This window comes from Streptomyces sp. NPDC021115 (assembly GCF_044333065.1).
In the GTDB taxonomy this organism is placed as follows: Bacteria; Actinomycetota; Actinomycetes; order Streptomycetales; family Streptomycetaceae; genus Streptomyces.
Map to the genome: position 1 here is coordinate 1 of NZ_JBIRQF010000020.1, position 168,815 is coordinate 168,815.

Annotated in this window: 152 protein-coding genes and 23 pseudogenes; 90 read left to right on the plus strand and 85 right to left on the minus strand. The window is 70.1% G+C overall.

Annotated elements, in window-relative coordinates; translation table 11 throughout:
• Positions 1–204: 204 nt before the first annotated feature.
• Positions 205–321, plus strand: a pseudogene (locus tag ACH4TL_RS37350) (IS5/IS1182 family transposase); the annotation flags it as partial.
• 185 nt (positions 322–506) lie between these two features.
• Here ACH4TL_RS37350 and ACH4TL_RS37355 read toward each other — a convergent pair.
• The 8 genes and pseudogenes from ACH4TL_RS37355 to ACH4TL_RS37390 all read right to left on the minus strand — a co-directional run.
• Positions 507–605 (minus strand): annotated as a pseudogene (locus ACH4TL_RS37355) (transposase); the annotation flags it as partial.
• A complete protein-coding gene (locus tag ACH4TL_RS37360) occupies positions 602–730 on the minus strand; it encodes a hypothetical protein (protein WP_398327329.1) in 129 nt (42 codons plus the stop codon). The gene ACH4TL_RS37360 and the pseudogene ACH4TL_RS37355, both read right to left, overlap by 4 nt.
• A gap of 188 nt (positions 731–918) precedes the next feature.
• Positions 919–1,227 carry a helix-turn-helix domain-containing protein gene (locus ACH4TL_RS37365; protein WP_398327332.1) on the minus strand — a complete coding sequence of 103 codons (309 nt, stop codon included), beginning with the start codon at positions 1,225–1,227 and terminating at the stop codon, positions 919–921.
• 17 nt (positions 1,228–1,244) lie between these two features.
• Entirely contained in the window at positions 1,245–1,667 is a 423-nt protein-coding gene (locus tag ACH4TL_RS37370; protein ID WP_398327335.1) for a PIN domain nuclease, read from the minus strand.
• A complete protein-coding gene (locus ACH4TL_RS37375; protein ID WP_009719339.1) occupies positions 1,664–1,867 on the minus strand; it encodes a hypothetical protein in 204 nt (67 codons plus the stop codon). The genes ACH4TL_RS37370 and ACH4TL_RS37375 overlap by 4 nt, the downstream gene beginning before the upstream one ends.
• Before the next feature lie 380 nt (positions 1,868–2,247).
• On the minus strand, positions 2,248–2,418 hold the full coding sequence (locus tag ACH4TL_RS37380) for a hypothetical protein (RefSeq protein ID WP_398327339.1): 171 nt from the start codon (positions 2,416–2,418) through the stop codon (positions 2,248–2,250).
• 331 nt (positions 2,419–2,749) lie between these two features.
• A pseudogene (locus ACH4TL_RS37385) lies at positions 2,750–2,875 on the minus strand (DUF4232 domain-containing protein); the annotation flags it as partial.
• 177 nt (positions 2,876–3,052) lie between these two features.
• Positions 3,053–4,099 carry a LacI family DNA-binding transcriptional regulator gene (locus tag ACH4TL_RS37390; RefSeq protein WP_398327342.1) on the minus strand — a complete coding sequence of 349 codons (1,047 nt, stop codon included), beginning with the start codon at positions 4,097–4,099 and terminating at the stop codon, positions 3,053–3,055.
• Between the two features lie 109 nt (positions 4,100–4,208).
• Here ACH4TL_RS37390 and ACH4TL_RS37395 point away from each other — a divergent pair.
• From ACH4TL_RS37395 to ACH4TL_RS37410, 4 genes and pseudogenes are all read left to right on the plus strand, one after another.
• Positions 4,209–5,382: pseudogene (locus ACH4TL_RS37395) on the plus strand (phytanoyl-CoA dioxygenase family protein).
• A 53-nt stretch (positions 5,383–5,435) separates the two neighbouring features.
• The gene (locus ACH4TL_RS37400) at positions 5,436–6,197 is read left to right on the plus strand and encodes an SDR family oxidoreductase (protein ID WP_398327345.1); all 762 of its coding nucleotides are present in this window, start codon (positions 5,436–5,438) and stop codon (positions 6,195–6,197) included.
• A gap of 31 nt (positions 6,198–6,228) precedes the next feature.
• Positions 6,229–7,233, plus strand: a complete 1,005-nt coding sequence (locus ACH4TL_RS37405) for a Gfo/Idh/MocA family oxidoreductase (RefSeq protein WP_398327348.1) — start codon at positions 6,229–6,231, stop codon at positions 7,231–7,233.
• On the plus strand, positions 7,230–8,249 hold the full coding sequence (locus ACH4TL_RS37410; RefSeq protein ID WP_398327351.1) for a Gfo/Idh/MocA family protein: 1,020 nt from the start codon (positions 7,230–7,232) through the stop codon (positions 8,247–8,249). The genes ACH4TL_RS37405 and ACH4TL_RS37410 overlap by 4 nt, the downstream gene beginning before the upstream one ends.
• A gap of 66 nt (positions 8,250–8,315) precedes the next feature.
• On the opposite strand, the pseudogene ACH4TL_RS37415 reads toward ACH4TL_RS37410, so the two are convergent.
• The 4 genes and pseudogenes from ACH4TL_RS37415 to ACH4TL_RS37430 all read right to left on the minus strand — a co-directional run bounded on the left by ACH4TL_RS37415 (position 8,316) and on the right by ACH4TL_RS37430 (position 12,383).
• Positions 8,316–9,332: pseudogene (locus tag ACH4TL_RS37415) on the minus strand (Gfo/Idh/MocA family protein).
• Between the two features lie 27 nt (positions 9,333–9,359).
• Complete coding sequence (locus ACH4TL_RS37420; protein ID WP_398327354.1) at positions 9,360–10,274, minus strand: ATP-binding cassette domain-containing protein; 915 nt, start codon at positions 10,272–10,274, stop codon at positions 9,360–9,362.
• 7 nt (positions 10,275–10,281) lie between these two features.
• Positions 10,282–11,364 carry an ABC transporter permease gene (locus ACH4TL_RS37425; RefSeq protein WP_398327357.1) on the minus strand — a complete coding sequence of 361 codons (1,083 nt, stop codon included), beginning with the start codon at positions 11,362–11,364 and terminating at the stop codon, positions 10,282–10,284.
• Positions 11,364–12,383, minus strand: a complete 1,020-nt coding sequence (locus ACH4TL_RS37430) for a sugar ABC transporter substrate-binding protein (protein WP_398327360.1) — start codon at positions 12,381–12,383, stop codon at positions 11,364–11,366. The genes ACH4TL_RS37425 and ACH4TL_RS37430 overlap by 1 nt, the downstream gene beginning before the upstream one ends.
• 324 nt (positions 12,384–12,707) lie before the next feature.
• Here ACH4TL_RS37430 and ACH4TL_RS37435 point away from each other — a divergent pair, with 324 nt between their 5' ends.
• Positions 12,708–13,493, plus strand: a complete 786-nt coding sequence (locus ACH4TL_RS37435; RefSeq protein WP_398327363.1) for a GntR family transcriptional regulator — start codon at positions 12,708–12,710, stop codon at positions 13,491–13,493.
• A gap of 247 nt (positions 13,494–13,740) precedes the next feature.
• Here the strand turns inward: ACH4TL_RS37435 and ACH4TL_RS37440 are convergent, their stop codons facing one another.
• From ACH4TL_RS37440 to wrbA, 7 genes are all read right to left on the minus strand, one after another.
• Positions 13,741–14,628, minus strand: coding sequence for a sugar phosphate isomerase/epimerase family protein (locus ACH4TL_RS37440; RefSeq protein ID WP_398327366.1), 888 nt, complete (start codon positions 14,626–14,628; stop codon positions 13,741–13,743).
• The gene (locus ACH4TL_RS37445) at positions 14,625–15,572 is read right to left on the minus strand and encodes an NAD(P)-dependent oxidoreductase (protein ID WP_398327369.1); all 948 of its coding nucleotides are present in this window, start codon (positions 15,570–15,572) and stop codon (positions 14,625–14,627) included. Before ACH4TL_RS37445 ends, ACH4TL_RS37440 begins: the two co-directional genes overlap by 4 nt.
• 4 nt (positions 15,573–15,576) lie before the next feature.
• Positions 15,577–16,812: a Gfo/Idh/MocA family protein gene (locus ACH4TL_RS37450; RefSeq protein ID WP_398327372.1), complete on the minus strand. Its 1,236-nt coding sequence runs from the start codon at positions 16,810–16,812 to the stop codon at positions 15,577–15,579.
• Positions 16,809–17,642: an HpcH/HpaI aldolase/citrate lyase family protein gene (locus ACH4TL_RS37455; protein WP_398327375.1), complete on the minus strand. Its 834-nt coding sequence runs from the start codon at positions 17,640–17,642 to the stop codon at positions 16,809–16,811. The genes ACH4TL_RS37450 and ACH4TL_RS37455 overlap by 4 nt, the downstream gene beginning before the upstream one ends.
• Positions 17,639–19,603, minus strand: a complete 1,965-nt coding sequence (gene iolD / locus ACH4TL_RS37460; RefSeq protein WP_398327379.1) for a 3D-(3,5/4)-trihydroxycyclohexane-1,2-dione acylhydrolase (decyclizing) — start codon at positions 19,601–19,603, stop codon at positions 17,639–17,641. The genes ACH4TL_RS37455 and iolD overlap by 4 nt, the downstream gene beginning before the upstream one ends.
• Positions 19,604–19,643: 40 nt before the next feature.
• Positions 19,644–21,086, minus strand: coding sequence for an aldehyde dehydrogenase family protein (locus ACH4TL_RS37465; protein ID WP_398327382.1), 1,443 nt, complete (start codon positions 21,084–21,086; stop codon positions 19,644–19,646).
• Between the two features lie 308 nt (positions 21,087–21,394).
• Positions 21,395–22,015, minus strand: a complete 621-nt coding sequence (gene wrbA, locus ACH4TL_RS37470) for an NAD(P)H:quinone oxidoreductase (RefSeq protein ID WP_398327385.1) — start codon at positions 22,013–22,015, stop codon at positions 21,395–21,397.
• 243 nt (positions 22,016–22,258) lie between these two features.
• On the opposite strand from wrbA, the gene ACH4TL_RS37475 reads away from it, so the two are divergent.
• The gene (locus tag ACH4TL_RS37475) at positions 22,259–23,020 is read left to right on the plus strand and encodes a pirin family protein (RefSeq protein WP_398327388.1); all 762 of its coding nucleotides are present in this window, start codon (positions 22,259–22,261) and stop codon (positions 23,018–23,020) included.
• 598 nt (positions 23,021–23,618) lie between these two features.
• Here ACH4TL_RS37475 and ACH4TL_RS37480 read toward each other — a convergent pair.
• Positions 23,619–23,948 (minus strand): hypothetical protein, encoded by a 330-nt coding sequence (locus ACH4TL_RS37480; protein WP_398327391.1) that lies wholly within the window; start codon positions 23,946–23,948, stop codon positions 23,619–23,621.
• Between the two features lie 251 nt (positions 23,949–24,199).
• On the opposite strand from ACH4TL_RS37480, the gene ACH4TL_RS37485 reads away from it, so the two are divergent.
• The 5 genes from ACH4TL_RS37485 to ACH4TL_RS37505 all read left to right on the plus strand — a co-directional run bounded on the left by ACH4TL_RS37485 (position 24,200) and on the right by ACH4TL_RS37505 (position 29,257).
• Positions 24,200–24,307 carry a putative leader peptide gene (locus ACH4TL_RS37485; RefSeq protein WP_398327394.1) on the plus strand — a complete coding sequence of 36 codons (108 nt, stop codon included), beginning with the start codon at positions 24,200–24,202 and terminating at the stop codon, positions 24,305–24,307.
• Positions 24,308–24,378: 71 nt separating this feature from the next.
• Positions 24,379–25,593: an LLM class flavin-dependent oxidoreductase gene (locus tag ACH4TL_RS37490; RefSeq protein WP_398327397.1), complete on the plus strand. Its 1,215-nt coding sequence runs from the start codon at positions 24,379–24,381 to the stop codon at positions 25,591–25,593.
• A gap of 22 nt (positions 25,594–25,615) precedes the next feature.
• Positions 25,616–26,992, plus strand: coding sequence for an NtaA/DmoA family FMN-dependent monooxygenase (locus tag ACH4TL_RS37495; RefSeq protein ID WP_398327400.1), 1,377 nt, complete (start codon positions 25,616–25,618; stop codon positions 26,990–26,992).
• Complete coding sequence (locus ACH4TL_RS37500; RefSeq protein ID WP_398327404.1) at positions 26,989–28,116, plus strand: LLM class flavin-dependent oxidoreductase; 1,128 nt, start codon at positions 26,989–26,991, stop codon at positions 28,114–28,116. Before ACH4TL_RS37495 ends, ACH4TL_RS37500 begins: the two co-directional genes overlap by 4 nt.
• Before the next feature lie 13 nt (positions 28,117–28,129).
• A complete protein-coding gene (locus ACH4TL_RS37505; protein ID WP_398327407.1) occupies positions 28,130–29,257 on the plus strand; it encodes an MsnO8 family LLM class oxidoreductase in 1,128 nt (375 codons plus the stop codon).
• Positions 29,258–29,288: 31 nt separating this feature from the next.
• Here ACH4TL_RS37505 and ssuE read toward each other — a convergent pair whose 3' ends face one another.
• From ssuE to ACH4TL_RS37560, 11 genes are all read right to left on the minus strand, one after another.
• Positions 29,289–29,846, minus strand: coding sequence for an NADPH-dependent FMN reductase (gene ssuE / locus ACH4TL_RS37510; RefSeq protein WP_398327410.1), 558 nt, complete (start codon positions 29,844–29,846; stop codon positions 29,289–29,291).
• Positions 29,847–29,888: 42 nt separating this feature from the next.
• Positions 29,889–31,328 carry an FAD-binding oxidoreductase gene (locus tag ACH4TL_RS37515; protein WP_398327413.1) on the minus strand — a complete coding sequence of 480 codons (1,440 nt, stop codon included), beginning with the start codon at positions 31,326–31,328 and terminating at the stop codon, positions 29,889–29,891.
• Positions 31,325–32,500 carry an acyl-CoA dehydrogenase family protein gene (locus ACH4TL_RS37520; RefSeq protein WP_398327416.1) on the minus strand — a complete coding sequence of 392 codons (1,176 nt, stop codon included), beginning with the start codon at positions 32,498–32,500 and terminating at the stop codon, positions 31,325–31,327. The genes ACH4TL_RS37515 and ACH4TL_RS37520 overlap by 4 nt, the downstream gene beginning before the upstream one ends.
• Entirely contained in the window at positions 32,497–33,555 is a 1,059-nt protein-coding gene (locus ACH4TL_RS37525; protein ID WP_398327419.1) for an ABC transporter substrate-binding protein, read from the minus strand. The genes ACH4TL_RS37520 and ACH4TL_RS37525 overlap by 4 nt, the downstream gene beginning before the upstream one ends.
• A gap of 58 nt (positions 33,556–33,613) precedes the next feature.
• The gene (locus tag ACH4TL_RS37530; protein ID WP_398327422.1) at positions 33,614–34,714 is read right to left on the minus strand and encodes an LLM class flavin-dependent oxidoreductase; all 1,101 of its coding nucleotides are present in this window, start codon (positions 34,712–34,714) and stop codon (positions 33,614–33,616) included.
• 8 nt (positions 34,715–34,722) lie between these two features.
• Positions 34,723–35,742 carry an ABC transporter substrate-binding protein gene (locus tag ACH4TL_RS37535; protein WP_398327424.1) on the minus strand — a complete coding sequence of 340 codons (1,020 nt, stop codon included), beginning with the start codon at positions 35,740–35,742 and terminating at the stop codon, positions 34,723–34,725.
• Complete coding sequence (locus ACH4TL_RS37540) at positions 35,739–36,485, minus strand: ABC transporter ATP-binding protein (RefSeq protein ID WP_398327427.1); 747 nt, start codon at positions 36,483–36,485, stop codon at positions 35,739–35,741. The genes ACH4TL_RS37535 and ACH4TL_RS37540 overlap by 4 nt, the downstream gene beginning before the upstream one ends.
• On the minus strand, positions 36,482–37,411 hold the full coding sequence (locus ACH4TL_RS37545; RefSeq protein ID WP_398327430.1) for an ABC transporter permease: 930 nt from the start codon (positions 37,409–37,411) through the stop codon (positions 36,482–36,484). The genes ACH4TL_RS37540 and ACH4TL_RS37545 overlap by 4 nt, the downstream gene beginning before the upstream one ends.
• Positions 37,412–37,462: 51 nt before the next feature.
• On the minus strand, positions 37,463–38,314 hold the full coding sequence (locus ACH4TL_RS37550) for a sulfurtransferase (RefSeq protein ID WP_398327433.1): 852 nt from the start codon (positions 38,312–38,314) through the stop codon (positions 37,463–37,465).
• Complete coding sequence (locus tag ACH4TL_RS37555; RefSeq protein WP_398327436.1) at positions 38,311–39,045, minus strand: alpha/beta hydrolase; 735 nt, start codon at positions 39,043–39,045, stop codon at positions 38,311–38,313. Before ACH4TL_RS37555 ends, ACH4TL_RS37550 begins: the two co-directional genes overlap by 4 nt.
• A gap of 199 nt (positions 39,046–39,244) precedes the next feature.
• Complete coding sequence (locus ACH4TL_RS37560; protein ID WP_398327439.1) at positions 39,245–39,406, minus strand: hypothetical protein; 162 nt, start codon at positions 39,404–39,406, stop codon at positions 39,245–39,247.
• A gap of 96 nt (positions 39,407–39,502) precedes the next feature.
• On the opposite strand from ACH4TL_RS37560, the gene ACH4TL_RS37565 reads away from it, so the two are divergent.
• On the plus strand, positions 39,503–40,384 hold the full coding sequence (locus ACH4TL_RS37565; RefSeq protein WP_055557746.1) for a LysR family transcriptional regulator: 882 nt from the start codon (positions 39,503–39,505) through the stop codon (positions 40,382–40,384).
• Positions 40,385–40,444: 60 nt separating this feature from the next.
• On the opposite strand, the pseudogene ACH4TL_RS37570 reads toward ACH4TL_RS37565, so the two are convergent.
• Positions 40,445–40,856 (minus strand): annotated as a pseudogene (locus ACH4TL_RS37570) (DUF4395 domain-containing protein).
• 50 nt (positions 40,857–40,906) lie between these two features.
• The gene (locus ACH4TL_RS37575) at positions 40,907–42,061 is read right to left on the minus strand and encodes an amidohydrolase family protein (protein ID WP_398327442.1); all 1,155 of its coding nucleotides are present in this window, start codon (positions 42,059–42,061) and stop codon (positions 40,907–40,909) included.
• Positions 42,062–42,230: 169 nt separating this feature from the next.
• Here ACH4TL_RS37575 and ACH4TL_RS37580 point away from each other — a divergent pair.
• Positions 42,231–42,667 (plus strand): annotated as a pseudogene (locus ACH4TL_RS37580) (Lrp/AsnC family transcriptional regulator).
• Here ACH4TL_RS37580 and ACH4TL_RS37585 read toward each other — a convergent pair.
• Both ACH4TL_RS37585 and ACH4TL_RS37590 read right to left on the minus strand, forming a co-directional pair.
• Positions 42,654–43,867, minus strand: a pseudogene (locus tag ACH4TL_RS37585) (trans-sulfuration enzyme family protein). The pseudogenes ACH4TL_RS37580 and ACH4TL_RS37585 overlap by 14 nt on opposite strands.
• A 127-nt stretch (positions 43,868–43,994) precedes the next feature.
• Positions 43,995–45,215, minus strand: a pseudogene (locus ACH4TL_RS37590) (phosphoketolase); the annotation flags it as partial.
• A gap of 289 nt (positions 45,216–45,504) precedes the next feature.
• Between ACH4TL_RS37590 and ACH4TL_RS37595 the strand changes: the two are divergent.
• The 3 genes from ACH4TL_RS37595 to ACH4TL_RS37605 are packed head-to-tail and all read left to right on the plus strand — an operon-like array spanning position 45,505 to position 49,612.
• Complete coding sequence (locus ACH4TL_RS37595; protein WP_398327445.1) at positions 45,505–48,303, plus strand: cation-translocating P-type ATPase; 2,799 nt, start codon at positions 45,505–45,507, stop codon at positions 48,301–48,303.
• Positions 48,300–48,959 carry a potassium channel family protein gene (locus ACH4TL_RS37600; protein WP_398327448.1) on the plus strand — a complete coding sequence of 220 codons (660 nt, stop codon included), beginning with the start codon at positions 48,300–48,302 and terminating at the stop codon, positions 48,957–48,959. Before ACH4TL_RS37595 ends, ACH4TL_RS37600 begins: the two co-directional genes overlap by 4 nt.
• Positions 48,956–49,612 carry a potassium channel family protein gene (locus ACH4TL_RS37605; RefSeq protein ID WP_398327451.1) on the plus strand — a complete coding sequence of 219 codons (657 nt, stop codon included), beginning with the start codon at positions 48,956–48,958 and terminating at the stop codon, positions 49,610–49,612. Before ACH4TL_RS37600 ends, ACH4TL_RS37605 begins: the two co-directional genes overlap by 4 nt.
• A gap of 309 nt (positions 49,613–49,921) precedes the next feature.
• Here ACH4TL_RS37605 and ACH4TL_RS37610 read toward each other — a convergent pair whose 3' ends face one another.
• Positions 49,922–50,794 carry a potassium channel family protein gene (locus ACH4TL_RS37610; protein ID WP_398327454.1) on the minus strand — a complete coding sequence of 291 codons (873 nt, stop codon included), beginning with the start codon at positions 50,792–50,794 and terminating at the stop codon, positions 49,922–49,924.
• A 189-nt stretch (positions 50,795–50,983) separates the two neighbouring features.
• Between ACH4TL_RS37610 and ACH4TL_RS37615 the strand changes: the two genes are divergently transcribed.
• Positions 50,984–53,413 (plus strand): glycoside hydrolase family 65 protein, encoded by a 2,430-nt coding sequence (locus tag ACH4TL_RS37615; RefSeq protein ID WP_398327457.1) that lies wholly within the window; start codon positions 50,984–50,986, stop codon positions 53,411–53,413.
• 11 nt (positions 53,414–53,424) lie between these two features.
• Positions 53,425–54,279: a universal stress protein gene (locus ACH4TL_RS37620; protein WP_398327460.1), complete on the plus strand. Its 855-nt coding sequence runs from the start codon at positions 53,425–53,427 to the stop codon at positions 54,277–54,279.
• Between the two features lie 161 nt (positions 54,280–54,440).
• Here ACH4TL_RS37620 and ACH4TL_RS37625 read toward each other — a convergent pair whose 3' ends face one another.
• Positions 54,441–54,728, minus strand: coding sequence for a DUF1876 domain-containing protein (locus ACH4TL_RS37625; RefSeq protein ID WP_398327463.1), 288 nt, complete (start codon positions 54,726–54,728; stop codon positions 54,441–54,443).
• Between the two features lie 358 nt (positions 54,729–55,086).
• Here ACH4TL_RS37625 and ACH4TL_RS37630 point away from each other — a divergent pair, with 358 nt between their 5' ends.
• Entirely contained in the window at positions 55,087–55,962 is an 876-nt protein-coding gene (locus ACH4TL_RS37630; protein ID WP_398327466.1) for a universal stress protein, read from the plus strand.
• Between the two features lie 83 nt (positions 55,963–56,045).
• Here ACH4TL_RS37630 and ACH4TL_RS37635 read toward each other — a convergent pair whose 3' ends face one another.
• Positions 56,046–57,410: a nicotinate phosphoribosyltransferase gene (locus ACH4TL_RS37635; RefSeq protein WP_398327468.1), complete on the minus strand. Its 1,365-nt coding sequence runs from the start codon at positions 57,408–57,410 to the stop codon at positions 56,046–56,048.
• Positions 57,411–57,897: 487 nt separating this feature from the next.
• Here ACH4TL_RS37635 and ACH4TL_RS37640 point away from each other — a divergent pair.
• From ACH4TL_RS37640 to ACH4TL_RS37650, 3 genes and pseudogenes are all read left to right on the plus strand, one after another.
• A pseudogene (locus ACH4TL_RS37640) lies at positions 57,898–58,515 on the plus strand (potassium-transporting ATPase subunit C); the annotation flags it as partial.
• A 187-nt stretch (positions 58,516–58,702) separates the two neighbouring features.
• Entirely contained in the window at positions 58,703–59,368 is a 666-nt protein-coding gene (locus tag ACH4TL_RS37645; protein WP_398327471.1) for a lysophospholipid acyltransferase family protein, read from the plus strand.
• Positions 59,369–59,646: 278 nt separating this feature from the next.
• Positions 59,647–59,961 (plus strand): hypothetical protein, encoded by a 315-nt coding sequence (locus tag ACH4TL_RS37650; protein ID WP_398327474.1) that lies wholly within the window; start codon positions 59,647–59,649, stop codon positions 59,959–59,961.
• 66 nt (positions 59,962–60,027) lie between these two features.
• Here the strand turns inward: ACH4TL_RS37650 and ACH4TL_RS37655 are convergent, their stop codons facing one another.
• Both ACH4TL_RS37655 and ACH4TL_RS37660 read right to left on the minus strand, forming a co-directional pair.
• The gene (locus ACH4TL_RS37655) at positions 60,028–60,237 is read right to left on the minus strand and encodes a hypothetical protein (protein ID WP_398327477.1); all 210 of its coding nucleotides are present in this window, start codon (positions 60,235–60,237) and stop codon (positions 60,028–60,030) included.
• A 45-nt stretch (positions 60,238–60,282) separates the two neighbouring features.
• Positions 60,283–60,927, minus strand: coding sequence for a sigma 54 modulation/S30EA ribosomal C-terminal domain-containing protein (locus ACH4TL_RS37660; protein WP_398327480.1), 645 nt, complete (start codon positions 60,925–60,927; stop codon positions 60,283–60,285).
• Between the two features lie 514 nt (positions 60,928–61,441).
• Between ACH4TL_RS37660 and ACH4TL_RS37665 the strand changes: the two genes are divergently transcribed.
• From ACH4TL_RS37665 to ACH4TL_RS37725, 13 genes and pseudogenes are all read left to right on the plus strand, one after another.
• Complete coding sequence (locus ACH4TL_RS37665; protein ID WP_398327483.1) at positions 61,442–61,918, plus strand: Hsp20/alpha crystallin family protein; 477 nt, start codon at positions 61,442–61,444, stop codon at positions 61,916–61,918.
• 120 nt (positions 61,919–62,038) lie between these two features.
• A complete protein-coding gene (locus ACH4TL_RS37670; protein ID WP_398327486.1) occupies positions 62,039–62,923 on the plus strand; it encodes a universal stress protein in 885 nt (294 codons plus the stop codon).
• Between the two features lie 383 nt (positions 62,924–63,306).
• Positions 63,307–64,461, plus strand: a complete 1,155-nt coding sequence (locus ACH4TL_RS37675; RefSeq protein ID WP_398327488.1) for a 4Fe-4S dicluster domain-containing protein — start codon at positions 63,307–63,309, stop codon at positions 64,459–64,461.
• Entirely contained in the window at positions 64,458–64,913 is a 456-nt protein-coding gene (locus ACH4TL_RS37680) for a cyclic nucleotide-binding domain-containing protein (RefSeq protein ID WP_398327491.1), read from the plus strand. Before ACH4TL_RS37675 ends, ACH4TL_RS37680 begins: the two co-directional genes overlap by 4 nt.
• Positions 64,910–65,722, plus strand: coding sequence for an FAD/NAD(P)-binding protein (locus tag ACH4TL_RS37685; protein ID WP_398327494.1), 813 nt, complete (start codon positions 64,910–64,912; stop codon positions 65,720–65,722). Before ACH4TL_RS37680 ends, ACH4TL_RS37685 begins: the two co-directional genes overlap by 4 nt.
• 1 nt (position 65,723) lies before the next feature.
• Positions 65,724–66,566, plus strand: a complete 843-nt coding sequence (locus ACH4TL_RS37690) for an oxidoreductase (protein WP_398327497.1) — start codon at positions 65,724–65,726, stop codon at positions 66,564–66,566.
• Positions 66,563–67,918, plus strand: a complete 1,356-nt coding sequence (locus ACH4TL_RS37695; RefSeq protein ID WP_398327500.1) for a Ni/Fe hydrogenase subunit alpha — start codon at positions 66,563–66,565, stop codon at positions 67,916–67,918. The genes ACH4TL_RS37690 and ACH4TL_RS37695 overlap by 4 nt, the downstream gene beginning before the upstream one ends.
• On the plus strand, positions 67,915–68,424 hold the full coding sequence (locus ACH4TL_RS37700; RefSeq protein ID WP_398327503.1) for a hydrogenase maturation protease: 510 nt from the start codon (positions 67,915–67,917) through the stop codon (positions 68,422–68,424). The genes ACH4TL_RS37695 and ACH4TL_RS37700 overlap by 4 nt, the downstream gene beginning before the upstream one ends.
• Positions 68,425–68,612: 188 nt before the next feature.
• Positions 68,613–70,919: a carbamoyltransferase HypF gene (gene hypF / locus ACH4TL_RS37705; RefSeq protein ID WP_398327506.1), complete on the plus strand. Its 2,307-nt coding sequence runs from the start codon at positions 68,613–68,615 to the stop codon at positions 70,917–70,919.
• An 18-nt stretch (positions 70,920–70,937) separates the two neighbouring features.
• Complete coding sequence (locus ACH4TL_RS37710; protein WP_398327509.1) at positions 70,938–71,237, plus strand: HypC/HybG/HupF family hydrogenase formation chaperone; 300 nt, start codon at positions 70,938–70,940, stop codon at positions 71,235–71,237.
• Positions 71,234–72,355: a hydrogenase formation protein HypD gene (gene hypD, locus ACH4TL_RS37715; RefSeq protein WP_398327512.1), complete on the plus strand. Its 1,122-nt coding sequence runs from the start codon at positions 71,234–71,236 to the stop codon at positions 72,353–72,355. The genes ACH4TL_RS37710 and hypD overlap by 4 nt, the downstream gene beginning before the upstream one ends.
• 55 nt (positions 72,356–72,410) lie before the next feature.
• A complete protein-coding gene (gene hypE, locus ACH4TL_RS37720) occupies positions 72,411–73,400 on the plus strand; it encodes a hydrogenase expression/formation protein HypE (RefSeq protein WP_398327745.1) in 990 nt (329 codons plus the stop codon).
• A 121-nt stretch (positions 73,401–73,521) separates the two neighbouring features.
• Positions 73,522–74,137, plus strand: a pseudogene (locus ACH4TL_RS37725) (CBS domain-containing protein).
• A gap of 5 nt (positions 74,138–74,142) precedes the next feature.
• Here the strand turns inward: ACH4TL_RS37725 and ACH4TL_RS37730 are convergent.
• Both ACH4TL_RS37730 and ACH4TL_RS37735 read right to left on the minus strand, forming a co-directional pair.
• The gene (locus ACH4TL_RS37730) at positions 74,143–75,135 is read right to left on the minus strand and encodes an Acg family FMN-binding oxidoreductase (RefSeq protein WP_398327515.1); all 993 of its coding nucleotides are present in this window, start codon (positions 75,133–75,135) and stop codon (positions 74,143–74,145) included.
• Entirely contained in the window at positions 75,132–75,449 is a 318-nt protein-coding gene (locus ACH4TL_RS37735; RefSeq protein WP_398327518.1) for a DUF1918 domain-containing protein, read from the minus strand. The genes ACH4TL_RS37730 and ACH4TL_RS37735 overlap by 4 nt, the downstream gene beginning before the upstream one ends.
• A 98-nt stretch (positions 75,450–75,547) precedes the next feature.
• On the opposite strand from ACH4TL_RS37735, the gene ACH4TL_RS37740 reads away from it, so the two are divergent.
• Entirely contained in the window at positions 75,548–76,222 is a 675-nt protein-coding gene (locus ACH4TL_RS37740) for a CBS domain-containing protein (RefSeq protein WP_398327521.1), read from the plus strand.
• A gap of 152 nt (positions 76,223–76,374) precedes the next feature.
• Positions 76,375–77,184 (plus strand): hypothetical protein, encoded by an 810-nt coding sequence (locus ACH4TL_RS37745; protein WP_398327524.1) that lies wholly within the window; start codon positions 76,375–76,377, stop codon positions 77,182–77,184.
• A gap of 668 nt (positions 77,185–77,852) precedes the next feature.
• Here ACH4TL_RS37745 and ACH4TL_RS37750 read toward each other — a convergent pair.
• The gene (locus ACH4TL_RS37750) at positions 77,853–78,338 is read right to left on the minus strand and encodes a hypothetical protein (RefSeq protein WP_398327526.1); all 486 of its coding nucleotides are present in this window, start codon (positions 78,336–78,338) and stop codon (positions 77,853–77,855) included.
• 305 nt (positions 78,339–78,643) lie between these two features.
• Between ACH4TL_RS37750 and ACH4TL_RS37755 the strand changes: the two genes are divergently transcribed.
• Genes ACH4TL_RS37755 through ACH4TL_RS37765 form a run of 3 tightly spaced genes read left to right on the plus strand, consistent with a single transcriptional unit; the run spans position 78,644 to position 83,129 of the window.
• Complete coding sequence (locus ACH4TL_RS37755; protein WP_398327529.1) at positions 78,644–79,522, plus strand: universal stress protein; 879 nt, start codon at positions 78,644–78,646, stop codon at positions 79,520–79,522.
• Between the two features lie 38 nt (positions 79,523–79,560).
• Complete coding sequence (gene ppk2, locus ACH4TL_RS37760) at positions 79,561–80,400, plus strand: polyphosphate kinase 2 (protein ID WP_398327532.1); 840 nt, start codon at positions 79,561–79,563, stop codon at positions 80,398–80,400.
• A complete protein-coding gene (locus tag ACH4TL_RS37765) occupies positions 80,397–83,129 on the plus strand; it encodes a GNAT family N-acetyltransferase (RefSeq protein ID WP_398327535.1) in 2,733 nt (910 codons plus the stop codon). The genes ppk2 and ACH4TL_RS37765 overlap by 4 nt, the downstream gene beginning before the upstream one ends.
• Before the next feature lie 35 nt (positions 83,130–83,164).
• Here ACH4TL_RS37765 and ACH4TL_RS37770 read toward each other — a convergent pair whose 3' ends face one another.
• Positions 83,165–84,049: a universal stress protein gene (locus ACH4TL_RS37770; protein ID WP_398327748.1), complete on the minus strand. Its 885-nt coding sequence runs from the start codon at positions 84,047–84,049 to the stop codon at positions 83,165–83,167.
• 136 nt (positions 84,050–84,185) lie between these two features.
• On the opposite strand from ACH4TL_RS37770, the gene ACH4TL_RS37775 reads away from it, so the two are divergent.
• On the plus strand, positions 84,186–84,710 hold the full coding sequence (locus ACH4TL_RS37775; RefSeq protein ID WP_398327538.1) for an NAD(P)H-dependent oxidoreductase subunit E: 525 nt from the start codon (positions 84,186–84,188) through the stop codon (positions 84,708–84,710).
• Here ACH4TL_RS37775 and ACH4TL_RS37780 read toward each other — a convergent pair.
• The 3 genes and pseudogenes from ACH4TL_RS37780 to ACH4TL_RS37790 form a co-directional block, all read right to left on the minus strand.
• Positions 84,653–85,057 (minus strand): FCD domain-containing protein, encoded by a 405-nt coding sequence (locus ACH4TL_RS37780; RefSeq protein ID WP_398327541.1) that lies wholly within the window; start codon positions 85,055–85,057, stop codon positions 84,653–84,655. The two genes, ACH4TL_RS37775 and ACH4TL_RS37780, sit on opposite strands and share 58 nt — an antisense overlap.
• Before the next feature lie 92 nt (positions 85,058–85,149).
• Entirely contained in the window at positions 85,150–85,908 is a 759-nt protein-coding gene (locus tag ACH4TL_RS37785; RefSeq protein ID WP_398327544.1) for a helix-turn-helix domain-containing protein, read from the minus strand.
• A gap of 275 nt (positions 85,909–86,183) precedes the next feature.
• A pseudogene (locus tag ACH4TL_RS37790) lies at positions 86,184–86,507 on the minus strand (transcriptional regulator); the annotation flags it as partial.
• A gap of 652 nt (positions 86,508–87,159) precedes the next feature.
• On the opposite strand from ACH4TL_RS37790, the gene ACH4TL_RS37795 reads away from it, so the two are divergent.
• Positions 87,160–87,549 carry a nuclear transport factor 2 family protein gene (locus ACH4TL_RS37795; RefSeq protein ID WP_398327547.1) on the plus strand — a complete coding sequence of 130 codons (390 nt, stop codon included), beginning with the start codon at positions 87,160–87,162 and terminating at the stop codon, positions 87,547–87,549.
• A gap of 29 nt (positions 87,550–87,578) precedes the next feature.
• Here ACH4TL_RS37795 and ACH4TL_RS37800 read toward each other — a convergent pair whose 3' ends face one another.
• Positions 87,579–88,358 (minus strand): IclR family transcriptional regulator, encoded by a 780-nt coding sequence (locus tag ACH4TL_RS37800; protein WP_398327550.1) that lies wholly within the window; start codon positions 88,356–88,358, stop codon positions 87,579–87,581.
• Between the two features lie 146 nt (positions 88,359–88,504).
• Here ACH4TL_RS37800 and ACH4TL_RS37805 point away from each other — a divergent pair, with 146 nt between their 5' ends.
• The 4 genes from ACH4TL_RS37805 to ACH4TL_RS37820 all read left to right on the plus strand — a co-directional run bounded on the left by ACH4TL_RS37805 (position 88,505) and on the right by ACH4TL_RS37820 (position 93,174).
• The gene (locus ACH4TL_RS37805) at positions 88,505–89,704 is read left to right on the plus strand and encodes an FAD-dependent monooxygenase (RefSeq protein WP_398327554.1); all 1,200 of its coding nucleotides are present in this window, start codon (positions 88,505–88,507) and stop codon (positions 89,702–89,704) included.
• 316 nt (positions 89,705–90,020) lie between these two features.
• Positions 90,021–91,715, plus strand: coding sequence for a thiamine pyrophosphate-binding protein (locus tag ACH4TL_RS37810; protein WP_398327557.1), 1,695 nt, complete (start codon positions 90,021–90,023; stop codon positions 91,713–91,715).
• Positions 91,712–92,566 (plus strand): SDR family NAD(P)-dependent oxidoreductase, encoded by an 855-nt coding sequence (locus ACH4TL_RS37815; RefSeq protein ID WP_398327560.1) that lies wholly within the window; start codon positions 91,712–91,714, stop codon positions 92,564–92,566. The genes ACH4TL_RS37810 and ACH4TL_RS37815 overlap by 4 nt, the downstream gene beginning before the upstream one ends.
• A gap of 59 nt (positions 92,567–92,625) precedes the next feature.
• Positions 92,626–93,174 (plus strand): VOC family protein, encoded by a 549-nt coding sequence (locus ACH4TL_RS37820; protein ID WP_055553456.1) that lies wholly within the window; start codon positions 92,626–92,628, stop codon positions 93,172–93,174.
• Between the two features lie 289 nt (positions 93,175–93,463).
• On the opposite strand, the gene ACH4TL_RS37825 is transcribed toward ACH4TL_RS37820, so the two are convergent.
• Positions 93,464–94,030, minus strand: coding sequence for a TetR family transcriptional regulator (locus ACH4TL_RS37825; protein WP_398327564.1), 567 nt, complete (start codon positions 94,028–94,030; stop codon positions 93,464–93,466).
• A 96-nt stretch (positions 94,031–94,126) separates the two neighbouring features.
• On the opposite strand from ACH4TL_RS37825, the gene ACH4TL_RS37830 reads away from it, so the two are divergent.
• The 8 genes from ACH4TL_RS37830 (at position 94,127) to ACH4TL_RS37865 (ending at position 105,113) form a co-directional block, all read left to right on the plus strand.
• Positions 94,127–95,377, plus strand: coding sequence for an MFS transporter (locus tag ACH4TL_RS37830; RefSeq protein ID WP_398327567.1), 1,251 nt, complete (start codon positions 94,127–94,129; stop codon positions 95,375–95,377).
• Between the two features lie 148 nt (positions 95,378–95,525).
• A complete protein-coding gene (locus tag ACH4TL_RS37835) occupies positions 95,526–95,759 on the plus strand; it encodes a hypothetical protein (RefSeq protein WP_398327570.1) in 234 nt (77 codons plus the stop codon).
• 37 nt (positions 95,760–95,796) lie between these two features.
• Positions 95,797–96,411 carry a TetR/AcrR family transcriptional regulator gene (locus ACH4TL_RS37840; RefSeq protein WP_398327573.1) on the plus strand — a complete coding sequence of 205 codons (615 nt, stop codon included), beginning with the start codon at positions 95,797–95,799 and terminating at the stop codon, positions 96,409–96,411.
• Between the two features lie 444 nt (positions 96,412–96,855).
• Positions 96,856–98,058, plus strand: a complete 1,203-nt coding sequence (locus ACH4TL_RS37845) for a family 1 glycosylhydrolase (protein WP_398327576.1) — start codon at positions 96,856–96,858, stop codon at positions 98,056–98,058.
• Positions 98,059–98,082: 24 nt separating this feature from the next.
• Positions 98,083–98,904, plus strand: a complete 822-nt coding sequence (locus ACH4TL_RS37850; RefSeq protein WP_398327579.1) for an SDR family NAD(P)-dependent oxidoreductase — start codon at positions 98,083–98,085, stop codon at positions 98,902–98,904.
• 51 nt (positions 98,905–98,955) lie between these two features.
• A complete protein-coding gene (gene uidA, locus ACH4TL_RS37855) occupies positions 98,956–100,767 on the plus strand; it encodes a beta-glucuronidase (RefSeq protein ID WP_398327582.1) in 1,812 nt (603 codons plus the stop codon).
• Positions 100,768–101,013: 246 nt separating this feature from the next.
• Positions 101,014–102,387 carry an MFS transporter gene (locus ACH4TL_RS37860; protein WP_398327586.1) on the plus strand — a complete coding sequence of 458 codons (1,374 nt, stop codon included), beginning with the start codon at positions 101,014–101,016 and terminating at the stop codon, positions 102,385–102,387.
• A gap of 62 nt (positions 102,388–102,449) precedes the next feature.
• Positions 102,450–105,113 (plus strand): family 78 glycoside hydrolase catalytic domain, encoded by a 2,664-nt coding sequence (locus ACH4TL_RS37865; RefSeq protein WP_398327589.1) that lies wholly within the window; start codon positions 102,450–102,452, stop codon positions 105,111–105,113.
• 211 nt (positions 105,114–105,324) lie between these two features.
• Here ACH4TL_RS37865 and ACH4TL_RS37870 read toward each other — a convergent pair whose 3' ends face one another.
• The 7 genes from ACH4TL_RS37870 to ACH4TL_RS37900 form a co-directional block, all read right to left on the minus strand.
• Positions 105,325–106,263, minus strand: coding sequence for a dioxygenase (locus tag ACH4TL_RS37870; protein WP_398327592.1), 939 nt, complete (start codon positions 106,261–106,263; stop codon positions 105,325–105,327).
• Between the two features lie 11 nt (positions 106,264–106,274).
• Positions 106,275–107,336 carry a maleylacetate reductase gene (locus ACH4TL_RS37875; RefSeq protein ID WP_398327595.1) on the minus strand — a complete coding sequence of 354 codons (1,062 nt, stop codon included), beginning with the start codon at positions 107,334–107,336 and terminating at the stop codon, positions 106,275–106,277.
• 57 nt (positions 107,337–107,393) lie between these two features.
• Positions 107,394–107,990, minus strand: coding sequence for a nuclear transport factor 2 family protein (locus tag ACH4TL_RS37880; RefSeq protein ID WP_398327598.1), 597 nt, complete (start codon positions 107,988–107,990; stop codon positions 107,394–107,396).
• A 91-nt stretch (positions 107,991–108,081) separates the two neighbouring features.
• Positions 108,082–109,572, minus strand: a complete 1,491-nt coding sequence (locus ACH4TL_RS37885) for an aldehyde dehydrogenase (RefSeq protein ID WP_398327601.1) — start codon at positions 109,570–109,572, stop codon at positions 108,082–108,084.
• A 136-nt stretch (positions 109,573–109,708) separates the two neighbouring features.
• Complete coding sequence (locus tag ACH4TL_RS37890) at positions 109,709–110,116, minus strand: nuclear transport factor 2 family protein (protein ID WP_055553480.1); 408 nt, start codon at positions 110,114–110,116, stop codon at positions 109,709–109,711.
• The gene (locus ACH4TL_RS37895; protein WP_398327605.1) at positions 110,113–111,075 is read right to left on the minus strand and encodes a PDR/VanB family oxidoreductase; all 963 of its coding nucleotides are present in this window, start codon (positions 111,073–111,075) and stop codon (positions 110,113–110,115) included. The genes ACH4TL_RS37890 and ACH4TL_RS37895 overlap by 4 nt, the downstream gene beginning before the upstream one ends.
• A 10-nt stretch (positions 111,076–111,085) precedes the next feature.
• Entirely contained in the window at positions 111,086–112,387 is a 1,302-nt protein-coding gene (locus ACH4TL_RS37900) for a Rieske 2Fe-2S domain-containing protein (RefSeq protein ID WP_398327608.1), read from the minus strand.
• A gap of 351 nt (positions 112,388–112,738) precedes the next feature.
• Between ACH4TL_RS37900 and ACH4TL_RS37905 the strand changes: the two genes are divergently transcribed.
• Complete coding sequence (locus ACH4TL_RS37905) at positions 112,739–113,380, plus strand: TetR/AcrR family transcriptional regulator (RefSeq protein ID WP_398327611.1); 642 nt, start codon at positions 112,739–112,741, stop codon at positions 113,378–113,380.
• A gap of 172 nt (positions 113,381–113,552) precedes the next feature.
• Positions 113,553–113,975, plus strand: a complete 423-nt coding sequence (locus ACH4TL_RS37910; RefSeq protein WP_055553486.1) for a heme-binding protein — start codon at positions 113,553–113,555, stop codon at positions 113,973–113,975.
• A 168-nt stretch (positions 113,976–114,143) separates the two neighbouring features.
• On the opposite strand, the gene ACH4TL_RS37915 is transcribed toward ACH4TL_RS37910, so the two are convergent.
• Positions 114,144–114,599 carry a LysR family substrate-binding domain-containing protein gene (locus tag ACH4TL_RS37915; protein WP_398327751.1) on the minus strand — a complete coding sequence of 152 codons (456 nt, stop codon included), beginning with the start codon at positions 114,597–114,599 and terminating at the stop codon, positions 114,144–114,146.
• Here ACH4TL_RS37915 and ACH4TL_RS37920 point away from each other — a divergent pair.
• Positions 114,570–114,910 (plus strand): annotated as a pseudogene (locus tag ACH4TL_RS37920) (CoA-transferase); the annotation flags it as partial. The gene ACH4TL_RS37915 and the pseudogene ACH4TL_RS37920 sit on opposite strands and share 30 nt — an antisense overlap.
• A gap of 47 nt (positions 114,911–114,957) precedes the next feature.
• Here ACH4TL_RS37920 and ACH4TL_RS37925 read toward each other — a convergent pair.
• Both ACH4TL_RS37925 and ACH4TL_RS37930 read right to left on the minus strand, forming a co-directional pair.
• On the minus strand, positions 114,958–115,338 hold the full coding sequence (locus tag ACH4TL_RS37925) for a nuclear transport factor 2 family protein (RefSeq protein WP_398327615.1): 381 nt from the start codon (positions 115,336–115,338) through the stop codon (positions 114,958–114,960).
• 25 nt (positions 115,339–115,363) lie between these two features.
• Positions 115,364–116,536, minus strand: a complete 1,173-nt coding sequence (locus ACH4TL_RS37930; RefSeq protein WP_398327618.1) for an FAD-dependent monooxygenase — start codon at positions 116,534–116,536, stop codon at positions 115,364–115,366.
• Positions 116,537–116,618: 82 nt separating this feature from the next.
• Here ACH4TL_RS37930 and ACH4TL_RS37935 point away from each other — a divergent pair, with 82 nt between their 5' ends.
• Positions 116,619–117,350, plus strand: a complete 732-nt coding sequence (locus tag ACH4TL_RS37935; RefSeq protein ID WP_398327621.1) for a TetR/AcrR family transcriptional regulator — start codon at positions 116,619–116,621, stop codon at positions 117,348–117,350.
• A gap of 126 nt (positions 117,351–117,476) precedes the next feature.
• Here ACH4TL_RS37935 and ACH4TL_RS37940 read toward each other — a convergent pair whose 3' ends face one another.
• From ACH4TL_RS37940 to ACH4TL_RS37950, 3 genes and pseudogenes are all read right to left on the minus strand, one after another.
• Positions 117,477–118,370 (minus strand): collagen binding domain-containing protein, encoded by an 894-nt coding sequence (locus tag ACH4TL_RS37940; protein WP_398327754.1) that lies wholly within the window; start codon positions 118,368–118,370, stop codon positions 117,477–117,479.
• Positions 118,359–119,915 (minus strand): annotated as a pseudogene (locus ACH4TL_RS37945) (MFS transporter); the annotation flags it as partial. The pseudogene ACH4TL_RS37945 and the gene ACH4TL_RS37940, both read right to left, overlap by 12 nt.
• 137 nt (positions 119,916–120,052) lie before the next feature.
• Positions 120,053–120,523, minus strand: a complete 471-nt coding sequence (locus ACH4TL_RS37950; protein WP_055553591.1) for a MarR family transcriptional regulator — start codon at positions 120,521–120,523, stop codon at positions 120,053–120,055.
• A gap of 470 nt (positions 120,524–120,993) precedes the next feature.
• Here ACH4TL_RS37950 and ACH4TL_RS37955 point away from each other — a divergent pair, with 470 nt between their 5' ends.
• From ACH4TL_RS37955 to ACH4TL_RS37980, 6 genes and pseudogenes are all read left to right on the plus strand, one after another.
• Positions 120,994–122,397 carry an ATP-binding cassette domain-containing protein gene (locus tag ACH4TL_RS37955; RefSeq protein ID WP_398327626.1) on the plus strand — a complete coding sequence of 468 codons (1,404 nt, stop codon included), beginning with the start codon at positions 120,994–120,996 and terminating at the stop codon, positions 122,395–122,397.
• Positions 122,398–122,503: 106 nt separating this feature from the next.
• Positions 122,504–123,856 (plus strand): MFS transporter, encoded by a 1,353-nt coding sequence (locus ACH4TL_RS37960; protein WP_398327629.1) that lies wholly within the window; start codon positions 122,504–122,506, stop codon positions 123,854–123,856.
• A 45-nt stretch (positions 123,857–123,901) separates the two neighbouring features.
• A complete protein-coding gene (locus tag ACH4TL_RS37965) occupies positions 123,902–124,816 on the plus strand; it encodes a transketolase (RefSeq protein ID WP_398425432.1) in 915 nt (304 codons plus the stop codon).
• Positions 124,813–125,838, plus strand: a complete 1,026-nt coding sequence (locus ACH4TL_RS37970; protein ID WP_398327635.1) for a transketolase family protein — start codon at positions 124,813–124,815, stop codon at positions 125,836–125,838. Before ACH4TL_RS37965 ends, ACH4TL_RS37970 begins: the two co-directional genes overlap by 4 nt.
• A gap of 65 nt (positions 125,839–125,903) precedes the next feature.
• Positions 125,904–126,671: an SDR family NAD(P)-dependent oxidoreductase gene (locus ACH4TL_RS37975; RefSeq protein WP_398327638.1), complete on the plus strand. Its 768-nt coding sequence runs from the start codon at positions 125,904–125,906 to the stop codon at positions 126,669–126,671.
• A gap of 231 nt (positions 126,672–126,902) precedes the next feature.
• Positions 126,903–126,983: pseudogene (locus ACH4TL_RS37980) on the plus strand (TetR family transcriptional regulator); the annotation flags it as partial.
• 207 nt (positions 126,984–127,190) lie between these two features.
• Here ACH4TL_RS37980 and ACH4TL_RS37985 read toward each other — a convergent pair.
• Positions 127,191–127,820 (minus strand): GntR family transcriptional regulator, encoded by a 630-nt coding sequence (locus ACH4TL_RS37985; RefSeq protein ID WP_398327641.1) that lies wholly within the window; start codon positions 127,818–127,820, stop codon positions 127,191–127,193.
• Positions 127,821–128,327: 507 nt separating this feature from the next.
• The gene (locus ACH4TL_RS37990) at positions 128,328–130,025 is read right to left on the minus strand and encodes a GMC family oxidoreductase (RefSeq protein ID WP_398327644.1); all 1,698 of its coding nucleotides are present in this window, start codon (positions 130,023–130,025) and stop codon (positions 128,328–128,330) included.
• Between the two features lie 468 nt (positions 130,026–130,493).
• Between ACH4TL_RS37990 and ACH4TL_RS37995 the strand changes: the two genes are divergently transcribed.
• Genes ACH4TL_RS37995 through ACH4TL_RS38005 form a run of 3 tightly spaced genes read left to right on the plus strand, consistent with a single transcriptional unit; the run spans position 130,494 to position 133,184 of the window.
• On the plus strand, positions 130,494–131,798 hold the full coding sequence (locus ACH4TL_RS37995; protein ID WP_398327647.1) for a Rieske 2Fe-2S domain-containing protein: 1,305 nt from the start codon (positions 130,494–130,496) through the stop codon (positions 131,796–131,798).
• 7 nt (positions 131,799–131,805) lie between these two features.
• A complete protein-coding gene (locus ACH4TL_RS38000) occupies positions 131,806–132,768 on the plus strand; it encodes a PDR/VanB family oxidoreductase (protein ID WP_398327650.1) in 963 nt (320 codons plus the stop codon).
• The gene (locus tag ACH4TL_RS38005; RefSeq protein WP_398327653.1) at positions 132,765–133,184 is read left to right on the plus strand and encodes a nuclear transport factor 2 family protein; all 420 of its coding nucleotides are present in this window, start codon (positions 132,765–132,767) and stop codon (positions 133,182–133,184) included. Before ACH4TL_RS38000 ends, ACH4TL_RS38005 begins: the two co-directional genes overlap by 4 nt.
• Positions 133,185–133,214: 30 nt before the next feature.
• Here the strand turns inward: ACH4TL_RS38005 and ACH4TL_RS38010 are convergent, their stop codons facing one another.
• Positions 133,215–133,919: a TetR/AcrR family transcriptional regulator gene (locus ACH4TL_RS38010; RefSeq protein ID WP_398327656.1), complete on the minus strand. Its 705-nt coding sequence runs from the start codon at positions 133,917–133,919 to the stop codon at positions 133,215–133,217.
• A 754-nt stretch (positions 133,920–134,673) separates the two neighbouring features.
• Between ACH4TL_RS38010 and ACH4TL_RS38015 the strand changes: the two genes are divergently transcribed.
• A complete protein-coding gene (locus tag ACH4TL_RS38015) occupies positions 134,674–135,231 on the plus strand; it encodes a condensation domain-containing protein (RefSeq protein ID WP_398327659.1) in 558 nt (185 codons plus the stop codon).
• Positions 135,232–135,426: 195 nt separating this feature from the next.
• Positions 135,427–136,656, plus strand: coding sequence for a PP2C family protein-serine/threonine phosphatase (locus ACH4TL_RS38020; RefSeq protein WP_398327662.1), 1,230 nt, complete (start codon positions 135,427–135,429; stop codon positions 136,654–136,656).
• Positions 136,657–136,940: 284 nt separating this feature from the next.
• Here the strand turns inward: ACH4TL_RS38020 and ACH4TL_RS38025 are convergent, their stop codons facing one another.
• Complete coding sequence (locus ACH4TL_RS38025) at positions 136,941–137,243, minus strand: hypothetical protein (RefSeq protein WP_398327665.1); 303 nt, start codon at positions 137,241–137,243, stop codon at positions 136,941–136,943.
• 756 nt (positions 137,244–137,999) lie between these two features.
• Positions 138,000–138,896, minus strand: coding sequence for a helix-turn-helix transcriptional regulator (locus tag ACH4TL_RS38030; RefSeq protein WP_398327668.1), 897 nt, complete (start codon positions 138,894–138,896; stop codon positions 138,000–138,002).
• A 162-nt stretch (positions 138,897–139,058) separates the two neighbouring features.
• Here ACH4TL_RS38030 and ACH4TL_RS38035 point away from each other — a divergent pair, with 162 nt between their 5' ends.
• Both ACH4TL_RS38035 and ACH4TL_RS38040 read left to right on the plus strand, forming a co-directional pair.
• On the plus strand, positions 139,059–139,382 hold the full coding sequence (locus ACH4TL_RS38035) for a carboxymuconolactone decarboxylase family protein (protein WP_398327671.1): 324 nt from the start codon (positions 139,059–139,061) through the stop codon (positions 139,380–139,382).
• 72 nt (positions 139,383–139,454) lie between these two features.
• Complete coding sequence (locus ACH4TL_RS38040; protein ID WP_351485117.1) at positions 139,455–139,862, plus strand: cupin domain-containing protein; 408 nt, start codon at positions 139,455–139,457, stop codon at positions 139,860–139,862.
• A gap of 65 nt (positions 139,863–139,927) precedes the next feature.
• Here ACH4TL_RS38040 and ACH4TL_RS38045 read toward each other — a convergent pair whose 3' ends face one another.
• Positions 139,928–140,107 carry a hypothetical protein gene (locus ACH4TL_RS38045; protein WP_398327674.1) on the minus strand — a complete coding sequence of 60 codons (180 nt, stop codon included), beginning with the start codon at positions 140,105–140,107 and terminating at the stop codon, positions 139,928–139,930.
• 35 nt (positions 140,108–140,142) lie between these two features.
• On the opposite strand from ACH4TL_RS38045, the gene ACH4TL_RS38050 reads away from it, so the two are divergent.
• From ACH4TL_RS38050 to ACH4TL_RS38060, 3 genes are all read left to right on the plus strand, one after another.
• A complete protein-coding gene (locus tag ACH4TL_RS38050; RefSeq protein ID WP_398327677.1) occupies positions 140,143–141,159 on the plus strand; it encodes a zinc-dependent alcohol dehydrogenase family protein in 1,017 nt (338 codons plus the stop codon).
• Between the two features lie 94 nt (positions 141,160–141,253).
• Entirely contained in the window at positions 141,254–142,024 is a 771-nt protein-coding gene (locus ACH4TL_RS38055) for a glucose 1-dehydrogenase (RefSeq protein ID WP_398327680.1), read from the plus strand.
• A gap of 132 nt (positions 142,025–142,156) precedes the next feature.
• The gene (locus tag ACH4TL_RS38060; RefSeq protein WP_398327766.1) at positions 142,157–142,825 is read left to right on the plus strand and encodes a hypothetical protein; all 669 of its coding nucleotides are present in this window, start codon (positions 142,157–142,159) and stop codon (positions 142,823–142,825) included.
• A 247-nt stretch (positions 142,826–143,072) separates the two neighbouring features.
• On the opposite strand, the pseudogene ACH4TL_RS38065 reads toward ACH4TL_RS38060, so the two are convergent.
• A pseudogene (locus ACH4TL_RS38065) lies at positions 143,073–143,252 on the minus strand (hypothetical protein); the annotation flags it as partial.
• On the opposite strand from ACH4TL_RS38065, the pseudogene ACH4TL_RS38070 reads away from it, so the two are divergent.
• Positions 143,184–143,753 (plus strand): annotated as a pseudogene (locus ACH4TL_RS38070) (hypothetical protein). The pseudogenes ACH4TL_RS38065 and ACH4TL_RS38070 overlap by 69 nt on opposite strands.
• Before the next feature lie 640 nt (positions 143,754–144,393).
• Positions 144,394–144,696 (plus strand): annotated as a pseudogene (locus ACH4TL_RS38075) (transcriptional regulator); the annotation flags it as partial.
• A 558-nt stretch (positions 144,697–145,254) separates the two neighbouring features.
• On the opposite strand, the gene ACH4TL_RS38080 reads toward ACH4TL_RS38075, so the two are convergent.
• Both ACH4TL_RS38080 and ACH4TL_RS38085 read right to left on the minus strand, forming a co-directional pair.
• Complete coding sequence (locus ACH4TL_RS38080; protein ID WP_398327683.1) at positions 145,255–145,755, minus strand: hypothetical protein; 501 nt, start codon at positions 145,753–145,755, stop codon at positions 145,255–145,257.
• A 152-nt stretch (positions 145,756–145,907) separates the two neighbouring features.
• On the minus strand, positions 145,908–146,192 hold the full coding sequence (locus tag ACH4TL_RS38085) for a hypothetical protein (RefSeq protein ID WP_398327686.1): 285 nt from the start codon (positions 146,190–146,192) through the stop codon (positions 145,908–145,910).
• Between the two features lie 110 nt (positions 146,193–146,302).
• Between ACH4TL_RS38085 and ACH4TL_RS38090 the strand changes: the two are divergent.
• A pseudogene (locus ACH4TL_RS38090) lies at positions 146,303–146,494 on the plus strand (hypothetical protein); the annotation flags it as partial.
• Positions 146,495–146,568: 74 nt separating this feature from the next.
• The gene (locus tag ACH4TL_RS38095) at positions 146,569–147,174 is read left to right on the plus strand and encodes a cadmium resistance transporter (protein ID WP_398327689.1); all 606 of its coding nucleotides are present in this window, start codon (positions 146,569–146,571) and stop codon (positions 147,172–147,174) included.
• A gap of 258 nt (positions 147,175–147,432) precedes the next feature.
• Here the strand turns inward: ACH4TL_RS38095 and ACH4TL_RS38100 are convergent, their stop codons facing one another.
• The 7 genes and pseudogenes from ACH4TL_RS38100 to ACH4TL_RS38130 form a co-directional block, all read right to left on the minus strand.
• Positions 147,433–148,011 (minus strand): hypothetical protein, encoded by a 579-nt coding sequence (locus ACH4TL_RS38100; protein WP_398327692.1) that lies wholly within the window; start codon positions 148,009–148,011, stop codon positions 147,433–147,435.
• 264 nt (positions 148,012–148,275) lie between these two features.
• Positions 148,276–149,346: pseudogene (locus tag ACH4TL_RS38105) on the minus strand (transposase).
• A gap of 213 nt (positions 149,347–149,559) precedes the next feature.
• Positions 149,560–149,772 (minus strand): type A2 lantipeptide, encoded by a 213-nt coding sequence (locus ACH4TL_RS38110; protein ID WP_398327695.1) that lies wholly within the window; start codon positions 149,770–149,772, stop codon positions 149,560–149,562.
• Positions 149,773–150,186: 414 nt separating this feature from the next.
• Complete coding sequence (locus ACH4TL_RS38115) at positions 150,187–150,627, minus strand: VOC family protein (protein ID WP_398327698.1); 441 nt, start codon at positions 150,625–150,627, stop codon at positions 150,187–150,189.
• Between the two features lie 389 nt (positions 150,628–151,016).
• A complete protein-coding gene (locus ACH4TL_RS38120; RefSeq protein WP_398327701.1) occupies positions 151,017–151,403 on the minus strand; it encodes an SDR family NAD(P)-dependent oxidoreductase in 387 nt (128 codons plus the stop codon).
• Positions 151,404–151,408: 5 nt separating this feature from the next.
• A complete protein-coding gene (locus ACH4TL_RS38125; RefSeq protein ID WP_398327704.1) occupies positions 151,409–151,924 on the minus strand; it encodes an SDR family NAD(P)-dependent oxidoreductase in 516 nt (171 codons plus the stop codon).
• A 64-nt stretch (positions 151,925–151,988) separates the two neighbouring features.
• A complete protein-coding gene (locus ACH4TL_RS38130; protein ID WP_398327707.1) occupies positions 151,989–152,288 on the minus strand; it encodes an SDR family NAD(P)-dependent oxidoreductase in 300 nt (99 codons plus the stop codon).
• A 123-nt stretch (positions 152,289–152,411) separates the two neighbouring features.
• Between ACH4TL_RS38130 and ACH4TL_RS38135 the strand changes: the two genes are divergently transcribed.
• A complete protein-coding gene (locus ACH4TL_RS38135; protein ID WP_398327710.1) occupies positions 152,412–153,494 on the plus strand; it encodes a helix-turn-helix domain-containing protein in 1,083 nt (360 codons plus the stop codon).
• Positions 153,495–153,533: 39 nt separating this feature from the next.
• Here the strand turns inward: ACH4TL_RS38135 and ACH4TL_RS38140 are convergent.
• The 3 genes and pseudogenes from ACH4TL_RS38140 to ACH4TL_RS38150 form a co-directional block, all read right to left on the minus strand.
• Positions 153,534–153,602: pseudogene (locus ACH4TL_RS38140) on the minus strand (hypothetical protein); the annotation flags it as partial.
• Positions 153,603–154,220: 618 nt separating this feature from the next.
• A complete protein-coding gene (locus ACH4TL_RS38145; protein ID WP_398327713.1) occupies positions 154,221–154,580 on the minus strand; it encodes a nuclear transport factor 2 family protein in 360 nt (119 codons plus the stop codon).
• A gap of 25 nt (positions 154,581–154,605) precedes the next feature.
• Positions 154,606–155,391, minus strand: coding sequence for an SDR family oxidoreductase (locus ACH4TL_RS38150; RefSeq protein WP_398327716.1), 786 nt, complete (start codon positions 155,389–155,391; stop codon positions 154,606–154,608).
• Positions 155,392–155,490: 99 nt separating this feature from the next.
• Between ACH4TL_RS38150 and ACH4TL_RS38155 the strand changes: the two genes are divergently transcribed.
• Together ACH4TL_RS38155 and ACH4TL_RS38160 are read left to right on the plus strand one after the other, a co-directional pair.
• A complete protein-coding gene (locus ACH4TL_RS38155; protein ID WP_398327719.1) occupies positions 155,491–156,009 on the plus strand; it encodes a winged helix-turn-helix transcriptional regulator in 519 nt (172 codons plus the stop codon).
• A gap of 239 nt (positions 156,010–156,248) precedes the next feature.
• Positions 156,249–156,602: a hypothetical protein gene (locus tag ACH4TL_RS38160; RefSeq protein ID WP_398327722.1), complete on the plus strand. Its 354-nt coding sequence runs from the start codon at positions 156,249–156,251 to the stop codon at positions 156,600–156,602.
• Between the two features lie 210 nt (positions 156,603–156,812).
• On the opposite strand, the gene ACH4TL_RS38165 is transcribed toward ACH4TL_RS38160, so the two are convergent.
• A complete protein-coding gene (locus ACH4TL_RS38165) occupies positions 156,813–157,937 on the minus strand; it encodes a helix-turn-helix transcriptional regulator (RefSeq protein WP_398327725.1) in 1,125 nt (374 codons plus the stop codon).
• Positions 157,938–157,970: 33 nt separating this feature from the next.
• Between ACH4TL_RS38165 and ACH4TL_RS38170 the strand changes: the two genes are divergently transcribed.
• Entirely contained in the window at positions 157,971–159,266 is a 1,296-nt protein-coding gene (locus ACH4TL_RS38170; RefSeq protein ID WP_398327728.1) for a hypothetical protein, read from the plus strand.
• 833 nt (positions 159,267–160,099) lie between these two features.
• Here the strand turns inward: ACH4TL_RS38170 and ACH4TL_RS38175 are convergent.
• Entirely contained in the window at positions 160,100–161,041 is a 942-nt protein-coding gene (locus ACH4TL_RS38175; RefSeq protein ID WP_398327731.1) for an AraC family transcriptional regulator, read from the minus strand.
• Positions 161,042–161,148: 107 nt separating this feature from the next.
• Between ACH4TL_RS38175 and ACH4TL_RS38180 the strand changes: the two genes are divergently transcribed.
• From ACH4TL_RS38180 to ACH4TL_RS38190, 3 genes and pseudogenes are all read left to right on the plus strand, one after another.
• Positions 161,149–162,180, plus strand: coding sequence for an aldo/keto reductase (locus tag ACH4TL_RS38180; protein ID WP_398327734.1), 1,032 nt, complete (start codon positions 161,149–161,151; stop codon positions 162,178–162,180).
• Positions 162,181–162,270: 90 nt separating this feature from the next.
• Entirely contained in the window at positions 162,271–162,687 is a 417-nt protein-coding gene (locus ACH4TL_RS38185) for a pyridoxamine 5'-phosphate oxidase family protein (RefSeq protein WP_199845591.1), read from the plus strand.
• Positions 162,688–162,807: 120 nt separating this feature from the next.
• Positions 162,808–164,114 (plus strand): annotated as a pseudogene (locus ACH4TL_RS38190) (IS1380 family transposase); the annotation flags it as partial.
• Between the two features lie 24 nt (positions 164,115–164,138).
• Here ACH4TL_RS38190 and ACH4TL_RS38195 read toward each other — a convergent pair.
• Entirely contained in the window at positions 164,139–164,516 is a 378-nt protein-coding gene (locus ACH4TL_RS38195) for a MerR family transcriptional regulator (RefSeq protein WP_398327757.1), read from the minus strand.
• Between the two features lie 123 nt (positions 164,517–164,639).
• Here ACH4TL_RS38195 and ACH4TL_RS38200 point away from each other — a divergent pair, with 123 nt between their 5' ends.
• Both ACH4TL_RS38200 and ACH4TL_RS38205 read left to right on the plus strand, forming a co-directional pair.
• Entirely contained in the window at positions 164,640–165,581 is a 942-nt protein-coding gene (locus ACH4TL_RS38200) for an aromatic alcohol reductase (protein WP_398327761.1), read from the plus strand.
• A 215-nt stretch (positions 165,582–165,796) separates the two neighbouring features.
• Positions 165,797–165,994, plus strand: coding sequence for a hypothetical protein (locus ACH4TL_RS38205; protein WP_398327739.1), 198 nt, complete (start codon positions 165,797–165,799; stop codon positions 165,992–165,994).
• Between the two features lie 477 nt (positions 165,995–166,471).
• Here ACH4TL_RS38205 and ACH4TL_RS38210 read toward each other — a convergent pair whose 3' ends face one another.
• Entirely contained in the window at positions 166,472–167,242 is a 771-nt protein-coding gene (locus ACH4TL_RS38210; RefSeq protein ID WP_398327742.1) for a methyltransferase domain-containing protein, read from the minus strand.
• Between the two features lie 7 nt (positions 167,243–167,249).
• Here ACH4TL_RS38210 and ACH4TL_RS38215 point away from each other — a divergent pair, with 7 nt between their 5' ends.
• Together ACH4TL_RS38215 and ACH4TL_RS38220 are read left to right on the plus strand one after the other, a co-directional pair.
• Entirely contained in the window at positions 167,250–167,750 is a 501-nt protein-coding gene (locus tag ACH4TL_RS38215; protein ID WP_398327763.1) for a MerR family transcriptional regulator, read from the plus strand.
• Between the two features lie 95 nt (positions 167,751–167,845).
• Positions 167,846–168,655 (plus strand): annotated as a pseudogene (locus ACH4TL_RS38220) (helix-turn-helix domain-containing protein).
• Positions 168,656–168,815: the final 160 nt, after the last annotated feature.

Here is a 168,815-nt window from a genome sequence, read left to right on the forward strand (position 1 = left end):
GCCTCGAACAACTCGACTGCCCGAACACGACGCGCCTCCGCCAACTGAGGCCGCGACAAAGGAGGAAGAGAGGAGCCGGCAACCGAAGGGGAAGGTTGATACGCCACCCCGACAGCCTCCCACCCATACGGCCACAACACCCACCGAACTTACGAAAAGATCAGTAGACGGTGTCCTATGTGGTGATCGCTCGTTGAGCTGTCTGTGGGGCGGGGTACGTGGAGTCGGATTGTTCCGGACGGGCTGTGGGAGATCGCCGAGCCGCTGATCCCACTGTCGAAGGTGCGGCCACAGGGCGGCGGAACGCAGGACACGCCTGAGGGTGCCGGAAACCGTGTCACCCTATGCGGCCTGCTTGTATTCGTGAATGAGGCCACCGAGCCGATCAAGCCGGGAGACCATTGTGCGGTCGCTGGCCGACCGCGGTTCTCGGCGATCAACTGGTCTGGTGGATGTTGTCCAAGGGATCGGTGCGGCCGGTGTCTGTTGTAGTGATCCGCGTACTCACTGACGACGAGGCGTAGGTGGCGCTGCCCGGTGATCAGGACGCGGTCGGTGGCCTCGCGGCGGCATGATCCGATCCAGCGTTCGGCGATGGCGTTCATCCGTGGCACGGCGGGCAGGGTGGGGGGACCACGCGTATGCCGGTCGCCTGGAAGACGGCGTCGAAGCTGTCGGTGAAGTAGGCGCCGCGGTCCCGGATGAGGAAGTAAGCCAGTCGCAGCAGCACGATCGATCATCTTGGCGCGCTGACGGCAGCAGCGCGAGAGCGCCGACTCGAGCGACCGCGGCCAGATTTCGGGAAACCCGAAGAACGGTCCCCACCAGGGCGGACGAGGTTTCCGGCAAGGGCAGGGTGCGAGGGCCGTCAGCGTGGAGAGTGCCACCGTCACGTGAAGAAGCCTGCCTGTGTGCGTGTCAGCGTTCTGTGGGGTGTTGTTCGGGCCATGTGGTCTGGGTGACGTGGTCGTGGAAGTCGGCTCGCAGGGTCAGCTCGCCGCCGAGGGCGGTGATGTAAGCGGCCATGGTGTCGATCTGCGGGGTGCTGGCTCCGTTTTCGATCTGTGCGATCCGGGCCTGGCTGACGCCCAGTTCCCGGGCCAGCGCGCGCTGGCTCATCCCGCGGCTGCGTCGGGCTCTTTTCAGGAATGCCCCCCAGGTGTGGGTGGTGGTTTTGTCAGGCGGTGCCGCGTCGGTGTGCTTGGCTGGGTGTGTGGTGTAGTCCATGGTGGCCGTTGTCCTTGTCAGTTGACGCTGCCGCGTGGGGCGATCCACTGGTGGGGTTGTCCGGTCACTTTGGCGATGGTTTCGAAGTCCGCGTCGTAGTGCAGCAAGGTCAGTCCGCATAGTTCTGCGGTGGCGGCGGTCATCAGGTCGACTGCTCCTGGTCCCTGGTGCCAGCTTGTGGCGACGAGGAGATCTTGCACCTGCCGGGCCCGGGTGAGTGCACGGTCGGGTACGGGGGTCCAGCCGAAGGCGTCGTGGAGGTAGCGCTCCAGTACGGCCCGCTCGTCGCGGCCGCCGGTGGCGCGGACCAGTTCGAGTTCGGTGATCTCGCACACGGCCACTCGGCCCTCGTCCAGGATGCCCGCCCAGTGTCGTTCCACGGCGGGGCTGCGGAACAGGCGGTTGCAGGCGCTGGTGTCGATCAGATGAGACTCGCTCACGCCGGGCGGGCCTCGCCGAAGGCGCCGCCCTCACCCGCGAGCTCGCTCAGCCGCTGCCGGGCCGCGCGACGCTGGTAGATCGCACCAACCGCAATATCCACCGCCTTGGCCACGACCTCGGTGTCATCCTCGGTGTGCAGGAGTTGCTTGGCCTCGGCGAGGCGCTCCTCGTCGATCTCAATGGTGATCTTGGCCATCATGTCCTCCCTGAATGCCTGGGCACCTTACCAATGATAACAAATCCCTTATCGACGGTGCTGGCGCAGGTGTCGCGTGGTCGACGTCAAGGCACCTCGGCTGGGATGCCCCGCGTCGGCTCCCATGGGCGGGGGAGGGGGCTCGGGCCCACGCGGTCGAAGTCGCCGGACCGTGGTCCGCGTCATTTGAAGGAGAGACGCGTCGCCCGACTGCGCCCCGGGAGACGCCGGCTGGCGCGTAGTGTGCGGGGTGCGTACTTCTCGGGCTTCGTGTGGCGGCGTATGGCCCTGAATGGACTGCTACAGAGTGGTACGGATGGTTGCGGAGAGTTGCCGCTGGGGGGCAAGGGGTCGCAGGTTCAAATCCTGTCGTCCCGACGGTGTTATTGCAGGTCGGAGATCGCCTCGTTGCGCTGGGCGAGCCGGTGGAGTTCTTCGGGGGTGGGGAGCCGGTCGCTCTTCGCGCTGTTGCACGCTTGGTGTGCGGGCGCGAGGTTCCAGATGACGTCCAAGTCCGGTCCGTGCCAGCCGGATACGCCGCCGAAGCGCTGCATACTTCAAAGGCCGGAAATTCTCGAACGGGACCTGGTTGTGCATCGAGTGGCGCGGCGGCCGGCAGCCGGGTCTTGGACGGCGGCGCGATGCCGGCCAGGTCACCAATACCTCGGCAGTTGGCCCCTGTCATCCAATCGAGGCGTTTGATAGGAAACGTAGTCGTTCGGGGTGCCGGAAACACGACGTCCAGGGCCCCCGGCGAGAAGGCCGGGAGTGTCGCGTGTCAGACGTGGCCACCGCACTACCCGGAGACTTCGACTTATTCCGGGAGTCCTGCGGTGGCGACCAGCAACGATGGAGGGAAGCTCGGAGGCTGTCCGGTTGGTACCGCCCGACCGGATTGATGTAGGTGGCCGGGTGGGTGGCGCCGTCCTGCTTGAGGATCTGGCCGCCGAACGGCCACCTCAGGGTGAAGTGTTCCGTCTCGTTCGGCGGTGTGACCAGGAACTTCGCCGGTGCCAGGTTCGCCGTGAGACTGTCCGGGTTGATGGTGGACACCTAAGCGATGGGCCGGGGCACGACGACCGAGGTCAGCAGCGTCGATACGCATACGGCCCAGTATCCGCAACCCCGGCACCCCCACCCCAACGACACCCCACTGCGCTGTTCGGGCATAGGGCGCTCGCAGCTGGTTCAGTCGACGACCGGCATGGACGGGGCTTCGGGCGGCATGTTGAACGGCGTGACCACCTGGATCGGCGAGGGGAGGGCGGGGCCGTCGTCGGGGAGTGCGTTGTGGGCGCGCATGATGATCTGGCAGGCGCGGCGCATGTCTTGGCGCAGGTCGTGGTGGAGGACCGCGGAGAGGCGGCGTTCGCGCAGCAGGCGGGTGTTGTCGTGGTCGAGGTCGTGGGCGATGAACACCGCGCACTCGCGGCCGAGCGTGTCGAAGGCGTCGAGGGTGGCGAGGTTGCCCCCACCTACGGAATAGACGGCGACAATGTCTTCATCACGCTTGAGCGCTGCGAAGACGAGGTCGCGCTGGGTGGCGTCGAGGCCGTCGCTGTCGGTGACCTCGATCAGGGAGCGCTTGGAATGGGCGAGGCGCATCGCACTGCGGAAGCCCATCTCGCGCTCCTCCTCGCCGCGGAAGGAGCCGCGGCTGATGGTGGTGAGCACCTTGCCGGGGCGGTTGCCGAGCCACTGTCCGAGGAGGTAGGCGGCGGTGGCGCCGGCCGCGCGGTTGTCGATGCCGACGTACGCCAGGCGCGCGCTGTGCGGCAGGTCGGTCACCAGGGTGACGACGGGGATGCCGGCGGCGACCAGCCGTCCGACTGCGGCTGCGATCTCCGGTTCGTCGGGGGCCTTGAGGATCACGCCCTGGGACCCCCGCTTGGCGATCTTGTCGAGGGTGCCGATCAGCTCGCTGGAGGGGCAGGTCTCACGGAAGTGGAAGCGTGAGCGCACGATGGCGGGATGCAGGGAGGGTAGTTCGGCCTCCAGCGCGTCACGTACGGCGGTGGAGAACCGCTCCGGGGTTTGCATCACGATTTCGATCATGAAGGTACGCCCCCCGAGCCGGACCTGGTTCCGCTGGCGGTCCAGGTCCTTGATGGCTTCCCTCACCTCCCTGATGGTGCTCTCCGTGACATTGCCCCGCTCATTGAGGACACGGTCGACCGTGGCCGTGCTCAAACCTGCCTGACGGGCGATTTCCCTGATCGGGTAGGGGTGCCGCATGACTGATCCCAAATGCCGATGATGGACTTTTGATGTATTGAGAAGCATTGAATGATGGGTTCGGGTTCTCAAGACTGGCAGAAAAGCACGGACTGCGAAAGGACTGGGAATGCCCCCCACAGCCGCGGGAGCGGGGACTCGGCTGACCGAGGCGGACTGCGACCTCGACACGTTCCGCTCCCTCGTGGAGCGGAACACCGACCCCGCCGAGCACCCCTCGGCCGAGCGGGTCGAGCAGAACGTGCCGCTCTACGACAGCGCACGGCTCCGCTCACTGACCGCATCCCCGGAGGACCGCCGGACGGTGCAGGACGAGCTGGTCCGGGCACTGCTGGACGGGCCGGGCATCGTCGACCTGAAGCGCGCCTTCACCGACACCGGTGTCGTGGACGGCATGTCCCGGGCCTGGCCTGATCGAGGAGGAGCACGCCACCGGCGCGGCTCGCGGAGACCACTTCGCCAAGCCCGGCGCCAACGACCGGGTCTGGAACGCGCTGGACAAGGTGGCCGTGCGGGCGCCGGAGGTGTTCGCGGACTACTACGCCAACGACATGCTCGCGCTGATCGCCGATGCCTGGCTCGGCCCCGCATACCAGCTGACCTCGCAGGTCAACGTGGTCAACCCGGGCGGCGCCGCGCAGAGTGTGCACCGCGACTACCACCTCGGCTTCCTCTCCCAGGAGCGGGCGGCCGCCTACCCGGCGCACGTCCACCGCCTCTCCCCCGTGCTGACCCTTCAGGGCGCGGTGGCCCACTGCGACATGCCCGTGGAGTCCGGCCCGACGCTGTACCTGCCGCACTCGCAGAAGTACGAGCCCGGCTATCTCGCCTGGCGGCTGCCCGAGTTCGTCGAGTACTTCGGCACCCACCACATCCAGCTGCCGCTGGAGAAGGGCGACGCGGTGTTCTTCAACCCCGCGCTCTTCCACGCCGCCGGGCACAACCGCTCGAGCGACATCCGGCGCATGGCCAATCTGCTCCAGATCTCCTCGGCCTTCGGCCGGGCCATGGAGACCGTCGACCGCGAGGCGATGGCGAACGCGCTCTTCCCGGTGCTGCTGCGCCGCAAGGCCGAGGGCGCCTCGGAGGACTGGCTCGACCGCGTGGTCGCCGCCAGCGCCGAGGGCTACGCCTTCCCCACCAACCTCGACCTTGACGCGCCGGTCGGCGGCCTCGCCCCGCCCTCCCAGGCGGACACCCTCCGGCAAGCGGTCGCCGAGGGCTGGGCCCCGCAGCGACTGCGCAAGGAACTACGGGCGGCTGCCGAGCGCCGCCAGAGCTGACAAGCCCGAGCGGAAAAGCCCGAGCGGGAAATGCTGGAAGGGACACAGCACTCATGGGATTGCTTGAGGACAAGGTCGTCCTCGTCAACGGCGGCAGCCAGGGCGTCGGCGCGGGCATCGTGCGGGCGGCCGTACGGGAAGGCGCGACCGTCGTCTTCACCGGGCGCCGGGCCGATGCCGCCGAACCGCTCGCCGCGGACACGGGCGCCCGCTTCGTACGGGCGGACCTCGCCGATCCGGCGCAGGCGCGCGACAGCGCCGTCCAGGCCGTTCAGGCCCACGGGCGTATCGACTGCCTGGTCAACGCCGCGGGGCTGACGTCGCGCGGCTCGCTGCTGGACACCACGCCGGAGCTGTTCGACCAGCACATGGCGATCAATCTGCGCGCGCCGTTCTTCGCGATGCAGGCGGCGGTGGCCGATATGACGGCCCGCAAGGCGCCGGGCACCATCGTCAACATCATCTCCAACTGCGCCCACGGCGGGCCGCCCTACCTGGCGCCGTACTCCGCGGCCAAGGCCGGACTGGCCGGTCTGACCCGCAACGCGGCCCATGCCCACCGCTGGGACCGCGTCCGGATCAACGGCCTCAACATCGGCTGGACGGACACTGAGGGCGAGGACGCCACCCAGCGCGCCTTCCACGGGGCGGACGACGGCTGGCGGGAGGAGGCCGCCAAGGCCCAGCCCATGGGCAAGCTCGGGCAGGTCGACGAGATCGCCGACTTCGTCGTCTTCCTGCTCTCGGACCGCAGCGGAGTGGTGACCGGATCGGTCATCGACTGGGACCAGGTCGTCATCGGCGGCCTGGACTGAGCCGCCCTCGGACAGAAGGAGCACGATTCTCATGCGTATAGGCATCATGGGACTGGGCCGGATCGGCGCCTTCCACGCGGAAACCCTCTCCGGGCTGGACGCGGTGGACTCGCTCGTGGTCACCGACCCGGTGGCCCCGGTGGTAGCCCTGGCCACCGAACGCTTCGGGGCCACCGCGGTGGACTCCCCCGAAGCCGTGCTGGCCGCTGGTGTCGACGGCGTGGTGATCGCCGCCGCGACCGACGCGCACCCCGGACTCATCCTCGCCGCCGTCGAAGCGGGCATCCCCGTCTTCTGCGAGAAGCCCGTGGCCCGCGGCGTCGACGAGAGCCTGAAGGTGCTGCGGGCGGTGGAGGGCAGTGGCGTCGAGGTGCACATCGGCTACAACCGGCGCTTCGACCCGGGCTGTATGGCCGCGCGCCGGGCGGTGGTGAGCGGTGAACTCGGCGATCTGCACACCGTACGGTCCACCACGCTCGACCCCGCCCCGCCGCCACCCGCCTACGTGGCCGTCTCCGGCGGCATCTTCCACGATTGCAGCGTGCACGACTTCGACATCGTGCGCTGGGTGACCGGCCGCGAGGTGGTCGAGGTCTACGCGACCGGCGGCAACCGGGGCGCGGAGTACATCCGTGAGGCGGGTGACGCCGACACGGCGTCCTCCCTGCTCACCCTCGACGACGGCACCATCGCCGTCATCTCCAACTCCCGCCACAACCCTTGCGGTTACGACGTGCGTCTGGAGTTGCACGGCATGAAGGACAGCATCGCGGTCGGCCTGGAGGACAAGCTGCCGCTGCGATCCGTGGAACCGGGCACTGCCTTCCCGGCGGGCCCGCCGCACACGTTCTTCATGGACCGCTTCGCCGACGCCTACCGCGCCGAACTCACCGCCTTCACCGAGGTCGCGGCGGGCACCCGCCGGTCCCCCTGCACGGTGGCGGACGCCATCGAGGCGAGCTGGATCGCCGAGGCGTGCACTCTGTCGGTCCGCGAGCACCGGCCCGTACGACTCGACGAGGTGCGCACGGGATGACGGACGAGCCCCTGCGCATCGGCGTCCTGGGCGCGGCCCGGATCGCCGAGCTGTCGATCGTGGGTCCGGCCCATGCGGGCGGCCACCGCCTCGTCGCGGTGGCCGCCCGCGACCGGGGCCGCGCCGAGGCGTTCGCCGCCGCCCACGGCGTGGAACGCGTCGTCGACTCGTACGCCGACCTGATCGCCGACCCCGAGGTCGAGGTCGTGTACAACCCGTTGGCCAACGGCCTGCACGGGCCGTGGAACCTGGCCGCCCTCCAGGCCGGCAAGCACGTCCTCACCGAGAAACCGTCCGCGAGCAACGCGGAGGAGGCGGCCGAGGTCCGCGACGCTGCGGCCGAGGCGGGCACCTCCTTCATGGAGGGCTTCCACTACCTGTTCCATCCGGTAACCCGGCGCCTGCACGAGCTGCTGGACAGCGGCGAGCTGGGCGAGCTGCGGCACGCGGAGGCCATGGTCGCCATGCCCGCGCCACCGGACAGCGACGTACGCTGGTCGCTGCCGTTGGCCGGCGGTGCGCTGATGGACCTCGGCTGCTACAGCCTGCACGCGCTGCGGACGCTCGCTCCCTGGGCCGGCGGCCCGCCCCGACTGGTCGCAGCGCGCGGCGGGGAGAAGGCCGGGGCCGCGGGCGTCGACGAGTGGCTGTACGCCGATGTGGAGTTCCCGGGAGGCGTCACCGGTACGGCCAACTGCCACATGGCGTACGACACGTGGCAGATGAGCTGCCGCATCGTCGGCACGTGCGGCGAAGCCACGGCGATGAACTTCGTGCAACCGCACCTGGACGACCGGGTGGTGGTGCGCACGGCCGCCGGCGAGCGCACCGAGGATCTCGGCCGCCGGTCGTCGTACGCCTTCCAGCTGGAGGCCTTCGCGGCTCATCTGCGGGGCGGTGCACCACTGGCCCTCGACGCGGAGGAGGCGCTGACCACCATGCGTCTCATCGACGACTGCTACCAGGCGGCCGGGTTCCCGGTCCGGCCGCGTACGGTGGTTCCGGCCACCGGCTGAAGAATGACGCACAGCGGGAGAGGGCGGTACCGGACCGGTACCGCCCTCTCCCGCTGTGCGTGCCGCCTACTGGTAGAAAGCGGGTCGCCCGATCATCTCGACCTCGACGCGCCGCCCCTCCCGCTGGGACAGCACGCCCGCCTCGCACACGGCCGCGGCCGCATAGCCGTCCCATACCTCGGCCCGGTCGTCTCACCGCGCCGCGCGGCGTCCACCCAGGCCTGAACCTCGCGGTCGCAGGCGTCCGCAAAACGCTCGAGGTAGTCCGGTGTGACACGGCCACCCCAACGGCCGTCGGCGCTCAGCCTCGGGCCGTGTTCGTCGTCGATCCGTACGGTGCCGCGTTCGCAGACCGCTTCGGCTTGCACCTGGTAGCCGTAGCCGCAGTGACCGAAGATTTCGACATCGACGAGAGCACTCGACTCGGTTTCGAAGAGCACGAACTGCGGGTCGTTCATACCGGCAGGGATACGACGTCGAGGCGGGCTTGTGCACGGTGACCGCCGTGATCTCCTGGTCGAGGAGCTAGCGGGTCACGTCCATCTCGTGCACCACCGAGTCGTTGATGAGCATCTCGTTGGTGAACCACGATGGCATGGCCGGGTTGCGGTGCCGGTGGTGCAGCATCAGCGCCCTGCCCAGCTCCGCACTGCCGAGGAGCCGCTTGAGCTTCGTGTACTCGGCGTCGTACCGCCGCATGAAGCCCACTTGGACGCGCCGGTGCCCGAGCCTCTGTTCCGCCTCCAGGATGCGAATGGCGGAGGCAGCGTCGGGGGTGAGCGGCTTCTCGCACAGCACCGGCAGGTCACGGTCGAGGGCTTCGAGCAGGGCCGCCTCGTGGGCGGGACCCGGGGAGGCGATGAGGACGGCGTCCACGTCCTGCGCCGCCATGGCTGCCGCGGGTTCGGTTTACGCCGTGCAGCCCTCGATCGCGTCCGCGAGCGGCCCGGCGCGTTCGGCCTCGATGTCGACGACGGCCGTCACGCGGGCCCCGCCGACGAGACGATGAAGTCTGCGCGCATGGTCCACGCCCATCTTGCCGGTGCCGACGACGGCGACGCCGAGTGCTCGCTCAGATGGCATGTTCTGATGTCTCCGTGGTGGGTGAAGTCAGTTGGCCTGAGCTGTGCCGGCCTGAAGTGCGTCATGTTCGGGGAGTTCCTCGACGTCGACGCCGCGGACCTGCGCCAGCTCATGCTTGAGGGCCACGAGTTCGGCACCGCCGGCCATGTGGTTGGTCAGCTCATCGAGCGTGATCTCGCTGCGGGAGGCGGACAGTTCCATCGTGCCCAGGCGCAGCACGCTGAAGTGATCGCCGACCATGTAGGCGTGGTGCGGGTTGTGGGTGATGAAGATGACGCCCAGACCGCGGTCGCGGGCGGCGGCGATGTACTTGAGCACGACGCCGGACTGCTTGACGCCGAGTGCGGCGGTGGGCTCGTCCAGGATGAGGACGCGGGCGCCGAAGTAGACGGCGCGGGCGATGGCCACGCACTGCCGCTGGCCGCCGGAGAGGGTGCCGATGGGTTGTTCGAGGTCGTCGAGGACGATGCCCATCTCGCGCAGCTCGTGGTCGGCGGTCGTCTTCATCCGCTCGATGTCGAGGCGGCGGATCGGCCAGGGCCCCTTGGTCATTTCAGAGCCGAGGAAGAAGTTGCGCCACACCGGCATCAGCGGCACGGTGGCGAGGTCCTGGTAGACGGTGGCGATCCCCTTGTCGAGGGCCTCGCGGGGGGTGGAGAAGCGCACCGGGGTGTTGTCGACGAGGAAGTCGCCCTCGGTGTGCCGGTGCAGTCCGGAGATGATTTTGATCAGGGTGGACTTGCCCGCGCCGTTGTCGCCGAGCACGCAGGTGACCTGGCTGGGATGGACGCTCAGGCTCACCCCGTGCAGGGCGCGGATATTGCCGTACGACTTTCCGGCGCCGCGCAGTTCGACGGTGGGGCTGTCCTTGTCCGCGGCATGGTCTGGGGCGTTGTCCGCGAGGATCGCGCCGTGCGTGCCGGATTCGTTGCTGGATGTCATGGGTCGGTTACCTCCTCCTGGTCGCCGACTGGCGGACCCACAGATTGATCAGGACCGCGCCGAGCAGCATCACGCCGAGGAAGGCCTTGAACCAGTCGGGGTTCCAACCGGCGAACACGATGCCCTGGTTGACCATGCCGAACATGAACGCGCCGAAGACCGGTCCGATCGCGGAGCCGTAGCCACCGGTCAGCAGACAGCCGCCGATCACCGCCGCGGCGATGTAGATCAGCTCTTGGCCCACGCCCTCGCCCGACTGCACCGTGTTGAAGGTGAACAGCTGGTGCATCCCGACGAACCAGGCACCGAAGCCGACCAGCATGAACAGGGAGATCTTGGTGAAGGTCACCGGCACGCCGACCGCCCGTGCGCTCTCCTTGTTGCCGCCGACCGCGAAGATCCAGTTGCCGTACCGGGTGCGCAGCAGTACCCAGGTGGCCAAAGCGGCGAAGGCCAGCCAGTAGAACACGGTGATCTTCACCTGGACGCCGCCGATGGCGAACGAGGAGGCGAAGATCTTCTGTGCCTGGGCGAAGCCCGCCATGTCGCTGATGTCGTCGGTGGCCACGTTGCCGGTGACCAGCTTGGCGACCGCGAGATTGACGCCCTGGAGGATCAGGAAGGTGCCCAGGGTGACCAGGAAGCTGGGCAGGCCGGTCTTGACCACCATCCAGCCGTTGAAGAAGCCGATCGCCAGCGACACGATCAGCGCCACGAGCACACCCGTCCACACGTTCAGGGTGAGCTGGTAGCTGAGCATGCTCGCGGTCAGCGCAGAGGTGATCACCGCGACACCGGACGACAGGTCGAACTCGCCGCCGATCATCAGCAGCGCCACCGGCAGCGTCATGATGCCGATCGTCGACGACTGGTACAGCACGGTGGCCATCGAATTGCCGTCGCGCACCGGTGGCGCGGCGACCAGGAAGAACACGTACACCGCGGTGGCACCGAGGAAGACACCCACCTCCGGCCGCGCCAACAACCGGATGGCTGGCGGCCGTTCGGATGTGCGGCCGTCCTTGTCACTGGCCTGCGGGGCCGGCGACGGGGAGCCCGTCGCCGCATTCGTGGTCTGGGCCATGGCCATCACCGGGTTCCCTTCGCGGCGAACTGGGCGATCTTCTCGACGTTGGACTTGTCGACGAAGGCCGGCCCGGTCAGCACCGGCGCGGTGCTGCCGCCGCTGAAGTTGCCGTTCGTCTTGTACAGCCACAGGGCGTCGACCGACAGGTAGCCCTGTAGATACGGCTGCTGGTCGATGGCCCATTGGATCTTGCCGGACTTGATGGCGCCGACCGCGTCCTTGTTGAGGTCGAACGTGGCGAGCTTGGCCTTGCTGCCGGCGTCGGCGATGGACTGGATGGCGGTCATCGCGAACGGGGCGCCGAGGGTGGTCACGTAGTCGATGGAGCTGTCCGTCTTGAGCTTGGCGGTGATCGTCGATTTCACGGACGGCATGTCGGTGCCGTTGACGTAGAGAATGTCGGTCTTGCCGGAGAAGGTCTTCTTCACACCGGCGCAGCGGGCCTCCAGAGCGACCTGCCCCTGCTCCATGATCACGCAGACCGTGTGCTTGGCACCGACCTTGTTGAGCCTGCGGCCGTAGGCCTCGCCGGCGATGCTCTCGTCCTGGCCGAAGTACTCGAGCAGACCCTGCTTCTTCCAGTCGTCGACGCCGCTGTTGAAGCCCACCACGGGGATACCGGCCTGTTCGGCCTTGGCGACCGCGCCCTTCACGGCGCCCGGTTTGGCCAGAGTGACCGCGATGCCGTCGACCTTCTGGTCGATCGCGTTCTGGATCAGGTTGGCCTGGTTGGGGCCGTTGGGGTCGCTGGAGTAGATGAGCTTGACGTTGTCCTTGGCGGCGGCGGTCTGGGCACCCTTGCGGATCGTGTCCCAGAAGGTGTCACCGGGCGCGGCGTGCGTGATCAGGGCGACCGTCATGCGGGGTGTGGTGGCCTTGCCGGCCGAGATGTTGTTCCCGGCCTCGTCGGCCTTCTTGCCGCCGGAGCCGCTGGAGCATCCGGCGACCAGCAGGGCGGCCGCAGCCGCCGCGGCAACGACGGGGGTGAATCTTCGGGAACGGGGGCGAGTCAAACGGTCCATCTTTCCGGCACCTCACTGTGCGGCAGGGGAGGGGAGAGGCGGCTGATCGAGCAAACGCTCCGGATCACATGCCGTTAACACGGTTGTTTCGTATGACGAGATAGAACCCTCAAGCCACTCCTGGGTCAACGCTTGTAAAGACATCATTTGCCCATCAGGGCAAGATGTCAGAACAATTGCTTGACGCTGGTTACGCGTGACCTCTACACCTGAAATGGTCAGGCGTATCGCCGCGTCAAGCCACGAGATGCAATAGCCGCGGATTGAGCGGGGTCGACATTATCCGTTCCTGAGTCCGGCTGCCCGAAAGGAAACCCGCACCCGATGAAGAGCCTCCGCCCCGGGCGCCGGAAAGCCGTGGGCAATACGGCTGGGCTGGGCATCGTCATCGACCGCAAGAGCCCGGTACCGCTGTACTACCAGTTGGCCCAGCAGCTGGAGCAGGCCATCGTCCGCGGCCTGCTCCTGCCGGGCGACCTGCTCGACAACGAAGTGGAGGTCGCCGAGCGGCTCGGCCTGTCACGGCCGACCGTCCGGCAAGGCATCAGCGCCCTGGTCGAGAACGGGCTGGTGGTACGGCGCAGGGGCATCGGCACCCAGGTCGTCCACAGCACGGTCAAGCGCCCGCTGGAGCTCACCAGCCTCTACGACGACCTGGTGGAGGCCGGGCAGCGACCGAGCACACGGGTGGTACGCAACGATGTCGTCCCCGCGTCCGCCGAGGTGGCCACGGCTCTGGGCATCAGCCAGGGTGACAGTGTGGCCCGGCTGGAGCGGATCCGGTACGCGAACGGACTCGCCGTGGCCGTCCTGCGCAACTTCCTTCCCAGCGATCTGTCGCTCGACCTGGACACCGAAGTACTGGAAACCACAGGTCTGTACCGGCTCCTCCGCGCGGCCGGCATCGGTCTGCACAGTGCCCATCAGGCGGTCGGCGCCCGAACGGCCACTGCCGAGGAGGGCGAACATCTCGGGGAACCCGCGGGTGCGCCGCTGCTCACCATGCGGCGCACGTCGTACGACGCCGGCGGGGCGGCCGTGGAGTACGGCACGCACCTCTACCACGCCACGCGGTATGTGTTCGAGTTCCAGCTGCTGGTACGGACGTAAGGGGCTGGTTGCGTCCGACGCGCGGTGGGCGGGTTTAAGCAGGGGTGGTGAGGACGACCGTGATTCCGTCCTCACCACCCCTGCGGCTCTTGCATTTCCTGCATTTCTCATGTTCGGAAAGAGGTCGACGCGCCAACTACGGCAATGCCCGCGAACAGACATGAAGTTGCGTCGCAATTCTTGGACGCCCTGCGCACGCTGGTCAACCCCCGGAGAGCCATCAAAAACACATCAGGCTCATAAGCGGTCACGCGACGCCGCGCAGCACCGAGCGCAGATGTTCGGCACTGGCCCATACGTCGTCGACCGGCCCCTTTTCCTTGGGTTCCTCGGTGAGGATGGTGTCCTGTTCCAGGACGTACCAGCCGTCGTATCCGCGGGCGGCGAGGTGCGTGATGATGGCCTCGACATCGACGTCGCCCGCGCCGAGCGGGCGGTACATGCCCTCGCGGACGGCCTCGGTGTACGGGAGGCGACCGGACTGGACCTTGGCCGCGAGGGAGGCGTCCACGTCCTTCATGTGGGTGTGGGCGATCCGCTCGGGTGCCTGGCGGGTCAGTTCGGCGGGGTCGGTGCCGCCGATGAGCAGATGGCCGGTGTCGAGGCAGAGGGAGATCGCCGAGTGCTCCAGGACCCGCTGGACCTCGTCACCGTTCTCGATCATCGTGCCGACATGCGGGTGCAGGACGGCGTGTACGCCACGTTCGGCGGCCAGGGCCGTCAGGCGGTCGAGGTTGGACAGCAGCCGCTTCCAGCCCTCCTCGTCGAGTTCGGGGCGGGAGTCGTAGCCGTCCTGCCCCGTGATGGCCGACAGCACGAGTACGTCCGCGTTCGAGGCCGCGTAGCTCTCCAGGAGCCGTTCCACCTCGGGCAGCGGGTCATGTTCGGGTACGTGCAGCAGCAGCGGAGTGAAGCCGCCTACCGCGTGCAGGTCGTGGTGGGCGAGGGTCTGGGCCATGGCCTCGGGCTCGCCGGGCAGGAAGCCATCGGGGCCGATCTCGGTGGCGGCCAGGCCGACCTCGCGCATCTCCTTCAGTACCCGGTCGGGCATCAGCTGATAGCCCCAGCCGGGTACTTCGCACACGCCCCAGGAGATGGGCGCGCCGGCGATCCTGTTCAGGGACGGGGTGGTCATGCCGTGGCCTTTCGGTGGTTCCAGTCGGGGTTGGCGACCGCGGGCGGCTCCCGGCCCGCGAGAACGTCCGCGACACCGCGGGCGGCGTCGCGGAAGGTCAGGGTCATAGCCCGGCGGGTCATGCCCATCAGGTGCGGGGTGAGCACGACGTCGGGGTGGTCGAACAATGGGTGGTAGAGGGCCGGCTCGGGGTCGAACACATCCATACCGACGCCCGACAGCCGGCCCGACTCCAGGGCGGCCAGGGTGGCGTCCGGATCGAGCATGCCACCCCGGCCGCAGTTGATGAGGATGGCCCCCGGCCTGACACGGGCCAGCAGTCGCTCGTTCACGAGGTGCCGGGTGCCATCGGTGAGCGGGGCGTGCAGGGTGACCACGTCGCTCGACTCGACGAGTTCGTCGAGGTCGGCGCAGGCGAACGCGGGCGGAGGAGGACTGAACGGGTCGTACGCGAGGGTACGCATCCCGAACGCGGCGGCGAGTTCACCCACGCGCCGGCCGATGCGGCCGTAGCCGACGATCCCCAGGGTGGCACCGTCCAGATCGCCGACCGGCACGGTCGACCGCTCGACCCAGCGGCCGTCCCGTACCAGGTCGGTGAGCGGTTTCAGCCTCTTGGCCAGGTGCAGGGCCATGGCGAAGACCCCCTCGGCCACCGCTCGGGTGCCGCTGTGGGGGGTGATGACGACGGGGATGCCGCGGGCGGACGCCGCCGCGACATCGACCAGGTCGACGCCGACTCCGGTACGGGCGATGACCCGCAGCCGTGGCGCCTGCCGGAGGAAGTCCTCGTCGACCCGGCGGTCGGCGCGGACGATGGCGGCCTCGGCGGCCGTGAGGTCGTCGGGCGTGGGGTCGGTGACGAGGGTGGCGCGCTCGCCGAGGACGGGGCACACCGTGTCGGGGTCGACGGGGCCGAGGGCCACGACGAGGTGTTCGGACATGCGATCAGCTCCGTGCCGGATGACCGAAGTTCGCGCCCGGCACCTGAGGCACCCGCTGCCACGAGCCGCTGTCCGCGGAGGCCGCTGCCGCCGCGATCACCTCGGCGACGGCGTGCGCGTCTTCGATGGTTGAGTTGTGGTGCTCGATGCCGGCCACGGCGGCCAGGAACTTCTTGGCCTCGATCACCTTCAGATCGTCGTAGCCCATGCTGTTGCCGGGACCGGGCTGGAAGCTGGCGTAGTCGCCCATGTGGCCGTTGCCGAGCACCGTGGTGTAGCCCTGGTGGGGGCCGCCGCGGCCGAGGGCAACGTGCAACTCGTTCATCCGCTCGAAGTTCCAGGCGACTGAGCCGTCGGTGCCGTAGATCTCGAAGCCGATGCCGCACTGGGGGCCGACGATGACGCGGGACGCCTCCAGGGTGCCGACGGCTCCCTGTGTGTGGGGGCCCGGGGCGAACCTGACGAGGGCGGCGGTGTAGTCGTCGTTCTCGACCTCGGCCATCTCACCCTCCTCGATCACCGCGAAGTGCGTGCCCGAACCCATCGGCAGGACCGGACGCTCGGAGTAGACGGTGCTCGTGAGCGCGGAGACCTCGTCGACCGGGGCGACGACGTAGCTGACCAGGTCCACGACGTGGCTCATCAGGTCACCGAGCGCGCCGTGCCCGGCCAGGTCCCGCTTGAAGCGCCAGGACAAGGCGCCCTTGGGCTCGGAGGCGTAACCGGAGAAGAAGGTGGCGCGCACGTTGGTGATACGGCCGAGCCGCCCTTCGGCGATCAGCTGCCGGGCGTGCTCGACCGCGGGAGCGTTCCGGTAGTTGTAGCCGATGGAGGTGACCACTCCTGCCGCGCGGGCCGCGGCGGCCACCTCGGCGGCCTCCTCGGCGCTGCGCCCGACCGGCTTCTCGATCCAGAACTCCTTGCCGACCTTGGCGGCGGCGATGCCGATCTCGTGATGGAGCAGATTCGGCGCGCAGATCGACACGACCTCGACGTCCGGGTCGTCGAGAACGGCACGGTAGTCGGTCGAGGCCCTCTCGTAGCCGAGGACGTCACGGGCGTAGGCCGCGCGGTCCTCGGCCGTGTCGGCAGCATGGACGAGACGGGGCTTGATGCCCAGCTCGGGGTAGACGGACGGCAGTGCCTGGTAGGCGCGGCTGTGCAGCTTGCCCATCCAGCCGACGCTGATCAGTCCGACGCCGATCTCGCGCGCGGCGCCCGGGGTGGTGGGGGGCATCATGTCTCCTGATGGTGCGGGGCCCGGGCCTCTCCGAGCGCGGTGGACAGGGCTGCGGCGAGCAGAGTGGAATCGGAGCCGATGGCGATGAACGTCCAGCCCGCGGCCCGTTTAGCGGCCGCGGCCGGACCGTCGGGGACAAGGAGGCCGCACGCCTTGCCGTGGTCGGCGGCGGCCTTGCGGACGCGCTCCAGGGCTTCCTGGTAGACGGGCTCGGTGAACATGCCGGGCACGCCGAGGTCGTGGCTGAGGTCGCGGGGGCCGACGAACAGCACATCGACGCCGTCCAGCGCCGCGATGGCCTCGACCTCCGCCAACGCGCTCGCCGACTCGATCTGGACCACGCCGAGGATCTCGCCCTCCCGGTCCAGGGCCGCGGAGTCGAGCCCGAAGCGGCAGGCGCGGTTGTAGGTGGCCACGCCCCGGTCCCCCGCGGGCGGGTACCTCAAGTGCCGCAGCGCTTCCCGGACTTCGGCCGCCGTGTCGAGGCGCGGCAGCATGATCCCGGCAACGCCGAGATCGAGGACCCGGCCGATGCGAATGCGGGCCGCCGACTCGACGCGTACGACGGTCGGCACGCCGTAGGCCGCCGCGGTGGGGACGGTCGTACGGACCTGTTCCTCTCCCCCGGCGCCGTGTTCGAGGTCGAGCAGCAGCCAGTCGGGCCCGGCCGCGGCACACACCTCGGCCGTGACCGGGGAGGCGGTGCCGACGAACGTGCCCAGCGTGGTCTCGCCGTCGGCGAGCCGGGCGCGCAGGTGGCCATGGTCCAGAGGTGAGGGGGCCAGGGGTGAGGGGTCCGGGTGTGAGCGGTCCGGGGGTGAGGGGGTCATCCGTACCACCTCTGGGAGGCCAGGCCCTCTTCGTACTCACGGCGCAGCTGGGCGACCGATTCCTGCTCGGAGACTTCGGCCGGGGCGACATCCCACCACGCGCCGGCGCCGGGGAGATCGGCATGCGGGATCACGGGGACGACGAGGACGACCGGGCCGTCGTGGTCGCGGGTATCGGCCAGGGCGGCGCGTACCTCGTCGGCGGTGGTTGCGCGGAGGGCGCGGGCGCCGAGGCCCGCCGCGGTCTGGACGAGGTCGACCTGGAGGTAGTCGCCCTCCAGGCGGGCGGGCTTGCCGACGCCGATGTCGAGGCTGCCGTCGCGGTAGCGGAACTCGTTGCCGAACTCCTGTCCGCTGCGGATCATTTGGAGGCGGTGGATGACCTGGTAGCCGTGGTTCTCCGGGATCACGATGGTGAGCGGGAGCTTCTCCTGGGCGGCCGTGACCAGTTCGGTCGGCGCCATGAGGAACGTGCCGTCGCCCAGCAGGGACAGCACCCGCTTCGACGGGTCGGGCTCGGCGAAGCGGACGCCGATGGCGGCGGGCAGTTCGTAGCCCATGCACGAGAAGCCGAACTCCAGGTGGGCGAAGCGGCCTTCGGTGGCGTCCCACACCTTCAGCAGATCGCCGGGCGGCCCGCCGGCGGCAGCGATGAGCGTGTCGCCACCCTGTGCGTGCTCCTGGATCAGCCCGATCAGCTGGCCCTGTGTGAGGACCGCGTCGGTGTCGCTCACGACGTCGGAGTCATCCGGCAGTGACGCGAAGTCGAAGGGGGTGTCCGGGTCGAGCGCGGCGGCACGCTGCTCTCGCCACTGCTCGTCCAGGCCGCGCACCTTCTCCTGCCAGTCCGCCGGGGCGCTTTTGCCGTTTGCGCGTACGGCGTCGGTCAGCGCGGCCAGGGCCCTCTTGGCGTCGGCCACGATGCCGGTCGCGCCGAGGCGGCCCGCGTCGTGCACGTTGACGTTGATGCTCGCGAAGCGCACGTCCGGGTTCTGGAACATGGAATGCGAGGCGGTGGCGAAGTCCGTCAGGCGCGAGCCCACGGTGAGCACGAGGTCGGCTTCCCGGGCCAGGGCGTTGACCGCCGGAGTGCCCTCCAGACCGATGCCTCCGAGCTGCCACCACGCGCGGCGCTGGACGGCACCCTTGCCTGCGAACGTCTCCGCAATGGGGACGCCCGCCGCATCGGCGAGTGCCTCCAGCTCCTCGGTGGCACCGGAGTGCACGACGCCACCACCGGCGATGATCAGCGGCTTCTCCGCCTCGGCGAGCATCCGCGCCACCGCCGCGACCTCGTCGGCGTCCGGCGCCGGACGGCGGATCGGCCAGTCGCGCTCGGCGAAGAACTCCACCGGGTAGTCGTAGGCGTGGGACTGAATGTCCTGCGGCAGGGAGACGACGACGGCACCGGTGTCGACGTCGGTGAGCGCGCGCATCGCCGCGGGCAGCGCGGTGAGCAGCTGCTCGGGCCGGGTGATGCGGTCGAAGAAACGGGAGATGGGGCGGAAGGCGTCGTTCACCGAGGCGTCGGCCTCGACGGGGTGCTGCAACTGCTGGAGGACGGGCCCCTGGTGGCGGGTGGCGTACGTGTCGCCCGGCAGCAGCAGGACGGGCAGCCGGTTGACGGTGGCCAGACCGGCGCCGGTCACCATGTTCAGGGCGCCCGGGCCGATGGAGGCTGTCACGGCGAGGGCGGAGTGCCGCTTGGTCGCCTTGCCGTAGGCGGTCGCGGCATGGACGAGCGCCTGCTCGTTCCTCCCCTGCACAAAGGGGAGTTGGTCACTGAGCTGGTCGAGGGCCTGCCCGAGCCCGGCCACGTTGCCGTGGCCGAAGATGCCCAGCGCGGCCGGGATGAGGCGGCGGCGGTGGCCGTCGGCCACGGAGTGCTGCCGGGAGAGGTAGGTGACGACGGCCTGGGCGACGGTGAGGCGCACCGTGCGCTGTTGCGTCCGGTCAGTCATGAGTCGGCTCCTGATCGGGGTATACGAGCGGGCGCCCGGGTCACCAGGGACGGCCGTGCAGGACGATGGTCTTGGCTTCGGTCATCTCGCTGACCGCGGCACGAGGGCCTTCCTTGCCGTAGCCACTGCCCTTGAGGCCGCCGTACGGCATCAGGTCGGCGCGCCACAGGGGCGTCCAGTTGATGTGGACGGAACCGGCGTCGATCTCCCGGATGGCGCGGACCGCTCCGGCGACGTCGGAGGTGAAGATGCCTGCGCCGAGGCCGTAGGCAGTGCCGTTGGCCTGGGCGATGGCGGACTCCCAGTCCGCGGCCGGGCTGATGGCGACGGCGGGGCCGAACAACTCCTGCTGGCTGAAGGGCGATTGGGGGTCGACATCAGCGACAACGGTGGGCTGCACCACGGCTCCGTCACGCGTACCGCCGGTCAGGACGCGGGCGCCGTCCGCGCGGGCCTGGGCGATGGCCTGCTCGACGCGCTCCGCCTCGGTGGCGGTGATGAGGGCGCCCATCGTCGTGTCCGGGGACGAGGGGTCGCCGGCGCGGATGGCCTCGACCTTGGGGACGAGGGCGTCCAGGAAGTCCCCCGTCACGGCCGGGTGCGTGATCACCCGCTGGACGGAGATGCAGACCTGTCCGGCGTTGACGTAGCCCCCTGCGGCGACGGCGCTCGCCGCGGCCTCGATGTCGGCGTCGGGGAGGACGACGACCGGGCAGGAGGCGCCGAGTTCGAGGGACAGCTTCTTCACACCGGCGACGCGGGAGATGTGCTCGCCGGTGTCCGTGGAGCCGGTGAAGGAGATCTTCCGGACGCGGGGGTCGGTGACGAGGGCGTCGCCCAGCACCGAGCCGGAGCCGACGAGCACCGAAAGCACGCCCTCCGGCAGGCCCGCGTCCACGAAGCACTCAGCGAGTTCGAGGGCGGTCAGCGGCGTGCTGCTGGCGGGCTTGAGGATGACCGCGTTGCCGGCGGCCAGGGCCGGGGCGAGCTTGTGCAGGACCAGCAGGGCCGGGTAGTTGAACGGCGTGATGGCCACGACGATGCCGCAGGGCTGGCGCAGGGTGAAGCCGACCTTGTCCTGGCCGGTACCGCGATTGGCGTCCAGCGGCAGGGTCTCGCCGTAAAGCTGGGTCCCCTCGAAGGCCGCCAGCCGGATCAGGTCTCCGGAGCGGGACGCCTCGCCGGTCGCCTCGGTGATCGTCTTTCCCGACTCCGCGCTGATGGTCTGCGCCGTCTTGGGGGCCCGCTCGTCGGCAAGCTCCGCCGCACGCAGCAGGATGCGCATGCGCTCATGGGCAGGCGTACGGCGCCAAACCGACGCGCCCCGCTCCGCCACCGCGAGGGCCGCCTCGACGTCCTCGGGACCGGCGAGCGCCACCGTGCCCACCGTCGAGCCGTCGAACGGCGACTTGACCTCCCGGGTCCCCGCACTCCCCTTGGCCGCCTGCCGGCGACTACCGATCAGCAACTCCACGGGCGCCATCGCCCTCTCCCTTCGGGAAGCCATCAAAGCGAGGCCGTCCCGGACACGTCAGGGCGTGTCGCACGGCCGACGGCCAGGCCGTTTACGTGCTCGCAACGCTAGGTCCGCGCCTGGAGTTACTGAAGCCCTCGAATCAATCATTTAGCCGTCATCGATGGCATCTTTTTTCCATCATCATGAGAAGGGCCCCGCGCTCGGCCTGCCTTCGGAACAGGCGTCGCCACGGGCATGCGAATGCCCGGGCCGGGCGGCCGTACGACGTCGTACGGCCGCCCGGCCCGGTGGTGGTGTTCTGCCGGTTGGCGGGCTCAGGCGGTGGCGAGGCCGGCCTTGAGGGCGGTGGTGATGCGCACGACGCGCTCGGCCTGGACGCGGGCGGCCTCGCGGGTGGTCTGGTCGACGGGGTTGTTGCCCTGGGCGTCGACGTGGGAGGTGCCGTAGGGGTTGCCGTCGGCGAACTTGGCGGGGTCGGTGTAGCCGGGAGCGACGACAATGCCGCCGAAGTGATGGAAGGAGTTGTACAGGGCGAGCAGGGTGGATTCCTGGCCGCCATGTGCGGTGGCGGAGGAGGCGAAGCCGCTGTAGACCTTGTCGGCGAGCTTGCCCTGGGCCCACAGGCCGCCGAGGGTGTCGATGAACTGCTTCAGCTGCGAGGCGACGTTGCCGAAGCGGGTGGGGGAGCCGAAGATCACGGCGTCGGCCCATTCGATGTCGGCCGGGGTGGCCTCAGGGATGTCGGCGGTGGCGGCAGCGTTGGCAGCCCAAGCGGCGTTGGCGTCGATCACGTCCTGCGGGGCCAGTTCGGCCGCCTTGAGCAGTCGGACCTCGGCGCCGGCCTTCTCCGCGTACTGGGCGATCTGCTTGCTGACCTCGGTGTTCGTACCAGTGGAGGAGTAGTAGACGACGGCTACCTTGATCGGGGTGCTCATGGTTGCGGTCTCCGTTCCGTTGGTGTCGTTCGTTCGGTTGCGGCTGAAGATGCCCATGACAGATTTCATCCTTGGGGTCTGTGCCCGCCGACCGGACACTAGTTGAACCGTAAACCATATGGAAGGCGATCCCCCTGAGGGGTGGCGGGAATAACCCTGCCTCTAGTGTTGTACAACATTCAACTATGCACCGGGGTCGGCACTCCCGGCCGCACGAACAGCAAGGACAGGAAGGACAGCACCATGACCCGCCCCCTCGACATCCGGCGCGCCGACGAGCGTTTCCGCACCCGCACCAGCTGGCTCGACTCGCGCCACTCCTTCTCCTTCTCGCGCCACCGAGACCCCAAAAACACTCATTTCGGGCTCCTGCTGGTCTCCAACGACGATGTCGTAGCACCCGGCACCGGCTTTGAGACCCACCCCCACCGGGACATGGAGATCATCACCTGGGTCCTCGACGGCGGCCTGGTCCACCAGGACTCCGAGGGTCACAACGGGGTGATCTACCCCGGCCTCGCACAGCGGATGAGCGCCGGCACCGGCATCCTGCACAGTGAGAAGAACGACTCCTGGACCCTTACCGGCCAGCCCGAGCATCAGGACCCCGTCCACTTCATCCAGATGTGGACCATCCCCGACGAGGCCGGTATCCGCCCCGGCTACGAGCAGCTCGACATCAACGACGAACTCGCCCTCGGCGGCTGGGCCACTCTCGCCTCCGGCATGCCCGGGCACGGCAACCAGCGCGCGATCGGCATCCGGCAGAAGCACGCCGCCCTGCACGTCGCTCGCATCCGCCCCGCCGAGACCCTGGAGATCGCCACCGCCCCCTTCGTCCACCTCTTCATCGCCCGCGGCAGCGCCGAACTGGAGGGCGCGGGAGCACTGGCCACCGGCGACGCGGTCCGGATCACCGGCGCGGAGGGCCAGCGCGTCACCGGCGGCCCCGACGGCGCCGAGGTACTCATGTGGGAGATGAACGCCGCCATCTCCATGACCTGACCCCAGCCTGCTGGACCACCCAGCAGGCTCGACAGTGCCTGTGCCAGCTCGGCGACCGTACCGCCGCATTCACCGTCGGCTGGCGTGCTCGATGACCGCCAACACGTAGAGGGTGGCTCCGGCAGGGTGACTGTTTCCAGGAAGTGGCAGGCCAGCAGGTCCCTCGCCAGACTAAGGGCCAGGGCCCGGACGGAGCGCACTGTGCGCGGCCTTCCCTGACGCTTGGGGCGGGAGGCTGCTGCGTGGCGGCGTGCGACCAGGGTGCGGCGCCAGCGCAATACCGTGTCGGGACGGACCACCAGGCGCAGTCTGCGCAGCACGTCCCGTGGCAGCCGGTACAGCAGCGCCGCCAGGTACGCCCGGTCGCTCGGGGTGAACCGCCCCCTCTTCTCGCCGAGTTGTCGCTCCAGCACCATGTGCTGGTGGCGCAGGGCGAGGATCTCCGGGTCTTTGTCGCGGTCGCTCATCGGTAGCAGGCGAAGCATGGCGAACGCGTGAGTTACAGCCGGGTAGCCCAGTCGCAGCAGCACGGTCGACCATCCTTCCGCGACGATCGACAGCCGCGCGAGGGCAGGGGTTCGAGCGACCTCCGACGAGGCTATCCGCCCCCCACACCGGCTCCCACCAGGTCGGATGGGGTTTTCGGCAAGCGCAACGTCACGCGGGGGATCGCCAGGCGGACGCGCTGCTCGAATCGGTTCGCATGACGCTTCGCGCTGAGTCCGGCTACCGCGAGTTCGCCCTTCGCCGCCAGACCTACGCGGAGTTCCTCGGAGCCGCAGAGGCGAGGATCCTCACCGAGCGGAACGGACGGGGCCAAGCCGACGACGACGTCCTGCTGCAACGCGCCTTGGGCGGGGTGCTCCTGGAAGACCCGCCCGACGCCGCTGCCGCGGCCCAGCCCCTCGTCGACTGTCTGCGACGCCATGAGAGCCGGACGAACTCAAGGGTGCGAAGTTGGCCTTCGTCTCGGTGGCGCAGGAGTGCTGCCGGTCCCGGTGACCTTCGCAGAGCCGTCGGCGGAATAGCCGGACCGGCTGTGCTGTTGCCAACCGGCAAGGTGTGTGTGCGTGGTCGGACGATTGCGCCGCGTCGCGGCGTTGCGTAGCGTTTTCGAAAGCCGCGGACGGGACCCGGGTCCCGGCGGGCGGAGGGGCGGAGGTGAGGGGAGTGCGGCCGGTGACCTGTCTGTGTGTCCTGGTCATAGCGCCCCGCCGTCGTGTCCGTCTGTACTCCCGGCCCCACATCGATCTGCAGCGGGTGGCCGCCGCCCTGTGTTGTTCCTGATCCGTTTCTCCCGTCGGCCCTGAAGCGAGGCCGACGGTCCCTTACGGTCGATCAGGAAGGCACTTCTTGTCGTGTCCGCATCTTCTGCACACCCTTCGCCGCTCCATCTCGCCGTCGCGCTCGACGGTGCCGGCTGGCACCCGGCCGCATGGCGCGAACCGCAGGCCCGGCCCCGGGACCTGTTCACCGCCACCTACTGGGCCGATCTCGTCGCCGAGGCCGAACGCGGCCTGCTCGACTTCGTGACCTTCGAGGACGGGCTCGCGCTGCAGTCCTCGCACCGCACGGAGCCCGACGACCGCACCGACCAGGTCCGCGGCCGGCTGGACGCGGTGCTCATCGCCGCCCGGGTCGCGCCGCTGACCCGGTACATCGGCCTGGTGCCGACCGTCGTCGCCACGCACACCGAGCCGTTCCACATCTCCAAGGCGATCGCCACCCTGGACTACGTCAGCACTGGTCGCGCGGGTCTGCGGATCCGGGTCTCGAGGCGCCGGCACGAGGCGGAGCACTTCGGACGCCGTACGATCCCGCCCCTCGACGCCGAGAACCTGGACACTCCGGCCGCCCGGGAGCTGACCGCCGAACTCTTCGCGGAGGCCGCCGACTACGTCGAGGTGGTGTGCCGTCTGTGGGACAGCTGGGAGGACGACGCGGAGATCCGGGACGTCGCCACCGGCCGCTTCATCGACCGCGACAAGCTGCACTACATCGACTTCGAGGGGAGGCACTTCAGCGTCAAGGGCCCCTCGATCACCCCCAGGCCGCCCCAGGGGCAGCCCGTCGTCACCGCGCTGGCCCACCAGAGCGTGCCGTACCGGCTGGTGGGCCGCTCCACGGACATCGGATACGTCACCCCCCACGACACCGGCCAGGCCGAGGCCGTCGTGGCCGAGATCCGCGCCGCGCAGGCCGACGCGGGGCGCGCGGACGAGCCCCTGCACGTCTTCGGCGACCTGGTGGTCTTCCTGGACGACGAACCCGGCGCGGCGGCGAGCCGGCGAGAGCGTCTGGACGGCCTGGCCGGCTCCCCGTACACCAGCGACGCGAAGGTGTTCACAGGCACCACCGGGCAGCTCGCCGATCTGCTGCTGGAGTGGCAGCGCGCCGGCCTCTCCGGCTTCCGGCTGCGCCCCGGTGTCATCGGCCACGACCTGGAGGCGATCACCCGCGGACTGGTGCCCGAACTCCAGCGCCGCGGTGCCTTCCGCACGGCGTACGAGGCCGACACCCTGCGCGGGCTGCTGGGGCTCGAGCGCCCCGCCAACCGCTACGCCACCGTCTGAGCAGTCGGAGGGACCACCGACCATGAGCAAGCCGCTCAAGCAGATCCATCTCGCTGCCCACTTCCCCGGCGTCAACAACACCACCGTATGGAGCGACCCACGCGCCGGCAGCCACATCGAGTTCAGCTCGTTCGCGCATTTCGCGCGCACCGCCGAGCGCGCCAAGTTCGACTTTCTCTTTCTCGCCGAAGGGCTGCGCCTGCGCGAACAGGGCGGGAAAATATACGACTTGGACGTGGTGGGGCGGCCGGACACCTTCACCGTCCTGACCGCGCTCGCCGCCGTCACCGACCGCCTCGGCCTGACCGGCACCATCAACTCCACCTTCAACGAGCCGTACGAGGTGGCCCGTCAGTTCGCCAGTCTCGACCACCTGTCGGACGGCCGGGCCGCGTGGAACGTCGTCACCTCGTGGGACGCCTTCACCGGCGAGAACTTCCGCCGCGGCGGCTTCCTGCCGCAGGAGGAGCGGTACTCCAGGGCCAGGGAGTTCCTGGACACCGCCACCGAACTGTTCGACTCCTGGCGCGGCGACGAGATCGTCGCCGACCAGGCATCCGGCACCTTCCTCGACGACGCGCGGGCCGGAGCCTTCGCCCACCAGGGACAGCACTTCGACATCGCCGGGCAGTTCAATGTCCCGCGCAGTCCGCAGGGCCGTCCGGTGATCTTCCAGGCCGGTGACTCCGACGAAGGCCGGGAGTTCGCCGCGGCCCGCGCCGACGCGATCTTCGGCCGGCACGGCACTCTCAGGGAAGGGCAGGCGTTCTACACGGACGTCAAGAGCCGCCTCGCCCGCCACGGCCGTACCCGCGACCAGCTGCTGATCCTGCCCGCGGCCACCTTCGTCCTCGGTGACACCGACGCCGAGGCACAGGAGCTGGCCCACGAGGTGCGGCGCAAGCAGGTCAGCGGCGCCACCGCGATCAAGCATCTGGAGTTCGTCTGGAACCGTGACCTGTCCGCGTACGACCCGGACGGGCCGCTCCCCGACATCGACCCGGACCCCGGCGAGCACACCATCGCCCGCGGCCGCGCCCAGGTACGGATGTACCGCGATCCGCTGGCCGTCGCCCGGGAGTGGCGGGAGCTGGCGGAGGCCAACAAGTGGTCGATCCGGGACCTCGTCATCGAGACCGGCAACCGCCAGACCTTCATCGGCTCCCCGGTCACGGTCGCCGAGACCATCAACTCCCTCGTCCAGGCGGATGCCGCCGACGGATTCATCCTCGTCCCGCACATCACCCCCGGCGGCCTCGATGTCTTCGCCGACACCGTCGTCCCGCTGCTCCAGGAACGCGGCGTGTTCCGCACCGAGTACGAGGGTACGACCTTGCGCGACCACCTCGGCCTGGCTCACCCCGGCGCCGGGGCGCACGGGGAACGGGCGGTGTCATGAAGTTCCTGGCCATCACCCTCATCGTGCACGCCCCGGACCCGGTGACCGGCGTACAGAAGCCGACCCATGAGCGCTTCCGCGAGGTGATCGCCAACGCGCTGCTGGCGGAGGAGCTCGGCTTCGACGGCTTCGGCGTCGGCGAACGCCACGAACGGCCGTTCATCTCCTCCTCGCCACCGGTCGTGCTCAGCCACCTCGCCGCGCTCACCTCCCGGATCCGGCTGTTCACCGCGGTGACCACCCTCAGCCTGCTCGACCCGGTGCGGGCCTACGAGGACTACGCCACCCTGGACCACCTGTCCGCCGGCCGCCTCGAACTGATCATCGGCAAGGGCAACGGCACCGCCCAGCGCGAGCTGTTCCACGTCACCCCCGAGGACCAGTGGGACCGCAATGCCGAAAGCTATGAGCTGTTCCGCAGACTGTGGCGCGAGGACAAGGTGACCGCCTCACCGCGCTTCCGCCCCGCGCTGGCCGAGGCCGAGGTGTGGCCGGAACCCCTCCAGCGGCCCATCCGGGTCTGGCACGGCAGCGCCACCAGCCGCGAGTCGGTCGACCTCGCCGCCCGCCACGGCGACCCGCTGTTCTCGGCCAACGTCACCCATCCCATCGAGCCGTACGCCGAACTCATCCGCCACTACCGGGAGCGGTGGGCCCACTACGGCCACGACCCCGCCCGGGCCGTGGTCGGCGCGGGGACCGCCGGATACTACGCCGCCCGCACCTCACAGGAGGCCATCGCCGCCTACCGGCCGGTATTCGAAGGCCGTCTCGCGCTGCAGAAGCGCATGGGCGTGGAGTCGGTGTTCCCGACCCTGGAGGACTTCGTCGAGCGCAGCTCCGCGCTGATCGGCAGCCCCCAGCAGGTGATCGAGAAGGTGCACCGCTACCACGAGGAGTTCGGACACACCGTGCTGCACCTGCACGCCGACGCGGACGGGCTCACCGACGCCCGGCACCAGGCCTCGCTCGAACTCTTCCAGTCCGACATCGCGCCCGTGCTACGGCGCGACATCCCGGATCCGCCGTTCGACTGGGCGCCGGTGCTCGCCGCGCCCGGACCCGCCGCCGAGCCGGCCTCCGGGCCAACTGCCGAGACCGCATCCGGGCCCGCCAACCGCTGAGGAGACCCCGACCATGTCCGGCATCCCCCTCGCCGTCCTCGACCTCGTCCCGGTCTCCTCGGGATCCACCGCCGCCGACGCACTGCGCAACAGCATCGACCTCGCCCAGCAGGCCGAACGGTTCGGCTACGCGCGCCACTGGTTCGCCGAACACCACCTCAACCCGGGCGTCGCCGGGACCTCGCCCGCAGTCGTCCTGGCCCTGACCGCTTCCGCCACCTCCACGATCCGCCTCGGCTCCGGAGCCGTACAGCTCGGCCACCGCACCGCTCTGTCCACCGTGGAGGAGTTCGGCCTGATCGACGCCCTGCACCCCGGACGGCTCGACCTGGGGCTCGGCCGCTCCTTCGGGCGCCCCGTCGACCGGAGCGCGGACGCGCCGCCCACCACGACACCCGTCGTCGACGGACGTACCCCCGGCGGCCTGCGCATCCCGCCCAAGTTCTCCTTCCAGCGACTGCTCGGATCGCCGCGTATCGCGCTCCAGCGGCAACTCCTCCAGCAGCCGGGCGCCGAAGCCCAGGACTACGGCGAACAGATCGACGACATCCTCGCCCTGCTGCGCGGTGACTACCGGTCGGCCGACGATGTCGAAGCACACGCGATCCCCGGCGAAGGCGCCGACGTGCAGGTGTGGATCCTCGGTAGCAGCGGCGGGCAGAGCGCGCTGGTCGCGGGCCGGGGCGGCCTGCGCTTCGCCGCCAACTACCACGTCAGCCCGGCCACCGTCCTGGAGGCGGTCGAGGCGTACCGCGCCGCGTTCCAGCCGTCCGAAGTCCTCGACAAGCCGTACGTCAGCGTCTCCGCCGATGTCGTGGTGGCCGAGGACGACGCGACCGCCCGCGAGTTCGCCACGGGCTACGGGTTGTGGGTCCGCAGCATCCGCACCGCCGAGGGAGCCATTCCCTTTCCCACCCCCGAACAGGCCCGCGCCCACGTGTGGTCCGAAGCGGACCGGGAGCTGGTCGCCGACCGCGTGGACACCCAGTTCGTCGGCTCGCCCGCGCGCGTCGCCGACGAACTCGAACGACTCCAGGAAGCCACCGGCGCGGACGAGTTGCTCATCACCACCATCACCCACCGCCACGCCGACCGGGTGCGCTCCTACGAACTGCTCGCCGAGGAGTGGCGACGCCGCTGAGCCGGGTACGACGAGCCGCGCCGTTCCACGGTCACGCGGCGACGGCGTCGGCGGAACCCGGGCCGCTCAGCACCGCCGAGAACTGGTCGACGACCTGTTCGAGTCCTGCACGTGCGACGGCGTCCACCACGACAGCTCCCTCGTCCCGGGCTTCGATGTGCTTGTCCAGCACGAACCAGCCCGGCGTGATGTGTGCCGCCCCCATGGAGGCGAGCACCGGCCGCAGCCCGTAGTCGATGGCCAGCACATGAGCGGTGCTGCCGCCGGTTGCCAGCGGCAGCACGGTCTTGCCTTCCAGCGCGTACTGCGGCAGCAGGTCGAGCAGCGACTTCAGCAGCCCCGAGTACGCGGCCTTGTAGACCGGGGTGCCGATGACGACGGCGTCGGCCCGTGCGACGAGCTGCGTGGCGCGGACGATCTCCGGATGCCCGAAGTCCGCGTGCAGCAGGGCCTCGGCCGGAAGCGTGCGGACGTCCAAGGGGATCACCTGGTGCCCCTGTGCGGCGAGCCGGGAGTCCAGCCCGCGCAGGAGACGGGCGGTGCGGGAGGTGGCGGAGGGGCTTCCGGAGACGGACAGGACGGTGGACATGGAGGTCACCTCGAAATCGTCGGTGCGGGGTACGGGAAACAGTCAGAGCGCCTTGCCCGGGTTGAGGATGCCGTGCGGATCGAAGGCCGCCTTGATGCGGTGCTGGAGCCGGTGCTGGTCCGGTCCGAGCTCGTCGGCGAGCCATCGCCGTTTGAGGGTGCCCACGCCGTGTTCACCGGTGAGCGTGCCGCCGAGGCGGAGGGCGGCGCTGAAGATGTCACCCGCGGCCCGCCAGGCGGCGTCCGGGATGCCAGGGAGAGCCGGGTCGAGAACGAGAATGGGGTGGAGGTTGCCGTCGGCGGCATGGGCGAAGGTGAAGATCCGCACCCCGTGGCGGTCGGCCGCGGCGTCGATCTCGCGCACGGCGGTGGCCAGCCTGTTCCGGGGTACGGCGATGTCCTCGATCAGGACCCGGCCCAGCCGCTCCAGCGAGGGCAGGGCGAGCCGCCGCGCGGCGAGCAGCCGATCCGCCTCGGCCGGATCCCCTGAGACCTCGACCGAAGTCGCCCGTCCGCGCAAGCACCGTACGGCCGCCTCGGCCTCGGCCGCCGCGCCCCGCCCATCGCACTGCAGGAGCAGCAGCGCGCCCCCGCGCGACCGCAGAGCCGTGCCCTGGGCATCGTCCACCGCGCCCAGTACCGGGCCGTCGAGCAGCTCGGCCATGGCGGGCTCGACACGGGCGGCGGTGAGCGCGGAGACGGCCTCGGCGCCTTCAGCGAACGTGGCGAAGTACGCGGCGACCGTGACCGTCTCCTCGGGCACCGGACGCAGCCGCAGGGTAGCGGCGGTGATCACCCCGAGGGTGCCTTCGGAGCCGGTGAGCAGGCCGGTCAGGTCATAGCCGGTGACGCCCTTGACCGTGCGCCGTCCGGTCCGTACGAGTGTCCCGTCCGCGAGCACCGCGGCCAGGCCCAGGAGCGCGTCCCTGGTGACCCCGTACTTGGCGCAGCGTAGCCCGCCCGCGTTGGTCGCGATGTTCCCGCCGATGGTCGAGATCGCCGCGCTCGCCGGGTCGGGTGCGTAGCGCAGCCCGAACTCGCCTGCCGCGCGGTCCAGTTCGGCGGTGATGACGCCCGGTTCGGCGACGGCGATCTGCTCCTCGGGGCTCAGCTCCAGGATGCGGTTCATGCGTGACAGATCGAGGACGACACTGCCCGCCCCCGCGCTCGCCCCTCCGGACAGCCCTGTTCCCGCCCCGCGCGGCACGACCGGTACCCGTAGGTCGTGGGCGTGCCGCAGAGTCGCCTGAATGTGCTCGGTGCGCGTGGCGTGGACGACCGCGAGCGGGACGCCGTCCGGCCTGCTGCCGGAGCGGTCGGTGGCGTAACGGCCGGTGGCCTCGGAACCGGTGGCCAGCGCCTCGTCCGGCAGGTCGCGGCGCAGGGCCGTCAGCAGCGCGGCGGAGGCATCCGTATCGGTGGCATGCGTGGGTGCGCCGCCCGCGCGGTCGGCCGTGTCCGGATCGGACAGCGGAACGGTCATGTCGGCCTCTCACTTCCTGTGCCGAGCGCGACCGCGCCGATGGCGAGCAGCGCCGTGTCTTCCTGTGGGGCGTGTACCGGGGCGCACTGGACGTCCCGGAAGTGGCGCTCCAGGGGGTTGTCGCGGGACAGCCCCGGATTCCCCAGCAGCCGCAACCCCAGGGCGACCGCCTCGGTGGCGTGCCGGTCCGCCAGGACCCGGGCGCCCAGCGCGTGTTCGGGGGCGTACGAACCGTCGGCGCCGTCGACCCGCTCAGCACCCGTGAACACCAGATGTTCGGCCGAGTCCAGCCGCAGAGCGATCTCACCGGCCACGCGCCGGAAGCGCTCGGTACGGGCCACCGGATGGCCGAGGTTGGCGGGGATCCGCTCGTGGGCGAAGCGGTGGACGTAACCCTGGGCGGCGCGCGCCACACCCAGGTAGAGGGCGGCGAGCGGCAGGTGGAGGGCCGCGCCCGCGCGGTTGTCCTGCTCCGCCTCGGCGCCGTGCCCGGCCAGGTCGATGACGTTTCCCTCGGGGATCTCGACGTCGTGCAGCGCGATGTCGTGGCTTCCGCTGGCGCGCAGCCCCAGATGGTCCCAGCGGTGGGTGATCTCGATCCCGGGGGCGGTGCCGGGCACCACGAAGGTGCCGACCCGTGGCGTGGGCTCGTCCGTGGTGGCCCACACCAGCAGCCAGTCCAGCCCTTCCACACCGGTCGCGAAGCGCTTGCGGCCGCTGAGCGACCAGCCGTCGGGGGTGCGCCGGGCCACCGTCGAGGGCAGTCCACCGCGCGCGGGCGAGCCGAGTTCGGGCTCGACACGGACGTGGTTGAGCAGCACCGGCCGCGAAGCGGCCTCGGCCAGCACCTGCCCGTAGAGCTCTTCCGGCCAGTGCGGCCGCATGGCCTGGCGGCGGTGGACGGCGAGGCTCATGGCGGCGATCAGCGCCACCGACGGATCGCCTTCGCCGAGCGCGTGCAGGATGCGCGCGGTGTCCGCCACCCCGAGGGCGGGGCCCCCGTACCGCTCGCCGACGGTGGCGGTGAGCAGCCCGGCCTCGTGCGCTGCGCGGATCCCCTCGGCCGGAAACGTGCCGTCGCGGTCGTACGCGGCCGCGGTCGCGGCGAGCCGTCGCGTCACGGAGGCCAGCGAGGAGAGATCCGGGACGGGAAACGGAAAGTCGCCGGTCATGAGGCGAGTTCCCGGCGCAGCAGCGGAGTCAGACGGTCGCTCCAGAATTCGCTCACCGTCAGCTTCCGCTTCACCGCGCCGAGGTCACCGAAGGCGTCGGCCACCTTCTGCTCGGAGGCGGTGGCCCCAGGGCTCACCGGCCGGATCCCGGTCCCGCGCTGGGCCTGTCCCGCCGTGAACTCCTCCAGCGCCTGATCCACCGGCTGGTGGGTGGCGGCGGCGATGACCTTCGCGTATTCCTTCTGGCGCCCGTCGCGCACATAGGCGTACGCCTTGTCGAGGCGGGCCAGCAGATCCGCCAGCGCTCCGCGCCGGGCCGCGCCGCCGAGGGTGTCGTCCGAGGCCGTCCACAGGAAGTTGCCGGAGAGGATGTCCTTGCCGGAACCGATGGTGCGGGCACCCCGCTGATGGGCGGTGATGACCGCGTTGCCGTATCCGGCGAACGCGTCGACGGAACCGCCGTTCAACGCGGCGATCCCCTTGTCGGGATCCAGCGGGGCGGCCTCGATGTCGTCCCAGCCGAGCCCGGCCCGCTTCAGCAGCTCGTAGAGGAAGTAGTGGGCGGTGGTGTTCTTGACGTAGCCGACCCTCTTGCCCCGCAGCTGCGACATCGAGGTGATCGTGGACCCCTTGGGGGCCACGACCTCCTGGTTGAGGGTGTTGCCGCGCTCCACGGCGACGACCTTGAAGTTCGGCTTTCCGTCGGCCGCCGCGAAGACCGGCGGGATCTCGCTGGAACTCGCCACGTCCAGGGCGCCGGCGCGCACCGCCTCCAGTTGCCTGTCGCCGCCCTGGAACAGGCTCCACTTCACCTGGTAAGGGGTGTCGTCCAAGTGCGCGAACTTCAGCAGCGCCTCCTCCTCCTTCCAGCCGGTCGCACCGACTCGGAGGGTGACGGAGGATCCCTTCCCGCCCCCGTCCGCGCCCGCGGTGCCGCCACAGGCGCTCAGCGCACCGGCGGCCAGCGCCACGACGGCGGCGAGAGCGGTACGGGCGCGAGCGCGCCGGGGACGGGAGCGGGCCGGTGGCCTGGACATCCGGGTGATGCCTTTCATGAGGAGAACGGTGAGACGAGGAGAAGGGGGTGAAGGGGGTGAAGACGGTGGCCGGACGTCAGGCGGCCGAGGTGGCGGCGCGGTGCGCCAGCTCCTGATGGACCAGCGGCAGTACATGACGCCCGTAGTCGATGGCGTCGTTGAGCGGGTCGTAGCCACGGATGGACAGCAGCTCACAGCCGATGTCGACGTAGTCGAGCAGCGCCTTGGCGACCGTCTCCGGGGAGCCGACCAGTGCCGTGGAGGCACCGGCGGCGTTGGTGGCCGCGGCGGGTGCGGTCCACAGGCAGCGGTCGTGCACCTCGCCGCGCTCGGCGACGGCCAGCAGCCGCTGCGATCCGACGTTGGACGGGGTGCCCTGGCCGACCGCCGGGTAGTGCCTGCGCTTGGCCCGCTCGGCGTGGTTGGCCTTCACGGCGCCCAGGGTGCGGTGCGCCTTCTCCCATGCCAGCTCGTCGGTGGGGGCGATGATCGGCCGGAAGGACACCCAGATGCGCGGCCGGGGCCGGCCCGCGGCGTCCGCGTACGCGTTCACCGAGGCGATCTGCTCGGCGGTCTCCTTCAGCGGCTCGCCCCACAGCCCGAAGATGTCGCCCTGCTGCCCGCCCACCCGGTACGCGTCCCTCGACGAGCCGCCCACCGAGATGGGGATGGTGCCGTGGTACGGGGCGACATCGGAGCGGAAGCCCTCGAAGCGGTAGTACGGGCCCTCGTGGGAGATCGGCCCGTCGGCCTCCCACACCCTGCGCAGGATCCGGATGTACTCGTCCGAGCGGGCGTACCGCTCGCTCTTGCTCAGATAGTCGCCCTCGCGGTGCTGCTCCTCGTCGTTGCCGCCGGAGATGATGTGCACCACCAGCCGCCCGGCGCTGATCTGGTCCAACGTGGCCAGTGCGCGGGCCGCGTGGGTGGGGAACACCACCCCGGGGCGGTGGGCGAGCACCGGTTTGACGCGCTCGGTGTGATGGGCGACGAACTGGGCCAGCTGCAGCGCGTCCGGGGCGGCCGAGTGGTAGGTGACCAGGGTGTAGTCGAAGCCGGAGTCGTCCAGAGCCCGGGCGTAGCGGCGGGCGTAGTCCACATCGATCCCGGAACCCGCGGTGGGGTCGCCCTCGGTGGCGGGGTTGGGGTGGACGGCGCTGATGAACTCGACGGGCATGGCTGCGGTCACTCCTTGACGAGGCTGGTGTCGACGTGGTCGGCGAGGGTCGGCTCGGGGGTGAGCACACCGATGCCGTGCATGGTGTCGCCGACTTTCTGCACGGACCGGATCACCGGCTCACTCACCGGCAGCAGTTCGCTGTTGGCCTGGTCGACCAAGTCCTTGGCCACCGTGGCCGAGGCTCCGTTGGTGTGCTGGATGGCCTTGGCGTATTCCGCGGGGTGCCGGCGGGACCAGGCCAGCGCCTTGTCGAGCCGGCGCAGATAGTCGGTGATGGCCTTCTTCTTCGCCGGGACTTCAAGGGCCTGCTCCGAGGCCCCGATGAAGCCGTAGCCGCTGACCCGCCCGTTCGCCCCGTTGACCAGGAGACGGCCCCCGTGCTGCTCGGCCACCGTCTTGTACACGCCGAACGTGGCCCACGCCTCGACCTTGCCGGAGGTGAAGGCGGCCTGTGCGTCGGTGGGCAGCAGGTACTGCACACGGACGTCCGAGTAGCTCAGCCCCGCCTGCTCCAGCGCGTGCGCCAGCAGATACTCGGCGATGGACCCCTTGGCCGAGGAGACGACGACCTTCTTCCCCTTGAGGTCCTTGACGCTCTTCACCGGTGAGTTCTCGCGGACCACGATCCCGGTGTGGGTGCCGTCGTTGTGCAGCGCCCCGACGGCCTTGACGCGTACCCCGCCGGCGAGTGCCTGGAGGGTGGGCAGATCGGCGGCGTACGAGGTGTCGGCGGCCCCGGCCTGCACGGCTTGGAACAGCGGTGCGGCGCCCTCGAACTCGGCCCACTTCACCTTGTACGGCGTTCCCTTGAGGGCGCCGGAGGCGTCGAAGAGCGTCTTCAGGTTCTTGGCCTGGTCACTGAGGGTCAGTGTCACCTTCGACGGATCGGTCTCGGACGCCGCCCGGCTGTCGCCCGCGCACGCGCTGGTGGCGAGGAGGGCGGTGAGCGACAGCGCGGCGCCGAGCGCGCGCGCCGCGACCGAAGCCTTGCGGTTCCCGGCGTTCAAGCAGGTCAAGCGGTTCATGCGGTCACCTCTTCCCGATGGTGCGAAAGCGCCGAGGCGTCGTCGACGCCCAGCCGTCGCAGGAGTTCGCCGCGCAACGCCACGAAGTCGGGGGAGCCGAGGTCGCGCGGGCGGTCGAGGCCCACCCGCGCCTCGTAGGCGATGCGCCCGCCGTCCATCACCAGCACCCGGTCGGCCAGCAGCAGCGCCTCCTCGACGTCGTGCGTGACCAACAGGATCGAGCAGCGGTGCCGCTGCCACAGATCGGCCACCAGCCGCTGCGCCTTGCCGCGGGTGAGCGCGTCCAGCGCGCCGAACGGCTCGTCCAGCAGCAGCAGTTCGGGTTCGTGCACCAGCGCACGGGCCAAGGACACGCGCTGGGACTGACCGCCGGAGAGCGTCCGGGGCCAGGCGCCCGCGTACTCCTCGATGCCGACCTCGGCCAGATACCGCTCGGCGAGCGCGCGGTCCCCGCGCGGCAGACCGAGCACGACGTTGTGCCACACCCGCAGCCACGGCATCAGCCGTGGCGACTGGAAGGCCACCGAGCGCCGCTCCGGTACGTCCACTTCGCCCTCGGTCTCGCTGTCCAGCCCGGCGAGGATCCGCAGCAGTGTCGACTTCCCGCAGCCGCTCTGGCCGAGCAGGGCCACGAATTCGCCCTCGCGGATGGTGATGTCGAGCCCGTCGAGCACCGTCTTGTCACCGAAGGCGCGGGTCAGTCCGCGGACCTCCACGCTGTTCGTGCCGTTCACCGCGGTCATGCTCCCTCCCCTTCGAACGAGGCGCGCCAGTCCAGCAGCCGCCGGGACAGCAGCCGCACCGCGAAGTCGCAGAGCAGCCCGAGCACCGCGTACACGGCCAGGCACAGGACGATGACGTCGGTTTGGAAGTACTGCTGGGCGTTGCTCATCAGATAGCCGATACCGGCGTCCGCGTTGACCTGCTCGGCGAAGACCAGGGCCAGCCACGCGGTGGACAGCGCGTATCGCAGCCCGACCAGCGCGCCGGGCAGCGCGGACGGCAGGATCACGTACCGGATCAGTCCGATGCGGCCCAGGCCCACCATCCGCCCGGCCTCGATCAGCTGCGCGTCGGCGGAGCGGATGCCGCCGTAGATGTTGAAGTACAGCGGGTAGGTGACACCGAGCGCCACCAGCGCGATCTTCGGTGTTTCGTCGATGCCGAACCAGACGATGAACAACGGGATCAGGCCCACCCAGGGGATGGCCCGGAACATGCCCATGGAGGCGTCGATGACGTCCTCGCCCAGCCGGAACAGCCCGGCGGTGAGTGACAGGGTGAGCGCCACGGCCGCACCGATGAGGAAGCCGAGGGCCGCGCGACGGCCGGAGGCGGCGATGGCCTGCGGCAGCTCACCGGTGCCGATGAGGTCCGCCCCACGCCGCACGACGTCGATGGGGGAGGCCAGCACGGACTCGGGAAGCACGCCCGTAGCGGCGGCCAGGAACCAGAGCAGCAGCAGCCCGAGGGGCCCGGAGGCCCGCCGGACCCCGCGCGGCACCCGCAAGCGGGGCCGGGACCGGGTGCGCCTGGCGGCGGGGCGGGATGTCCGCGCAACGGCGGGCTCGGCGGGCGGAGTCGAGTCCTCCGCCGCACCGGGGGGTGGGGGTGCGGAGGTGTGCGGGGGCGGTGAGGCCCCGGACACAGGGGAGTGCGGGGAGGGCATGATGCGGCCTCTCGGTCGGGAAGTGTTCACAGGAGATGTGCGGGCGGCGGATCAGCCCGGCGTCGCGCCCACGGCCGCGGGGCGAGCGGTGTCGGCGGACCAAGCGGACCAGGAGCCGGGGTAGAGCGCGGCCGTGATGCCGACGCGGGCCAGGGCCGCGACCGTGTGGGCCGCGGTGACGCCGGAGCCGCAGTAGACACCGACCTTCGTCGTGTCGTCGGCGCCCAGCGCGGCGAAGCGCCGCGCGAGTTCCTCCGCGCTGTGGAATGTGCCGTCCGGCGCCAGGTTGTCGCCCGTCGGTGCGGACAGGGCGCCGGGAATGTGCCCGGCGCGCGGATCGACAGGCTCGGTCTCGCCCCGGTACCGTTCGGCTGCCCGCGCATCCAGCAGTACGCCGGTGCGCGCCACCTCGGCTGCCACGTCGGCGTCGAGCACCGGCAGTTGCCCCGTGATGAGCACGACATCCCCCTCGGCCGGCGGGGCGGGCTCGCCCGTCTCGACGGGCAGTCCGGCCGCGCGCCACGCGGCCAGCGCCCCGTCCAGCAGCGAGACCCGCTCGACCCCGGCCCACCGCAGCAGCCACCAGGCGCGAGCGGCGGCGGTGTTGCCGTTGTCGTCGTACACCACCACCGGCCGGCCGGTGGTGAGTCCCCAGCTGCGCGCGGCCCGCTGCAAGGCGACGGGGTCCGGCAGCGGATGGCGGCCGCTCTCCGGGGTGGGGGGAGCGGCGAGTTCGGTATCCAGGTCGACGTGAACCGCGCCGGGGATGTGCCCGGCGAGGTAGCGGTCATGGCCGTGCGGATCGCCGAGCCGCCACCGTACGTCCAGGACGACGGGCGCCGGATCACCGTGGAACAGCCGGGAGTACAGCTCGGCCGGAGTGGTGAGGACGGGGGTGCTCATACGAGGTCCTCCGTGACGGCGACGGGTGACAGACCGGAATCCATCCGCAGCCGCTCCAGGAAGAGGACCACCGTGGCGGCGGCGGTGCGGTGGGTCACGTCGTTGAGGACGTCGTGCCGCGTGCCGGCCAGGCTCACCAGCTCCGCGCCGGGCTGGCCGCGGAACACATGGCGGACCTCACCGAGGGGGCTGACGGTGTCCTCGGCACCGTGCAGCCCGAGCACCGGAACGGAGATCCCGTCCAGCACCGGCGACTCCGGTGCCGACGAGCCGGCCAGGGCGCCGCGCCGAAAGTCCGCGTCGGCGGTCAGCCTGCCCCGGTGCGTGGGGCAGGCGGTGCGTCGCTCCAGTTCGTCCTCCCAGTCCGAAGCGGCCACCTCGGTGGAGTGCGGCCGGGTCGGCAGTCCGGCGAGGATCAGCGCGTCCAGCCCGGGCGGCTCGAGGGCGGCGAGCCGCGCCGCGTGGGACGCCCCGGTGTCGGAGCCGACCAGTACCCGAGGGCCGGGGAGTGTCTCGTCGCGCAACAGCTTGATGGCCGTCTCGGTGATGGCCTCCGGGTCGGACGAGGCGTCCCCCAGGGCACGGACGCGATAGCCGTCGGCGGAGATCCGGTGGCCGAACCGCTCGTACACACCGCCGTGTTCGCCCCGCCCCGGAAGGAGCACGAGCGTGCCACGCGGGGCGATTCCGGCTGGTTCGTCCCATGAGCGGACAGGCTGAGCAGAGGACATGAGAACTCGATTCATCGACAGCGACGCCCGCCCCCCACGAGCGAGGCGGAGCGGCCGTGCGGGTGCGGAGGCGCGAATGGGAAAGGGTGAGGCGAAGGCAGGAAACACATGCCGACGCGCGAGGAGACGCACATGCGGCGGCGAACGTGCGGCGGCGAACGGGCGAAGGCCTGGCGGCGAGCGCCCGGGAAGCCGTCGGTCAGCGACAGCGCATGGCGCCGGTACGGCCGAAGTCGACCACGCGTCGCCGGGTCAGCCAGGCGCACGTGGCGCGGCACACCACCGGTCCGGCGGCCGAAGGCCCGGAGCCGGTGCGGTGCGTGCGCGGCCTACGGGCCGCCACGAGCTGTGTGCGTGGCATGACCTCAGAATGCACGAGCCCGGAGTCGGCCGTCCAACGATGATTTGCCATCAAAACCGATCGTGGTTCGCGATCGATCGGTGCTAGCCTGCGCACATGCTGCCGGTACTGGACATCGTGGCGTTGCGCAGCCTCATCGCCGTCGCCGAATACGGAGGGTTCCACCGCGCCGCCGGCGCACTCGCCCTCAGCCAATCCACCGTCAGCCAGCACATTCGGCGGCTGGAGAAAACACTCGGACGCCCCATCGTCGAACGCGACGGCAGGAAAACCCGGTTCACCGCCCACGGCACCCGACTGCTGGAAGAAGCCCAGCAGATCGTCGGCGCACACGACGCCGCCCTCCGCCGGCTGATGGGGGAGGACCGGCCCGACGAAGCGCCCGTCGCCATCGGCGCCACCGAGCACGGCGCCGACCAGATCCTTCCCGTACTCACCGCGGCCGTACGCGACACCCGGCCCGGCGCCGAGGTCCGCGTGCGCATAGACCGCTCGGCACGGCTGACGGACGCCGTCGCACGTGGCGAACTCGACCTCGCCGTCTACGTCACCGAGGCGGCACAGGCCCCGGGTACCCCGGTGGGCGAACTCCCCCTGCGCTGGTACGCCGCCCCGGGCTGGAAACCACCCGCCGCCCCCGCCCCCTTGCCGCTGGTCGCCATCAGCGACCCGTGCGTGATCCGCCGCCGCGCACTGACCGCGCTCGCCTCCCACCACACACCCGCCACCGTGGTCGCCGAGGCCGGGTACCTCGCCGGAGTCCTGGACGCGGCCCGCGCCGGACTCGGCGCCGCGCTGCTCGCCATCCCCGGCAGCCCGTACCCCGACGGCCTCACGCCACGCCACGACCTCCCCGCCGTCCCCCCGGTCCGCCTCAGCGCCCGGGCCCGCAGCGGCTTCGACCCTTCCCTGACCCGCGCCACCATCGAGGCGGTACACGCCCTGCTCACCTCCCGCGAGGCGGACACCGCGGGGTGAGCCGACGCCGCATCGGCAGTCTCGTCGTCCGGCGGGACGGTTGCGGGCCGGCGCGTGTGCTCAGGCGCTTCGGACGCGGCGGATGAGGAGGTACATCTCGCAACCGAGGCAGTAGCCGAAGGCCGCGTTGAGGAAGGCCGCTGCCAGGGCCAGCCCGGTCGCGGCCATGCCCAGCCAGTGATCATCGGCGAGGTAGCCGACGGTGCCGACGAAGCCGAAGGCGAAGCCGACGCCCTGGGCGGAACGGGGTGGCCTGGCGTCCTCCAGCTCGTTCGGCGGGGAGAGCCTGGGACGAATGGCGACTTGGTACAGCCAGCCGTACGGAGAGTACAGCAGGCCGGCGAACGCACCGACCGCGAAAATCACGGTTTGCAGGGCGAGCAGCGCAACTGCTGCCGGTGATCAGTGCGGAGCACAGGACGATGGTGGTGAGCGCGGCGGCGAACCGGGGGCCGCGCGGGTCGATCTGCATGGATCACGGTAGTCGCGTGGCATCGAGGGGCGATGGCCAGGTGGCGGCAGTCATCGCCCGGGCGACCGGGGCCTCCGTACGCTGTGGCAGGGGGTCGGCGCCGAGGAACAGGACCACCCCGGCAGCTCGACGCGGCGGGGTGGAGGCCCTGATCCCGGAAGAACACCGTCCTTGCCGGGCGTGAGGCTGCCTGTGCGGGCGGTGAGTCCCAGCGCGTGGGCGCCGTCGACGGTGGCGAACTCCAGCAGCTCCCGGGAGTTGAGGCCGCCGTCCAGGCCGCGCTGTACCACGAACGCGGTGCGCATGGTGGCGAACATGTTGCCGCCGACGGAGGGGACGTCGTCGACGGAGAGTGTCGGGCGCACGCCTGCGGCCAGCATCCGGCCGGTCATCGGCCAGCCGAACCCCATCCTCAGCTCGACGTCCGGGCTGATCGACACCGAGCTGCCGGCGTCGGCGAGCATCCGCAGTTCGTCGTCGGCGAGCCCGTTGGCGTGCACGAACGTCGTGGTGTCCCGCAGCAGCCCGTGCTCGCGCAAGTCTGCGATCGGGCGTTGGGTGCCGTCGGAGGTGACGTGGACACTGGTCCGCAGGTCCAGCTCGGCCGCCAGCTTCAGCTCCTCGGCGACGGTGTCCATGCTGGTGTCGTCCGCGCCGCGCAGCCCGAGCGCCATGGTGACCAGCCCGTCCCCGGGAAGTGCGGAACGGACGCGTCGGACCTCGGCGTCGACCGGGCCGGTGGTGCCCCATCCCGCGCCGTGGCAGAAGACCGAGCGTCCGGCTGTGTCGCGCAGCGCCTCGACGGCGGCGTCGGCGTGCTCGGGGCCCTGCGCGCAGTGGAACCAGTCCAGCATCGTGGTCACGCCGGAGTGGAGGGCCTCCAGTCGGCCGAGCAGGGTGCCCAGGTAGACGTCCTCGGGCCGGTAGTGAGGCTTGAGCGTGCCGTGCATCGCCACCGCCCACTCGGGGAAGGTCCAGTCGGCGCCGATGCCGCGGAACGCGGTCTGCCAGGTGTGCCGGTGGGTATCGACGAAGCCGGGCATGACGATCCGGTCGGTCGCGTCGATCACCTCGGCGTCCTGAGCTTCGATCGCCTCGGCCACCTCGGCGATCACGCCGTCCTCGATCAGCACGTCACCGCGTTCGAGATCGCCGACAGCCGGGTCCATGCTGACCACGGTGCCGCCGGTGAGCAGGATCCTCATCTGAAAATTCCTCCACGAAAAGGGGTTGCTTGCTCGGGTTGATGACTCGGTCGAGTGTTGTTGTTCAGTACGTCGGCGTAAGCCGAGCTCGGCAACTTCGGCACGAAATTGCGCCAGAGCAGGGCATGAGGTTGTGGTACATGAAGGGATTGAGCAATAGTCTGCCCTTATGGATGATGTAGATCGGTCCATCCGCCCGTGCTCGAAAAGCACGGGCGGATCAGCAACGCCGAGCTCGCCGCTCGGGTCGGCCTGTCGCCGTCACCCTGCCTGCGGCGGGTGAACCGGCTCGAGGAAACCGGAGTGATCCGCGGCTACCGGGCGGAGGTCGACCCCGCCGCCCTCGGCCGCAGCCTCCGCGTGTTCGCCGGTGTCCGGCTCATGAGGCACAAGCGCGCCGACGTGACCGCGTTCGAACGGGCGGTCATCCAACTGCCCGAGGTGGCCCACGTCCATCACGTCACCGGCAACTACGACTACCTGCTTCAGGTCGAGGTCGCCGACCTGGCCGCCTACGAGGACTTCCACGCCAACCGGCTGGCCGACCTTCCCGGCGTCGCCATGGTGAACAGCTACGTCACCATGAAGACGCTCACGGCGTCCTGACGCGGTCACCAGTGGCGGCCACCGCGTCGGCCGCGGCGAGTGCGTCGGCGACCAGGTCGGCCGTATCCTCCGTGCCCGCGGCCAGCCGGACCAGGCCCGGCGGAACCGAGGCGGCGAGCTGGTCTTCGTCGAGCATTCCCCGCCACATGGACGCGGGGTGCACGGCCAGCGATTCCATGCCGCCGAGGCTGGCCGACCGGCGGGCGTAGCGCAGTTGGCCCAGGAACGCGTCGGCCGCCTCGTAACCGCCGGTGAACTCGATGCCGAGCACCCCGCCGAACCCCCTCATCTGACGTGCGGCCAGCTCGTGCTGCGGATGGGACGCCAGGCCGGGGTAGTGCACACGGCTCACGGCGGGGTGGTCGTGCAGGGCCTCCGCGAGCGCCTGGCCGTTGGCGTTGTGCCGGGGCATCCGCAGCGGAAGGGTGCGCATCCCGCGCAGCAGCAGCCACGCGTCGAACGGGCCGAGGACGGCACCGGTGAGCAGGCCGGCATCCCAGATCCGGTCCAGGAGCTCTGCCGGGCCGGCCACCGCTCCGGCGGACACGTCGGAATGACCGTTGAGGTATTTGGTCGCGCTGTGCCAGACCAGATCGATGCCGAAGTCCGCCGGGCGCTGGTTCAGCGGAGTGGCGAAGGTGTTGTCCGCCAGTGTCAGTACGTCCTGCGCGCGGGCCAGGTCCGCGACGGCGCGCAGGTCGGTGATCTGGAGCAGCGGATTGCTCGGGGACTCCATCAGGATCAGGCGGGTCTGCGGGGTCAGTGCCTTTTCGAACGCCTCCGGGTCGGTCTGGTCCACCAGGGTGGTCGACACGCCGAAGCGGGCAGCAGGTTCAGCAGTACCGACGCCGTACCGCCGTAGGTGGACCGCTGCCCGATGACATGGTCACCGGTGGACACCAGGGTCAGCACGGTGGTGGTCAGCGCGGCCATCCCGGACGCGGTGACCATGGCCGCCTCGGTGTGCTCCAGTTCCGCTACGACGGCCGCGACCTGAGCGTGGTTCGGATTGCCGAAGCGGGTGTAGAAGTCCTGGCCCCGCCTGTCGACCGCGGCCTGGGCGAACGTCTCCGCGTCCGCGGCCGAGAACGCCGCCGTCTGGTAGATGGGCGGCGCCACGGCGTGACTGGGCCGGACCTCGCGATCGGGGTGGACGGTGACTGTGCTGCTGCCCGGCATGGCTGCCCCTTCGTGGTCCATCGGCAAGACGCCATCAAGCGTGGCCGACGGGCACGTCGAATCGAACCAATCTCAGCAACATTGGCAGCATATTGCGTCGGGTCAAGGCGCTGAATTGTGCTAGAGAGGCGATTCGAGCAATCCTGTGCTCGCCCAGTACCCGGGTGGGTTCATGGAGCCCGGCCCCCGGCTTGTCGACCACGACGGCGTACTTCTCCAGGGGCGGGATCGGCAGTTCGCGGGTCAGCAGGCCCCCGTTGGCCCGCGGATTGGCCCCTAGACGGCGCTCGCCGTCCGGCACACAGGCCAGGACCGGCTCGCGGGGACAGCCGTGTTCGTCGAACAGCTCGGCCGGCCGGTAGGACCGCAGCCACCGCTCCAGCTGGCGCAGATGATCCGGATGAGTGCGGACCTCGGCCAAGGGCACCTGGTGGGCCTGCCAGGTGCCCTCCACCGGGAGTCCGTCCACCTCGGCCGGTCCGGTCCAGGCCTTGGGAGTGCGCAGCACGATCATCGGCCATCGCGGGCGCTCGGTGACGCCTTCCTCGCGGGCGGTGCGCTGCAGGAGGGTGATGTGGTCGAGGGCCGTGTCCATTGCCGCGGCCATCTCCCGGTGGACCGCCGGCGGATCGTCACCGGTGACGTGGAGCGGATGGTGGCCCAGCCCGCGCAGGAGTTCGTCGAGCTCTTCCTCGGGAATGCGGGACAGCACCGTGGGGTTGGCGATCTTGTAGCCATTCAGATGCAGGATCGGCAGGACGGCGCCGTCGTGGACCGGGTCGAGGAACTTGTTGGAGTGCCAGGCCGTGGCCAGCGGACCGGTCTCCGCCTCCCCGTCACCGACGACGCAGGCCACGACCAGACCGGGATTGTCCAGAGCGGCGCCATAGGCGTGGGCGAGGGAGTAGCCGAGCTCGCCGCCCTCGTGGATCGAGCCGGGGGTCTGCGGGGCCACATGGCTGGGAATGCCGCCGGGGAAGGAGAACTGCCTGAAGAGCCGGCCCATGCCCGCCTGATCGCGGGTGACGTCGGGATAGGTGTCGGTGTAGCTGCCTTCCAGCCAGGAGTTGGCGACGACCGCGGGCCCGCCGTGCCCCGGGCCCCAGGCGCACATCGCGTCCAGACCCCGTGCCTTGATCACTCGGTTGAGGTGGGTGTAGACGAGGTTCAGCCCTGGGGAGGTGCCCCAGTGGTCCAGCAGACGGGGCTTGATGTGCTCAGGACGCAGCGGCTCGGTCAGCAGCGGATTGGCCATGAGATAGATCTGCCCGACTGACAGGTAGTTCGCCGCTCGCCAGTGCGCGTCCAGAGCCACCAGCTCCACCTCGTTCAGCGGGGTGGGGGCGCGGAGCCGGTGTTCGCGCCGGATGCGTGCTGGCCGTCCTGGAGCATGGTGGGCCTTTCCCTCTCGATGATCGTTTTTTGATGGTATGCGTCGAGTCAGGGGTTTTCTCCGGGAAGGCGGCGGCCCGGCACGGGTCACTCGTGCCCGCCTCCGGCGAACCCGCCACACCCGATCGGGTTGTGTGACCGGGAGGCGTGCGCTGTCCGGACCGGTCCCCGGGTGCGGTTTCCACCGGTGGAGACGAGGATGAAGGCATGACCGCCATCGCTCCCTGTCTCGATGCCTTCCGATGGGCAGCGGCCCTCATGTGTTGATGCCCGGTGACGGCGGCCGCGGACCGGCGGCCGTTCCGGGGGCGGACGGCCCGGCGGTACAGGCCCTGCCGGCCGCGGAGGTCTTCGTCGCCCTCGGCTCCTCACCCCGGGGGCTCGCCTCGGGGACCGCGCGCACGAGGCGGGAACGGTTCGGTCCCAACGAGTTGCCGCATGCCCGGCGGTGGGGGGCGTGGCGGCGGCTCCTCGCGCAGTTCACGGATCTGTTCGCGGTCGTGCTGCTCATCGCGTCGGCCATCACCTTTCTGGCCTACGGACTGGAACACCCCCATGATGTGGGCACGCTGCAACTGGCCCTGGCGATCCTCGGCGTGGTAGTGCTGAACGCGGCGATCGGCTTCGGCCAGGAGTACTCGGCGGAGCGCACAGCCGAGTCACTGCGGGCGATGGTGCCGCACACCAGTCGTGTCCTGCGCGACGGAGAGCGAGCGGAGGTGCCCGCTCGTGATCTGGTTCCGGGGGACGTCGTGGCCCTGGAGGCCGGGGACGCGGTGTCGGCGGACTGCCGACTGGTGGAGACACACGAGGTCACGGTGAACAACGCTGCCCTGACCGGGGAGAGCGATCCGGTCGGCCGATCGGGGGAACCGGTGGCGGCCGGCCCCGTGCTTCAGGCCCGCAACTGCGTCTTCATGGGCACCGCTGTCGTGGCGGGCTCCGCGAAGGCCGTGGTGTTCGCCACGGGCGCGGCAACGGAGTTCGGGCGCATCTTCCGGCTCGCCGCGGCGGCGCCGCGGCAGCGGACCCCCCTTCAGCTCCAGGTCGCTTCGATGGCCCGCCGGGTGGCGGGGGCGGCGCTCGCGATCGGGGCGGCGCTTTTCGCGGTGCGCCTGCCCACCGGGCAGGGGCTCGTCTCCTCGTTCGTCTTCGCGCTCGGAGTGATGGTGGCACTCGTCCCCGAGGGACTGCCCGCCACCTTGTCCGTCTCGCTGGCCATCGGCGTACGGCGCATGGCACGCCGGCACGCGCTCATCAAACAGCTGCTGGCCGTTGAGACGCTGGGATCCACCACCGTGGTGTGCACGGACAAGACGGGCACGCTGACCCGGGCGGAGATGACCGTCGCCCAGGTGTGGGCCGGTGGAGTGGCGCACACCGTCTCCGGGGTGGGGTACGCCCCGGTGGGGGCTGTTTCCGACCCCGAGGCGGTGCTGGCCGTTCTCCGGGCGGCAGCGCTGTGCTGCAACGCGCGGCTGGTCCCGCCGTCCGGGCGGGAGGGCTGGCGTGTCCTGGGTGACACCACCGAGGGGGCGTTGCTGGTCGCGGCGGCGAAGGCGGGCCTCGACGTGGAAGCGGAGGAGGCCGCGGCTCCCCGGGTGGCGGAATATCCCTTCGACTCGGTCCGCAAGTTGATGAGCACGGTGAACAGTGACCCGGAGGGCGGCGGCTACCGGGCGTTCGTCAAAGGCGCTCCGCAGGAACTGCTCGCGCGCTGCGACACCGCTGACTGGAGAGGCGAACGGCTGCCACTGACGGACGAACTGCGCGCGGCGGTGATCGCCGCGAACGATGAACTGGCCTCCCGGGGGCTGCGGGTGCTGGGCGTGGCATGGCGTCCGGTGACCGATCGCCGCCCGGCCCAGTACGACGTTGAATCGGGGCTCTCCCTCCTGGGCCTGGTCGGCATGCTCGACCCGCCGCGCCCGGAGGTCAGCGAAGCGGTCGAGGCATGCGGGCGGGCCGGTATCCGGATCGTCATGGTCACGGGGGACCACCCGCTGACCGCGGAGGCGGTCGCCCGCCGGGTGGGCATCGTCCGGCGGCCCGCCCCCACTGTCATCACGGGCGCCGGGCTGGACGCGCTCGACGCTCCGGCTCTGGACAAGCTGCTCACCGAGTCGGGTGAGCTGCTGTTGTGCCGGGTGAGTCCCGAGCACAAAATGCGAGTGGTCACCGCACTGCAGGGACGCGGCGACGTCGTCGCGGTCACCGGGGACGGCGCCAACGACGCCCCCGCCCTCAAACACGCGGACATCGGCGTCGCGATGGGCGTATCCGGTACCGATGTCGCCCGGGAAGCCGCGGTGATGGTGCTGCTCGACGATTCGTTCGCCTCCATCGCCACGGCGGTGAGACTCGGCCGCTCGGTCTACCAGAACATCCGTAAGTTCCTGATCTACCTCTTCAGCCACAACATCGCCGAACTCGTCCCGATCCTCGCCGCCACCTTCGCGGGGTTTCCGCTGGTCCCGATCAGCGCGGTGCAGATCCTGGCGATCGACCTCGGTTCCGACGTGCTGCCCGCCCTCGCGCTCGGGGCCGAGCCGCCGGAGCCCGATGCGATGGACCGGCCGCCCCGATCCCGGCGGGAGCGGCTGTTCTCGGGCGCCGTCGTGGGCCGCATCCTGTTCCTCGGCGGTATTCAGGCACTCGGCGTGTGCGCGGTGTTCTTCTGGCACATTCACGCCTCCGGGATTCCTTACGCGGACTTCACCAAGGACACCCCGGTCTACCGGGAGGCGATCACCATGGTCCAGGCCGGAATCGTGGTCAGCCAGTTCTTCAACGCCCTGGCGGTGCGCACCGAGCAGCAGAGCGTCTTCCGGATCGGGCTGCTGTCCAACCCGTGGCTGCTGGCCGCCGGATGCGTCTCCCTCGGGCTGATGGCGGCGATCAGCTACCTCCCCGCGCTTCAGGCCGTCTTCAACACCGCTCCGCTGGATCCGTCCGACTGGGTGGTGCTGGCGGGATTCGGAGTGCTGCTCCTGGGCGTCGAGGAAACCCGCAAGGGGTGGGTACGGCGCCGCGTCACCCGGAACCCGAAGGGAAGTACACGATGAGAGTGATCATCGCGGGGTGCGGGCGGGCGGGATCCAGGCTCGCCGTCGACCTCGTCGCCGAAGGCCATGACGTGCGGCTCATCGACCTCTCGCCCCGGGCCAGAAAGCTGCTGCCCGATGGTTTCCCCGGTCAGTTCCACGAAGGCAACGGATACAGCCGGGCAGTTCTGGAAGCCACCGGAATCCAGCACGCCGACGCGTTCGTCGCCGTCACCTCGGGAGACAACAGCAATATCGTCAGCGCCCGGACGGCCAAGGAGACCTACCGGGTCCCGGTCGTCCTGGCCCGCGTCTACGACCCCCGCAGTGCCGACATCTACCGCGACCTGGGCATCCCCACCATCGCCAGCGTGCGCTGGACGGTGCATGAGATCCACCGGATGCTGCTGCACCGCCATCTCACACCTGAGGTCACCTTCGGCAACGGGGAGACAGTGCTGGTCCGCAGCCTGCTTCCGGCCTACCTCACGGGGCGGCGCCTGACCGAGTTCGACGTCGACGGAGAGATCCGCGTCGTGGAGGTCACCCGGGCCGGTCGCTCACGCGTGCCCGCCCACGGCACCCCGGCGGAATCCGGCGACCTGGTCACCTTCGCCGTCGCCGCCACCGCGCTCGGCCGGCTGCGGGCCTTCCTGGACAAGGAGCTGGGTACGTGAAAGCCCTCATCGCCGGCGCCGGCCGGCTCGGCACCCAAATCGCCCAGGTGCTCGCCGCCGCAAGGAACGAGGTCACCCTCGTCGACGTCGACGAGGACCGGGTTGCCGAGCTCCGGGGCCGCGTTCCGGTGCGCCTGGTGGCCGGGGACGCCTGTGACCCGGCCTTCCTGGAACACGCGGGCGCGCTCACCGCCGATCTGATGATCGCCGCCACCGGCAGGGACGAGGACAATCTCGTCATCAGCCTGCTCGCCAAGCGCCAGTTCCAGGTGGAGCGCGTCGCCGCCCGCGTCAACGACGTGGACAACGCCTGGCTGTTCGACCGGCGGTGGGGCGTGGATGTGGCCGTCCCCGCCGCCACACCGCTGATCTCCCTCATTGAAGAAGCCACCGGGGCCACCGACACCGTCGCTCTTCTCCGGCTCAGTAAAGCAGGCGTCAACGTGATCGAGACCACCATCACCGACCGGTCCCGGGCCGTCGGCCGTACCCTCGCCGATATCGGTCTCCCCGCCGGTTCGGTCATCGCCACCGTCGTCCGAGAGGGTCGGCCCACCGTCCCGGCCGCCGGGATGAGGCTGCGGCCGGGTGACGAACTCCTGGTGGTCTCACACACCGCGACCGAGCAGGAAATCCACGCCGCCTTCCAGTGAGGGCCACGGTCGTTCGAGCCCCGGGAGAACCATCACCCCGCCGTCGCAGGTTGTCCTGGCCGCCCACCGGCGCCGTATCGGGTGATCGGAGTGCCGCCCACCACCGCGTTGCTCTCCCCGAAGACCGGTGGACCACCGTCGACCGGCTCACCCCGACGGGGAACGGGATCTGAGGCGCCGTGACCGGCCGGAGCGAGGCCGAGTACACGGCCGTGCGCGAGCTGCGCGGCCCGCTCACCGCGGTGGAGGGGATCTCGGGAGCCGAAGGCCACCTGTCACGAGGGGGCGGATGAGCTTATCAGCAAGACGTCAGGAAAGGCTGCGGCCGTGGTCGGCTTCGTACGCGGCGAAGACCTCCGCCGGTGTTCCGCCGGTGTGGAGGAACTGCTCGTCGAGGACCGTGGCAAGGGCCTCCAGAGCACCGGCGAGCATGGCCGCCGCCAGACGCACATCGGGATGGCCTGCCGCCCGCCCGCGCTGGGCGAGCTCAGCGGCGTAGCCGACGCTGGAGGCCAGCGGCGCGTGGTTTTCGCCGTCGTGGAAGTAGTACGCCTCGGCGTATTGGGTGAAGTCGACACGGACGCGTACCACTTCGGTGGCCACACTCGCCAGTAGCGAGGCTCCCAGAGCGCCATCCAGTCGTTGGGCCGAAGGGTCCGCTTGGCGCAGCAGCGCCAAGCGGATCGCCAGGACCCTCCTCCGGGCGAGTGCCGGGTAGATCTCGAGCACCCAGGTGACCGTGGCCGTCAGCAGAGCGAAGCCGATGAGGGCTTCCAGCGGCGCTACGATGCGCAGCCAGTCCTCGGTCGGCACGATGTCCCCGAGCCCGAGGGTGGCGATGGTGACGAGTGAGACGTAGAGGGCGTCCAGCAGGTCCGCGTGCTGGGCGGCTTTCAAACCGCTTCCGAAGGAGAACGCCTCCGGCATGTGGGGCCAGTAGATGATGGCCCACCCCAGGATGATGGTGCAGGCCCACATCACGACCACGGTGACCATGGCCAGCGGTCCGACGAGCCCCGCCACCCGCTTGCGCGCGGGGACATGCTGGGACGCTCTCCACAATGCCGACATGATGAGGCGGCTCAAGCCTCCCCGACGAGTCGGGTGCCAGAGCGTATGGAACAGGTCCCGCAGCGCGGCCATGACCAGCCCGGCTCCGGTCAACGAGACCAACCACTCCATGCGCGTCTCCCACGGCGCTGTTCGGTGCGTCGACCGAGGGCGGCCTGGCATGACCCTATGGCTCAGCGACCACTGGGGAACGCAGGCTCGCCGGACTGTGGCCGCGAGCCGAAGGCCGGCCGCCGGCGAGGCAGCCGACGTGCGCCGTCGGCGCGGGATTCCCATCATGGGACGAGGAGATGAGTGCCCGTGCCGGAGTGGACCTGGGAGTACCGCGGCTACGATCCCGCCGCCGAGCGGCTGCGGGAGGCGCTGTGCACCTTGGGGAACGGCTATACCGCGACCCGTGGCGCGGCGCCCGAGAGCAGGTCCGATCCGGTGCACTACCCGGGGACGTATGTGGCGGGCTGCTACGACCGGCTGCGCTCCGACATTTCGGGTCACGAGGTCGAGAACGAGGACATGGTCAATCTGCCGAACTGGCTGCCGCTGCGCTTCCGGCCGCTGCCCGGGGACGTCACCACCGGCGCGTGGTTCTCCCCGGACCATTGCCTGCTGCTCGACTACCGGCAGGTTCTGGACATGGGGAGGGGGACGCTCACCCGGACGATCAGTTACCGGGACCACTCCGGGCACCGGCTGGGTGTGGAGCAGACCAGGCTGGTCCACATGAGTGATCCCCACGTGGCCGCGCTGCGGACCGTTCTGACGGCGGAGGGCTGGTCGGGACGGGTCGAGGTCGAATCGGCGCTGGACGGCGATGTGCGCAACGCAAACGTGCGCCGCTACCAAGGGCTCAGCGAACAGCACCTGACCGAGGTGCGGGCCGGTGGAGCCGAATCCGGCGCCGTATGGCTGCGGTGTCGGACCCGGACGTCGGATGTCGGCGTCGCGCTCGCCGCGAGCACGCGGGTCGCGGGGGCGGAGCCCGAGTCGTCCCGTCTGCGTACCGGCCGCCGCCGTATCGGCCACCGCTTGGTGATACCCATCGAGCCGGGCCGGCCGGTCACCGTGGACAAGGTCGTGGCGTCGCACACGTCACGGGACCTCGCGACCGGCGATCCGCTGCGGGCGGCGGTGGAGCGTGCGGAGGCGGCCGGGGACTTCCCGGAACTGCTCACCTCGCACGCCGCGGCCTGGGCCAGGCTGTGGCGGCGCGCCGAACTCCACGTGCCCGGGGAGCCGGGCCGCATCCTCCGGCTCCATCTGTTCCATGTGCTCCAGACCCTCTCGCCGCACACCGCCGACCTGGACGTGGGTGTCCCGGCGCGCGGTCTGCACGGCGAGGCGTACCGGGGGCACGTCTTCTGGGATGAGCTGTTCGTCCTGCCCTATCTGAACCTGCACTTTCCCGAGGTCTCCAGGGGGCTGCTCCGCTACCGCCACCGGCGCCTGCCGCAGGCGTGCCGTGCCGCCCGCGAGGCGGGACACCGGGGAGCGATGTACCCGTGGCAGAGCGGCAGTGACGGCCGGGAAGAGACACCGCGGCTGCACTACAACCCGCGGTCGGGGCACTGGCTGCCGGACCACTCCCGGTTGCAGCACCACGTCAACTCCGCGGTGGCGTACGACGTGTGGCAGTACTGCGAGGTCAGCGGCGACACCGAGTTCCTGCACACCGAGGGCGCCGAGATGGTCCTGCAGATCGCCCGCTTCTGGGGAGACCTCGCGGACTTCGACGGCAGCCTCGGCCGTTACCGGATCCGGGGCGTGGTCGGCCCGGACGAGTACCACGACGGCTACCCCGGCGCCTCTCGGCCGGGCCTGGACGACAACGCGTACACCAATGTCACCGCCGCCTGGGTGCTCGGCCGGGCGCTCGACCTCGCCCGGAGCCTGCCCGCGTGGCGTCGCCAGGAGCTCTTCGAGAGGCTGGACCTGGAGAGCGGTGAACTCGAACGCTGGGACGAGGTGTCCCGGAGGCTGTTCGTCCCCTTCCACGCGGGGGTCATCAGCCAGTTCGACCGCTACGGCGACCTCGCCGAGCTGGACTGGGACGCCTACTGCGAGCGGTACGGCGACATCCGACGGCTCGACCGCATCCTCGAGGCCGAGGGGGACTCGGCCAACCGCTACCAGGCGTCGAAGCAGGCCGATGTCCTCATGCTGGGCTACCTCTTCCCGCCGGCGCAGCTGGCCGACGTGTTCCGTGGCCTGGGATATGCGGTGGATGACGAGACCTGGCGCCGGACCGTGGAGTACTACCTGAGCCGCACCAGCCACGGATCCACCTTGAGCAGCCTGGTGCACGGCTGGGTGCTCGCCCGGGCGAAGCGCTCGGCGGCCTGGGCGTACTGCCGGCAGGCGCTGGAGTCCGATGTCGCGGACATCCAAGGAGGGACCACCCCGGAAGGCATCCACCTGGGAGCCATGGCGGGCACTCTGGACCTCGTGCAGCGCGGACTCACCGGCCTGGAGACCCGCGACGGAGCGCTCTGGCTGGACCCGGTCCCTCTGCCGGAACTGTCCGCCTTCCGCTTCTCCCTCCAGTTCCGCGGGCACCGGGGGGTGAGGCTGCGCCTCGACGGCGGTCGATTGCGCATCGACGTCCCTCATTCGGAGCAAGGGCCGATCCGGATCGTGCTGCCCGACCGGACCCTCACCCTCGCACCCGGCGACAGCTGCGCCCTCCGGCTGCCGCGCGGTCAAGCGGCCCATGGAACCAGGTCTGCGCAATGAAGGAGGCACCGATGGCGCGCCCCGTCACCGTCGGACTCGACGGTTCACCCGAGAGCCTGGCCGCGGCCGGCTGGGCGGCCCGTGAGGCGCGGCTGCGCGATGCGCCGCTGAGCCTGGTGAACGCATGGCCGGGGCCCGGTCAGCAGGAGCTGGCCCCGGGCCCGGAGGTGGCCTGGCAGTACTGGGCCGAACAGGCTCTGCGCGCGGCGCGGGCTGAGCTGGACATCGATGACCCCGGCCTGGAGATCCTCACGGCCCAGATTTCCGGCCACCCGGCGCCCGTGTTGCTGGCCGCGGCGGAGCGCTCGCAGGTGGTGGTGGTCGGTTCCCGGTCGATCGGGTCGGTCGCCGGGTTCTTCCTCGGCTCCGTGGGCGTGGAGCTCGCCGCCCGCGCCGCGTGCCCCGTCGTTCTGGTGCGGGCGCAGGGCGCCGACATCCGGCGTGGCGATGTGGTGGTGGGCGTACACCTCCGGGGGCCGTACGACGAGGTGCTGGAGTTCGCCTTCGAAGCCGCCACCTGGCGTCGTGCGGCGCTGCGGGTCATGTACGCCGGCAAGGTCCCCGCCATCTGGGACGTGGCGCCCTGGGCGGTCGACGTGGGGCTGCGTAACGCGCGGGATGAGGCGGAGCGGACGCTGGGCGATGTGCTGGCGCGATGGCGGGAGGACTTCCCCGGTGTGCGGGTGTTCGAGGAGACCGTGTCGGACAGCCCGTCCCGGCGACTGGTGGGCGCCTCGGCAGGGGCGGCGCTGATGGTCGTGGGCCGCGGTCCGAACCGGCCGGGCCTCGGGCCCCGGCTGGGGCCTGTCGGGCAGGCCGTCGCGCACCACGCCGCCTGCCCCGTCGCGGTCGTCCCCCAGCGATGACCTGCCGCGCTCCGGCCCCACCTGCGTCAGGCGGGAGCGGACGGGTGGTGGTGGTTCGGAGCACATCGCCTACGGAACCGATGACACCAAGGGGCCCGCCGCTGTCACTTGAGAGGACGGCGGCCGGCGGGATACGTCGCATGCGGCGATGGGACGGTTGATCAGGTGGGCCATTCCCACGCTGTATGAGCCTGGGGGCGTGGTGAGGCGCCGACGCCCTTGACATCGCTCTCCGCGGCGCCCAGCAGTTGGTCACCCAGATCGTGCAGTGCCCGCCCGGCCGCCAGCTCGTCGCCGATCTCGGGCACGTCGGTGTCCTCGGGGTTGCACCGGGCCGTCCCGTGGCCGGTGAGCGAGGTGTCTTTCGTGTCGAGCACCACGCGTGCCTTCGTCATTCCCTCGTCTTCGAAGAGGTGAAGGCGGACTTTCCATTCCACCGTGTGCGGCATTGTTCACTCCTTGCCTGATGTGGGTTGCCGGGCACGGCACCGCTCAGCGTGGCCTCCCGGACCACTGGGGCTCCAGCAGGTCCCACTCGGCACCCCACTGTGCGTACCTCCGGCGGTTCGGCATATGGACCAGGCCAGCTCGCGCGTTGGTGACCACGGCGACGACCGCGTGCAGCTGAGGCTGCCTACCCACCTACGGTCGGGCACGGGCGAGCCTTATGGCAGGGCCGAAGGGGCTCACAGAGATGACTGAATCACCCTATTTATGCTAAAAGCCACATTCCATAATGTATGAGGCTTTTCGGTCTCCGGGGGTACTCCTCAGGGTGAGGGGCTTCTCACGAGGTGGAGCAACGTCATGGAACAAGTCGTCACCGTGGGTCTCGACGGCTCGGCCGAGAGCCTTGCCGCCGCTCGCTGGGCTGCCGATGAGGCGGAGCGGCGCGAGCTCGGGCTGAGGCTGTTGCATGCCTGGATTCTGCTGTCCCCACCCACGCCCGACAGTCCTGCGGCGGATGACCAGAACTACTGGGCGAAGCGGATCGTGCACGACGCGCATGCGGAGCTCAGCGGACTCCACCCGGCTCTGCGCGTCGAAGAGGAGCTGGTCGCTGAGGAGGCCGAGAAGGCCCTGCTCGACGCGGCGACGCGGTCCCGGATGCTGGTGCTCGGCTCGCGGGGGCTGGAGCGGGCGGCGAGCTTCTTCTTCGGCGACATCAGCTTGTACGTCGTGGCCCGGGCCGAGCGGCCGGTGGTTCTGGTGCGCGCGGGCACGGAGGAGGGGGAGGGGCGGGCGTCCGATGGCCGTGAGCGGCCCGTAGTGGTCGGATTGAGCCTCCACGGCCCTCAGGACAACCTCCTGGAGTTCGCCTATGTCACCGCGTTCACCCGTGGCGTGCCTCTGCTCGCAGTCCACGGCAGGAGCCTGCCGGTGCAGGCGTACGGCCCGTGGGGTGTGGAGGCCGGTACCGCCCAGGACATCGCCGCGAGCGCGCAGCGGGACCTGGACGAGGTGCTGCGGCCGTGGCGCGAGAAGTTTCCCCGGGTGCGTGTCACCGGTGACGTCCGGCTCGAGAGTCCGGCCCAGGCCGTCGTGCGGGCGGCCGGCGACAGCGGTCTGGTGATGATCGGCCGGCGGAAGCACCGGCAGGCTCTGGCGCCGCGCCTCGGCCCCGTGGTGCAGGCGGCCGCGCACCATGCGCCGTGCCCGGTCGCCGTGATCCCTCACGAATGAGTACGGGGCAGACATCGGAAGGACACCGCATGGCCTGGGAAACGCACCCGCCTGAGCTCCATGGGGTGGCTGCGGGCATTGCTTCAGACGCGGTCAAGCCAATGCGGATCGCTACGGAGGCCGGTGGCAGTGCGTCTCTGGATGCGGTCGCGTACCTGCCGGGAGAGTGCGGTCAGTGATTCGGACTGGACGACTTCCGGCGCGATCGGATGCTTGATGAGCCGGGCCGCGTGCGGGAGGCCGGCCAGATCGGCGGTCAAGCGCGCGTGGCCCTCCTCGAGCGTGGGGCGGGCCACAGTGCGTCGTCCGTGCCGCATCACGGTTTCCAGCAGGGGCGTGCTGTGAGGTGGAGGCGGTTCGTCGCGGAGGGCGATCAGGTCGGGGTGTCCCGGGCGGCGGTAGACCTGTTTGGGTCCCGGAGCGGTCACCTTGGCGGTGGAGAGCTTCATGACCGGCCGTCCGTCGTACTGGACCATCTTGTACGCGGAGTCCAGGTACGGGGCATCCGCCGAGACGCCGACCCGCGTTCCCACCGCGTAGACGTCGATCGGGGCCCCAGAGCGGACCAGCCGGTCCACCGCGTACTCGTCGAGGCTGCCGCTGGCGACGATGCGCGCCTCCGGCAGGCCGGCGGCGTCCAGGATGTCGCGGGCTCTGGCCGCCAGCGCGCCGAGGTCGCCGCTGTCCAGCCGTACGGCCGAGCCGGGGTCGCGTCCCAGGTCGCTCAGCACGCGTGCCGCCGTGTGGACGCCCTGCTCGGTGTCGTACGTGTCCACCAGCAATGTCACCGGTCCGGGATGGGTGCGGGCGAAGGCGCGGAACGCTTCCTCCTCCGACGCGAACGCCTCCACGAACGAGTGGGCCATCGTGCCGACGGCCGGCAGACCGCAGGCGGCTGCCGCGGCCACATTGCTGGTCCCGGCGAACCCCGCCATCGCGCCGAGCCTGGCGCACTGGAATCCGGCCTCCGGTCCGTGGGTCCGCCGCAGGGAGAAGTCCACGACAGGGCGGCCCGCCGCCGCGAGCATACAGCGCGCGGCTTTCGAGGCAATCGCCGTCTGGTGGCTGAGCTGGTTGAGGACGTACGTCTCCACCAGCTGCGCCTGGGGGAGTGGGGCCGTGATCTCCAGCAGCGGTTCCCCCGCGAGCGCGATCCGCCCCTCGGGCATCGCCCGGACCTTGCCGGTGAACTCCAGACCGGTCAGAGCCGCCAGGTCGTGGGGCGGACGGTGCAGCACCTCCGCGAAGGTGCGCACGTCCTCGGGGCTGATGCGAAAGGCGGAGAGGAAGCCCAGAGCCGACTCCAGACCCGCACTGACCAGGAAACCACGGTCGGGAGGCAGATCCCGGACGAAGAGGCTGAACGTGGCCGGGGCCGTCATGCCCTCGTCCAGGTACGCCATCGCCATCGTGACCTCGTAGAGGTCGGTCGTGGTCGCGTCGGACATCTCCCTCACAGCCTCGTCTCCGGACCCGCCCTCCATGATCGGACGGGTGGGAACGGACGCGCCATGGGCCCGAAGGCCCCGCCGCCCCGGCCGACCGGGCCAAGGCGCTTCCGCCCGGGCCACCAGGCGGGACTTCGGTGGCCCGCGTCTCGGTCCCCCGGGGCACCCTGCCCGGTCCCCTGGCCCCCTCTGAACGAGTGAGCAGGGCCGCGTCGGCCAGGAGATGGGGAAGCTGTTCCGGCAGCCGGGGGGGCGACAGTGCGGCCGCTGGTGCCGAGGTCGTCGAGGTCGGTGGGTCGCAGGTACAGATCCAGGACTCCGGTGTGCAGTCGGTTGAGGTCTTCGAGGCCGGTGACGAGCTGAGTGGCGCGGTGCACCGCTGACCGGGCGGAGGCGAGGAGGCGGGTCTGCTCGGTCGGCAGGGGGTGCAGGCGCACGACCGCCAGTTCCTGCCGGTCACCGGGGTGGACGTCGGCAAAGCTGCTGATTACCACGGGGCGCGCTGACCGCCTTCTCCATCGCCAACGACGTGGCGAAGTACTTCGCGCTCATCCCTGCGATGTGCGCCGTGGCGTATCCGGGTCTGGAGACGCTCAACGTCATGCGGTTGCACCGCCCGACCTCGGCCATTGCCTCCGCGATCATCTTCAACGCGCTGGTCATCGTCGCGCTGATCCCGCTCGCCCTGCGCGGCGTCCGCTACCGGCCTTCCTCCGCCGAGGCCCTGCTCAGGCCCGGCCCGGGATGGTTCCAGCCCCGCCCGTCCGCCGACGGATACGACCCCTTGGCCTCCGGTGCCTCCAAACTCGGCCCCAACAATCCGGAGCTGGTCAGGACGGTCAGGCGGCGGGCCGTCGTCGCCGCGTTCGACGGGGGCAACCCGGGGGACGTGCCGGTGGACGCCGTCACCGCCTCCGGGTCCGGCCTCGATCCGCACATCTCCCCGGGCTACGCGTACCAGCAGGTGAACCGGGTCGCCGAGACCCGCGGTCCGAAGCCCGCGACCGTACGCTGCCTCGTCGCCGGCCACGTCCGGGACCGCGTCCTCGGCCAGGAACGTGTGAACGTCGTCGAGCTCAACTTCGCACTGGCCGACCGCACGTGAGGTGTCCGCCCTGCCCGGCGGCCCCGGGCAGGTGCGCCTGGGGGTGTCGTCGGCCGCGCTCCGATGAAAGGCCACGGCCCGGAAGATCCTCCTGGCGGTGCGCGCGGCATAGGCTGATCGTCAAACGCTCGCCGCCGTGGCAACGAGGAGGGCGACTACTGGTTGTCATCACACTGGGGATGGTGTCGTGCTCAGTCGCATCGCAGGCGTCGTGGTGCCCGTCTTCGGCCGCCTGAACATCACCACGGACACCGGTTCCGCACCGCCCGTAGGCAGCATCATCATCGCCAACCACACCTCCCTCACCGATCCTGCGATCGTCCTCGCCGCACTGCGCCGCCTCGGCACCGAACCCGCCGTCCTGGCGGCCGCGGGACTGTGGCGGATCCCCCTGCTCGGTCAGCTCCTCACTCGAGAGGGGCACATCCCGGTGCGCCGTCACGACCCGCGCGCCGCGCAAGCACTGCGGGACGCCAGAGCCGCGCTGGCCGCGGGCCGGTCCGTCCTGCTCTACCCGGAAGGCGGGCTCCCGCACCGCGAGGGCGTGCGCGAAGCCCCGCCCCGGCCCTTCCACCCAGGTCTCTTCCATCTCGCACGCCGGACCGGCGCCCAGGTCGTGCCCCTCGGCCAGGCCGGAGCCCGGGCACTGGCATCGGGCGGCACCGTCGAACTGCTGGCCAGGCTGGTCAGCGCTCCACTGCGGCGCCCGAGGCTACGGGTGCACGTCGGCGCACCACTGCGCATCGAAGGTGAACAGGCCCAGGTGCTGGCCCAGGCCCACAGCGCCCTGACCCGGGCTTGGTACACCGCTGCCCGACGACTCGGCGAGCCGGTGGTCCCCGTCGCGTCGTGAGCCGGTTCGCCGGCAGCCGTCGGCATTGTGGACGGCGAAAGGGCGCTTCGTCGGCGTGGCGGCGCCCGTACCGACGAGGTCCGGGAGATGCCCCCTTGAGCGGCAGCGCTCTCTCGCTCAGGTGCGGACGTGCCGACCAGGGCACGGCATCCGAGGCGACGGAAGAGCGCGTCCCGCAGCGATGCGCGTCCGGTGCCTGCCGGGGCGAGGATGAAAGTCCAGGGCGTCACGCTGCCCGCCGTGTTCCTCCGGGATGAGGAGGTCGGATCGTGTTCTTCATGGATCGTCGTGATGCCGGCCGGCAGCTGGCTGCCCGGCCGCGGCATGTCCAGGGTGCCGAGGTGGTGGTGCTGGGGCTGCCCCGCGGAGGGGTTCCGGTCGCCGCGGAGGTCGCCGGTGCGCTGGGCGCGCCGCTGGATGTCTGCCTGGTGCGGAAGCTGGGCGTGCCGTTCCAGCCGGAGCTGGGGATGGGAGCGATCGGCGAGGGCGGCGTCCGTGTGATCAACGACGAGGTGGTGTGCACCGCGCGCATCACGCCTGAGGAGCTGGCTCGGGGCGAGGCTGTCTGGAAGAGGCGGTCGCCCGCCCGGTGAGCACCCGCCGGACCGTCCGCCTGCTCGACGCCCCGCCGAGTGTCGTCTCGCGGCGCGACGGCGCGTCTACAGTCCCTGGGAGAGCAGGAGTTCGTGGGCGAGTCGTGCGCCGTGTGCCGCTTCCTCGGGCGGAGTGTCCTGGGACGGGATGTTCTCCAATCCGCGGGCGAGCGCCCGCACGGCCTCGGCCAGCGTTGCCGTCTGTGCCTCCAGCCGGCTAAGGCGGGCTTCCAGCCCAGGAGCGGCTTCGGCTTCGGGGGTGTGGTTCTGTGCCATGCCGTGGCTCCTTACGGGGGCGGCGGGGCGGTTACCCCGGGACCGCTACTCGGTGGGGACTACCAGGCCGTAATGGCCGTCGTAGCGGTGGTACAGGACGTTTCCCCGCCCGGTGGTGTCGTCGGTGAAGAACACGAACGGGAGTCCGGTCATGTCCAGCCGCTGCTTTGCCTCGCCCACGTTCATCCGGGGGGCGGGAATGTCGCTGAAGGTGAGCGGTACGGCCACCCGGCCGGCCAGGTGCGGGTGGGGGTGCACCTGGGCGAGGCGGTAGCCGGTCGGGCCGGACCGGTACAGCACGCTGTCCTCGCCGGTGCCGATGTCGGTGAACAGGTGGAAGCCGTAATCCATCATTTCCATCTCGAAGGCGGCCTCGTCAGGTGACTCGCGGACCAGGGAGAAGGACTTGTGCCGCACGACCTGGCGTTCCTCGACCGGACGTGGGAAGTAGTCCGGGCGGTGGGCGGGCTCGCTGCCGTGCCGCCACTCGTGCGGGCCCGGCGAGGGTCCGCGGCCTCGGCGGGCCTCCCCGTGCTCCTCCAGGCGCTCCAATCGTGCGGCGAGCCGGTCCTGGAGCAGGTCGACGGCCTCGGTCAGGGTTCCGGCGGCGACGTGTGCGCGGGCGGGCTGCCCGTTGACGTCCAGGTTGGCCTGGGCGAGCACCGGTCGTTCCACGGCTGGGTTGGCCATGTGGGTCAGCTTGACGCGGGCGAACAGGACCGGCCCCCGAGTCCGGCCGATGAGTGCTCCTACCTTCTCCCGTGCGTATTCGACGGCGCCGGGCGGAACCTGCCCCCGGGCCTCCACTTGGATCTCAGGAGCGTGTAGTGGTGCCGATCGCTTCATGGCAGCCTCCTCGCGCCGAGATACTCCACTTTCCACACTTACGCCTTCGGGCTCTTCGCGCACGGCCGGCGCCCCCGCTCCCTCGCGGACCAGCTCCCTTGACCCAGTGGTGCTCCCGGCGTGGGGCAGAATCTCACGTCCGTTCAGTGCCGCAACGGCTATGAGCCGCTCGATCATGGGCGGGCGGTTCACCGACCGGGTGCGAAGGAACGACGAGGGCGTGACTGCTTCCGTGCTCCGCCGGGAATCGGGCAGAGTGCTCGGCCACGGCCGCTCGATGCCCGATTCGCCGGGTCAGGTGAGGGCGCGCACCATGGAAATGCCCCCGAACACCGTCGTTTCGCGGAGGTGAACCGCGATGACACCGCCCGTACACCGCCGGCCCGGCCAGCTGCTGGAACGGCCTTTCCACGCGCTGGGCTGGGACGAGCCGATGGCCGCCGAGTTCGACGACATCGTGGAGCGGATGAACCGCTTCCTGGAGGCCACCGGTACCGCGCCCGCGGTCAGGGCCTTCCCGCCCCTGGCCGACCTGCGGGAGACGGACGACGCCTACGTCGTCGAGGCGGAGCTGCCCGGGATCAAGCGCGAGGACATCGACGTCGAGATCAGCCAGCGGGAGCTGTGCGTCTCCGGAGAGTACGGAGAACGCGAGCGCGAAGGCGTTCTGCGCCGCGGCACCCGGCGCACAGGCCGCTTCGAGTACCGGGCACTGCTGCCGGCCGATGTCATGGCCGACGAGATCAAGGCGACGCTTGTCGACGGGGTGCTGACCGTCACCGTGCCCAAGGCCCAGGCGGCCAAGCCGCAGCACATCGAGATCACCCAAGGCTGAGTCGGCCGCGGCACGCGACCACGACCGGACCCCTGCCCGGACAGAGCCGGCTGCTGGGACCGACGCCGCCCGTAGGTCCGGGATGACGAGCCGGTCGAACAACCAACGTGGGAGTCCACGATGACGCGTACAGAAGGGCCTCCTCCGATCGTGGCCGGTATCGACCCGGACCCGGGCAGACGCACGGCGCTCGCCTGGGCCGCCGACGCGGCGGACCGGCGCCGCCTGCCGCTGCTGCTGGTCCTCGCGCAGAACGTGCCGACCCCCGGCTACCGGCCGACGGGCGGGCTCCCGACCTGGGAGGAGTGGAACGAGGCGCTGCATGCGACGGGGGATCGCCTGCTGAACGAGGCGGTGGCCTTCGTCGAGTCCAGGCACCCGCGGGTGCGGGTGTCCGGACTGCTGGCGGAGGGGCACCCCGCGTGGGTGCTGCGTGAGCAGGCGCAGAACGCCACCGAGGTCGTGCTCGGTTCCTGGCGCCTGAGCGCTCTCCAGGAGCTCTTCGCCTCCGCCGCCGTCGCACTGCCGCTCATCGCCCATGCGCCCTGCCCCGTGGTGGTCGTGCCGGAGTCGGAGCACATCACCCAGCAACAGCCGTACTTCGTGGTCGGAGTCGACGGCAGCCCTCATTCCGCCACCGCCGTCGACATCGCCTTCGATGAGGCCGCCCGGCGCAACGCGGTCCTGCGGGCCCTCTACGTGTGGCACCCTCCGATGCTCGGAGCCTTGGACGAGGACGCGGCCGTCCAGGAGTGCCGCCGAGTGCTGTCGGAGACGGTGGCCGGGCGTGCCGCCACCCATCCGGAGGTTGAACTGCACCATGAGGTTGTGCGGGGGCACCCGGTCCAGGTCCTCATCGAGGCGTCCGAACACTCCCTGGGCCTGATCGTGGGCACACGCGGGCACGGCGGCTTCACCGGCATGCTGCTGGGCTCCGTCAGCCAGGGCGTACTGCACCACGCGCGGTGCCCGGTCATCACCGTCCCGTACGCGCGCGACCGGTGAACTACGGTGGCCTCGGCCCGAACCGTGCCTCCTCACAGCCCCGGCCGTGGGGCCCGGACGCTCCCGTCCGTTCCCCAGCAGCGGTGCGGCGCACGGTCCGTGTCGGTGCGGCACGAGCGACCATGCCAGCGGGGGAGGGAGAGCCGATACGCCCGCAGGGTGGTGCCGATCGTCCGGTCCGGTCCATCACGGCCGTGTCGGAGGCGGACTTCCCGCGCATCTCACGGGAGATGTGCGCAGATGGGTCCCGCAGGTGTTGACGGCGAGCCCCGAGGCGTCAGGACGAGGGTCCGGCCGGGCGAGGAGGGCACGATGGCGTGGACAGTCACCGGCCGCGGCAGCGAGTGCCTGTCGAACGCGGTCGATGGGTGGGGCGGGGCGGAGTGAACACGTCGATTTCCTCCCCGGCCGACGGAGCCGTGCTCGGCAAGGGCGGCCTGGCGGCCTTGGTGGACGTACTGCTGACGCGCGGGTTCACGGTGGTCGGCCCCACGGTGCGGGACGGTGCCATCGTGCTGACCGAGCTGGAGTCGGCCGACCAGTTGCCGTACGGATGGGGTGTGGACCTCGAAGCCGGACGGTATCGGCTGCGTTCGCGAGCGGACGGCGCGGCCTTCGCCAACGCGGCAGGGCCCCAATCGTGGAAGACGTTCCTGCACCCCGCCCGGGTACGTCAGTGGAAGGCCGAGCGGGCGGGCGGAGAACTGGTCATCGAGCCGGACAACACCCCGCCTCCACGCTTCGCGTTCCTCGGCGTCCGCTCTTGCGATCTGCGGGCCATCGCCGTCCAGGACCGGATTCTCACCGCCGGGCCGCACACCGACCCGGTCTATCAGGGCAGGCGGTCCGGGGCGTTCCTGGTGGCGGTCGAGTGCACCGAGCCCGGGGGTACCTGTTTCTGCGTCTCGATGGGCACCGGGCCCGCGGCCGGGCCCGGCTACGACCTGGTGCTGACCGAACTGGTCGATGACGAAGGGCACCGATTCTGGGCCCGTGCGGGCAGCCCCGAGGGCGCCGAGGTCCTCGCGGAACTGCCGGGCGTACCGGCCTCCGAGGCCGTCCGCCGGGCCGCCGTGGACGCCGTCGCGTCGGCCGCGGACCGGATGGGACGCACCATGCCGGAGACCGACCTGCACCAGCTCATGGCGGAGACGCTGGATGCCCCTCGCTGGGACGACGTCGCCTCCCGGTGCCTGACCTGCGGCAACTGCACCATGGTGTGCCCCACCTGCTTCTGCACCACCACCGAGGACGTCACCGATCTGACAGGGGACCACGCCGAACGCTGGCGCGTCTGGGACGTCTGCTTCGACCTGGACTTCTCGTACCTGCCCGGCGGACCGGTGCGCGCATCGCCGCGCAGCCGCTACCGGCAGTGGCTGACCCACAAACTGGGCACCTGGTACGACCAGTTCGGCTCGTCGGGGTGTGTGGGGTGCGGCCGGTGCATCGTCTGGTGTCCGGTCGCCATCGACATCACCGAGGAGGCCGCGGCCTTGCACGACTGGACCCGGCGCGCGGAGGACGAGTCGCGATGACCGCGTGGCCGCTGCTGCTGGACACCCTCCCGCAACTCCAGCGGGAACGGTTGTTCAGCCTCGCCGACGAGCGCGACTTCCTCGCGAACAGCAGGCTGTTCGACGAGGGCGGCGTCGCCGACCGGTTCTGGCTGATCCGCTCCGGCGAGGTTGCCCTGGACGTGTACGTCCCAGGCCGTCCTGCCCAGGTGGTGGAGACTCTTGGGCCTCGCCAACAGCTCGGATGGTCGTGGATCTTCCCGCCGTACCGCTGGCATCTGGGCGCCCGGGCCTTGGGACCGTTACGGACCTGGGAATTCGCCGCTGGCGAGGTGCGTGAGCTGTGCGAGGCCGATCCGAAACTCGGGTACGAGCTGATGCTGCGCTGCGCCGCGCTGATCGCCGACCGGCTCCAGGCCACCCGGCTGCGGCTGCTCGACCTGTACACACCGCACGGAAGCGTTCCGCCGTGACCACCGTGCCCCTGCCCTACCGGGTGACCGCCGTCTCGGCGGAGAACGCCGACTGCGTCTCGCTGGAGGTGGCGCCCGCGGGGCGGGCGCTGCCCGACTTCTCTCCGGGACGCTTCGCCATGATGTACGCCTTCGGTGTCGGTGAGGTGCCGATCTCGGTGAGCGCGATCCAGGGTGGCCACCGCCTGGTGCACACGGTGCGCGCCGTCGGCGCGGTCACCGGCGCGCTGTGCCGCCTCCGGCCGGGGGACGCGCTGGGCCTGCGCGGCCCCTACGGCACCGGGTGGGACCTCGGCGCGGCGGCCGGATCCGACCTCCTGGTGGTCGCGGGCGGTATCGGGCTCGCCCCGCTGCGTCCCGTGGTGCGCCGCGTACTCGACCACCCGGAGCGTTACGGCCGCCTTCATGTGCTGATCGGGGCCCGCACGCCCGAGGACCTGCTCTACCAGGAGGAACTGGAGGACTGGAGGCGCGCCTCGGCGCAGGTGGAGGTCACCGTGGACCGGCCCGGCCCCGGCTGGCGAGGGAGCGTGGGTGTGGTCACCACCCTGCTGGACCGGGTCGAGCCGGCCCCGGAGAGGACCACCGCGCTGGTCTGCGGACCCGAGGTGATGATCCGGCACACCGCCCGGGCGCTGCTCGCCCGCGGTCTCCCGGCGCACCGCGTCCAGGTGTCGCTGGAGCGGAACATGCGCTGCGGCACCGGCCACTGCGGCCACTGCCAGCTCGGACCGCTGCTGCTGTGCCGGGACGGCCCGGTGATCGGCTACGACCGCACCCGGCCCCTGCTCGCCGTCAGGGAGTTGTGACATGGAACCCGACCCCCGCCCCTCCCTCGCCGTGTGGAAGTTCGCCTCGTGCGACGGCTGCCAGCTGACCCTGCTCGACTGCGAGGACGAACTGCTCCCGCTCACCGACCGGGTGCGCATCACGCACTTCCTTGAGATGTCCAGCGCGGAGGACTCCCAGGGCCCGGCCACCCTCGCGGGCACCGGACCGTACGACCTCTCCCTGGTGGACGGGTCCATCACCACCGCCGAGGACGTCCGGCGCATCCACCACATCCGGCAGATTTCCCGCCGTCTGGTCACCATCGGCGCCTGCGCCACCGCGGGCGGCATCCAGGCCCTGCGCAACTTCGCGGACGTCGAGGAATTCCGCGCCGCGGTCTACGCCAGCCCGGAGTACATCGCCACCCTGGACACCTCCACCCCCATCTCGGCGCACGTACCGGTCGACTTCGAGCTGCGCGGCTGCCCGATCGACCGCGGCCAGCTGCTGGAGGTCATCACGGCCTTTCTGGCCGGGCGGAAGCCGAACATCTCCGGTCACAGCGTCTGTTTCGAGTGCAAGCGGCGCGGCACGACCTGTATCACCGTCGCCCAGGGCATCCCGTGCCTGGGGCCGGTCACCCACGCCGGGTGCGGCGCCCTCTGCCCCGCCTACGGACGCGGATGCTACGGCTGCTTCGGGCCGATGATCCAACCCAACCTGGAGGCCATGGTGCGCGAGCTGCGGCACGACGGCATGACCGAGCGGGACATCGTGCGGGTCTTCCGCACCTTCAACGCGGCCTCGCCCGAATACGGCCCCGTACCCGAGCTCGCGGCACAGGAGGGCCCCCGGCCCCCGGCGGAGGAAGAGCCCCGATGAGCCACCGCGGATCCCGTGTGCTGCGCCTGGACGCACTCGCCCGGGTGGAGGGCGAAGCGGCCCTGCACCTGGCCGTGCGCGACGGGACGGTCGCCGAGGCGCGGCTGCGCATCTACGAGCCGCCCCGCTTCTTCGAAGCGTTCCTCGTCGGCCGCGGCCACGGCGAACCACCCGACATCACCTCACGGATTTGCGGCATCTGCCCGGTGGCCTATCAGACGACCGCATGCCAGGCCATTGAGCGGGCCTGCGGGGTGACGGTCGACGGTCCGCTCGCAAAGCTGCGGCGTCTGCTCTACTACGGCGAATGGATCGAGAGCCAGTCCCTGCATATCCATCTGCTCCACGCCCCCGACTTCCTCGGCCACCCCAGCGCGGTGGAACTCGCCCGCGGGCACCGCGCGGCCGTGGAACGCGGCCTGCGGATCAAACAAGCGGGCAACACCATCATGGAGCAGCTCGGCGGCCGCGCCATCCACCCGATCAACGTCCGGGTCGGGGGCTTCTACCGCGTGCCCGCCCCGGCCGAACTCGTCCCCCTGGCCGAGCGGCTGCGCCGGGCCCATGACGACGCGCGCGAGGCCGTGCGCTGGGTGGCCGGGTTCGACTTCCCCGACGCCGCCTATGACGGTCCGCTGCTGGCGATGCGCGACCCCGGCCGGTACGCCATCGACTCCGGAACCCCGGCTGTCATGGCCGCGGGGGCGGGCTCGGACCGCGCCACCCCCGTACGAGTGCTTCCGGTGGAGGAGTTCGAGCGCCACGTGGTGGAACACCAGGTCCCGCACTCGACCGCCCTGGTGTCCCACCTGGACGGCCACCACTACCTGACCGGGTGCCTGGCCCGGTATGCGATCAGCGGACAGTGGCTGCACCCCTCCGCCCTCGACGCCGCACGAGAGGCGGGACTCGGCGATCCGGCCGGGGGCACGGTATGCCGCAATCCGTTCCGGAGCATCATCGTCCGCGCCGTCGAAGTGGTCCACGCCGTGGCCGAAGCACTGCGGATCATCGACGCCTACGAGCCACCGCCGCGGCCGTACGTCGAGGTCCCACCCCGCCGGGCGGCCGGCTGCGCGGCCACCGAGGCGCCACGCGGGCTGCTCTACCACCGCTACGCCATGGACGCGGACGGCACGCTCACCCTCGCCCGCATCGTGCCGCCCACCGCGCAGAACCAGGCCGCCATCGAAGACGACCTCCGCCGTCAGGTGCAGTCCCGCTTGGACGCGCCGGGCGAGCCGGCCGACGACGGGGAGCTGACAGCCCTGTGCGAGCGAGCTGTTCGCAACCACGACCCGTGCATCTCCTGCTCCGCTCACTTCCTGGATCTGACGGTGGAGCGGGGATGACGGGCCGGGTGGTGGTCATCGGCGTGGGCAATGCGTTCCGCCGGGACGACGGGGCCGGTCCGGCCGTCATCGAGGCACTGCGCGCCCGGGTCCCCGAGGGCACGCTGCTGACCGACAGCGACGGCGAGCCCGGGCGGATGCTCGGCCTGTGGCGCCCTCAGGACGCGGTCATTGTGGTCGAGGTGGTTCACGCCCACCCCGGGCAGCCGGGGCGATTGCACACCCTGACGGCGGAGCGTGCCGCGCGATGCGCGGCACGCTCCGCCAGTACCCACGCCCTGGGGCTCGGTGAGACGTTCGCCCTGGCCGCCGCGCTCGACCGGATGCCCCGGGAGCTGACGGTGTACGCGGTGGAAGGAGGCGACTTCGGCCTCGGCCGCGGGCTCAGCACCGCGGTGGCCGCCGCGCTGCCCGAGCTGATCCGCCACGTGGCCATGGCCATCGAGGAGGCGCACGAGCGGCTCGGGCGCGCGAGCGCGCCGACTCACGGCCGGGGAACCGCATAGCCCGTACGCTCGAACGACATCGTCCGCCGACTGGGCCGTCGGGGGTGTTTGGGCCCGCCGCGCGGTCATGGTTCCCCACGGTGTTCCGTCCGGTTCCTACCATGACGGACGGCCTGACCGGAACGGCCTTTGTGCCCCGTCCGGGCCCGCACAGGCTCATGACCACACCGGACGGAAGTGCCGTGCCCATGGAACAGCCATTCGCCGTGTGCCGCTCTGCCACGACGAATGGCCCTCACCGGACGGTCCGACGCTTGGTGGCGGTCGGCGGCGTGGTGCAAGGGGTCGGATTCCGTCCGTTCGTCCACGCCCTGGCCACCGAACTGGGCCTGTCCGGGCAGGTGGCCAACGACCCGACGGGGGCCCGCATCGAGATCGAGGGCCGCCCCGACGCGGTGGCCGCCTTCTGCCACCGGCTGACGACGGACGTACCCCCGCTGGCGGACATCGTGTCGGTGTCCACCTCCGAGCTGCCCCCGACCGGCGCCACCGGGTTCGCGATCGTGCCGTCCTCGACGGGCCACGGTCGTACCCTGGTCCCGCCCGACGCCGCCACCTGCGACGCCTGCCTGACGGAGCTGGCCGATCCGGCCGACCGCCGCCACCGGCACCCGTTCATCACCTGCACCGACTGCGGCCCACGCTTCACCATCACCACCGCGTCGCCCTACGACCGGGCCACGACCACCATGGCGGCGTTCCCGATGTGCCCGCACTGCGCGGCGGAATACTCGGACCCGTCCGCCCGGCGGTTCCACGCCCAGCCGGTCGCCTGCTGGACCTGCGGGCCACGCCTGAGACTCACCGGCGCCGTACGGCGGGACGGCGGGGCCGCGTTGGCCGAGGCCCGGCGGATGCTGGCCGCCGGAGCGATCCTGGCGGTCAAGGGCATCGGCGGCTACCACCTGGTCTGCGACGCCACCGCACCGACGACTGTGGGCGAACTGCGACGTCGCAAGGCCCGCGGTGACAAACCGTTCGCCGTCATGACACCCGATCCCGGCACCGCCGCCCGGCTCGGCCACCTCGGCCCGGAAGAGCGCCGCGTCCTGATGGGGCGGCCCCGCCCCATCGTGCTGCTGCGCCGCCGGGACCCGTTACCGCTCGCACCGCAGGTCTGTCCGGGCAGCCCGGACATCGGGGTCATGCTGCCCTACACCCCTGTGCACCGGCTTCTGTTCGGCCTTCCGGGCGATCCACCCGGCCCCGGCGTACTGGTCGTGACCAGCGGAAACATCTCCGGCGAGCCACTGGTCACCGACGACGGGGAGGCGATGGCCCGCCTGGCCGGACTGGCCGACGCATGGCTGTGGCACGACCGGCCCATCGCGGTCGCCTGCGACGACTCGGTGGTCCGGGTCCGCGCGGACGGGTCACCGCTGCCGATCCGCCGCTCACGCGGCTACGCCCCGGCGCGCATCCGTCTTCCAGAGGCGGTCCGCCCCGTCCTCGCGGTCGGTGGCGACCTGAAGAACACCCTGTGCCTGGCCGAGGGCGACTCTGCGTGGCTGTCCGCCCACATCGGCGACATGGACGGTCCGGCCGCCCAGCGGGCCTTCGAGCGCGCCCGGAGCCATCTGCGGGCGCTCACCGGTGTCGAGCCGGTTCGCGTCGCCGCCGACCTCCACCCCGGCTACCGGTCCACGCGATGGGCACGTCGCGATGGCCGGCCGCTCACCCTGGTCCAGCACCACCACGCCCACATCGCTTCGGCGATGGCGGAACACGGGCTGGACGAGCCGGTCATCGGTGTCGCCTTCGACGGCACCGGTTACGGAGACGACGGGGCCGCCTGGGGCGGCGAGGTGCTGCTGGCCGACTACGCGGGCTACCGTCGCCTGGCGCATCTGGCGTACGTACCCCTGCCCGGCGCTGACGCAGGGGTGCGCAATCCGTACCGGATGGCCCTCTCGCACCTGCGCGCGGCCGGTATCGCCTGGTCGTCCGACCTGCCGTGCACGACAGCCTGCTCGCCGGAGGAACTGCGCCTGCTGGACATCCAGCTGGCGCGCGGCCTCGGCTGCACCCCGACCTCCAGCGTGGGGCGGCTGTTCGATGCCGTGTCCTCGCTGGTGGGCATCTGCCACCGGGCGGGATACGAGGCCCAGGCCGCCGTGGAACTGGAGGCCGCGGCGGTGGCCGCCGGCCGGGTGCGGAAGGGCTATGCCTTCGAACTCGGCGAGCCCGCGCCGCTGCTGGCGGCGATCGTGGCCGATCTGCGCGCGGGTGCGGGCGCCCCGCTGATCGCCGCCCGCTTCCACCTGGCGGTCGCCGGCGCGGTGCGCGCGGCCTGCCGCACGGCGCACCGCGCCACGGGCGTGCGGACGGTCGTCCTCACCGGCGGGGTGTTCGCCAACGCCCTCCTGGACGACCTGTGCGCCACAGGGCTCGCCAAGGACGGGTTCACCGTCTTCGGGCACACGGTGGTCCCGCCCGGCGACGGCGGCCTGGCCCTGGGACAGGCGGTCGTCGCCGCGCAAATCGCCCACTTTTGAGGAACCGAGGAGGAGCACATGTGCCTGGCGGTACCCGGCCGCGTGGTCGGCGTCGAGGAACGCGACGGCACGCCGATGGCGCGGGTCGACTTCGGCGGAGTGGTCAAGGACGTCTGTCTGGCCTATCTGCCGGATATCGAAGTGGGCGACTACGCGATCGTGCACGTCGGCTTCGCGATCCAACGGCTCGACGAGGAGTCGGCCCTGGCCACCCTCCGGCTCTTCGAGGAGATCGGGGCGCTGGAGGAGGAGTTCGGCGACGCCTGGGCACGTGCCGCGGCCGAGCCGGAGGACCCGCACGAGGAGGAGAACCGGTGAAGTACATCGACGAGTTCCAGGATCCGGGCCTGGCCCGGCGGCTCCTGGACGACATCGCCCGGACCGTCACCCGGCCGTGGGCGATGATGGAGGTCTGCGGGGGGCAGACCCACTCGATCATTCGGCACGGCATCGACCAGCTGCTGCCCGAGGACATCGAGCTGATCCACGGGCCGGGGTGTCCCGTCTGCGTCACCCCGCTGGAAGTGATCGACAAGGCGCTGGAGATCGCCTCCCGCCCGGACGTGACCTTCTGCTCGTTCGGTGACATGCTCCGGGTGCCGGGGACCGACCGGGACCTGTTCCGCGTCAAGAGTGCGGGTGGCGACGTCAGGGTCGTCTACTCGCCACTGGACGCGCTGCGGATCGCCCAGCAGACCCCGGACCGGCAGGTGGTGTTCTTCGGTGTCGGCTTCGAGACCACCGCCCCCGCCATCGCCATGACGGCCCATCAGGCAAGGCGGCTCGGCATCGGCAACTTCAGCCTGCTGGTCTCACACGTCAGGGTGCCACCGGCCATCGAAGCGATCATGCGGTCTCCGGACTGCCGGGTGCAGGCGTTCCTCGCCGCCGGGCACGTGTGCAGTGTGATGGGAACCGGCGAGTACCCCGACCTCGCCGACACCTACCGAGTGCCCATCGTGGTCACCGGCTTCGAGCCGCTGGACATCCTGGAAGGCATCCGCAGGGCGGTCCGCCAGCTCGAAGGGGGCGAACACCGCGTCGAGAACGCCTACCCCCGCGCCGTACGTGCGCAGGGCAACCCGGTCGCGCTGGAGGTGCTGAAAGAAGTGTTCACCACCACCGACCGTGCCTGGCGGGGCATCGGCACCATTCCGGGCAGCGGCTGGCGGCTGTCGGACGCCTACCGCGACTACGACGCCGAGCACCGGTTCGACGTCACCGGCCTGGTCGCCGACGAGTCCGCCGTGTGCCGCAGCGGTGAGGTGCTCCAAGGGCTCGTGAAGCCGTACGAGTGCGCGGCCTTCGGCACCCTCTGCACCCCACGCACACCGCTGGGCGCCACCATGGTCTCAAGCGAGGGCGCGTGCGCCGCCTACTACCTGTACCGCCGCATGACCATGCCCCGCACGGAGGAGACGACGTCCGTTGACTGATACCACCACCGGCTGGTCGTGTCCGCTGCCACTGCGTGACCACCCGCTGGTGGTCATGGGCCACGGTGGCGGGGGCGCGCTGTCCGCGGAGCTGATCCGGCACCTCTTCCTCCCCGCCTACGGCGACGGGGAGGCGGGAGGGCTCACCGACTCGGCCACCGTCACGCTCGGCGGCGCCCGGCTGGCCTTCTCGACCGACTCCTACGTCGTCCGCCCGCTGTTCTTCCCCGGCGGCTGCATCGGGGATCTCGCCGTCAACGGCACCGTGAACGACCTCGCCATGAGCGGCGCCGTTCCCGCGCACCTGTCCTGCGCGTTCATCCTGGAGGAGGGTACGGAGCTGAGCACCGTCGGCCGGATCGCGCAGGCACTCGGCGCCGCCGCCCGTACGGCGGGCGTCACCGTGGTCACCGGCGACACCAAGGTGGTCGACTCCGGCCACGGCGACGGGGTGTACGTGAACACATCGGGGATCGGACTGATCCCCGACGGCGTGGACATCCGCCCGCAGCGCGCCCGGCCGGGCGACGTGGTGATCGTCAGCGGCCCGATCGGTCAGCACGGCATCGCCATCCTCAGCGTCCGCGAAGGACTGACGTTCGGCACCGAGGTGGCCAGCGACACGGCGCCCCTGGCCGGGCTGGTCCGGGCCATGCTGGCCGTCACCCCGGAGATCCACGCCCTGCGCGACCCGACGCGCGGCGGCCTGGCCGCCGCGCTGGGCGAGATCGCAGAGGCGTCGGGCACCGGCGTGGTCCTGGACGAGGGAGCGGTGCCCGTACCGGACGCGGTGGCGACCGCCTGTACCTTCCTCGGCCTGGACCCCCTGTACGTGGCCAATGAGGGCCGTCTGGTGGCATTCGTGCCCCGGCAGCACGCCGAACCGGTCCTGGACGCGATGCGCGCGCACCCCAGCGGCCGGGAGGCAGCCGTCATCGGCGAGTGCGTGGCCGAACACCCGGGCATGGTCGTGGCCCGCACCGGTCTCGGCGGAACCCGCATCGTGGACCTCCCGCTCGGTGAGCAACTGCCGCGGATCTGCTGAGTGGCCGGAGAACAGCCGCCCGCCCGACACTGGAAGTGGTGGCGCAGCCAGGACTTCGGGGGAACAGAGAGGGGAGGAGGAAGGGTCCGTGCCTGAGACTCCGTACATCGTCAGCGATGTGATGACGCGAACGGTCGTCGCCGTCGGGCGGGACGCGCCGTTCAAGGAACCGGCGCAGACCCTGGGCCAGTGGTATGTGAGTGCCATGCCGGTCCTGGAGGGCGAAGGGCGGGTGGTCGGAGTGATTTCCGAGGGGGACCTGCTGCCCAAGGAGTTCCGGGACAGCGATCCGACCCGCTTCGAGCAGCTGCGCCGCCTGCCCGACCTCGCGAAGGCAAGGGCGGTGACGGCGGAGGAACTGATGAGCACACCGGCGGTCACCGTGCACACCGAAGCCACCCTGGCCGAGGCAGCACGGATCATGGCCGTCAGACGGGTCAAGCGGGGTCGATGCCGAGGGGAAGTTGCAGGGCATCGTCAGCCGGGGCGATCTGCTGAAGGTGTTCCTCCGGCCGGACGAGGGCATCGCGGAGGAGATCCGCCGCACGGCGGTGTCTCTCCTCTTCCCAGCCCTCGGGCATGTTCACGTGCGGGTGGACGAGGGCATGGTCACGCTCAGTGGGGAACTGCACGACACCGCGCTGATTCCGATGGCCGCGCGCCTCGCCCGGGCCGTGGAAGGTGTCGTGGACGTCGCATGCCACTTCCGGGCCGCCGGGCAGAGCGAGGCGGCGTGAGCGGGTTATGGCTCGATGTCCAGGACCTCGCGGACGGGCCGCCGGGGGGTCTGTGCGCCGGGCCGCCCGTAGCCCAGCCGCAGCACCATGTGCACATAGGCCGAGCCCGACATCGGGTCGCGGAGCGGCCAGCGCAGGTCGTGCCATTCCAGGGCCTGGGTGACGAACGAGGTGGCCAGACCCTCAAGAGTGGCGTACAGCAGGACCCGTTCCATCGCCTGGCCCGCGCGCAGCCAGTCCTCGGGCCGGTCGCGCCCGGTGCTCAGCAGGGCCAGGTGGGGGGCGCTCTCGAAGTCGACGGCCGGGCGGCCGGGGACGGGCTTGCCACCCGCGAAGTCCCGCACCGGCGCCTTGCCGGTCCGGCGGCGGGGCCCGAAGGCGTACTCCGGGACACCTTCCGTGGCGGGCCGCGAATCGTCCGCCCTGCGGGTGAAGCGGGTCAGATCCGCCGCGACACCGGGATCGGTGAGATTGCGGGCCTCGGCCTCCAGCACCAGGTCCAGGACGGCCTGAAGGTGCCACCCCGACGCGAACGACAGCGAGACGTGTTCGCGGTGCGCGGCGTCGACGAGAGCGGCGCGCACGGGATCGGGAATCGCCCTCTCGGTGAAGGGATAACGGCTGGTGTGCCGGGCGTGCACAGCTGGGTACAGGGACGCCGGATCGTCGTCACCGCCGTCGAGCGGTCCGGTCAGCGTCACGGAGGCCAGCAGCATCGGGTCGGCCGGATCGGGAAGCAGCCGGGTCGTCGCCCCCCAGCCCTCGTGCGCGACCGCGGCCCGCAGATTCATCAGCGCCGCGCCGCAGCCGATGTGCAGGGCGCGCTGTTCCGGATCGGAATGCGGCAGGACGCCCCTGAGGTCTCCCCGGATGTGGAACACGCGCCTGCCGTGGAAGTACTGGAACCGCCATGGCTGGGCGTTGTGCATCGACGGAGCGGCCGCGGCGTCGCGTACCAGCGCCGCGACGGTGTCGTCGGATGGCGGTTGAATACTCACCGATGTCCGGGGGCCATGGGGCCCCGGGGTCTTTCCGACGCGTGCTCGATGTGGTGAATGTGTGCGTCCGGACCGGGGAACACGAGGCTGACGCGATCGGAATCCGACCACCGCACGTCGTAGGGAGGTGTTCCGTCGTCATGGTGGAGCCCGATGATCTCACCGTCCCGCCTGGTGGCGCCCGTGGTCGGGCTTTCGACGATCAGTTGGTCACCGACATGGGCACGCATATCCGCCTCCTGCCACCTCATTCCCTCCCCTTCCACCATGGCACGGCGGGCAGGCCCTGTCCTGAGCCGAATGGCCGGCCACATGGACCGTGAGGCACATCCGGCGGCCGTACGCGAGGTGCCACCCTTGGCAGCCGGCAACAGGCCGACCGGGCGGGAGCGTCCCTCGAAGGAGGCGGCAGATGCACCACAGAACAGTCGGTGAACTCATGACCCGCGGGGTGGTCCGGGCGCCACGTGACATGCCGTTCAAGGAACTCGTCGCGCTCCTCGCGGAGAACGACGTCACAGCGGTGCCTGTCGTGGACGCTTCCGACCGCCCGATGGGTGTGGTGTCCGAGGCCGACCTGCTGCGCAAGGTGTCGGGTCAGGCCGATCCGTCCGGCCGGGTCTTGCTCCCGCATCCGGAGGCATGGGAGCGGGCGAAGACGGAAGGGGCGAGGGCGGAGGAGCTGATGTCGGCACCCGCCGTGTGCGTACGCCCCGAGTGGACGGTCGCCGAGGCCGCCCGTCTGATGGCGGTCCATGGCGTCAAGAGGCTGCCCGTCGTGGACGGGACCGACAAGCTGCTCGGCATCGTCAGCCGCGGTGACCTGCTGCGGATCTTCCTGCGCCACGACGACGCGATCCACGACGAGATCTGCCGCGACGTGCTGCGCCGGACCCTCCGGCTGGCCCCCTCGGCCGTGACGGTCGACGTGAGGGAAGGCGAGGTAACGCTGAGCGGGTCGGTGGAACTTCGGAGCCTGATCCCGATCATCGTCCGGCTGTGCCGGAGCGTGGACGGAGTGGTCTCCGTCAGCGAGCACATCTCCTTCCGCACGGATGACACGCAGGGTCCTTCCGAGGCCGCGTGAGCGTCGGCGGCCGAGGGGACGGCGGCGACGCCCGGGCGCGGCGGCGCGCTCGGCTGCGGAGAGCATGCGTCACGCTCAGGGAAGCCTCCGGGACCACCGGGGTTCCAGCAGGTCCCATTCGGCGCCCCACCGAGCCTGCGTGCGAGCGCGGCATGGGTGAGTCCGAACGCCGCGAGGCGTGCGAGCCAGATGCCACCGCCCATGACGGCGAGGCCCAGGTACAGCATCGCTCCGGCGATGCCCGAGAGCGCGAACAGGGCGTTCGCCGGCCCGCCTTCGCGCCAGCGGTTCGAGATGCCCGCCGCGTACGCCAGGGCCAGCAGCAGCGCGCCGAACCCGATGGCCGCGACGATCAGCCGCAGCGGGTCCCGCAACGGGTTCAGCCAGAGCACCGGCAGAACACCGGTCGGCCCGAAGAACTCGCCGTACGCCGCACCCGCCAGCGCGCTGGTCAGCCCGGCACCGGCGACGAACGGCCACAGCGGGCGCAGAGACGCGGCACGGCGCGGGTGGCCCAGGCGCAGCGCGAGACCCGCGAGCAGCAGCAGGGCCCCGTGCCCGGCGTCACCGAACATCACCACATAGGTGATGCCCGCAGGCATCGTGGGGTCGAGGTCCGGGTACGGCACCGTCCCGCACGCCCGCACCAGGGGCACGAACGAACGCCGCACCGCACCGGCCTCGCGCAGCAGCGTCGGTGGCTCCGCTCCACGCGGTGCGCGCAACGGCACCAGTGCTCCTCCCACCGCGGCCAGACGTGCGGAGGTCGCCGGAACGTCGTCGGCCGGACACCAACCGGCGAGGGCCGCGACGTCCCCGCGCCGCACCGCACTCGCGAGGCGTTCTTCGAGTTGCGCCTCACCAGCCAGCAGATCGGTGCGGCCCGCACGCTCCAGCGCGTCCAGATCGGGCGTCCGGACACTGAGCACGGCACGCTCGGGCGCCGCCCCCAAGCGCCGTAGCCGATGGGAAGCGGAACCCTGTCCGGTAGCGCTCGGACCGCCGCCCTCGGTGTGGTCGATGTCGACGCAGCCGGCCTCGGCGACGCGCACCAGTGCGTCCCGCAGCGCGCCCCGCGGGGCGACGATCGCCACCCGCCGCATGCGAACCGGCGCCATCGCCTCAGGCCGGCGCACCGGACACCCCCAGGTGTCTGCCGCCCCGCGCGGCGCCCTCCAGCGCGCCGCGCACCCGCCAGGCGTCCGCGGACACCCGCGGCAACGGACGACGGGCGACGAACACCTCCCGCCCGACCAGCAGGGCCAGCCGCCCCGCCGCCCAGCCGGTACGGCACCCGGGGTCGGCCGGTGCCGGTCAGCGTGCGCAGGTGGTCCTCCACGTTGGCGATCTCGAACCCGGAGGCGAGGAGACGGATGGCGCTCCCGCCGCTGAGCGGCTGCCAGCCGGCGAGCACCCGCAGATGCCACAGGAGAGCGGCCGTCACCGCCCGCTGGGCGTCGGCGGGCGGTGCCCCGGGGAGCAAGCCCCCGGCCGTAGGGCGAGGGGACCAGGCGACGAACGGCGGCATCCAGGCCCGGCGCCGATGCCACCTCCTCGGTCTCCTCCCTGCCGAGGGTGCGCGAGAGCATGGCCCTCGCGCGCGTCACCCCAGCCACCCATCCGGCGCTCATCACGTATCCGCCCGCCCGGCGTCCCCGGGCCGTCGGGAACCCCCGGTGGGGATTGGCGGCGCCCCCATGTCCTCGGCGACCAGACGCGCCACCCGATCCAGGAGAGGGGGCATGCGCTCCTCGGCCCGGCGGCGCACCGCGGTTGCCTCCCGCTCCGCTCTGGCGAACAGTTCCGCCGCCTCGGTCTCGGCCTCCCGGCGGACCCGGGCCGCGCTCGCCGCCCGCACCGCCCGGGCCCGGTCCCGGGCGCGCTCCACGACCTCCTGGGCCCGGTGCTCGGCCGCGCTCCGCCTCTCCGCCGCCTCGCGGGCCGCGTCCTCGCGGATGCGTCGGGCTTCCTCCCCGGCCCCTTCCAGGAGCGCCAGCGGCGGCTCCAACTCGGCGGTGAGCTCCACCGTACGGTCCGCGGGCACGCCGCCGGGAGCCGCCCGGCCCGGTGAGCCGACCGGGCGGAACCGCAGCAGAAAATCCCGCAGTCCGGCCACGACCTCTCCTCATGGTTCGGCTCTCGCTCCCAGTGTCCGCACCGGAAACCACGCTGTCGCGCCGAACTGGCCCGCCCATGAGCGCCGCGGCTCGGCGGCGTGGCCACGCGATCGGTGCGACACTGGCCGCATAGGCGACCGGCCGCACCCGTGGGGTCGACTGGATCGCTGTGGGCTTCCGTCTCACCTGGCCACCCAACCGTCACCGATCACCGTGGTCGGCTTGGCGGTGTCGTGGCGCAGGCGGACGCGCGGCGGTCGCTTGTCCACTACGGCAGCGGAATCCGTGAGGAGGGCGAGGCCCGATGACGGAGATCCCCTTGGCGCGTCCCATCACCGTGGGGCTGGACGGATCGCCCGACAGCCTGGCCGCCGCCGACTGGGCGGCGCGGGAAGCGCGGTACAGGCATGTGCCCCTGCGCCTGGTGCACGCGTGGATACTGCCCGCGCAGACGGCCCGTACCGCCCAAGCACCCGAGATGCGCAGGCTCTGGGCACAAGAGGCCCTGGAGGCGGCGCAAGCGCCTCTCCAGGCCCGCTACCCGGAGGTACCGGTCTCCGCCGAACTCGTCCCGCGCACAGCCGTCGACGGCCTCGTGGCCTGCGGCGAGGCCTCGGAGATGCTGGTGCTCGGCTCGCACGGACGGGGCCCCGCGGCCGGGTTTCTGCTCGGATCGGTCGGACTGCACGTGCTGGGGTCCTCGACGAGCCCGGTGGTGATGGTGCGCCGGGGCGGCGAAGAATGGACCGGGCCCGGAGGAGGTGAGGTGGTCGTGGGTGTCCAGGATCCGCCGGAGTCGGCCGCGCCGATCGAGTTCGCCTTCGCCACCGCCGCGGCACACGGGTGCGGGGTGCGTGCCGTACGGGTACTTCCGCCGCAGACAGTGTTTCCCCATGGCTCTCGGCCGCGGCCACTTCCCGGCGAGGGCGCCGGGCATGAGGAGCCGGAGCGTCTGGCCGAGGCGGTGGAGATGTGGCGGGAGAAGTATCCCGATGTCCCGGTGGCCGAGCAGGTCGAGCGCGGCCATGCGGCGGAGGCCCTGCTGGCGGCGGCCTCGCCGGCCGGGCTGGTGGTTGTCGGCCGCCACGTCCACCGGCCTCCCGCGAGCCCCCGCCTCGGCCACGTCACCCATGCCCTCCTCCACCACGCCGCATGTCCCGTCGCCGTCGTTCCCCACGGCTGACGGCACGTGGTTCGCCGCCTGAGGAAAGGAGGTGACGGATGGCGCGCGACACACCGCCGGGCGGGAGCGCCCCCGGACGGTTGTCTCGGTCCCGGTACCAGAAGGAGCTGCGCCGCCTCCAGATCGAGCTGGTGAAGCTCCAGGAATGGGTACGGGCCGAGGGCGAGCGGCTCGTGGTGGTCTTCGAGGGACGGGACGCTGCAGGCAAGGGCGGCACGATCAAACGGGTCACCGAGCGCCTCAACCCGCGGATCGCACGGATCGTCGCCCTCCCGGTGCCCACCGAGCGCGAACGCACCCAGTGGTACTTCCAGCGTTACGTGGAACACCTCCCCGCCGCGGGCGAGATCGCGCTGTTCGACCGCAGTTGGTACAACCGGGCCGGTGTCGAGCACGTCATGGGCTTCTGCACCGCCGAGGAGCACGAGCGCTTCCTGCGCCAGTGTCCGCTTTTCGAGCGGATGCTGGTCGAGGACGGCATCCTGCTGCGCAAGTACTGGTTCTCGGTGAGCGACGAGATACAGGAGGAGCGCTTCCGCAAGCGACTGGAAGATCCCACACGACGCTGGAAGATCTCCGCGATGGACCTGGAATCGATCACCTGCTGGGAGGCCTACTCCCGGGCCAAGGACGAGATGTTCGCGCGGACGGACACCCCCACGACCCCCTGGTACGTCGTCGAGAGCGACGACAAGCGCGCGGCCCGCATCAACATGATCGCCCACCTGTTGTCGACCATCCCGTACGCCGACGTCCGGCTGCCGGATCTGCGGCTGCCGCCCCGTCCCGAGCCCACTGGCTACGTGCGTCCGCCGAGGCATCTGCAGACCTACGTACCCGATCACGCGGCACGCGGAAGCGGAGGGGAAGAGGCATGACGGACACGACGCACCATGCCGACACGGTCCACGCCTTGCTCGCCGACGGCAGCACCGTCGAGATCCGCGATGCCCGGCCGGGGGACCTGGACGAGGTCCTGCGCATGCACCAGGAGATGTCGCCCGAAGACCTCAGACTGCGGTTCTTCGCGGTCAACCCGCGCCACGTACGCGCGGCGGCGGAGCGCATCTGCGCGCCACGGCACCCCGGCTACCGTGCGCTGGTCGCCGTGGCGCGCGGGCGCGTGGTGGGCGTGGCCGAGTACACCGCGCTTCCCACGGCCCCGGGCGAACCGGCCTCCGCCGAGATAGGGCTGGCCGTGGCAGCGGGACGCCACGGCCAGGGCATCGGCACCCTGCTGCTGGAACACCTGGTGCACGCCGCCCGGGACGCGGGGATCTCGGCCTTCACCGCCGAAGCGCTGGCCGAGAACCACGAGGTCCTGAAGGTCTTCGCCGATCTGGGGCTGCGCACCTCCCGCCACTTCGACGGCACCGATGTCCGCTGCACCGTTCACTTGGAACAGGACGAGCACTACTTGGCGGCGGTGGACCGGCGCGGCCGGACCGCCGACGTGGCCAGCCTGCGGCCCCTGCTGCGACCGCGTTCGGTGGCCGTCGTCGGCGCGGGCCGGCGGCCCGGATCTGTGGGGCGCGCGGTGCTCGGGAACCTGCGGTCCGGCGGCTTCACCGGAGCGCTGTACGCGGTCAACCCCCATGCCCCCGTCGTCGAGGGGACACCGGCGTACCCATCCGTGGCGGCTCTGCCGCTCGTGCCCGATCTCGCCGTGCTCGCCGTACCGGCGCCCGCGGTCCCTGGGGTGGCGGAGGAGTGCGGTGCGGTGGGGGTGCGGGGGCTGGTCGTCCTGACTGCGGGGCTCGATGTCGACCAGGCGGAGGCGCTGTTCACCTGCTGCCGTCGCCACGGCATGCGGCTGGTGGGCCCCAACTGTCTGGGCATTGCCGATACGGCTGACGAGGTGCGCCTCAACGCCACGTTCGCCGCGCATCCCCCGCTGCCGGGGTGCGTGGGCGTCGCCGTACAGTCCGGAGGCGTCGGCATCGCGCTGCTGGAGCGGTTCGGCCGCCTCGGTGTCGGCGTGTCCGGCTTCGTCTCGCTCGGCGACAAGTACGACGTCAGCGGCAACGACATGCTCCAGTGGTGGGAGTCGGACCCCGGCACCCGCCTCGCCGTGCTCCACCTGGAGTCCTTCGGCAACCCGCGCGCGTTCTCCCGCACCGCTCGCCGCGTCGCCCGAGCGATGCCCGTCCTCACCGTGGACGCGGGGCGCTCGGACGCCGGACGGCGCGCCGCGGCCTCGCACACCGCCGCCGCGGCCACCCCCACCATGACCCGTCGCGCCTTGTTCACCCAGGCGGGGATCACCGCCACCCGGAGCATTGCCGAACTGGTCGACACCACGGCCCTGCTGCACGCCCAACCGCTGCCCGCCGGTGCCCGGGTCGCGGTCGTGAGCAACGCCGGAGGCGCCGGTGTGCTCGCCGCCGACGCCTGCGTCGACGCGGGACTGACCGTCCCGCCCCTCGAGCCCACGCTGGCCGCTGACTTGCGGGGGACCCTGCCGCCGGGCGCCGCCACGGCCAACCCCGTGGACACCACCGCGGCGGTCACCGCCGACCGGATGCGCTGCTGCCTGGACCGGCTGACCGCGCACGGAGCCGTGGACGCCGTACTGGTGGTGCTCGTGCCCACCGCGCTGGCCACCGGAACCCGCGACGACCCGCTGCGCGCACTCACCGGTGCACCGGGACGGCGGCACCGCCCGGTGGCCGCGGTCCTCCTCGACCAGGAAGCCCCCGTACGGCTCCTCCCGACCGCCGACGACAGCCCCGTACCGGCCTACACCGAACCCCGGTCGGCGGCGCGCGCCCTCGCCCACGCCGCCCGCTACGCCCACTGGCGGGCCGAACCGCCGGGCAGCGTTCCCTCGCTGTCGGGGATCGACCCGGCCGGTGCAACGGCCATCGTGGAGACCTTCCTCACCCGCCACTCCGACGGTGGCTGGCTCGACCCGCGCGACTGCGCCGCCCTGTTCGACCGCTACGGCATTCCCCAACTGCCCTGGGCGTGGGCCGAGGACGAGAACACCGCCGTGGCAGCCAGACGGCACCTGGTCGAGGACGAGGGCGGCCGGGTGGCCCTCAAGGCCTACTGGCCCGGTCTGGTGCACAAGAGCGACCAGGGGGCGCTGCGGCTCGACCTCGAAGGACCGGACCAGGTCCGCCGGGCCTACAGAGAGCTGCGGGCGCGCTTCGGGGACCGGATGGCCGGGGTTCTCCTCCAGCCCATGGCGCGTCGGGGCATCGAGCTGTTCGCGGGCGTCGTCCAGGACGAGGTGTTCGGCCCGCTGGTGCTCTTCGGCCTCGGCGGCACCGCCACCGAACTCCTCGCCGACCATGCGGCGAGGCTCGCCCCGCTCACGGACCGCGATGTGCACAGCCTCCTCACCGCACCGCGGTGCGCTCCTCTGCTGTTCGGCTACCGGGGCGGCGGGGCCGTCGACCTGGAAGGGCTCGAACAGCTTCTGCTGAGACTGTCCCGGATGGCCTGCGACCTTCCCCAGCTCGCCGAAACCGACCTCAACCCGGTGGTGGCCCGGCCTGACGGCATCGTGTCCCTGGACGCCCGGCTGCGCCTCCTGCCCCGTCACGCGCACGACCCCTATCTGCGACGGCTGCGCGCCGCGCGACGGTGGCGGGTGGACTGAGGCCCCCGCGCCATCCCTTGTCGGATCTGCCGCTGTCAGATCTGCTGCGGAACGATGGCGACCGGGCACGCCGCGTGGTGCAGCACGGCGTGGCTGACCCGGCCGAGCTGTAGACCGGTGAGATCGCGGCGGCGCAGGGCACCGACCACGAGCAGATCGGCCTGCTCCGAGACGTCCAGCAGGACCCGGTGCGCCGGGCCCTCGATCACCTCGCGGTGGCACACCACCTTGTCGCCCTCGCCCGCCCGCTCGACCTCGTCCAGCACCTCGTTGAGGACACTCGCCGCCTGCTCCTCGTAGATCAGGTGGGTCGCCTCGTGCATGAGCAGCGACTGGCCCGCGTGCGACTGCGCGGGGCGCCGCCAGGTGCGTACGGCGTGCAGCTCGGCGTCCCGCGCCCGCGCCTCGCGGAAGGCGAACCGGACAGCCGCCGACCCCTCCGTGACATCGCCGACCGCGAGGACCACGCGCCGGAAGTCGCCTTCACGGTTCCTCGCCCCACCACGGATCACGATCACCGGGGAGGCGGCACGTGCCGCCACCGCCAGGCTGACCGATCCCAGAAGCGTGTCCGCGAGCTCACCTCTGCCGCGGGACCCCGTGACCACGGCGAATGCCTCACGGCCTTCCTCCAGCAGCGCCGACACGGTGTCCTCGGCCAGCACGTCGGCGGACACCTTCACGTCCGGGTTGCGCGACGCTGCGCGTTCCGCGCAGGCGGCGGCGATGTTCTCGGCCACGATCTCCCCCGAGGTACGACCGCCGCCGAACGAGGGGAGACGCTGCTCGTAGCGCTCCCACCGGGAGGCGTAGACCAGGCGCAGGGGCAGCCCATGGCGTGCCGCCTCGTCCACCGCCCAGTCCACGGCCTGCAGACTGGAGTCCGATCCGTCAACACCCACGACCAGCGGGAGCGACATCATCCCCACCGCCTTTCATACAGTTGACTCGTCCGCTTTGGGTACCCCGATGGCCGCGCTCGCACCGCCCCGCTGGCAGGTCGGCTGAAGACGGAGCTGGCCATGCGGCCCTGTCACAAGTTCCGGTGGCCACCGGATGCGGCCTGGGAAGACCAGCCGCACGACTACGCGGACCTCGCTGCCCCGCCGCCGCCATGTCCGGGTGCGCGCCGCGACGGCCTGCTTCGCCGCGGGGGCGGGAGGCCATGTGGCCGAGGTGGAGACCGGGTTAGGTGCCACTGCGGGGAGCGTCACACCGGACGGGGAGACCTCGCTGCGGGCAGTTCGATGCCTCGGGTACTGCTACGCGGGGCCCGCCGCCCTCGACGGTGACACTCCCCGTACGGGCCCGGACCTGGCCGGTCAGCTCACCGGCCGGGTGTCTCCGCGGGCGGTGCCGGACATTCCGGCGGCCGATGCCACTGGTGATCCGGTTCTGCTGGGCGGTGTGGTGGCGGGCGAGCCGGCGTGGCAGCCCGAGGCGGGAGCCACGCCTGATGGCCCGCATGGTTTCCGGCGCCGGGCAGGGATGATGCGGGCATCCGCAGGTCGATCAGGTGGTGGTCAGACCTTGGAGTTCTGCCGCAGTGATTCCTGGGAGTGCCGATCCATGATCTCGTAGGCCTGCTCGATGTCGAGGCGTCTCATGGCTGCCACAAGGTCCCGATGGTCCTTGATCTCGGCTTCCTCCGTGATCCTGTTGCGGAGGCTGGGCACGAGGTAGTGCATTCGGCGGACCTCGTCACCCAGGTTGACCATCATGCGTTCGGCGCGCCGGTTTCCGGAGAGTGTGGCGATGTCGACGTGGAAGGCCGTCGCCGCGTTCAATGCGGCCTCCGTGTCAGTCGCCGCCTCTTGGTCGTCGATGTGACGCTCCAGGGCATCGAGCTGCTCGGGAGTGCTGCGCTTGGCGGCCTCGACCACCAGCGTCGGCACGCGGGCTGGGTTGCCCCCGACCGCGACAGCCACGCTCTTCTCCTCGGACCCCGGTTGAGGGAGCGCAGGATGTGGCGCTTCCCCGCGAGCGACGGCAGGATCTTGTTGCTTCATGCGTCCTGTTGTCAGGAGGTCGGCTCGGTGCGCAGGGTCGCCAGTCCCGTCAGCAGCCACAGAGCTTTCCGGGACGCCGAGCCGGGCGCGGCGTGATAGGTGACAAGCGTCTGGTCGGTGTCGCCGCCGTGCAGTGTCATGGCTTCGAAGGACAGGGTGAGTCCGCCCACCACCGGGTGCTGTAGCCGCTGGACGCCGTGGCCCCTGCGGCGCACGTCGTGCTGGGCCCACAGTCGTCGGAAGTCGATGCTCTGGTCCGCCAACTCACCTATCAGGGCGGCGAGTTCCGTATCCACCGGTGGTGTGCTCGCCTCCACGCGCAGGACGCTGACGATGTACAGCATCTTGGCTTCCAGGTCGGCGAAACGGTCGCGTGCCGCAGGGAAGAGGAAGACCAGCCGGGACAGATTGCGCTCGTTGGGTGGGAGCCGGGACCAGTCGCCGAACACGGTGGTGGCGAGCCTGTTCCAGCCCAGGATGTCCAGGCGTCGGCCGCAGACATACGCGGGGACCCCGTCGAGCGCGTCCAACAGGTGCTGGACGCCGGGCCGCAGCCGCTGCCTCTGGGGCACTGTGTGCCGTTTCCCGTGAAGTTCCGGCCGGGCCAGGCGGAACAGATGAGCGTGCTCGTCTCCACTCAGGCGCAGGGCGCGGGCGACGGCGTCCAGTACGTCGGGTGACATGGTGTCACCGTGTTCCTGTTCCAGACGGGTGCAGTACGTGAAGGACACCCCAGCCAGCTGCGCGAGCTCCTCGCGTCGCAATCCCACGTCCTCGGGTCTGAGCCGGGCCCGGCGGGATCGAAGAAATTCCCGTAGCTCTGCGCGCCGGTCAAGTCCGGACTCGAACCCTCGCCGACGGGGGTACGCGTCGGCGGCTGTGCGCTGCTGGGCGTGATGTGAGAAGGCATGTGCTCATGACTTTTCGTTGGGTTGCCAGTCGGTGAGTGTCTCGGTGCGTGCTCGGACTCGGCGGCGACCAGGTCGAGCAGAGCCAGCGCGTCGTGTTCGGGTGTGCCGGCCTCGGCGTAGTACACGACCGTGCACTGACCCGGGGTGCCCTGCAGTTGCATGGTTTGGTAGCCCAAGGTCAGGTCACCGACCTCGGGATGGTGGAAGGTCTTGTGCCCGTAGGTGTGGCCCTTGACGTCGTAGCGCTCCCACATGCGTGCGAACTCGATGCTCTTCAGCAGGAGTTCGCCCACCAGTTGCGTCAGGTCGGGTGCGTCCGGCTCCATGCCGGCCAGGGCGCGCAGTCCGTAGACGCAGGTGCGGACCTGGTTGTGCCAGTCGTCGAACAGGCCTCGGGCGGCGGGGTGCAGGAAGACGTAGCGGGCGATGTTGAGCTGCTTGGCCGGCCAGTCGTCCATGCCGCGACGTTACTGTCCGCCGCCTATGTGCTGGCCGGCCTGATGGACATCCCGGCTACGGGCGTCATCGCGCACCAGCACCACACGTTCGTAGAACTGCCCGCGGGCGGTTTCGTGCCCTGGTCACTTGGGGCACGCCAGGGAAGCTCGCATGTGGACATGGCCCCACCCTGCTGGTCGTCCGGCTGATCCTCGCGGTGTCCCCCCAGACACCTCTGCATCGAGCCTGCCGATCAGCACGTGGCCTGTTCGTCCAATGGACACGCCCATTGGCCGTGGCGGCGCGACGCTCTACCTTGTCGCTGCGCGCGCAAGAAGTCATCCATGGTTCAGGTTGATCCACCCAGTGAGGCAAAGGGAGAGGGCGGAAGACGCACTCTGAGCTCAGGCACTCTGGCGGCGGTGGTTCTCGCCGTGCGCGCAACCCCTCAATGGTGTCGGGCCTGCGGCCATCTTACCGACGGGTCTCGCCATGGTGGTGGTCGGCACGCCCGCTACTGCCACCCGCGCGCGGGGCATGGCGTGGCGGGTCTGGGGCGCTGCGCTCTCAATGGGCGGCTTCCGGCAGCCACGGCGTATGACGCACAACGATTACCCGACGCATTCGGACAGGAGTCGAACGATGGCCAGCGCACACTCAGGATCAAGCAGTGTGAACAACGTCCGCATGCCGGATACGGTCGCTCAGGCGGAGAAGGCGTGGCTCGTCGCGATCACCAGGGGCGACGAGGAGCAGCGTGAGCTCATGCTTCCCAACTGTGTGATCGTTCATGGCCCGGTCGGGAATGTCCATGGACCCGAGCGCTTCCTCAGTTACAACGCGTCCATGGGCCCCACCGTCGAGGCTGAGACCAGCGAGGTGATGTGCCGAGAGCGAGGGGAGCGGGCCATCGTGACGTGTTTTCAGAAAATGCGCATCCGGCGCTCGCCCGATCTGGCGCCGTTCCTGGTTCAGGCCGTGGCCACACGGGTGTGGTTCTCGACCGACGAGGGATGGCGCCTCGGCCACATGCAGCTCTCCCGGCGGCAACCGCCGGCATGACGCGGTGGTTTCCTCGCCGCGCGAAGGGCTTACGAGGTGCGAAGGGGAACGCCCGGCCGCCAGCCGAGACTCCTGGACAATCCCAGTCCGCTCGCGACCAGCGAGGGAACGGCCGCTTGCAACTTGATCGAGCCCGCAGCCACCACAACAGACAGAGCCGCGACGACGTGGCCGCGGCCATCGACGATGCGCGTCGCGACCGACTCGGCGCCTTCGCTCAGCTCCTCCTTGACCACCACCGTTCCGGTCGAGCGACAGGACGCCAGTTCGCGACGCAGTGCGGTCGGGTCCACGATCGTCTTGGGAGTGAAGCGTTGCAGCCTTCCCGACAGCACCTCGTCGATGAAGGCTGGGCTGCTGTGGCTCAGAAGCACCTTTCCGACGCCTGAGCAGTGTAGGGGGAGATGGCCGCCGACCTGCGATGTCAGGCCAACGGCATTGACCGCCGACACTCGCTCGATGATCACGGCCTGGTCGCCCTGGAGGACGGCCAGTTGCACATGCTGGTGAAGAGCCGTGTACAGGTCCTCCACGAACGGCTGCGCGGCGCTGCGGAGCGTCTCGGCGCGCGGTGCGAGGGTCCCGAGGCGCCACAGCGGCAAGCCGATCGCGTAACGGTTGTCGGTGGTGCGTTCCAGCGCGCCGACCTCCACGAGTTCGAGTGTGAGGCGCCTGGCGGTGGCGTGTGGCATGCCGGTGCGCCGGACCAGGTCCGCGAGGCTCAGCTCGGTGTGGTCGGGGTCGAAGGCAAACAGCAGATCCCACAGCCGAGAGCTGACTGAGCGCCCTGGTTCGTTCGCGCGAGGCATCGGCCCTCCTCCTTTGTTCGTGGTCCCTGTCACCCTACCTTCAATGTTCATTGAATGAATGGAGTTGTTCTAACAATGCACTGTTTGCCGAACTCTTGCGTGCAGCCGGTTACCACCTCGCTCAAGGCTCACGGGAGTGAAAGAGCATGATGACTACAGAAGGCGCCCCCAGCATCGCGATCCTCGGTGGTGGCATCGGGGGCCTCGCTGCCGCGGCCTTCCTGCGCGACAAGGGCTTCGGATGTGACCTCTACGAGCAGGCGACGGCCCTGACCGAGGTGGGCGCCGGCTTGGTGATCGCGCCCAACGCGGCCCGCCTTCTGCGACGTCTCGGCGTGCTGGATCGGTTCATCGAGCGGGCGGTCCAGATGGAGACCGGTTGGGAGTTCCGGCGCTGGGAGAACGGCGCCGTCCTCTCCGCGGAGAACCTGGGGGAGGGGTGCATACGCCTGTACGGCGAGCACACCTACACCGTCCACCGCGCCCACTTGCTGAACGCCTTGAGGTCGGCTGTCCCCGAGCACTCGATCCACCTCGGCAAGCGCTGCGTTTCGGTCGAATTCGAAGGCGACCAGGCGGTTCTTCGGTTCGAGGACGGAGAGACGGTTCGCCCGGACATCCTCATCGGCGCCGACGGGGTCCACTCATACGTGCGCAGCGCCATCGTCGGGCCGACGCACACCAGGGAGTCAGGCATCTGTGCCTTCCGAGGTCTCGTACCGGCGGAGAGAGCACCCGACTTCGCCAAGCGGCGTGCCCAGACCCTCTGGATCGGCCCCGACCACCACCTTGTGCACTACCCGGTCTCCGGCGAGGAGTACGTCAACCTCGTCGCCTTCGCACCTGCAGGGGCCAATAGTGTCGAGTCGTGGACGGCCACCGCGACGGTCGATGAACTACTCGACGAGTTCGCCGGCTGGGATCCGCGTCTGGTGGAGTTGATCAGGGCGGCCGACACGCCGGGGCGCTGGGCATTGCTGGACCGCGAGCCCCTCGACCACTGGAACCGTGGGAACGCGACCCTACTCGGTGACGCGGCCCACCCGATGTTCCCGTTCTTTGCCCAAGGCGCTGCCCAGGCCATCGAGGACGGCGCTGTCCTGGCCCTCTGCCTCGCAGCGGACCCGGGCAACCCGACCGCGGCGCTGAGGCGCTATGAAGAGCTACGGCGTCCCCGCACGGCACGCCTGCAGGAGGTGTCGCGTGGAAGGTCTCACATCAATCACCTTCCCGACGGCCCTGAGCAGCAGGCACGCGACCTGGCGTACTCGCAGGCCGACCCGCTGAAGGCGAACGGCTGGATCTACGAGTACGACCCCGAGGCCGCTGTCTCAGCCTCGGCGTGAACCGACTCCATACGCGGCCCATCTGCTGCCGGGAGGCGATGCGTGCGGCCACCCGGCTGAGCGCGACTCGACGGCGGCACACCGATCACTTCAGGACCATGTGCAGGATGCCGGAGCCTGACATCGCTTGCGCGAACAGTCCGCTCGACGAGATCCCGAGCCTTCGACGCCGAACAAGGCATTGACCATCCAACGAACACAGCCGTTGTCTTCACGCAGGCCACACTCGAGACTCCCGTACGGGCGGCCGAGATGTGGCCCTGTCCCAGCGACCTTTGTCGAAACCTTGAGTACGTCCAGAGAGGCGGACCGTCGAATGGCAACCGCAACCGGTAGTGGGCTCGTCGTGCGCACACTGCAGCGTGCCGGAGTCAACGTGGCCTTCGGCCTGAACGGAGCACACGTCGACGGCATTTTCCAGGATGCCGTGGACGCCAAGATGCGGATCGTCGACGTGCGGCACGAGATGAACGCCGGCCACGCGGCCGAGGGCTACGCACGGGTCACCGGTGACCTGGGGGTCGCCGTCGTCACAGCCGGTGGCGGCTTCACCAATGTCCTGACCTCGGTCGCCAACGCCCATCTGGACCGCACTCCCGTCCTCTACATCGCGGGCTCCGGTCCTCTCGAGACGGACCAGATCAACGACCAGCAGGCCGGCTTCGACCAGGTCGCCATGGCCACCCCGGTGACCAAGTTCGCGCATCGCGTCACCCGTGCCGAGCTGATCCCCCGCCTGGTCGCTCAGGCGATCCGCACCGCGCAGTCGGAGCCCAAGGGCCCGGTGCTCCTGGACATTCCCTGGGACGTCCTGCGCCAGTCGGTCCACGTCGACGAGGTCGAGGACTACCGCCTCGAGATCGACGGCACCGGCATCGCCCCCGCCGGTGGCGTCGACCGGATCATCGAGGCACTCGGCGCCGCCCGTCGGCCGATCGCGCTGGTCGGCAAGTCTTTCGTCACCGCTGAGGCACGCGCGCAGTTGCACGAGTTCGCCGCCCGTGCCGGGGTGCCCCTCTTCTCCGACTGGGAGGGCCTCGGGGCGATCGTCGGCTCCGAACAGCACGTCGGTCTCCTCCAGACCCTGGCCACCGTCCCCGAGGACGAGCGGCCCGACCTGGTCCTGATGCTAGGGCTGCGCTTCGGACTGGCCACCCAGTTCGGCACGGGCCGGCTGCTCCCGAAGAGCTCGCGGATCTTCCAGATCGACCCCGACGGCCGTGAGCTCGGCCGTCTCCAGGACGTCGGGCTCGGCATCCAGGCCGACCCGGTCGGCACGATCGGCCTGCTGAACGAGCGCCTGGGCGACAGCCCCACCCCCTCAGGGCGCGACGACTGGTTGGGGACCCTGCGAGACGTCTCGTCCGCCCGGCGGTCCGCGCTGGCCGCCGAAACCGAGAACCACGAGGGCGGCATCCACCCGTACCTCGCGGTCCGCCGGATCGCCGAGAGCGTCCCCGACCAGGCCACCGTGGTGGTCGACGGCGCTCTGACCGAGCTGTGGCTCTCCGAGACGATCGCGCTCGCGCCTGTGGCCCACTACCTCGGACACGGCTACCTCAGTTCGATGGGCAGCAACTTCGGCGTGGCTCTGGGAGCGCAGTACGCGGCCCCCGACAAGGCGACGATCCTCGTCACCGGCGACGGCGCCGTCGGCTACAGCCTCGCCGAATTCGACTCCCTCGTCCGCGCGGGGCTGCCGGTCATCGCGATCGTCCTCAACAACCGAGCCTGGGGCGCCACCCTGCACACCCAGCAGTTCATCTTCGGACAAGACCGCGTCACCAACAACCGCCTGGAGAACGGCTCCTACAGCAGTGTGGCACGAGCGCTCGGCGCGGACGGCGTCGACGTCACGGAGCTGGACCAGCTTCGTCCGGCGATCGAGGCCGCCCTCGCCGCCCGTCGGCCGACCTGCATCGATGTGCGGGTGAGCCTCGCGCCCGTTCCGCCGGAGGAGCGCGTCCTGAACGGCGGAGCTCCCTTCGGCGGGGTCGAGGTCGACGCATGAGCCACCACTCCGGAACGACCATGAGGAGCACCATGAACGACACGACTGACGCGGGAGGTCGCGACCAGGCCGTCGCGGACCGGCGTCAGCGCTTCCTCGGGAAGACGTGCCTGGTCACAGGCGGCAGCCGAGGACTGGGCCTGGCCGCCGCACGGGCATTCGCGCGCGAGGGCGCTCGCGTGGTCATCCTCGCGCGGGACTCGGACCGGCTGCAGACCGCGAGCGGACTGATCGGCGAGGGCACGATCACCGTTGAAGCCGACCTCTCCTCGTCGGGCGGTATCAAGGCCGCGGTCACCGAGGTCGCGGAACGCGTCGACCACCTTGATGCTGCCTTCCTCAACGCGGGGCAGGCGGGCATCAAGCGTCTCGACGACATGGACGAAGCCACGTGGGACATGGTGTTCGACACCAACGTCAAGGGCTCGTTCTTCCTCATGCAGGGTCTCAGACCTCTGCTCGCACCCGGCGGGGCCGTCGTCTTCTGCGGCTCGGCCGCCGGTCGAAGGGCCAGTGCGGGGACAGCCGCTTACGGAACCAGCAAGGCCGCACTCGAGCACCTGACACGCATTCTCGCCGCCGAGGTCATCGGCGAGGGAATCCGGGTCAACATTGTCATTCCGGCTGGCATGAACACCGACATCTCCGCGCACACGCCGGGCGTGCCGCCCGGAGAAGCGGACGCCTTCCGGGAGCGGATCAGGCTCAGCACTCCGATGCTCCGAGAAGGAGAACCGGATGAGCTCGCCGACGCCGTGCTCTTCCTGTCCTCATCCGAAGCCAGCTACGTCACAGGTGCGGCCCTGCCGGTGGACGGCGGCCTCACCGGCTTCATCCGCCCGGCGGTATAGCGGCGACGACCACTGTCGACCACCAGTTGCGCCACAGGACCCGAGTGAGGACAGTCACCATGGAGTTTCCCTTCGGCCAGCCGACGGGCGCCATCATTCAGGTCGCGTACGCGGTCCCCGATCTCAGCGCCGGGATGCGCTGGTGGATCGACGAACTCGGCGTCGGCCCATGGTTCGTGAACGAGAGGCTCGGCGGTGAGGGCTCCACCTACCGTGGTCAGCCGGGGAAGGCAGAGTTCTCCATAGCCCTCGCCTTCTCTGGGCACATGATGGTCGAGGTCGTCCAGACCCTCGACGACGAGCCTTCCATCTACAAGGACGCCTACGAACGCCATGGCTACGGCTTCCATCACGTCGCCAAGGCCGTGCCGAACCTCAAGGAAGAGGTCGAACGCCGTACGGCGACGGGAGCGTCGGTGCATTTCCACGATCTGGCCCCAGGGGGCAGCGTCTTCTTCCTTGACGGCGGTGAAGGTGCCCCGGGAATGATCGAGCTCGTCCAGGACAGCGAGACCACACGGGCGATCTTCACATCCGCCTGGCGGGCATCAGTCGATTGGGATGGATCGCGACCTGTGCGCGATTTTGCGGAGCTGCTGCCAGCCTGACCAATGGGGTCGAGTGGACGGCCGCTGAGCAATAGCCGTACCGGTGCGCGGGGGTGGCCGCTTCGAGAGCGTCGATCAGGGGGCCGCTCTGGCGGCTGTCGACGTCAGCCGTGCCGTGGATGGGGCCGATGCCCTGTGACAGGGGCAGACCGGGCGATGATCTCCGCCGTGATGGGCATCGCCGCTTTTTGAGGTGGCTGATCACCTTCAGGACCCATCCGGATCCAACTCCTGCCCATCCAGGGCGTCCATGGCCCGGGGGCACCTGACTCGTCCCCCCGGCAGGGCGCTACGCCTGGCTCTCGGCCGTTGCCGACAAGACCTGTACCGCTTGGACGACATCCGTTCGGAGGTCGTCGAGGCTGTGGCCGGGGCCGAGAATCATCCGCCGCAGCTGCGGCATGGCGATACTCCAGCCGGCCAGGGCGAGGGTGAAGAACACGCGAGCGCGGGCGTCGCCGCCCCGGCCGCCCGACACCGCGGCGTCGATCTTGTCCTGATAGTGGGCGGTCCGGGCCTCCTCCGCCGGGACCGGCTGGTCGCCGATCTCGAGGGCCTCCCACATGACCAGCCGCAGGGCCTCGGGGCGGGCGCGGTGATAGTCGAAGAGACGCTCGGCGTAGGCGGGGAGGTCGTCACTGGGCGGTACGGCGTCGGCGAGTTCGGCCAGGGCACGTTCCAGGACGACGGCGAAGAGCTTGTTCTTGTCGCCGAAGTAGTCGTAGATGGCCCGCTTGTTGGCCTTGGCCTCGGTGGCGATACGGTCCACCCGCGCACCGGAGACACCGTGCGCGGCGAACTCCGCCGTCGCCGCCGCGAGGATGCGTGCCTTGGTCGCCGTGGAGTCATACGCCATGCATCCCATCGTAACGAACCGGTTCGTTTGACGAAGTGAAGGTGGTCGTGCCAGCTTACATACGAACCATCCAGTTCGTTCGGTTGGAGATGGGTGATGTCCCGAAACGATCCTCCGCCCGCCCCCGCGTCGACGGGCATAGGTCGCGGGCTGCCGCTTCTCATGGCGCTGGCCTGCGGCGTCAGCGTCGCGAACGTCTACTTCCCGCAGGCCCTCACCCCGCTCATCGGCCGCGGCTTCGACATCGCTCCGGCCACGGCGGCAGTCGTGGCGACGGTGACACAGCTCGGCTACGCGGCTGGGCTCTTCCTACTGGTCCCGCTCGGCGACCGCCTGCCGCGCCGTCCGCTGATCATCGGGCTGCTCGCCGTGACCGGTCTCGCGCTCCTGGCCGCCGGTCTCGCCCCGGCGTCCGGTCTGCTGCTCGCGGCCGGCAGTGTGGTGGGCGTGGCGACCGTGGTCCCGCAGCTCCTGCTGCCCATGGCCGCCGGGCTGGTCGAGCCGGACCGTCGCGGCAGTGTGATCGGCACCCTGCAAGCCGGACTGATCGGAGGCATTCTGCTGGCCCGCACCTTCGGTGGCGTCCTGGGCGAGCACCTGGGCTGGCGCATGCCGTACCTGATCGCGGCCGCTCTGACCGTCCTGCTCGCCGTGGTCCTCGGTCTCGCCCTGCCCGGTACCGCCCCGGCCGTGCAGGATCGCTACCCGACGCTGCTGGCCGACACGCTGCGACTGCTTCGCGACGAGCGGCAGCTGCGGCGTTCCGTGTTCTTCCAGGTCACCCTCTTCGGTGGATTCAGCGCGGCCTGGACGGCACTGGCCCTGTTGATCAGCGGCCCCCGGTACGACATGGGCACCCAGGCCGTGGGCCTACTGGCCCTGATCGGCGCGGGCAGCGTGTTCTGCGCGCCCGCGGCCGGGCGCTGGGTCGACCGGCTCGGCGCCGACCGGGTGAACCTGTGGTGCATCCTGGCCGCCCTCGCGGCCGCGGCCGTGCTCACCGCGGGCCTGTTGGGCGGGGCGCCGGGGGTCGTGGGACTGGCCATCGGGCTTCTGCTGCTCGACGTGGCGGTTCAGTGCGGACAGGTCGCCAACCAGGCCCGCATCTTCGCCCTCCGGCCCGAGGCCAGCAGCCGTCTCAACACCGGCTACATGACCTGCGCATTCCTCGGCGGCAGCGCCGGGTCGTGGCTCGGTACCCGCGCCTACGCCGCACTGGGCTGGGGCGCCGTGTGCGCACTGATCGCTCTGACCGGGCTCGTCGCGCTCGCCGTGTACGCGGGCGGTCGGCCGGGACGCTACGGCGACCAAGGCGACCGGACCCAGCCGGTTGCCGCCTCTTGCTGAGCCCCACCTGGGAGCCCGGCCTGTCGGCTGCCGACCTCACGGTCGGCGCCACCCCCTTCGAGTCGGCCATCGCCACCTCGTTCGGCGCGGTCGGGCAGCAACTTGCGCGACTGGGCCGAACGCAGCTCGTGCCGAACGCTACCGCGAAGTGCAGCTGGAGGCGCTCACGCGTCGCCTCGCGGAGACGGGCGTCGAGCTGCGGCCCGAGGTGTCCCCGGCCGTGTCGCTCATGCTCACCACCGCCCTCGGCCGGATCATCATGATGGAGAAGGCGACGGGCATGACGGAAGCCCAAGCGTTCGTGGAACAGTTTCTTCAACGCTACGAGAGCGCCGTCGCGGAACCTGAGGGTGCGCGGCGTGCGAATTCCGATCAGTGGTAGATCTTTGGTTCGCTTCGTCGAGGAGGGTAAGCGCACCGTGGATCAGGCAAAGGCACGTGGACCGTATGCCAAAACAGCGGCCCGCAGGACGGAGATCGTACGGGCTGCCCGCGACAGCTTCGCCGAGCACGGTTACGCCAAGGCATCCCTGCGCGACATCGCCGAACGGGCCGGCATCACCCACGCCGGGCTGCTGCACCACTTCCGCAACAAGGACGAACTCCTCGCCGAGGTGCTCGCCGACCGCGACTCCGAGGAGTGGCGGCAGGGTCTGGACGAGGTCGAAAGCCCCGACCAGTTCGGGCCCTACCTCGCCGGGCTCATCCGCCACCACCAGAAGGCCCCCGAGCTGATGCGGCTGTGGATCGAGCTCGCGGCGGCCGCCTCACGACCCGATCATCCCGCGCACACCTACTTCGTCGAGCGCTACGAACGCAGCCGCGCACAGTTCGTCGACGGATTTCCCGACGAGTCGACCCGCGACAGGCTCCGCGAGGGCATCAGCCCCGAGAGCGCTGCGGTCCTCTTCCAGGCTGTGCTCAATGGGCTCCAGTTGCAGTGGGTCCTTGATCAGGACCTCGACATCGTGGGGCCGGTCACCGACTTCGTACGGCTGCTGTTCGACCGGGGCGACACCGCAGACGCCGGCTGAAGGGCGCGGGCGTCCGGTCGGGCGTCCACGGAGATCACGCGGCCATGAACGATCCCGGCCACGGCCGGGGAGCAGTCAACCCGTGCCTACTTTCATGCGCGCGATGTCGCCCAACACCGCGGCCCGCTGGGCCACGGCTCCCATCTGCGGTACCCGCCTCCTCCCTGACCCGGTCTGTGGGCCCTGACGAAGGGGCAGAAACCCGTCCGCGCGGGTAACGCTCAGGTCACGAAACCGCCGTCCGGGCTTCCCTCCCTCGCCATCGCGGTTTACGTTCCAGCGAAAACCAACCACATGGTAAGAGTTGGTGCTTCGGGTGCAGCCACTTCCCGTCCCCCGTCCAGCGCCCGCACTCCCGGCCACCCGCGGGGGCACGCGGAAACACCCCGGCGGCCCGAGCCCTGCCGGGACCGTCACCCTCGGCACTCAGGAAGGCAGTCGACGATGACCCAACTCGCTCCCGGATTCCTCTGGGGCGCATCTACGGCACCGCACCAGATCGAAGGCAACAACCTGGGCAGCGACTTCTGGGCGAACGAGGGACGCATCCCCGGCATGGAGCGCAGCGGCGACGCCTGCGACAGCTACCACCGCTACCGCGAGGACATGCGGTTGCTCGCGGACGCCGGGCTGGGCGCCTACCGCTTCGGCGTCGAATGGGCCCGCGTCGAGCCCGTGCCCGGGCTTATCTCCCGCGCCGAACTCGCCCACTACCGGCGCATGATCGAAACGGCCTTCGAGCTCGGCCTGACCCCGGTCGTGACCCTGCACCACTTCACCAGCCCTCTCTGGTTCGCCCAGGAGGGCAGCTGGATCGGTGAACGCGCGGTCGACCGTTTCCGGACCTACGTCGAGACGGTCGCGCCGATCCTCGACGGCGTCGAATGGGTCGTGACCATGAACGAACCGAACATGCTGGCCATCATGGTCGGCATGGCGCGGGCCCTGCAGACCCCGCAGGCCGAAGGGGAGTGGCAGAGCCCCACCCTCGACAATGAGGGCTCTCGCCCGCCGCTCCCGGCCCCCGACGCGGCCATCGGCGAGCGGCTCGTCGAGGTGCACCACGCCGCGCGGACGGTGCTGCGCGAGCGCACCGGCGCCAAGGTCGGCTGGACGGTCGCCAACCGCGCCTTCGTGGCCCGTCCCGGCGCGGAGGAGAAGAAGCGGGAACTGGAGTGCACCTGGGAGGACCTCTACCTGGACGGAGCGCGCGGCGACGACTTCGTGGGCGTGCAGTCGTACTCCAGCCAGTGGGTCGGCCAGGACGGTATCGAGCCCTACCCGCCGCACCCGGACAACACGCTCGTGGGGACCGCCTACCGGCCCGACGCCCTGGGCATCGCGGTGCGCCACACCGCCGAGGTCACCGGAGGCCTGCCGATCCTGGTCACCGAGAACGGCATCGCCACCGGCGACGACACCCGCCGTATCGCCTACACCGGCGAGGCCCTGGAGCACCTCGGCAAGGCGATCGCCGACGGGGTGGACGTACGCGGCTATCTGCACTGGAGCCTGCTCGACAACTACGAGTGGGGCCACTGGGCGCCGACGTTCGGCCTGGTCGAGGTCGACCGCGAGACGTTCGAGCGTCGCCCCAAGCCCTCTCTCGCGTGGCTGGGCGAGACCGCACGCCGCGGCCGGATCTGACCATGCTCACACGGAGGACACACCGTGCAGGTTTCCGTACCCGATGTCTCGTCGAAGTCCCTGGCCGAACTCGTCTCGCTGTCCGGGCGGCGCGCCGTCGTGACCGGCGCGGGCCGGGGGCTGGGCCGGGCCGTCGCCGAGCGGCTGACCGAAGCGGGAGCGGACGTAGTCGTCGCGGACGTCCAGGACGAACTCGCCGGCATGGTGGCCGGGGGGCTCAACTCCCGGGGGCAGGGCCGTGCCCTGGCCGCCCACCTGGACGTCACCGACCCTGACAGCGTCGTGGCTGCTGCCGACCTCGCGGTCCGGGAGCTCGGCGGGATCGACATCTGGGTGAACAACGCCGGGATCTTCCCCAGCGTTTCCGCCCTGGAGATGTCCGACAAGGCCTTCGACGAGGTGTTCGCGGTCAACACCCGCGGGGTCTTCCTCGGCTCCCGGGAGGCCGCGCGCCGGATGAGCGAGGCCGAGCGCGGGGGCGTCGTCGTCAACGTCGTCTCCACGGCCGGGTTCCGCGGGACGGCCCCCGGCCTCGCCGCCTACGTCGGCTCCAAGCACGCGGCACGCGGTCTCACGCGGCAACTCGCCCTGGAGTTCGCCCCGTTCGGCATCCGCGTGCTGGGCGTCGCGCCGGCGTTCGTACCGACCGAGGGGAACACGGCGGCGGCCGCCGCTGCCGGGGTGCCCCTGGACTCCGAGGCGATCCAGTCCGTGATGCGGCCGGGCCCCCTCGGCCGGCTCGGCGTGCCGGACGACATCGCCCGCGTGGTGCTGTTCTGCGCCAGCGACCTCTCGGCCTTCATGACGGGCAGCACGCTCCTCGCCGACGCCGGTGAGACGACGTAACCGCAATTCGCCCGACCAACTCGACCGCCCCGAGCACCCGGTAGGAATTCCATGCTCTCGCCCCGTACCACCCCCACCCGCGACGTCGTCGGCCTCGATGGCCTGTGGCGGTTCGCTCTCGGCACCCGGACCGGCGCCACCCCGTGGGCGTCGCGGCTCGTCCCGCCGCTCGAAGTCCCCGTGCCCGCCAGCTACAACGACCTGTTCGTGGACCCGGAGATCCGTGACCACGTCGGCACGGTCTGGTACCAGCGCGACGTGCGCGTCCCGCGCGGCTGGACCGGTGAGCGCTTGGTCCTGCGCTTCGGCTCCGTCACCCATGCCGCGCAGGTCTACGTGGACGATCGGCTCGTGGCCGAGCACACCGGCGGCTACACACCGTTCGAGGCGGACCTGACCGGCATCGTCGAGCCCGGCGCCGCGTTCCGGCTGACGGTCGGCGTCGACAATCGGCTGACGAACGTGACCATCCCGCCCGGCACCGTCACGACCGGCCCCGACGGCCGCGAACGTCAGTCGTATCTGCACGACTTCTACAACTACGCGGGCATCGCCCGCCCGGTCCGCCTGTACAGCACGCCGACGACCTACATCGAGGACGTCACCGTCGTCACCGGACGGGACGGCGCGGCCGGTACCGTCGACTATCTCGTGGGGACCGCCGGCGCGCACGCCGAGGCGGTCGCCGTGCGGGTGCGCGCGGTGGACGAGGCCGGCCGGACCGTTGCGGAGGGTGAAGGCCCGGAAGGCGTCCTGCGCATCGAGGACGTCACGCTCTGGCAGCCGGGCGCGGCCTACCTCTACGACCTCGTCGTAGAACTGGCCGTGGACGGCGAGACCTTCGACAGCTACACCCAGCCCTTCGGGGTCCGTACTGTCGAGGTGCGCGGCAGCGACTTCCTCATCAACGGGGAGCCGTTCTACTTCACCGGCTTCGGCAAACACGAGGACACCCCCGTCCGGGGCAAGGGCCACGACGACGCCTACCTCGTCCACGACTTCCAGCTCATGCAGTGGACCGGCGCCAACTCCTTCCGCACCTCCCACTACCCCTACGCCGAAGAGGTCCTGGACTTCGCCGACCGGCACGGCATCGTTGTCATCGACGAGACCGCCGCCGTCGGCCTCAACCTGGGCGTCCAGGGCGGGCTGACCGGTGTGCCCCCGAACCCGACCTTCGCGCCGGAGAACTTCGGCGGGACCACGCGGGACGTCCACGCCCAGCACCTGAGAGAACTGATCGAACGGGACAAGAACCACCCGAGCGTGGTGATGTGGTGCCTCGCCAACGAGCCCGCCTCCAACGAGGACGGCGCGCGCGAGTACTTCGAGCCGCTGGTCGAAATGGCTCGCAAGCTCGACCCGACCCGCCCCCTCACTTACGCCGCCGTCATGTTCGCGACCCCGCAGAACGACCAGATCGGCGACCTGTTCGACGTCCTGAGCATCAACCGCTACTACGGCTGGTACCTGTTCACGGGCGACCTCGCGACCGCCGAAGGGTATCTGGAGCAGGACCTGCGCGGGTGGGTCCAGCGCTTCGGCAAGCCGGTCATGATGTCCGAGTACGGCGCCGACACCCAGCCCGGTCTGCACTCCGTCTGGGACGCACCGTGGAGCGAGGAGTACCAGGGCGACTTCCTCGCCACGTACCACCGTGTCTTCGACCGCATCCCCGAGTTCGTCGGCGAGCACGTGTGGAACTTCGCCGACTTCCAGACCTCGCCCGGCATCCACCGTGTCGACGGCAACAAGAAGGGAGTGTTCACCCGCGACCGAAAGCCCAAGTCCGCCGCGTTCGCCCTGCGCCGACGCTGGCGCGGACTGGACGGCCGCAAGCCGGGCCAGGCCGCGGCCGGCTGACGACCGCGCCAGTCCGAAGGGCGCCGACTCATCGTTGGCGTGATGACGGCAAGGGCCGGCCCGTGCTCCCACCCCGTCGCTCCCGATGGCGCGCGGCAGGTCGGCCCCCGGCACCGTCCGCCGACGCGGCCACCGACGAGTCGGCCGTCGTGGGGAACCGCGGCGGCCGTCGTCCCTCGCCCACGGCCGTCCCTGCGCCCCGGCGGTGGCCGCCGAGCCTTGCAGCCATGTGACAAAGGAGTCCTCATGCCTCACGACGACCGGGACGTCAGCGCGGCAGTTCCCTCATCGACGGCCTTACCACCGACGACCGCACCGCAGGACCCGGCCCAGGCCCAGGCTCCCGACAAGCCGTCCGCCACGCCCGAGGTCGAGGCGCCGCCGCTGCGGAAGGTCGGCAAGGGCTACCTCCTGTGGCTGATGATCGCCAGCTTCGGCAGCTCCCTGGCACTGATGGTCCCGCTCTCCTACTCCCTCGCGGTGCGTATCGACGACCTCGCCTCCGGGCACGATGAGCGACTCGGGTACGTCACCGGATCCGCCCAGGTCGTCTACCTCGTCCTGAGCCCCCTGATCGGCCTCTGGAGCGACCGCACACGTTCCCGGCTCGGCCGCCGCACACCCTTCATGATCGGCGGTGCCCTGCTCGGCACCGCCGCGCTCGTCGGGGTCGCCCTCGCGCCGTCGGTCCTCCTGCTGGGCCTCGCGTGGGTGATCGGCATGATCGGCTGGTCGACGGCCGGGCAGGCGATCCAGAACATCCAAGCGGACCGGGTACCCGAGGAACAGCGGGGCCGGATCTCCGCCCTGACCAGCGTCATGACCCAGATCGCCCCGGTGATCGGCATCGGCCTCGCGTACGCGGTGGCTTCCAGTACCTTCCTGGTGTTCCTGGTCCCGGGCGTCCTGGGTGCCGCCCTGGTGGTCCTCTTCCCCGTGCTCAAGCCCGAGGGCGACTCCCGCTCGCTGGTGCACACCAGCGGGGTGACGTTGAAGGGCATGGTCGCCAGCTACGGGTTCAACCCGCGCAAGTATCCGGACTTCGGCTGGAACTGGCTCGGCCGCTTCGTCTTCTTCATGGGCCTGTACTTCAACACCACCTTCGGCACATTCTTCTACGCGCAGCGGCTCGACCTGCCGGTCAAGGAGGTCGCCGGGATCGTGGCGGTCATCGGGACCATCGGCGTGGTGGCCGCGGCGGGCGGCGCCATCGGCGGCGGCTTCCTGTCCGACAAGCTCGGCCGTCGCAAGCTGTTCGCCCTGATCGGCTCCTCGGTGTTCGTGGCCGGGGCCGTCACCGAGGCGTTCGCCCGCTCACTGCCCCAGCTGGTCGTCGGAGCGGTGCTCATGCAGTTCGCCATCGCGGTGTTCAGCGCCGTCGACCAGGCGATCGTGTTCGCCGTCCTGCCGGACCGGGCCGAGGCCGGCCGCTACCTCGCCGTTGTCGCCTTCGCGCAGAAGATTCCCAGCGCCGTCGCCCCGCTGATCGCCCCGCTCGTCATCACCCTGGGGGTGAGCCCCGGCGGCGAGAAGAACTACACCCAGCTCTATCTGCTCGGCGCGGTTCTGGCCCTGGTCGGTGGCCTGATCGTCAAGTTCAAGATCAGGTCGGTCCGATAGGTCGCCTCCCGGCCGTCGCCCCGAGAAGCATCCCGTTCCACCGAGTTCAGAGAAGGCACAGCATGCGCAACGCACCACACGACCTGGGCATCGACAGCGGAGGCGACGACTTCCCCGTGTCGGGGCCCGCGCCCAGGCTGTCCTGGAAGCCGCCGTCGGACGCGGCGCACCCGGTGGTGTACGAGGTGCAGTGCACCGTCGACGGCGAAACGCGGGCCACCGTGACCACTGCCACCGACGGGCACCGGTTCCTCGCCTGGCCGTGGGCGGCACTGGACAGCGGTCGCCGGGTGGCCTGGCGGGTCCGGGCGCTCGGCGCCGACGGCGGCTCGCCGTGGTCGTGTTGGCACGCGTTCGAAAGCGGTCTGTCCGCCGCCGACTGGCGGGCGCGCTGGATCAGTCCCGCCGAGTCCGGCGACGGCGAATACGGCAGGCGGCCCGCGTACGCGCTGTCGACCCGGTTCCAGGTACCGGCCGGGGTGCGCTCGGCACGGCTGTACGCGACGGCACTCGGGGTGTACGAGGCGTACGTCAACGGTGAGCGGGCCGGCACCGCCGAACTCACGCCGGGGTCCACCTCCTACGACCATACGCTCTACGCCCAGGCCCACGACGTCACGGCCGCCGTCGTCACGGGCGACAACCGGATCGAGATCTTGCTGTCCGACGGCTGGTACCGGGGCCAGGTGGGTGCCTTCCGCCAACCGGCGGGCTGGGGCACGGTTCCCGGCGCGCGGGCCGAGCTGCACCTCGTGCACGAGGACGGCACACGGCGGGTCGTCCGTACCGACGGGACGTGGACGAGCGCGGAGTCGGCCATCACCCGGGCCGATCTCATGGACGGGCAGACCACCGACTTCCGCGTCGGGCCGGGCAGCGGACAGCCCGTCCTCGTGGACCAGGTCGAGGCACCCGCGATCGCCTGGTCGTCGGCACCGCCGGTGCGGGTCGTGGAGTCGCGCCCCGCACAGTCGGTCCAGCAGCTCGAGGAGGGGCTCTGGATCGCCGACTTCGGGCAGAACGCCTCCGGCTGGATCTCCCTGAGCGACCTCGGCCCGGCCGGGGTCCGTACCGTCATCGACTACGGAGAACACGTCGGCGCCGACGGTGATCTGACAACCACCCACCTGGACGCGACTCGGCCGGGACAGGCGCCGATTCCCTTCGTCCAGCGCGACGAGACCGTGTCCGCGGGCCACGGCGAGACGTTCGAGCCGCGCCACACCGTGCACGGCTTCCGTTACGCCCGTGTCCGCCGCGACGGCGCCCCGCTCGCCCCGGCGAGTCTCGTCATGCGGGTCGTCCACTCCGACCTGCGCCGCACCGGTACCTTCAGCTGCGGCCACCAAGACCTCGACCGCCTTCACGACATCGCCGAGTGGAGTTTTCGCGGCAACGCCGTCGACGTGCCCACCGACTGTCCGACCCGCGAACGCCTCGCCTGGACCGGCGACTACCAGGTCTTCGCCCCCACCGCCACGCGCCTGTACGACGTCCTCGGCTTCAGCCGCAAATGGCTCCGCTCCGTCCGCGACGACCAGCTGCCCGACGGCCGGATCGCCAACTTCTCGCCCGACGGACGCCGTATCAAACACCACCTCGACGACCAGTTCGCCATGATGACCGGCTCCGCCGGCTGGGGCGACGCGATCGTCGCCGTCCCTTGGGAGCTGTACCAGTCCTACGGCGACCGGGAGGTACTCGCCGAGAGCTGGGAGGCGATGGTGGGCTGGGTGGAGTGGGCGCTCACGACCGCCCGCACCGCCCGCCACCCGTCCCGGATCGAAAGCTCGACGGAGCCGCTGCCGCACGAACAGTACCTCTGGGACGGCTCCTTCCACTGGGGCGAGTGGGCCGAACCGAAGGCCAAAGCGGCCGACGGCACCCGTATCGACCCCGTCCAGGCCGACCCCGTCGCCTGGTTCATGGCCGACAAGGGCGAGATCGGCACGGCGTTCCTGTACCGCTCGACGGCGACCCTGGCCCGCATCGCGCGGGTGCTGGGCCGCAGTGAGGACGCGGCCCGCTACGCCGCGATCGCCGAGCGGATCCGCGATGCCTGGCGCACCGAGTTCCTCTCGCCCGACGGATGCACCACCGGCGATACCCAGGCCGGTTATGTGCGCGCGCTGTCTCTCGAGCTCGTCCCCGACGAGCTGCGCGAGGCCGCCGCCACGCGGCTGGTCGAGCTGATCCGCGCGGCCGGTACCCACCTCACCACCGGCTTCCTCGCGACCGGCGATCTGCTTCCCGTCCTCGCCGACACCGGACACGCCGACGTCGCCTACGAGTTGCTCCTCCAGCGCACCGCGCCCTCCTGGCTGTACATGCTCGACCGGGGTGCGACCACCATCTGGGAGGACTGGGAGGGCGTCGACGACGCCGGCACCGCCCACGACTCCCTCAACCACTACAGCAAGGGCGCGGTGGTCCGCTTCCTGCACACCCATATCCTGGGATTGCGCCAGCGCCCGGGGTCGATCGCCTGGGAGTCTTTCGAGGTCGCGCCCGTCCCGCACCCGGCCGTGGGGTGGGCACGGGGCACCCACGAGTCCCCACAGGGGACGATCGCCGTCGAGTGGCGCATGACCGACGACCTGTTCACCGTCACGGTGGACGTCCCACCGGCCACCACCGCACGCATCGTCTTTCCCGACGGCACGATCGTGGAGCACGTCTCCTGCGGCAGGTTCAGCGCCACCCGCCGCATGGGGGAGGGGAGTTGAGACGGCGCGAGAGAGACGGCCGCCGGCGGTCCGCCCTTCTGGCGTTACTGGGCGGCCATCTCCCGTGCCCCGGTGGTCCGAGCCTGTCAGACCTTCGCGCTCACGACGGCCCAGCAGAACGCGGCGACGCAAAGCGCCGGTGGCGAGTGTGAAACGACGCGCTTCGCGTCCGCGGCGGCAACTGCCTCCTCGGTCGGAGCGACAGGGACGGTCATACGCCCGCGGGGGCGAGAACGATGTCGAAGCGCACCCGGCTCCACGTGCCGTCGATGACGCGGCCGTCGGGTGTCGGAGTGCCACCGGGCTGCCGCTCGAACCGTTTGATGAGTGAGTCCTTCACGCCGAAGACGGTGTCCTGGCGGCCGATCGGGTCGCCCTCGGGGAAGATGTGGGTCACCAGAGTGCGCGCCCCTTGGTGGGAGACCATGAAGTGCAGGTGGGCGGCGCGCAGCGGTGAGCGGCCGACCGCGTCGAGCATCTTGCCGACGGGTCCGTCGTCGGGGATGGGGTACGGCGTGGGGGTGAGGCCCCAGAAGCGGTAGCCGCCATCGGCCGCGGAGAAGAGGTGCGCCCGGCCGGCGCGCTTGCCGGCGTCGTACTGCACGTCGTAGAACCCGTCCTCGTCGGCCTCCCAGACCTCGATCCGCGCGCCGGCGAGCGGTTTGCCGTCGGTGTCGGTGACGGTGCCCTCGACCCAGCAGGGCTCGCCGGGAGCACCGAAGGCCATGTCTTCGCCGGGCTCGATCCCCGGGGAGCCCTCGACGAAGAACGGCCCGAAGACGGTCGCCTCGGTGGCGCCCTTGTAGGCCTGGTTGTTGACGTTGATCGTCTGCATGCTCGCGCCGAGGGTGTCGGACAGCAGGATGAACTCCTGCCGGACGTCGTCGGTGATGTGGCCGGCCCTGGTGAGGAAGTCGATCGCCGCCCCCCACTCGTCCTCGGTCAGCCGGGCCTCGCGGATGAAGGAGTGCAGGTGCTTGACCAGACACACCATGAGCTCCTTCAGCCTCGGGTCCTCGCAGGCGTCGAAGGAGCCCACGACGCTGTCGACGAGCCGTTGCTCGACCGCCTGCTGCTCGGGCGACACCTCCCGGTGAATCGTGCCGTGGTCACCGGGCCGGGCCGAGCCGGGGTTGACGTAGGTAGCCATGACGGCCTCCTTCAGGTGATCGGGTCGCCCGCCCACGCCGCTTCCAGCAGCGCGGTCAGGCTCTCATCGGTGACGGGGGCGGGATTGTTGGCCGGGATCGCCTTCATGATCGGATCCACCGCCCTGGCGATGCCCTCCTCGGGCATGCCGTAGTCGCGCAGCGCCCTCGGCGCGTCCAGCACCTGGCACAGGGCGGCCAGGCCGGCGCTCGCCGCGAGGGTGCGGAAGACCGCGCCGAACGCCTGGGCGATACGCGCCTCCGCCTCCGGGGCGTGCGGGGCGTTGAAGGCCAGCACGTAGGGCAGCACGACCGCGTGGGTCTGTGCGTGCGGGAGGTTGAACATGCCGCCGAGGACGTGGCACATCTTGTGATGCATCCCGGAGCCGGCCGAGGCGAACGCGACAGCGGCGAGGTAGGCGCCGTACAGCGTCTGCTCGATGCCCTCGACGCCCGTCGAGTCTTCGGCCACCGCCGGCAGGCCGGTCGCCAGACCGCGGATGCCCTCCTGCGCCAGTGCCCGGTCGATCGGGTCGGTCCGTGGTCCCCACATCGAGTCCACGCAGTGCGCCATCGCGTTCAGTCCGCTGGCCACGGTCATCTCGCCGGGCAACGTGGTCAGCAGGCCGGCGTCGTACACGACCGACGCGGGCAGCACCTTGTCGTCCGCACCGGTTCTCTTGGTCTCACCCTCGGTCAGGCCCCACACATTGGTCGCCTCCGAGCCGGCGTACGTGGTGGGCACCGCGACGATCGGCAGCCCGGTGTTCATCGCCACTGCCTTGGCCAGACCCGTGGTCGAGCCGCCGCCGACGCTGACCAGGATGTCCGCGCCGGCCGCCGCCTGACGGGCTCGTCGCGCGACCTCGACCGGTACGTGCATCACGACCTCCTCGTGACGCACCACGACCGGGATCTCCTCGGCGATCGGGTCGGCCAGTTCCTTCTCGCGGTCCGACGCGATCAGCATGACCTTGGAACCGCCGAGTGCCTCGACCTCCGCCGCCACCGCGACGGGCGACTCCCCGGCCGCGAACACCACCCTCTGGGGAAGGGTCTCGTGTGTGAACCTCATCGCCTGCTCTTTCGGTAGATTTTCGGCGGGTCGAGTGCAGCCGGGCATCGGCCTGCATCAGGTGCCGGTCAGCCATCGCCTGCCTTCGGAGTAGAGCTGCTCGACGGCTGTGCCGGTGAGGCCGGGAAGCCCTTTCCTCACCGTGAAACCCGCCTTGGTCTGTACGTAGGCCAAGTGCCGGTAGCCGGTCGGGAACCGGTTCAGGAGCTCGGGATCCAAGGTCGTTGAGACAGCGGGGTCGATGACGTCGAGCCGGTCCTTCTCGTAGATCGGCTGTCGGCGCACGAGGGTCCAGCGCCCCTCATGGCGGGAAAGGAAGTCGTAGAAGCGACCGGTGCAGACGACATCGACCTCGACGCCGTCGATGCTCGATCGCTGGTTGATGGTCATCTTCGTCTGAGCGATGGCTCGGTCGCCGACGATGTCCGCGGTGTGGCCACCCAGGAAATGGAGGATGCTGACTCCGCTCTCGAAGCCTTCGCGACTGGCCTTGATGAAGTCGGCAGCACTTCCCTGGAACCACGTGGCGCTCATCCAGCCGTCGCGCGGATGCCAGACCGTGGCGAAGCGCCTCCAGTCCCCGGCATCGCGCCACAGCGCCCAGTTCTCGACGAGCTGCCGGATCTCGTGACGGTCGTCGTCGGTCTGAGGCATTGTCCGATCTCCGATCCGGTGTCAGGGGAGCAAGACCGGGAGTACGGCGCACGCCGTGTCACGCGCGCCTCACGACCCTCGTCCTGCTTCATCAGATGGGGTAGTGGCGGGACCCCGACTGGATGGTGATCCAGCGCAACTCGGTGAACTCCTCCAGCGCGGCGCGGGAGCCGAATCGCCCCCAGCCGCTGGCTCCGACACCGCCGAAGGGCATCTGGGGCTCGTCGTGCACGGTGGCGCCATTGATGTGGCAGATGCCGGACTTGATCCGGCGGGCCACGTCGAGCGCCACAGCCGCGTCCTTGCCGAAGACCGCTGCGGAGAGCCCGTACTCGGTGTCATTGGCGACCGTGACGGCTTCGTCGGTGGAATCCACCTCGATGATCGAGACCACCGGTCCGAAGGACTCCTCGCGGTAGATGCGCATGTCCGAAGTGACACCGCGCAGCACGGTGGGCTCCACGAACAGGCCGTCGGCCGTGCCACCGGTCAGGACCTGTGCCCCCTTGGCACGTGCGTCCTCGATCAGCTCGATCACGTGGTCGCGGGCGCCTTCGTGGACCAGCGGACCGACTTGTGAGGTGGGGTCGCTCGGGGGGCCCACGACCAGCCCCGCGGCACGCTTGGCCAGGCGGGAGGAGAGCTCGTCGGCGACAGTTCTGTCGACGATGACGCGCTCGGTCGACATGCAGATCTCGCCCTGGTTCATGAAGGCACCGAAACCGGCTGCGGCGGCGGCCTCCTGAAGATCCGCGTCGGGAAGCACCAGGAACGGCGCCTTGCCGCCGAGTTCCAGGACCACGCGGGTCAGGTGGCGACCGCCGAGTTCGCCGATGATACGGCCCACCCGGCTGGATCCGGTGAAGTTCACGCGCCTCACGGCGGGGTGGGCGATCAGAGCCTCGACGACGCCCGGACCGTCCGCGGGCGCGTTGCTGATGAGGTTGACGGCGCCGGCGGGCACACCGGCATCGTGGAGGACCTGGGCGATGGCGGCCTGGGTGAGCGGTGTCTGCTCGGAGGACTTCAGCACCACGGTGTTGCCCCACACCAGCGGCCACACGATGGCGCGTACGCCGAGGATCAGTGGTGCGTTCCAGGGCGCGATGCCGACGACGACGCCGACCGGCTGACGCACGCCGAGGGCGGTGAGACCGGGCACGTCCGACGGGATGACCTCCCCGACGGCGGAGTAGGCCTGGGCCGCCGCCTCGACGAGCATGCCCTTGGCGACCTGCACGTTGAAGCCGCACCAGGGCAGAGTGGCACCCATCTCGCGGCTCATCGTGGCGACGATCTCGTCGGTGCGTTCGCCGAGCAGGACGGCCGCACGCTCCAGAACCGACCGTCGTGCGGCCGGGGGAAGGCTCGACCACTCCGGGAGGGCGGCCGCCGCCGCGTCCACCGCGAGGTTGACGTCCTCGACGGAGGCTGCCGCGACCCGCGCGATCGGTTCACCGGTCAGGGCCTCGGCCGTCTCGAAGTAGCGGCTGTCCTTGGCCGCGACGTGCTCGCCCGCGATGAGGAGGTCACTGGTCCGGACCGCGCCGGACGTGGGTGCCTCGATCTCAGTGGTTGACATGCGTTGCCCTACCTTCACGACAGCGGCGATCGCCGCCCGAACCATGTACGGGGAACTCTCCGTGGCCGGTGTCGCGCAATGAACCCTCTTGTTCACTCATCGGACAGCAGCCTTCAGCGGTTGGCGTTTCCGGGAGTCAGACCGGCGGCATGCGCTTGGCCTGGTGCATGTGCGCCAGACGCCAGCCCTCCGCGGTCTCCTCCCAGACTCGTGTCACCGCCTCTTGCACCGGGAACGGCGGGAGGTTCTCGTCGAAGACGATGTGCATCTCCTGGAGGCACGTGGTGATCGCGGTGTTGCCGCGCACCGTGATGCTGAGGTCTTCCGCCTTGGCGAACACCATGCGGCGGCGGGTCCAGGTGAAATGGACGAAGGTCTCCCGGTCGTCGATCTTCCCGACCGGGCCGTGGACGGCCCGGCTGTCCTCGAGCATGAGGGAGGTCATCGCGTCTTCGCCCTGGGTGAGAGCCACGAGCCATGCGGCCTCTGCCTGCTCGATCGCCTGGACGGTCGACGTGGTTGTGGTGGGCGAGGGGGTCGTCATAGGTCCAGCTCCAGGATCGATGAGTGTGCTCGTGACGAGCATGTGGTGAACATGCCTTCGGCGCGTTCACGGTCGGTCAGGATGTCGTCGCGGTGGTCGGGCTCTCCGGCCAGGACGCGCACGATGCACTCGCCGCAGATCCCCTGCTGGCACGAGTAGGGGGCGTCGATGCCGCCCGCGAGCAGGGCGTCGAGGACGCTCTCGCCCTCCTTGACCTCGTACTCGCCGCCGGTCCTGGCGAGCCGCACGGTGAAGGTCCCGTCGTCCATGTGCGCGTCGGCGTTCTCCACGGGTGCGAAGCGCTCCTTGTGGATCGCTTCGGCAGGCCATCCCGCTCCGCGTGCCGAGGAGATCACGAAGTCCATGAAGCCGCCGGGGCCACAGACGTAGATCGCCGTCTCGGGGTCCGGCGGGCCGATGTCGGCGGCGATGCCGAAACGCTGGTCGTCCGGTCCGTCGTCGAAGTGGAGCCGAACGCGGGGGTTGTGCTCCAGTTCGTCGACGAACGCGGATTCCGCCCGGCTCCGGGCGCAGTAGTGCAATTCGTACTCCGCGCCCCTGGCTTCGAGCGCGTGCGCCATGGCCAGCAGGGGAGTGATGCCGATACCGCCGGCCACCAGCAGATGGCGACGTGCCCGGTGCGAGACTCCGAACCTGTTCCGCGGACGGGAGATCCGCAGCCTGTCGCCCTCGCGGAGTTGGTGCATCCCCAGCGAGCCGCCGCGCGACGCCGTCTCGGCCAGCACCGCCAGCCGGTATCGGGTGCGGTCTTGCGGAGACCCGCACAGGGAGTACTGGCGGACCAGCCCGGCGGCACTGTCCACGAGTACGTCGACATGGGCGCCGGCGGCGAACTCCGGGAGCTCGGCGTCGCCGTGACCGGCCAGGTCGAGCACCACGATCCGGGCGGTCGCGTCGCGCCGGCCGACCACGATGGTGTCGAGCCACTCGTTGCTCATTTTTTCCTGCTCAGCTTCCAACGGTGGTGGTGGCGGTGGTGGCGTTGTCGCTCGGCGGGCGCTTGCCGATGGTGAAGAGGCCGGACTGGGTGTGGTGGACCTCTGACGCGTCGCGGACGATGTTGATCGGATCGCGCCCGGCCTCGACGTCGTCGGCCATCGCGAGAAGCATGCGGCGCAGCATGACGACGCCGCGGTCTCCGGTGGCCAGGGTCTCCTCGGAGTCCAGGGTGATCGCTCCCTGTGATTCCTGGGCCTCCGTGTCACCGGGGAACCGGTGGCGTTCCTCGTCGGTCAGCTCGTGGTTCTGCTTGCCGTTCTGCGTGATGCCGGTCACGAAGCGGACCATGCGCTCGGGATCGTTCGAGCGGATGGAGAAGAAGAGGCGGTGGCTGGTGTCGTCGGAGGGCACGACCCACAGCAACTGATCCGGCCGCCCGTCGGGGGTCACCTTCACGAAGTCCGGCAGGCCGAAGACGTTGGGAAGCTGTTGCTCGACCGCGAAGCCGTACTCGGTGACCTCGCCGTCCTCGCCCTCGACCTCGAATCGCTGGGTGTACTTCACGCCGTGGTCGGTGCGCTCGTACGTCAGGCGCTCGGCGATGGTGGCCGGATCGAAGAAGTTCTCGGGGTAGCCCCCGAAGGTGCCGGTGCCCAGCATCTGGTACCCGCTGTGCGTGGAGTGGAGCCAGGTGACGTGCGTCGGGTCGGCGGAGTTCTCGTAGATGTTGAGCCAGCTGAAGTCCGCCGGCATACCGAGGACCGCGGCGTGGGGGACCGGCCAGCTGGCGAAGTATTTCTCGTCCTCCGCGGGGTTCTCCAGCGCGTCGTAGCGGGGGAGTTCGGGCTTGAGGTCGGGCGGGCCCATGTAGACGAAGACCAGGCCGTAGCGCTCCGCGACGGGGTACCAGGGCTGACGGGCGGCGTCGCGCCTGCGCCCGAGGCCCGGTTCGCAGGCCTGCTCTATGCAGCGGCCCTGCACGTCGAACTTCCAGCCGTGGTAACAGCAGCGGATGCCGTCGTCCTCGACACGGCCGAAGTGGAGGCTGGCGCCGCGGTGGGCGCAGCGCTCGATCACGACACCGGGTTTGCCCTGCCCGTCACGGAACACGACCAGGTCCTCGCCCAGCACGCGGGTCTTTTGCGGCAGCGCCCCGGCGGCGAGCGTTTCCGAGCTGGCGATCGGGTGCCAGTAGCGACGCAGCGCCTCGCCCATGGGCGTGCCGGGCCCGACCTCCCGCAGGCGGGCGTTGTACGAGGGCTTCGGGCGACCGTAGCCCGTGCCGGTGTCGGCCTCTGAAGTGGTGGCCATGGTCCTGCCTCCCGTGCGGCTCGGGCACACCGCCGGTGACACGTGCAGGGCTGTGGGATCGCCTGCGGGGGCACCGTCATGTGCGGCCCTTGAATAGGATTGTTAATTCACATTCGCATTTTTTGACGCGGTGCGTCAAGGGCCGCGTACATGGGCGCCCTTGACGAGGAGAGGAGCGGTTGCTCGACGGGTAGCCTCGGCCGCGAGTGGTCGATCTTGTCGTCGCCCATGTACGCCGCTCGCTCGTCGAGCTGATGGCGCCGCCGTTCACGGCCCGGCGGCGCCAGGCGCGGAGATTGTCCGGAGCGGATGCCGGCGCTGTGGGCCCCCGACTGCCTTTACGCTGGGGCGGTGAGTACCGAAGAGTCACTTGATCTGCCGCCGGCGCAGCAGGCGCGCAGCCGGCTGACCCAGCAGCGGATCCTGGAGGCAGGTACGACCCTCCTCGAAGAGGGCGGCACCGAGGCGCTCACCGTCGCGGCCGTCGCCGCTCGAGCGGGTGTCTCGGTGGGTAGCGTCTATCGGCGGTTCGGCGACAAGGACCGCCTGATCGCCGCTCTGCAGCACGACATGATCGATCAGTTTCGCGCTGACATCATCCGCCGCTTCGCTCCGCGGCGCGCGGATCCGACCGCGCTGGTCGCCTCGGCGGTCGCCGGACTCACCGAGACGTTCGAAGCGCACCAGTGCTTGATGCGCGTCTTCATCACCGCGGGCACCGCCGATCCGGCAGTGGCGCGAGTTGGGTCCCAGGCCAGCGTTGACGCCGGCCATGTCTTCCGGCAGTTCCTGGAGCCGATCGAGTCGATGATTGACGCGCCGGAGCCGGAGCTGCGCCTGGATGTCGCCTATCGCCTGGTGTACGGGGCGTGCATGAACCGCGTGCTGCACGGTGAACAGTTCGAGTCCGACCGGCCGCTGACGTGGCGTCAACTCACCGACGAGCTCGTAAACGCTGCCTGCCTGTATCTCCTCGGTGCGCCGGCGGAGTAATCTCCCAGCCTCGGACGTGAATGTGAGGGGCGCTTCACATTCGGGCCCCGCGGCGGCATACTGAGCGGCTCCGGGCGCCCCCGGAATCAGTGATCGTCTGGGCGGGGGTGCCCTGAGGACACCGCAGAAGACGCTCGGTCGACGTTTCGGCCATCAGGGAAGGAACCTCATCATGCGAGAGCCGCTCAGCTACGAGATCGCGCACGGCGCGGCACTTGCCGCTCTGGAGGCAGGAAGGTCCGAGGGGCACAAGGTGTGCGCTGCCGTGGTCAACCGGAGCGGCGTCACCAAGGTTCTCCTCAGCGATGACGGCGTCGGCCTTCTCGGCGTGGAGACCGCGCGACGCAAGGCCTACACCTCGGCCGTGAGCGGTGTCCCAACGGCTCGGTTCGCGACCTTCGCCGCGTCGCCCCAGATGCAGGTAGCGCCTCCCCATCTGGTCGACTCCAACCTTCTGCCGGTCGCCGGCGGCGTGCCGATCGTGACGGCCGACGGGGAGGTCATCGGCGCCATCGGCGTGGGCGGGGCGGACGACACTACGGACGACCGCATCGCGCATCAGGCTCGTGATTCCGTCGCGAAGATCGTTGCGTAGACCTTCCTCCTGGCCGGCCCTCTCGCGTGCATGGGGCGGAGGCATGCCGAGACGGTAGCGGGCGGGTGGCAGCCCGCAATGGGCAGAGGATGGGCGACGCGCGCATCACGCTGCGGGTGTCAGGAGGGTTGTTGCGCCATGGGGGGCTGACTTCAGGTGCCGTTGTCTTCAGAGTGCCGCCCGGATGATTTCCACGGTGCGCTCCAGGTGCGGCTCGGAGCGGTCGGCGCGGTGGGCGACGGCCAGCTCCACGCGCGCGTCGGCCCCGGTCAGCGGTAGGTAGGCGACGCCGCTGAGCGCCAACGCGGTAACGGGCTCGGGCACGACGGCGACGCCGAGGCCGCCGGCCACCAGCGTGACCAGCGTCGAGGTCTCACCGACCTCGTGGCGGATGCGTGGCTCGACGCCGGCGTCGCGCAGGAGGCCCAGCACGACGTCGTACATCACCGACCGGCGGTCGGCGGAATGCACGATCAGGTCGGCACCGGCGAGGTCCGCGGCGCGCAGCCGTGACCGGCGGGCGAGGGGGTGGTCGACGGGTACGGCGACGACGAGCCCGGTCCCGTCGCAGGGGGCGCACGGTGAGCGAGAGGCCTCGATGTCTGCGTCCTCGGGGCGTACCAGGCGCCTTCAACGGCGACCTCGCCAACTGGCACACGGCTGAGCCCGACAACATCCCTGCCGTCGGCGGCGCCATGGACCTCGCCATCGGTGCCAAGGACGTCTACGTGATGATGACGCTCTTCACCCGCTCCGGTGAGCCGAAGCTCGTGCCGCAGTGCGCCTACCCGCTCACCGGTGTCGGTTGCGTCAGCCGCGTCTACACGGACTGCGGTGTCTTCGACGTCGGCCCCGACGGCGTACGGATCCGGGAGACGTACGGCGTCGGCGCCGATGAGCTGGTGCAGCGACTCGGCATCACGCTGTTTCTGTGATGACACGTGGCCGCTGCTCCCTGGGTAACGTGCACGGCACAGGCCGTTCAGCTGCCCTGGCTCTCCGAGCTGAACACCCGCAGCTCCGTGATCAGGCCGTTCGCGTCGACGGTCACGTTCTCGATGCCGCTCTGGGAGTCGAGCCGACCGTCGGCGGTGCGCCACGCCGCTATGAAGTGGACTTCGAGCGTTTCTTCGTCGAGCACCGTGGTGGTCCATACGTGCTTGCTGTCGGCCATGTCGGAGTAGAAGCGTCGGTAGAACTCCGTGATGTCGGCCAGGCCGGTCACCGGTGGCAGCGCGCCGAACTGCACGGTGGCCTCCGGCGCGAACACCGACCCGAGCTCCTCCAGCGCTTCCGGCTCGTGTACCGCACGGTCGACGAGTGTGATGTAGCGATCGACTACCGTCCGGGTCGTCCGGGTCATTGCGTTTCCTCGTTCTCGTGTGGTGTCAGCCCATCAGGGCCTTGCCGAGCTTGGCGCCGACCGGGGTGGAGACGGCGCGGATCAAGGTGCTGCGGGCGATGCGGCCGAAGCGGTTCGCGGGCATGAAGAAGTGCCGCATGCGCAGGGCTTCTTTTTGGTAGCGGGTGACGAGCGGGCGCAGTTGCTGTTCCCAGCTGCCCAGGGCGGTGGGCAGGTCGTCGTGTTCAGTGAGAAGTCGGGCCAGCAGTTCGGCGCCGGCGATACCCATGCCGGAGCCCTGGCCGGAGTGGAGGGTCATGCACCAGGCGGAGTCGCCGAGCAGCACCACTCGGCCCTGGCTCCAGCGGTTGAGGTGGATCTGGCTGACCTGGTCGAACAGGACGGACTCGGAGCGGTCCATCGCCTTCAGCATGGCGGGCACGATGTCCCCGCCGAAGCCGGCGAACGCCTGACGCAGGGCGTCGGAGGGCTTCTTGCGGATCTCTGCGGCGGGCCAGTCGGTGCGGTAGAGCAGGAAGGCCACCGGGGGGTGGTCGCGGTAGCTGTTGATCCAGGCGGAGCGGCCGGGTGCGGTGGCCACCGCACCGTCACCCTCGCGCATGCCGGGCAGCGGGCCGTCCATGACACAGGCGGCCACGACGTGGTCGAAGTCCTTGCGGTAGAGGTCCTCGGGGCCGAAGACCATGGATCGGACGGTGGAGTGGATGCCGTCGGCGCCGATGAGGAGGTCCGCGCTCTCCCGCGACCCGTCGGTGAGGGTCACGGTCACCTCGTCACGGCTCTGCGCGATGGCGGCGGGGCCGGTGCCGTAGCGGATCTCCGCCAGGTCCTGGACCGCCTCGTGCAGGACGCGCTCCAGGTCGCTGCGCAGCAGCATCCGCAGTGGGGTGCCGTTGATCTGTTCGGGAAAGGGCAGGCCGGGGCGGAGGCGACCGCGGGAGTCCACTTCGAACGTGCGCCCCTCGGGATCGCGGCGGTCCGGGAGGGAGTCCAGGATGCCCAGGCGTTCTGAGGCGGTGTAGCCGGGGCCGTTGAAGCGGACGAAGTAGCCGCCGGTACGGCGGTGGGGCGCCCGCTCGATGATCAGGGGCTGCCAGCCGGCCCGGTGCAGGCTCAGAGCCGCGGCCAGACCGGAGATACCGGACCCGACGATGAGGGCGCGGCGGGCGTCCTGTGGGGGGAGCGACGAAGAGGTCATGTCTCGACCCTACCTCTGATCGATACTGGATGACCAGTTTTGAAATTTGGTCACGCGAAGCGTGTGGTGGGATGCTGTGCACATGACCCCGGATCGCCTGGCCGCTTCCCCGCAGACCGACGACGAACGCGCCGAGCGCATCCTGGCCGCCGCGCGCGAACTGCTGCTGGCGTGGGGCTACAAGCGGGTCACCGTCGATGAGATCGCCCGCCGCGCCCGTATCGGCAAGGGCACCGTCTACCTGCACTGGAAGACGAAACAGACGCTGTTCACCGAACTGCTGCGGCGCGAACTCCGCAAGACGCTCGGCGCGGTCTCCGCCGGAATCGAGCAGGAGCCGTCCGCCGCCCTGCCCAGCAGGCTGGTCCGGCAGGTGTTCCTGCAGCAGACCCGCGACCCCGTCACCCGGGCCGTCCATGCCGGTGACGGCGAAGTCCTCGGCGCGCTCGCCATCACCGCGAACGGCCTTCCCGTCATCCAGGAACTCGGCTTCTACGCTCTGCTCGCCAGCCTCGTCGACGTATGGCGCGCGCACGGGCTGGTGACCGTCGAAGCGTCGGCGGCAGACCAGATCTACACGATCGACGCGGTGCTGACCGGGTTCATCACTGGGGGCATCGTCGTCCCCCCGAGCGAGGACTTCCCTCCGGACCACCGGGCGGACCTGCTCGGCAACACGATCGAAGCGGCCCTCGAACCCTCCGCCAAACCGGACGAGTCCACCGTCCGCGCTGCCGCCCAGGACGTTCTCGCCGTCCTGGGGGCCACCCGGAGCGCGCTCGCCGAGAACCGCTCGCGCTCGGCGTCCAGCTGAGGAAAGCGGTCCCGCCGGTCGGGCGGGCCAGAGGGCGAGCGCACGGGGGTGGCCGCTCATCTCCGTGCCCGGGGCACCGCCGGGCCGGACACGCTGCGACGCCTGGCGTGTCCGGCCCGGCCCCTGTCACCCGCTCGGGTGGGAGAGCACGATGTCGTGGCTCTCCACGCCGGAGCCGTGCACGGTCAGGCCGGTGGCCTGCGGCGGGTAGCCGGCCGCCAGGACCGTGTACTCGCCGCCGTCCAGGTCGGTGAAGGCGTAGCCTCCGTCCTCGCCGGTGGTCGCGGTGGCCACCACGACGCCGGCCGTGTCGATGAGCGTGACCCGTGCGTCGTTCAGTGGCCGGCCCGCGGCTTGGACCACGCCCCGCACCCGCAGGCCGGAGGACAGCTCGACCTCCCTCTCGGCGACGCCCTGCGCGGCGATCTCGATGGGCAGGGCGACCGGCCGGTACCCGGCGGCCGTCACCGCGAGCGTCAGCTGGCCGGGCACGAGCTCGGTGAAACTGAACGTGCCGTCCGTGTCGGTCAGTCCGGTCGCGAGCACGTCGCCGCGCACGTCGGCCGCGACCACCGTGGCGCCGACGACCGGCTCCTTGTGGTCGGCCGACCTGACCGTGCCGGCCAGGCCGCTGGTGCCGGAGAGCAGGATGTCGTAGGAGACCGGCTCGTGGTCGACCACCACTGTGGAGGCCTGTGGCCGGCAGCCCTCGGCGGAGGCGATGAGCACGTAACTGCCCGCGTCCGGCGCGTCCACCGTGTACGAACCGTCCGGATGGGCCACTACGCGGCCCAACTGCCGCCCGCTCAGCGAGATCAGGGTGACCGTGGCCTGCGGGACGGGTGCCGACTCGGCACCGCGGACGTGGCCGCTGACTGGGATGCCGCCGGAGGACGGGACCGTGGCCGCGGCGCTCGCGGTCGCCGCCGGGACGGACTGAGCGCCCGTGGCCTGGACGGCCGGGCTCGGCACCTTCGTGTCGTTCTCGTCGTGCCCGTCCTTCCGGCCGCGCAGGCCCACCGCCGCGAGGGCGGCGCCGACGAGGGCGAGGATGGCGGTGACGAGGACGGCGGTGTGGACGCCGTTCATGAAGGCGGTGTGGCTGCCCTCCGTCACGGCGGCCCTGAGCTGCGCCGGCATCGCGTCGGAGACCGGGGCGACGCCCATGGCGACCGCGTCCTTCGCCTCCTCGAGGCGACCGGCGATCGCGTGGGGCACGCCCGCGTCGGTGAGTGAGTCGGTGAGGGTGGAGCCGACGCGGCCGCTGATGAGGGAGACGAGCACCGACGTACCGAGCGCGCCGCCGACCTGCAGCGAGGTGGCCTGGAGGCCACCAGCGATGCCACCGTCCTTGACGGGGGCGTTGCCGACGATCGCGGCGGAGGAAGCGGACATCACCATGCCGACGCCGAGACCGAGCGCGACGAACGGCGGCCACATGGCGTGGTACGACGAGTCGTCGCTCCACGCGAGCATCGTGAACGCGGCGCCTGCCTGGAGCACCATCCCGAGCGGCATGGTCAGGCGCGGGCCGAACTTCTCGGTGAGCTTCGCGCCGAGCGGCGAGGCCACCATGGAGGCGAGGCTGAGCGGCAGGGTGCGCACACCGGACTCGACGGGCGTGAAGCCGCGTACGTTCTGCAGGTACAGCATCACGAAGAAGATCGCGCCGAGCAGGACGAAGAAGTTCAGGGCGGTGACGAACGTACCGATGGTCAGGGCCGGGTTGCGGAACAGCCGCATGGGGAGCAGGGGGTGCGCCACGCGGGTCTCGTACCAGCCGAAGAGGACCAGGACGACGACGCCCCCGGCGATCGCGCCGAGGGTGCCGACCGAAGTCCAGCCCCACGTCTCGCCCTTGACGACGCCGAAGATGACGGCGAGCAGTCCGGCGGCGAGCAGCACGACTCCGGGCACATCGAACTTCTCGCCCGCGGCCGCCTCGTTCCTGGACTGCGGCAGGACCAGCAGGCCGAAGAGGAGGGCGATGACGCCGATGGGGGCGTTGATGTAGAAGACGGACTCCCAGTTGACGTGCTGGACGAGCAGCCCGCCGACGATCGGGCCGAGCGCGGTGGCGACGGACGAGATCATCGCCCAGATGCCGACCGCCATGCCGAACTTCTTCGGCGGGAACACGGCACGCAGCAACGCCAGGGTGTTGGGCATGAGCATCGCACCGAAGAGGCCCTGCACGGCGCGGAAGGCGATGACGCCCTCCACCGAGCCGGCGAGGCCGATCGCGACGGACGCGGCGGTGAATCCGACGACGCCGACGAGGTAGACCGTACGGCGCCCGAAGCGGTCGCCGAGCTTGCCACCGAGGATGAGGGCGGCGGCGAGAGCGAGCAGGTAGGAGTTGGTGACCCACTGTAGTTCGGCGGTGCTGGCGTTCAGGTCGCGGGCGATCTCGGCGTTGGCGATCGAGACGACCGAGCCGTCGAGGCCGACCATGAACAGACCGAACGCGACGGCGACCAGCGTCAGCCACGGGTTGGCGCGCGGACCGCGGAGGTGGGGGCCGGATACGGGAGTGGGCGCTGTGGAGACAGCGGTGACAGACACGGGTGAGATGTCCTCGAGACGTGTGGCGCGCGGCTTGGGGCGCGTGGACGTGTGGGGGAGCTGCGTAGGGGAGCCAGCACACCCAGCCCCCGCTGCAGCAGCGGCAAGGGCAGTAGGCGTACGGGGAGTAAGGCCGGTCAGGCGGAGTGGTCGCGCAGGCGCTGAGTGAGAGCCTCGAGCGCGCCGAGCGCCGAGCCGAGGGCGTCGCGGTCGCCGTCGGTGAGGGTATGCAGCGCGGACGCGAGCTGCGCCGCCGCGAAGCTCTCGACCTCGCGGATGCGCTGACGCGCCTTTGCGGTGACGCACAGGCGCGCGACCCGCTTGTCGGTGTCGCCCTGATGCCGTTCGAGCAGGCCCGCTTCGGTGAGGCGGGTGACCAGGGCGCTGACGTTGTTCGGCATCATCCGCAGTGCGTCGGCCGCTTTGTGGACGGTGGCGCCGTCATTCTCGGCGACGTACTGAAGCAAGGCCAACTGCCGCTCGGGGAGCTTGGCGTAGGGCAGCTGCCGGTCGACGCTCTGTTTGATGTACCGGTTCAGTGCGGGCAGGCACGCCACGAGGCCCGCGGCCACATGGTCGACGCTCCGGCTCGGACGAGCCTCACTGATTCCGGACACGCCACCAAGTTACCTATGAGGAGAAACCTATGTCAACATACTTATTGATGATCGCGAGCGGCCCAGGTGGCGGCGGCCGGGTCGGCGGGTAGCCCGTACCCGAGGTACTCCGCCGCCTGCACGGCGGGCTACGCCGCCTCGGTCACGCCATCAGCACAGCCGCCGACCCCACCAAGGCCGAAACCGGCTCGCACCCTTCGGGTCGAACGGGGAGTGCCGAGGCCCCTCCTCGGTCCCGGTCACGATGACGAGCAACGATCCTCTGCTGTCTGTTGACAGTCGGCATTTCAGTCGCTCACTATGACCGCGACAAAGGATTCACCTTTAGTCGAAAGTCGCTTTTCGGTCAAATGTCGCGGCCCCGGTGTCCGAGTACGGACAGCACGCGCCGTCGGCATGGAAACACCTCGAATCGAGGTCACGGCTATGACCGCCCCTCTCCTCCCCTCCATGCTTCTCTCTTGACCGTTCGCGGCCCGACCAGAGCGTTCGGCTCCACCCGCGCGCTCGACGGAGTCGACCTGACCGTCAAGGCCGGCGAGGTGCACGCGCTGCTCGGCGCCAACGGCGCCGGCAAGTCGACTCTGCTCGCCATCGTGGCCGGTATCGAGAGCGCGGACACCGGTGACCTGGAGGTCGCAGCCGGGGGCTCCCGCGATCGCCCGTCGGTGGCCATCGTCTACCAGGAACTGTCTCTGCTGCCGCATCTGTCGGTGCTGGAGAACATCGCCACCCACGAACTGCTGCTCGCCGGCCGGGCACGGGGGCGTCGGCGCCGAGCCCGTGCAGCCGCCCGCGCGGCACTGGCTTCCCCGGGCCAGGACACCGTCATTGACCTGGCTGCCCGGGTCGGCGACCTTCCGCTGGACCGCCAGCAGATGGTGGAGATCGCCCGCGGGCTCGCGCAGGGCGCCCAGCTGCTGCTCCTGGACGAACCCACCGCCTCGCTGAACCGGCCGCAGGTGGAGCGGTTGTTCACCGTGCTGCGCGGGCTGACCGCCGACGGGGTGGGTGTGGTGCTGGTCAGCCACCGCTTCCGGGAGATCCGCGAGGTGGCTGACGTGGCCACCGTGCTGCGGGACGGGCGCACGGTGGCGGACCGGGTGCCCTTGACCGACATCGACGACCAGGCCCTGCTGACGACCATGGTCGGGGACGCCGCCCGGGCACTCGACCGGCCGACGCCGGTGGCCGACGCGGTGACCGGCGAGCCGCCTCTGCTTGAATTGCCCGACACCGAGGCGCCCCTGCGAGTCGGCCCCGGCGAAGTCGTCGGGATCACCTCGCTCGATCCCAGTGCCGCCAGCGACCTGCTGCTACGAGCCTGGGGTGACCGCTCCCACCCGCCCGGTCAGACGATGCGGGTCCTGGGCCGGTCCACTGCCCGTTGGTCGCCGCGGCGCGCGGTGCGCGCGGGCGTCGGCTATGTCTCGGGCAACCGCGCCCGCGACGGCGTCTGGGGAAACCTCAGCGTGCTGGAACATCTCGTCCTACGACGTCGCCGTGCTGAAACAGTCGCCCGGGTGGCCCGCCCCGGACGTCGACTGTATGCGTCACCTGCTCGACCGCGGAGTGCGCTGCGTCGGTACGGACGGTCCCAGCATGGGAGCCGCGCACGACGGAGGTCCGGTCCATGTCGAGGGTCTGGGCGGTGGCGCCGTGTTCATCGAAGGGCTCGCCAAACTCGACCAACTCCCCACCACCGGCGCCCACTTCCAGTTCCTCCCGCTGAAGATTTCCAGGTCGTCCGGCGGACCGGGCAGGGCGGTCGGCTGGTTGCCCGTGGCCCGGTAGCGGGCCCTCCCTCGCGGAAGGAACCGCGCGCTACCCGAGTAGATGACGCGGATCTTCGTCGGATGGGTTGACAGCGCTTCATCATCGCCGCAGCATCGCTCTCGACTGTTGACTGTCAACAGACAACAGTCGGCATTTTCCGGGACAGATGACCGCCTACGATCGAGGAGGATCGGCATGGCTGAGTCCAGGGCGCCGCACCAGGCGGTGCACGGGTCGCCCGAGCGGCTGAGAGTCGCCGTCGGGTGCGGGGTCGGCGCGACCATCGAGACGTACGACTTCATCGGCTTCGGCACGGCCGCGGCGCTCTATTTCGGCGACGTGTTCTTCCCCGACTCCGACCCGCTGTCGGCGACCCTGCTGTCCTTCGCGACGCTGGGGATCGGCTTCGCCGCCCGGCCTCTGGGCGGTATCGTCGCCGGTCACCTCGGGGACCGCGTCGGCCGCAAGCCCGTACTGGTCGGCTCCCTGTTGCTGATGGGCATCGCAACCGTGCTGATCGGCTGCCTGCCCACCTACCAGATGGTCGGGGTCTGGGCGCCGGTCCTGCTGGTGGCCGTCCGTGTGATCCAGGGGCTCGCCTTCGGCGCCGAGTGGGGCGGTGCCATCCTGATGACCTTCGAGCATGCGCCGTGGCGACGGCGCGGCCTGTACACGGGCATCACACAGGCGGGCTTCCCGGTCGGTCTGCTGCTCGCCAACCTCGCCTTCCTGTTCAGCCGGCACACCCTGGACGACACCTGGGCCTGGCGCGTGCCGTTCCTGCTCAGTGCCGTGCTGATCGCCGTGGGCATCTTCATCCGGCTCAAGATCGACGAATCGCCCCAGTTCGAGGAGGTCAAGGAGTCCGGCGAACTCGTCAAGAACCCCCTGCTCACAGTGATCCGCGAGGACTGGCGCAACGTTCTGCGGGCCTTTTGCCTGCGGACCACGGAGACCGCGGGGTACGCCGTCTCGGTCACCTTCGTCCTGTCCTACCTGGATGACGGCGACGCCCCCGACGTCTCGAGCACCACCACCCTCACCGCGCTGGTGACGGCAGCGGCCCTCGGCATCGCGGCCACCACGCTCTGGGGCCGCCTGTCGGACCGGGTCGGTCGCCGCCCGGTCTACCTGTTCGGCTGCGCGGTGAGCGTCGTCTGGGGCATCCCGCTCTTCCTGTTCGTCAACACCGAGACCGCGGCACTGGTTACGGTCGCCTTCCTGATCAGCTACGCCGTCTGCCAGAACTGCCTGGCCGGTGTGCAGGGGGCCTGGTTCTGCGAGCTGTTCGCCACCAAGACCCGTACCGCCGGAACGTCCCTGGCCTATCAACTGTCCGCGGTGGTCTCCGGGTTCACGCCCATGATTGCCACCGCGTTGTACTCCGGCACCGGCTGGATCGGCCCAGCGGTGCTGTTCACCTGCTACGGCCTGCTGGGCTTCGTGGCGACGCTGGTGACGCGCGAGACATGGGGCGAGTCGGAGCGCCGGGAGACCGACCGGGTCGTGACGGCGTCCGCCGGACCCGTGCTCAAGGCCGCCCACTGAGACCTCAAGGCCGTCCACCGAGAGAAAGAGATGAGGATGACTACGATGACCACTCCGGCCACCCCCGCGGCGGGGGTGTCGCCCGCCGAGCGGGTGCGTGCGCTGAAGGAATCCGCCTACCGCATCCGTATGCACGCGCTGGACATGGGGGAGACCCAGGGGCAGGGCTACATCGGACAGGCGCTGGGTGTGGCCGACGTCCTGGCCGTCGTCTACCAGGACGTCCTCAACCACCGTCCCCACGAGCCGGAATGGCCGCAGCGCGACAGGTTCCTGCTGTCGATCGGGCACTACGCGATCGCGCTGTACGCGGCGCTCGCCGAGGCGGGTGTGCTGGAGGCCGGCGAACTCGCCACCTACGGCAGTGACGACTCGCGTCTTCCCATGTCGGGCATGGCCTCGTACACCCCCGGCATGGAGATCTCCGGTGGCTCCTTGGGGCACGGTCTGGGCGTGGCCACCGGCATGGCCCTCGGCCTGCGCCACCAGGGCAGCGACGCCCGCGTGTTCAACCTGCTCTCCGACGGCGAACTCGACGAGGGCTCCACCTGGGAGGCGGCGCTGGCCTGCGCCCATCACGGGCTGGACAACCTCACCGCCATCGTCGACGTCAACGCCCTCCAGGCGGACGGCCCGACCAAGGGCGTGCTGCGCACCGAGCCGGTCACGTCCAAGTGGGAGGCGTTCGGCTGGTATGCGATCCGCGTGGACGGCAACGACATCGACGCGCTCGTCGCGGCCTTCGACAGCCTGCGCGAACACCGCGGATCACCTGCCGTGCTCATCTGCGACACCAGGATCGGGTGCGGTGTGCCGATGCTGGAGATCCGGGAGAAGGCGCACTTCATGCGGGTGGAGGAACACGAATGGCAGGCGGCCCGCGATGAGTTGACCGAGCGTCACCTGGCCGGGGCCGACTCCGACCGCACAACCACCCACGGAGAGGGACTCGTCCGATGAACAGCTCCGCGCCGACTCACGCCGCACCCACGCCGGCCCAGGCCCCCAAGCGGAGGCTCACCACGTCCGCGATGATCGCCTCGATCGGGGAAGAGGGACAGCGCACCACGAGGGCCCCCTTCGGGCACGCGCTGGCCCGGCTCGCCGAGGAACGCCCCGATGTGGTCGGGCTCTCGGCGGACCTGGCGAAGTACACCGACATGCACGTCTTCCGCGAGGCCCACCCCGACCGCTTCTTCCAGATGGGCATGGCGGAACAGGTGATGCTGGGCGCGGCGGCGGGGCTGGCCGAGGTGGGGCTGACCCCGTTCGCCTCCACCTACTCCGTCTTCGCCACCCGCCGCGCCTACGACTTCCTGTGCCTCGACATCGCCGAGCCGCAACTGAACGTCAACGTCGTCGGCGCGCTGCCCGGACTGACCACCGGCTACGGGCCCAGCCACCAGGCGACCGAGGACCTGGCCATCCTGCGCGGCATGCCCGGCCTGACGATCGTGGACCCCGCGGACTCCGTCGACATCGAACAGGCCGTCCCGGCGCTGGCCGCCCACCCCGGCCCCACCTACACGCGACTGCTGCGTGGGGCGGTGCCCACCGTCCTGGACGAGTACGACTACCGGTTCGAGCTCGGCAAGGCGGCGCAGCTGCGTGGCGGCCGTGACGTGCTGTTCGTCTCGACCGGCCTGATGACGGTACGGGCCCTGAGCGCGGCGGCGGAACTCGAAGCCGACCACGTCGACGTCGCCGTCCTGCACGTGCCGACGATCAAGCCGTTCGACCGTGAGACGGTGCTGCGGGAGGCCGGCAAGGGACGCCTCGTGGTGACCCTCGAGAACCACAGTGTCGTCGGGGGCCTCGCCGAGTCCGTGGCTTCCAGCCTGGCCTTCGCCCAGCAGACGGCCCGCATCGTCCCGATCGGCCTGCCCGACGAGTTCCTCGCCGCGGGCGCACTGCCCACCCTCCACGACCGCTACGGCCTCTCCGTGGCGGCGATCAAGGAACGCGTCCGCCGCGAACTCTGATCCCGCGCGGGACGTCCGCGCTCACGCCCTTCCTCACTCCCCATTCCACTCCTCAGGAGAACCGCATGGCCAGCGAGCACACCCCCCGCACCGCCGTCGTCACCGGGGCGGGCTCCCGTCGCGGCATCGGACGCGCCACCGCGCACGCGCTGGCCGCCGCCGGCTACCACATCGTCGTCCTCGACCTGGACAAGGAGGCCGCCGAGGACACCGCCCGGGAGGTCGCCGCCCGGCACGGCGTACAGGCGTTGGGCCTGGCGGCGGACGTCACCGACGCCGACGCGGTTGACGCGGCGATCACGCAGGCCGAGGCGGGACTCCCGCCGATCGGTGCCCTCGTCAACAACGCGGGCATCACCTCGCCGACCCGTTTCCTCGACGTCACGCCCACCGAGTGGGACAAGGTCTTCGAGGTGAACGTCCGCGGCAGCTACCTGGTCACCCACCGGGTGGCCGCGGGGATGGCCGAGCGCGGGTTCGGGCGCATCGTCTTCCTCTCCTCCGTGTCGGCCGAGCGCGGCGGCGGCGTCTTCGGGGGAGTGGCCTACTCGGCCGCCAAGGCCGCCCTGCTCGGCTTCGCCAAGGCGCTCGCCCGCGAACTCGGGCCCTCCGGGGTCACCGTCAACTCTGTCGCCCCCGGCCTGATCGACACCGACATCACCCAGGGCAAGCTGGACGAGGACCGCAAGGCAGCCATGATCGCGGACGTTCCCGTGCGCCGTATCGGCAGCGTCGACGACGTGGCCGACGTCATCGCCTTCCTCTCCCGGCCCGAATCCGGCTACCTCACCGGCGTCACCTACGACGTCAACGGCGGATCCCACCTGCACTGAGGCGACGGTCGGGGTCGTTCGCTCACCTCCGGGATCCGAGCCCGGGGGTGAGCGGACCCAGGACCTCCTCCGGCGGAAGCGCTCCGCGCCACTCTCACCCGGGGCCCGTGGTCACCTGGCGGCGGTCCTGGGCGATCGCGGCGAGCCCGACGCCGTAGCGGATCTCTACCAGGTCGTGGGCCGCTTCATACGGAACATGCCCCAGGCCACTGCGCAGAAGGATCTGCGGGGGCCGCCGTCGACGAGATCGCGCGCCGCGCCCGCATCGACAAGGGCACCGTCTACCCGCGCTGGAGGACGAAGGAGATGCTGTTCGCCGAGTTGCTGTGGCGTGAGTGCCAGGGCGTGCTCGGTGTCATCGCCTCCGAGGTCGAGCAGGATTCGGCGGCGCTCGCCCGCCTCGTGGGGTTGCCGTACGGCAGGCCCCTCCACGGAACACCGGGCGGGCCTGCCGGGTCGGGTGATCTGACCTTGCCGAGCGTGCCCCGGTATGAGACATGCACCTTAAGGTCGCGGCGGTCAGGCGGTCTCGTGCGTGCCGTCGCGTCCGATGCCCAGCTGCTCGATCGCCGAGGCCATGTGCGCGTGCAGGATCTCCTGGGCCGCTGCGGCGTCTCCGCGGGCGATGGCGTCGGCGATGGGCTCGTGGGCCGCCGCGGACATGGCCACGTCGCGGCGTTCAGTGGCGGCGCTCATGATCACCACGCGCATCGGCCCTTCGAGCTGTCGCCAGGTCTTGAGGAGTACCGAGTTACCGGACAGCTCGCACAACAGCAGGTGGAAGCCGAGATCGGCCTCGACCTTCGCGGCCAGGTCCGCGCCTGACGCGAAGGCCTCCTGGAGCTTTTCCAGGGCCTTGCGCAGGGCCTCGGCCGCGTCCTGCCTGCGCGGTGACGCGATGATCTGTGCCACCGCGAGTCCTTCCAGCGCTTCCCGGACCTGGAAGAGTTCCCGGACCTCGGTGGGGGTCAGCTGGGACACGCGCAGCATGCCACGTGCTCCCGCGGTGACGAGGCCTTCCTGCTGGAGGTGGCGCAGGGCTTCGCGCACCGTGCCGCGGCTCACCGACAGGTGCTCGGCGATCTCCACTTCTCCGAGGTGGTCGCCAGGCTGGTACTGGCCTGTGGTGATGGCCGTCCGTAGTGCCACGAGCGCGCGCTCCCGGAGGGTTGTCGAGCGGGTGAGACTGGAAAGCGCCTGACCAGACACGGCTTAACCCTCCTTCAACTCCTCGAGTGATCATAGTAGCCCGAAATGATGTCGTCTGTTGACGGTCGGCATGAGTGGGTCCGGCGGAGCGCCCCCGAGATCAGCACCGATCCAGTACGACGGCCCCGAGCGGTCCGGAACGGGTGGCAGCGGAACTCAGCACGACTCCAGTTTGGGCTCGCTCGGAGTGAGTGAGCCCAAGCCGTTGACCTGTGCGTTCGTCGTCGAATTCGGAGTCTGCCAGCGCGACGCGGCGCGTACTTCCCGGCTAAGCCGACACCAACTCAGCACAGGTTTCTACGGGAGTTGGAATCCTGTGACCAGGTCCGCATCCGGTTCCGGCGGCAGATGGCTCGCGCCAGCTGGACGGCTCCGCCGAAGGCCGACTGACGGCTGCGTTCCCGCCCGTCCGGCCTGAGGTGGCCGTGGCGGTCGACGTGACCTTGATCAATCGGTGTCCGAGCTATCGGGCCACCTCGTGGATGGACACCTCGTGGGCGTGACGGCGGTGGCGCCGGAGGAGGCCGGCACCCCGCGGATCAGGTCCGATGCCTTCTCGGCGACGGCGATGACGGTGGCGTTGATGTTCGCTCCGGGCACGCTGGGCAGTACTGAGGCATCGGCGACGCGCAGTCCGCCGATGCCCCGCACCCGCAGGTCGGGGTCGACAACGGCGTCCTCGGAAGTTCCGATCGCGCAGGTGCCGCAGGAGTGGTTGGCGGAGTAGCCGGTCTCCCGCAGATAGCGCTCGAAGTCCTGGTCGGTACGCACGTCGGGGCCCGGAGCGAGTTCCGCCCGGACCATCGGGGCGACGTCGGGGCTGCGCAGGATGGCCAGCGTGGTGCGCACGGTCTCCCGCAGGGCGGCGACATCCTCCGGGGCGGTCAGGAGGTTGAACGTGATGCGCGGAGGGGCCGTCGGGTCGGCGGAGGCCAGCCGGACCTCGCCGCGGCTGCGTGGGGTCGCGACGGCATTGAGGGCCACGCAGTGGCGGTCTTTGAGGGTCCGGATGCCGGGGAACCAGGGCCGGGCGTCGAAGCCGCCGGCCAGGATGCCGAGGAACCCGTCGGGGCGGTCCAGGCCGGCGCGGGTGCGAACGTAGGCGGACAGGAACTCGGGCATCCGGGCCAGTGGCCCGCTCCCGGTGAGGAACCAGCGGGCCGCGCCCAGCACCAGCCGGTCGGCGCGCAGGTGCTGGTGGAAGGTCACCGGATCCTTGACGTCGAACAGCACGGGCGCCGCCGGATGCTCCTGGAGGTTGCCGCCGACTCCGGGAAGGTTCACCACCGTGTCGATGCCGACCTCACGCAGGTGGTCCGCCGGGCCGATGCCCGAACGCATCAACAGCTGCGGCGAGTTGTAGGCCCCGGCGCACACGACGACCTCGCGGGCCGCCCGGATCACCTGGCTGCGTGAGCCTTTCATGACACGGACGCCGGCCACTCGTCCGTGCTCCAGCACGAGCCTGTCCACCAGCACCCCGGTGAGCAGGGTGAGGTTCGGGCGTCGCCGCAGCGCGGGGCGCAGGTAGGCGGCGGCGGTGCTGTGGCGTCGGCCGCGGCGGATGGCGGTCTCGTTCTGCCCGGCGCCGGTGGGGTCGCCGCTCTGCGTGTCGTCAGGGAACTCGATACCCAGCGATCGGGCGGCGCGGTCCAGACGCCGGCCGAAAGGTCCTCGTCGGGCGGAGGACGACACGGTGACGGGCCCGTACCCGCCGTGGTGCTCGGTGTCCCCGCGCCAACTGCTCTCCGCGCGGCGGAAGTACGGCAGCAGATCGTCCCAACCCCAGTTCGTGGCACCGGACTTGACCCAGTCGTCGTAGTCGAGGCGGTGCGCGCGGACATGGGTCGAGCCGTTGATCGAACCGGTTCCGCCGACCAGTCGGCCACGTGGGATGGGGATCCGTCTGCCGTTCAGTCCCGGCTCGGGCTCCGACTCGTATCCCCAGCCGATCTTCTTGCGGCCGGACAGCAGACCGACGCCGAGGGGCAGTTGGACGAGCAGATTGCGATCCGAGGGCGGGCCGGCCTCGATCAGCAGCACGCTTGCGCCGGTGTCGGCGGACAGACGTGCGGCGACGACGCAGCCGGCGGTGCCCGCGCCGATGACGACGTAGTCGTACTCGGCGCCGTGTCGGGCGCTCATGAAGCAGGTCCGGGCATCATCGACTCCTTCGGCCTTGGGCGGACGCGCGGCAGCGGCGGGAGCGCGGGGGTGCGGTGTGGTGGTCGCTCGTGCGGCGCGTTCTCAGGGGTGATCGCGAGACGTCGAAACGGGCCGTGGACGGCTCGTCGTCTCGGCGCCGTGCCAACGTAACAGAGCGATTGGGCGATCCGACAGGCTCTGCAAGTAATTCATCAAAGCAGGTCAAGCAGTTGACAGTTTTTCATCAGGGCCGTACAACGGCAGGAGCGCCATGCGGGCCGAACCGCCTGCCGCGTCTGCCCGAGCCGTGGAAGCGGGGCCGCCGTACCTCCGCGGTGTCCCCGCTGGACGGGAGCACGAAGGAGCCTTGAGCCACAGGTTCTCCTCAGCCGTCCGAACCTCCGATGGCCTTGCTTCCGACGGCCTCGTCCACGCGCCCCCGCCTCAACACCGAGGAGATGGTTGAGCATGACCGAGACCACCGTCATCGACACGGGAACCGGATATGGGCGCAAGCCCTCGTCGCACGACGCCCGTCTGACCGAGGTCGGCCCCGGCACGCCGATGGGCGAGGCGCTGCGCCGCTACTGGCACCCGATCGCCAGCTCCACCGCGCTGACCAGCGACGTTCCGCACCGCGCCCGCCTCTTGGGCGAGAACCTGATCGTCTTCAGGGACGGCCGGGGACGCGCGGGCGTGGTTTTCGAGCGGTGCGCTCACCGCGGCAGCAGCCTCCATTTCGGCCGCATCGAGGAGGACGGCATCCGCTGCTGCTACCACGGCTGGAAGTTCGACGTGCAGGGCCAGTGCGTGGAGCAGGCATGTGAGGTGGACGGCGGTCGCCGCCGCAACCTGGCACGCCAGCCGTGGTACCCGGTGGAGGAGCGGTACGGCCTGGTCTTCGTCTACATGGGCCCGTCCGAGCTCAAGCCCCCGCTCCCGCGATTCGACAGCCTGGAGCCCCTCGAAGAGGGCGAGACCTACTTCAGCAGCTGGACGGTGCCCGGAGCCGAGGTCCTCGGTATGGAGCAGGACTTCAACTGGCTCCAGCTCTTCGAGAACGCGGTCGACCCCGTGCACGCGTCCTGGCTGCACTCCACCCACAGCGGATTCCAGTTCCAGGGGACCGGCACCACCGGCTTCCCCGAGAGCTTCTACGACGCCTCCACCGTCGCGGAGCGCGTCACCTACCACCGCACCGACCACGGCGTGAAGTACGTCCAGCGCTACCAGGACGAGAAGGGCCCCGACGGGGAGCTCGTGGACATCGACTGGTCGGTGGAGCTCCACCTGCCGAACATCATCTGCCTGCCCAACTTCAACAGGGTGACCCCCGACACCCGGAACGACATGCTCATCTGGGTCGTCCCCGTCGACGACACGCACCACCGTCTGGTCTTCACCATCCGCGCCGCCGACCCGAAACGGCTCGAGGACTTCGTCTTCGGCATCAAGCAGAACGGCAAGGACGGCTGGCTGCTGACCGGCGAGGAGCGCCAGCGCTTCCCCGGCGACTACGAGGCTCAGCGGTCGCAGGGCGACATCACCCAGCACTCGGAGGAGACCCTGGCCCCGTCCGACCGCGGGGTCGTCATGCTCCGGCGCATGCTGCGCACGATGGTGGACGACGTCGAGGCGGGCCGGACCCCGCTGGGCGTCGCCGCGCCCGGCGAGCCGGTCCGGCAGGTGGAGTCCGGGGCCCTCATCCGGCGGGAGGCGGCGGACCAGGCCGGGGCGGCCGGGATCGCCGCACCCACGGCCGCGGGGGCGTGATCGAGGCGTGACCACCACCTGGACGGACGTGGTCGTCGTGAATCGGCACGACGCCGCGCCGAGAATCGCGGTCTTCGACCTCGCCCGGGTCGACGGCGGCGAACTGTGGGAGTACGAGCCCGGCGCCCACGTCGACGTTCAGGTCGGCGAGACGGGACTGGTCCGGCAGTACTCCCTGTGCGGCCCGTCCGGAGCCCGCAAGCAGTACCGGCTCGCTGTCCTGCACGACCCCGCGTCACGCGGCGGCTCCCAGGCGATGCACGCCCTCGCCGAGGGCGACACGCTGCGGATCGCCGCACCGAGGAACCGCTTCGGTCTGGCGCACGCGCGCCGGCACCTGCTCCTCGCGGGAGGCATCGGCATCACCCCGCTGTTGTCGATGGCCCAGACCCTCGATGCCACCGGCGGGGACTACCACCTGCACTACTGCGCCCGCAGCCGGGCCGAGGCGGCCTTCGTCCCCGAGCTGGAGAACCACCCGCGCGTCACCCTCCACTTCGACGACCAGGGCCCGGAGCAACTCCTCGACCTGGAAAGCGACATGGGCAAACCCGCTCCGGACACCGCGGTCTACCTCTGCGGTCCCGGCGGGTTCATGGACTACGTGCTCGGGCGGGCGGCCGAACTCGGATGGCCCGCGTCCGCCCTGCACAAGGAGCGCTTCAGCGCCGCGGTGCCCGCCGCCGAGCCCGACGGCGGAGAAGGGGACGGCTTCACGGTCCGGCTGTCCTCGACGGGGGCGGAATACCCCGTCCCCGAGGACCGGAGCGTCCTCGACGTCCTGCTGGCGAACGGCGTCGACGCCACCAACTCGTGCGGGCAGGGCATCTGCGGTGAGTGCATCGTGCGGGTGCGCGCCGGCGAGCCCGATCACCGAGACGACGTCCTGACCGACGACGAGCGCGCGGAGGGCCTGTTCACCCCGTGCTCGTCGCGGTCGAGGTCCCCGATCCTGGAGCTGGAACTGTGACCAGCTCGCCGACGGCGGTGACCCCCCACCCCACCCCTGCCACCGTCGAGGAGGCCGAGGCCGCCTGGCTCGCGGCCCAGACGCTCCCCGACCCGGAGCGGGCGATCCGCGCCCTGCTGCACCCTGACTGCGTGATCGTCCACAGCGCCGTCGGCCACATCCACGGCGTGGACGACTGGCTGCGGTACGCGGCACGTCTGGGCCGGACCAGCCAGGTGGACACCTACGACGTGACCGTCCGGCGGTTCGGCACCACGGCCGTGGTCAGCTGCCTGCAGGAAATGCGCGTTGCCTTCGTGCCCGAGCTGCCCCCGTTCGTCATCCAGGCCGCCGTCAGCCGGGTCTGGGTGGCGGGCACATCGCACGACTGGCTGCTGGCGCACATGCAGCTGGCCCGGCGGCTCCCGCCGGGATGATTTCCGTGCTCCCGATGGGCGGGAGCTACGTCATTCTTCGGGCGCGTCGCCCACCGGTGTACCGGGCACCGCCGCTTCGTCGGCCGTCGTCTCGGCAAGTGCGTTGATGATCCGGGCCACCTGCTCGGCGTAGTGGTTGATGAACTCCTGCGAGGTGGGGTCCTGTCCGGTGAACTCGCGGGCGATCCACGGTAGGGCCGTCGGGGCGATCGAGGCGGCGAAGAAGGCGAGGGACACCGCTCCGACATCGAGGTCGGAGCGGATCTCGCCGCGCGCCTGCCGCTCCCGCATCTCCTCGATGTTCTTGAACAGCTCGGCAGCGCGCTCGTCCTCGGCCGGAGGGCGTGTGCCGGTTTCTTCGCGTGTCAGCGTGTGGACCCAGCCAGGATCCTCATACGCCATGTGGCAGTACCGCCGGACGGCTTCGGCAAAGGGCAGGGCGTGACCGACGGGCATGGCCGTCTCCAGCCACCGTTCGCTCAGCGCCTCGTACAGACCGCGTTTGCTCCCGAAGTAGTAGGTGATCAGCTGATGGCTGACACCGGCCGCCTCCGCGATACGGACGACCCGGGCCCCGTCGAAACCGTGGGTGCCGAACTCGGCGCCGGCCGCGGCCAGAATGGCGCGCCGGGTACCCACGGGGTCCCGCTGGCGGCCGGGATCATTGGGGTGCCTGCGGCGCTGCCGCCTGCCGGACGGTTCCGTCTTGCCTGCTGTCGTTTCCTCCGCTGCCACAAGGACGACCTTACCGGCGGTTTTGTCCGGGCAGGCCGACCACCGCTTGGCGGCCTTCGGCCATCGCCGCCTTCCCCGACGCCGACGTCGAGTACGCGCTCGGAGCCGTCATCCAGGAGGGCATCGCCGAACTGCCGCTGGACGACCCGCTCCCGGTCAACCGCGGGGCATACGGTGGAGATCCGCGTCGAGTACGAGATCGCCGAGGACCTCGGCGCGGAGGGATCTTCACGACCGTGATGCCGGCGCTGGCGAGGACGGCGTCGAACGCATCGGTGAACTGCCGGGCCCGGTCCCGCACCAAGACCGCGAACTCGGATGCTCGGTCTCCCAGTTCCGCGGCCTCGGAGTGCTGCGGCGCAGCACGGCTACCTCATGGCGGAGCACGAGTAGCTCGACGTCCTTGGATGCGGAGGAACGGCCGAGCAGCACAAATGGAGCGGCGTCGTCCAGCCACTCAGCAGTCCCACCTGGTCGCTGACGCGCACCGCGATCGGCGCGTTCGGGCTCGCCTGAACCGGGATGACCGTACGCCGACGCGGACGGATGCTCCCGGCGGCGAGGCCGTACACGTTCCGGGGCGCCGGGTGGCCGCCGCCGATAGCAACGGCGCGGGCGACTCCCAACGGGTGCGCTTTTTCCGCTCTCCTCGGCAGCGGGTAACGCGGCGGCTGCCTTCGCCGTCACCGCACAGCCTGCCCATCGGGCCCACAGGCGACGGACTCCGGGGCTTCTTCGGGCCGGGCGTCGCGGCTTGAGGCAATACCGGGGGCACATTGCCGCCGAGTACCTGGAGATCACGGGTCCGCTCGAGGTGGCCTCACTGGAGGACGCGCTGCGCCGGGCGGTGGCGGAGACCGACACGCTCAATGTCGGCTTCACCGAGGGCGACGACGGCCCCCGGCAGGTGTACGCACCGGTGCCCGACTGGCCGTTCCCGGTGCTCGACGTGTCCGGGGAACCTGATCCGCGCGCCGCCGCCGAGGCGTGGATGCGGGCCGAAGTGGCGCGTCCGGTGAGCCTGGAGTCCGGCCGGACCTTCGTCCTCGCGCTCCTGCGGACCGGGGACGACCGCCACGTCCTCTATCTGCGCGGCCACCACCTGGTCACCGACGGATACATGTGCGCGCTGTTCGCGCACCGCGTGGCCGAGGAGGTGCTGGCGGCTCTCATGGTGCTCATGGCGGCCGCCCTGCTGGTCACGCACACCACCACCCTGGACGCGCTCGCGCTGCCGCTTCACCCTGGTCATGGCCGCAGGCTCCACCGTCGGCGCGGTGCTGGGCGGGCTGCTTCTGGGGGTGTTCCCTGACCTGGTGCTCATCCCCACCCTGGTCGTGATCCTGCTCATCTCCGCGGCCAAGCTCGCTCGCCACGACTGATGACGCGGAGACGACGCGGAGACCAATCTCGCGGTGTCCACGTTTCGTGACTGCCCCTGGATTCCTCGACGCCTACGTTGACAGGTTTAGGCTGGTGAAAGGGGTACACCAAGGGAACCGAGGCCATGAGTGGGCACAGTGAACTTCCCCGACTGCTGATAGCGGCGGAGATGGCGGCACCGGTGGAGGCCGTCGACGTGGTCGCCGAGGACCTCCGGCGGCGTTTCAACGCCACGCGGGTCTCTTTCCTCATCCTGGATCTGACCGGGAAGGCAGTGGCGCGCCTGTCCATCGCGGCCGCCGAGGAAGCCGGACGGGCCGCGGAGCGGATCGAACTGTTCGGCAGTGTCTACGAGCGGGTGATCCGCACCCAGCACCTGTACCAGGAAGCGACCGGACAGGGACAGCGAGTGATCGCGCCGGTCACCAACCGTGGCGACGCGATCGGTCTGCTCGAGGTGCTGCTGCCGGCCGAGCCTGGCGATGACATCCTCGACGCCGTAGGAGACGCTGCCCACGTCCTCGCCTACATCGTGATCGCCAACCAGCGCTTCACCGATCTCTACACCTGGGGCAAACGCTCCAGACCCCCCACCTTGGCGGCGGAGATCCAATACCAGCTGCTGCCCTCATCGCTGTCGTGCGAGGCCGCCCAGTTCGCCCTGTGCGGGAATCTGGAACCCTCGGAAAAGATCAGCGGCGACACCTTCGACTACACCCTGGACCGCGACACCCTGCACCTTTCGGTCACCGACCCCATGGGCCACGACACCAACGCCGCACTGACCGCCACCATCCTCATGGGCGCCCTGCGCGGCGCCCGCCGCGCCGGAGCCGACCTGACCGACCAGGCCCGGCACGCCGACCAGGCCCTCACCGACCACGACCGCGGCCACGCCACCGGGCAACTGCTGCGCATCTCCCTCCACACCGGGGAGGCAGAACTCGTCAATGCCGGCCACCCCTGGCCGCTGCGCCTCCGCGGGGAGACCGTGGAGGAAATTACCTGCGACGTGAACCACCCCTTCGGACTGCCCCTGACCGCAGCCCACCCCTACCGCTCCCAGGACATCGACCTGCGCCCCGGCGACCGTCTGATCATGCTCACCGACGGCATGCTCGAACGCGACGCGCAGAGGGTGGACCTGCCCGCCCTGCTGAAGAGCACGCGGCACCTCCACCCGCGGGAGACCGTGCTGACACTGACCACCGAGGTCCTGGAGGCCACCAAGGGCCGGCTGGAAGACGACGCCACCGTGATGTGCCTGGACTGGCACGGCCCCCAGGAGACCCACCGGCAGGTCAGCTCCGGCGCGGACCTCCAACAAGCTTCACCCGCCCGCATGAAGCCGTAGCCGACAGCCGGTAGAGGCTCTAACTCCTCACCGCCGCAAGGAATTTGACGTACAGTCAAATTTGGGCGACAGGTCGGATACCGCTGAACTCAACGCCTGCTGTCACCCGGCTCGAGCAGGCCGGCGCACACACTGCGATACGGGAACGTGGGAAGAGACGCGCGGCCGTCGCTCGCGTGGGCGGCCGAGGAGCCGGCGGGCCAGGGCGCCGGGGGAGAACAGGACGCGCTCCTGATGGCGTCCTGATACCCCTCTGACGCGGCTGACGTGGGCCCTGACGCGGGTCACTCCAGCCCAGACGCCTTGAGCACGGCGTGGGTCGTTCCACCGTCGATCCGCTCGCCCAGCCGCCGCAGCGTGTCCTCCCCGTGTCGCCAGGTGCCGCGCTCCAGGGAGCGCCGGGCGCCGGTTTCCAGCCCGTGCCACAGCAGGGGGTCGTCGAGCAGGACGCGAGGTTCGAACGCCATCGAGCAGCCGTACGCGTCCCGCAACACGATCCGGGTGGCGATCTTGCCGTCCTGCCGTATCGAGACCAGGGCGTCGGTGGCCGCAATGCGGAGAAGACGAGGATCGCGAGGAGGGCCCACAGATCGGCGCGGGCGACGGTGAGCCCACCCGAACCCCAGTCCTGGAGGTAGCAGGTCGCTACCCAGCGTTCCATCTCCGCGTTCATCCGGGGCATCATTACGCCGGTGAGCACGGTCTGGATCCCGGCGTCGGCGAGGATCGCGTCGAACATCTGCGGGTACTTCCCGTCCCGATCGCGGATCAGCAACCGTGCCCGGCACCTGGCGTTCTCCAGGTCCATGACCAGATGGCGCGCCGCCTGGGCAACCCATACCGCAGTCGGGTGCGTGGTCGCGCCGAGGACCCGAATGCGACGGCTGGCCTGCTCGATCGCCGTCAGCACATATAGTCTCGCGCCGGTGTGTGTGACGCAGGGCGTCGGCCTGTGACCGAGCCGCCGCAGCTCACCTTGCATCCTGACGTACCCCCAGGTCGGGTTCTCTAGCGCCAAGCGCTGAATGAGCGCGACCGTCTCTCCCAGCAACGCTGGCCGACCGGGTCCGACCGCCGTCTGGCGCCACTTCCAGCGCACCAGACGCCGGTGCCAGGTCAGCAGCGTGCCCGGGGTGACCAGCCGATGGCGACGTAAGACGGAGGGAAGGTGCCGTGCAAGGGCGGAGAGCACACGCAGGCGATCGCAAAGCCCCGGGTCAACCACCGTACGACAATAAAGACACCCTCAGGGTCTGTCTCGGTGCCGCGTCACCTCACTGCATGGGTGTTGGCTCATGCGTTGTTCGGCGGGGTCTAGCCGGGCGACGTTGGGGGGGCTCTCGCTATACGGTCTGTTCGCCGCTGGTGTCCGCGGTGTCCGGTTGGTCGTCCTGGTCGAGAGTGGCAGCCCAGCTGGCCAGGAGCTTGAGGCTGTCGTGGGCGAGGGTGCCGGGTTCGGCGCTGAGGGCGGTGAGGGTGAGGCCGGGGTCGGTCGGGATGGGCATGGCTTCGAAGGGGAGGGCGAGGTCGCCGACCGCGGGGTGGTGGAAGTACTTGACGCCGGTCTGGTGCAGCCGCACGTCGTGGGCGGCCCACAGGGTGCGGAACTTCTCGCTGCGGGTGGAGAGTTCGCCGACGAGGTCGGTCAGGTCCCGGTTGTAGGGGTCGCGGCCTGCCTCGGTGCGCAGGAGGGCTACCGCTCCGGCCGCCTGGCGTTCGAGCTGCGGCAGGAAGTCGGCGGCGCCGGGGTTGAGGAACTCGTACCTGGCGAGGTTCACGGGGCGGGCCGGGTCGGCGAAGACCGGGTCGTACAGGGCGCGGCCGAGCCGGTTGGTGGCCAGGATGTCGAGGCGGCCGTTGCGGATGAAGGCGGGTGCCTCGGTCATCGCGTCCAACAGATGCTGCAGGGCCGGACGGACGGGCTGCGCCGCTCGTCGGCGGGTGGGGCGGCGGGTGGTGTTCGCGGTGCGCGCGAGGTCGTCCAAGTGGGCGCGCTCGGCTTCGTCGAGCTGGAGGGCTCGGGCGAGTGAGTCGATGACGGTCTCGGAGACGCCGGAGAGGCTGCCGCGCTCCAGGCGGGCGTAGTACTCGGCGCTGACGCCGGCGAGCATCGCGACTTCTTCCCTGCGCAGCCCCTTGACGCGCCGGTTGCCGGTGTAGGCGGGCAGCCCCGCCTGCTGGGGCGTGATCTTGGCACGGCGGCTGGTCAGGAACTCGCGTACCTCGCTTCGGTTGTCCATGCCTTCGAGGCTACGACGGCTTCCGCGATCGTGGGGTGTACTGCCAGTACACGTATCAACGAGTCCTTCCACGCGTCTGTGACCTGCAGTTTCATCGGTAGTGACGCAAGTGGACCAGGCCGGCCGATGAGCGCCGCCGAGTCACACGGAAGGACACGAACGATGACCGAGAAGACCCCGCCGGGACCGCGCGAGCTGTTCGGGGACATCGCTCCCGCGCTCGCCGGCTACAGCGAGGACGTGCTGTTCGGGCAGGAGTGGAAGAGCCCGGAGCTGTCCCCGAGGGACCGCAGCCTGGTGACCGTGGCCAGCCTGATCACCAGCGGCAGCAGCGAGCAGCTCTCCTTCCACATCCCCTTGGCCAGGCAGAACGGCGTCACCGAAGAGGAAATCATCGGGACGATCACCCACATGGCGTTCTACGCCGGCTGGCCCAGGGCGATGTCCGCCCTGAACGTGGCCCGGGAACTGTTCCGCACGGCCTGACCCCCTTCTCACCCCCGGGTTCACCCACTACGACCGCCCTTACGGCGGCCGACGCAAGGAGCACGTACCACCATGGAGATCCTCAAGCAGCCCGCGACCATGAAGCTGCCTCCCCACATGTTCGCCGGCGACGTCTGGGCGGACGTGATCTACCGGGGCGAGGAGCCCTCCCGGGCACGGGCCAACATGGTCCGCTTCGCGCCCGGTGCCCGCACCGCCTGGCACAGCCACGGCCTGGGCCAGACCCTGCACGTCGTGTCCGGGGTCGCCCTGATCGGCACCCGGGACGGCGTGATCATCGAGGCTCACCCGGGCGACACCATCGGCTGCCCGCCCGGCGAGGAGCACTGGCACGGCGCTTCCCCGGACCAGTTCATGGAGCACATCGCCCTGTGGGAGGGCGACGAGGTCAACTGGCTGGAGCACGTGACCGACGCCGAGTACGGCGGCCCGCGCACCAGCACCCGTACCTCGCACTGAGCACAGCTGACAGGAGCGCGAGCGTCAGCTGTGACCGGGGACGGCCACCCACACGGTGGCGGTGATCACGCACGCGGGAGATCGCCGAGCGGAACCGCCACCCGCCTCCCCGACAACGCCGTGACGGCCGCATCGACGCTCAGCGCCGTCGGCCGGGCGACCTCGACGCGCCGCTGACGCGGCCGGGCGAGCTGACGGAACAGCCGCCCTTCCCCCTCGCCCGGCTCCGGCAGCCGACGCCCCACCCCCGTTCAACCTCCACCTCACTCTGGAATGAGTCATGCGCGCAACCGTGATCCACGCCCCCGGTGACATCCGGGTGGAGAACCTCCCCGAACCGAAGATCCTCGCCCCCACCGACGCGGTGATCCGGACCGTCGCCGCCTGTGTGTGCGGCTCGGACTTGTGGGACTACCGCGGCATCAACGACGTCGCCCAGCCCACGCCGATCGGCCACGAGTACGTCGGCCTCGTCGAGGAGACCGGCGCCGAGGTGAAGGACATCAAGCCGGGGCAGTTCGTCATCGGCTCCTTCTTCGCCTCCGACAACACCTGCCCGATCTGCCGCGCCGGCTATCAAACCTCCTGCCCGCACAAGGAGTTCGTCGGCGGCTGCCAGGCCGAGCACATCCGCATCCCGCTCGCCGACGGCACCCTGGTCGCCCTCGACGGGCAGCCCGACGACAAGTTCGTGCCGAGCCTGCTCACCCTCTCCGACGTCATGGGCACCGGCTGGTACGCGGCCGTCGCCGCCGAGGTCAAGCCCGGCTCCACGGTGGTCGTGGTCGGCGACGGCGCGGTCGGCCTGTCCGGCGTCATCGCCGCCCGCGAACTCGGCGCCGAGCGGATCGTCGCCATGAGCCGCCACGCCGCCCGGCAGCAGCTGGCGACCGAGTTCGGCGCCACCGACATCGTCGCCGAACGCGGCGAAGCGGGCGTCGCCCGCATCAAGGAACTCACCGGCGGCATCGGCGCCGACTCCGTCCTGGAGTGCGTCGGCACCCAGGAGTCGATGCGGCAGGCCGTCCAGGCCACCCGCCCCGGCGGCAACGTCGGCTTCGTCGGCGTCCCGCACGACGTGGCCCTCGACGGCCAGGAACTCTTCTTCTCCCACGTCGCCCTGCGCGGCGGCCCCGCCCCGGTACGCCACTTCCTGCCCGACCTCATCGACCGCGTCCTGAACGGCCGAATCGAGCCCGGCAAGGTCTTCGACCTGACCCTGCCCCTGGACCAGGCCGCCGAGGGCTACCGCGCCATGGACGAGCGCCGCGCCATCAAGACACTGCTACGGCCATGACACACCGACCGTCCCCCCACACCGCAGGGGCGAGATCCCGCCGAGCCCAGCCCGGTCGGCACTCACCCCGGCCCACGATTGGAACCACATCCTCATGAACCCGGCGTACAACTTCGAGCAGCAGGTGGCCCTCGTCACCGGAGCGGCCTCCGGCATGGGCCTGGCCACCGCCCGGGCCTTCGCCGAGGCCGGCGCCTCCGTCGTCCTCGCCGACATCGACGAGAAGGCCGTCCAGCGCGCGGCCGAGGAGCTGACCGCGGCCGGTCACCAGGCGATCGGTGTGGCCTGCGACGTCACGGACGAGGACCAGGCAGCCGCGATGGTCGACCGCGCGGTCGCGACGTACGGCCGCCTCGACATGGCGTTCAACAACGCCGGCGTGCAGGTCCCACCCAGTGACGCGGCCGACGAGACGGCCGAGAACTTCGACCACGTCAACGCCGTCAACCTGCGCGGCGTCTGGGCCGCCCAGAAGCACGAACTGCGCCAGATGCGGCGGCAGGACAGCGGCGGCGCCATCGTCAACTGCTCCTCGCTGGGCGGCCTGGTGGGCCTGCCGGAGCGTGCCGCGTACCACGCCTCCAAGCACGGCGTGATCGGCCTGACCAAGAGCGCCGCCGTCGAGTACGCCCCCAAGCGCATCCGCATCAACGCGGTGTGCCCCGGCGTGATCGACACCCCGATGGTCGCCGACATGCTCGAAGGCCAGGCCGAGGCCATGGCCGAGATCATGAAGCAGCAGCCGATCGGGCGACTGGGCCGGGCCGACGAGATCGCCGCCGCCGTCCTGTGGCTGTGCAGCCCCGCCGCGAGCCTCGTCGTCGGCGTCGCGCTGCCCGTCGACGGCGGATACACCACGAGCTGATCAGCCGCCGTTCCGTGCGGCCGAGGTCAGGACGGCATGGATTCGACGCTCTCACCTTCCACGCCGTCGGGCCTCGGCCCGATCGCGGCGCGATTCCTTCCCCTGCTCCCGTGTTCCAGGAGATCACCCGTCATGTCCGTCTCCCTTGCCGCGTCGCCGTCCGCCACTGGTGACGTCGCCGGTTCGCGCGGCGCAGACACCGCCGCGCTCGCTGCCGCCGTGCTGGGCTTCTTCGTCATCACTCTGGACACCACGGTCGTCAACGTCGCCCTGCCCGCCATCCGCGACGACTTCGGCGGCGGGATGACCGGGCTCCAGTGGGTGCTGGACAGCTACACGCTGATGTTCGCCGCGCTGCTGCTGTCCGCCGGGGCCGTCAGTGACCGCATCGGCGCCCACCGCGCCTTTGGCACCGGCATGGCCATGGGTGAGTTCCGCGAGCAGTGTCGATACGTTGTGGCCGCTGACCGTGGTGCAGGTCAGGCGGGTGGCGGCGTGGATCGGTGTGTTGCTTCCGGCCAGGAGGCAAGCGACGGCGAGGAGTTCGTCCGCGCGTCGCGCGACGGGCTTTCCACTGGAGTGCCACGGTGTCAGGCGCAGACTCCACTCGGGCCACAGGGCGGTCGGCAGCAGTCGGACCCTGGCGTCCTGGTTGCTCGGGGCGTGGGTGGAATCGACGGCGGTTCTGTGGCGCAGCCAGGCAGCGCACATCGCGCAGGACCACGCTCAACGGGGCGCCGCCCATCCCGTACAGCGGCCAGCGAACCGCGTGTTCCGCGTCCGCGAGGAGGTCATCGATGAGGCGCTGGGTCCGCATCGCGGCGCCGTCGGGCTCAAGGGCCACGACCGGGGTGTCTGCCAGCGGATGGTGGCAGCGGCCGCCTCGCGGTCCGTCGGGCTTGGGGCCCGCGCACCGTCCCGGGCGGGGCGTCTCACGTCGGGGGTGGGCGTGCACGCGGGGGATCCGGTGGCATGCCGGGCAGCGGTCGGCCAGCAGCACCTGATGGCGAGTGCAGGCGAAGGACCAGCCCAGACGCCAGGTCACCTGCCAGCGTCCGCCGCTGTCTGCCAGACAGACGGGACAGTAGCGAGACCCGTGAAGGGTGTCGTTATTGCCGTACGGCGACTGACCAGGGGCTTTGCGATCGTTTGAATATGTCTGAGCTGCTTCCTCCTGCTGTGCCGTTCGCCTGCCGCAAACAACGCCGAGATCCTGGCGCTGCGTCATGAGGTCGCCGTCCCGCGCCGACAGGTCGATCGCCGCGATTGTCGTGGGCCGATCGTGCCGTGCTCTCCGCCCTCGCCCGGCACCTGCCACCCGTCTTACGCCTCCACCGGCTGGTCACTCCGGGCACGCTGCTGACCTGGCACCGGCGTCTGGTGCGCTGGAAGTGGCGCCAAGCACCGGTCATACCCGGCCGTCCGCCGTTGCCGGAGGAGACGGTCGCGCTCATCCAGCGACTGGCGAGGGAGAATCCGATCTGGGGGTACGTCAGGATCCAGGGTGAACTCGCCGGCTCGGTCATCGGGTCGCCGCTCCGCCACAATCCGGCGCGTGCTCGATCTACGAGCACCAGACGACGACCCGAACGTCATCCCCCTGCCCGCTGCCACGGTCAGGCGTCGACAAGTACTTGGCGGACTACTCAACGAGTACCACACCACGCCACTCCGACTGCCTCACCATCCACAGGAAAAGCCCAGCTCGGCAGCCTGGTCGGCATATTGACACCCTTCACCCGCAACAAGTACCGCGGCCCACTCCTGGGAACCGCCTACGTCCACACCGTCATCGACGGTCACTCCCGCGTCGAGACGAACGGCAAGGAACGCTTCCACCGCACCCCGGCCGACGGCTGGGCAATCGGCCGCTTCTACTCCAGCAGCGGTTGTCCGGCACGTCCAGGCGCGCAGGTTCAGTCGCGGCCACTCTCTCGGCCGCCCCGGAGGACACCGCCACCCAGGACGCCGGCCAGTGCAGCAACCTGCAGTGCTGTGTTGCGATCCTCGGTCGCCCCAGAGGGCGACTCCAGAAGCTGAAATGAGTACCGATGCCAGTCTCAACCCTTGGCGTGCCACCATGACAACGGGACCGCGTGGCGACCTCACACCATGGATGGCATCCGGCCGATGGCCTCGGGATCAAAGTCGATACGCATACGCCCAGTTTCCGCAACCCACCGCCGCATCCTATCGACGATCCGCAGTCTCACCCAGCCCCTGAGTTCCATGGAAGGTGCCCATCCCCAAGCGCCCCTGCATGCATTGGTACCCCCGGGACCACTTCGCGAAGCTGGTCACAACCGCCGGCCTGGCCGTGACCGCAGTCACCGATTCGAACGGCAAGCCAGCCCCTGCTGATGTCACCGACCCGCGGCAACGACGGCACCACCACCGACTGGCCCTGCCAAGGCGAAGTCATCCTCCGCCTCCCGGCCGCCGATGTCGCGCCCTTCGCCCAGGACGGAATCGTTGAGGAACTCGGCTCCCGTCACTGCCGGCTCATCCTCGGCTCCTGGTCATGGACCGGACTCGCCGCCGCCATCGGCCGCTTCGACACCGATATCGAAGTCATCGGCCCACCCCAACTGGCCACCGCATTCGGGGACCTCGCCGTCCGCTACGCCCACGCCGCCCGCACCACAAGACCAGAGACCGGCCCGGCGCGGTGAGAACAGAACTCACCACGCCGCTCAAGCGGGCCGGACGAAGATCACTGAGAAGCGGATCGACTCTCAGAACCCGTTCGCGCTCAAAGGTGGCAGGGGGGTTCTGCGACGTGCGTTGTGCGAAGACCTGGGTCCACGACGGCCCCTCAAGAATCGTCCGCTGGGCTTGAGTCCGAAGCCGCTGGCGAAGGAGCTGCGGGTGCCGACCCCGGCCAATCGAGGGCCGGGGCAGCCCTGGCGGCCCGGCAAGTCGGTGCCCGCAGCCATCGATCCCAGTCTGCCGAGCGCGGACATCCGTATCGGCTATGGCCGTTGCTCGCACCTCATCCAGGAGCTCGACTCGCAGCTGGACGCGCCCGGAAAGCACGGCATCAGCAGAGACAAGATCCTCAGCGAGAAGATCAGCACCCGGAATCAAGGTCCGCCCGCAGTTCGAGGAGGCGCTGAAGACCGCCCGGGAGATCAAGGCGCACGCCCCGCACTCAACCAGCAGTCCGCAAAACTCCAGCAATGCAGGAGCGACCGGTGCGTTCATGAGCGCTGGCGTCGGCCTCACGGCGATCAGCGGTTACGAGGTCGCCTGTCGTTGGGCGGCTCGGACCTACCGTCGCCGGCGGGCTCGGCGGCCGGACGACGGCCCGCGGTGGCCAAGCCGATCATCGCCGTCAGCAGCCCGAGCACTTGGCTGATCAGTCCGATCCAGGAGGTGAGCAGCGCTCCCGAATTGGCCATGACCTCCTGTGCGCCCTGGGCCAGTGGGCCCGACGCGGGGGCGGAAGTGGCGGGCGCGGACTGCGGGGCGGAGCTGGTCTGCGGCGTGGTGGGCGGGGACGTGACGGGTGAGGTCGGCGGTGTGGCGGGTGGTGAGGTCGGCGGGCCGGAGGTGGTGGTGCCTGTGTCGGTGGGGGTCGGGGTGACGGTCTGTGTGGGGTGCACCGTCAGCACGGTCAGACCACCCGCGGACAGGAGCGTGCCGATGCCCACCAGTGCGATGGTGGCCAGCAGCAGGGTGGCCGGGAGCTTGAGGACGGCGAGGGTACCGGCTTGCGGAAGGCGCCACATGAGGTCACTGTACGAACGTGATGTACGGATTTGATCACGCCGCGTTACGCCTGTCGGGGCAACGCGCCGGAACCGCTCCCGGGGCCACGTCAAAAACCTGTTCGCCCGCCAATGGCGGTGTCCACAGCTGGGTCGTGCCCTCGTGTGCCCTTCTATGAGGTGGGCATCGTGATGCCGTCGTAGGACTCCAGGAGGGTCCAGCGCTGTGCTGCCCGACTTCCGGTGGGGAGCCGGTCAGCGACCGGCAGTGGGCCCAGGTCCAGGCCGGTGAGGTTAGCGATGTCGGCCACAGGTACCTGGAAGGTGCGGAAGGCGCCGAGCGGGGGAGGATCTCCTGCTCGCGCGGCATCCGCCATGGCTTGGGCGGCGGCGTCTTTGGTGAGGTCGGGGCCCTGGTCGAGTACGTAGGCGGTGGCCGCGAGATCTCCGTCCTGCATGAACGCGGCGACCTTCCAGAAGCGCAGCGGATGCCCCGGTAGGGAGGTCGGAGCCCTCGAGCAGCCAGAGCTTTTTGCCCTGGTTCAAAACGTTCATCTGGGGCGGAGCAGCCTTGATCAAGGAGCACCTCGGGAAGGACGAAGGCACCCTGTTCGAGATCGCCAACCGGTTCGACCTGCGCCACCGCCGGGCCGACCAGCGCGGCGAGTACGACGAAGCGTTCCTCGACTGGATCTTCTGGTGGTACCTGGCCACGGTAGAACTCACCAACCGGCTGATCGCGTCGCGGAACCTCACCTGAGACGGCGGATCAGCCGGTACGGGCTCCCGGGTAGCGTCACCGACACACCCACATCAAGAGGAGAGCACCGACTCGTGAACCTGGGCATCATCGGGCAGGCAACCGGGCTGTTCGCGGTCACCAACATCGACGACATCCTGGTCCTGGCGCTGTTCTTCGCTCAGAGTGCCGGGCATCGCGGCTCCACCCGCCGCATCGTGGTCGGCCAGTATCTGGGCTTTGCGGCGATCCTCGCCGTGGCGGTGGCCTCCGCGTTCGGCGCCACGTTTCTGCCCGAGGCCGTCATCCCCTACCTCGGTTTGCTGCCGCTCGCGCTGGGCCTCAAGGCCGCCTGTCAGGCGTGGAAGAACCACCGCGAGGGCAGCGGGGACCAGGAGGAGGCACGGGCCGAGGAGGGCGGGCCGGGCCCGCTGGAGGTCGCCACGGTCACCTTCGCCAACGGCGGCGACAACATCGGCGTCTACGTGCCCGTCTTCGCCACCGCGGGCATCGGCGGGATGAGCGTGTACGCCGTGGTGTTCCTCGTGCTGGTGGCGGTGTGGTGCTTCGCGGGCCGGTTCTTCGCCACCCGGCCGGTCATCGCCAAGGTCCTCGCTCGCTGGGGCCACATCCTGTTGCCCCTGGTCCTGATCGCCATCGGCCTGCTCATCCTCATCGAGGGCGGCGCCTTCGGCCTGTGAGAAGCTGTTTCTCAACCCACTGAAATTCCCAGGTCAGGGACGGTTTGGAGGGCACCCTCGCGGGCGTCACCGGCACGGTCCGCACGGTCGCCGACGCCCTCTTCGACCCGGCGGCGGTCGACGCCCGGCTGCGCTGACCACCCGCCAGGCGTGTGATGCACGAGGCGGCGCCGCCCGCGGGCGGCGCCGCCTCGTGGCCCGGCTCGTTCATGCCCGGCCGTGACGGCCCGCCGCCGCGGGCCGTCACGGTGTTCGGGCTCAGCTCGCGGCGTTCCAGGAGTGGGCCACGTCCACGATCACCTTGCCGTCCTGCTGCAGGACGCGGAACGGCAGCCGCGCCCGCACCCCCACCCCGACCTGGGTCTCGCCCTCGAAGCTGCTGCCGAAGCGGGTGTCCTGGAAGGTCTTGTAACCCGACACGTCCACCCCCGGGAGCTGCTGGCCGACCTTGCCGGGGTACGTCGTACCCCCGCTCTGCGAGTAGCTGGCCGCGCCCACGTGGATCTCCAGGATCGCGCCGCCGTTGACCGGGATCGGGTCACCGGAGCCGTTCTGCTGCATGGCGTCGACGTAACCGGCCCAGACGAACGCCTTGTCGGCGGCCGCCGCGCCCTTGATGTCGAAGACCATGCGGTCGTAGCACTCGTGCTGACCGGTTCTGATGTTGACCAGCGGCTTCGCGCTGCTGAACGACTCCGTCTTCTCGCCGCTGCCCCAGCCGGTCGCGCACGCCGCCGCCGTGCCCGTCGTGGTCGCGGCCTGGGCCGCCCCCGCCGTGCCCGCCAGCCCGGCGCCCGCCAGCACGATCGCCGCGATCGCGGTTCCCAAACGTCGCATCTCCAACCTCCGGAGTATCGAAGTGAGTTGGTACGTACGTCTTGACGGGTCATGAGGGTCGGGAGGTTGTAATCGCCGCCGAATCTCTAGCGAAAGTACCTGAACCCGACCGGATGGCGCGCAATCTCCTTCCGTAGGCCACCCTGGCGCTTATCGCCTCCTACCTCGCCTCGGCCGTCGCCGGGGCCGCCGAGGGCGGGCCGCCACCGCGCTGGATGCCAGGCACGCGTTACGAGGTTCTGACACAGGTACTCAGCTTGATCTTTATGGTCTGACGTGGTCACGTTCGGCGATGGTCTCGAGCCGCCTGGTCGTTTTACCCACGTCGTAGCGGGTGGCGAGATGCCGGTTCTTCGAGCCGAGCGGCCTGCCGGGGCCGGGCCGGTTGGGTTTCGGCGCACGGGCTGGACTCTGCTTGGTCATCCTGAAGGTGTGCTCAAGATCGAATCTTCGCAGGAACGCCTGCCGGCGCAGGTCGACCTCCTCGCCCGACAGGCCGGTGGCCGACGACCACAGCCAGACTGGGAGTGGATGGTGGCCGCCGGGCAGGCGGTCGACCTCCAAACGGATCAACCTCCCCTCGATTGCGAGGAGTTCGCCGGTGTGGTCGATCCATGGGGAGCGGGTGTCAGACGAGGATGGATGCGGTCCCAGGCCATCGCGCGAACGGTGCCATAGCGGTCGGTGACCTGCACGGTCGCGGCATCGGGCTCGCCCCAGGTGTCGGCGAAGCGGAACTCCTTGCCGTGCTTCGGTGGGCGCCCGCCCTGTGGCGGTGAGATCCACGGCACCGGGACCGGCTTGCGCATCACTCGGTCGTGTGCGCATCCGTCGATAAGGTCCTCGACCGCGTTGCGGACTTGTGCCGGGTGACCTCGGAGACATCGTCGGCCGGCCCCAGCCGCAGCACGTCCAGGATCTGGCACCACGAGGTCCGACCCGACTCCAGAGCGGCGACGAACGAGTAGGGCCAGCCGGGCACGAACTGATCCGACGAGCGCCCGCTACGGCCATAGACGTGACACAGAACAAGCGGTCCGCACTGGTCGGCGCATCTGGCCGGAGCCAGTGAGTGACGTCCACCGCCAGGACCAGGCGCCCGTCAGCGGCCTCGGGCTGCGGCAGCCCGGCCAGCACCTGCCGCAGCCGCGGCACATCGACGTTCCCACTGTTCAGCGCGTCGTACATGGTCACCGGCCCGTCCGCGCACAACAACGCGTCGGTCAGCTCGAACAGCGTGTACCCGCGAGCGGTCAGACAGTCGAAGAAGTCGTCCCGGAAGTGTGACGCCACCGCGAACGCTTCCCGCCGGACATCGTGGTGCAGCGGACTCATCCCCCCACGGCCTTCGTGCTGATCAAGTGCGTCTTTGGTCGGAGCACAGGCTCAGACGGAGGCCGTGTTCACGTCCCTGGAATCCCCGTACGAGCGATCACGTTTGGGACATCGTTCGAGGCCCCGCGAGGCGCCCGCGTATGACGAAACCCCCTCGGCGACAGTGCGGCCGAGGGGGTTCAGGCATCGAGGATGCTCAGCCGTTACGGCTGATCAGACGGCGGTGACGTTGAGGCCTGCCTGGCCGCTCTGCAGGTTCGCCGTACCGTCCACGGTGACGCTGTGGCCGGCCAGCTCGGCGCCGCCGATGCCCTCCAGGTGACCCGGGTAGCCGCCCTGCAGGGCCAGACCGGCCGCGCCGGCGGCAACGCCGTCCAGGTCGGCGTCGGATATCTCGCGGGTCTCGATCTGGGCGTTGTAGCTCATACAGCACGCTTCCTTCGTCAGTGATCTCTTGTAGTGAGGCGACCGGGACCACAGCCGCGGTCCGGGACCGGCGCGGACTCCGGTACGGGCAGGGCTCTCCGCCCGTACCGGAGAAAGAGATCCACAGGCACGGAGAACCTGCGGATCCGACTCGCCGATAACCAGCCGCCCACTCCGACTGCGCCACACGTCCCCCACACGTCACACCCGCACGAATCCGGTGGCGTATGCCACATCACTTACGGCTGTAGACGTGACAGAACAAGCGGTCCGCAGTCGAAGAAGTCGTCCCGGAAGTGTGACGCCACCGCGATCGCTTCCCGTCGCACATCGTGATGCAGCGGGCTCATCCCCACGCCTTCGTTCTGATCAAGTTCCTCTTTGATCGGAGCACAGAACAAGCTCAGCAAACACTCAGCGCAGTTGCTCGGCCAGTCCGACGATGATGCCCTCCGGGCCGCGGAGGTAGCAGAGCAGATAGCTGTCCTCGAACCGGGCGATCTCGCCGACGAGTTCGGCGCCGTGAGGGCGCAGGCGGGCAACGGTGTCCTCGATGTCGTCGACGGCGAACATGACGCGGTGCGTGCCCAGAATGTTGTGCGGCCGGTTGCGCGGCCCGGCGCTGATCGCCGCGGGGCTGCGGTACTTCGCCAGCTCGAGCCGGCTGTGACCGTCCGGGGTCCGGATCATCGCGATGTCACAGCGGACGCCGTCGAGTCCGGTGCACTGGTCGGCGAAGAGGCCCTCGACCTCCGCCCTGCCCTCCAGCTCCATACCGAGTTCCACGAAGAACGCGATGGCGGCATCCATGTCCTCGACGACGATGCCGACGTTGTCCATCCGCTGGATCGCCATGCTCGATTCTCCTTCTTCCTCGTGCGGCCGGTGGTGGCCGCTGATGTCCCTGGGACGGAGCCGGTGGCACGTTCTCGACATCCGCAGACCGCCGAACTCCGAAAGAACTTCCATCACCGTGACGCTCTCTCGGAACGGCAGCTCCCGCCCCGCTTCAAGCACCCCCTCTGACCTGGCCTTCCAAGGTACTCAACCACTCACTCAGCCCTCACCGGTGACCGCGCCGCGCCCTGCGCGGAGCACCGTCCTCCGACCCCGCCCTACCGAGCCTGGTGCCGAGGCCGGCCCAGGAGCCCGAGGTGTCCGGCGGTCCGGCGAACCACCGCTCCCAGACGGGCCGGGCGTATTCGGGCACGGGTGTGAAGCGGCCTCCGTCGAGCTCAGGTCGATCAGATCCGTCCCGTAGGAGATGGGGCGCCAGGCGCTGTCGCGGCCGCGACGACGCTCAAGTCCAGCGCACTCCCGATGTCAGCGGGCTCAGTGTCGAGCACCGGCTTGATCCACGCGAGGCTCGGGCGCGGGCCGAACAGCACTACCTCGATCGGGCCGAGCTGTTCCCGCAGCCGGCCGATCGCGTCGGCCAGCGCCCGCTCTTCGGCGACGTCCGCGGCTTCTGCCGCTGTGGTCAGACCCTCGGCCGTCAGACCGGCGGAAATCGCCCGAAGACTTTCGGCGCTGCGCGCGATCAGCCCGACCGGATGGCCTTCCTTTCCGAGGTGGCGGGCTGCCGCGGCACCGAGGCCGGGTCCGGCACCGATGACGATGAACGCGCCCATGCCGCTCACACCTCCTCCAGGTCCGCGCTCTTGGTCAGTGCTTCGTTGGCGTCGATTTCGCGGCGCGTCCGGTCCAGGCGGGCGCGTGCTCCGGCGAGCGCGTCGGAGCCGAGCAGCAGTCGCAGCGGCGGAGTGTCGGCGTCCACGGCCGTGGCGATCGCCACGGCGGCCCGTCCCGGATCGCCGGGCTGGCGGCCGGATACGGCCAGTGTGGAGTCACGGCGCTTGCCCGCGCTCTGCTCGTAGTCGTCCCAGCGCACCGGGGACTGCCGCATCGACGCGCCCGCCCATTGAGTGCGCAGACCACCGGGCTCGACGATCGTCACGGCGATGCCGAGCGGGGCGACCTCCGCGGCCAGCGACTCGGACAGCCCCTCCAGCGCGAACTTCGTGGCGTGGTAGTAGCCGGTCGCGGCGAAGGCGGCCAGTCCGCCGAAGGACGAGACGTTGACGATCCGGCCGGAGCGACGGGCCCGCATGCCGGGCAGCACCGCCTTGAGGACCGTCACCACGCCGTGCACGTTGGTGTCGTACAGAGCGCGGACCGCAGCGTCCTCGCCCTCCTCGATGGCGGCCAGATAGCCGTTATCCGGCGTTGTTGACCAGGATGTCGATGTGCCCGAATTCCGCTTCGCACGCCTGGACGGCGGCGGTGACCGAGCCGGGATCGGTGACATCCAGCTCCAGGGCCAGCGCACGGTCGCCATGGTCTGCGGCGAGGTCGGCCACCGCCTGGCGGTTGCGGGCCGTGACGGCCACCCGGTCGCCACGCCCCAGGGCGTGCTCGGCCAGGGCGCGGCCCAGGCCACTGGAGCATCCGGTGATCAGCCACACCGGCGATGTATTGGTTCGGCTGGTTTTGTTCGCGTTGATCTCGTTCGGCATGTCTCCGAGCTCACCAGGAGGTCCGCAGGTGTGCCACACCCCCTTGAGGATGGCTCTCCCAGGGCCTGCTTCATGCTCGGCGGCCGACGAGCGCCGCTGCTGACCTGCGGTAAAGTCGTCGTGATGGCACCTGACGACAACCGGCTCGGCTCCTTCCTGCGCAGCCGCAGGGAGAAGATTGACGCCGCCTCCGCCGGCGTCGTGGACAACACCCGGCGCCGCGTCAAGGGACTGCGCCGCGAAGAGCTGGCGCTGCTCGCCGGACTCAGCCCCTCCTACTACGCCCGGATCGAGCAGGGACGCGACCGGCACCCCTCCCGCGAGATCCTTCAAGCACTGGCCCGCGTACTGCGCCTGGACGACACCGAGCGGGCCTATCTGTGGTCGCTGGCGATGCCGTCACTGCCCCCGGTCGGTAACGCGGACACTCCGCATGCCGTGCGCCCGGGTGTGCTGCATCTGCTCGAACGATGGGCCGACCTGCCCGCGTTCATCGTCGGCCCGAACCGCGACGTACTCGCCGCCACCCCACGCGCCGCGCGGGTCAACCCGGCATGGAGCCCGGGCCATAACCTGATCGAATTCACCTTCCTCGATCCACGGGCGCGAGATATCTATCCCGACTGGGAGGACATCACCCTGCAGGCCGTCGCCGGCCTGCGCGCCACCGCGGCCGCGCGCCACGGCGAACTGGATGACTTCGTGGCCGGCCTGCGCGAACGCAGTGACACCTTCCGAACACTGTGGGACTCCCATGACGTCTACGCCCGCGCGACGGGCGAAAAGCGGCTGAACGTCGACGGCGTAGGCGTCCTCCGCCTCGACTTCGAAACCTTCGCGCTCGCCGGCCCCGAAGGACATGTGCTGTACGTCTACTCCCCGAGCCCGGCAGTACGGACGACGACACGCTGCGCGGACTCGCCTGAGGGCGCTGCACGGAGCTTTGCGGCAGTCCAGTTATGGATTGACGCTTCAGTTCAGTTGCGTCCGCGTAAATTCAAAATTGACGACTGTGCACTTGACTCGGCAACATGCATTCCGGGCCCGTCGTCTCCACCGAGTGCTCCAACGAACTCACCGCCGCGGTGGTGCTGGGTACATATGCCGTGTCCGCAGCCAGCGCCGGACAGTCCCGGGCGTCTGGTCCGGAAGAGTCGGGATCCGATACTCGATAACCTTGGAAGGCAATTCCGTACGGCGGGCTAAGTTCAGCTTGCGATAGATGTGAGTGAGATGCTGCTCGACCGTGCTGATGGTGACATGAATTCGGCCGCTTATCTCTCGATCCGTGTACCCGCGCGCGGCCAGCGTCACGACCCGGCACTCCGAAGCGGCGGCCGCGGCGGAAGGCGAACTCGTCCACGCCGAGCACGCGTGGGGCCCGGTCCGGCGTGGCCGGAGCGGGCCGGTGCCCAAGAAGCCGCATCCGGCCTGCTGGAGCTCCAGGCCGTCCGCCCAGTTCGGCCGCGACAGAACGCAGCACGGTTCGCAGGCTGGAGCTGGCTCGCTGGTAGGGGCTCGCTCACACCGTCGATCTGCTCAACGAACGTCCTGCGCGGGCAGGTTCGGGTATCGCAGAAGGACCGGCGGGACACGATCTCGACGAGCGTGTGCTGGACAGCTGCACCATCGTCCCGTCCAGGAGCGCCTCTACACGCTCCACCCTCACATCGGCAGTCCCAGCAAAGAACACGTCCTCGGCCGATAAGTACACCCGATGCAGCCGCTTGACCTCGAAGTTCACGAGATCGCTGACAGAACCTTGAATCTCCCCACCCTGCGCTGAGGATGGCCCAGGAGTTGCTCGCCTTGATTCCTCGGCGTGCACGTGCTGATCCGCGGGTGGCAGGTCGGGCGCGAGGGCTGGGACGGCGCGGTCCGGGGTGAGCGGAGCTTCTCTCGTAGGCGGCAACACGTGGTGTGGGAACGGACTCAGGGTTCGATGACGAGGTGTTCGATGAGGTCGTCGCGGAGCGTGAACTGATAGCGCAGATCGATGGTGCCGCCGGGGAAGTTGCCTTCGAGGTGGTGTGTGGCGATGTAGTGGGCCGGGTCGATCTGCTGGGTGCCGGTGAGGTGGATGGTGTAGCTGAACTCGGTGGCGGATCGGCCCAGCCACCGCTCGATCGCGGGGGTGCCCTGATAGGTGTTGCCGTCGTCGATCACTGTGGCGTCGTCGGTGAACGCCGTGACCGCGGTGGCGGAGTCGCGGGCGCGGTGCGCTTTGAGGTAGCGGGTGATCACCTCGGGCAGGGCGTCCGGGGTGATGGTCCGGGGCTGGTTGTCGTGCATGATGCTCCTGATGGTGGTGGCGGGTTCAGACGGTGGGCGTGGTGCCGCCGTCGATGACGTGTTCGGCGCCGACGATGGCCGAGGCGCGGTCGGACACGAGGAAGGCGACGAGTTCGGCGACTTCCTCGGGCTGGTTGGGGCGGCCGAGCGGGATGCCTCCCAGGGAGTCCATGAGCCGGCTCAGCGCCGCTTCCTGGGTGATGCCGGCGTCGTGGGCGATCCGGGAGACGAGGTCGTCGGCGGCCGAGGTCTGGATGAAGCCGGGTGAGACGGTGTTGACGCGAACGCCGTGGGGAGCGACCTCGTTGGCCAGTCCTTTGCTGTACGTCGTCAGGGCGGCTTTGGCGGCGGCGTAGGCCAGGGTTCCGTTCCACAGTGGCATGCGGCGCTGGATCGAGGTGACGTGCACGATCGCGCCCCTGCCCTTGGCGATCATGTACGGGAGGAGGGCCCGGTCCAGGCGGACGGCGGCCAGCAGATTCGTGTTCAGCTCCCTGGCCCAGTCGTCCTCGCTCAGCGCCGCGAACCCTCCGGCCGGCGCCTCGGAACCGCCGAGGGTGTTGACCAGGATGTCGACGCCTCCCGCGCGGGCATCCACCTCGGCGGCCACGCGGGCGGCGCCTTCGACCAAACTCAGGTCGGCGGCGATGAAGGTCTTCTCCCCGACGTCGTCGGGGCGGCTGCGGGCTGTGACGAGCACCGTCGCACCGGCTTGGGCCAGGCGTCGGGCGATGGCGGCTCCGGTGCCCTTGGTGCCGCCGGTGACCAGAGCGCGCCGCCCTTCAAGGGATTCACTGATGGATGTGGTCACGGTGTGTTCCGTTTCCGGGCGCGGGCACACGAGGCGCCGCTCCCGTCTCGACTGCTAAAATAGAAGCCACTAACTTCGACTTTAGCAGTAACTGAGGGGATGGCCGCTGTGGCAAGCCGGATCAGGCTGGAGGACCGGGAGTGCCCGCTGTCCACAACGGTGCAGCAGGTCGGCGAGTGGTGGACGCTGCTGATCCTCCATGACGCCTTCGACGGGTACACCCGCTTCGACCAGTTCCAGGAGAGCCTGGGCATCTCCTCCAGCATGCTCACCACCCGGTTGAAGACCCTGGTCGCGGATGGTCTGCTGGAGCGTCGGCCCTACCAGGCCAGTCCCGTCCGGCACGAGTACGTTCTGACCGATCTCGGGCGCTCCCTACGCCCGGTGATCGTCGCCCTGGCCGCGTGGGGCAACTCCCGTCTCACGCAGGCGGAGCGCAGCATGATCCTCGTCGACGCGCACAGCGGCGAGGAAGTCGAACCCGTCGTCGTCGACGCCAAGACCGGCCGCCGACTCGACGACAGCGCCGCCTACGTCTTCACCGCAGGCCCTGCGGCCAGCGACGCGATGCGCATCCGTTACGCGACGCGGTCGGCCATCTCCGCGGAAGAGGCGTAGGGCTTCCCGGAAGAGTCTCGTACGGCCTTGAGCAGGGTCGGAAGCACAGGCCGTACCTGATCGGCCCGGCGACACCGACTTGTCGCCGGGGCCACACCCGCTACTACCCGCCGCCCCCCGGACGGCCCCATAAGTGGTGACCGGTGGCTCGAACGCCAGGTATCAGAGCCGTCACACCCCCACCCACAGCTGTCCACATGCGGTGAAATGCCCATCACCACAACCTTGGGGGAGAATCCATGAGTAACCCGTACCAGCCAAGCCCGAGCCCCTACCTCACGGGCCCCATGCCGCCCGCTGGCCGGCCGAAGATGTTCAACACAAGGGCCGCACAGGTCCTGTGGACCCTGCTGCCCATTGTGAGCCTTGGCTTCGCGGGCGCCGTTCCCCTCGTCGCTGCCGCGGTCAAGGGTGTCGTGAAGCCCGTGGTGCCGGCGGTCTACATCGCTGCGGAGCTGGTCGTGCTCGGGGTCGCCGTGGCTCTGGGCGACGGTGACCACCCAGCCGTGGGTCTCGTGCTGATCTTGTTCATCATCACCGCGGCGACGCACACGGCCCTGCTCGACAGCGAGCGGGTCAGCTTCGGAAAGTAGTGTCGCCTGCCGCGGTGGTACGAGGCCCTGCCATGCCTCGCATCGCCGTAGAGCCTTCGCCCTGTCGCAACCTTCGTTCCCGTGCTGACGATGCAGGCGGTGCAGTCGGTGGAGGATCTGGTCGCGGCCGCGAACGGTATGCGTCGCGCGCTCGCCGCCAGTGTTGTGGGCCGGGACACCTCCGCCGTCTACGTCTACGGGCTGCTCGTCCTACGACTCGCCGGATCCGTGATCTTTCCCCGCAGGCACGCCATGAGACCTCGTCTCGTGTGGGCCAGTGTCAGGTGCTCGCATCTTCATTTCATCTGGTCGGGCTCGTGATGTCGCGCGCCGCCGGGACGGCGGGCCGGTCACTGACGGCCGAGGCGGGCGCCGAACCGCCGCAACACCTCGCGGAACTCCACGGGCTCCTAAGTCGGCGTCGAGGAAGGCGAGACGCGGCAGGAGCCACTGCCAGGAGTCGAGCATGAGGACGGCGCGGGTCCCGTCTTCGGCGGTCGCCGTGAGGTCGACGTCCTCATGTGCGAACGCGTCCGCCACCTCCGTCATCGGGGCCTCGATCGTCACCACCACACGCTGCCGGTTCCTGTTGATGCCCTGGCGGAGGTAGTCGACGCCGGTCCCCGCGGGCAACGCGCGCGGAGCGAACGTCCGGCTCTGCGCCCGGAGTTCACTGACGCGGTCGATGCGGAACACGCGCCAGTCCTCCTTGTCGGTGTCCCATCCCAGCAGGTACCACCTCAGGAGCAGGTGGATCTGGCGATAGGGCTCGACCCTGCGTGAGGTGGCCGTCCCGTTCGCGCCGACGTAGTGGAACGTCACGATGCGCTCGTGCGCGATCGCTTCGGCGAGCGTGCTCATCGTCTCCGCGCTGATGCTCGGCGTTGGCGTCGGCGTCGGCGTCGGCGTCGTCTCCAGGCTGGTGCGCAGCGCGGCCACGCGGGGGCGCAGCCGCTTGGGCAGGTACTGATCGACCTTGCCGTAGGCGCGGATCGCCGCGTCGTCGACGCTGCCCTCGCGCGCGCTGCCGGTCGCGCCGAGGGCGGCCAGGCCCAGGAGGGTCGCGATGGCCTCGTCGTCGTCGAGCAGCAGCGGGGGCATGGTCCGCCCGGCCGTGAGCCGGTAGTAGCCGCCCGGGCCCGGCTGCGTCTCGACCGGGTATCCGTAGCCGCGGAGCCGGCTGATGTCGCGCCGCAGGGTGCGCGGGGGGACCTTCAGCCGGGCCGCCAGCTCCTCACCCGTGAACGCCTTGCCCGCTTGCAGCACGACCAGCAGAGCGAGGATGCGTTGCATGACGTCGGCCATGACCGCGTCGTCGCAGACAGTCGCGGCCACTTTCCGTCCACATCTCACGATACGGTCCTGAATATGTCCGACCGACGGATCCGGATCAGGCGAGCCCGTACCCACAACCTGCAAGACCTCGACGTGGACGTGCCCCGCTCACAAGTCGTGGTCTTCGTCGGCGTGTCGGGCTCGGGCAAATCGTCGCTGGTGTTCGACACGATCGCAGCGGAGGCGGGCTACCAGCTGCACGAGACGTTCCCGCCCTACGTCCGCAACCGGCTGCCGAAGTGGACCCGCCCCGAGGTCGGCGAGATCGAGGGGCTCTCCCCGGTGGTGGTGATCGACCAGCGGCGTCTGGGCGGGAACGCCCGCTCCACGGTCGGCACGATCACGGACACCTGGACCTACCTCCGGCTGTTGTTCTCCCGGGTGAGCACACCGCACGTCGGCGTGTCCAGCCACTCCTCCTTCAACGACCCGGCCGGCATGTGCCCCACCTGCTCGGGCATCGGCGAGGTCGTGGCCAGCGCCGTCGACCGTTTCATCGACCTGGACAGGTCGCTGCGCGAGGGTGCCGTCCTGCTGCCCGGGTTCGCCGTCGGCGGTTACTGGTACACGAACTTCGCCGACATCGGCGTCTTCGACGTCGACAAGCCGCTGCGCCAGTGGAGCCGGACCGAGCGGGACGCGCTGCTGTACGGCATCGGGTCCGCCGGGTCGCCGGCGGACCGGCTTCCCAAGGGCTACCAGGGCGTCGTCGAGCGGTTCGAGCGCATCTACCTGCGCACCTCCGACGACATGAACGACCGCAAGAAGGAAGCCCTCGCCAAGTTCACCCGTTCCGAGGTGTGCCCGGACTGCTGCGGGGACCGTCTCAACAAGGCGAGCCGGGCGGCCACCGTACTCGACCACACCATCGGCGGCATGGCGCGGATGGAGGTCGATGAGCTCGCGGAGCTGGTGACGGGCGTGACCGACGCAACCGTGGCACCGGTGGTGGCCGCGCTGACGGAACGACTCCAGGCGATGGTCACCATCGGACTCGGCTACCTCCACCTCGGCCGCGCCACCACGACGCTCTCGGGTGGCGAGTCCCAGCGGATCAAGACCGTCAAGCACCTGGGCAGCAGCCTCACCGAGATGCTCTACGTATTCGACGAACCCACCGTCGGACTGCACCCCCACGACATCTCCTCCATGACCCAGCTGCTCAAGCAGCTCCGCGACAAGGGCAACAGCGTCCTCGTGGTCGAGCACGACCCCGCCGTCATGGCCATCGCCGACCAGATCATCGAGGTCGGGCCCCTCGCGGGCGCACACGGCGGAACGCTCGTCTACCAGGGCAGCCCGTCGGAATGTCCACGGTCACGTTCTTGAGGTTGTTGCGCGTGGCGTCGGCCACGGTGATGTGTCCCCGCGGCGTCCGCGGGTCGTCCTTGATGGGCCGACGCTGTGACAGCGCCGCCGCCGTGGCGGTGCCAGCCGTGCGGAGGCCACGGAATCACCTACACCGGGATCGCGACTCCCATCCGTAAGGGCTTCGCACGCCACAACCAGGTCCCAGCCCGCCTGTTCAGCGCCAACTCCGAGGGCGCCTGCCCCGAGTGCAAGGGCCTCGGGATCGTCTCCACCGACCTGGCGTTCATGGAGGATCAGGAAACGGTCTGCGAGACCTGCCAGGGGCGCCGGTTCATGCCCGAGGTCCTGGAGTACCGGGTCGACGGGCTGTCCCGGCCTTGGGGCACAACGGAACAGCGGTTAACGCTAACCTCGGGCTTTCATAAGTGAGCGCGTCCAAGACTTGATCAAGTAAGTGGAGAGTGCCACTGACCTGCAACGATGGGACTTGTCGAGGGTCCTGTCAGCTGCAAGGAAAGAAGCACTCTCCAGGTGAGCGAGCGTAGTTGGTTGTGTCCACGTGCCCGCGTCCGGTGCGACGGTGAGGGGGCGGTCAGCCGAAACGGCTCGCCGGGCAAACCGACGAACCGTCACGACTAGGACTTCGGGGCCTACCTGGCCAGTTGATCAGTGCAGGCCAGGGGACGCCAAGGCCACCGCGAGCGCCAGGTGCGGGACGGCTTCCAGGCACTGCCTGGTCATCAGGAGCGGGTCACACACGGTGCCGGCATCGGCCAGTGCTCACCCGCGCAGCCAACCAGCGGACGCGCGCATCGGCCAGGCCTCGCAGGAAGCCGAACGGGACCGAGGCGTCATAGCGTCTCGGTCCGAACGCGCTCGGTGACGTCCTGTCGCACGCGGGCCCGGTAGCGCAGCGGCGACTCGCCGACGACGCGTTTGAACGCCGTGCTGAAGGCGCTCTCCGAGCTGTAGCCCAACTCCTCGGCGAGCGCCGCGACGCGGGCGTCACCGTCCCGGAGCGCGCGCTGGGCGAGCAGCATGCGCCACCGTCCCAGGTAGGTCAGCGGTGGCACACCGGCCGCCTTCCGGAACCGCTCGGCGAAGGTCGTCCGGGACATCGCGGCGGCCCGCGCCAACTCCTCGAGCCCCCAGGGGCGCCCGGGGCGGCCGTGCAGCAGGTCGAGGGCGGGGCGCAGAGGCTCGTCGACGAGCAGCCGCAGCCAGCTGGAGGGCAGCGCGGACTGGTCGACATAGGACCGCAACAGCTCCAGCAGGAAGAGCTGACCGTACTGCCGGACCGCGAAGGCCGAGCCGAGCCGTTGCGCGGTCGCCTCGTCGAACAGACTCAGCAGGGCGGCGAGGAGCCGGTCGTCGTCACCGACCGACCTGATGTGCGCCAGTGGCGGCAGTGATTCGAGGAGGAGCGTGCTTCCGGCCGCGTTCAGACTGACGCAGCCGCCGATCACGATGTCGTCGGCGTCGCGGTCCGCGGACGCGAAGCGGTCGGTGGAGAAGTCGGATTCCGGCTGCACCTCCTGGCGGGGTTCCGCGCCGGCCTCGAACGCGACCCAAGAGCGCCCGGTGAGGATCGCCACGTCACCCGCCACGAGGTCGACCGGTTCGTCGATCCCGTCGGTGGCCAGGCGGGCCCGACCGCTGACGAGCGCGAAGAACTTGACCGGGTCGGAGAGCGGTCCGCGGCTCCACCATCCGCCGCGAGCCGCGATGCCGCCCGCGAGGACACCGCGGACCTCGACAAGATCAAGTGCTTCGGAGAGTCGATCGGTGGCCATACCCGTACTCTCGCTCAAAAAATCGGGACTCTCAAGTATTCATCGTCCGGCTTCCCCCCCCGGCAGGGTGGTGACAGCACCTCGCAGACGGTTTTACAGGAGAGAACATGCGTTACCGCGGCCTGGGCAAGACCGGGATCAAGGTGAGCCCCTACGCTCTCGGCGCCATGATGTTCGGTGCTCTCGGCAACCCCGACCACGACGACTGCGTCCGCATCATCCATCGGGCCCTGGACGCCGGCATCAACCTCATCGACACATCCGACGTGTACGCGCACGGCGAGTCGGAGGAGATCGTCGGCCGGGCGCTGAAGGGCCGACGGGCCGACGTCGTGCTCGCGACCAAGGCCCGCAAGCCGATGAGCGACGAGCCGAACCACCAGGGCGCGTCCCGGCGCTGGCTGGTGCGCGCGCTGGAGGACTCGCTGCGCCGCCTCGACACCGACTATGTGGACATCTACCAGATTCACCGCCCGGACCCCGACACCGACATCGAGGAGACGCTCGGGGCTCTCACCGACCTGCAGCGAGCCGGCAAGATCCGCACCTTCGGCACCTCGGCCATGCCGGCCTCCGACCTCGTCCGCGCCCACTGGGTCGCCGAGCGGCGCGGCCTCGCCCGGCCGCGTACCGAGCAACCGGTGTACTCGATCCTCGACCGGGGCATCGAGCGCGAGGTGCTCCCGGTGGCGCAGGAATTCGGCATGGGCACCCTGGTCTGGTCGCCGCTCGGCGGCGGGCTGCTGACCGGGCGCTACCGGAAGGGCCAGCAGGCCGAGACGCACCGCTCCTCGCAGTACAGCTTTTCGCACCTCAAGGACGAACGGCGGCTCGACGCCGTCGAACAGCTCATTCCGCTCGCCGAAGAGGCGGGCATGCCGCTGACCCATCTGGCCATGGGCTTCGTACTCGCTCACCCCGGCGTCACATCCGCCCTCCTCGGACCGCGGTCCATAGCACATCTGGACGATCTGCTCGCGGGCGCCGAGGTCACGCTCTCGGACGACGTCCTGGACCGGATCGACGCCATCGTGCCGCCCGGCACGGACACGGGCACACTCGACGTGGCCTACCAGCCACCGTCCGTCCTCCAGCGGGAATTGAGGCGTCGGACGCCGGTCGAACGCGCAGCGGCGTGACAACAGCGTGACGGCACAGTGTGGTTGGTCTGCGATGTGATCTGGCGGAGGGTGCCGCGTCCCGGGACCCGTGTCATGGAAGGATGATCTATGTCTGATGCTCCGTTGCCAGAGGCCGCCCTGGCCTTTCTCCGTAAGCCGAACCCGGCCGTCATGGCGACGGTCACGGCGAAAGGTCGCCCTGTATCGGTAGCGACCTGGTACCTCATCGAAGATGACGGACTTCTCATGCTGTGCATGAACGCCGACCGCGCCCGCCTGAAACACCTGCAGAACAACGGCCACGTGTCGCTGACTGTGCTGGGAGCGGACGACTTCGGCACGCATGTATCCGTCCAGGGACACGTCGTGTCCATCAAGCCCGATGAGGGACTCGCCGACATCGATCGACTCTCAAGGCACTTTCTCGGCAAGGACTACCCTGCCAGAGAGCACCCGCTCGTGACGGTCCACGTAGCGATCGATCGATGGTTCGGTTGGTCCGGAGGTCGTCCCCTTCAGCTCTGACTTCGCGCTTCACGGAGCTGACTGTCCAACGGATGGTCAGGGAACAGAAAGGGCCTCTTAACTGGGACGATAGGACTTGTCGAGGGTCCAGTACGTCGCCGAGCAAGAGGCACCTTTCAAGTGAAGAATCGTAGCGGGTCATACCCGCGTGTGCGGGTATCGGGTGACTCCAGCGGGGTGGTCTCCCAGGCCGGCGGGGTGTTGCTGGTCGAGACAGCCCGCAAGAGCGGGCTGGACGCGGCACTTTCAGCGGCGCTCGCACCGTGGCGCAAACCACGGGCGGTGCACGATCCGGGCAAGGTCCTGCTGGACCTTGCCCTCGCGGTCGTTCTCGGCGGGAACTGCCTGGCGGACATCGGCATGCTGCGGGCCGGGCCCGGCGTCTTCGGGCCTGTCGCCTCCAACCCGACCGTCTCCCGGCTCATCGACGCCTTGGCCGCCGCAGGGCCGAAGGCACTGGAGGCGATCCGCGGCGCCCGCACCACCGATCGACGGCAGGTGTGGACACTCGCCCAGGACCGCGCTCCGGATGCTGACGGGCTGGGGGTGCCCCCTCTGGGGGAGTGACCGTGGACATCGACGGCGTGCTGGTGGTGGCCCACTCCGAGAAGCAGGACGCCACACCCACCTGGAAGCGGACCTTCGGCCACCACCCGCTGGTCGCGTTCGTCGACCACGGCGCCCAGGGCACCGGTGAGCCGGCCGCCGCGCTCCTGCGACCGGGCAGAGCCAGCTCCAACACCGCCGCCGACCACATCACCACCACGAAACTCGCCCTCGCCCAGCTACCCAAGCACCTGCGACGCGGACGGCAGACCCTGATCCGCACCGATTCCGTCGGCGGCACCCGCGCATTCCTCAACTGGCTCACCCGGCGCGGGTGGTGGCTGTCCTACTCGGTCGGGATGACCATCACCGACGATGTCCACGCCGCGATCAAGCGCATACCGAAGAAGGCGTGGACACCCGCCTACGACGCCAACCGGCGGGTCCGCGACGGCGCGTGGGTCTGCGAGATCACCGGCATGCTCGACTTCACCGGCTGGCCCAAGGGCCTGCGGCTGATCGTCCGCAAGGAGCGCCCGCACCCCGGCGCCCAGCTGCGGATCACCGACATCGACGGCCACCGCTTCACCGTCTTCGCCACGAACACCACCGGCGGCCAGCTCGTAGACCTCGAACTTCGCCACCGCCGCAGGGCGCGCGCCGAGGACCGCATCCGTGCCGCCCGCACCACCGGACTGCGCAACCTCCCCCTGCACGGCACCGCCCAGAACCAGGTCTGGCTGGAGATCGTCTCCCTCGCCCTGGACCTGCTCGCATGGCTGCCGATGCTCGCCCTCGACGGCGAAGTCCGCCGCTGGGAGCCCAAGAAGATGCGCCTGCGACTGTTCTCCGCCGCGGCCCGCCTTGCGACCACCGCCCGCAACCGCCATGCCGGGGGTTGCGAGTCACGCTGGGGTCAGCAGGTCTGCGTGGCCCGTTCGCCGGAGGTAGTCGATCACCGCGTCTCGGCTCTTCTCCAGGCACACGATCCTGTTCTCGACGACGCGCAGCTCGTGAGCGAGCTCCTCTGCCAGGGTCTGGGTGCACGCGCCTGCTGCGTCCTGGGTCGAGGGAGCCTCGATGTCCAGCACGATCTTGATCATCCTCGTCGACAGACCAGCCTCGACGAGCGCCCGGACGTGACGTGCATGCTCGACCTGGTCCTCGGAGTAGTCGCGGTAACCGTTGGTCGACCGCGACGACTCGATGAGCCCCTGCTGCTCGTAGTAGCGGAGCATCCGAGCCGGGGCTCCTACCTTTTTGGCGGCCTCACTGATCTTCATCACTCGCTCCTCCTCGTCAGCCGACGATTTGACCTTGACACTGATGTCAAAGTTTACGGTGGTTCTCGAGACCCCAGCGACCAGAACACACTGGGGAAAGACGAACACGAGAGGGACCTTCAGATGACCAGCGACAGCTCGATCCCCACCTCCCGGGACATCCTCATCATCGGAGCCGGGGAGCTCGGCATGCCCGTCATCCGCAACGTCGTCCGACGAGCGAAGGACGTGGAGGGCTCGTCCGTCAGCGTGCTCCTGCGGGCCAGCGCCATCGCGTCCACGGCACCCGACAAGCAGCGCGACGTCGCTGAGATCAAGAACCTGGGCGTGAAGGTTGTCGAAGGGGACCTCGTGAAGAACACCGTCGACGAGCTCGCCTCCATCTTCGCCGACTACGACACGGTCATCGGGTGCACGGGCATCACCGCCGGCCTCGAGACCCCCATGAAGGTCGCCCAGGCCGCCCTCCAGGCGAGGGTCCCGCGGTACTTCCCGTGGCAGTTCGGCGTCGACTTCGACGTCATCGGCCGAGGAAGCCCGCAGGACATCTTCGACTCCCAGCTGGACGTCCGTGACCTGCTCCGGTCCCAGGACCAGACCGAGTGGGTCATCATCTCCACCGGCATGTTCATGAACTACCTCTTCGAGCCCGGCTCGGGCATGGTGGACCTGCCCGGCGACACCGTCAACGCGCTGGGAAGTCTCGAGACGGCGGTCACCGTGACGACGCCCGAAGACATCGGCGTCCTGACCGCGGACATCCTCTTCGCCGAACCTCGCATCCGCGACGAGATCGTCTACCTCGCCGGTGACACCATCACCTACGGCGAGCTGGCCGAGACGCTCGAGACCGTGCTGGAGCGTCCGTTCCGCCGTGTGGTGTGGACGGTTCCGTCGCTGCTCGACGAGCTGGCCGCCGACCCGGACAACATGACGCGGAAGTACCGGGCGGTCTTCGCGCAGGGCCGCGGCGTCGCGTGGGCGAAGGACGACACCTACAACGCACGCCACGCGATCCCCGTGACTGACCTCCGCCAGTGGGTCGAGGAGAACCTCGCCGGCTGACGCATCCCCCAGCCCCTGCGCGCGGGCGGCATCGGCCTGCAGTTCCTCACCGGCGACCTCCAGGGCAGCCATGACCCGGGCGGCGTCGTCTTCACCGTGCTCGCCGCGATGTCGGGCATGGAGCGCGAGTACATCCGCGACCGGACGCTGGAGGGCACGAGTCGGCTCGTCTGCGGGGGAAGGGGATCGGCGGCGCGAGCGTCACCGACGACGACATGCTCGGCATGGCGCTGCACCTGCGGGACCAGGAACTGAGCCTGCGCGAGATCGCCGCCCGGCTCGTCATCACCAAGGGCGCCAAGAAGGGGCAGCACCCTTCCCCGCCGACCGTCATGCGAATGCTGCGCGAGCACGACGAACGCGTGGCCGCCACGGGGCCCACGGTGGTGCTGGAGGCCGCTGAGAGCGCCTGAGAGCGCCACGGGCAACAGGGCCCCGGAGTCGCCCACGGACGGCCCTGGGGCCCTTCCCGCGTTCCGGGACGATCTCCAGTTCATCAGGGGCGATCCTGCGGGCGCACGGTCCGCCGGCGGGAGGTGAACGGTTCAGCTTTCGACTCGGACACGCGCGCGCCCGCGTTGGACGGCCTCGGGCACAACGGAACAGCGGTTAACGCCAAGCCGGTGATCAGGGACTTCTAGCACAGCCGATCGGCCTTGCACCGGGGTTCGGCGGAAGATCGCTTGCACGGCTGCCGGCGTCGTTAGCGTCAGGTCCATGCCAGTGAAGTTCTTGACCGACGAGCAGGCTGTTATCTGGACCTTCCAGGTCCGACAGATGTGCTGACATGGACGTCCACGTGGCTTGCAGTGTCAGCTAAGTGTGGTGTCTCAGGACGTTGGTTCCACGAAGTTCTCGAACGGCTTCGGATGCAGGTGGTCGGACAGCACTTAGGCGGAAGCGGAGGCCACGAAAAACGGAATGGCGATGAGGAAGCGGCCGGCCTCGGCGCGTCGGCGCTGCTCGGCGAGCCACTCATCCGCCTGGTCACGCCCGACGGCGCCGCTGGCGCAGGCCGGCTCGGCGAGCCTCGCGAGCAGCGACAGCATCGCGGGGTCGGTGAACACGCTGGTGTGCACCTCGACCGTGACATCGTCGAAGCCTCCGGCCAGGAGCAGGCTGCGGTACTGGCGGCCGGCGCGGGGCGCGCCCAGGAGGTCGGCGCGGGCGTGCACGATCGTGCGGGTGAGCGCCGAGTCATCCGAGTCGATCATGATGGCGTCCCAGTCCTGACCGACCAGGACGATCCTGCCGCCCGGGCAGAGCACCCGTCGTGCCTCCGCCACCGCGCGCCCTGGCTCCTGAAGTACGTGGAAGACCTTGTCGGCACGGTAGCCGCGCACGCTTCCGTCGGCGAACGCCAGATCCTCCGCCCCCGCCTCCCGGAACTCGGCCTCCGACCACCGCTCACGGGCCGCCGCCAGCATCCACTGGCTGGGATCCACGCCCACCGCGTGGACGCCGCGTTCGGCCAGCTCGGCGACGGCTCGCCCGGCGCCGCAGCCGACGTCCACGACGGTCGAGCCCGGGACGAGAGACAGCAGTTCGTAGGAACGGGCCCGCAGCCGAGTGGCGCTCGGCATCTGGTCCGCAGAGTCGAGGACGGCCAGCAGGGCTTCGGTGTCGCGGTGCTCTTCCACCGCTTCCTGATGCTTGGACATGGACGTCATGCTGCGACTTAATGTCGGCATGAAGTCAAGCGAAGACGGAGGCGCCGGCACCTTGAGCATCGGCGCCCTCGCGGCACGGTTCGGCCTGGCCACGCACGTGCTGCGACATTGGGAGGCGATGGGCCTGCTGCACCCCGGACGGGACGTCGGCGGGCGCCGCCGCTACGGTGCGGACGACCTCACCCGCGTGGCGACGATCCTCATCTTGAAGGAGGCCGGCCTTGGCCTGAACACCATCAGGAGCCTGTCCGCAACCGTCGACCGCGCCACCCGGTACGAGATCCTGCGTCCCGCGGCCGAGGAGCTTCGGTCGAGAATCGCGGCAGCCGCGGCCTCATTGGAGCTCATCGAGGGCGGCCTGAACTGCGAGTATGAGGACGTCACCCAGTGCCCGAACTACCGGCGGCTCATCGCCGAGCGGGTCGGCCCCCGAAGTCCGACCGGAGAGCCAGTGATCGACGCCGTGGCACCAAGTTGTGCTGTCCCGGCACGTTGGTGACGGGCGACGCGCCGTGAGGGGTGCTTGAACGAGGCGAGGGCCTCTGGTTTCGGTGTGGATTGCGACATCTACCACCGGCGCCCAGGAGGCCCTCGTTGATCCACCGTAACGCCCCGCTGACCCCGACCGGCAGGCTGCGTCTGGCCCGGTGTGTCGTAGACGACGGATGGCCGCTGCGGCGGGCGGCTGAACGGTTCCAGGTCAGCCACACCACCGCCGCCCGCTGGGCCAGGCGCTACCGCCGCCACGGGGCAGCGGGCCTGCACGACCGCTCCAGCCGCCCCCACCACTCACCACGCCGGACATCGCCCGCGGTAGAAGAGCGGGTGCTGCGGATGCGTCGTGAACACCACATCGGTCCGCTGCGGCTGGCGGCCCGTGCCTGCGTCGCCGCATCCACCGCTCACCGCATCCTCCAACGCCACCACATGCCGCCCCTGGCCGTCTGTGACCGAGCCACCGGTGAGCCCGTCCGCCGCTACGAACGCTCCCGACCGGGCGAGCTGGTCCACATCGACGTCAAGAAGCTCGGCCGCATCCCCGACGGCGGCGGTCACAAAGCCCTGGGCCGGGCCGCCGGCCGCAAGAACAGGGGCGGAACCGGCTATGCCTTCCTGCACACCGCGCTGGATGACCACTCCCGACTGGCCTACACCGAGAACCTGCCCGATGAGAAAGCGGCCACCTGCGCGGCCTTCCTGCGACGAGCTGCCGCCTGGTTCGCCACACGCGGCGTGCCCGTCGAGCGCGTGCTCACCGACAACGCCTGGGCCTAAGAGACTGAACGCCAGGCAGCGTTTCCCGACTGGCTGGACTGGTACAACTACCACCGACCCCACACCGGAATCAGCGGCCACACCCCAGCCAGCCGCATCACCAACCTCCCCGGACAGCACACCTACTGATCTTTTCGTAAGTTCGGTGGGTGTTGTGGCCGTATGGGTGGGAGGCTGTCGGGGTGGCGTATCAGCCTTCCCCTTCGGTTGCCGGCTCCTCTCTTCCTCCTTTGTCGCGGCCTCAGTTGGCGGAGGCGCGTCGTGTTCGGGCAGTCGAGTTGTTCGAGGC

Coding starts and splice junctions, on each gene's coding strand:
- ACH4TL_RS37555 (WP_398327436.1), bottom strand. CDS start 39,045: ATGTCCTCTGCTCAGCCTGTCCGCTCATGGGACGAACCAGCCGGAATC.
- ACH4TL_RS37830 (WP_398327567.1), top strand. CDS start 94,127: ATGTCCCGAAACGATCCTCCGCCCGCCCCCGCGTCGACGGGCATAGGT.
- ACH4TL_RS37895 (WP_398327605.1), bottom strand. CDS start 111,075: ATGAGCAACGAGTGGCTCGACACCATCGTGGTCGGCCGGCGCGACGCG.
- ACH4TL_RS37550 (WP_398327433.1), bottom strand. CDS start 38,314: ATGAGCACCCCCGTCCTCACCACTCCGGCCGAGCTGTACTCCCGGCTG.
- ACH4TL_RS37365 (WP_398327332.1), bottom strand. CDS start 1,227: ATGGACTACACCACACACCCAGCCAAGCACACCGACGCGGCACCGCCT.
- ACH4TL_RS37885 (WP_398327601.1), bottom strand. CDS start 109,572: ATGTCAACCACTGAGATCGAGGCACCCACGTCCGGCGCGGTCCGGACC.
- ACH4TL_RS38100 (WP_398327692.1), bottom strand. CDS start 148,011: ATGCGACGTTTGGGAACCGCGATCGCGGCGATCGTGCTGGCGGGCGCC.
- ACH4TL_RS37380 (WP_398327339.1), bottom strand. CDS start 2,418: ATGCAGCGCTTCGGCGGCGTATCCGGCTGGCACGGACCGGACTTGGAC.
- ACH4TL_RS38145 (WP_398327713.1), bottom strand. CDS start 154,580: ATGCACGACAACCAGCCCCGGACCATCACCCCGGACGCCCTGCCCGAG.
- ACH4TL_RS37765 (WP_398327535.1), top strand. CDS start 80,397: ATGACGGACACGACGCACCATGCCGACACGGTCCACGCCTTGCTCGCC.
- ACH4TL_RS38155 (WP_398327719.1), top strand. CDS start 155,491: ATGGCCGCTGTGGCAAGCCGGATCAGGCTGGAGGACCGGGAGTGCCCG.
- ACH4TL_RS37960 (WP_398327629.1), top strand. CDS start 122,504: ATGGCTGAGTCCAGGGCGCCGCACCAGGCGGTGCACGGGTCGCCCGAG.
- ACH4TL_RS37450 (WP_398327372.1), bottom strand. CDS start 16,812: ATGATGCCCCCCACCACCCCGGGCGCCGCGCGCGAGATCGGCGTCGGA.
- ACH4TL_RS38160 (WP_398327722.1), top strand. CDS start 156,249: ATGAGTAACCCGTACCAGCCAAGCCCGAGCCCCTACCTCACGGGCCCC.
- ACH4TL_RS37745 (WP_398327524.1), top strand. CDS start 76,375: ATGGGTGAGTCCGAACGCCGCGAGGCGTGCGAGCCAGATGCCACCGCC.
- ACH4TL_RS38195 (WP_398327757.1), bottom strand. CDS start 164,516: ATGAAGATCAGTGAGGCCGCCAAAAAGGTAGGAGCCCCGGCTCGGATG.
- ACH4TL_RS37900 (WP_398327608.1), bottom strand. CDS start 112,387: ATGGCCACCACTTCAGAGGCCGACACCGGCACGGGCTACGGTCGCCCG.
- ACH4TL_RS37815 (WP_398327560.1), top strand. CDS start 91,712: ATGAGCCACCACTCCGGAACGACCATGAGGAGCACCATGAACGACACG.
- ACH4TL_RS38020 (WP_398327662.1), top strand. CDS start 135,427: ATGAGTGGGCACAGTGAACTTCCCCGACTGCTGATAGCGGCGGAGATG.
- ACH4TL_RS37925 (WP_398327615.1), bottom strand. CDS start 115,338: ATGACCCGGACGACCCGGACGGTAGTCGATCGCTACATCACACTCGTC.
- ACH4TL_RS37405 (WP_398327348.1), top strand. CDS start 6,229: ATGCGTATAGGCATCATGGGACTGGGCCGGATCGGCGCCTTCCACGCG.
- ACH4TL_RS37670 (WP_398327486.1), top strand. CDS start 62,039: ATGACGCGTACAGAAGGGCCTCCTCCGATCGTGGCCGGTATCGACCCG.
- ACH4TL_RS37680 (WP_398327491.1), top strand. CDS start 64,458: ATGACCGCGTGGCCGCTGCTGCTGGACACCCTCCCGCAACTCCAGCGG.
- ACH4TL_RS37820 (WP_055553456.1), top strand. CDS start 92,626: ATGGAGTTTCCCTTCGGCCAGCCGACGGGCGCCATCATTCAGGTCGCG.
- ACH4TL_RS38080 (WP_398327683.1), bottom strand. CDS start 145,755: ATGTGGCGCCTTCCGCAAGCCGGTACCCTCGCCGTCCTCAAGCTCCCG.
- ACH4TL_RS38055 (WP_398327680.1), top strand. CDS start 141,254: ATGAACCCGGCGTACAACTTCGAGCAGCAGGTGGCCCTCGTCACCGGA.
- ACH4TL_RS37800 (WP_398327550.1), bottom strand. CDS start 88,358: ATGCCTCGCGCGAACGAACCAGGGCGCTCAGTCAGCTCTCGGCTGTGG.
- ACH4TL_RS37475 (WP_398327388.1), top strand. CDS start 22,259: ATGACCCGCCCCCTCGACATCCGGCGCGCCGACGAGCGTTTCCGCACC.
- ACH4TL_RS37625 (WP_398327463.1), bottom strand. CDS start 54,728: ATGCCGCACACGGTGGAATGGAAAGTCCGCCTTCACCTCTTCGAAGAC.
- ACH4TL_RS37465 (WP_398327382.1), bottom strand. CDS start 21,086: ATGGCGCCCGTGGAGTTGCTGATCGGTAGTCGCCGGCAGGCGGCCAAG.
- ACH4TL_RS37935 (WP_398327621.1), top strand. CDS start 116,619: ATGACCCCGGATCGCCTGGCCGCTTCCCCGCAGACCGACGACGAACGC.
- ACH4TL_RS38180 (WP_398327734.1), top strand. CDS start 161,149: ATGCGTTACCGCGGCCTGGGCAAGACCGGGATCAAGGTGAGCCCCTAC.
- ACH4TL_RS37575 (WP_398327442.1), bottom strand. CDS start 42,061: ATGAGGATCCTGCTCACCGGCGGCACCGTGGTCAGCATGGACCCGGCT.
- ACH4TL_RS37650 (WP_398327474.1), top strand. CDS start 59,647: ATGGATCGTCGTGATGCCGGCCGGCAGCTGGCTGCCCGGCCGCGGCAT.
- ACH4TL_RS37910 (WP_055553486.1), top strand. CDS start 113,553: ATGCGAGAGCCGCTCAGCTACGAGATCGCGCACGGCGCGGCACTTGCC.
- ACH4TL_RS37995 (WP_398327647.1), top strand. CDS start 130,494: ATGACCGAGACCACCGTCATCGACACGGGAACCGGATATGGGCGCAAG.
- ACH4TL_RS37860 (WP_398327586.1), top strand. CDS start 101,014: ATGCCTCACGACGACCGGGACGTCAGCGCGGCAGTTCCCTCATCGACG.
- ACH4TL_RS37440 (WP_398327366.1), bottom strand. CDS start 14,628: ATGACCACCCCGTCCCTGAACAGGATCGCCGGCGCGCCCATCTCCTGG.
- hypE (WP_398327745.1), top strand. CDS start 72,411: ATGGGCCACGGTGGCGGGGGCGCGCTGTCCGCGGAGCTGATCCGGCAC.
- ACH4TL_RS37805 (WP_398327554.1), top strand. CDS start 88,505: ATGATGACTACAGAAGGCGCCCCCAGCATCGCGATCCTCGGTGGTGGC.
- ACH4TL_RS37630 (WP_398327466.1), top strand. CDS start 55,087: ATGGAACAAGTCGTCACCGTGGGTCTCGACGGCTCGGCCGAGAGCCTT.
- ACH4TL_RS37495 (WP_398327400.1), top strand. CDS start 25,616: ATGAGCAAGCCGCTCAAGCAGATCCATCTCGCTGCCCACTTCCCCGGC.
- uidA (WP_398327582.1), top strand. CDS start 98,956: ATGCTCTCGCCCCGTACCACCCCCACCCGCGACGTCGTCGGCCTCGAT.
- ACH4TL_RS37660 (WP_398327480.1), bottom strand. CDS start 60,927: ATGGCCAACCCAGCCGTGGAACGACCGGTGCTCGCCCAGGCCAACCTG.
- ACH4TL_RS37700 (WP_398327503.1), top strand. CDS start 67,915: ATGACGGGCCGGGTGGTGGTCATCGGCGTGGGCAATGCGTTCCGCCGG.
- ACH4TL_RS37430 (WP_398327360.1), bottom strand. CDS start 12,383: ATGGACCGTTTGACTCGCCCCCGTTCCCGAAGATTCACCCCCGTCGTT.
- ACH4TL_RS37975 (WP_398327638.1), top strand. CDS start 125,904: ATGGCCAGCGAGCACACCCCCCGCACCGCCGTCGTCACCGGGGCGGGC.
- ACH4TL_RS38175 (WP_398327731.1), bottom strand. CDS start 161,041: ATGGCCACCGATCGACTCTCCGAAGCACTTGATCTTGTCGAGGTCCGC.
- ACH4TL_RS37845 (WP_398327576.1), top strand. CDS start 96,856: ATGACCCAACTCGCTCCCGGATTCCTCTGGGGCGCATCTACGGCACCG.
- ACH4TL_RS37770 (WP_398327748.1), bottom strand. CDS start 84,049: ATGTCGCTCCCGCTGGTCGTGGGTGTTGACGGATCGGACTCCAGTCTG.
- ACH4TL_RS37545 (WP_398327430.1), bottom strand. CDS start 37,411: ATGCCCTCCCCGCACTCCCCTGTGTCCGGGGCCTCACCGCCCCCGCAC.
- ACH4TL_RS37530 (WP_398327422.1), bottom strand. CDS start 34,714: ATGCCCGTCGAGTTCATCAGCGCCGTCCACCCCAACCCCGCCACCGAG.
- ACH4TL_RS37505 (WP_398327407.1), top strand. CDS start 28,130: ATGTCCGGCATCCCCCTCGCCGTCCTCGACCTCGTCCCGGTCTCCTCG.
- ACH4TL_RS37390 (WP_398327342.1), bottom strand. CDS start 4,099: ATGCGGCACCCCTACCCGATCAGGGAAATCGCCCGTCAGGCAGGTTTG.
- ACH4TL_RS37890 (WP_055553480.1), bottom strand. CDS start 110,116: ATGACGACCCCCTCGCCCACCACAACCACGTCGACCGTCCAGGCGATC.
- ACH4TL_RS37455 (WP_398327375.1), bottom strand. CDS start 17,642: ATGACCCCCTCACCCCCGGACCGCTCACACCCGGACCCCTCACCCCTG.
- ACH4TL_RS38035 (WP_398327671.1), top strand. CDS start 139,059: ATGACCGAGAAGACCCCGCCGGGACCGCGCGAGCTGTTCGGGGACATC.
- ACH4TL_RS37620 (WP_398327460.1), top strand. CDS start 53,425: ATGGCGCGCCCCGTCACCGTCGGACTCGACGGTTCACCCGAGAGCCTG.
- ACH4TL_RS37565 (WP_055557746.1), top strand. CDS start 39,503: ATGCTGCCGGTACTGGACATCGTGGCGTTGCGCAGCCTCATCGCCGTC.
- ACH4TL_RS37410 (WP_398327351.1), top strand. CDS start 7,230: ATGACGGACGAGCCCCTGCGCATCGGCGTCCTGGGCGCGGCCCGGATC.
- ACH4TL_RS38210 (WP_398327742.1), bottom strand. CDS start 167,242: ATGTCCAAGCATCAGGAAGCGGTGGAAGAGCACCGCGACACCGAAGCC.
- ACH4TL_RS38050 (WP_398327677.1), top strand. CDS start 140,143: ATGCGCGCAACCGTGATCCACGCCCCCGGTGACATCCGGGTGGAGAAC.
- ACH4TL_RS37500 (WP_398327404.1), top strand. CDS start 26,989: ATGAAGTTCCTGGCCATCACCCTCATCGTGCACGCCCCGGACCCGGTG.
- ACH4TL_RS37695 (WP_398327500.1), top strand. CDS start 66,563: ATGAGCCACCGCGGATCCCGTGTGCTGCGCCTGGACGCACTCGCCCGG.
- ACH4TL_RS37600 (WP_398327448.1), top strand. CDS start 48,300: ATGAGAGTGATCATCGCGGGGTGCGGGCGGGCGGGATCCAGGCTCGCC.
- ACH4TL_RS37870 (WP_398327592.1), bottom strand. CDS start 106,263: ATGGCTACCTACGTCAACCCCGGCTCGGCCCGGCCCGGTGACCACGGC.
- ACH4TL_RS37375 (WP_009719339.1), bottom strand. CDS start 1,867: ATGATGGCCAAGATCACCATTGAGATCGACGAGGAGCGCCTCGCCGAG.
- ACH4TL_RS38205 (WP_398327739.1), top strand. CDS start 165,797: ATGCTCGGCATGGCGCTGCACCTGCGGGACCAGGAACTGAGCCTGCGC.
- ACH4TL_RS37690 (WP_398327497.1), top strand. CDS start 65,724: ATGGAACCCGACCCCCGCCCCTCCCTCGCCGTGTGGAAGTTCGCCTCG.
- ACH4TL_RS38040 (WP_351485117.1), top strand. CDS start 139,455: ATGGAGATCCTCAAGCAGCCCGCGACCATGAAGCTGCCTCCCCACATG.
- ACH4TL_RS37990 (WP_398327644.1), bottom strand. CDS start 130,025: ATGAGCGCCCGACACGGCGCCGAGTACGACTACGTCGTCATCGGCGCG.
- hypF (WP_398327506.1), top strand. CDS start 68,613: ATGGAACAGCCATTCGCCGTGTGCCGCTCTGCCACGACGAATGGCCCT.
- ACH4TL_RS38185 (WP_199845591.1), top strand. CDS start 162,271: ATGTCTGATGCTCCGTTGCCAGAGGCCGCCCTGGCCTTTCTCCGTAAG.
- ACH4TL_RS37825 (WP_398327564.1), bottom strand. CDS start 94,030: ATGGCGTATGACTCCACGGCGACCAAGGCACGCATCCTCGCGGCGGCG.
- ACH4TL_RS38135 (WP_398327710.1), top strand. CDS start 152,412: ATGGCACCTGACGACAACCGGCTCGGCTCCTTCCTGCGCAGCCGCAGG.
- ACH4TL_RS37735 (WP_398327518.1), bottom strand. CDS start 75,449: ATGTGGCCGGCCATTCGGCTCAGGACAGGGCCTGCCCGCCGTGCCATG.
- ACH4TL_RS37560 (WP_398327439.1), bottom strand. CDS start 39,406: ATGCCACGCACACAGCTCGTGGCGGCCCGTAGGCCGCGCACGCACCGC.
- ACH4TL_RS37525 (WP_398327419.1), bottom strand. CDS start 33,555: ATGAAAGGCATCACCCGGATGTCCAGGCCACCGGCCCGCTCCCGTCCC.
- ACH4TL_RS37520 (WP_398327416.1), bottom strand. CDS start 32,500: ATGACCGGCGACTTTCCGTTTCCCGTCCCGGATCTCTCCTCGCTGGCC.
- ACH4TL_RS37515 (WP_398327413.1), bottom strand. CDS start 31,328: ATGACCGTTCCGCTGTCCGATCCGGACACGGCCGACCGCGCGGGCGGC.
- ACH4TL_RS37755 (WP_398327529.1), top strand. CDS start 78,644: ATGACGGAGATCCCCTTGGCGCGTCCCATCACCGTGGGGCTGGACGGA.
- ACH4TL_RS38120 (WP_398327701.1), bottom strand. CDS start 151,403: ATGGGCGCGTTCATCGTCATCGGTGCCGGACCCGGCCTCGGTGCCGCG.
- iolD (WP_398327379.1), bottom strand. CDS start 19,603: ATGACTGACCGGACGCAACAGCGCACGGTGCGCCTCACCGTCGCCCAG.
- ACH4TL_RS37665 (WP_398327483.1), top strand. CDS start 61,442: ATGACACCGCCCGTACACCGCCGGCCCGGCCAGCTGCTGGAACGGCCT.
- ACH4TL_RS37420 (WP_398327354.1), bottom strand. CDS start 10,274: ATGACATCCAGCAACGAATCCGGCACGCACGGCGCGATCCTCGCGGAC.
- ACH4TL_RS37400 (WP_398327345.1), top strand. CDS start 5,436: ATGGGATTGCTTGAGGACAAGGTCGTCCTCGTCAACGGCGGCAGCCAG.
- ACH4TL_RS37710 (WP_398327509.1), top strand. CDS start 70,938: ATGTGCCTGGCGGTACCCGGCCGCGTGGTCGGCGTCGAGGAACGCGAC.
- ACH4TL_RS37810 (WP_398327557.1), top strand. CDS start 90,021: ATGGCAACCGCAACCGGTAGTGGGCTCGTCGTGCGCACACTGCAGCGT.
- ACH4TL_RS37445 (WP_398327369.1), bottom strand. CDS start 15,572: ATGTCCGAACACCTCGTCGTGGCCCTCGGCCCCGTCGACCCCGACACG.
- ACH4TL_RS38085 (WP_398327686.1), bottom strand. CDS start 146,192: ATGCAGGACGGAGATCTCGCGGCCACCGCCTACGTACTCGACCAGGGC.
- ACH4TL_RS37875 (WP_398327595.1), bottom strand. CDS start 107,336: ATGAGGTTCACACACGAGACCCTTCCCCAGAGGGTGGTGTTCGCGGCC.
- ACH4TL_RS37880 (WP_398327598.1), bottom strand. CDS start 107,990: ATGCCTCAGACCGACGACGACCGTCACGAGATCCGGCAGCTCGTCGAG.
- ACH4TL_RS37865 (WP_398327589.1), top strand. CDS start 102,450: ATGCGCAACGCACCACACGACCTGGGCATCGACAGCGGAGGCGACGAC.
- ACH4TL_RS38215 (WP_398327763.1), top strand. CDS start 167,250: ATGCTGCGACTTAATGTCGGCATGAAGTCAAGCGAAGACGGAGGCGCC.
- ACH4TL_RS37930 (WP_398327618.1), bottom strand. CDS start 116,536: ATGACCTCTTCGTCGCTCCCCCCACAGGACGCCCGCCGCGCCCTCATC.
- ACH4TL_RS37775 (WP_398327538.1), top strand. CDS start 84,186: ATGCGGCCTGGGAAGACCAGCCGCACGACTACGCGGACCTCGCTGCCC.
- ACH4TL_RS38115 (WP_398327698.1), bottom strand. CDS start 150,627: ATGGCGATCCAGCGGATGGACAACGTCGGCATCGTCGTCGAGGACATG.
- ACH4TL_RS38170 (WP_398327728.1), top strand. CDS start 157,971: ATGTCCGACCGACGGATCCGGATCAGGCGAGCCCGTACCCACAACCTG.
- ACH4TL_RS38200 (WP_398327761.1), top strand. CDS start 164,640: ATGACCAGCGACAGCTCGATCCCCACCTCCCGGGACATCCTCATCATC.
- ACH4TL_RS37425 (WP_398327357.1), bottom strand. CDS start 11,364: ATGGCCATGGCCCAGACCACGAATGCGGCGACGGGCTCCCCGTCGCCG.
- ACH4TL_RS37970 (WP_398327635.1), top strand. CDS start 124,813: ATGAACAGCTCCGCGCCGACTCACGCCGCACCCACGCCGGCCCAGGCC.
- ACH4TL_RS38110 (WP_398327695.1), bottom strand. CDS start 149,772: ATGAGCTACAACGCCCAGATCGAGACCCGCGAGATATCCGACGCCGAC.
- ACH4TL_RS37540 (WP_398327427.1), bottom strand. CDS start 36,485: ATGACCGCGGTGAACGGCACGAACAGCGTGGAGGTCCGCGGACTGACC.
- ACH4TL_RS38130 (WP_398327707.1), bottom strand. CDS start 152,288: ATGCCGAACGAGATCAACGCGAACAAAACCAGCCGAACCAATACATCG.
- ACH4TL_RS37655 (WP_398327477.1), bottom strand. CDS start 60,237: ATGGCACAGAACCACACCCCCGAAGCCGAAGCCGCTCCTGGGCTGGAA.
- ACH4TL_RS38030 (WP_398327668.1), bottom strand. CDS start 138,896: ATGGACAACCGAAGCGAGGTACGCGAGTTCCTGACCAGCCGCCGTGCC.
- ACH4TL_RS37535 (WP_398327424.1), bottom strand. CDS start 35,742: ATGAACCGCTTGACCTGCTTGAACGCCGGGAACCGCAAGGCTTCGGTC.
- ACH4TL_RS37480 (WP_398327391.1), bottom strand. CDS start 23,948: ATGGCGTCGCAGACAGTCGACGAGGGGCTGGGCCGCGGCAGCGGCGTC.
- ACH4TL_RS37435 (WP_398327363.1), top strand. CDS start 12,708: ATGAAGAGCCTCCGCCCCGGGCGCCGGAAAGCCGTGGGCAATACGGCT.
- ACH4TL_RS37740 (WP_398327521.1), top strand. CDS start 75,548: ATGCACCACAGAACAGTCGGTGAACTCATGACCCGCGGGGTGGTCCGG.
- ACH4TL_RS37610 (WP_398327454.1), bottom strand. CDS start 50,794: ATGGAGTGGTTGGTCTCGTTGACCGGAGCCGGGCTGGTCATGGCCGCG.
- ACH4TL_RS37595 (WP_398327445.1), top strand. CDS start 45,505: ATGCCCGGTGACGGCGGCCGCGGACCGGCGGCCGTTCCGGGGGCGGAC.
- ACH4TL_RS38060 (WP_398327766.1), top strand. CDS start 142,157: ATGTCCGTCTCCCTTGCCGCGTCGCCGTCCGCCACTGGTGACGTCGCC.
- wrbA (WP_398327385.1), bottom strand. CDS start 22,015: ATGAGCACCCCGATCAAGGTAGCCGTCGTCTACTACTCCTCCACTGGT.
- ACH4TL_RS37965 (WP_398425432.1), top strand. CDS start 123,902: ATGACCACTCCGGCCACCCCCGCGGCGGGGGTGTCGCCCGCCGAGCGG.
- ssuE (WP_398327410.1), bottom strand. CDS start 29,846: ATGTCCACCGTCCTGTCCGTCTCCGGAAGCCCCTCCGCCACCTCCCGC.
- ACH4TL_RS37635 (WP_398327468.1), bottom strand. CDS start 57,410: ATGTCCGACGCGACCACGACCGACCTCTACGAGGTCACGATGGCGATG.
- ppk2 (WP_398327532.1), top strand. CDS start 79,561: ATGGCGCGCGACACACCGCCGGGCGGGAGCGCCCCCGGACGGTTGTCT.